This window comes from Ignavibacteriota bacterium (assembly GCA_016212665.1).
Classification (GTDB): Bacteria; Bacteroidota; Ignavibacteria; order UBA10030; family SZUA-254; genus FW602-bin19.
Map to the genome: position 1 here is coordinate 115343 of JACREZ010000016.1, position 223789 is coordinate 339131.

The 223789-nt window shown below is 43.2% G+C and carries 171 protein-coding genes and 2 tRNA genes (1 of these 173 only partly in view); 98 read left to right on the top strand and 75 right to left on the bottom strand.

Annotation, left to right across the window (positions count from 1 at the left end):
- Positions 1-350, bottom strand: the 5' portion of a protein-coding gene (locus tag HY960_05325) for a response regulator (GenBank protein MBI5215154.1). It extends 340 nt beyond the left edge of the window; only the first 350 of its 690 coding nucleotides appear in the window; its start codon is at positions 348-350; the stop codon falls past the left edge of the window.
- 192 nt (positions 351-542) lie between these two features.
- On the opposite strand from HY960_05325, the gene HY960_05330 reads away from it, so the two are divergent.
- Positions 543-1922 (top strand): sigma-54-dependent Fis family transcriptional regulator, encoded by a 1380-nt coding sequence (locus HY960_05330; GenBank protein ID MBI5215155.1) that lies wholly within the window; start codon positions 543-545, stop codon positions 1920-1922.
- Positions 1923-1933: 11 nt separating this feature from the next.
- Here HY960_05330 and HY960_05335 read toward each other — a convergent pair whose 3' ends face one another.
- Together HY960_05335 and HY960_05340 are read right to left on the bottom strand one after the other, a co-directional pair.
- Positions 1934-5248, bottom strand: coding sequence for a response regulator (locus tag HY960_05335; protein MBI5215156.1), 3315 nt, complete (start codon positions 5246-5248; stop codon positions 1934-1936).
- A 44-nt stretch (positions 5249-5292) separates the two neighbouring features.
- Positions 5293-7344, bottom strand: a complete 2052-nt coding sequence (locus HY960_05340) for an OmpA family protein (protein ID MBI5215157.1) — start codon at positions 7342-7344, stop codon at positions 5293-5295.
- Positions 7345-7520: 176 nt separating this feature from the next.
- Here HY960_05340 and HY960_05345 point away from each other — a divergent pair, with 176 nt between their 5' ends.
- The 9 genes from HY960_05345 to HY960_05385 all read left to right on the top strand — a co-directional run bounded on the left by HY960_05345 (position 7521) and on the right by HY960_05385 (position 17694).
- Entirely contained in the window at positions 7521-8354 is an 834-nt protein-coding gene (locus tag HY960_05345; protein ID MBI5215158.1) for a UbiA family prenyltransferase, read from the top strand.
- A gap of 133 nt (positions 8355-8487) precedes the next feature.
- Positions 8488-9039, top strand: coding sequence for a UbiX family flavin prenyltransferase (locus HY960_05350; protein MBI5215159.1), 552 nt, complete (start codon positions 8488-8490; stop codon positions 9037-9039).
- Positions 9040-9138: 99 nt separating this feature from the next.
- Positions 9139-10167, top strand: coding sequence for a DUF1016 domain-containing protein (locus HY960_05355; GenBank protein ID MBI5215160.1), 1029 nt, complete (start codon positions 9139-9141; stop codon positions 10165-10167).
- Positions 10167-12038 carry a UbiD family decarboxylase gene (locus HY960_05360; GenBank protein MBI5215161.1) on the top strand — a complete coding sequence of 624 codons (1872 nt, stop codon included), beginning with the start codon at positions 10167-10169 and terminating at the stop codon, positions 12036-12038. The genes HY960_05355 and HY960_05360 overlap by 1 nt, the downstream gene beginning before the upstream one ends.
- 10 nt (positions 12039-12048) lie before the next feature.
- The gene (locus HY960_05365) at positions 12049-13038 is read left to right on the top strand and encodes a PD40 domain-containing protein (GenBank protein ID MBI5215162.1); all 990 of its coding nucleotides are present in this window, start codon (positions 12049-12051) and stop codon (positions 13036-13038) included.
- A 228-nt stretch (positions 13039-13266) separates the two neighbouring features.
- Positions 13267-13890: an NYN domain-containing protein gene (locus HY960_05370; GenBank protein MBI5215163.1), complete on the top strand. Its 624-nt coding sequence runs from the start codon at positions 13267-13269 to the stop codon at positions 13888-13890.
- A gap of 29 nt (positions 13891-13919) precedes the next feature.
- Positions 13920-15782: an aminofutalosine synthase MqnE gene (gene mqnE / locus HY960_05375; GenBank protein MBI5215164.1), complete on the top strand. Its 1863-nt coding sequence runs from the start codon at positions 13920-13922 to the stop codon at positions 15780-15782.
- A gap of 128 nt (positions 15783-15910) precedes the next feature.
- On the top strand, positions 15911-17005 hold the full coding sequence (gene mqnC, locus HY960_05380) for a dehypoxanthine futalosine cyclase (protein MBI5215165.1): 1095 nt from the start codon (positions 15911-15913) through the stop codon (positions 17003-17005).
- A 59-nt stretch (positions 17006-17064) separates the two neighbouring features.
- Positions 17065-17694, top strand: a complete 630-nt coding sequence (locus HY960_05385) for a hypothetical protein (protein ID MBI5215166.1) — start codon at positions 17065-17067, stop codon at positions 17692-17694.
- A gap of 9 nt (positions 17695-17703) precedes the next feature.
- Here the strand turns inward: HY960_05385 and HY960_05390 are convergent, their stop codons facing one another.
- The 8 genes from HY960_05390 to HY960_05425 all read right to left on the bottom strand — a co-directional run bounded on the left by HY960_05390 (position 17704) and on the right by HY960_05425 (position 25374).
- Complete coding sequence (locus tag HY960_05390; protein MBI5215167.1) at positions 17704-18060, bottom strand: hypothetical protein; 357 nt, start codon at positions 18058-18060, stop codon at positions 17704-17706.
- A gap of 4 nt (positions 18061-18064) precedes the next feature.
- Positions 18065-18892, bottom strand: a complete 828-nt coding sequence (locus tag HY960_05395) for a methyltransferase domain-containing protein (GenBank protein MBI5215168.1) — start codon at positions 18890-18892, stop codon at positions 18065-18067.
- 55 nt (positions 18893-18947) lie between these two features.
- Positions 18948-19805: an ABC transporter substrate-binding protein gene (locus HY960_05400; protein ID MBI5215169.1), complete on the bottom strand. Its 858-nt coding sequence runs from the start codon at positions 19803-19805 to the stop codon at positions 18948-18950.
- Between the two features lie 124 nt (positions 19806-19929).
- Positions 19930-20601 (bottom strand): phosphoribosylanthranilate isomerase, encoded by a 672-nt coding sequence (locus HY960_05405; protein MBI5215170.1) that lies wholly within the window; start codon positions 20599-20601, stop codon positions 19930-19932.
- Positions 20602-20891: 290 nt separating this feature from the next.
- On the bottom strand, positions 20892-24005 hold the full coding sequence (locus tag HY960_05410; protein MBI5215171.1) for an NHL repeat-containing protein: 3114 nt from the start codon (positions 24003-24005) through the stop codon (positions 20892-20894).
- Between the two features lie 178 nt (positions 24006-24183).
- Positions 24184-24672: an isoprenylcysteine carboxylmethyltransferase family protein gene (locus tag HY960_05415; protein MBI5215172.1), complete on the bottom strand. Its 489-nt coding sequence runs from the start codon at positions 24670-24672 to the stop codon at positions 24184-24186.
- 40 nt (positions 24673-24712) lie between these two features.
- On the bottom strand, positions 24713-25015 hold the full coding sequence (locus HY960_05420) for a DUF1905 domain-containing protein (protein ID MBI5215173.1): 303 nt from the start codon (positions 25013-25015) through the stop codon (positions 24713-24715).
- A 270-nt stretch (positions 25016-25285) separates the two neighbouring features.
- Positions 25286-25374: transfer RNA gene (locus HY960_05425), tRNA-Leu, on the bottom strand.
- A 163-nt stretch (positions 25375-25537) separates the two neighbouring features.
- Between HY960_05425 and HY960_05430 the strand changes: the two genes are divergently transcribed.
- The 8 genes from HY960_05430 to HY960_05465 all read left to right on the top strand — a co-directional run bounded on the left by HY960_05430 (position 25538) and on the right by HY960_05465 (position 41050).
- Positions 25538-26152, top strand: a complete 615-nt coding sequence (locus tag HY960_05430) for a hypothetical protein (protein ID MBI5215174.1) — start codon at positions 25538-25540, stop codon at positions 26150-26152.
- A 160-nt stretch (positions 26153-26312) separates the two neighbouring features.
- On the top strand, positions 26313-30014 hold the full coding sequence (locus tag HY960_05435; GenBank protein ID MBI5215175.1) for a pyridine nucleotide-disulfide oxidoreductase: 3702 nt from the start codon (positions 26313-26315) through the stop codon (positions 30012-30014).
- A 173-nt stretch (positions 30015-30187) separates the two neighbouring features.
- Entirely contained in the window at positions 30188-31231 is a 1044-nt protein-coding gene (locus tag HY960_05440; GenBank protein ID MBI5215176.1) for a glycosyltransferase family 9 protein, read from the top strand.
- Positions 31232-31428: 197 nt separating this feature from the next.
- Positions 31429-32703: a phosphopyruvate hydratase gene (gene eno, locus HY960_05445; GenBank protein MBI5215177.1), complete on the top strand. Its 1275-nt coding sequence runs from the start codon at positions 31429-31431 to the stop codon at positions 32701-32703.
- A gap of 244 nt (positions 32704-32947) precedes the next feature.
- Positions 32948-33901, top strand: a complete 954-nt coding sequence (locus HY960_05450; protein ID MBI5215178.1) for a hypothetical protein — start codon at positions 32948-32950, stop codon at positions 33899-33901.
- 35 nt (positions 33902-33936) lie between these two features.
- Positions 33937-35370: a phosphoglucomutase/phosphomannomutase family protein gene (locus HY960_05455; protein MBI5215179.1), complete on the top strand. Its 1434-nt coding sequence runs from the start codon at positions 33937-33939 to the stop codon at positions 35368-35370.
- Positions 35371-35464: 94 nt separating this feature from the next.
- Positions 35465-36745 carry a peptidase T gene (gene pepT, locus HY960_05460; GenBank protein MBI5215180.1) on the top strand — a complete coding sequence of 427 codons (1281 nt, stop codon included), beginning with the start codon at positions 35465-35467 and terminating at the stop codon, positions 36743-36745.
- Positions 36746-36835: 90 nt separating this feature from the next.
- Positions 36836-41050, top strand: a complete 4215-nt coding sequence (locus HY960_05465) for a lamin tail domain-containing protein (protein ID MBI5215181.1) — start codon at positions 36836-36838, stop codon at positions 41048-41050.
- Positions 41051-41145: 95 nt separating this feature from the next.
- Here the strand turns inward: HY960_05465 and HY960_05470 are convergent, their stop codons facing one another.
- The 4 genes from HY960_05470 to HY960_05485 form a co-directional block, all read right to left on the bottom strand.
- On the bottom strand, positions 41146-41691 hold the full coding sequence (locus HY960_05470; GenBank protein MBI5215182.1) for a 2-oxoacid:acceptor oxidoreductase family protein: 546 nt from the start codon (positions 41689-41691) through the stop codon (positions 41146-41148).
- Between the two features lie 3 nt (positions 41692-41694).
- Entirely contained in the window at positions 41695-42570 is an 876-nt protein-coding gene (locus tag HY960_05475) for a 2-oxoacid:ferredoxin oxidoreductase subunit beta (protein MBI5215183.1), read from the bottom strand.
- A 172-nt stretch (positions 42571-42742) separates the two neighbouring features.
- Complete coding sequence (locus HY960_05480; protein MBI5215184.1) at positions 42743-43900, bottom strand: 2-oxoacid:acceptor oxidoreductase subunit alpha; 1158 nt, start codon at positions 43898-43900, stop codon at positions 42743-42745.
- A complete protein-coding gene (locus HY960_05485) occupies positions 43897-44157 on the bottom strand; it encodes a 4Fe-4S binding protein (protein ID MBI5215185.1) in 261 nt (86 codons plus the stop codon). The genes HY960_05480 and HY960_05485 overlap by 4 nt, the downstream gene beginning before the upstream one ends.
- 229 nt (positions 44158-44386) lie before the next feature.
- Between HY960_05485 and HY960_05490 the strand changes: the two genes are divergently transcribed.
- From HY960_05490 to HY960_05520, 7 genes are all read left to right on the top strand, one after another.
- Complete coding sequence (locus HY960_05490; protein ID MBI5215186.1) at positions 44387-46531, top strand: PQQ-dependent sugar dehydrogenase; 2145 nt, start codon at positions 44387-44389, stop codon at positions 46529-46531.
- 10 nt (positions 46532-46541) lie between these two features.
- On the top strand, positions 46542-47945 hold the full coding sequence (locus HY960_05495) for an aspartate aminotransferase family protein (GenBank protein MBI5215187.1): 1404 nt from the start codon (positions 46542-46544) through the stop codon (positions 47943-47945).
- A 160-nt stretch (positions 47946-48105) separates the two neighbouring features.
- Positions 48106-48612 carry a type II toxin-antitoxin system VapC family toxin gene (locus tag HY960_05500; protein ID MBI5215188.1) on the top strand — a complete coding sequence of 169 codons (507 nt, stop codon included), beginning with the start codon at positions 48106-48108 and terminating at the stop codon, positions 48610-48612.
- A gap of 3 nt (positions 48613-48615) precedes the next feature.
- The gene (locus HY960_05505) at positions 48616-48780 is read left to right on the top strand and encodes a hypothetical protein (protein MBI5215189.1); all 165 of its coding nucleotides are present in this window, start codon (positions 48616-48618) and stop codon (positions 48778-48780) included.
- Positions 48781-49414: 634 nt separating this feature from the next.
- Positions 49415-51823: a sensor histidine kinase gene (locus tag HY960_05510; GenBank protein ID MBI5215190.1), complete on the top strand. Its 2409-nt coding sequence runs from the start codon at positions 49415-49417 to the stop codon at positions 51821-51823.
- 1 nt (position 51824) lies between these two features.
- Positions 51825-53336 carry a sigma-54-dependent Fis family transcriptional regulator gene (locus HY960_05515; GenBank protein ID MBI5215191.1) on the top strand — a complete coding sequence of 504 codons (1512 nt, stop codon included), beginning with the start codon at positions 51825-51827 and terminating at the stop codon, positions 53334-53336.
- A 24-nt stretch (positions 53337-53360) separates the two neighbouring features.
- Positions 53361-55271 (top strand): hypothetical protein, encoded by a 1911-nt coding sequence (locus HY960_05520; protein ID MBI5215192.1) that lies wholly within the window; start codon positions 53361-53363, stop codon positions 55269-55271.
- 278 nt (positions 55272-55549) lie between these two features.
- Here HY960_05520 and HY960_05525 read toward each other — a convergent pair whose 3' ends face one another.
- From HY960_05525 to HY960_05545, 5 genes are all read right to left on the bottom strand, one after another.
- The gene (locus tag HY960_05525; GenBank protein MBI5215193.1) at positions 55550-57004 is read right to left on the bottom strand and encodes an ABC transporter permease; all 1455 of its coding nucleotides are present in this window, start codon (positions 57002-57004) and stop codon (positions 55550-55552) included.
- A gap of 148 nt (positions 57005-57152) precedes the next feature.
- Positions 57153-58562, bottom strand: coding sequence for an ABC transporter permease (locus tag HY960_05530; protein ID MBI5215194.1), 1410 nt, complete (start codon positions 58560-58562; stop codon positions 57153-57155).
- 9 nt (positions 58563-58571) lie between these two features.
- Complete coding sequence (locus HY960_05535) at positions 58572-59348, bottom strand: ABC transporter ATP-binding protein (protein MBI5215195.1); 777 nt, start codon at positions 59346-59348, stop codon at positions 58572-58574.
- A 96-nt stretch (positions 59349-59444) separates the two neighbouring features.
- Positions 59445-60953, bottom strand: coding sequence for a hypothetical protein (locus tag HY960_05540; GenBank protein MBI5215196.1), 1509 nt, complete (start codon positions 60951-60953; stop codon positions 59445-59447).
- Between the two features lie 21 nt (positions 60954-60974).
- Positions 60975-61742: a PDZ domain-containing protein gene (locus HY960_05545; protein MBI5215197.1), complete on the bottom strand. Its 768-nt coding sequence runs from the start codon at positions 61740-61742 to the stop codon at positions 60975-60977.
- 276 nt (positions 61743-62018) lie between these two features.
- Between HY960_05545 and HY960_05550 the strand changes: the two genes are divergently transcribed.
- The 5 genes from HY960_05550 to HY960_05570 all read left to right on the top strand — a co-directional run bounded on the left by HY960_05550 (position 62019) and on the right by HY960_05570 (position 66976).
- Positions 62019-63827, top strand: coding sequence for a HAMP domain-containing histidine kinase (locus HY960_05550; protein MBI5215198.1), 1809 nt, complete (start codon positions 62019-62021; stop codon positions 63825-63827).
- Positions 63820-64515, top strand: a complete 696-nt coding sequence (locus HY960_05555; protein ID MBI5215199.1) for a response regulator transcription factor — start codon at positions 63820-63822, stop codon at positions 64513-64515. Before HY960_05550 ends, HY960_05555 begins: the two co-directional genes overlap by 8 nt.
- A gap of 65 nt (positions 64516-64580) precedes the next feature.
- Positions 64581-64790: a DUF2281 domain-containing protein gene (locus tag HY960_05560; GenBank protein ID MBI5215200.1), complete on the top strand. Its 210-nt coding sequence runs from the start codon at positions 64581-64583 to the stop codon at positions 64788-64790.
- Positions 64787-65173 carry a type II toxin-antitoxin system VapC family toxin gene (locus HY960_05565; protein MBI5215201.1) on the top strand — a complete coding sequence of 129 codons (387 nt, stop codon included), beginning with the start codon at positions 64787-64789 and terminating at the stop codon, positions 65171-65173. Before HY960_05560 ends, HY960_05565 begins: the two co-directional genes overlap by 4 nt.
- Before the next feature lie 144 nt (positions 65174-65317).
- Positions 65318-66976: a S41 family peptidase gene (locus tag HY960_05570; GenBank protein MBI5215202.1), complete on the top strand. Its 1659-nt coding sequence runs from the start codon at positions 65318-65320 to the stop codon at positions 66974-66976.
- A gap of 69 nt (positions 66977-67045) precedes the next feature.
- Here the strand turns inward: HY960_05570 and rlmD are convergent, their stop codons facing one another.
- Positions 67046-68476: a 23S rRNA (uracil(1939)-C(5))-methyltransferase RlmD gene (gene rlmD / locus HY960_05575; protein MBI5215203.1), complete on the bottom strand. Its 1431-nt coding sequence runs from the start codon at positions 68474-68476 to the stop codon at positions 67046-67048.
- Between the two features lie 110 nt (positions 68477-68586).
- On the opposite strand from rlmD, the gene HY960_05580 reads away from it, so the two are divergent.
- From HY960_05580 to HY960_05640, 13 genes are all read left to right on the top strand, one after another.
- Entirely contained in the window at positions 68587-69267 is a 681-nt protein-coding gene (locus HY960_05580; protein MBI5215204.1) for an HAD family hydrolase, read from the top strand.
- Positions 69268-69319: 52 nt separating this feature from the next.
- Positions 69320-70882: a hypothetical protein gene (locus HY960_05585; protein ID MBI5215205.1), complete on the top strand. Its 1563-nt coding sequence runs from the start codon at positions 69320-69322 to the stop codon at positions 70880-70882.
- On the top strand, positions 70882-71871 hold the full coding sequence (locus HY960_05590) for a Gfo/Idh/MocA family oxidoreductase (GenBank protein MBI5215206.1): 990 nt from the start codon (positions 70882-70884) through the stop codon (positions 71869-71871). The genes HY960_05585 and HY960_05590 overlap by 1 nt, the downstream gene beginning before the upstream one ends.
- 197 nt (positions 71872-72068) lie before the next feature.
- Positions 72069-73496, top strand: coding sequence for an HD domain-containing protein (locus HY960_05595; GenBank protein MBI5215207.1), 1428 nt, complete (start codon positions 72069-72071; stop codon positions 73494-73496).
- Positions 73497-73727: 231 nt separating this feature from the next.
- On the top strand, positions 73728-74177 hold the full coding sequence (tnpA, locus tag HY960_05600) for an IS200/IS605 family transposase (protein ID MBI5215208.1): 450 nt from the start codon (positions 73728-73730) through the stop codon (positions 74175-74177).
- 381 nt (positions 74178-74558) lie between these two features.
- Positions 74559-75929 carry a TolC family protein gene (locus tag HY960_05605; protein MBI5215209.1) on the top strand — a complete coding sequence of 457 codons (1371 nt, stop codon included), beginning with the start codon at positions 74559-74561 and terminating at the stop codon, positions 75927-75929.
- A 23-nt stretch (positions 75930-75952) separates the two neighbouring features.
- The gene (locus tag HY960_05610) at positions 75953-77221 is read left to right on the top strand and encodes an efflux RND transporter periplasmic adaptor subunit (protein ID MBI5215210.1); all 1269 of its coding nucleotides are present in this window, start codon (positions 75953-75955) and stop codon (positions 77219-77221) included.
- Between the two features lie 20 nt (positions 77222-77241).
- Positions 77242-77967 carry an ABC transporter ATP-binding protein gene (locus tag HY960_05615; GenBank protein MBI5215211.1) on the top strand — a complete coding sequence of 242 codons (726 nt, stop codon included), beginning with the start codon at positions 77242-77244 and terminating at the stop codon, positions 77965-77967.
- Positions 77968-77973: 6 nt separating this feature from the next.
- Positions 77974-79197, top strand: coding sequence for an ABC transporter permease (locus tag HY960_05620; GenBank protein MBI5215212.1), 1224 nt, complete (start codon positions 77974-77976; stop codon positions 79195-79197).
- A gap of 50 nt (positions 79198-79247) precedes the next feature.
- Positions 79248-79604, top strand: coding sequence for a four helix bundle protein (locus HY960_05625; protein ID MBI5215213.1), 357 nt, complete (start codon positions 79248-79250; stop codon positions 79602-79604).
- 84 nt (positions 79605-79688) lie between these two features.
- On the top strand, positions 79689-80897 hold the full coding sequence (locus HY960_05630; GenBank protein MBI5215214.1) for an ABC transporter permease: 1209 nt from the start codon (positions 79689-79691) through the stop codon (positions 80895-80897).
- A gap of 105 nt (positions 80898-81002) precedes the next feature.
- Positions 81003-82259 carry an ABC transporter permease gene (locus HY960_05635; GenBank protein MBI5215215.1) on the top strand — a complete coding sequence of 419 codons (1257 nt, stop codon included), beginning with the start codon at positions 81003-81005 and terminating at the stop codon, positions 82257-82259.
- A 109-nt stretch (positions 82260-82368) separates the two neighbouring features.
- Complete coding sequence (locus HY960_05640) at positions 82369-83628, top strand: ABC transporter permease (GenBank protein ID MBI5215216.1); 1260 nt, start codon at positions 82369-82371, stop codon at positions 83626-83628.
- Between the two features lie 4 nt (positions 83629-83632).
- On the opposite strand, the gene HY960_05645 is transcribed toward HY960_05640, so the two are convergent.
- The 11 genes from HY960_05645 to HY960_05695 all read right to left on the bottom strand — a co-directional run bounded on the left by HY960_05645 (position 83633) and on the right by HY960_05695 (position 96414).
- Positions 83633-84148 carry a hypothetical protein gene (locus HY960_05645; GenBank protein ID MBI5215217.1) on the bottom strand — a complete coding sequence of 172 codons (516 nt, stop codon included), beginning with the start codon at positions 84146-84148 and terminating at the stop codon, positions 83633-83635.
- Positions 84148-86751 carry an N-6 DNA methylase gene (locus HY960_05650; protein MBI5215218.1) on the bottom strand — a complete coding sequence of 868 codons (2604 nt, stop codon included), beginning with the start codon at positions 86749-86751 and terminating at the stop codon, positions 84148-84150. The genes HY960_05645 and HY960_05650 overlap by 1 nt, the downstream gene beginning before the upstream one ends.
- A gap of 163 nt (positions 86752-86914) precedes the next feature.
- Complete coding sequence (locus HY960_05655; protein MBI5215219.1) at positions 86915-88165, bottom strand: cystathionine gamma-synthase family protein; 1251 nt, start codon at positions 88163-88165, stop codon at positions 86915-86917.
- 154 nt (positions 88166-88319) lie between these two features.
- Entirely contained in the window at positions 88320-89078 is a 759-nt protein-coding gene (gene lptB / locus HY960_05660; protein ID MBI5215220.1) for an LPS export ABC transporter ATP-binding protein, read from the bottom strand.
- 3 nt (positions 89079-89081) lie between these two features.
- Positions 89082-90362 carry a hypothetical protein gene (locus HY960_05665; protein MBI5215221.1) on the bottom strand — a complete coding sequence of 427 codons (1281 nt, stop codon included), beginning with the start codon at positions 90360-90362 and terminating at the stop codon, positions 89082-89084.
- Complete coding sequence (lptC, locus tag HY960_05670; protein MBI5215222.1) at positions 90359-90988, bottom strand: LPS export ABC transporter periplasmic protein LptC; 630 nt, start codon at positions 90986-90988, stop codon at positions 90359-90361. The genes HY960_05665 and lptC overlap by 4 nt, the downstream gene beginning before the upstream one ends.
- The gene (locus HY960_05675) at positions 90985-91971 is read right to left on the bottom strand and encodes a KpsF/GutQ family sugar-phosphate isomerase (protein MBI5215223.1); all 987 of its coding nucleotides are present in this window, start codon (positions 91969-91971) and stop codon (positions 90985-90987) included. The genes lptC and HY960_05675 overlap by 4 nt, the downstream gene beginning before the upstream one ends.
- Positions 91968-92486 (bottom strand): HAD hydrolase family protein, encoded by a 519-nt coding sequence (locus HY960_05680; protein MBI5215224.1) that lies wholly within the window; start codon positions 92484-92486, stop codon positions 91968-91970. The genes HY960_05675 and HY960_05680 overlap by 4 nt, the downstream gene beginning before the upstream one ends.
- A gap of 1 nt (position 92487) precedes the next feature.
- Positions 92488-93318: a 3-deoxy-8-phosphooctulonate synthase gene (gene kdsA, locus HY960_05685; GenBank protein ID MBI5215225.1), complete on the bottom strand. Its 831-nt coding sequence runs from the start codon at positions 93316-93318 to the stop codon at positions 92488-92490.
- Positions 93315-93968 carry a hypothetical protein gene (locus tag HY960_05690; protein MBI5215226.1) on the bottom strand — a complete coding sequence of 218 codons (654 nt, stop codon included), beginning with the start codon at positions 93966-93968 and terminating at the stop codon, positions 93315-93317. The genes kdsA and HY960_05690 overlap by 4 nt, the downstream gene beginning before the upstream one ends.
- Before the next feature lie 55 nt (positions 93969-94023).
- Positions 94024-96414 carry a T9SS type A sorting domain-containing protein gene (locus tag HY960_05695; GenBank protein ID MBI5215227.1) on the bottom strand — a complete coding sequence of 797 codons (2391 nt, stop codon included), beginning with the start codon at positions 96412-96414 and terminating at the stop codon, positions 94024-94026.
- Between the two features lie 100 nt (positions 96415-96514).
- On the opposite strand from HY960_05695, the gene HY960_05700 reads away from it, so the two are divergent.
- From HY960_05700 to HY960_05715, 4 genes are read left to right on the top strand one after another with little or no spacing between them, the layout of a single operon-like run.
- Positions 96515-97366 carry a dienelactone hydrolase family protein gene (locus tag HY960_05700; protein ID MBI5215228.1) on the top strand — a complete coding sequence of 284 codons (852 nt, stop codon included), beginning with the start codon at positions 96515-96517 and terminating at the stop codon, positions 97364-97366.
- Positions 97367-97375: 9 nt separating this feature from the next.
- Positions 97376-97942: a biotin transporter BioY gene (locus HY960_05705; protein ID MBI5215229.1), complete on the top strand. Its 567-nt coding sequence runs from the start codon at positions 97376-97378 to the stop codon at positions 97940-97942.
- A 4-nt stretch (positions 97943-97946) separates the two neighbouring features.
- Positions 97947-98639, top strand: coding sequence for a hypothetical protein (locus HY960_05710; GenBank protein ID MBI5215230.1), 693 nt, complete (start codon positions 97947-97949; stop codon positions 98637-98639).
- 1 nt (position 98640) lies between these two features.
- The gene (locus tag HY960_05715) at positions 98641-98808 is read left to right on the top strand and encodes a hypothetical protein (GenBank protein ID MBI5215231.1); all 168 of its coding nucleotides are present in this window, start codon (positions 98641-98643) and stop codon (positions 98806-98808) included.
- Here HY960_05715 and HY960_05720 read toward each other — a convergent pair.
- The 16 genes from HY960_05720 to HY960_05795 form a co-directional block, all read right to left on the bottom strand.
- Entirely contained in the window at positions 98797-99246 is a 450-nt protein-coding gene (locus tag HY960_05720; GenBank protein ID MBI5215232.1) for a GNAT family N-acetyltransferase, read from the bottom strand. The genes HY960_05715 and HY960_05720 overlap by 12 nt on opposite strands.
- A gap of 86 nt (positions 99247-99332) precedes the next feature.
- Positions 99333-99569: a type II toxin-antitoxin system MqsA family antitoxin gene (locus HY960_05725; GenBank protein ID MBI5215233.1), complete on the bottom strand. Its 237-nt coding sequence runs from the start codon at positions 99567-99569 to the stop codon at positions 99333-99335.
- 55 nt (positions 99570-99624) lie between these two features.
- Entirely contained in the window at positions 99625-100275 is a 651-nt protein-coding gene (locus tag HY960_05730; GenBank protein ID MBI5215234.1) for a methyltransferase domain-containing protein, read from the bottom strand.
- 6 nt (positions 100276-100281) lie between these two features.
- Entirely contained in the window at positions 100282-101109 is an 828-nt protein-coding gene (locus HY960_05735; protein ID MBI5215235.1) for a WYL domain-containing protein, read from the bottom strand.
- A 217-nt stretch (positions 101110-101326) separates the two neighbouring features.
- Complete coding sequence (locus HY960_05740; GenBank protein ID MBI5215236.1) at positions 101327-101995, bottom strand: ribonuclease H-like domain-containing protein; 669 nt, start codon at positions 101993-101995, stop codon at positions 101327-101329.
- A gap of 1 nt (position 101996) precedes the next feature.
- Positions 101997-102662, bottom strand: a complete 666-nt coding sequence (locus tag HY960_05745) for a RecX family transcriptional regulator (GenBank protein MBI5215237.1) — start codon at positions 102660-102662, stop codon at positions 101997-101999.
- 15 nt (positions 102663-102677) lie between these two features.
- The gene (recA, locus tag HY960_05750) at positions 102678-103736 is read right to left on the bottom strand and encodes a recombinase RecA (protein ID MBI5215238.1); all 1059 of its coding nucleotides are present in this window, start codon (positions 103734-103736) and stop codon (positions 102678-102680) included.
- Positions 103737-103752: 16 nt separating this feature from the next.
- The gene (locus tag HY960_05755) at positions 103753-104160 is read right to left on the bottom strand and encodes a response regulator (GenBank protein ID MBI5215239.1); all 408 of its coding nucleotides are present in this window, start codon (positions 104158-104160) and stop codon (positions 103753-103755) included.
- Positions 104161-104172: 12 nt separating this feature from the next.
- Positions 104173-104739, bottom strand: coding sequence for an RNA 2',3'-cyclic phosphodiesterase (gene thpR, locus HY960_05760; protein ID MBI5215240.1), 567 nt, complete (start codon positions 104737-104739; stop codon positions 104173-104175).
- Positions 104736-105974 (bottom strand): competence/damage-inducible protein A, encoded by a 1239-nt coding sequence (locus tag HY960_05765; protein ID MBI5215241.1) that lies wholly within the window; start codon positions 105972-105974, stop codon positions 104736-104738. The genes thpR and HY960_05765 overlap by 4 nt, the downstream gene beginning before the upstream one ends.
- A gap of 80 nt (positions 105975-106054) precedes the next feature.
- Positions 106055-106600 carry a phosphatidylglycerophosphatase A gene (locus HY960_05770; protein MBI5215242.1) on the bottom strand — a complete coding sequence of 182 codons (546 nt, stop codon included), beginning with the start codon at positions 106598-106600 and terminating at the stop codon, positions 106055-106057.
- Entirely contained in the window at positions 106530-107144 is a 615-nt protein-coding gene (gene pgsA, locus HY960_05775) for a CDP-diacylglycerol--glycerol-3-phosphate 3-phosphatidyltransferase (protein ID MBI5215243.1), read from the bottom strand. Before pgsA ends, HY960_05770 begins: the two co-directional genes overlap by 71 nt.
- A 66-nt stretch (positions 107145-107210) precedes the next feature.
- Positions 107211-107987 carry a peptidoglycan editing factor PgeF gene (gene pgeF, locus HY960_05780; GenBank protein ID MBI5215244.1) on the bottom strand — a complete coding sequence of 259 codons (777 nt, stop codon included), beginning with the start codon at positions 107985-107987 and terminating at the stop codon, positions 107211-107213.
- Complete coding sequence (locus HY960_05785) at positions 107980-111891, bottom strand: HAMP domain-containing protein (protein MBI5215245.1); 3912 nt, start codon at positions 111889-111891, stop codon at positions 107980-107982. Before HY960_05785 ends, pgeF begins: the two co-directional genes overlap by 8 nt.
- A 6-nt stretch (positions 111892-111897) precedes the next feature.
- Positions 111898-112410: a DUF4783 domain-containing protein gene (locus tag HY960_05790; GenBank protein ID MBI5215246.1), complete on the bottom strand. Its 513-nt coding sequence runs from the start codon at positions 112408-112410 to the stop codon at positions 111898-111900.
- Between the two features lie 193 nt (positions 112411-112603).
- Positions 112604-113413, bottom strand: coding sequence for a hypothetical protein (locus tag HY960_05795; GenBank protein MBI5215247.1), 810 nt, complete (start codon positions 113411-113413; stop codon positions 112604-112606).
- 295 nt (positions 113414-113708) lie between these two features.
- Here HY960_05795 and HY960_05800 point away from each other — a divergent pair, with 295 nt between their 5' ends.
- A complete protein-coding gene (locus tag HY960_05800; GenBank protein ID MBI5215248.1) occupies positions 113709-114626 on the top strand; it encodes a protein kinase in 918 nt (305 codons plus the stop codon).
- Positions 114623-115816: a hypothetical protein gene (locus tag HY960_05805; protein MBI5215249.1), complete on the top strand. Its 1194-nt coding sequence runs from the start codon at positions 114623-114625 to the stop codon at positions 115814-115816. Before HY960_05800 ends, HY960_05805 begins: the two co-directional genes overlap by 4 nt.
- Here HY960_05805 and HY960_05810 read toward each other — a convergent pair.
- From HY960_05810 to pyrR, 4 genes are all read right to left on the bottom strand, one after another.
- Positions 115811-116365 carry a hypothetical protein gene (locus tag HY960_05810; GenBank protein ID MBI5215250.1) on the bottom strand — a complete coding sequence of 185 codons (555 nt, stop codon included), beginning with the start codon at positions 116363-116365 and terminating at the stop codon, positions 115811-115813. The two genes, HY960_05805 and HY960_05810, sit on opposite strands and share 6 nt — an antisense overlap.
- A gap of 87 nt (positions 116366-116452) precedes the next feature.
- Entirely contained in the window at positions 116453-117736 is a 1284-nt protein-coding gene (locus tag HY960_05815) for a dihydroorotase (GenBank protein MBI5215251.1), read from the bottom strand.
- A gap of 193 nt (positions 117737-117929) precedes the next feature.
- Positions 117930-118850, bottom strand: coding sequence for an aspartate carbamoyltransferase catalytic subunit (locus HY960_05820; GenBank protein ID MBI5215252.1), 921 nt, complete (start codon positions 118848-118850; stop codon positions 117930-117932).
- Complete coding sequence (gene pyrR, locus HY960_05825; GenBank protein MBI5215253.1) at positions 118850-119398, bottom strand: bifunctional pyr operon transcriptional regulator/uracil phosphoribosyltransferase PyrR; 549 nt, start codon at positions 119396-119398, stop codon at positions 118850-118852. Before pyrR ends, HY960_05820 begins: the two co-directional genes overlap by 1 nt.
- Positions 119399-119749: 351 nt before the next feature.
- Between pyrR and HY960_05830 the strand changes: the two genes are divergently transcribed.
- The 11 genes from HY960_05830 to HY960_05880 all read left to right on the top strand — a co-directional run bounded on the left by HY960_05830 (position 119750) and on the right by HY960_05880 (position 133983).
- Positions 119750-120871: a T9SS type A sorting domain-containing protein gene (locus HY960_05830; GenBank protein ID MBI5215254.1), complete on the top strand. Its 1122-nt coding sequence runs from the start codon at positions 119750-119752 to the stop codon at positions 120869-120871.
- 157 nt (positions 120872-121028) lie between these two features.
- A complete protein-coding gene (locus tag HY960_05835) occupies positions 121029-121529 on the top strand; it encodes a DinB family protein (GenBank protein ID MBI5215255.1) in 501 nt (166 codons plus the stop codon).
- 104 nt (positions 121530-121633) lie between these two features.
- Positions 121634-123466: a glutamine--fructose-6-phosphate transaminase (isomerizing) gene (gene glmS / locus HY960_05840; GenBank protein ID MBI5215256.1), complete on the top strand. Its 1833-nt coding sequence runs from the start codon at positions 121634-121636 to the stop codon at positions 123464-123466.
- A 190-nt stretch (positions 123467-123656) separates the two neighbouring features.
- Positions 123657-124493: an SDR family oxidoreductase gene (locus HY960_05845; protein MBI5215257.1), complete on the top strand. Its 837-nt coding sequence runs from the start codon at positions 123657-123659 to the stop codon at positions 124491-124493.
- Positions 124494-124583: 90 nt separating this feature from the next.
- Positions 124584-125774: a hypothetical protein gene (locus HY960_05850; GenBank protein MBI5215258.1), complete on the top strand. Its 1191-nt coding sequence runs from the start codon at positions 124584-124586 to the stop codon at positions 125772-125774.
- Between the two features lie 160 nt (positions 125775-125934).
- Positions 125935-126007, top strand: a tRNA-Phe gene (locus HY960_05855).
- A 323-nt stretch (positions 126008-126330) separates the two neighbouring features.
- A complete protein-coding gene (locus HY960_05860) occupies positions 126331-131118 on the top strand; it encodes a choice-of-anchor D domain-containing protein (protein MBI5215259.1) in 4788 nt (1595 codons plus the stop codon).
- 79 nt (positions 131119-131197) lie between these two features.
- Positions 131198-131443: a type II toxin-antitoxin system HicB family antitoxin gene (locus HY960_05865; protein MBI5215260.1), complete on the top strand. Its 246-nt coding sequence runs from the start codon at positions 131198-131200 to the stop codon at positions 131441-131443.
- Positions 131424-131630, top strand: a complete 207-nt coding sequence (locus HY960_05870; protein ID MBI5215261.1) for a type II toxin-antitoxin system HicA family toxin — start codon at positions 131424-131426, stop codon at positions 131628-131630. Before HY960_05865 ends, HY960_05870 begins: the two co-directional genes overlap by 20 nt.
- Before the next feature lie 43 nt (positions 131631-131673).
- Positions 131674-132990: an aminotransferase class V-fold PLP-dependent enzyme gene (locus HY960_05875; GenBank protein MBI5215262.1), complete on the top strand. Its 1317-nt coding sequence runs from the start codon at positions 131674-131676 to the stop codon at positions 132988-132990.
- Between the two features lie 45 nt (positions 132991-133035).
- The gene (locus HY960_05880) at positions 133036-133983 is read left to right on the top strand and encodes a DNA adenine methylase (protein ID MBI5215263.1); all 948 of its coding nucleotides are present in this window, start codon (positions 133036-133038) and stop codon (positions 133981-133983) included.
- On the opposite strand, the gene HY960_05885 is transcribed toward HY960_05880, so the two are convergent.
- The 11 genes from HY960_05885 to HY960_05935 all read right to left on the bottom strand — a co-directional run bounded on the left by HY960_05885 (position 133940) and on the right by HY960_05935 (position 144754).
- Positions 133940-134695 (bottom strand): hypothetical protein, encoded by a 756-nt coding sequence (locus HY960_05885; GenBank protein ID MBI5215264.1) that lies wholly within the window; start codon positions 134693-134695, stop codon positions 133940-133942. The two genes, HY960_05880 and HY960_05885, sit on opposite strands and share 44 nt — an antisense overlap.
- Positions 134685-134918 (bottom strand): helix-turn-helix transcriptional regulator, encoded by a 234-nt coding sequence (locus HY960_05890; GenBank protein MBI5215265.1) that lies wholly within the window; start codon positions 134916-134918, stop codon positions 134685-134687. The genes HY960_05885 and HY960_05890 overlap by 11 nt, the downstream gene beginning before the upstream one ends.
- Before the next feature lie 72 nt (positions 134919-134990).
- Positions 134991-135515: a DinB family protein gene (locus tag HY960_05895; protein MBI5215266.1), complete on the bottom strand. Its 525-nt coding sequence runs from the start codon at positions 135513-135515 to the stop codon at positions 134991-134993.
- An 89-nt stretch (positions 135516-135604) separates the two neighbouring features.
- Complete coding sequence (locus tag HY960_05900) at positions 135605-136639, bottom strand: beta galactosidase jelly roll domain-containing protein (protein ID MBI5215267.1); 1035 nt, start codon at positions 136637-136639, stop codon at positions 135605-135607.
- A gap of 28 nt (positions 136640-136667) precedes the next feature.
- Positions 136668-137099, bottom strand: a complete 432-nt coding sequence (locus HY960_05905) for a hypothetical protein (GenBank protein MBI5215268.1) — start codon at positions 137097-137099, stop codon at positions 136668-136670.
- Positions 137100-137256: 157 nt separating this feature from the next.
- The gene (locus HY960_05910; GenBank protein ID MBI5215269.1) at positions 137257-137943 is read right to left on the bottom strand and encodes a response regulator transcription factor; all 687 of its coding nucleotides are present in this window, start codon (positions 137941-137943) and stop codon (positions 137257-137259) included.
- An 18-nt stretch (positions 137944-137961) separates the two neighbouring features.
- The gene (locus HY960_05915) at positions 137962-138141 is read right to left on the bottom strand and encodes a hypothetical protein (protein MBI5215270.1); all 180 of its coding nucleotides are present in this window, start codon (positions 138139-138141) and stop codon (positions 137962-137964) included.
- A complete protein-coding gene (locus HY960_05920) occupies positions 138117-139541 on the bottom strand; it encodes a HAMP domain-containing histidine kinase (GenBank protein MBI5215271.1) in 1425 nt (474 codons plus the stop codon). The genes HY960_05915 and HY960_05920 overlap by 25 nt, the downstream gene beginning before the upstream one ends.
- A 140-nt stretch (positions 139542-139681) precedes the next feature.
- Positions 139682-142588, bottom strand: a complete 2907-nt coding sequence (locus HY960_05925) for a T9SS type A sorting domain-containing protein (GenBank protein MBI5215272.1) — start codon at positions 142586-142588, stop codon at positions 139682-139684.
- 250 nt (positions 142589-142838) lie between these two features.
- On the bottom strand, positions 142839-143639 hold the full coding sequence (locus HY960_05930; protein MBI5215273.1) for a response regulator transcription factor: 801 nt from the start codon (positions 143637-143639) through the stop codon (positions 142839-142841).
- Between the two features lie 2 nt (positions 143640-143641).
- Positions 143642-144754 (bottom strand): histidine kinase, encoded by a 1113-nt coding sequence (locus tag HY960_05935; protein MBI5215274.1) that lies wholly within the window; start codon positions 144752-144754, stop codon positions 143642-143644.
- Between the two features lie 176 nt (positions 144755-144930).
- Here HY960_05935 and HY960_05940 point away from each other — a divergent pair, with 176 nt between their 5' ends.
- The 12 genes from HY960_05940 to HY960_05995 all read left to right on the top strand — a co-directional run bounded on the left by HY960_05940 (position 144931) and on the right by HY960_05995 (position 156458).
- Positions 144931-145284 (top strand): type II toxin-antitoxin system RelE/ParE family toxin, encoded by a 354-nt coding sequence (locus HY960_05940; GenBank protein MBI5215275.1) that lies wholly within the window; start codon positions 144931-144933, stop codon positions 145282-145284.
- Positions 145281-145556 (top strand): helix-turn-helix transcriptional regulator, encoded by a 276-nt coding sequence (locus HY960_05945; GenBank protein MBI5215276.1) that lies wholly within the window; start codon positions 145281-145283, stop codon positions 145554-145556. Before HY960_05940 ends, HY960_05945 begins: the two co-directional genes overlap by 4 nt.
- 150 nt (positions 145557-145706) lie before the next feature.
- Positions 145707-146786, top strand: a complete 1080-nt coding sequence (locus HY960_05950; GenBank protein MBI5215277.1) for a hypothetical protein — start codon at positions 145707-145709, stop codon at positions 146784-146786.
- A gap of 4 nt (positions 146787-146790) precedes the next feature.
- A complete protein-coding gene (locus HY960_05955; GenBank protein ID MBI5215278.1) occupies positions 146791-147324 on the top strand; it encodes a hypothetical protein in 534 nt (177 codons plus the stop codon).
- A 153-nt stretch (positions 147325-147477) separates the two neighbouring features.
- Positions 147478-148242: a hypothetical protein gene (locus HY960_05960; protein MBI5215279.1), complete on the top strand. Its 765-nt coding sequence runs from the start codon at positions 147478-147480 to the stop codon at positions 148240-148242.
- Positions 148243-148842: 600 nt separating this feature from the next.
- Complete coding sequence (locus HY960_05965; protein MBI5215280.1) at positions 148843-149457, top strand: hypothetical protein; 615 nt, start codon at positions 148843-148845, stop codon at positions 149455-149457.
- 241 nt (positions 149458-149698) lie between these two features.
- Positions 149699-150103: a hypothetical protein gene (locus tag HY960_05970; protein MBI5215281.1), complete on the top strand. Its 405-nt coding sequence runs from the start codon at positions 149699-149701 to the stop codon at positions 150101-150103.
- Positions 150081-151070: a hypothetical protein gene (locus HY960_05975; protein MBI5215282.1), complete on the top strand. Its 990-nt coding sequence runs from the start codon at positions 150081-150083 to the stop codon at positions 151068-151070. The genes HY960_05970 and HY960_05975 overlap by 23 nt, the downstream gene beginning before the upstream one ends.
- Positions 151067-152464: a HAMP domain-containing protein gene (locus tag HY960_05980; protein MBI5215283.1), complete on the top strand. Its 1398-nt coding sequence runs from the start codon at positions 151067-151069 to the stop codon at positions 152462-152464. Before HY960_05975 ends, HY960_05980 begins: the two co-directional genes overlap by 4 nt.
- A gap of 1 nt (position 152465) precedes the next feature.
- On the top strand, positions 152466-152921 hold the full coding sequence (gene rnhA, locus HY960_05985) for a ribonuclease HI (GenBank protein ID MBI5215284.1): 456 nt from the start codon (positions 152466-152468) through the stop codon (positions 152919-152921).
- 80 nt (positions 152922-153001) lie between these two features.
- Positions 153002-154255 carry a tRNA 4-thiouridine(8) synthase ThiI gene (gene thiI / locus HY960_05990; protein ID MBI5215285.1) on the top strand — a complete coding sequence of 418 codons (1254 nt, stop codon included), beginning with the start codon at positions 153002-153004 and terminating at the stop codon, positions 154253-154255.
- Positions 154242-156458, top strand: a complete 2217-nt coding sequence (locus HY960_05995; protein ID MBI5215286.1) for a T9SS type A sorting domain-containing protein — start codon at positions 154242-154244, stop codon at positions 156456-156458. The genes thiI and HY960_05995 overlap by 14 nt, the downstream gene beginning before the upstream one ends.
- Positions 156459-156720: 262 nt before the next feature.
- On the opposite strand, the gene HY960_06000 is transcribed toward HY960_05995, so the two are convergent.
- From HY960_06000 to HY960_06030, 7 genes are all read right to left on the bottom strand, one after another.
- Complete coding sequence (locus HY960_06000) at positions 156721-158988, bottom strand: extracellular solute-binding protein (GenBank protein MBI5215287.1); 2268 nt, start codon at positions 158986-158988, stop codon at positions 156721-156723.
- A 39-nt stretch (positions 158989-159027) separates the two neighbouring features.
- Positions 159028-161319 carry a twin-arginine translocation signal domain-containing protein gene (locus HY960_06005; GenBank protein ID MBI5215288.1) on the bottom strand — a complete coding sequence of 764 codons (2292 nt, stop codon included), beginning with the start codon at positions 161317-161319 and terminating at the stop codon, positions 159028-159030.
- A gap of 107 nt (positions 161320-161426) precedes the next feature.
- Positions 161427-163670, bottom strand: a complete 2244-nt coding sequence (locus tag HY960_06010) for a hypothetical protein (GenBank protein MBI5215289.1) — start codon at positions 163668-163670, stop codon at positions 161427-161429.
- Positions 163671-163683: 13 nt separating this feature from the next.
- Complete coding sequence (locus HY960_06015; protein ID MBI5215290.1) at positions 163684-165903, bottom strand: hypothetical protein; 2220 nt, start codon at positions 165901-165903, stop codon at positions 163684-163686.
- A 12-nt stretch (positions 165904-165915) separates the two neighbouring features.
- A complete protein-coding gene (locus tag HY960_06020) occupies positions 165916-168213 on the bottom strand; it encodes a hypothetical protein (protein MBI5215291.1) in 2298 nt (765 codons plus the stop codon).
- A 138-nt stretch (positions 168214-168351) separates the two neighbouring features.
- A complete protein-coding gene (locus HY960_06025; protein MBI5215292.1) occupies positions 168352-168573 on the bottom strand; it encodes a CDGSH iron-sulfur domain-containing protein in 222 nt (73 codons plus the stop codon).
- A 12-nt stretch (positions 168574-168585) separates the two neighbouring features.
- Positions 168586-170751 (bottom strand): hypothetical protein, encoded by a 2166-nt coding sequence (locus HY960_06030; protein ID MBI5215293.1) that lies wholly within the window; start codon positions 170749-170751, stop codon positions 168586-168588.
- A gap of 156 nt (positions 170752-170907) precedes the next feature.
- On the opposite strand from HY960_06030, the gene HY960_06035 reads away from it, so the two are divergent.
- From HY960_06035 to HY960_06105, 15 genes are all read left to right on the top strand, one after another.
- Positions 170908-174102, top strand: coding sequence for a hypothetical protein (locus tag HY960_06035; GenBank protein MBI5215294.1), 3195 nt, complete (start codon positions 170908-170910; stop codon positions 174100-174102).
- A 301-nt stretch (positions 174103-174403) separates the two neighbouring features.
- Positions 174404-174637 carry a hypothetical protein gene (locus HY960_06040; protein ID MBI5215295.1) on the top strand — a complete coding sequence of 78 codons (234 nt, stop codon included), beginning with the start codon at positions 174404-174406 and terminating at the stop codon, positions 174635-174637.
- Between the two features lie 24 nt (positions 174638-174661).
- Positions 174662-175477, top strand: a complete 816-nt coding sequence (locus HY960_06045) for a carbohydrate ABC transporter permease (GenBank protein ID MBI5215296.1) — start codon at positions 174662-174664, stop codon at positions 175475-175477.
- 187 nt (positions 175478-175664) lie between these two features.
- Entirely contained in the window at positions 175665-176984 is a 1320-nt protein-coding gene (locus tag HY960_06050; protein MBI5215297.1) for an MFS transporter, read from the top strand.
- 185 nt (positions 176985-177169) lie between these two features.
- Positions 177170-179143 (top strand): exo-alpha-sialidase, encoded by a 1974-nt coding sequence (locus HY960_06055; GenBank protein MBI5215298.1) that lies wholly within the window; start codon positions 177170-177172, stop codon positions 179141-179143.
- Positions 179144-179456: 313 nt separating this feature from the next.
- Positions 179457-182204 (top strand): hypothetical protein, encoded by a 2748-nt coding sequence (locus HY960_06060; protein ID MBI5215299.1) that lies wholly within the window; start codon positions 179457-179459, stop codon positions 182202-182204.
- A gap of 177 nt (positions 182205-182381) precedes the next feature.
- Complete coding sequence (locus HY960_06065; protein MBI5215300.1) at positions 182382-184103, top strand: tetratricopeptide repeat protein; 1722 nt, start codon at positions 182382-182384, stop codon at positions 184101-184103.
- Positions 184104-184114: 11 nt separating this feature from the next.
- Positions 184115-186316: a hypothetical protein gene (locus HY960_06070; GenBank protein MBI5215301.1), complete on the top strand. Its 2202-nt coding sequence runs from the start codon at positions 184115-184117 to the stop codon at positions 186314-186316.
- A gap of 572 nt (positions 186317-186888) precedes the next feature.
- A complete protein-coding gene (locus tag HY960_06075; GenBank protein MBI5215302.1) occupies positions 186889-187359 on the top strand; it encodes a hypothetical protein in 471 nt (156 codons plus the stop codon).
- Between the two features lie 41 nt (positions 187360-187400).
- Positions 187401-189284, top strand: coding sequence for a hypothetical protein (locus HY960_06080; GenBank protein MBI5215303.1), 1884 nt, complete (start codon positions 187401-187403; stop codon positions 189282-189284).
- Positions 189285-189298: 14 nt separating this feature from the next.
- Positions 189299-192244: a TonB-dependent receptor gene (locus tag HY960_06085; protein ID MBI5215304.1), complete on the top strand. Its 2946-nt coding sequence runs from the start codon at positions 189299-189301 to the stop codon at positions 192242-192244.
- Positions 192245-192275: 31 nt separating this feature from the next.
- Positions 192276-194633: a hypothetical protein gene (locus HY960_06090; GenBank protein ID MBI5215305.1), complete on the top strand. Its 2358-nt coding sequence runs from the start codon at positions 192276-192278 to the stop codon at positions 194631-194633.
- A 16-nt stretch (positions 194634-194649) separates the two neighbouring features.
- Complete coding sequence (locus HY960_06095) at positions 194650-195597, top strand: PorV/PorQ family protein (protein ID MBI5215306.1); 948 nt, start codon at positions 194650-194652, stop codon at positions 195595-195597.
- The gene (locus HY960_06100; protein MBI5215307.1) at positions 195598-197409 is read left to right on the top strand and encodes a hypothetical protein; all 1812 of its coding nucleotides are present in this window, start codon (positions 195598-195600) and stop codon (positions 197407-197409) included.
- Positions 197410-197481: 72 nt separating this feature from the next.
- Positions 197482-198297: an SDR family oxidoreductase gene (locus tag HY960_06105; protein ID MBI5215308.1), complete on the top strand. Its 816-nt coding sequence runs from the start codon at positions 197482-197484 to the stop codon at positions 198295-198297.
- Here the strand turns inward: HY960_06105 and HY960_06110 are convergent.
- From HY960_06110 to HY960_06120, 3 genes are read right to left on the bottom strand one after another with little or no spacing between them, the layout of a single operon-like run.
- Entirely contained in the window at positions 198278-200980 is a 2703-nt protein-coding gene (locus HY960_06110) for a PAS domain S-box protein (protein MBI5215309.1), read from the bottom strand. The two genes, HY960_06105 and HY960_06110, sit on opposite strands and share 20 nt — an antisense overlap.
- Positions 200981-200995: 15 nt before the next feature.
- A complete protein-coding gene (locus tag HY960_06115; protein ID MBI5215310.1) occupies positions 200996-201565 on the bottom strand; it encodes a DUF4154 domain-containing protein in 570 nt (189 codons plus the stop codon).
- Positions 201566-201574: 9 nt separating this feature from the next.
- Positions 201575-203575, bottom strand: a complete 2001-nt coding sequence (locus HY960_06120; GenBank protein ID MBI5215311.1) for a TonB-dependent receptor — start codon at positions 203573-203575, stop codon at positions 201575-201577.
- A gap of 163 nt (positions 203576-203738) precedes the next feature.
- Between HY960_06120 and HY960_06125 the strand changes: the two genes are divergently transcribed.
- Positions 203739-204665, top strand: a complete 927-nt coding sequence (locus HY960_06125; GenBank protein MBI5215312.1) for a sulfurtransferase — start codon at positions 203739-203741, stop codon at positions 204663-204665.
- Between the two features lie 449 nt (positions 204666-205114).
- Here HY960_06125 and HY960_06130 read toward each other — a convergent pair whose 3' ends face one another.
- Both HY960_06130 and HY960_06135 read right to left on the bottom strand, forming a co-directional pair.
- Entirely contained in the window at positions 205115-209008 is a 3894-nt protein-coding gene (locus HY960_06130) for a T9SS type A sorting domain-containing protein (GenBank protein ID MBI5215313.1), read from the bottom strand.
- Between the two features lie 620 nt (positions 209009-209628).
- Positions 209629-209859 carry a hypothetical protein gene (locus HY960_06135; protein MBI5215314.1) on the bottom strand — a complete coding sequence of 77 codons (231 nt, stop codon included), beginning with the start codon at positions 209857-209859 and terminating at the stop codon, positions 209629-209631.
- A gap of 848 nt (positions 209860-210707) precedes the next feature.
- Here HY960_06135 and HY960_06140 point away from each other — a divergent pair.
- The 10 genes from HY960_06140 to HY960_06185 form a co-directional block, all read left to right on the top strand.
- The gene (locus HY960_06140) at positions 210708-211262 is read left to right on the top strand and encodes a sigma-70 family RNA polymerase sigma factor (protein ID MBI5215315.1); all 555 of its coding nucleotides are present in this window, start codon (positions 210708-210710) and stop codon (positions 211260-211262) included.
- On the top strand, positions 211259-211762 hold the full coding sequence (locus tag HY960_06145) for a hypothetical protein (GenBank protein MBI5215316.1): 504 nt from the start codon (positions 211259-211261) through the stop codon (positions 211760-211762). The genes HY960_06140 and HY960_06145 overlap by 4 nt, the downstream gene beginning before the upstream one ends.
- Entirely contained in the window at positions 211759-213147 is a 1389-nt protein-coding gene (locus tag HY960_06150; GenBank protein ID MBI5215317.1) for a DUF4097 family beta strand repeat protein, read from the top strand. Before HY960_06145 ends, HY960_06150 begins: the two co-directional genes overlap by 4 nt.
- Positions 213148-213332: 185 nt before the next feature.
- Complete coding sequence (locus tag HY960_06155) at positions 213333-213506, top strand: hypothetical protein (protein ID MBI5215318.1); 174 nt, start codon at positions 213333-213335, stop codon at positions 213504-213506.
- Positions 213507-213607: 101 nt separating this feature from the next.
- The gene (locus tag HY960_06160) at positions 213608-214381 is read left to right on the top strand and encodes a hypothetical protein (GenBank protein ID MBI5215319.1); all 774 of its coding nucleotides are present in this window, start codon (positions 213608-213610) and stop codon (positions 214379-214381) included.
- Positions 214382-214496: 115 nt separating this feature from the next.
- Positions 214497-217139 (top strand): hypothetical protein, encoded by a 2643-nt coding sequence (locus tag HY960_06165; GenBank protein ID MBI5215320.1) that lies wholly within the window; start codon positions 214497-214499, stop codon positions 217137-217139.
- Positions 217140-217406: 267 nt separating this feature from the next.
- Positions 217407-218756, top strand: a complete 1350-nt coding sequence (locus tag HY960_06170) for an insulinase family protein (protein ID MBI5215321.1) — start codon at positions 217407-217409, stop codon at positions 218754-218756.
- Positions 218753-220273 (top strand): insulinase family protein, encoded by a 1521-nt coding sequence (locus tag HY960_06175; protein MBI5215322.1) that lies wholly within the window; start codon positions 218753-218755, stop codon positions 220271-220273. The genes HY960_06170 and HY960_06175 overlap by 4 nt, the downstream gene beginning before the upstream one ends.
- Positions 220274-220456: 183 nt before the next feature.
- The gene (locus HY960_06180; protein MBI5215323.1) at positions 220457-220675 is read left to right on the top strand and encodes a DUF167 domain-containing protein; all 219 of its coding nucleotides are present in this window, start codon (positions 220457-220459) and stop codon (positions 220673-220675) included.
- Positions 220676-221311: 636 nt separating this feature from the next.
- A partial coding sequence (locus HY960_06185; protein ID MBI5215324.1) for a hypothetical protein occupies positions 221312-223789 on the top strand: 2478 nt, incomplete at its 3' end.

Sequence of the window (223789 nt, forward strand, 5' to 3'; positions counted from 1 at the left end):
ATATACGGTGATAACAAATCCGATTTAGAGATGTAATCATCGGCTCCGGCTTTCAATAAATCAACGGCAATCTTGTATTCCTTGTTTTCAGAAATACAGATGATGCCGGATGTGATTTTTTTTCTGTCTAATTGTTTGAGAAACATTTCACCGTTCATGCCGGGGAGGAAATAATCAAGCAAAATAAAATCAAACGTATGCTCTTCAAGCAGAGCAAGACCTGCTTCAGCCGAAGCGGCAAACATGATTTCGAAATGAAATCGTTCTGAATTTCGAAGTTGAAATTCTAAGAACCGTCGAAACGTTGGTTCATCTTCAACAATAAGGACCGCGTATGATGATATTGGCATGTGTTTACTTTTTATTTTATTAAAAACAGTGCAACATGTAAAATGACAATTTCAATGCCATAGAAAATCGTTGAATATGCTCTGATTTTAATGGCTTGCATTCTGGTTTTGTATCGATATGAGATACCTGCTCAAAGTGAGACTTTTTCTTGTATTTTGTCACAATGTTCTGCATATTCATTTCAAAAAAAAATGAATAAACGATTAGTCTATATTGTTGAAGATGACCCGACTCTTCGTCGTCTTTTAGAAAGAGTTGTGACGGAAAACTGGGGTTTTGAAGCGCAGACGTATCCTGATGGAATCTCTTTCTTGGAGAATCTCCATGAAATGCCGGATATAGTTTTGTTAGATATTATGATGCCAGGAAAAAGCGGGGTTGAAGTTCTCGCCGAAGTGAAGGTACAATATCCTGAACTTCCGATAATTATGATTTCTGCACAGGAGAATGTTGGTGTTGCACTCGAAACATTAAAGCGCGGCGCGAGCGATTACATTTGTAAACCGATTGACATGCCGCGTCTTGAAGCATCTATCAAGAATGCAATTCAGACACACGACCTGACGCGCGAAGTTTCTCGTCTCCGTCAAACAATTGAAAAAGTTTTGCATTTTGATAACATTATTTCCAGCGATGGAAAGATGCAAGATGTTTTCAAATTTGTTCACAAAGTAAAAGACACGACGGTCTCTGTACTCATTCAGGGAGAAAGCGGCACAGGGAAAGAACTTATTGCCAGAGCGATTCACTTCAACGGTAACAGAAAAAATAAACCGTTTGTCGTTGTCAACTGTGCTTCTATTCCGAAAGATTTATTGGAGAGCGAATTGTTCGGTCATGAACGGGGCGCGTTCACCGGTGCAGTAAATAGAAAACTTGGAAAGTTTGAATTAGCAGATAATGGCACTCTTTTCCTCGATGAGATTGGTGAACTGGATATGAGTTTGCAAGCAAAATTATTGCGCGTACTTCAAATGAAAGAATTTGAACGCGTAGGAGGAACGGCTGTCTTGAAATCCGATGTGCGGGTTATTTCTGCAACGAACAAGGATTTGCATGAGGCAGTTCAGCAAAAAGAATTTCGCGAGGATTTATATTTCAGGTTGGCTTCATTCCCGATTTTTTTACCGGCGTTGCGGGAGCGGCGTTCAGACATTCTTGTACTTGCAGAACATTTTCTCAAGCGAGCGGTCAAAGAACATGGAAAAAATGAACTGACATATTCGAGGGATGCCTTGAAACTGATGTATGATTATCCATGGCCCGGAAATGTTCGCGAACTTGAACATGCGATTGAACGTGCGGTTATTTTGGCTGATAATGAACTTATTACTGAAAAGGAATTGCCCATGGCAGTGCAGGCTCTCGCGCAAAGTGAATATCAGCAAACGAGAAGCGGTACGTTATTCGGTGATGGGAAAATGATTGTTCCGTTTGAAAAAATCAAGGAGGAAGCAATTCGTCATGCCTTGAAAATTACCGATGGGAATTTGGTTGAAGCATCCCGAAAATTAAAATTAGGTCGTGCAACACTCTATCGTTTAGTGAAACGATATAATATCGAAGTATGATAAAACAGAGGTCAGGTTGATTGTGTTAGTTTTTCGGTGGAGCGAATCTTCTGAAGTTCGTTGCAAGAGGCATCAAATATTGTAACCAAATCATTCAGGCGGTATTCGATTTTTTCCCATTCATTTGCGCTGAGAAGTTCTTCTATCTCTTTGCAAATTTTTCCGACTTGTACCGCACCTAAGTTTTGACTACTTCCCTTCAACGTGTGAACAGCATGTTTCAGTAACTTTGCATCTCTTCCTTCAAATGCAGTTCTCGCGTCCAGAATACGTGCCGGGGAGTGTTCTAAATATAAATCAATCAATTCATTCAGGAGAGAAGGTTTTCCCGCCGGTTGCATCGAGCGGAACATGGCGACGGTGTTTTGGTCAATCATATGTTGCGGTAATTTCTGTGTTGGTGGTTTCGGGATACTTTTTTTCTCTACAAGAACATTTCCCCATTTTTGTAACGATTGTTGCATCGCATCAAGCCGGACAGGTTTGGTGAGAAAATCATCCATACCGGCGGCAAGACATTTTTCACGGTCACTGACGGTTGCATACGCTGTCACTGCAATGATTTTCGGTCGTTTTTCTTTCGGTAGGAGAGCGTGAATAGCACGCGTTGTTTCAAACCCATTCATCTCCGGCATTTCAACATCCATAAAAATCAGGTCGTACGATTTATCCTTCATCCGAGTCAGAACTTCTTTGCCGGTTGAAGCAATGTCGGCAGTGAAACCAAGCGTTCCGAGTAAATGTTGAGTCACTTTTTGATTGACGGGACTATCTTCCGCGACAAGAATGTTCAGCGAATACGTTTTCCCGATTTGCGGAACCGATACAGTTTGTTCTCTCTTCAACGATACAGATTCTTTTCCGGTGAGAACAGTGTAGAGAGTTTCAAAGAGATTCGATTGTTTCACCGGTTTCGAAAGAATACCGGAGAGTGTTTCGGAAGAAGAGAGTAATTTTTCTCTCTCCTGTACATTCGCACCTATTGCAATAATCGGAAGGGTGATTTTCTCGTACGTTTTCCTGATTTCGTCAATCAATGGGATTCCTGCATCGGTTCGAATATTTGTGTTGACGAGAGCAACTGCAATTTTCATGTGGCGATTCAGGATTTCCAGCGCTTCGATCGCTGTTTCAACCGTTTTGGGAATCAATCCCCATTGTTTGCATAATTGGTCGAGCATCAAACGACTTGTCGTTGTTTCATCGACCAGAAGAATTTTTTTATGCAGAAACTCCGGGAGATTTCGTTTCATATACGGTTTCATTTGAACAGAATCCTTCGGAACTTCCTTGACAGAAATGGTAAACGTGAAGGTTGAACCTTTTCCCACGGTGCTTTGTACGGAAGTTGTTCCTCCCATGACCTGAGTAAGCCGTGAACAGATTGCCAAACCAAGTCCGGTTCCGCTGTAGCGACGCGTTGCAGAAGAATCTACTTGCGTAAACGGTTGGAAGAGTAACGGTATTTTTTCTTCCGGGATTCCAATACCGGTATCGTTGATATCAAATTGAATTTGTGTGTGTGAATCCGAGTAGGATTTGACTTTGATTAATACTGTAATCTCACCTTCGTTTGTGAACTTGATGGCGTTATTGACAAGGTTGATAAGAATCTGACGAAGCCGATGCCTGTCGGAAAAAATAAATTGGGGAACATTGTTTTGTGCAAGATACGAAAGTTCAATATCCTTCTCGCTTGCTTTCGTCGAGAGTAAATCAAACACTTCCTCGATGCATGCTTTCAACTCGAACGGTTCTTCGAGTAAATCAATCTTGCCCGATTCAATTTTTGAAAAATCTAAAATATCATTGATGACCGTAAGGAGCGCATCGCCGCTGACGCGAATCGTGTCAACATATTCTCGTTGTTGTTCATTGAGAGCGCTTTGCATCAGCAAGTCCGTCATTCCAATAACGCCATTCATCGGTGTCCGGATTTCGTGGCTCATCGTAGCGAGAAATTCCGATTTCGCGCGCGTGGCAGATTCGGCATGTTCTTTCGCTTTCACCAACTCAATTTCAATCTTTTTCCTGAATGAAATTTGAGTTTCCAATTCATCGTTTGTTGTTTCCAGTTCGACGGTTCTCTGGCGGACGCGTTGCTCCAAATTTTCATTGATGCGTTTGATTTCTTCTTCCGCCTTTTTTCTGACAAGGACTTCGGCTTCTAAGGCTGTGTTCGTGGATTCCAATTCTTTTGTTTTTTTGAGAATCGAATCACGCTGATTGCTTAATTCAGCAGACATCGTGTTGAACGCCGATGAAAGTTCGCCTATTTCGTCTCTCGACGAAATTGCTAATTCTTTTCCGAACGAACCGGAGGCGATTTCGCGCGCGGCGAGCGAAAGTTTTTTAATCGGGAGCGTCAAGCCACGCGAAACAAACAGTCCGACTAATGCCGCTCCGAGCAAACTGAAACCGACAAACATGATGATTTTTTCGCGCATCGAATAGACGGAGACAAACGCCTGTTCTACCGGTTGTTCAACAATAATTCCCATTTGTAAATCCGGCATTGGCGTAAATGATGCAAGCATGTGCTTCTCTTCTTTGTTGATATATTCTTTCGAGAAGGCGACATTTTTTAAAATCATTGTTCCGAGTTCCTGAGAACCGCCGTTTTCAAACAGTTTTGATTTTGCGATTGAAAATTGTTCCTGAACGAACAGGGGATTTGCGTGAGCAATAATTTCCCCGCGACCATTGACAATATAAACCTGGTCCGGCTGTCCTGTAAAACGCCGTCGTGAAATATCGAACACGAGTCCGGAAAGTTCTTCGAGCGGAAGATAAGTGAGGAGGTATCCTTGCAATCGTTCATGCGCAAGTTTGTCTTTGGATATCCATGTCGCCATCAGTTCGATATACACGATGCCGTCTTCTTTGGAAAGAAACGTCGAGCCGATTCCGACATCGGTTTTCGGTAACCGTTCAAAGGGAAATTGTCGGGGAACGTTCGTTGGAATGCGGTATTGTGCCGGTCTCAATAAATCAAGGTAATTCCCTTTTTCATCATAAAAAGCAACAAATTGAACGCCAGATGAAGTTTGAATGATAGATTCAACCAATTGAAGTTTTTCGGTGCTTTCCTTAAACGGGTCTCCCAACAGCCGCGTGATTGAGCGAAGCGTTGTTGTGCCGTTATTCACATAGCCATGAACGGAACGGAGAACATCGTCGGATATTCCAAGAAAATATTCTTTCGTCAAAATCGTCATCGCTGTTTGATTAATTTCAAGAACAAGTAAACCGACAAAAATGAGCGGGATAATTGTAACAAGTATTAACGTCAGCGATGTTTTGTACGCGAGTTTAAATTTTATCATGGTATGTGGCGGTCTGACAGAAGTGCGGTTTGCCGAAACTTCAATCAATAGATATAATATTCTAACTGAAGGTCAAACATTCCATGATAAATATTGTCGGCGGCAGGGTCGAATCGCTTGTAGTCGCTCGTTACCCAACGATAATGTCCTATCACGCCGAATGCTTTCGAGGGACCGTTAGAACGTAAACCGAGTCCAAGTCCTGCAACATACGAACCCCCGGAAACAATTGTATAATTGTCGCCATAGTAATTGGGCCAAACCAAAACACCGGAAGTGATTTCCATGAGCGGAACGATTCCTTTCGGTTCGTCCGGTTCAATTCTCAGGAGAAGTTCTGCAAGTCCGAAGCCGCGAAGTTTTGTTTGCTTGTTGATTTGAAACGTGTCAGTGTTTTTCACAATAAACTCAGCGACAGCAAGATTGATTCCGAAATTATTATCACTGCTGAAGAGTTGAGGAAGTTTCAACGATAGCATCGCACCGACGTTGAACGATTCGTATTTATCGGGAACAACGAGAGGAGAAAATCCGAATGTCACACCGAACCGTCGCGAGGGAGTGTAGTTGAGAATGACTGTTTTACTGTTTTCAAACCCGATGGAATCGCGCGCTTCGATGATGAACGTATTTCGTCCTTCGAGCAATTTTGTTTGCCGGGAAAATTCACCGGTCGGTTGCAGAAACAATCGTTCACCGTTAATTTTGACAATCGAATGCGGGTCGGCAGTTCCGCTGAGAAGCGCTTGCGGTTCATCAACATTCGTGATCCCCTCGTTGTAGGTAAACAGATTGAGTCGTGCCCGGTCATAATCATATTTCCTGATAGTCAAGGTACGAGTCGCAGTTGGTTTTCCTTCTAACCCAACGGAATCAATTCCCTGCAAGTGCCAGTAATAGACTCCGCCATCAAGGTTTACTTTGGATAATGTTTTTTTAGTCGTGACAGACCAGACGAGTTCATTGAAACTTGTATCAGTAGAGATTTCCAGTCGTGCTGAAACAGATTTCGGGTCCCAAGTAAAAGTAATACCATCTTTAGTCCATGGAAGATAATCCTGATAGGGAGTGAGAATAATTGGCGGGTCGGGAAGTTGTCTTGGAGGTTCTGGCGGTAAATCGCGGAACACCTGCGTTCCGAAATTTGCAGGTACTTCGATGGATGTTCCGGCGGCGGTAACTTCCGTTTTTCCTTCAAACACGGAAACCGTTGAACGGTCAATCTTATCAACTGCGAGTTTACTTCTAGTTTCAACATTAAAAGTCATTTCTGCGCTCGGAGTTTTCACCACATATTCCTGTTCGCGTTCGATAGCACGCAGTTTGGCAAGCAAATCTCCTTTTACTAATTCAATGTTTCCCTTCTCTTTGATGACCGGCTCCTTACTTTGCAGACCATAAACAATAACCAAACTGTTTTCACCGACCTGCAAACGACTGTTGTCATTAAATGTCACTTCTGCCCGTGATTCTGTTTTGGTGTTGATTTTATGCAGTTCATAAATCGGTTCTGAAATAAACGCATCGTCGAACCCGATGTTCCACGGCGCTTTTGTTTGTACCGCGCCATTGAAGAACGAAAGAACGCCTTCTTCATTTGCCGGTTTATTATGTTCGTCGGTTAGTGAACGTTTTGTAAGTGAAGTCAGTGGTTTAATCTCCACGCGACGATTTTTTGCCCGTCCTTCAACTGTGCCATTGTCTGCTATGGGTTTGCTACTACCGTAGCCGCGTGCAGAAATATTCGATGGTCGAATTTCAAAATTACTTATAAGAAAGTCTCGCACTTTATTCGCACGGCGTATAGCAAGTTCCTGATTATATTCTTGTTTGCCAGTGGAATCAGAGTGACCGGAGATTTCAATTTTCAAATCGTTTCTTGTCTGCAAGTACGCGCCGATTTTCTTAAGCGAAGCAACCATTGCTTTATCTAATGAATCGCTATCGCTTTGAAACGCCTCGGTTCTCAAAACAATTTTATTGCCGGGGCTGAGATCGAATTCTTGTGAGAACCCGGTGTGCAGTACCGCAAGCGAGAGTAAAATAAGTACAAATTCAGTATGTCGGAAAATTCTTTTCGTGGCGAAAGAAATCATTCGGTTATTCCTTTTCGATTGTTAACGTCGGCGAAAATATAGGTTTATGTTCTCTCAATAGCAAGTGATTTCCAAAGAAAAAATTCTCTCTGCGAATTCAATCACCTTTTGCATGAACATGTATTTTTCTCTATATTTTCCACAAGTTTAGACTCTTCACAACGAACAATCCATTCTTGAGAAAATATCTCAATTTTATCAAAATAGAACACACATTATTTACCCTGCCTCTCATCTATAGCGGGTTTATTATTGGGATGAAGGAAGTGCCTTCTCTCGAACTTTTGTTTCTAGTACTTCTTTCTGCTACCGGAGCCAGGGTAATTGCTTTTGCATTGAATCGAATTATTGACCGGAAAATAGATGCAAGGAATCCAAGAACTGTTGTTCGCGAACTCCCAAGCGGTACTATGACTTTGCATGAAGCATATCTGGTGATGGTTGCAGGGGCGGTTCTCTATTTCGGTTCGGCATATTTTATCTCCTCTTTTTGTTTGATGATTTCACCGATTCCGCTTCTCATCTTTGTCATCTATCCGTACATGAAGCGGTTTACCGCTCTTGCACATTTCGGGGTCGGTTTGGGAATGTCAATGGCTCCGCTCGGCGGATACTTTGCCGCTTCTCCGTCGTTTGAAAATATTCTCCCTGCAATTGCGCTTTGCCTCTTCACTGTTTTCTGGGGAACCGGCTTCGATATTATCTATGCAACGCTCGATGAAGAGTTCGACAGGAAAGAACGATTATATTCGTTTGTTTCCCGGTTCGGTCGGGAACGCGCGCTCATCTGGTCATCTGTTTTTCACGCAGCGGCATTCTGCTTTTTGTTATTACTCTTCTTCACGACGATTCAAACATGGTACGCAGTTCCGTTTCTTCTTCTCTCCGGTTTTCTTCTTTGGTTTGAACAACGAAAAGCAGACGATGTTCATCTTGCGTTTTTCAAAGTCAACGCTGGAGTCGGGTTTGTTGTTTTCGTTATGATAGTAACCGGAGCGGTTTTCCATTAAATTCTAAATCCTAATCTCTAAACGCTAAACAAATTCAAATGTCAAAATTTCAAAAAGTAAGAACCCTATATTATTTTGGAGTTCGAAATTCGAATTTGTTTCGGATTTCGGATTTCGGATTTCGGATTTTGCAATGAGGATTGCCGTTGGAATTACCGGTTCATCCGGCGCCGTGTATGCCGTTGAATTTTTGAAACAATGCCCGGGAGATAAGTTTCTCATCGTCAGCAAGTGGGGAAAAGTCTTGTTGAAGGAAGAGGCAAACACAACCGAAAAAGATTTACAATCACACGTCAAACGACAATTTTCCAACGATGATCTGACCGCTCCGCTTGCTTCCGGTTCGAATAAGATTGATGCATACGTTATTCTTCCGTGTTCGACTTCTACACTCGGAAAAATTGTCTGTGGCATCGGCGATTCACTCATCACCCGCACAGCACAGGTTTGTTTGAAGGAGCGATACAAACTTATTTTGTGCGTTCGTGAAACACCGCTTGCAACCAACACGCTCGAACAATGCGCGAAACTTTCAAGTTACGGCGCAATCATTATGCCGATTAGTCCGCCGTTATATTATGTTCCGAAAACTGTCGAAGAATATATTAACGGATTTGTTGAGAAGTTGATTGGCGTGGTTGGCGCGAAGGAAGTGCGCGGGTGGAGAGCATCTGAACTGGAGTAATGGAATGGTGGAGTTTTGGAGTATTTCTGATTTCCGATTTTTGATTGCTGATTCTTTTTAGTCAAACGAAATCAATTCTACATTCTCAGTTCATCGTATATGTCTGATAAAATTCAAACACAAGAACATCTCTTTGTAGAAGTTGCGCAACTTATTCAGGACGCGCGAAGGAAAGCGCTCCAATCCGTCAATACCCAACTCATTGATTTGTATTGGCAGGTGGGCGAGTACATCAGCCGGAAAGTTGAATCGGCGGTGTGGGGTGAAGGTGTGGTAAAGCAACTTGCAGAGTACATTGCACGTGAATTACCGGATGTAAAGGGATTTACCCGACGTAATCTGTTTAGAATGAAACAATTCTATGAGGTTTATAGAGATGATGAAAAAGTCTCACCACTGGTGAGACAATTACCGTGGACACATAACATCATTATCCTCAGTAAATGTAAAAGTTCTGAAGAACGAAAATTTTATATTGAACTATCATTTCGTGAAAAATATTCAAAGAGGGAATTAGAACATCAAATTGATGGCGCATTGTTCGAACGTACAATCCTTTCACCTCCAAAAGTGTCACCGCTGGTGACACAATTGTATCCTCTTGCCACACAAGTATTTAGGGATACGTACCTTCTCGATTTTCTCAATCTTCCGGAAGGTCATTCCGAATCAGAGTTACAACAAGGATTGGTGGCAAACTTAAAAAAATTCTTGCTTGAACTTGGTCGGGACTTCTGTTTTATCGGGGAACGATTTCAGTTACAAGTTGGCGGAAAAGATTTTTTCGTTGATTTACTTTTTTACCATCGAGGGCTGGAATGTTTAGTTGATTTTGAATTGAAGATTGATGACTTCAAGCCGGAGTATCTTGGAAAAATGGAGTTTTACCTTGAGGCATTAGACAGGGATATCAAAAAGCCGCATGAAAAACCAAGTGTAGGCGTGTTGCTTTGCAAATCGAAAGACGCGGAGATTGTGGAGTATGCGCTCAGCCGGACACTCTCCCCGACACTCATCGCCGAGTATAAAACAGCATTGCCGGATAAATATTTGTTACAGCAGAAACTTCATGAGTTTTATGAACTGCAAACCGAACTGCTCATGAGAGAATCAGAAAAAGAGGAGTGATGCAAAGTTCATTTACGGATTTCCAATCATACATTCACGCAATAGAAAAAGCAGGCGAACTCCATCGCACGCAAGTTGAAATTGACCCCGCTCTCGAGCTGACGGAAATTTCTGTTCGTGCATTGCGTGAAGGAAAACCTGCGTTACTTGTTGAGCGACCGAAAGGTTCATCATTTCCGCTTGTCATCAATCATTTTTCAAGTGCAAAAAGAATTGAGTTATCGCTTGGCAGACATCCGGACGAAATCGGACACGAACTCATTTCGTTTCTTGAACAAGCGATGCCACCGACTCTCAAAACATTGCTTGATAATAAACCGACATTGAAACGATTTCTCAATGCACGACCGAAAAATGTTCCTTCGGGAATTTCACAGCAAGTAATCACTCAGCCAAATCTTGATGCACTTCCGATTCAGGTTTGCTGGGAATTGGACGGCGGAAAGTTTATCACCTACGGACAAATCTTCACCTACGACCCGCGCACGAACAAAAGAAATATCGGTGTTTACCGGATGCATGTGTTTGATAAAGCAACGACGGGAATGCACTGGCAAATTCAAAAAGGAGGCGGCTTCCATTATTTTCAGGCAGAGAAACTTGGACGGGATTTGGAACTTGCCGTTGCGCTCGGTACTTCTCCTGCACTAACGTTTGCAACAATCGCCGCATTGCCGGAAGGAATTGACGAAGCGATGTTTGCCGGATTCTTGCAAAACAAACGTGTCGAGTTCACGAACGGGAAATCCATTTCGATTTCCGTTCCTGCAAATGCTGAGTTTGTTCTCGAGGGAATCGTTCCGCAAAAAGAACGAAGAATGGAAGGACCGTTCGGCGACCACTTCGGACATTATTCTGCCGCCGCAGAGTTTCCGGTTTTCCACATCAAGGCAATCACGCACAGAAAAAATCCGATTTACCCTGCAATCGTGGTCGGCAAGCCGCCGATGGAAGATAAATTTCTCGGCGATGCGACACAGCGGATGCTCGGTCCGCTTGCGAAACTTATTCACAAAGAAGTAACCGATTTGTGGGCGTACTACGAAGCGGGCTTTCACAACCTGCTTGTCGTTGCCATCGAACAGCGTTACCAAAAGGAAGCGATGAAAGCCGCGCTCGGCTTGATGGGAACAGACCAACTTTCGCTCACGAAATGTATCATCACTGTTTCCTCTGGCGTAAACGTTCGCGATTGGCACGCTGTGTTGAATGAAATCAAGCACAACTTCGACCCGCATTACGACTTCGTCATGATTCCCAAAGTCCCGCTCGACACGCTCGACTTCACATCGTACAAAATGAATCTTGGAAGTAAGATGATACTCGACGCGACGCGTAAGGTCGTAGGTGATAGGTTGAAGGTTATAGATGATAGGTCAAAGGTGTTAGGTGAAAGTGATTTCAAATCTTTTATTACAAATCTCAGGACACTCGACAGGCGAATTCTTGATATAAATTTCATTGATGATTCCTTACTGCTGGTAAAAGTAGATTCGCCTATTTCCTATCATCTAAAACCTGATACCAATAACCTATCACCTAACACTTATGACCTCTCACCTACGACCGGCATGGATGTGCTCAAAAAACTCCTCCAACGCAACGAACTCCAATATCTGAAAATGGTAGCAGTAGTAAGCGAAGATGTGGACATTCACAACAAGGAGAGTTATATTTGGGGTGTCTTTACACGATTCGATTGCGAGCGTGATGTTTTGTTCACAGAACAAAAGATGCTCGGCATTTCTCCCGTGTACAACGGCGTGATGGGAATTGATGCAACATGGAAACCCGGCTATCCCGAACCGCTCACCATGCCCGAAGAAATTGTGAAACGAGTTGATGAGAAGTGGGGAAAGATTTGGAAGTGATTTTCCTTGTATGAAATATTTTCTCTATCTGTTGTTGACTGTGATTGCTTTTTGGTGTTGCGAAGAAAGTACCGTTAAGCACGTTGTCATTATTGGACGTCCCGAATGGTCGCCGACAGGAAACACAATCGCAATTTTAAAAGATGAATTTGATGTTCGTTCTGACGGATGTGATTGTGGTGAGCAACCATTATCAACTCCACCGGCGATTACGAATAATTTATTTCTTGTTGACACGAATGGTGTGATACATAACCAACTTACAGATGATGTATTGAATATAGCGATGTATGAATGGTCACCATCAGGGAAAATGATAGCATTTACATCGTACGGGCGTGGTGTAGGAATCATTGACACAAATTTTCAGGTTAAATTATTAGGAAGTAGTGGCATAACTGTACATTGGTCTGCGGATGGGAGTGAGATACTTTTCACAAATGTTTCAGGAAATAATGCTCAATTGGTTGCAAGAAAAATTTCAGACGGCACACGAAGAATCCTCTTTGAAGATTCAGCGACAATGATAACATCACACAGTTGGTCGAAAGGGAATCGGATTGCAGTGGCATATTCCAGGTCTTCATACAATTATCTTGCAATGATGAACCATAACGGAACTGATTTCAGGATTCTCGATTCCAATGCTGTTAGCGGCATTGCTTCGCTCACTTGGTCGCCTGATGATTCACTGATTGCTTATACGTACGATGTCTCGTCGTATGCAAGTCAGCAGGTGTTTTATTTCAATATCTACACGAACGAAAAGATTCAGAGGACAAACTTTCCTGCCGGCAAAAGCTCCATTTCTGGATTGCGTTTTTCTCCCGATGGTAAGTATATTAGTGTTGTGAGCAGTCTCGGATTATACATTATTGAGAGAATGGGTCCATCAGCACAGCAAATTATAACAGGATTTTCAGATTGCAGTTGGTCGCAGGATTCAAGAAGAATAGTATATGTTGAAAATAATTCCATCAAGATAGCAACCATACAATAACATCATATTGGCATTATGAATTTTAACTTCCGCGATAATTCTCTAACTCCCATCTTCCAAAAAATCCAATCCGGAGAACGTCTCTCCCTCGAAGATGGACTCCCGTATTCCACTAAAACGACAAACGGTCACTCAGTTTCCCGAATGACCGTTAAACCAATGTTGCTCACATTGGCGCTGTTAGACAGCATTAATATAGCATATATCATATAATTATTCAACTCTTTCATGTCTTTACAACAAAAAAAAGTTATTGTTTACATAGATGGTTTCAATCTCTATTTTGGGTTACTACAAAAGGGTTGGAAAAAGTATTTATGGCTTGATTTACAAAAATTAGCAGTTTCATTGCTAAAACAAGGTGAGACTTTGGTCCACACAAAATATTTCACATCAAGAATTTCAAAACCGCTTTCTAAACAACGACGGCAAAGTTTATTTTTAGATGCGCTGAATACACTATCGGAACTTTCAATATTTTATGGTCGCTATCAGGCAGAGCTTCGAACTTGTGAAAATTGTGGATTTACTTCCTTTATTTCGAACGAAAAGAAAACCGATGTTAACATAGCTACAGAACTATTGGTAGATGCGTTTCAAAATAGTTTTGACGTTGCAATCCTTATTACTGCAGACGCAGACTTAACTGCCCCTATAGTTGCAATTCGTAAGTTATTCCCTACAAAGTCTGTATTAGTCGCTTTTCCTCCGGAACGACATTCTTACGAACTAAAACAGAATGCCTCTGGTGTTTATCACATCGGGGAGGAAAAGTTATCTAATAATCTTCTACCGGAAAAAATAATTACAAAATCAGGTTTTGTAATCCAACGTCCTGACAAATGGAAATAATTCAGTTTGCCTTTTTGAATTAGAATATTATGACTCTCAACTTCCGCGAAAAATCCTTAATCCCCATCTTCCAAAAAATCCAATCCGGAGAACGTCTCTCCCTCGAAGATGGACTGACACTCTACAACACCAACGACATCATTTCGCTTGGGAAGATGGCGAACTATGCTCAGCAACGAAAGAGCGGCGATGCTGTCTATTTCGTGCTGAATCAGAAAATCGAACATACAAATATTTGTGTTCTCTCGTGCAAGTTCTGTGACTTCGCCGTGAAGAAGGGAGATGCCGACGCGTACGAGATGACGACGGAAGAAATTCTCTCCAAGATTACTCCCGAAATTACGGAAGTCCACATCACCGGCGGAATGCCTGCTGACTGGAAGTGGGAACGTTACCTTGATATCGTCCGCTCAATTCACGAGAAGTTTCCGAATGCAGATGCGAAAGCGTACACCGCAGTCGAGATAGATTTCTTTCACAAGAAATTCAAATTACCGATTGAGGAAGTGTTGCGTCAACTGAAAGAAGCAGGTTTGCGGACAATGCCCGGCGGCGGAGCGGAGATTTTCTCCGAGCGTGTGCGGCGGTTGTTGTTCAATCAAAAGATTGGTGGTCATGTTTGGCTCAACATTCACAAGACAGCGCACAAAATGGGAATTCCCACCAACGCAACGATGCTCTACGGTCATATCGAGACGATTGAAGAGCGGCTCATTCACATGCTCAAACTTCGCGAAGCGCAGGATGAGACAGGTGGATTCCTTACGTTCATTCCGCTTGCGTTTCAGCCCGGCGACACAGGCATCAAACCCACCAATCAATTCACTTCCGCAATTGACGATTTGAAAACGATTGCCATCTCGCGGCTCATGCTCGATAACTTCCCGCACATCAAAGCATACTGGGTGATGCTCACGGAAGAAGTCGCATCGGTTGCGCTCAACTTCGGAGCGGATGATATGGACGGAACAGTCGGACATGAACGTATTGCTCACGATGCCGGCGCAATTTCTCCGATGCAACTGACGAAAGAACACATCATCAAAATTATCAAAGATGCCGGAAAGATTCCGGTGGAGCGGGACGTATATTACAATCCGCTCAATGTTTATGCCGACCATGTCGTCGGAAAGATTCCGTACCTGAATTCAATTCCGTTCTACGCGCATTTCGAGAAGCGGCAGTTCAGAATTCTTCCTGTTGCGCCGCGCCGCATGGGAGTTCTCAGCGAGAAACGACAAATTGACGCCGGACTTTTTTCTCTGATGGATTATTTCAAGCAAGAGCAAGACATGGAGTTGATGGGTTGGTGCCTTGCTTCGCGTGATCAGGTGAAAAGCGTTATGTTGTTTTCCAAAGAAGGGTGGGGAGATTTGAACGGAAAGAAAATCGGTATCACCGATGACACGGCAACGTCTGTGCATCTGCTCCGTGTGTTGCTGGAAAAGAAATACAACGTGCGTGCAAAGTTCGAGCGGCTTCACGCCGGAGTGAACGACGTCTCAGCGTATGATGCAGTTCTTCTTATCGGCGATGAAGCAATGAAGCGGAACAAATCCGGTTTGCACGGCTTCGAACTTGTATATGATTTGGCAAAAGAATGGTACGACTGGAAAAAGATGCCGTTCGTGTTTGCAGTCTGGGCGATGAAGAAATCACTTGATGAATCAGTGAAGAACGAACTGAAAGAAATTATCACCCAGTCACTTGAGAAATCTGAAATTGATTTCGTTGCGGACGCGAGATTGCATGGAAAAGAAATCGGCTGGAGCGAGCAGGAAACACGCGAATATCTCGAAGGATTCAACTTCCATCTCGGCGAGCGGGAGATGGAAGCGATGATGGAGTTCCGGAGTTTGGTGGGAGAAGTACAATTCGAGAAAGTGAAATAAATTGCTATTAATATATTTACCACGGATGACACAGATATTTACACGGATTTTCACAGATATGTTATCAGTGAACATCAGTGCTTCTTCCGTGTCATCCGCGGTTAGTTATGGTATAAAGAGTTCTTAAAATGACATTATCATCTATCTATCAAAAAACACAAATCCAACAACGTCTCACCTCCGAAGAAGGACTCTTCCTTCTGAAGAATGCCGAACTGCTTGACCTCGGCGGGCTTGCGAACGAAATTCGTTTCAGGAAAAATCCAAAGCCGCAGGTTACATTCGTGATTGATACGAACCCGAACTACACGAACATCTGCAACATTGATTGCATCTTTTGCGCGTTCTATCGTCATGCCGGAGAGAAGGGAGAGTACACTTACTCCGTTGACCAAATGATTGAGAATTTCAAGCGAGCGGCGGCACAAGGCGTAACAACAATTTTGCTGCAAGGCGGAGTCAATCCGGCGCTTCCGTTTGAATATTACATCAAGATGGTGGAACGAACGGTGAAGGAGGTACCTGAAGTTACTCCGCATTTTTATTCGACGTCAGAAATACTTGGGATGTCTGAAGTTTCAGGCCTCACGGTTCAGGAGGTGTTACAAAAACTTTGGGATGCAGGACAGCGAACGATTCCCGGCGGCGGTGCGGAGATTCTTTCCGACAGAGTGAAGAAGAAAATTTCTCATCTGAAAGGAACGAGCTCAGATTGGTTGAACGTGATGCGTGAAGCGCACAAAGTCGGGTTCAAATCAACGGCGACGATGATGTACGGACATTTGGAAAACGATGATGACATCATCACGCATCTAGAAAGCATCAGGCAATTGCAGGATGAGTATCATGGGTTCACGGCGTTTGTCCCGTGGAGTTTCAAGCCGGGAAATACGCCGCTGGAAAAAATCATTCCGCACTACGCAACACCGACTCGTTATTTGCAGATGCTCGCCTTCTCCCGGATTTATCTCGATAACTTCGCTCACATTCAGGCGTCGTGGTTTTCGGAAGGAAAGAAGACGGGACAAATCGCTCTCCACTTCGGCGCAGATGATTTTGGTGGAACGCTGTTCGAGGAGAATGTTCACGCCGAAGCGAACTTCATCAACAAAACAAATGTGGACGAAGTGATACAAATGATCCGTGATGCAGGATTCACGCCGGTGCAGAGAACGACATTGTATGAGACGTTGAAGGTGTATGAGAAGAAGGAAGCGGCGTGAAATGATTGACGATTTATGATTGCTGATTTCTGAATTATTTTTTCATAAGGATTTCTGTTATGAAATATCAAATAAAAAAATCCAACTTTCCTTGGTGGATTTCCTTTTTGGTGCTCGCTCCTTACTTTGTCGGATTCTCTCCAACTGATTCCTCCTTCAGTGATATATCCGTCGGTCTTGGAGGCGGACATTTTGTTTATGAAGATTGCCATGGCACACACGAGAAAAATTTTGTGGACATCGGAGTCAGCGGCTCGTATAAATTCGATGGACCGTTCCGTGTCGGTGGAATGTTTGGCGTTGCAGATTTTTCTGAAGACGATGAACAAGTCCTTGCTCCTATTCTCTATCCCGATGTTGCGTTAGATTGGAAACCGTTTTCCATTGGTACAACCGGAATGCGTATCGGTAACCGTGACGAATTAAATGTTCAAATTGGTTGGCTGAACAGCGCGCCCGCATTTTCAGGCAAAGGATTTTTTCACACCGGCGTTGAGTTCGCTCCCGGCGAGCCGTTTTCCAAAGTGTATGTCGGTGCGAACGCGTTGCCGTATTTCAACTGGGGCGTTATTCTTCAACCGGAATTTCCTCTTTCAAATAACAATTATCTTTTTGTTACCGGACGATACGGAACCTATCATGAGTTAGATGAGTGGGGAATGTCGGTTGGAATCAGGATGAGAAAATAGCGGAACAGTTTATCCGTTTTTTCGGTGTTGTTCTTCCAAATGAAATTTGTGGAGGAACCGATGGAAGACAGGAACTAAAAGAATAGTGAATGAAGCAAGAAAAACAATACCGGCAAACAACGCGAAAAATGTTGCAAACAGTTTTCCCGCCAAGTTGTGAATTTCTCCTACCAGACCCATTCCTCCCAATAACATAGCAGAATTCAGGAGAGCATCATCCCACGCTTGTTCGGCAAGCCAATGGAAGCCGAACACTCCTAAAAGAAGTGAACTTAATAACAGGAGCAGGCTAAAGATAGCATGTCCTTGTATTCGTTGTTTGAATTGGCGTTTAGGGAGAAGCGGTTCAGTGCGATGTTCAAACATTTTTTTAGCCTATCTTCTCAGCGACAATTTCTAGCACAAGAGGCGTTATCATCAATGAAGACGGGTCAGCTTCTGCCTCGCGAAGTTCTCTGCGAACAGAATCTACCCACATCTCATCAACTTTGCCGAGTTCAAGCAGTCGCTGAAGGTGAGTTTCAATAAATGAAGAGGGCCACTGCCAGATAAAATTATTTCGCGGGATGGTAAAAATAATCGGAGTTGTTTGGCGCACGGCAAAGCCTGCGTTGTGCAACATGTGCGGAAGTTCCAATGCAATGTCCGGTTCACCTCCTGATTCGCGCCAATTTTTCATGACTTCATGAACGAATGATTCAATAGCAGGTTTACGTGGCGCAAGACGGTATGTTCGGTAATCAATGTATTCGTGAAAGATGGCAACGCCGCCGGGTTTCAGCACGTGGGCGAGAGAAGCAACCAACTTTGAAGGAGAGGAGACAAACGCCGCAACCCAACGACACCATGTTGCATCAAGTTCTGTAATATCGCTGAACGAGTCCAACATCAAATCAAGGTTGAGGAGTTGTACGTTTGTAAGTCCGCGCAACTTGCATTGTGCTTCAGTAAATTGAACAAATCGTTCCGACCGTTCGAGAGCAAAAACCTGTCCCATTGGTCCGACAATTTCCGCAAGGTCAATTGTTGCGTAGCCCGGACCGGCTCCGACATCCATAACACGCGAACCCGTCGTGATGCCTGCCTTGCGCCAGCACTCAAGCATCTTCGGTCGCCAGACTCTATGCTGTAAGCCGAGCCGTTCAATTTCTTCGTCGTGTGTGCCGAGGATGTAATCGCGTTCTGGATGAGTTGGCATAAAATAATTCTTTTTCAGAAATAATGTTTTGTGTTTTTCAATGCTATCAGTGAACTTATATTAGTATGAAATCGGGTAATTGTGGAATCAGATTTTTCTCCAATGCTTTCTCAAACAACAACTCCAACGCTCGCTTTCCCTTCTCACCCATATCAATTGTCAACTCGCTCACGTACATCTTCACAAACTTTTCTCCGAGCGAGTAATCAATCCCGCGTCCCCATTGCATAGCGTAGGGGATTGCTTCATCCTGATGCGCGTAACCATACGCGATGCTTTCTTTCAGACCGAGTGAAAGTTTTCTTGCCAACTCTTCTCCCAAATCTTTTCGCACGACATCAAGCCCAAGCGGAAGCGGAAGACCGTAGGTTTGTTTCTCCCACAACTCACCGAAATCTAAAATCTTATTGTAACCAAGCGATTGATACGTAATTTGTCCTTCGTGAATCAACAACCCGGCATCAACTGTTCCGTCATCAACCGCCTGCATGATTGCATCGAACGGCATGTCAACATTTGTTATCCCGTCGGTGAAGATTTTAAAAAGCAATGTAGCCGTTGTAAGCGGTCCGGGAGTGCCAACAGTTTTTCCTTTCAACTCATCAAGAGATTTATATTTTCTTGAAATAATGACAGGTCCGTATCCTTCGCCCATACTTGCGCCGGTTCTCATAATCCAATACTTATCAGCAACATACGGATATGAGTGTGCGGAGATTGCGGTAACTTCAAGTGGGGGAACGCTCTGAAATTTTCCTGTTTGCATCGCCCGTTCATTTAATGTTTGAATATCTTCCAGCAAATGTTCGATGATGATTCCATCGAGTTTCACCTTGCCGCTTGCCAATCCATAAAACATGAAGGCGTCGTCGGGGTCAGGGCTGTGGCCTACTTTAATAATTCGTTCTTGCATTAACTTTCTAACTTATTTTGAATGAAGATAATCAATTTGAGTGAGTCTCGAAAAAATGGTTGACTGTCTACGGCTCGTAGAGTTGGCGGTTCGTGGTTGGAGGTTTGAGGTTTGAGGTTTGAGGTTACTGTGTTGAAAAAGTGTTTACCATTTCGAAAAATTGTCTGAGTTTAATTTCGTCAAGCGTTCCGTTCGTTCTTACTCCACTACATATATCAACGCCAAACGGCTGTACTTGTTGAATTGCTTCCCGGACATTTTCAGGCTTCAATCCTCCGGCAAGAAATATCGGAACTGAAACTGTCTCCCGGATTTTTCGACTGATGTTCCAGTCGTGAACTCGTCCTGTCCCGCCGAGTTCTTTTACTGTAAGTGATGGATTTCCTGAATCAAGAAGCAACGCGTCAACAAGCGGTGCGATTGCTTGTGCTTCTTCGATTGATGATTCACTTTGCACATGAATCACCTGCACAATGCGAATGCCGGGCATTGCTTGATGTAGTTTTGAATATCCATCAATCGGAAAAGTGTCAACAAGTTGAATTGTATTCACTTTCGTTCGTCGTTGTTGAGCAATGACTTCTTCGGGAGTTTGCTTGCACGTGAGGAGAAACGTAGCAACACCAGGCGGAACAGTCGCCGCGATTTCTGTGATAAGGGATTCGGAAATCGGACCGGGACCGCTCGGCATTTCGGAAACAAGCCCAAGCGCTGAGGCGCCGTAGCGAATGGCAAGTTGCGCTTCATCAATGGTGGAGATACAACAGATTTTAACGCGTGGTTGAGTTTCTTTCATCAGCTATCAGGTTGAGCATTTTTGATGTTTTCATACAATAAAATGAGTGACAATTATACGAAAAACTTTCGTCAGTTTGTTTCGTATCCGTGAGTGTTATACTCACATATCTGAAATCACTAATAAAGATACCGAAGGAAATATTTTCGGTATCATACAGGATGATAAGAACGCGGGGATGTAATAAATCTGTTGAACGTCAGCCTGAGCGAAGTCGAAGGCTCAAGTCGGATCGCATTCATGCTTCGACTACGCTCATCATGACGAGGTTTTGTTTGAGGTTATCCGGATTATCTCAACGTCACATCAAAAAATCTGTTCTGCTCGAAGATAGTGACATACCGTTTGTTCCCATCTTCATCGAACGGGACGAGGAAGCCGATGAGGATTCCGATTTTTTTGTTCAATGAATAATCGAGTCCGAAATTTTCGTTTCGGGGTAATTCGATTTCGTACCGATAACCATCTCCTATTTTTTGCAATGACGTTTTCACAGAATACGTTTTTGCAAGTTCAGCATCCATGAAGGGCCACTGAGACGGGTCGGTTGTGTTGAAGATTTGCAGTTTGGATTCAAGCGTTCCATCATTTTTCGGCGTGAAATTGATGAGGAAATTATCTCTCCCAAAAAACCAACCATCCGTATCTGCATCAAGCATAAGTTTCATGGGGACAGATTTGTCGGTTTCAACAGTGAACTTCAATGAAGATGAATCCCACGAAGCAAGAACCGTCGCCCGAATTTTATTATCTTCAATCGAAGCAAAGTGTTTCACTTCACCGTTTGTAATTTCCGGCTTGATGTTCATACAGGGATACGGGTCAAGGTTGTCCGTTATAGTATCACCATCCGTATCTTTATGATTGAGATTCGGGAAGCGCGGAGTGCCCGCCATTGTTTCTCCCCAACCTTCCGTCAACCAGTTCGAAAACGATGTTTCATTCAAATCAGAAACGCCGTCGCCGTCGGTATCCAATTTTGTCGGGTCGCTTCCGAGACGGAATTCGTCGAGCGGCAGATGCGGAGCGTTGTCGGGAATTCCATCGCTATCGGTTGTCGTATCAATCGAAGTGAATTTCAAATCGAGCCATTCTTCATCCGGCACGATGTTGAGAATGTGCCGGTTTGCGTCGAAGTGTTCGCCGAAGTCTGCCGCAGTTCCAATCGTCGGCGAGATGTGGTTGAACCAGTATTCAGGATAACCGCTCATCATAAAAATATCATCAAGTTGATGATTGTATTCGTGAACCATCAGCCAGTTGTTTCCCGCGTTGTGATTTGCTTTCGTCACGTCCCACCATGAGATGCCATATCCTTTTCCTGTTCCGACACCGTTCGTGAACGCGCCTCCTTTTCCGGCAAGCATATATTTTTTCAATGTCGTATCGAACTGCTGTGTGCAAGTAAGATAGAGAACTGCTGAATAGTTTTTAATCTCCTTTCCGTTTTGTTTTAGAACTGTTTCGAGCATCGAATCAATCGGAGGGTACCACCATTCAGTTCCGTAGAGTTGATTCCGCTTGAACGGAATGTTCACAACGACGAATTCATTCTCAAGAAAAAAGTTGAAACGTGAATGAATCCAATAAAACTTAATGCCATCATCAATTTGTTGTTTGATGCGCTCGACTTCCTGCGCGGGCAATTGAGGAACAGCGTTGTCTCCTTGTTGCAGGAGTTTCTCATCCGTGACGTTTGTGAAAATAAGAGTCACCATCGGAAGTTTGGCAAACTGTTTCGTCGTTGGAGCGGCAGAAGTTCGGAGCGGGAAGAACCGGGAAAACTTAGAGCGGAGTGGCATCATCCAGTTTGCGGGTGAAATATGGTAACGATACGTCGTCGCCGCGTTCAGTTTGTTGATGGTAATTTTGTGTGATGTTGCTGGCTTCTGTTCTTTGAACGTTCCAATGGTATCTTCGCCGAGCGTGAGCAAGACCTGTCCGAGAGTTTTCTGTTGAGTCGTCCATTCAATAATTGCAGTTGAATTATCTTTGAAACTGACTTGCGGCGTGATGTCGGAAATTGACGGAGCCATCTGAACAATTCTGCCTCCGGTAAAATCGGAAGTATAGACATTGCCGGAAGTATCAACAACAATTCCCCACGGTGTCAGAAAGTTGATTGCCCGTCCGGAGAATGTATTGAGCAATGTTCCGCTCGTATCATAGTGTTTGATTTGATTGACGACGCTGAGATAGACATTTCCTTTTCGCACAGCGATGCCGCGACCTTCGCCGCCGCCGTAACTGAAAAATCCTTTCCATGTCGCTTTTGTTCCGTCCCAGGAAAATTTCTCCACCTGACTCAATCCCGTATTGACAACATAGACCATGTTCCCTTCAATAGCGAGGTCGAGCGGTTTCCTGAGTTTGTCTGCACCGAACTCAGTGAGAACCTTCAGACTTTCATCAAAAACTTGTACACGATGATTGGTTTCTTCAAGAGTGAAAATTTGCCGTTGATTGTTTATCGCTACAGAAACCAATCCATCGAACGTGCCGCGGTCTTTTCCTTTCCATCCCGTTGCGACTTTCCATGCGCCATCGAACGTGAAGAGATGAAGTTTGCCTGAACCTTTGTCTGCTACGACGAAGGTTTCCTTATCTAACAATGCAACGGCGACGGGCTGATGAAATTGTCCGTTCGAGGAGGCAGGCGAACCGATGATAGTGGATGTATTGCTGTCCGCAGAAAGAACCCTGACGATACCGTTCACTTCATCGGGAACGATGAACTGACGATTTGGCGTGATGGCAAATTTCTTCGTCCATGTTAAATCAAATGGACGAACACCCGGCTCGACACGGGACAACCGAAACTTTGTGAACTGCACTTCTCCGGCAGAACTCTGCAAGCCGCAGTAACCGGAACGATAGACGAGCGGCTCGTTCGTTTTCAAGAACTTACCATCGAGTTTTACCGAGTACACATCGTTCTCCCTGTCCACTTTCAGATGAAGCGTATGGACGATGTTGACATCGAACGAATCAACTTTCACGGAAGATGTTGCGGTGAATTCGCCGCCAGAAAAATATCCAAGCAGAAACACCGACTTCCCATCGAAGCGAATCATCTGCGCGTACTGTGTGCTTGTCCGTTGATATGAAGAGAACATCAAGCCCGCTCCAACATCTCCTTTGATGTGTTTGAATGTTACTTCAATCTCGAATGATTCGTTGAGGAATACATTGTACATGCTCGCGCAGTCGTAGTCTGATGCTTTTTGAAAATACGATTCGTTAATGACTTGCCATGAACCTTTGACCGGACTCCAAATGGGAGTTCCGTCCGACCCGTTTTTGTATGTGTTGAATCGGTCAAGAAAATAAATGCTCGATGTTATCTGCCCGAATGTGGTGCAGATGAAGAGGAGGAAGATGAGTGAAAGAGATAGTGTTCGCATGTTCATTCCGAAATAGTCGGAAGAAAATAGGAACGAGATTGGTGAATAGCAAATAGAGAGGGGGAAAGGATGTCAAAGAAAGAATGTTGAATATCCAATATCGAATGTATAATGAAAAACTATTTCAATAATCCGCAATTGGCAATCCGCAATGATTCGGGGAAATCTGGATATCCACTCAGTAAATGAACGGTATGAATTTGGACACCCGCAGTTTGTACCTTGCATAATCCGGGAATTGCTTCAAGAGGAATTCTTCTTCCTTGCGTGATTTGAGGTCAAAGCAGATGAAGAGGAACGATGAGTAGAGCAACGTCAGCCATCCGTGAACAATCAACGCGTAGCCGATGGTGAGCAAGAACAATCCTCCGTATATCGGATGACGAACGAAACGATATGGACCTTTTTCAACCAGCGTTGTATTCTCTTTCGGTTTCGGGAGCGGAGTAATATTTTTCCCAAGAGCGACGATTCCACATATGAGCAAAACCATACCTGCTATTGCAAATATTTTTCCTGCAATTGCAGCAACCTGTGCGACCGAAGAATTCCACGCAGGCAAGCCCGGAAATGTGCGCGGTCCCAGAAAAACGAGAAGACCGAATATATCCTGAGCAACGACATACCACTCTCCCCGCAATCCTCGCCACCATCTGTTTGTTTTCATTTTGTTTACACCGTTAGAACTTTCATCCAGACGGAAAGAATCATACCCGTATCTCCAGAGTAATGGTTATTACCACACCCTCGACGATGTTTTCCTTTTTCCGCACTTCTGCTTTCACAGGAAGAAGGAACGCTCCGGATTTCTTATCAGGAAAAATGGAAGTTCTCCAACTTGTGTTTCCGATGGTAGCAAGAACCGGTAATGAACCCCACGGTTTTTGCATATCTCCGAAAGTCGCTTTTATTTCTGCCGACTGCTTTTTCGGTAACGTTACAAAATGCCAGCCGCCAACTCCGGCATACTGCCATACTTTTGCTTTGAGTTTGTAGAAGGTTTGAGACATGGTTGGCGAAGAATCTTTTGGGTTTAAGAACTAATGTACTTATTACTACATTTTGCTTGGAGAGGTTAACTCTCTCACAGACGAAAGAGTAAAAAAGTTGTTCGCATATTCAATCCAAAATCGTTGGAAGAAAATAGGAACGAGATTGGTGATTAGCAAATAAGGAGAAGAAAAGAATTTTCGAGAATGAATTTTCAATATTCAACATCGAATTTAGAATAATGGACTATGTCATAATCCGCAATCGACAATTCGCAATCCGAAATAAGATGGTGCAGAAGGTGGGAGTTGAACCCACACCCGGGGTAAGCCGGACTGGATTTTGAGTCCAGCGCGTCTGCCAGTTCCGCCACTTCTGCATATTCTGTTGGAAAGGCAGGGCAAATATAGAAACTTTGAGGCATAAATCAAAAACAGATTTTCATGTTAAAAAATGTTAATGAATGTAACTTTCTTTTTCTGCAAACCGTATTCAGTGTGGAACAATTTTCAAATGATAGTACGAAGAAAGGAAAAGAATTTATGAAAACGGTTTTTGCCATTGCATTGGTTTTGTTGTTCGTCGGATGTAATCCGAACCAGTGGGGAACGAAGGAAGTCATTGACGGTTCGTCGCTTCAACGAGGGGAACAAATTACTATTGAGCAACATACTGGAGAAACTACTTCGGGTGAGTTTCTCGGGACAACAACATTATCTCCCGAACAGTATCAGGAATATTATGTGCGAGCAACACAGCAAAACGGAACTTCCTATTTGTTGCCAATTCCGGGCGAGCAAATCCGGTTTGCCACTTCTTTATCGAAAGAAAAATTATGGGAAGGAACATATGCAGGATTTGATGAACATTCATTGAAAGTGAAGTTCGATGAAAACTCTGAAGAGGAAATTTATTTATCAAGTATTACAAAAATGTCAGGTCGTGAAGGAGAAGTCCTTGAGCGGATGAGACTTCGTTCCCTTTTTCAGAACGGAGAAATTCCAATCATGACTGCATTTGTTATGAAGGGAACGAAGGGAGATGTGATGGTTCCTCTTTCCTCCATCAAAGCGCTTATTGTTCATCCTTCAGGTAACGGCGTGAAGCAAGTTACGTTGAGCGGTGAAATGCTCAGAAATGCGGTTGCTCAACAATAGAATGTTAGTGGATGATAGAATGTAACGTAGCAAGCATATCTTCCAACAGTAACTCCGGTTGATTTCAATCGGAGTTTTTTTTTGTGTCAAAAACGGTTTCTCCGTTCAGTGAAAAATTCGTATTTTCATCCGCACTTTTACCAACGGAAAAAGAAATTTCATGGACAAATACAAACACACCCCTAACCCCTCTCAAGAGGGGAATTTAAACAGCAACTCAACTACACTTCAACTCAAACTCCCGAATTTCAACTACCATGACCTCTTCAAGCCGGAAAAACTTGCCGACCTGACGCATCTTTTTTTTGAAGATGTCAAAGCAAAAAATCTGGATGTGTATCAGCGATTTGATGAATACAGAAAGACGAAAGGCGAAGGATTAACCGATGTACAAATTTCGAGCCGTCTCACCGAGATGGCTCCGTACCTCAGTGAGTTTGTGGCTCACTTGTTTGGAGTGGAGACCGAAGCGAAGACGCACAAAATCCGGGCTGAACGGGAACAAATCATTTTCACATTCAAGAAAGAGTTTTTCACACGTCGTGCGCTGAAGAAAGTGACAAAAGAGGCTGCGTTGAATGTTGAGATTGAATCACTTGATGTTCAGGTGCAATCTTTGAAGAACGCGTTCACGGAAATCCCTTCTGATGACGATGAACTTGCCATCGCCGCAATTGTGATGGAATTGGTTCGGATGGATATTAAATGTAAATCAAGTTTCCCTGATGATGTGAAGGAACGGCTCACGGCAATTTGTTCAAACCTGAAATCTGAAAAGAGTATTCAACCGATTCTTCCAATGACATTGGATGAAGCATCGCTCAGGAAATTTCTTGCTTCGTTGTTGGTGATGTTCGAGCAGTGGCTCGTTGCACATTATTATCGTAAAACTGAATCAATGAACGATTGGGTAACATTCAAACAACCTCATCCGCTTGATTACGAGCATCTCGTCGAATTGAAAGTGTTGAACAGCCCTGTTCCAAATATGAATTTCGGACCGGAGGAACATTACCGACGGCGCGAAGGATTTGATTTGACGGACACGCGCTACTCACCGCGCGAAGTGATGAGCGAAGTTGATTATTGTATCTTCTGTCATGAGCGTAGCAAAGATTCATGCTCGAAAGGGTTTCAGGAAAACAACGACTACAAAAAAAATCCGCTTGGCTACACGCTTGCCGGTTGCCCACTCGACCAGAAAATTTCTGAATCGCACGCGCTGAAACAACATGGCGATGTCATCGGCGCGCTCGCTATCATCGCGATAGATAATCCGATGTGTCCCGGAACCGGTCACCGTATTTGCAACGATTGTATGAAGGCGTGTATTTACCAGAAGCAAGACCCGGTGAATATTCCTCAGATTGAAACCGGAATATTAACAGATGTTCTCAGTCTGCCGTGGGGATTTGAAATTTATTCGTTGTTGACGAGATGGAATCCGCTTAATGTCGAGCGTCCGCACGCGCAACTGTTCAACGGGAAGAAAATTCTTGTCGTCGGAATGGGACCTGCGGGATATACGCTCTCACATTATTTTCTGAATGAGGGATTCGGTGTTGTCGGCATTGACGGATTAAAGATTGAGCCGTTGCCGGTCGAATTCACCGGAGATGAGACAACGCCGTTCAAACCAATCAAGGATGCATCTGTTCTCTTCAGCAAATTAAGCGAACGTGTGCTTCTTGGTTTCGGCGGAGTTTCGGAATACGGCATCACGGTTCGTTGGGATAAAAACTTTCTTGGCATTATCTATTTGAATTTGCTTCGCCGCGAATATTTCCGTTTATATGATGGTGTTCGTTTCGGCGGAACGCTGACGCTCGAAGATATTTGGGAACTTGGCTTCGACCATGTTTCGCTTGCAACAGGCGCGGGCAAACCGACATTTGTTTCGATGAAGAACAATCTTATTCGTGGTATCAGGAAAGCAAGCGATTTCCTGATGGCGCTTCAATTGACGGGCGCGGGGAAGAAGGATTCGATGGCGAATTTACAGGTTCGACTTCCTGCAATTGTTATCGGTGGCGGCTTGACAGCGATTGATACCGCGACGGAATTGATTGCGTATTATCCGATTCAAGTTATGAAAGTCAAACAGCGATATGATGAGCTATGTTTGAAGTCCGGTAAAGCGGCGATTGATTCATCACTCAGTGAAGAAGACAAAATCATTCTCTCAACATTTCTTGAACACGCAGAGGCAATTGTTCAGGAACGGAAACGGGCGGAGTCGGCTGGCGAACAACCAAACTACATTCCGCTCATTCGGAAGTGGGGCGGAGTGCATTTGTACTATCGCAAGTCTATGAACGATGCGCCTGCGTACCGGCTCAATCACGAAGAAATCATCAAAGCATTTGAGGAAGGAATTTCGTTTGTCGAAAATATGAGTCCGGTTGAAGCGGTGCAGGATGAGTTTGGCGCGTTGAGGGAAATGGTCTTCGAGCGAATGATGAAGGAGAACGGAAAGTGGAAATCTTCTGCTGAGTTGTTTCATGTACCTGCCCGCTCGATGTTTGTCGCCGCGGGAACTTCTCCGAACATTATGTATGAACGCGAATATCCCGGCTCGTTCAAGTTGGATAAGTGGGATGAGTTTTACGAAAGTTACGCCGTGAAGATGAAGGATGAAGGGAAGTTTGAAATTCAAAAAGCGGAAGAGGAAGAACTCGGCTTCTTCACCTCGCATGAGCATGAAGGAAAGTTTGTCAGTTTCTACGGCGATAATCATCCTGACTTTGAGGGGAATGTTGTGAAGGCGATGGCATCCGCGAAGCAGGGATACAAGCGCGTACTTGGCTTGTTTGAGGGACAACTGAATCCTGCCAGCGAAATCGAACGTGAAGATTGGGAAACGCTCGTGCAGGAACTCGATAACGAATTGCAACCGCATGTTGTTCGTGTTGACCGATTGACGCCGACGATTGTCGAGGTAATTATTCACGCACCGCAGGCGGCGCGTAAGTTTCATCCCGGACAATTTTACCGCTTGCAGAATTACGAAGTTGACTCTCCGAAGATTGAAAACACGCTGTTGATGATGGAAGGAATTGCGCTCACCGGCGCGTGGGTTGATAAAGCGAAAGGATTGCTCTCGCTGATTGCGCTCGAAATGGGAGCGAGTTCCCGCATGATTGGAATGTTGAAACCCGGACAGCGTGTTGTGGTGATGGGACCAACCGGCGCACCGACGGAAGTTCCAGAAAACTCGACGGTGTTATTGCTTGGCGGCGGATTGGGAAATGCCGTGTTGTTCTCCATCGCAAAAGCGGCGAAGGAAAAGAACAACAAGGTGATTTACTTTGCGGGCTATAAGAAAGCAGAAGATATTTTTAAACGGGAAGAGATTGAAGCGGCAACCGACGTTGTTATTTTCAGCGTTGATAGCGGTCAGCCGATTCCCGCACAGAGACCGCAGGACAAATCATTTGTCGGCAATATCATTCAGGCGATGATTGCGTATGCTTCAGGACAACTTGGTGAAATTCCGATTCCGCTCAACGAAGCATCGCGAGTGATTGCTATCGGCTCTGACCGAATGATGGAAGCAGTAACGAAAGCGCGTCACGAAAGTCTCAAGCCATATCTCAATGAGTGTCACGAAGGAATCGCTTCGATTAATTCGCCGATGCAGTGTATGATGAAAGCAGTTTGCGCGCAGTGTCTGCAACGCCACGTCATTCCCGGCACGAACGAAGAGGTCTTCGTTTTTACCTGCTTCAATCAAGACCAAAAAATGGACGAAGTGGATTTCGCCAACCTCAACTCACGGCTGAAAGCAAACAGTTTGATGGAGAAGATTAGTAATAAGTGGTTGGATTATATTATTGAGAAACATTCGTTGGTGAAAGTCTGATTTTTTCTTTGTGTCTCCGTGGTGAAAAGAAAAACCACGGAGACACGGAGTTATGCATTCTCACAACATCTCTCTCATACCTCTCCTTGTATTTGTTTCATGGTGAACACAATGATGGTCAGATTCAATTGAAACTTGTCACTTCCTCCTAAAACCCCGATATTCTTCCCACCATGAACCAAGTCAAACGTATCCTCCTCTCCCGCATGAAATTCATTGGTGATGTTTTGTTGACAACGCCAATCATTCGTGCTATGCGGGAAAAATATCCTGATGCGTTCATTGCATATCTCGGTGAGAAACATGCCGCCTCGCTCCTTGAACAAAATCCATATCTGAATGAAATCATTCCATACGACTTTACTCATCCATCAATTCTTGAATCGGCAAAGGTCGCTTTGCAACTTCGAAAACGAAAATTTGACGCTGTGGTTGATTTGTTTTCCAATCCGCGTTCCGCATTGCTTATGTACGCAAGCGGTTCTCCGATTCGCATCGGGAAGAAAGTTCAGGGACGGGGAAATCTATTCACGCATCAAATCGAAGATGATGGCAAGCCAAAGACCGCAATCGAGTTTCATTATCAATATGTGAAGCCGCTTGGCGTTGAACCGACTCATGTTCAAACAGAAATTATTCTATCCGACATCGAAAAAAAAGAAGCAAAGCGATTTCTCACATGGCAGTTTGAATCGGATGAAACGTACTCACAGCAATCTCAGCGACCGCTCATCGGTATCAATCCCGGAGCAACGTGGCCCTCAAAAATCTGGCTGAAAGAAAACTTCGCCGGACTTGCATTTCTCCTGAACAAACATCTCAACGCGCACGTCGTTCTCATTCAGGGACCGAAGGACAAACAACTTTGTGATGATGTTGCCAAACATTCACTCGCCAATGTTTCCATTCTCCCGCCGATGCAACTCCGGCAACTTGCGGCTGTGCTTTCACAACTCAATCTCTACATCACGAACGATAACGGCACGATGCACATCGCTGTTGCTGTCGGAACAACAACCATCGGCATTTTCGGACCCGGAGAAGAGAACATCTGGTTTCCGTATTCATCGCCACACCTCGCTCTTCGGAAAGATGTTCCTTGTCATCCCTGCCATCTTGATTTTTGTAATCGAACGGGAACGGAATATATGGAGTGCATGAAGCGGCTGAGTGTGAATGATGTGTTTGAAGTCATTAAAGCACGATTACAGGTTTGAGGTTACTGATTACAAAACACGAAGTTGTTGGTTATTAGTCATTGGTCAATAGTCATTTGTCATTAGGAAATTACATTGTCAATCTGGAACCATAAATCGAGTAACGGATAACAGATAACGGAGAACTTTTTCATTTTGTCACAGCATTTCCGATATTCACTACACTTTTTTTTTGAAAACTAATCTATGGAGAAACTATGACTACTATTATTGATGCTTACGCCCGTGAGATTTTGGATTCACGGGGAAACCCTACTATTGAAGTTGAAGTGATGCTGGAATCCGGCGTGTCCGGACGGGCGGCTGTGCCGAGCGGCGCATCCACCGGCGAACACGAAGCGATGGAACTTCGCGACGGCGACAAAAAACGCTACAACGGCAAAGGCGTTCTGAAAGCCGTGAAGAACGTGAACGACATCATCGCCGAGAAACTCATCGGCTTCGATGCGACGAATCAGGTCGGTGTTGATATGATGCTCTGCGCCCTCGACGGAACCGACAACAAAGCAAAACTCGGAGCGAATGCGATGCTCGGTGTTTCGCTTGCAACTGCCAAGGCGGCGGCAAATGTGTTACAACTTCCGCTCTATCGGTATCTCGGTGGCGTGAATGCAAAAGTGCTTCCCGTTCCGATGATGAACATACTCAACGGCGGAAAGCATGCGGACAACAATGTTGATTGCCAGGAGTTTATGATTGTTCCGACCGGCGCGGAAAGTTTTGCCGATGCATTACGCATGGGAACGGAAGTTTTTCACTCGCTCAAATCTGTCTTGAACAAGAAAGGGTACAACACTGCGGTTGGCGATGAAGGGGGATTTGCGCCAAGTCTGAAATCGAATGACGAAGCCATCGAAGTGATTCTTCAGGCAATTACCAACGCTGGCTACAAAGCAGGAAAAGATATTTACCTCGCACTTGATGTCGCATCAAGCGAAATGTGGCAAAAAGGAAAATACGTTTTCTACAAGTCGGACAAGTCATCAAAGAACGCTGAACAGATGGTGAAGTTTTATGAGAAATGGGTAAAGCAGTATCCCATCATCTCCATCGAAGACGGAATGGCGGAGAACGATTGGAAGGGTTGGGAAATGCTCACCGATGCTCTTGCCGATAAAGTGCAACTCGTCGGTGATGATTTGTTTGTCACCAACACGGAAATTCTTGCCAGAGGAATTGAGCAGGGCGTTGCAAATTCGATTCTCATCAAAGTCAACCAAATCGGCACACTGACCGAAACGCTTGATTGCATCGAACTCGCGAAGCGAAACGGTTACACGACAATCATCAGTCACCGGAGCGGCGAAACGGAAGACACAACAATTGCCGACATCGCTGTTGCAACCAACGCCGGACAAATCAAAACCGGTTCAGCAAGTCGTACCGACCGGGTTGCAAAGTATAACCAACTCCTCCGCATCGAGGAAGAGTTGGATATTACCGCGATTTATCCGGGGATGAGCGCGTTCTGAGAAAATGATATGCAGAAAATTGATATCGCAAGATGCGACTTCAAGTAACTACAATAAAGTAACTGTTTGATGCTGTAACATGAAACGTCAAACGGTGAACTGTGTAAAATTTATTTAAACAATCAAAGAGACTGAGATGATGAATTTTCTTTTCCACAAGACCATTTTCCTGTTGGTACTTTTTTTCTTGTGCTTTGCCTCAATACAAGCTCAAGAAAAAGATTCATCCTCAGTCTCCGAGACTGTGCAATCGTTTCTGGGATTGAATCAACCGAAGGTGGGAGTGCTTGCACAACTTTCAGGCGGATTATTCAACGATGGAACAGAAACCAGACTTACCGGTACATGGAGGAAGCGAACACGGCTTTTTCTTTTCACTTCGCCAACTCAAAAATTTTCTTTCTTCACACAATTAGATATTAATCGGTCGTTCGATCTGCTTGATGTAAAACTTTCGTACAATTTTCGGGAATACCTAAGCTTTGATGCAGGGCAATTCAAGATCCCATTCGGAAAAGAGTATTTGAATAAAGACGCTAATTTACTTTTTATCAATCGGTCCCTTGCAAGTGAAAATATCAATGCAGGTCGACAACAGGGAGTTCAAGTTCGGGGGAAAATGCTCGACCAACAACTTTCATACGTTTTGAATCTTTCAGCAGGCGGAGGAACCTCCAACGTTGATGATAATCTTTCACTCTACTCCGGGAAAATATCTTTCATTCCTTACCAAAGGAAAACAATTGATGAAAAATTAAATATCGAACTACAAGGTAGTTTTGCATACTCGAATGACTACAACGATTTTAATTATGACGATTACAGTTTTGACGAAAGCATTTTCTGGGAAGCAGATTGTAAGATAGATTACAATGACAATTGGCTCGAAATTGAATATCTAAAAGTACATGGACTCACTTCACTTCCAACTTCCGGCTTCCATGTTGATGTTGGAAAGAAAACTTCCGATGAGATCGAATTTGCTGCTCGATTCGATTGGTGGAATTACTACGATTCCAGATATCTCGGAGGTGGAAAATACATCGAAACGTATCCTATAAATAGAAGTTACCATGTAGGTATGAACTGGTACCTGGAAAAAGAAATCAAGATGCAACTGAACTTCCAGCATAATCAGACATTCGATTATTCTACTGTTGTGTTGCTCTTTCAGTATGCATTAAACGCCGGAAGTTAGTTTTTTATTTTTCACCTTTCTTCATATTTTCTTTCATGACAACACAAATCAAATTCGGAACTGACGGCTGGCGCGGAGTTATTGCGGAAGATTACACGTTCGATAACGTCCGACGATGCACGCAGGGCTTTGCAAGCTATCTCAAATCTGTTTACTCATCTGAACAACTCACGCGTGGCGTTGTTGTTGGTGGCGACAGGCGATTTCACTCGGAGAATTTCGCGGCAACGGCGGCAGAAGTTCTTGCGGCAAATGGAATTCCCGTTCACTTCTGCGGCGGAGGAATTCCGACTCCTGTCATTTCGTTCAGCGTAAAAGCACGGAAAGCGCTCGGTGCTATCAACATCACGGCGAGTCATAATCCACCAACCGATAATGGTTTCAAAGTACGTGATGAAAACGGCGGCGCAATTGACCCGGAAGGTTTGGTGAAAATCGAAGCGCTCATTCCCGATAGCGTCAGCGATGTACGGCGAATGAAATTTGCCGACGGAATTTCATCTAACTTGATTATGAAGTTCGACCCGGTTCCCGCGTATGATGAACAACTTCGACGCATGGTTGATTTTGAAACAATCAAACAGGCAGGATTCAAAGTGCTTGTAGAACCGATGTGGGGCAACGGCGCTGGTTGGTTCTCCCGATTGCTTGCCGGTGGAAAAACTCAGGTCATCGAAATTCACAGCGAGCGAAATCCAATCTTCCCGGAAATGAGTCGCCCGGAACCAATTATTCCCAACATCAATGTCGGGTTACAAAAAGTCCGTGAACACAACGCAGATGTTCTTCTCATCACCGATGGCGATGCAGACCGATGCGGCTTCGCAGATGAGAACGGGCAATTCATTGACCAACTTCGAGCGTACGCATTGCTTGCAATGTATTTACTTGAAGTGAAAGGGGAGCGCGGCGCAATCGTCAAAACACTTTCCACAACTTCCATGCTTGATTCGCTTGGGAAGTTGTACAACATTCCGGTTCATGAAACCGGAGTTGGTTTTAAGTTTGTCGCGCCAAAGATGATGGAAACCGACGCGCTCATCGGCGGAGAAGAAAGTGGCGGCTATGCGTTCCGCAATCACGTGCCGGAGCGGGATGGAATTCTCGCCGGATTGTTCTTTCTCGATTTCATGTGCCGCACGAAAAAGAAACCGTCGGAACTTGTGCAGTGGCTCTTCTCTAAAGTCGGCGAGCATCATTACGACAGAATTGATACGGTCATTGATGCAAACCAGAAGGAAACAATTCTAACAAGACTCAAAACACAAACCCCGAAACAAGTCGCCGGATTGAATGTCGCACAACTTAACCAGACCGATGGCTTCAAATACATCCTCGAAGACGGAAGTTGGTTGCTCATTCGTTTTTCCGGCACCGAACCGCTTGTTCGCATTTACTCGGAAGCAGGAAGCAAGGAATTGGTCAAAAGTATTTTAGAAGATGGGCGGAAATTAGTTCTCGGAAACTGAGACGTTCAATATTCGCTCCGCTTCTTCATCATTCATTTACTAAAGGAGTTTTGTGAAAGGCACACTGCGCATTTATTTTTTCTTTTTTGTGTTGATTACGACATCGTATGCACAACTATCAACCAACAAAGAAACAGTCGTCGAACGATTTCTTCGTTATGTAAAGATTGACACGCAGTCTGACGAAAATTCCTCAACCGTTCCCACAACGCAGAAGCAATTCACACTTGCCCGATTACTCGTTGAAGAACTTCACCGACTCGGACTAAGCGATGCTTTCGTTGATAGTTTTTGCATCGTGTATGCAACGCTTCCCGCCAATGTTCCGGATGCTCTGGCAACGAACATACCGGTCATCGGGTTGCTTGCTCACATGGATACCTCTCCATCGGTAAGCGGAAGTAACGTCAATCCAATTATTCACAAAAATTATCAGGGAGGAAGCATCGTTCTTCCGAATGATTCTTCACAAATACTTTCCATCGAAAAAAATCCACGCATGAAGGAGTACATCAACAGCGACATCATTACAGCAGACGGAATGACACTCCTTGGTGCGGATGATAAAGCAGGAATTGCGGAAATCATGTCGGCGCTTGAAATTCTCAGGGACAATCCTTCCATCAAACATGGAACACTCAAGATTGCATTTACGCCTGACGAAGAGACCGGCGCAGGTATTGAAAAATTTGATGTGAAAAAATTTGGAGCGAGTTACGCGTACACAATTGATGGCGGCGAACTTGGAGAAATCAGTAATGAAACGTGGAGTGCGGATGCGGCGACTATTACGGTGCATGGAAAAAGTTTTCATCCGGGAGAAGCGAAGGGATTGATGGTCAATTCGCTCTACGCGACATCATATTTTATCTCGCATATACCTGAAATGATGAGACCGGAAACCACGGAAAAACGGGAGGGATTTCTCCACCCATACAGCGGAACACTTGAGACTGAAAAATCAACCATAAGAATTCTCTTACGGGATTTTGAGTTGAGCGGATTGGAGAAACAACGGCAGATGTTGTATTCACTCAAAGAAGAGACGGAAAAGAAATTTCCCGGCACTATTATAGACGTTGATATAAAACCATCGTACCGGAATATGAAATTGGAACTTGATAAAGTTCCGTTTGTCATAGAGTATGCTCTCGAAGCATGCAAGCGTTCCGGCATCAAACCGAAACTTACCTCCGTTCGCGCAGGTACTGATGGCTCGAATTTAACTGAAATGGGTTTGCCCTGCCCGAATATTTTCACCGGCGGAGAGAACTTCCACAGCAAACTCGAATGGATTCCTGTGAAAGGAATGGAAAAAACTACCGAGATGATTTTGAATTTGATACAAGTTTGGACCGAAAACAAAACGAAGTAACCATGTACTTCGTGGTTTGAGATTTCCGATTTTGATATTACATTAAGCCATGAACAATGAAATGAACTATTAACTTTTATTGGAGGTACAATGCGCGCGCTAAAAACTCTCGCTCTTCTTTTCATTCCGTTTCTGCTGGTAGCTCAAGTTCAGCAATTTCCTTTCACAGAACATTTTGACGCTGACACATTGTTGCCAGTTGGCTGGAGTTCTTCACGAAATCGTGATACATCAAAAAACGATTTTACTATTTCCACTTCTTCTGTTCGTTCAACTCCGCACGCGGTCATCAGTACAAATGCAACTGTAAGCCAAAATCTTTACTCTCCTTTTTTTGATTTTTCAAACGAACAACCGGAGACTCTTTCCTTTTATGAGCGGCGTTCCGGCACTCATAACTCCGTACTTCTCATTGAAGCATCGAACGATAGCGGACAAACTTTTTTTTCCATCTCAGATACATTGAAAAATGTCAGTTCATCGTACGTTCTTCGCGCTGTCGCTCTGCCCGATTCGCTTGCAGGAAAAAACAATGTTCGGTTTCGTTGGCGAATAGTTGGCGATGGAACGGGAACAACGGGGACCATTCGCTTCGATGATATTTCTGTAACGACTGCAACTCAGATTGATGTTGCAGTAACGTCTGTTTCATTTCTACCCCTCACTCCTTTTGTTGATGATTCAATTACTATCAGTGCGACTGTCAAAAACATCGGTAACGATTCCGTACAGAATCTTCTCCTTTCATTTTATCTCGATGCAAACAACGACTCATTGCCTCAATCTTCGGAATTGATTTCAACGAGGCTTGTCAATGCGGTTCTTCATCAAAATGATTCGGCAACTGTTCAAACAATAATCACTTTCCCGACTGCAGGGATGTACAGAATAATCTCCAAAGCGAAAGTTACAGGCGACGAAGACTCGACGAACGACAGTCAGATGATTTCAATTTCGGTTGGATGGAAACCTCGCTCGCTTGTTGTGAATGAAATTATGTATGCACCGACTTCTCCGGAACCGGAATGGATTGAACTCACTTCAACCATTTCCGATTCCATCAATCTGCGAGGCTGGAAAATTTCCGATAAGACAACGACTACTCGTTACACAATTACAAATTCGGATTTATGGGTTCATCAGAATGAATATCTTGTTTTGACAAAGGACTCGTCGGCTTTGTTAGAACCATATCCTTTTATTCAACATTATCTCCAACTTCCGTCAATGCCAACGCAAAACAACGACAGCGATGCGGTTGTAATCTTCGACCAACGCGGTGTCGTGATGGAGAGCGTCTATTATCATTCTACGTGGGGAGGAAAAAATAACCGCTCGCTCGAACGGATTGAAACTACAGATTCATCAAACAGTAACGCTAATTGGGGAACATCGAACAGCATCAATCGCGCAACTCCGGGAATGAAAAACTCACACACACCAAAAGATTTCGACCTTCTTGTTCGGTCGCTCTCTTTCATTCCTCCTTTCCCAAGTGTCGGAGATAGCATTCAAATTCAGGCAACAATTTTTAACAATGGAAAGAACAATGCGGCTTCGTTTGATGTCAGTTTTTTTGAAGATACAAACAACGATTCACTCTTCACTGCTGATGAGTTGTTTCAAACAGTCACGCTTCATTCCTTGACTACAGGTGATTCAGTCACTATACAGGAATTAAGAACTGATATTTCGTTTGGCAATCATTTGTTTCAGGTTCGGATTACCTTTGTATCGGACGAGGATACAACGAACAACACTCAGACTGCGCTTGTTGTTGCTGGATACCAACCGCAAACAATTATCATCAACGAAATCATGTACGCCCCGCCAAGTAGTGAACCGGAGTGGATTGAATTGTACAACAACTCAGCGTTCATTGTTGACCTGAAAGATTGGAAACTGAGCAACAAAAATTCAGGAACGAAATATCTTATCAGTAATCAGCATGTTTATTTGAATCCACAGCAATACATCATTATTACAAAAGATGCGGCGCGATTGAGCAATTTGTATCCAATCATCCCTGCCGTGATGCTTGATGTACCGACACTGCCAACATATCATTTCACCAATTCAAATGATGCTGTCGCGTTGTTCGATTCCCGCAATGCTCTAATGGATTCGGTGTTCTATTCTTCAAGTTGGGGAGGAACGAACAACCGTTCGCTCGAAAGGCTTGAACCGGATGGCATTTCGCTAACACAATCTAATTGGGGAACGTCAACAAATCCGAACAGGGCAACGCCGGGAATGAAAAACTCGCTCACGAGAAAAGAGTTTGATGTAACGATAAGACGAATAAGTTTTTCTCCTGTAAATTCTAACGCGGGAGAAAGCGTACAACTTCAAGCTGTCATCTTCAACAAAGGAAAACAAGCTTTGAACGGATTTGATGTTGCGTTTTATGAAGATACAAACGGCGATTCGCTCTTCTCAACAGATGAACAATTTTCACTTCAACAACTCAATAACTCCATCACTCCGCTTGATTCAACAAATGTAATTGCTACCTCCGCATCGTTGGCGATTGGAACTCACAACTTTCTTCTCCGTGTAACAACGGCGAATGATGAAGACACACTGAATAATTCACTGAAAATACAACTTGTTGTTGGCGTTCAACCACAAACGGTTGTCGTAAATGAAATCATGTACGCACCTTCGGGCAGTGAACCGGAATGGATTGAACTCTACAACCAATCAAGTTTGGTAATTGATTTGAATGGATGGAAAATCAGCAACAAAACAACTTCATCGAAATATACCATTGCGTCCTCATCCCGATTGCTTAATTCACTTGAATATATTGTTCTGACAAAAGATACTGCCAGATTCAACACGGCTCATTCGGGAACTTCCAACGTTATTGAAGTCTCAGCGATGCCGACATTCTTATTCGGTAACAATGGGGATGCAGTAGTGTTGTATGATAATAGAAACACGACGATTGACAGTGTACGATATTTTCCATCGTGGGGCGGAACAAACTCGCATTCGCTTGAAAGAATCGAAGCCACACTTTCTTCAAGCGATTCAACAAATTGGGGAACGTCGGAAGATTCTTTGTTCAGCACTCCCTCATTCCAAAACTCCATCACTCCGCGAGAGTACGACCTTGCTATTTCTCGAATCTTCACAACGCTCAATAGTTCTTCAATCAACCTGAATGTTGTCGTACAGAATGTGGGACGACAATCCGCAATGACTTGGAGCGTTTCATTCTTCTTTGATGCAAACTACGATTCTATCACTCAATCATCTGAACTATTGTCGCTCCAAAACTCTTCAGATCCGCTACTCACGAACGATTCAACAATAATAATGTTTGCTTGGAATAATCCACCTTCGGGAGAGCAACGCATTATTGTTCGAATTGATTTTGAACAGGATTTGCGTTTATCAAACAATATGCTCAACGAATTGCTCGGAGTTTCTTTTCCAACAAAATCTTTGGTTATCAATGAAATAATGTACGATCCACTTCCAGGTAGAAGTGAATGGATTGAATTATATAATCCAACTCAAACACCAGTGAACGTAAAGAACTGGGGGCTACACGATCTTGGTGGTACATTGACTTACTCTGTTATTACTTTCGGAGTAGATGCGATCGTGCCACCGAATGGATTCCTTCTCCTCCTCGTAACAAACGATACTTCTTATATATTCAATCGTTTCCCATATTTACTTCAACCAGATTCATTAACAATAATATTCTGTCTGAATAGATCTGTATTGTCAATATTTAATAACGAAGGAGATGAGGTAGTACTTTTCGATTTAAGCGGCAAAACAATTGACAGCGTTCGATACAATTCTGATTGGCATAATTCTTTGCTCGATAATGTTTCTGAACGTTCGCTTGAGCGCATCAATCCGAATCATGAAAGTACGGATAAACGAAATTGGAGTACAAGCGCTAATGCAAACGGTGGAACTCCGGGAAAACCAAATAGTATTTTTACAACGGTTGTTCCGAGCGAAGGTTCGCTTTCTGTTTCACCGAATCCATTTTCTCCAGACGCTGATGGTTTTGAAGATTTCGTTCTGATTTCCTATAAGGTTCCAACTACAACCGCGTTGCTTCGCGTGCGATTGTATGATTCCAAAGGAAGATTAGTTCGCACACTTGCTGACCATGAGCCAAGTGGTTCGAACGGTGAACTAATTTGGGATGGGATGAATGATGAACGTGAGAAAGTCCCAATGGGAATTTATGTTATTTTGTTTGAAGCGCTTGATGGTGGCGGAAATCAAGTGCAAGCGATGAAGACTGTTGTGGTAGTGGCAGTGAAATTGTGAAACTCATTCACCACAGATTGACACAGTAAAAGCACTGATAAACACAGATAATGTATCGGTGAAAAATCCGTGTCAGCATCAGTGTAAATCCGCGGTTAATTCTGAATCGCCTTCACTCCATACTCATACCCTCGATTAAACGCGTTCATGTTCAACTCTTCCGTTCCTTTCGGGACGGAGACTAACACGGCTTTCCGCATCGCTTCAACATCAACCAACCCGGTAACGGCGGTAGTAAAACCCATCATCACGATATTCAGCACCATGCGTTTGCCAAGTTCTTCCGCAATGCGAGTGGCGGGAATGGAGAAATGCTTTACATCTTTCCTGAGATTGTGCGGAGAAACCATTTCTTCTTCCGTGATCAGCAATCCTCCCGATGCAAGTTCTGGAGTGAATTTTGTGTATGCTTCCTGCGACATCACAATCATAATTTCCGGTGAGGTGATGTACGGGTACGCAATTGCTTCAGGAGAAACAATCACCCCTGCGCTGCACGAACTGCCCCGCGCTTCCGGTCCAAACGCCTGAATCATCGTTGCAAATTTGTTATCATAAATCGAAGCGGCGCGACCGATGATGTACCCGCTGAGAATAACACCCTGTCCGCCGAATCCGCCAATCTTAATTTCTGTTCTCATAGTTTATCCGTTGTAGGGAACGAACTTATCGCCCAATCGTTTCGAGTAATATTCATTCATTGCATCAAGGTATGTCGGTCGTTCAATATCAACAAACTTCCCGACAACAATCTTTCCTTGAAAATCCAAGCCGACGGTTTTCGTATCCGCTCCATGTTTGATTTCACTGCTTTCCTGATAGTAAATCATCTGGTCAAGTCCGTCACCGATTTTGTTGCGACGACTGTAAAGTGTCGGACATGGTGAGAGGACTTCGATGAACGAAAATCCTTTTTTTGCCAATGCTTCTTTAATAGCTTTGGTAAGATGACGAACATGATACGTCGTCCATCTCGCGACATACACCGCGCCGCACGACTCGGCAAGATAGGGAAGATTGAATGACTGCTCGAAGTTGCCGTACGGAGTTGTTGTTGCAGTTGCCGTGAGTGGCGTTGTCGGCGCAACTTGTCCGCCAGTCATTCCATACGTAAAATTGTTGATGAGAATAACTGTCATGTCGAGATTACGGCGGCAGGCATGAATGAAATGGTTTCCACCGATGGCAGTCAAATCACCATCGCCGCTGTACACGACAACTTTTAGATTGGGATTCGCGAGTTTCAACCCGGTCGCAAACGGAATAGCACGTCCGTGCGTTGTGTGAAACGAATCCAAGTTCACATAACCTGCAACTCTTCCCGTACAACCAATACCGGAAACGACAGCCACTTTCTGTAAATCCAATCCGCTCGTTTCGAGAGCGTGTCCAAAACAATTCACCGACGTTCCGATTCCGCATCCCGGACACCAGATATGCGGCATCCGCTCCATGCGAAGATATTCTTCGACGGTATTTCCCGGAACTTCAGTTTCTATTTCATATAATTCTTCAGGCATAAACTCCTATTTCTCTATTTCTACTTATTTATCATTCTGACTGCTTGATAGGAAAATTCGAATTTCTAATTTCTAAATCCTAAACAAATCCTAAATATTAATTTATCAACAAGAATAATCAGTTTTTGAATTTTGACATTCGGGTTTGTTTAGGATTTCGGATTTTTTCAGTCTATTTATTTAAGGAAACTATTGCATTGTAGATGTCTTTTGGATTGTGAACAGTCCCACCGACATGTGGAACCAACTTCACAGGAACTTTCCCTGCGGCACATCGTTCCACTTCAAGTACAATCTGCCCCTGATTGAGTTCTGGAACAACGATCGCTTTTACTTTCGATGCGAGCGAACGGATATATTTTTCAGGGAAGGGCCATACAACAATTAAGCGAAGATGTCCGACTTTCAATCCTTCTTTCCGCGCTTGTTCGATTGCAGGAATCGCAGTGCGTGAAGTTATTCCATACGTAACAACCACAATGTCCGCCCCTTCGATTTGGTCTTCGCGGTAATCGGCAATCTTTTCTTCGTTGAGTTTAATTTTATTAATGAGTCGCGGAATTAATTTTTCCTGCGTCGCAACAGTCATACTTGGATAGCCGCGTTCATCATGCGTCAATCCTGTTACGTGAATATTGTAACCGTCTCCCGCCTTCACCATCGGTGGAATCATTTCACCGTTTGCGTGATACGGCATGTAGTTCTCTTTCGTTCCTTCATAAAATTTTCTTGGAACGACCTCAATCTCATCTGCCGATGGAATCATGACTCGCTCAATCATGTGTCCGACACATTCATCCATCATAAACATGACCGGCACACGGTATTGCTCGGAAAGATTGAACGCTTTGATGGTCAAATCAAAACATTCCTGCGGCGAGTTTGGAGAAAGTGCAATGATGCTGTAATCGCCATGTGAACCCCAGCGGGCTTGCATCATATCACCTTGTGCAGGTTGCGTCGGAAGTCCGGTTGATGGACCTGCGCGCTGGACATCCACAAACACACATGGAGTTTCTGTCATCGCTGCGTAGCCGATGTGTTCCATCATCAACGAAAAACCGGGACCGCTTGTTACCGTCATGGCTTTCTTGCCGCCCCACACTGCGCCTTGAATCGCGATAGAAGATGCAATCTCATCTTCCATCTGAATAAATACTCCGCCGATATGAGGAAATCGTTCAGCAATTCGTTCCACTACTTCGGTTGATGGAGTGATGGGGTAGCCGGCGACAAATCTACAACCAGCCGCGAGAGCGCCTTCGCTGCATGCATGGTCGCCATCAATAAAATGCGCGCCTGTCAGTACGCCTTTCGGGTCTGCTTTCATGCCGCTTTTGCTCCCTTCTTGTTGAACATAAATCCATAAATTGCAAAGTCGGGACACATCAAGCCACAGATGTTGCAACCGTTGCACAACTCTTCCGAGATAAGAATCGGCGGGTGATAGCCCTTCTTGTTGTATTGCTTCGAAAGTTCGAGTGCATCAGTCGGGCAAAACTCGACGCAAAAACTACAGCCTTTGCATCTCTCTGCCGTAATGACAATCGTCCCTTTCGGTTTCTTTTCTTTTTTCGTTTCAGCCATTGTATTGATAATTTTTCGTTTTGATTCTATCATATATCCTGCCAGAAATTAGAGTCATATTTCTCCGATAGAACAACGCACTCAACCGTAAATATCAGATTTGAAAAACTCAGTTTGATTTCTTCTTAGATTTGAATTACAAATTCAAAATGGTGTTTACGACTTCATTGGATTTCACTTCTTTTTCCGTTAATTTGTTCACGTTCAGTTCATTCATTTTACATCATACATGTTCACATTTACACAATTGTTCAAGTTCTTTACTGTCATATTTTTCCTGACAGGGTTGATTTCGTCGAAGGCGATGAGTCAATTCCGCATTGATACGCTCGCCAAAGCGCCCGATATTGCCTTTCCCGTTTGCATTGCCTTTCCTCCCGATGGAAGCAACCGCGTTTTCTTCACAGAAAAAAATACCGGCAAAGTTCGTGTCATCAGGAATGATTCATTGCTTGCAACTCCGTTCCTGACCGTATCTGTAACGGGCAGTGGCGAGCAGGGATTGTTAGGAATTACTTTTCATCCGCAATACCCTGACTCTCCGTTTGTGTACATCTATTATACAAGAAGCGGTGACCGTGCAAACCAACTTATTCGATATGAAGACCAAAATGGAATTGGTGTTAATCCTGATACGCTGATGATAATTCCCCGACTTCCCAATACGGCAACAAATCATAACGGAGGCAATATTCATTTTGGTCCCGATGGGAAATTATACGTGACGGTTGGTGAGTATGCTGTAACCTCAAATTCACAAGATACAAGCAACGGAAACAAGCGCGGAAAAATTCACCGGCTCAATCCTGATGGAAGTATTCCTGCAGACAATCCATTTCCCGGGAACTCCATCTTCGCGTACGGTTGCAGAAACAGTTTTGATTTTACATTTGATGAATTAACCGGAAAGATGTATGCATCCGAAAACGGACCTTCATGTGATGATGAAATCAATTACATTGTGAGCGGAGGGAATTACGGTTGGCCCATCGAAGGAAATTGTTCGTACAGCAACGACCCGCAATACAAACGTCCGATGTATTACTGGTCTTCGGGACTTCCGTCCGTTACAGGCATTGCAGTGTATCGTGGCAACATGTTTCCTGACCTCTATGGAAAACTCTTCGTAACAGGGAATAATTCTCCCGGAAATATTTACCAGTTTACTCTGACAGCAAATGGAGATTCGGTCACCGGTTCTCCGACAATATTTCTGAACTACGGCTCCGGGTTAACTGATATTGAAACAGGTCCGGACGGATTTATTTACGTAGCGAACGGAACCTACGGCGGTGCAAGCCGAATCCTTCGTCTACGTCCATCAATATCGCTTCCTCCAACCCCGGCTCAAAGTTCTCCTTCAAATAATTCTATCAACCAACCAAGACGTCCCACACTTGTTTGGCAGAAAGCGACCGATGCGACTTCATATCATCTTCAACTTTCTGTTGATTCATTGTTCGCTTCGCTTGTGTTTGATGATTCAACACTGACGGACACAACAAAACTGATGAGTCCGCTTTCGTACAACACGAAATATTTTTGGAAAGTGAAAGCAAAGAACTCGCTCGGAACAAGCGCGTTTTCCCCGGTTTGGAATTTCACGACGGTTGTTGCAACTCCTCAAGCGCCGATTCTTGAATCACCGGAAAACAATTCAACACATACAACTACTACATTGCCATTACGATGGCATGTTTCTCCGACAACGGAAACGTATCAGGTTCAAATCGCAAACGACTCATTATTCACTTCGCTCGTTGTTGATTCTTCATCAATCTTGGATACGCTGCTGACGTTCACATCCGCTTCGCACTACGCTCATTATTTCTGGAGAGTTCGTGCTACAAATGTCGGTGGAACGAGCGGCTATTCTCAGGCATGGAAGTTTTCTATCGTTAATTATGTTACTGCATCCATCTTCGTGAACAACCGGTGGAATCTTCTTTCTGTTCCGGTGCAGGTTCCCGATCAACGAAAGCAAATTGTATTTCCTGACGCTTCTTCTCAGGCATTCACGTTCGTTCCGTTGACAGGATACGTTACGGAAGATTCACTCGAAAACGGAACAGGGTATTGGCTGAAGTTTGATTCAACGGAAACAATACCAATAGTCGGCGGCGCCATCACACAAGATACGCTCGAAGTGAGTGAAGGATGGAATCTTATCGGCTCGATTACTGACACCGTCGAAATAAATCTGGTTCAAACAATTCCCGAAAATCTTCTCAACTCGAATTTCTTTGGGTACGACTCCGGCTTTGTCGAATCAAACATCATTCTTCCCGGAAGCGGATATTGGATAAAGACGAATAGTTCCGGCAAAATTATTTTAACATCATCCACACGGAGAGAATTGAATGGAAGAAAATAAATCATTCCACATGTCCCCCGATGAATTCCGTCGTCACGGCTACGCCGTCATAGATTGGATTGCAGAGTACTACAAGAACATCGAATCGTTCCCGGTTCTTTCACAGGTTCAACCGGGAGAAATACGCGCATCGCTTCCTTCTTCTCCGCCGCAACACGGAGAATCGTTCGAGACAATTCTCAACGACGTAAACAAACTAATTCTTTCCGGAATCACGCACTGGCAATCGCCGAATTTCTTCGCATACTTTCCAGCAAATGCTTCGGCGCCTGCAATCCTCGGCGATTTGCTTTCGTCGGGACTTGGTGTGCAGGGAATGTTGTGGGCAACAAGTCCCGCCTGTACTGAGTTGGAAACGCACGTCTTTGATTGGTTGGTTGACATGCTTGGGCTTCCCGAACAATTCAAATCAACAAACGCAGGCGGCGGAGTAATTCAGGATACGGCTTCAAGCGCAACGTTGTGCGCTGTACTTGCCGCGCGTGAACGTGCGACGAACTTCAAAACAAATGAATTCGGTTGCGATGGAAAACTTGTCGCATACACTTCTTCGCAAGCACATTCATCAGTCGAGAAAGCAGGGAAGATTGCAGGAATCGGAAAGAATAATCTCCGCTTGATTGATGTTGATGAACGATTCGCGATGCGTCCTGAACTTCTCACGAAACAAATCAAAAAAGATAAGGAAGCGGGATTGATTCCGTTTTTCGTCTGTGCAACGGTTGGAACAACTTCATCGAACGCAATGGACCCGGTAGAAACCATTGGCAGGATTTGCCGAGATGAAAATCTCTGGCTTCATGTTGATGCGGCGATGTCGGGAACGGCGGCGTTGTGTCCGGAGTTTCGGTTCATTCACAACGGCGTTGAACTTGCTGATAGTTACAGCTTCAATCCGCACAAATGGATGTTCACCAATTTCGATTGCAATTGTTTTTATGTTGCCGACCGTACAACGCTGATTAAAACGCTCAGCATCTTACCGGAATATTTGAAGAATCAGACAACCGAATCCGGCTCGGTGATTGATTATCGGGATTGGCACATTCAACTCGGGAGAAGATTTCGCTCATTGAAACTCTGGTTCGTCATTCGTCATTACGGAGTTGAAGGATTGCAATTTCACATCCGGCGACATGTTGAACTCGCACAACAATTTGCAACGTGGGTTCTAGCAGACGAGCGATTTGAACTCGTTGTTCCTCCACCATTAAATCTCGTCTGCTTCCGTTTGAAAAACGGAGACGCTCCCAACAAACAACTTCTTGAGACATTAAACAAAAGCGGGAAGATGTATGTAACTCACACCGTGCTGAATGGAAAATTTACCTTGCGGTTTTGCGTAGGGCAGACGAATACAGAAGAAAAGCATGTGAAGGAGGCATGGGTGAGAATTCAAGACTCCGTGTCTTAGTGTCCGGTGATTTTGCAACACCACGTAGAATCACTGCACAGAAACAACTCCTTCAGAATTGTATTGAATCAACCCAAAGAAAACTGAAGCAATAAATGGAAAGGTGAGTCGCACAATTATCAATCCTTGATTGGTAAAGAGAGAACAATTTGCTACTTTAATGTGGAAACCAAGTTACAAGTCATCCATGGCAACTAAGCAAAAACTTTATCTTGAAACAACAATCCCAAGTTATCTGACCTCAACTCCGAGCAGGGATTTGGTTGTTGCCGCTCATCAGCAGATTACGAGAGAATGGTGGGAGAAACGAAGAGAACATTTTGATATTTATATTTCCGAATTAGTTCTTGAGGAAGCCAAGGCTGGCGATGAGACAGCCGCGGCAAAACGATTAGATGTCTTAAAGTTGTTTCCACTGTTAGAAGTTACAAACGAAGTTAATGAACTTGCCAAAGAATTACTTATCACACGCACAATTCCTCAGAAAGCAGCGCGGGATGCAGCTCATATTGCATATGCAACAATTCATCATATGAATTTCCTTATGACGTGGAATTGTGTTCATATTGCTAATGCTGTTATTATCCAATCAGTTGCCAAAATTTGCAGGCGCTATGGTTATGAGTTACCCTTTATTTGTACCCCGGAAGAATTATTAGGTGAATAAACTATGTTCAAAGATCCAATTGTAGAAGAAGTTCGGGCAATCCGAGAAAAACTATCGGCAAAATTCAATTTTGATATAGACGCAATACTCGCTGACGCTAAAAAGAGAGAGAAGAAATCAGGAAGGAAGGTTGTCTCGTTTGCCAAGACGAAAAAGAAAACGGCGTAGTGTGTTCTGAGAACCTTGCGAAGGTTTCTCGTTGGGAAAAGTTGTTGCGTCCGTTTTTGGTAAGACAACCAATGATGGAAACGTTGATTATTCGTTCGTTCCTCACTGATGCAGGTAAACGTGCGTACCAACTGATGTATAATACGAAGCGGAATTATCTTTGTGCTTGAACTGCTCGGTTTGTGATTGAACCCAACTCCTTCATAAAAAACATCTTCCCGTAAGTTGAATTTATGAGTTAAGGGTAGAATGTTTCTCGTAACAAGTACGTCGGCTCAGAAGATGGTCAGGAAGTCAATGATTGGTATAGGAGAAGTCTGTGTAAGTTCTATTCTGTTACTAAGTCTAACTTCTCTAATTAAAATGAAAGGGGGTTCATGAGTTATTACACTTTTGGGGTTGATGACCAGTGTACAACTAAATGGAACAAATGGGATGAATATCGGATGTATGAACATTGGTGAATCTGCGGAAATGCAAGGACGTCTGGCATAAATGCAAGGATACAATGAGGGCTGTATTGTCGTAAGAGTAGAGTCAGTAAAATCATTCTGAATTAGAGGTGTTTTCATTCCACGGACTGTTGGCACATCAATTGTAGTATAGCATATCACATGAAAATAGGAACTGACGTATGAACCAATTTAAATTTATTTTGAAGTTTTTAACAATTTTCTTTGTAATACTTTTAATTGGTTCAATTACCTATTACTTCCTTGAACAGTCTGAAAATATCTTGTCGGTTGATGAGCAACTCGTGCCACAACTGCAAAACCCCCTGCTTTACAAACGTCTTGACTCCCTTGGTATAAAGTATACATCCCCAGACCACAATGAAAATGAGAAGGTCGGCATTAACGATTTGACCACTTCAAGCGAAGAAATGATAAACCGTAACGAAGTATCTGGACTAGAGGAATTGATTAATGGATATCCTGCGCACATAATAGGTGTTTTGGGTTGGGAGATGAAAACATCTATTCTGGGTGATTCTATACAAGGTTATATTGTAAAAGTCGAACCAACGGCAAGCATTGTATTTTGGAGCAATAATTTTAGACCAATTAATTTTCGTTCCGTTCGTGACTCGGTCATTACCCGTGATGACCATGAATATGTTCGTAGGGCTACGCCAGATAATGCACATGCACATAGCATTCTTATGACACGGACTCAGAACTTCGATGAAAACACCTACTTGTATATGGTTCGCATACGAGCCGAAATTACAGATACGACCTACTATCATTTCAAAAATGTCGATGGTCAGTCTCGTTTCGAGTGTGTGTTAATTGTTTATTATTCGTTGAAGACACAACCACATTTTATTGCTAATCTTATCGTACTTGTCATTATTTTTATTGTGCTTTTATTAGTTTACTCTAAAGGTTGGATTGTGAATAAGAAATTTCACAAGTACTTCCTTGGCGCAGTTTTAGTGATGATTATTGTATTTACGGGATTTTTATTGCCCAACATTATCCAACGACCTATTCCTGAAATGCGATTCATCGTAAATGTCCTTCGATTACTGCCGGACAATGCTTTATTCTTTATTGCTGGGCTTTACCTTTTGACTGGAAAAGCAAAAATAAAAACTAAATGGTTTGTACTGCTTGTAATGATACATGTCCTGACCTACGGTTGGGAGATGAAATATACAATTCCAATTCTGTTTAAGTACGAGTCTATGCTTTTCGTTCCAGATCAAGTTCTACGTGAATTACCTCCCCAAATATTTGGTGGGATCGCGTTCGTAATAATTGGTATTGGAATTATTAAACGAATCAAAGATCGCCTTGAAACATTGAAAATAATTAATCCTCCTGAAATGTATATCTGGATATCTGTCGTTATTGCGAGTGTGTTTATAATTTACGGGATACTTCAGGTATTTTATCCCATCATTGAGAATAGAGTATTTTTCACCATTGCTTTAATAGCTAAAGCAGTTTCATTTTCTGGTATATTGCTTTTTAGTAACATGTACTTAGTATTGGGTAAGCTTAATCAACAAAGTTTATTTGCAGATACAATTATCGATGCATCACCACAAGCGATGATAGTATTCAGGGACAGTGGTATGATTGAACGTGTTTCCAAAACGACTAATATGTTATTGAAAATTACGGATGGACAAACTGGACATATGAAAGACATTCTTGCTGATGATGCTGAATTGAAATACCTGCTTCAGTTGACGACAACAAAATTAGAGAAGGAGGGATTTCTGTTAAACTTCAAGGATGCGGAAGGTAAGAAATTAGATTGCCTGGTTTCCTACGTTCCAATAAAGGAGAATAATTGTCACATGATTACATTTAGACTTTTGGACAGGGCGGTCCTTGATGAAGTTGCGGATTCAATCCATAGTCACTCAATAAAGGGGAAAGCTATTGCAGCTCTTAATTTCCTTGATCAATTACTCAAACCAATCAAGGAAGTGTACGGTTTCAAAGAAATTGAAAACGATGAGAAATTTATCAAGATGAAGCAACATTTAAATTATATTGTTAATAGCCTGAAGGATAAGGAAAGTTTTTATAAAGACCGCCACGGCCGAGCGAACATTACCACATTGAATAAGGTCATAGAAAGGATAAAAGAAGCAGAAAAATGTGGTGAATTTGATAACATTTATATCACTTACGACCCTCTTTTTCTTAATGGTACTATTTATGTACGACATGACGAGGAAATCCTTTATCAGGACATTAAAGAGTTATTATCAAATTCTGACTATAAATTTAAGCAAAAAGGTGAACGGGGAGATGTAAAAATCAGTTGTTTCAGCCCAAATGATTCAGAATTAGTGAAAATTGTTATTCAAGATTCCGGTGATCCTATCCAAGAGGATAGTGACAAATTTAAAAAATTTCGTAATTCATTGCCATCTTTCCTGCATACACCCAGACGAGGTCTTGAATCAACAAAAAGTAGTATGAATATGTTTGGCGGTGACCTCACTGCTGTTAATATGGAAATGAATGGTACGAAAATACCAACATTCACACTTATATTATGGAAAACAAAGGAGAAATAATATGTCATCAAGAACAAAACTGAGAATATTAATTATCGATGATCAACCTGACGAAGTTGATCCATTAGTAACGTTGCTCAACGATAACAGTACCCAGTATGAAATGTCTGCGGAAAAAGCAGTAAGTAAAGTTGAAGCATTTGGATTCTTAGAAAATCAGGACTTTAATCTAATCTTCCTCGACATTATATGGGAAGATGGTGAAATGAAACCGACAGGGATTCAAATTTTGGAAGAAATCAAATCGTCAGTTTATGGAAACATTCCAGTAATAATGCTAACTAATTATTCACAACGTGGATATCAGAAGATAAGTCTGGATCTTGGATGTGACGGTTTTTTGGCAAAAGACAGAGATTTAAAAATCGCAAGGCTTGGTTCAGTCGAATATATGATTGAAAAGGCTCTACGTATGGGAGAAATGCGTAAAACTAATTTAATCTATCAACAGCCAGATGAAATAATACTAAAAGGAGGGAAAAAATCGGTTTTCCCATATAGAAAACCGATAGCTCTTTTTTTCGAAAAAGGAAAGCCCTCTGATACAGATTATCAGAAGATTGCAATATATGGTACCTCAAAGCCTATGACTGAATTGTTTCTACATATAATCCGTATTTCAGCAGAACCAGCATCACCCAACGTGTTGATAATTGGTGAAACCGGTGTGGGAAAATCAACTGTGGCTCGATTGATCCATTTTCTATGTGATCGTTCAAAAGGACCGTTTCATGAGGTTGTCTTGAATGCTATTCCAACAGAACTAATAGAATCAACACTATTTGGGATTGAAGCGAAGGTTGCTACGGGAGTACAAGCTAATACGGGTCTTATCGAAGAATGTGAAAAAGGAACTCTTTTCCTTGATGAAATCGGCGAGCTTCCATTGTCTATTCAAGTCAAGTTGTTGAGAGCAATCAGAGATAAAGTAATCACTAGAGTCGGTGGTAAGACAGATATTAAAGTAGACTTCAAGTTAATTTCTGCCACCAACCAGAATCTAAGAACGCTTGTTAAGGAAGGCAAATTCCGGTTGGATCTTTTTCAACGTCTCTGTGGAGTCGAGTTATCAATTCCAACTTTGCGAAGACGATTTCAAGAAGATCATTCAGAGTTGGATGATCTATTGCAAAGAGAGATGGCACAGCGGAGATTCACATTTGATTTTACTCAAGAGGCAAAGAATTGCATGTTAAAACATGATTGGCCCGGGAACTATGCTGAACTTAAGACTTTATTGGATAATATATCTTTAGAGAGTGCCTCGTTTGTAGATGAAAACATGGTGGCTCCTCGATTGTTGAGAATAGACGAGGCTGCCATGCAAGCATCCAGAACTCTAACTGAGATGTTAGATATTCCTAATCATAAACTTGCGGTCAATGTATTCAAAAGAGAACACGTGGACTATTGGATTGAGAAGTCTGGAAGTTTGAAAAGAGCTGCAACTGTACTGGATATTGACGAGTCGACCATCCATCGAATTTTAGGGAAAGATCAAGAACAGCAATAGTTAATCACCAGAAAGTAAATTGCTATGATAAAGAAAAATGAGACACTTCAACCTTTTTCCACAGAGGTTGCACCCAACGGTTTTTATTTGGCATATCGCCGTTTTTTTGATCAAGTATTCATCCAAGATGAATTTGAGCATGACAAACTTCGAAACCTTTATATTTATGACAGACACACATTCTCCGACCCTAAATATATTCCTGGCAAAGGTTGGGAAAAAATTGTGGTGTTGAATGATCCAGAATTGCAGAGCGAGTTCGATATGGATAATAACTTTGGCACATACGAGAAAGAACTACTCTCGTTTATATTGGTAAATACTAAGCCAAAGATATTAAAAATCGTTGGGGAAATTGGAAGTGGAAAATCTACTTTTCTGCAGCATATGTTTCTCAATTTTCTGCCTGATCAGAGGTTTGCTGGGAGGGGATTATGGTATCTGCATTTTGATCTTGAAAAAGTGTTTCAGCAATATGAAAATTATGGTTATGAGCAAGTAATTCAACTTCTTGAACAAGAATTTCCACGTATGACAAAAAATTCCTCCTTCATCTCAGGTCACGGATTTCCAAATTGTCCCAGCAAAATGCAGGATATTATTGATTTTTTAAAGGATTTGGTGTACCAACTGCAATCAAACAAAGTTATTATATGTTTCGATAATGTTGATGTATTTAGACCTTCTTTCCAGAAGACTTTTTGGCAGATAGCAGAAGGACTTGCTAAAGCAACGGGTGCTACATTCATAATTTCCATGAGAGAAATTAACTCAAGATATTTTGAAACCATTTCTAATGCAAGATACATATCATATTTTATGATGGAACAACGTCCGCCAGTTCTATCGAAAGTAATTGAGAGACGCCTGCTCCACTTTGCATATGATGACCCGCTGGTGAAGAACGTACGTAGACTGCGGATAAAAACAGACGAAATTACAGTTGCATTTTCTGACTTTGAGGAATTTATCAAGAATTTCATAAAGATAATTTTTAGCAACGAAATCATTAGTGCGTTGGACAACTTAACAAATTACAACGTTCGAGTCGGATTACGTTGGGTTTTGAGTTTTATCCAGAGTTGGAATTTGAATGTTGTTCAAATGGTATCGAAGCTAACTAAGTCAATCTGGGTCGGTACAACTGTTGAACATTTTGCAACCTTTGATACATTGTTAAACGCCATAGGCCTCTGGAATCATAAAACATACTTTTCACGGTGTTCCTCTATTGAGAATATTTTTTCTGCAAACCTAAAAAATTCAGCAAATGACCTTTTAATTAAGTACAGGTGTTTAAAGTATTGTCAGGTTCATGGTGATGGAACAACAAAAGAAGGTTTGGTAACACACTTGAAGAAAATATCTTATTTAGATACTGAGATAAGAGAAGCCGTAGACCAATTATTAACACACCCCCGGAGGCTGTTGTTTTCAAATGATGGTAATGAGTTTGATGATATAGTCACAGTCGGAATTAACCAAGCTGGAAAATATTATCTGAGTAAACTGCTTTACTATCTTGATTACTTCGAATTGATTTCAGGCGACTGTTTTCTACCTATACGGAATACTAAAATATCAGATGATGATACAAGTTATATCAGCCGTATCATTGAAGCGATAAAACTGATCAAGTATATTGGCAAAATAGAATTAAGTGAAATAGAAAATGCAACTGGAAATCAAAAACTATCTCTTGAAGAGTATCGGAGAATTTATGGAAGCGAATTATTGGCGGTTAGTATTCTGCAAAATATCAAAAGTAATATTAAAATTATCTTCGGATCTATGCGTTCCCACACACTGGCACAGCATCAATGCATTAGAACGCTTCGGATGGTTGATTCAATTATCTCAGAACTCTCAAAAAAATATGAAGCAGGTATTTTAGTTTATCCCCAACGGGATAACAATGGAAAGGTGTCAAATTAATGAACAGATACGAAGCACAAGATCTGTTTAGAGATGTTTCCATCATGCGGTGGAATCGTTATTCTAAAAGACCAACATCGGGAATAGAAATACATGAGCGATCCCCGCCGGATACCTTATTCAGGTTACATGAGTTCCTCTCCATTCGTTACGCGGTTCCATATATTCTTAGTCCTTAATGGAGTCCCAAGTCCCTATCGAACAAGGTCGACAGTAGAACAGTCCCCCTCATTATTCAGAATTCAAACCAATCTTTAACCCTAAACCTTTAACCATTTCTACCTTACATCATACCTCAAAAACCCAATAAACGCTCCGGAAAATGCAATGACAGAAAAGAAAACCAATAACCCGAAATCAAGCATCGGAAATGAGGCGTGCGTCTGTGGATGTTCATAGCTCGGCATGTCGGAAATGTTCAGCGTGCCTTTCTCACGGGGAGTTGAAAACGAAAATCCTTTTTCCGAATCCATCGTAATACGAATTCCTCCGGCTTCACCCGATTGCTTTTGCTTCTTGTCGGTGTATTGGTTGAACACATCGCGGTACGAAAGTAAACTCTGTTCATATCGTGACTTGAGATAAATATCTGTTTGTGCGAGGTTCATCACCGCAAGTTGGTAGGATGATGCGGGTGAGAAGCGAGAGAGAATAAATCCCAATTGTTCCTGTACGGCTTTCCGGTTGCGGAGATCTTCATTCAACTTCACGGAATAGTTGTTGATGTCCCGTTCGACCTGCTTTCTCAGCGAATCCTCCATCACCATTATCGTCCACATGTTATCGTCCTGATATTTTTCCTGTTCCTCTTCGCTCATGCCGGACATTTGCGCCTGTCGTTCCTGAAATCGTTTCTCCGAATCCTCTTTGAATTGTTCCCACCGGTCTTTTGCAAAACTATCCCGCTGTCCTTCAATCTCCGCCGCATTCGGTACGGTAACGAGTTGCCCCGCAGTAATAATTCCGACACGGGGAATAATCAGCACGAGCAAAATCCAAATAACGAAACTCAGAAGAAACGAGACATTCGAGTGTTTCGTCATAGCGGAAATAAAAATTCCGAGAGCCATGAAGAATGTAAAGTACAATAACGAAATCCCGGTGAGTTGAAACAGACTGAACCAATGGTACGCGGTAAACGGAATTTGATAGAGCATCACGAGAAGCAAACTGATGGCAAGCGGAATGGTGAGCGGAAGGACAAGTCCGAGCCACGAGCCGACAAACTTTGCCGTAATATATTGCACACGCGGAACTGCATTGGAAAAAACCAATTTCAACATTCCCGATTCCCGCTCGCCATTGATGGAATCGTACGTGAACAAAATAGCAAACAGCGATAACACGATTTGTACGATGAAAGTGAAATCCACAAAACGGAAGAGAGCGAAAATCGGGTCGTCCGAGTAACTGCTGTGTCGCAGTTTCACCGTGTTGAAGTGGTCAACGCTCGACCATCTGCCGATATCGTTGGTAATTCCCGTAACAAAAATGCTGAGCGGGTCCGGCTTCCGGTAAATGCGGTTGCTAACCGCCATCCAATCGGTTTTCTCGCGGAGTTCCCGGTCAACAAGTTGCACTGCTGTTTCATGTTGCTTCACTGATGAGCGGTACTCCTGAATTCCGATGAACGTGCTGAGCAACATCAGGAGTGAACAAACCGCAAAGGTTGCTGTGAACTTTGGACTGAGAAGAATGGACTTGAGTTCTTTTATGATGAGAGTTGTAAGCATAATATTATTTCGGATTTCGAATTGCCAAATGCGAATTAGACTTTATTTGATTGACGATTTACGTCTATGACCCGTAGGGATTGCAGATTGAGTCAATTTATCATGATGATAACAGGAGACTGAAAACTGTAAACAGGAAACTGCGCTGTTAACGAACATCATAACGAATGAAGGCGATGTACGCTCCCACGAAGAAGAGCAGATTGAAAACAACGAGCAGTCCAAAATCAATCATGCTTGAATTAAAGACCTCGTTGAGTGTGAACGGGTGATACTCGAACACAGGCATTTCGTACGGGTCAATCTGTTTTGCTTTTTCACCATTAACTTCCATGCGAAAGACCATCATGCGTCCGCCGGGTACCATTCCTGTTTTTGCTTTGATGAAGTTCGCGTACGATTGCTGATACGCTGTCGCTTCGCTACGGAATTTATCTTTCAGTTGAAGCGATGTTCCTGAAAGTGTCATCGCCAGAAGTGAGAACGTTGTCGCGGGTGAAACGCGTGCAAGATTCAGTGCAAGATTCTGCTGAACGGTTTGACGGTTTGCTCTGTCTTCATTCAACTTGCCGGAAAATTCCTGCATCTTTTTATCACGCTCGTCATTTTGTTTTCCCATGAATTGCTGAAACTCTTCCATCTGTTTCATCGGTTCAGTGGCAGTTGATTTGAACGCAGCCATTTTTTCGCGGTCTTCTTTCCACAATTGTGAGGCGAAGCGATTCTTCTGTGAAGCAAGTTCATCAACGGAAGGAACATCAACGGCACGACCGGCAAGCAGAACCGATGCACGCGGAATTATCAACACACTCAATATCCAGATGACGAGCAACATCAAAAAAGAATGAGACGAAGAATGCGTGAGTGCGGAAACAAAAATGGAGAGAGAGAGAAACAATCCGAAGTACAACAATCCCGCGCCGATAACGAGCGTGAGGCGAAGCCATTCATCTGCATTCAACGAGATACCAAGAAGCGGAAGCGTCAGGCAACCGATGAGGATTGCGATGATGAGAGGAAGACCGAGTGCGAGAAACGAACCGAGTAATTTTCCGAGAATATATTGCTCGCGCGGTACGGCATTGGCAAACGAAAGCCGGAGTGTGCCGCGCTCTTTCTCTCCGTTGATGGAGTCGAACGCGAAGACGATGGCAAAGAGGGAAAGAACGATTTGAAAAATAAATTCCAAATCAAGAAAGCGGAAAATGGCAAACATCGGTTCGTCGTTGTAGCGACTGTCATCGGCGGTGAGTTCGCCGCGTCCCTGCATTTCAATGGTACGACCGATGTCGTTGGAAACGCCGTTCACTAAACTTGCAAGCGGTTGCGGCGGAAGAAAGATGCGATGATTGCGCACGCTGAACCAATCGGTCAAACCCTCCATCTGCTGGATGTTTTCGCGCTTTGCCGCTTCATACTGTGCGACGCTCACGTGATAATTCTTCGCGCCGATAGTGAACGAGAGAAGAATCAGTAAAGCGCACACGCCGAAACTCACAGCAAATTTCGTCGAGCTGATGATTTCACGTAATTCTTTTTCGATGATGAGTCGTGTCATGGTTTCTCCTTACGCTGCCTGTTCGAGATGTCCCGCCATGTAGTGCATGTACAACTCGACGAGATTGGTTTCTGCCAACTCCCGCGCGGGTTGCTGCATGATGAGTGAACCTTTGCTCATGATGCCGACGATGTCGGCAATTTCTTTCGCGCGAAAAATATCGTGCGTGGACATGAGAATTGCTTTGCCTTCGCTTCGAAGCGAATCGAGCAACTTCATAAATTCATATCCGGCTTGCGGGTCAAGTCCGCTTGTCGGTTCATCAAGCAGGATTGCAGGCGCGTCTTTGAGAATCGCAATTGCAATTCCGCTTTTTTGCCTCATTCCTTTCGAGAATCCTTTGAGCCGTTTATGATGCGCTTCTTCCTGCAAGCCGACTCGAAGCAGAACTTCGCGGTAATCATTTTTTGTGTACGATGTTTTTCCTCCGAGCCGCGCGAAGAAATCAAGATTTTGAATTGCAGTAAAGTTCGGGTACAACATCACATTCTCCGACACATACGCGAGTTTCCCTTTCGCTCTCAACGGTTCTTTGTGTGTAACAATTCCATCAACTCTCGCTTCGCCTTCTGTCGGTTCAATGAAGTTGAGAAAGAGATTAATGGTTGTTGTCTTGCCCGCTCCGTTCCCGCCAAGCATCGCGTAAATTTCACCTTGTTTGATACCGAAAGAAACATGGTCGAGAGCGAGAATTCCGTCCTCATAACGTTTCGTCAGGTTCACGGCTTCGAGTAATAGGTTTCGGGTTTCGGGTTTGGGGTTACTGTTCGATAATTCTTGGTTCATTGTTTATTTATTTATTGTTGTTTGATTTTTTTTCTCTGTGCCTCTGTGTCTCGGTAGTTAAATATAACCACTGAGGCACGGAGACACTGAGTTTTTTTATCTCTTCGATAATTTAATTCCGAAAATCACCATGCCTGCAACAAGTCCGACGATGAGCAACACGAGCAGGGAAGTTCCGAGAATGTTCGTCTCAGCAACAACTTCCATGACGACGGTTTTATCTTCACCGACGACCGGTTGATTGTCGGAAAGGGAAGTCGTACGGATGCGCGCTTCGTATCTTCCGATGCTCACATCGTTCGGGGGAGTGAAGCGAAGCGTTACCCGTTTTTCTTCGCCGACCTCAAGCGAGGAAATGACATTCGGTTCAATGACTTTTGTCCAGTTGAGCGGCGGGTCAACATTGATTTCGACATTGTCGAGCCGGCGTGAGCCTTCGTTCACAATTTCAATACTCATTTCCACCGATTCATCTGCTTTGATAGAGTGGAAGAGTTGTTGAGCGCGAACGAGTAATCGCCCCTTGCCGCGAGGAAGTATTTCAAGTTTCACAAATCCGATTTTAAGATTTTCGATTTCTTCCTGCGTCCATTGGCGCGATTGAAGATTGGTTAGTTCTTTCGTTTGTTCTGTCGGAATCACAAGGACAAAAAACTGTATCGGTTTGTCCATCTCAACCGCATTGGCTGCGCGGTCGGGAAGCGTTACATCGAGCGCGGCTTTCCGTGTGTTCACATTTTCCATGAACTTAAACTGACTGAGTCGCGCCTGCGTTGACGGGTCTTTGAAAAAGCGATTGAGTTGCGTCGGTAAATTCACAACTTCAAGATTGAACGTCTTTCCGATGCCTCCGAACAATTCCAGTGTCAAATCGAATGAGGCAGTGTTGCCGAGTTCCGCTTCCTGAGAAAACTGTTGTGATTGAACAATCACTTTGTTCACAGTAACATCTTTTTCCAAGAACACTTTCAGACTTCGTTGCGAACCGTTTCCGTAAATCATATTCACGGTGACCGCATCAAGGTCTTGCAAAAGCGTGAAGTCCAAAATCTTCGGTTCACCGAATCGCAACTCGGCAATCTTCGCTTCATACGGCTGACTGATGACGGAACTTTCATTGTTGAGCAGAGAAATATACACGTTGTTCACAATGTCTGGTTGAAGAGAACGGAAAAGTTCATCATCAATATTCAGCAACTTCCGGAACTCAGCGCTTCCGCCCGAAGCATTTTCCACATGAAGCCGAACGCGTTTGCTTCCGTCATTCGCCTGATACTTCATCGCTTTGCTGATGGTTACATATTGCTGTTCGAACAACACGGCAAGAAGCGATTGCTGATAATTCACTTCCGCATCAGAAAAATTAGCCTGAACACGGTCGAGTTCTGCGTGCGAGATAAGTCCTTTGGTGAACAATTCTTTCTGCCGCTCGAAATCTTTCCTTGCCGCTTCAAACGCTTCCTTTGCGCGCTTCAATCCGAGAACGCGGTATTGGTCGTCGCGTTGGTTGTAGTACGTTCCGGTTTGACTCAAACTATCATAAGTAACCAGTAACCAGAAACCGGTAACCAGTAACCAACAAAAGATAAAACGTAGATGATTCATGATTGAAGATTTAGGATTGAGTTAGTCGCCAATCGTCTTCCGAATAACTTTCATCCCGCCTTCTTCTTTCGGTTTCTTAAACGTAATCGTGTAGGTTTTTCCTGAACGCAATGTCGCAAGTACAACCTTCTCGCCGACATCGAGTTTCCCGTATGCTTTGGAGAAATCTTTGAAGGAAGAAATTTCTTTACCATTCAGTTTGGTAATGACGTCTCCTTTTTTCACATCGGCATCGGGAAGTTTTTCTTCTATATCATCAAACACTTCTGAAATAAACACTTCCTTCCCTTTCGAGCCGATGAGTAATCCCACTTGCGGAATTCCCATCATATCCATTTCGCCGCCATCCATTGTTTTGACAATCATCTTCCGTTTCGGAAGTTTCTCCGGGTCGGCTTTATCGAACGAAGCGAGCAACATGTCTTCGCCGCGCTTCATGCCGAGTTTAATTGTTGTTCCCGGCTTTGCTTCTTTATAAAGGTTTTGCAAATCGCGGATCGTTTTCATCCTCTTCCCGTTCGCCATCAGAATGACATCGTTCAATTGAACGTCAATGTCTTCGTATCCTTTCGGTCGTGCGTTCTCCTCCATGACATTGGTGATGACGAGGTCATCTCCTTCTTGTGTGATGAACACAGCAAGTTCGGGAACGTCAAAGATGTCGCCTTCTTCATTGACCCACGTTCCGCCACCTTCTTTCTTGATAATCTTTTTTTCTTGCGCAGAAAGAATGGTTGTTGCCGCAATCAGTAGTGCAAAGAATAGTGTGAGATATTTATTATGTTTCATAAAATAAATCCTTGTGGTATAGTTTAAAAAGTAACTGTCATTACGAGGAGTCCCGATGAAATCGAGACGACGAAGTAATCTCTTACAATGATTTCAGATTCGCCATGAGATTGCTTCGCCTCGCTGAAGCGTGGCTCGCAATGACTTGGTGGTCTTTGTTTTGTACACGCATAACTTACCGAAACTGTTTCGATTCTCCGAGTTAAAAAACGTTATTTAGTGTTAACAAATGTTAATGCACGTGGTTGTTTACTCTGAAACTCGTACATTTGTGCAATGAAACTAAGAACTCAAACCGTGCAACTTATTATAGCCCTGCTGGTTCTCTCGCTTGCGGGCTTGGTGTGGTTGCAATACAATTTGCTGAGTGATGCTTTTGCTTTGAAAGAGCAAACATTCCGGCAAAGCGTTCACGCGGCGATGAATCGCGTTGCTGAGCGGCTCGAAGCAACGGAAGCCGCGGGCAATGTGTTCAAGTTCATTGTGAACACGCACAAACGCTCTCCGGTGAATGTTGTTCGCGTTGATGTTGACACGACCATCGAACACAAGAGTGAACGCGACAGTGTTATTGTTTTTGCCGGTATTAAAGTTACGGAGCCGCCACTGTGGGTTGAACGGGATACGATTCGGTACAGATTGGATAAACCACAGCACGTCAAACTTCGCGTGTATGATGCGTTGGGAAGACAGGATACCGTGTTGGTTGATTCTTCACTGAACGAGGGTGAATATTCCGTTTTGACAAACAAATCGAAATATTCGCAGGGAGATTTTTTTTACAAATTGATTCTTGACAGCATGACGTTCACGTTGAAGACGAACGAAGGCGATGCAAGCGGAGTTTTTTCCGGCGATGAAAAGTTTGAACGAAAACAACGATTGGTGGGAAAGGTGATAGAAAATCTCTCGGTCGCAGAACGTGAACCGATTGAGAGGAGAATCAATCCTATATTATTAGACTCGCTCATCAAACTCAGTCTGCATGAAAACGGCATCGAATTGCCATACGAATTCGGCGTTCGTTCTGAACGTAACGATTCACTGAGAATTGCTCAACCTTCAAACTATTCACCGGAAATTCTGACGACGGAGTTTCAGAACCAATTGTTCCCGGGTGATTTTCTTTCGAGCACAAATCAGTTGCTCTTGTATTTTCCCGGGCAGAAAATGTTTATGCTGAAGCAAGTCGGTGTACAACTTGCACTAACGATAGTGTTGATGACGATTTTGATTCTCTGTTTCGTGGTTGCTGTCCGAACAATCATCAAACAAAAACATTTTGCAGTACGGCTGACAGATTTCATCAACAATATGACGCACGAATTCAAAACTCCCATTTCAACAATCTCGGTAGCAACCGAAACAATCATGCGGGAAGATGTCATCGAGAATAAAGAAAAGGTTCAGCGTTACGGCAGTGTCATCCGGGATGAAAATCTGAGGATGAAAAAACAAGTTGATAAAATTCTCCAGATGGCTGTGATTGAAGAGGGAGATTTTGAATTGAAATGTTCCCCGATTGAAGTTCATGAACTGATTGAAAGAGCAACCGCGAACATTGCGTTGCAAGTGGAAGCAAAACAGGGAACCATTTCGTGCAACTATGGTGCGCTTCATTCTGTCGTTAATGGAGAGCGCGTTCATGTTGAAAATATCCTTCACAATATTCTTGATAACGCGAACAAATATTCGCCGGAAAAGCCGTCAATTGAAGTCCATACTTCCAACTCGTTCAGTAAAAATGCTTTCATACTCCACAAAACTGTCATTCCGAACCCCGCTTCAGCGGGTGAGGAATCTCGTGCCTCGATTATTGCTGATTCTTCACCACAGTATTTGATAGTAACAATTGAAGACCATGGAATCGGTATCAACGAAGAGGAATTAAAGAAAGTGTTCGATAAATATTACCGTGTCCCGACCTGCAACAGGCATGATGTAAAAGGATTCGGGCTTGGACTCAGTTATGTGAAACTGATGATGAACGCGCACGGAGGAGATGTAATAATTGCAAGCGAACCCGGAAAAGGGACAACGGTTCAATTGATATTTCCTTTGCTTGATGGAGAGATGAATGGCTGAAAAAAAAATATTATTGTTAGAAGACGACCCGAATCTCGGATTCATGCTTCAGGAGAACTTGGAACTGCGCGGCTACGAAGTGAAACTCTGCACAAACGGCGATGACGGTATGAAAGCCTATACTGCCGAACGATTCGATTTATGTCTCGTTGATGTGATGATGCCGAAGAAAGACGGTTTCACTTTTGCACGGGAAGTCCGCGAGCGCGACCAACAAACGCCGCTTATTTTTCTCACGGCAAAATCATTGAAGGAAGATAGAATCGAAGGATTGAAAATCGGCGCGGACGATTACATCACGAAACCGTTCAGCATGGAAGAACTTGCGTTAAGAATTCAGGCGGTTCTGAAACGAAGTGTTGCACCTTCTCACCATTCACACGACGGAACAACCTTCACCATCGGGAATTATGTGTTTGATTACGAACGGCAAACGCTTCAAATAAAAAATAAAAAACAAAAGTTGACAGCAAAAGAAGCAGAGTTGCTGAAGTTGTTTTGTCTTCATCTCAACGCAACGCTCGAACGTGAACTTGCACTGAAAGAAATATGGGGCGACGACAGTTACTTCAACGGTCGAAGCATGGATGTTTTTATTTCACGACTCCGTTCCTATCTCAAAAGCGATTCACGGATTGAGATTCTGAATGTTCATGGGAAGGGATTTAAGTTAGTGGTAACTGAATGATAGAATCTTTATCTTTGACTTGATGAAGATTCTCATTATTTTATAGAAATAAATTATCACAATATATGTCCGATACATTAATTTATAGTAAACTCTCAACTTTGCCGGATAATCTCAAACATGAGGTCGTAGACTTTATTGATTTTCTCATAGCAAAAAAGGAGAAAGAATCAGCCCCTTTCGAGGGTCCCAAATTTGGATGTGCTAAAGGGCAAATTATGATGTCTGATGATTTTGATGCTCCACTTGAGGACTTCAAGGAATACATGGAATGAAATTGTTGCTTGATAGCCATGCTTTGTTGTGGTTCTTTAATGGTGACGAAAAATTATCAACAACAGCACGTGCAGAGATTGAAAACAAGTCAAACATAAAATTTGTTAGCAGTGCTTCTATTTGGGAAATGGCAATAAAAATCCACCTGAAAAAATTATCTTTTTCTTCTGATGTTCAGGGGATACTTTCACTAATAAGACAGAACGGATTTGCAGTCTTGCAATTGGAATCAGAACACTTTATTCATTTGACCACACTTCCATTCTACCATCGCGACCCGTTCGACCGAATGATAATCACTCAGGCAATCTGTGAGGACATGACCATTGTTACAAAAGATAAGCAATTCACTCCTTATGAAGTGAAGATTTTATGGGATTGAAATAGGGGGTTGTGTAGCACCATTTATGATTCCTTCTTTCTTGGAATTTTATCAGCACAATAGGTGTTTGGTAATCGGTCTCAAACTTTCTACATTTATTAAGAATTTTTCAAAAACAATTTAATTTTAGGGAACTATCCTGTCATGAAACGCCAAGTATCAATCTGGACTGCCTCTGCTCTTATTCTTCTTTCGCTCGTTATCGGCTTCGGTGTTGACCGTGTCATCTCGGGTGATTCGCTCTTCGAACAGATGAAAAAATTCCAAGACGTTCTTTCACTCACTCAAAAATTTTATGTTGACGAAGTTGATGTTGCTAAACTTAACGAAGCGGCAATCAACGGCTTGCTCGGTCAACTTGACCCGCACTCTATCTATATGCCGCCGCGTGTCACCGAGCGGGAAGCGGAACAATTTCAGGGCTCGTATCAGGGCGTGGGCTTGCAAATTGTTTCTTTGAATGATACGATTACGGTTGCCGAACCTATGGGCGGAAGTCCCGCAGCGCGGCTTGGTATTTTATCAAACGATAAGATTGTGAAGATTGGTGATTCGACAGCGGTGGGAATTACGACCGAACAGGCATCAAAAAAATTACGCGGACCGAAAGGGACGAAAGTAACAGTAACGATTTCACGAACCGGAGTTCCCGAACCGCTCGTCTATGAAATTACGAGAGACCTTATTGCATTGACAAGTCTCGATGTTGCCATAATGCTTGATGAAACAACCGGCTATGTGAGCATCAATCGTTTCAGCGCGACGACAACAAAAGAATTGGTAGAAGCGTTGGCGAAGTTGAAAAGTCAAGGGATGAGCCAACTTGTGCTTGATTTGCGCGATAACCCCGGCGGCTACATGCACGAAGCAGTGAAGATGTCCGATTTGTTTATCGAAGGGGCGAAGGATGATGAGCAACGGAAAATTGTTTATACAAAATCACGGAGCGGTGGGATGGATGAATCGTACTTTGCAAAGAGCGGAGATGAATATGAGAAACTTCCCCTCATTGTTCTTATCAGTCACGCCTCTGCAAGCGCAAGCGAAATTGTTTCCGGCGCAATTCAGGATTGGGACAGAGGATTGGTGGTCGGTGAAACGAGTTTCGGGAAAGGTCTCGTTCAGCGGCAGTGGGATTTGAACGATGGTTCCGCCGTTCGGTTGACGATTGCGCGCTATTATACTCCGAGCGGACGATTGATTCAACGTCCCTATTCCGGAAAAGGGAAAGGACAATACATAAAAGAAGCGGCGCAACGAGATGAAGAAGAGGGGGACAACATCGGACATGAAATTGATTCAACTATTACAAGCGATTCAACGAAGCCGAAGTATAAAACAGACGGCGGGCGCATTGTCTATGGCGGCGGCGGCATCACTCCGGATTATATCGTGAAGCCGATGGAACTGACAGAACTGACGAAGAATATGATGCGACGCGATGTGTATTATCAATTCATCTCCGCGTATCTCGATGGTGACGGACAATCGTTGCGTGGAACGTACGGCTCAGACTTACGAGGCTTTGCAAAATCATTTGAAGTTTCAGAAGACATGTTCAAGAAGTTCAAAGAGTTTGTTGGCAAGAAAGATGTGAAAATTGATGATGAGCAGTTTGCGAAAGACGAATTCTTCAACAAGGTTCGATTGAAATCGTACATTGCACGTTCGTTCTGGAGCGATGAGGGCTGGTACACAATCACCCAAAACATTGATACGCAACTGAAAAAAGCAGTCACACTCTTTCCTGAAGCGGAGAAGATTGCAGGATTTGTTGAACAGAAAAGTAAATCGAAAAACTGAGAGTTGATTATTCGTTATCTGTTATCCGTTACTCGTTGTTCGTACGAGTAACGGATAACAGGTAACGTATCACTTCGCGCACGTGAATCGCGCAACAGTCTCAATATGGTCGGTGTGCGGAAACATATCAACCGGCTGAATAACATCGAGCGAGAACCCACCATCAGCAAGCATTTTAGCGTCGCGTGCTTGTGTTGATGGATTGCAACTGACGTACACAATTCTCTCTGGCTTCAATCTGATAATCTGGTCAATAACTTTCGGGTGAACGCCGCTTCGGGGCGGGTCCAGCACAACGACATTTGGTTTCGGGTGTTCGTGAAGCCACCCGGCTTTTGTCTGCTCTTCATCTTTTTTCGAGTACAATCCTTCCGTGAGATTTCCCTTCAGGAAAAAGCAATTCACCACTTTGTTTAGTTCTGCATTTCGTTGTGCATCGGCAATTGCGCTTTCAACCACTTCAATTCCGACAACACGTTCACACGCATCCGAGAGAAACAACGCAATCGTTCCTGTGCCGCTGTACAAATCATACACAACATCGGTTGGTTGAAGTGCGACAAATTCTTTTGCAATCGAATACAATTTTTCCGTTTGCAATGTATTCGTCTGAAAGAATGAGTTTGCGGAAATATGAAATGTGTAAGTTCCAATCTTCTCGGTTATGTAGCCGTTGCCGTAATACACTTTTTCCTTGTCACCGAACGCCACCATTGATTTTCTCTCAGTGATGTTATTGACGATCGTTGTCGTATCAGGAAATTCTTTCAACAACAACGTAGTCATTTTCTGCATTGCTTCCTGCCAATCGTTTGTCGTGACGAGGTTAATCATCCGCTCTCCGGTATGCTTTGCTTCGCGAATAACCAAATGGCGCAAGTACCCGGTGTGTGTTTTGGTTGAGTAGGCATTCATCTCCCACAACTGACAAATCTCCCGTACGGTATTAAGAATTCGTGTGCTGGTTTCCGATTGCAGGTAACACTCCTCGACATTCAGAACTTTATCGTACCGTTCGGGAATGTGTAATCCAACTGCAACTTCCCGTTTGATTTCATCTTTGTGTTCCATCTCCTCGCTCGTTAGCCATCGCTCGTTTGAAAAAGTAAACTCCATCTTGTTTCTATAAAAGTATGGCGGTTCACAGCCAATCACGGGACGAACATCGAGGTTTTCAAATCCACCGATACGTTTGAACACATCAACAATATTCTTGTGCTTGAACTGAAGTTGCGCTTCGTACGCAAGCGATTGCCACCGGCAACCGCCGCACGTACCGAAATGTTTGCATTTTGCTTCAATTCGATGCGGCGACGGAGTGAGAATCTCCACTGCACGCGCTTCTGCGTAATTCTTCTTGAGTTTCCAGATTTTTGCTTTGACAATATCACCCGGTACCGCGTCCTCAACAAAGAAAACTAAGCCCTCATGATGTGCAACTGTTTTTCCGTCGCCGGAAAGACTTTCAATAGTTAATACAATTTCAGAATTTTTTTCCATAGCGGGATGAATATACGGAAATGCGGGACGAGATTCATCTTTCGTATGAGACAACAGGGATGAGATGCGTCTCTATGAATCATGGTCGCTTTTTGGTATATTTTCCCCGCATGAAACGCTTTTCTTGTTTTATCTTCGATTTAGACGGCACACTTACCCAAACGAATGAACTGATTTTTGCTACGTTCAATCATGTCACCGAAAAATATGTTGGCAAAAGTTTCACACCGAAGGAAATTACCGGCATGTTCGGTCCGCCGGAAGAAATCGCCATTGAGCGGATTGTCGGGAAGGAACGGGTTGAGGAAGCGTTGGACGATTTCTTCACATTTTATGAATCCCATCATTCGTCAATGGCGAATGCGTATGATGGCATCCAAGAGATTTTAGAATATCTCAAAGAGCAGGGAATTCTTCTGGCAATTTTTACCGGTAAAGGAAGACGAAGCACACTTATCACGCTGAATGCACTTGGCATACAACACAACTTCGATTTGATTGTAACAGGAACCGATGTTGTGAATCATAAACCATCATCAGAAGGTATTAAGAAAGTTCTTGGCGCGTTCGGAATAGAACCCAGTGAAGCGTTGATGGTTGGTGATGCAGTCAATGATATAAAAGCGGCAAATGAAGCAGGAGTTCAGATGGCGGCGGTTGTTTGGGATTCATACGGAAAAGAACAAGTCATGCAGATGGATGTGGAATATCTTTTTCATAGCGTCGAAGAGTTTGGGGAGTGGATTCGTTCGATTGTTCACAATTCTGCTCTAAACACGGTCAATATTTAACCGCAAAGAGCGCAAAGAAGACGCGGAGTGACGCGAAGAAATTCAGGATATCATGTTCTCATTATTTTCATCAGATACGAAGAAGAATGTTAGTCGGGATACGTTTGTAAAAATGCTGGCAATCGTCGGAGTGCCGGTCGTTGTCATCGTTTTTTATATCACGGCAAGTTTGCATTTCAGTTACACTCCGGATGACACGTTCATCTATCTTCAGTTTGCGCGAAACGTTATTGCGGGAGATGGAATGTCATTCAACGCAGGAGAGCCGACATACGGATTTACAAGTCCGCTCTGGTTACTTCTGGTTTCGCTCGGCGGGAAGATGGGAATTGATTTGTACATCGCCGCGAAAACGTTGGATTTAGTTCTCGCTTCTGCCGCAATAGTTGTCTTCTTTATTCTTGCGATTGAAATGATTCGGAATATTGTCACAGCATTTCTCGCGACGATAGTGTTTTCTTCAAGCGCTTGGTTTATTCGTTGGGCTGGGAGCGGAATGGAAACTTCGCTCGCCGTGCTTCTTGTTTTACTCACGTTTTTGTATTGCATGAGAAATGAATATTTGCTTGCAACCGTGTTTACTGCGTTGCTCACGTTTGTTCGCCCGGAAGCATTTCTTCTGATGACTCTCATTCTTGTTGATGTTATCATCAATTCTCATGATAAACAGCGGGCGATGAGGTTGAACGTAAAACTGATATTGATGTACGTTGCATTTCTAACGCCGTGGCTCATTTATGCGCAGGGTATATTCGGAACGATGATTCCCAACACGGCGCTTGCAAAATCGGGATTGAACTTCGATGTGAAAGACATGTGGCAAACACTCGTCAAAACATTCGGGACCATCGGAATTACAGAAGGTGCAACACTTGCCGTGCTGATTGTTTGTCTCATCATTTTCTTTTTCAAAAAAAATCAAAAGGAACGGACAGAAGAGGAACACCTCGAACGATTTTTTGTTTTCCGACAGAGTTTCCTCGGGTTGATGTGGTGTGTGTTATTAATTCTTTATTATAGTGTTACCGGCGTGAATGTTTTCTCGCGGTATTTGGTCATCGTCGTTCCGTTTATTATTCTCAATGCGTTTTTATTGTTCTCGTATGTTTTGAGAAATTCACCTGCACAGCGATTTATGTTTGCCGGGATGGTAGTTCTCGCTCTTGCGGGTTCGCTCGAAAACAGAATTGTGTATCATCAGATAGTGTTGCCGCGAGCAGAGTCGTTCCAGCGGGGAATTATGGATTACTGTTTCGTTTCGATTGGAAAATGGCTGAGAGATAACACACCCGAAGGCTCGACGGTTGTCATGCCGGATATCGGGGCAGTCGGATATTTTTCACAACGGAAAATTTTTGATACTGCCGGGTTGATTTCTCCCGAAGTGATTCCGCTTCTTCATCAGGGAAACACGCCGTACGGAATCATCGGAAAAAAATACTATCAGTCATTTTGCAAAGCAGATTACCTTGTGCATAATGCGGAGCGACCGTTTGCGTTGAACGACAGCACGTTGATTCCGTTATTCACAAAAATGGTCGGCAGTTTACGCATCGGTGAAACTGCGCCGCAGTATTATTCAGTCTATCAGGTTCGTCATTCGGAGATTCAGTAATGGAAAATAAACTTAAGGTTGGTGTCATTGGCGTTGGTCATCTCGGTTCGCTTCATGCGAAGATGTACGCGGGAATCGATTCGGCGCAACTTGTCGGTTTGTTTGATGTTGATTCAGCGCGGGCAAATGAACGCGCCCGTGAGTACAACTGTAAAGCGTTTCTTTCGGTTGAGGAATTGCTCGATGCAACTGACGCAGTGAGTGTTACGACTCCGACAACATTACATTGTGGAATTGCAAGTGAGGCAATCAAACGCGGTAAGCATGTCTTTATCGAAAAGCCAATTACGACAACGATTGAAGAAGCGAAAGAGTTAGTCAAACTTTCCCGTAAGCACAACGTGAAGATTCAGGTCGGACATATCGAGCGGTTCAACCCGGCGTTGCTTGCGTTGGAGAAATATCGGATTCGCCCGATGTTTGTGGAATCGCACCGGCTTGCGCAGTTCAACCCGCGCGGGACGGATGTTGCCGTTGTACTCGATTTGATGATTCACGACATTGATATTATCTTAAGTCTCGTGCAATCAAAAGTGAAAAATATTCAGGCAAACGGCGTTGCGGTTGTTTCCGATACGGCGGATATTGCCAACGCGAGAATTCAGTTTGAAAACGGATGCGTTGCCAATGTTACGGCGAGCCGCATCTCTCAAAAAAAGATGAGAAAAATGCGGTTGTTCCAACGCGACGCATATATCTCCGTTGATTTTTCCGATGGCGTAGCGGAAGTGTTCCGGCTTGTGGATGAGGATGATGAAAGCGCAAAGCACACGATGCGTCTCGGCGCAATCACACAGGGGAAAGTGCAACGAAAGATTGTCTATGAGCAACCGGAAATCAAAGAAGTGAATGCGCTGAAGTATGAACTTGAACTGTTCGTTGATGCCGTGTTGAATGACAAACAGCCGCCCGTGACGGCGGAAGAAGGTTTGCAGGCGCTGGAAGTTGCACAGCAGATTGTTGAGACAATCAATCAGAATAAAATGTAGTGAATTTTGTTTTGAGTCAATTGTTGTCATGGAAATTTCTTTGTAGTAGCATTGCCGTAAACGGCAACGCTACAGTTCGGCAAGCATTCTTGAAGAATGCTTTTTCCGTTCAGTCGGATTTATCCGACTTGGAAACTTTAGCGTCACCGTTTACGGTGATGCGGTTGAGTCATCAATCAGTTTAATTGTTCTTTTGCATGAAAGTAGAATCAATAAAAATTACAAATGAAACGCTTCTCCGCATCGGGAAGATTGCGGATGAATTAAATGTCAAAACGTATGTTGTCGGCGGGTACGTGCGCGATAAACTACTCGGCAAAGAAGTGCAGGATATTGACATCGTTGTCGTCGGTGACGGCGTGAATTTTGCACGCCAAGTTGCAGAACGATTCGGAACGAAGAATGTTATCGTGTTTGAGAAGTTCGGAACGGCAATGCTTCCGCTTGAATCAGGGAAAATTGAGTTTGTCGCCGCGCGGGAAGAAAGTTACTCGAAGGATTCACGCAAACCTGTTGTAAAACCCGCTTCGCTTGAAAGCGATTTATCGCGTCGTGATTTTACCATCAATGCGCTTGCGGCTTCCATCAACAGAGAGAAATTCGGAGAAGTGCTCGACCCGTTCGATGGGCAGACTGATTTGGAAAACAAAATCATCAAAACGCCTCTTGACCCCGAGCGAACGTTTGACGATGACCCGCTCCGGATGATGAGAGCGTTGCGTTTTGCTTCACAATTGGATTTTTTCATTGAAGCGACGACGCTGAATGCCGTCCGAAATATGGCGGAACGGATTGCCATTGTTTCCAAGGAGCGAGTGAGCGATGAGTTCTTCAAAATACTCGCATCGCCGAAACCATCCGTCGGATTGAAGTTATTTCAAAAAACCGGACTCTCGAAATACCTCATGCCGGAACTTGACGACATGGTCGGCATCGAGCAGAGAAAAGATTTTCACCACAAAGATGTTTTCCTTCACACAATGAAAGTGATTGATAACATCAGCGAGACGACAGAAAATGTGTGGCTGAGATTTGCCGCGCTTGCACACGACATCGCCAAGCCCCGAACGAAAGCATTTAAGGATGGCATAGGATGGACGTTTCATGGTCATGAAGAAATCGGGGCGCGGATGATGAAATCCATATTTCGCCGGATGAAATTTCCGATGGAACATCTCGCCTACGTTGAAACGTTAGTCCGTCTCCATCTTCGCCCGATGGTGTTGGTGAGTGAAGAAGTTACAGACTCTGCGGTTCGCCGTCTGATGTTTGATGCCGGAGATGCGGTTGACGATTTAATGCTACTCTGCCGCGCAGACATAACCTCGCAAAATCCTCAGCGGGTAGCAAAGTTTCTTCAGAATTATGATGTCGTCATTCAGAAAATGAAGGAGGTGGAGGAGAAGGATAAAATCCGGAATTGGCAACCGCCGGTTCGAGGGGAAGAAATCATGCAGGTGTGCGGTATCGGTCCGAGCAGGTTAGTTGGCGATTTGAAAGAAGCGATTGAAGAAGCGATTCTTGATGGACATATTCCGAACGAACATGACCCGGCGTTGGCGTTTCTTCTTTCGGTGAAAGATAAAATTATTGAAGAGTATCAACGTTCGAATTCTACAATATAAACGTTACATACTTCGACTTCGCTGTTGTTACTAATGACATCTCCACAAAAGGTCTGATTTCGATTCCCATAAAACGGGATTGATTTTGTCCGAGTCTGATTTATCGGACTTGGAATAATTTGATGAAAAGCGGACAGAATTTAAAATGATTTACAAACGGTCAACTTGAAAACCTTAGTAACCATTACGACAAATGAATAAATACCTTATTACCTTGTAAAGCACAGCGCTATGAAAGTAGAATATTATAACCTTTACACACACTTCATACTAATAACAAAAAACCGACAGCCAATGATTCTGGAGTTTCATCGGGAGAGAATTGAGAAATACGTAACGGGAATTATCCAGAATAATGAATCGAAACTTTATAGTATTTATGCAAATCCCGAACACGTGCATTTTCTTGTTTCCCGTTCTCCTCATTTGTCGGAAGAAGCTTTCGTTACTATCATTGCTGACAGTTCTACAAAGTTTATTAATGACAATAAATTATCTCAGGGAAGATTTGATTGGCAACAATCGTGTTCTGCCTTTTCTGTTTCTAAATCTGATGTTGATAAAGTTTGCAAATATATTCTCAATCAACGAGAACATCATAGAAAAACTTCTTTTATGGAGGAGTATGATACATTTATGAAGCACTATCAGAGAACACTGAAATGGGAAAGAAGGGAATAAGGTAAAAATTCTTTTTTTTCCAATGTTACTAAGGTTTGAAATTGTAAAGATGTAAATCAGTGAAATCGAACGAGTAAAAGAATCGAAAATGAAATGTGAAACCGGGGAACGATAACAACAAATGAATAAACGCTTAGTAACTATTTCGTCGTTCAGCAATAAATTTAAAACACATTTTTAAAACATTACAATGTCATCAATTTGAATAACAATGACAATCTATAGTCGACCTCAGCATGACGAGTATTTTTAATCAGATGAAACAGGATGATTGAGTTAGAAGTCTAAGTGAATACAAAACTTCAAAACCTCCATCAAAAAATACCCTGTTTTTCTTGTAACTTTTTTTTCCACTATTCCGTTAAACAAGGTGCTTACTTTATGAAACATTACCCTAACTTCTTATTACAGGAGAACTTACGCATGAATCGAATCGTGCTATTGTTGTTGTTCGTTGCATTGGCGGCAAGCGTTGTCACTGCGCAAACAACACTCACGCTCGACAAAGCCGTCAAACTTGTCACCGAACGAAATACCGTTGTGGTGCAGGCGCGCAATACACTCGATGCAAAACGCAGCGCAGTCCAAGCGGCATACGGCAATCTTTTTCCTACCGTCGGCATCAGCGGCGATTACTCGACGAGCCGGACGAAATCAACATTTTACAACGGCATTCAACTCGGAACATCGTCTGATGTTCAAACTAACTCACAATACTCGACCGGAGTTGGCGCGAACGTGACGTTGTTCGATGGCTTTGCAAACACATCAGGCATCGAACTGGCAGAACAACAGGAAGGCGCGTCGCTTCAGGATTTGAATCAATCAGAGAAAAATGCTATTTACCGGACGCACTTACTCTTTTTAGATGTCTTCCGAAAATATCAATTATTAAAAGTGAGTGAGGACAATCTGAAGCGAAGTCAACAGCAACTGACGCGCATTTCCGAAGCGAATAAAGTCGGTTCGGTGGCGTTGGCAGATGTCTATCGTCAGCGCGTGCAGGTCGGAAGCGATGAACTCGCTGTGATTCAATCACAAAATGATTTTGACAATACGAAGGCTGACCTTCTTGCATATCTCGCTGTGGATAATCCAACGGAATATACTGTAGATTTTGCAGGCATAGCAACGGATGTTGATGCCAACGAATTTCAGGAAGTCAACGCGAAGTACTCAAACTTCGATAACCTTCTCAAACAAGCAATCACAAACCGCCCGGATTATCTTTCTGCGGTCTATTCATTCAATGCCTCAGAAGCAGGAGTTACATCGGCAAAAGCAAGCAACTATCCAACGGTTTCTGCAAGTGCAAGTTACGGGTACAGCAGTAGTGAACTGAGCAAATTGTTTGATAACAATTCACTCCGTTTCGGACTTTCGTTGAACTACAGCCTTTTCAACGGATTTCAAACAACATCGCGCATTGAACAGGCGCAAGTCGGAAAACGAAATGCAGAAGAGCAACTCAATCAAACCAAACGACAAATACAAGTGGAGTTGAGGAAAGCATTGCTCGATTTGGAAGCGGCTCAAAAGCAAGCGGTGGTAACAAAGACAAGTGTTGAATCGGCGGAGATGGACCATAAAATTGCACAGGAAAAATATAATTTAGGCGCAGGAACATTACTTGATGTTCTTATTGCGCAGGCAAACTATACAAACGCCTTGAGCAACAAGGTCAATGCGGTCATCGGATATTTACTCTCGAAAAAGCAAGTGGAATTTGCACTCGGAACGATTAGTCAATAACGGAATTTACAAAAGGTAGCATTATGGCAAACGGAAAAAAATCAAAGAAAAAAATCATCATCTTCTCCATCATGGGCGTAGTGTTGATTGGACTCGCGCTCTTTGTTCTCCTTGGAACGAAGAAGGAAAATGTTGTAACAATTCAAACGGAAAAAGTACAGCACCGGACAATAACACAGTCAGTAACAGCAACAGGAAAAATTTATCCTGAGATTCAGGTCATCATCACGCCGGAAGTAAGCGGAGAAATTATAGCACTACCGGTGAAAGAAGGAAATCGTGTTCAACGCGGCGACCTTCTCATGAAAATTAAACCGGATATTTATGCTGCGATGCGGGACCAGGCATCTTCAGGCTTGTCATCTGCAAGAGCAAGTTTGACGAAAAGCCAGACTGACTACAAACGTGCGCAGGAATTGTTTAACAAGGGTTTGATTTCGAGCGCAGAGTTAGAACAGGTGAACACAACGCTCGAAGTTTCCAGAGCGCAATACGAACAAGCAGAAGCGGAAGTGAAACGTGCGACGGAAAGTTTATCGAAGACGACTATTTATTCTCCGATGGAAGGAACAGTCAGTCAGTTGAAGGTGGAACTTGGAGAGCGTGTTCTTGGAACGAGTCAGTTTCAGGGAACGACCGTGATGACGGTTGCCGACCTTTCGCGGATGGAAGCCCGTGTTGATGTCGGTGAGAATGATATTGTGTTGATTTCCGTCGGCGATACGGCACGTGTGGAAGTTGACGCGTTTCAGGAACGAAAACTGACCGGCGTTGTGTACGAAATCGGAAACTCGGCAAAGACTTCCGGGCTCGGAACTCAACAGGAAGTGACAAACTTCGAGGTGAGGATCCGGATACTTGATAAAGATGTCATTCTCCGCCCCGGTATGTCTATGACGGCAACAATCGAGACAGAGACGAAACAAGATGTTATTTGTGTTCCGGTTCAGAGCGTCACGACTCGTTCACCCAATAAAGATAAGGGGAAGGATGGCGGACCGCAGGAATCGAATGAGAGCGACGAGATGGCGGCGAACGACTCAAAAATCAAACAGAAAACAGAGAAGCCCAAAGAAGTTGTGTTTGTTGTTGAGAACGGCGAGGTGAAAATGGTAGAAGTGAAACGGGGCATCGCTGATGATTCTTACACGGAAATTGTGGCGGGTCTGAAGGAAGGACGTGAAGTTGTTTCCGGCAGTTACAAAGCCATCAACCGTGAATTGGAAGAGGGAACAAAAGTAAAAGTCGAAAACGAAAAGAAGAAGAAACCTGAAACGACGGCTTCAAACTAAAAAGAGAAAAGAAAACATCAATGAATAATTCGGTTGTCATTAATCTTCAGCAGATTAAGAAAAGTTATGATATGGGCGGAGCGGAACAGGTGCAAGCGCTTCGCGGTGTCTCACTTGCAATTCATAAAAACGAATATGTCGCAATTATGGGACCGTCGGGCTCCGGGAAGTCAACACTGATGAACATCATCGGTTGTCTTGATACGCCATCATCAGGACTGTATGAATTCAACGGAGTGAATGTGAGCGAGATGAATGATAATTCACTTGCACGCGTTCGTAATAAAGAAATCGGTTTTGTGTTTCAGACGTTCAACCTTCTTGCCCGCTCCGATTCGTTGCACAATGTTGAACTGCCCCTTATCTATGGCGGCGTCTCTTCGTCGCTGAGAAAGAAAATGGCACATGAAGCGCTGGAGCAAGTCGGACTTGGCGACCGTGTTCACCACAAGCCGAATGAACTTTCGGGCGGACAACGTCAACGCGTTGCAATTGCCCGCGCGCTCGTGAACAAGCCTTCTATTCTGCTGGCTGATGAACCGACGGGAAACCTCGATTCAAAAACCGGTGATGAAATTATGATATTGTTTGAAGAACTTCACGCTCAGGGAAACACGATCATTCTTGTAACGCATGAAGAATACATCGCTGAACACGCACATCGTATTATCCGTATTCGCGACGGCGTCATTGCAAGTGATGAGACTGTTGCGAACAGAAAACTACTTAGTCCGACATTAGCGTAAACTCCCATGCACTTTTGGTTTGAAGTAAAAGAAGGATTAGTGATTGCATTCAGGGCAATCCGCGCAAATAAAATGCGTTCCGTTCTGACAACGCTTGGCATCATCATTGGAATTGTTTCGGTGACGTTGATGGCAACGGCGATCGAAGGAGTGAACCGCGCGTTTGAAAACAGCGCGTCGGCGTTTGGCTCAAAGGTTCTCTACATTCAGAAATTCCCCTGGGTTGGCGGAGATGATTGGTGGAAATACCGGAATAGGAAAGAACTGAAGCCGGAAATGTCAACCTATATTGAACGACATGCAACCCTCATTGATGCTGTCGCGCCCGATGTTACGACTTCGAAAGATGCGACCTACGGAACGCGCTCAATGATTGGTTGCTGGGTGACAGGAACCACCGATGCGTATCAACAAGCATCGGGGACAACCATCATGGACGGAAGATTTTTCAACGAAGATGAATCGGACGGCGGACGACCTGTGTGCGCAATCGGTGCGAACGTTTCGGAGACGTTGTTTCCCGCCGTTGACCCGATTGGTCAGACCATCAAAGTTGCCGGCTATCCTTACAAAGTCGTTGCCGTGTTTGAAAAGCAGGGCGGAATGTTTGGGGAGTTCACTTCAGACAATAGAATTTACATTCCCATCAAATCTTTCATGGACCATTTTGGCTCGCACCATGATGTAACACTGAATGTGAAAGTCGCCAAAGAGGCAGATACTGAGGATGCAAAAGAAGAATTGCGCGGTATTATGAGAAAAGCCCGTCGCCTTACTCCTGTGCAGGAAGATGACTTTAACATCAACGAGCAGGAACTTCTTATGCAGGTGTTCGGAACGATTACCGGAGTTATTGCCGGAGTTGGATTTTTCATTACCGGATTGTCCCTCTTTGTTGGTGGCATCGGAATTATGAATATCATGTTCGTTTCGGTAACGGAACGAACGAAAGAAATCGGAATCCGGAAGGCGATTGGCGCACGGAGAAGAACGATTCTTTTTCAATTCTTAGTCGAGTCGGCAATTATTTGTTTGATTGGCGGTATCATCGGATTGATGATTGCGTATCCGCTCAGCCTACTTGCCGACCAAATTCTCCCGACTGCGATGCCATTATCGGTTGTGTTTCTTGCGTTGTTTGTTTCACTTCTTGTCGGTGTTATTTCCGGTTTTTTGCCCGCGTACAAAGCGGCGAAAATGGATCCTGTTGACGCTTTACGCTACGAATAAAAAGTTCAAAGTTCAAAATTAAAAGTTAAAAATAATTCATGAGGTCTTTTATGACAAATCAAAAAGAAGGGATACAAGAGAGAACGTATGATTTTTCTTTGCGGATAATCAAACTCTGCAAAAGTATTCCAACAACACGCGAGGGGAATATACTTGCAAAGCAAGTGATGCGTTCTGGAACCTCCATCGGAGCAAACGTAGAAGAAGCGACAGGTGCGTTCAGTAAAGATGATTTTACATACAAGATGAACACTGCCTTAAAGGAAGCACGAGAAACTCATTACTGGCTCAGACTCATTCGTGACTCTGAACTTCTTCCGGCAAAACGTATGTCGGATATTATTCAAGAGATTGAAGAAGTGAAGAAAATTCTTGGTGCTATTGTAAGAACATCAAAAAAGAAATAACTTTTCACTTTTCATTTTTAACTTTAAACTCACGTGTATCACTCAGTCGAAACCATCATACTTAACCTGAAGGAAAGTTTCTTCATGGCTCTGAATGCTATTCGCACGAACAAGTTGCGTTCAATCCTGACGCTGCTTGGAATTGCGGTTGGAGTGTTTTCCATTATTGGCGTGATGACTGCGATGGGCGTTTTGTTGAACAGCATTCAGGGGGAGATGAGCGCGCTCGGAGTGAACACATTTCAGGTTCAGAAGTACCCGATGTTCCAAACAGGAAGTGCGAAAGAACAGGCGAGTCTCCGGAACAGAAGAGACATTACGTACGAACAGGCACTGCGAGTCAAAGAAGATGCTTCGCTTGCAAAACTTGTCGGTATGTTTTGTTCTGATTGGGGAAAGATTATTCAATCACCGAGCGGACTGAAAACGAATCCGAACATTTCTCTTTCAGGGCGAGACATCGAAGGATTTACTGCAAACAGTTGGACGATTGGAGATGGAAGATTATATACGCAAAGCGAACTTGAGTCGGGAAAACGAGTGGTCGTGCTTGGGATAGATGTTGTGAAGAAAATTTTTCCACGAGTGAATCCCATCGGAGAAAAAGTCAGAATTGACGGGCATGAGTTTGAAGTTGTCGGCGTTGTTCAGCCGAGAGGAAACATGCTCGGTGGAAACGGGGACAACTTTGCTGTCATTCCTATCACGACGTATTTTGACATCTACGGAAAAAACGAGACGATTCAAATCAAAGTACAATCGAGAGATGCAGAGTCGTATGACGATTGCATGGAACAAACACGCGGCATTTTGCGCGCCGCGCGTCATGTAACTCCCGGCGCTGATGATGATTTTTATTTCTGGTCGAACGATTCGATGATTCAGCAATTCAATGATTTGACAAAGTATGTTCGTCTCGGAATAATGCTGGTGAGCGCAATTGCGCTTCTTGCCGCCGGGGTTGGCATCATGAACATCATGCTGGTCTCTGTTACCGAGCGAACGAGGGAAATCGGAATCCGCAAAGCAATCGGAGCGAAGAAGAGTAATATCCTCACACAGTTTGTTCTCGAAGCGGTCTTACTCAGTGAGTTTGGCGGCGTGGTCGGAATTGTTGTGGGAGTCCTTGCCGGAAACATACTTGCGTTTTCGATGGGAATTCCTCCCGTCGTTCCGTATGATTGGGTGGCAATCGGGTTTCTCAGTTGTTCTGTTGTAGGAATTGTCTTTGGCGTGTATCCTGCATGGAAGGCATCGAACCTTGACCCGATTGAATCGCTCCGTTATGAGTAACGGAGTTAAAAGTTATCAGTTAAAAGTTAAAAGTGTTTGAACACATTTTAACTGAAATCATTTGAAGAAATTTTAACTTTTCATTTTTAACTTTTAACTATCAGTATGAATCGCTCTCTCCACACATTTTTCCTCGAAGTAAAAGAAAGTCTTGTGATGGCGCTTGTTGCCATCCGGACGAACAAACTTCGGTCTTCGTTGACGTTGCTGGGAATAACAGTCGGTGTGTTCTCGATTATTTCCGTGATGACGGCGATGGGAGTATTGGTGAACAGCATCGAGAGCGGGATGAACGATTTGGGAGTAAATACATTTCAAGTACAAAAGAACCCGCGCTTTGGCGGAGGCGGACATGCGCGTGACCGTTCAAAATTCAGAAATCGAAAGAACATTACCTTTGAACAAGGACAGCGAGTGCAGGAACAAACCCCGCTTGCAAAATTAGTCGGTTTGGAATCGTTCAACTTCGGGCGAGTAGTTGTGTCGGATTTCGCGAAGACGAATCCGAACAGTTTGTTGTATGGTGAAAATGTTGAAGGCATTTCGACAAACAACTGGATTGTGGGTGAAGGTCGCGCGTTTACACAGGATGAAGTGAACAGCGCAAGACCTGTTATTATTCTTGGTGACGAAATTGTCAAAAAAGTATTTCCGAAAGTTGATGCGGTCGGGAAATCCGTTCGTGTTGATGGACAAAATTATCAGGTGATTGGCGTGTTTCAACCGAAGGGACAGGCGTTCGGCGGCGGCGGAAATATTATCGTCATCCCGATTACGACATTTTTTTCCGAATACGGAAAAGACCGCTCGGTCAATATCATGGTGCAATCAACGAGTAAAGAGACATACGATGATTGCATCGAACAAGTACGGGGAATTCTCCGGGCGTCGCGCGGCGTACCTCCCGGAGCGGAAGATGATTTCGACATCTGGTCGAATGATTCTCAAATCCGTGAGTTCAACAACGTCACGAAATATGTTCGGATGGGAATTCTCATCATCAGCGCGATTGCTTTGCTTGCCGCCGGCGTCGGTGTGATGAATATTATGCTCGTTTCAGTAACGGAACGGACACGGGAAATCGGAATTCGGAAAGCAATCGGTGCACGAAAGAGTAACATTCTCACGCAGTTTATTCTGGAGGCGATTGTCCTGAGTGAACTCGGGGGATTGCTCGGAATTATTCTCGGAGTTGTCGGAGGAAATGTTGCCGCAATCATGATGGAAGTTCCTCCGGTTATTCCGTGGGATTGGGCGGCAATCGGATTTGGTATTTGCTCACTCATCGGGATTGTATTCGGCGTCTATCCTGCGTGGAAGGCATCGAACCTTGACCCGATTGAATCCCTGCGTTATGAATAACGCAGAGTTAAAAGTTATCAGTGAAAAGTTAAAAGTGTCTGAACACAATTTTAACTGAAATCATTTGAAGAAATTTTAACTTTTCATTTTTAACTTTTAACTGTACTATATGCATCACTCCTTAGAATCAATATTTCTCAGCATCAAAGAAAGCCTCGTCATGGCGTTAGTCGCCATCAAGACGAACAAACTTCGTTCGTTTCTCACGTTGCTGGGGATCGCTGTCGGTGTTTTTTCTATTATCGGCGTTATGACAGCGATGGGCGTGCTGGTGAATTCAATCGAAAACGGGATGACGCAACTTGGCGCTCACACATTTCAGGTTCAGAAATATCCCGCATTCGGGCATGGCGGACCGCGTGAACGAGTCAAGTACCGCAACAGACGTAACATTTCGTATGAAGAGGGATTACGCGTGAAAGAAAATGCATCATTGGCAAATGTTGTCGGACTGGAAGTATGGTCAGGCAGAAAGATTGTGAAAAGCCCGGAAGGGACAAAGACAAATCCCAATGTCGGCGTTGCCGGTGAAGACCTTGATGGAATGACGACGAACAATTGGCTTATCGGCGAAGGACGCATGTACACGAGTGAAGAATATGCGTCGGCGAAAAGTGTTGCCATTCTTGGGATGGAGGTTGTGAGAAAATTATTTCCGCACGGCAACGCAATCAATCAGAAGATTCAAATTGATGGCGAACAGTATGAGGTCATCGGTACGATTGAAGAAAAAGGAGGAATGCTCGGTGGGAATCAGGATAATTTTCTTATTATTCCGCTTACTGCGTTTTTTCAGAAGTACGGCAAAGACCGCAACGTAAATATCATGGTGCAGTCAACAAGTGTGGAAACATTCGATGATTGTGTTGAGCAGGTGCGGGGTATTTTACGCGCCGCCCGCAAAGTTGACCCGGGCGATGATGATGATTTCGAAATCTTCTCGAATGATTCAATGATTGCACAGTTCTCCGAGATGACAAAATATGTACGGCTTGGAATTTTACTTATCAGTGCGATTGCGCTTCTTGCCGCAGGTATCGGCATCATGAACATCATGCTCGTTTCCGTAACAGAACGAACGAGAGAAATCGGCATCCGGAAGGCGATTGGCGCGCGGAAGAGCAACATCCTGACGCAGTTTATTCTTGAAGCAATCATGTTGAGTGAAATCGGAGGTATTATCGGAATTGTTCTTGGTGTAGTGCTTGGAAATATTCTTGCAGTTCAACTTGAAGTACCTCCCATTATTCCGTGGAACTGGGTTGCAATTGGTTTTGTCGCCTGCTCAGTTATTGGAATTACGTTTGGGGTCTATCCCGCGTGGAAAGCATCGAACCTTGACCCGATTGAGTCGTTGAGGTATGAATGATGGTTTATGTTAACCAATCCTCAAATGTAATATCATTTCCTGCTATGTCTTTTAGTGGATTCATTTTGTCGTGAGTGACGAAAATTAGATTATATGTCATGGCTACAGCGCAAAGCCAAACGTCGTTTTCTTGTACCTGCAATTCTTTAGAAGTTGTAGGGTTAATCCATTCTTCAACTCTGTTCTTTTTAGATTTCCCCTTTTTATCTTTAGGTGCATATTTATCAAAAAGTCTTCCTCGAAGAATACCATATGTTTCGGTGACATAAGGATTAATATCTAAGATAGGGAATTGATTAACTGTATATCTTATAAGTTGATGTTGTTCTGCGTTAGGAGTTGGTGAGATGTTTAGACCATATTCTATTTCCCCTTTAGTAATAACAGATAGGAAAATTTTTGAAGAAGTTTGAAGTCCTTTTATTTTGCTTTGAAGTTTCAAACATTCGGGTGAAATACAACCGTTTTTCATCTCAAGATAACAAGGAATAATGTTTGTATCTATTAAGTAGTCGCGCATTAACCTTCAATGTCCACAGTTTTCAAATGCTTGATTAATCTTTTGTCTATATTTGGAAGTCGTTCAAAGATTTTCTTGGGTGTACTTTCTTGATATTGCCGAGAAAGATAAATGTGAAGTGGGATCCATGATTTGAATTCTGGAGGGTAATAACCTTTGAATTCAAAAGGAACGGGGCGTTGTCTTCCCCAAAAAATATCTAATAGTTTTCTTTCTAAACGTGGGGGAAGAGCATACAATTTTAGAACCTCTGCGTCAATTTGTAATAATATATCCTTTGCGTCGTTAATTAAATCCGATGGAACGTTAATATATTCTGACACTAAAGAAGAAATAGTATTGAGTTGAATGTTATGAATCTGGGGAATTGGTATACCGGAATACGCTCGCTTAGGAATACCGCGCTGTGAACTGAAACCATATATGAAAGCTTGAGCTAAAGGTGAGTTTAACAATGCAGCTAGTATTTCGACATTTATCTGGTCATTTTTTGGCCAGACAGCATAAAAATCTCTTGAAATTATTCTACTCTCGTTATCAATAATAGCAGCATAACGCCATGCGTGGCGGGACATTCTTCCTGCGGGGATAACCACCTTTGGTTTTTTCCAGTCAAGCTCCCATGCACCAAGTGCTCGATAACGGCGAAGTTCTTTCTCTGTCGCCATATAAACTGTATCCTGACAGAAGAATTGAAAGAATTTATTTGTTACATTAACAATAGCCGGTGATGAATTTTCAAAAGGCTTCTGTTTTATATAATTATTAATTTTCCCATCAACAATTCTAGGTTCGTATTGTACACCTATTTTTATATCAGCAATACTACTGAGGGTTGGGAGCCACTGTAGATTATCCCAAATTTCCTTTAGAAATGGAACGACAAGTTGTCCCTTCATTTGTTGTGTAAAGTATATGGATGGTACTGTCTCCTCCCAAGTCGTTTGATAATTTTTTTCAAAATCCTTTCTATTTTGATCGCGGACTTCGCGATAAACAGTTGTTATTATTCTCTGCTTTTCGGTTCGTTTGGCAACCACAACTGCCGTCTCTGAATCCGCATGTTTGAATATTTTATCGGGTAACGTTGTAATAGAAATGATTTCAAAACCATTTAGAATACTTTCGCGTTCTTTTCGATAATCAGAGCCATCAAGGAATGAGCGTGGTAATACTAGACCTATAAAACTTCCTTTGGATAATTTGGGAAACACTCTACGTAACAAAAGAGCAGGTTTGGGAACATTATGACCGGATTCCTTTTGTACCTCAAAAGGAGGGTTCCCAACAAGTATCGAAATATTCGATACCAATTTCTCAAGATTATTATTTTCGAATACATCCTGGCATTGAATATTCCAACCATTTGATTCAGGGAAATCTGCTAATGTTAGGCACATTCTTGCAACTTGCGTTGCAAATTCATCTTTGTCGTTTCCAATAAGGTGTTCAATGAAAAATTTGTGCCTTTGTTTTCCACTCCAGTCTCTTGGCAATAATCCTCTCATTCTTCTCATAGCGGCAATTAAGAAGATACTATGGCCACACATAATATCTCCCACATTCCATTTCGCACGCGGTATATCCTCAAAGGGAATTTGCCCTAAAATGTAGTCAGCAAGGTAGGGTGGCGTACTATGTATGCCAAGCTCTTTTCGTGCTTCGGAAGTTACGAGAGTATTTTCATAAACATACGTGAGCGAATCAACTGACAAATTTCTAAAAGAAAAACTATCACCAATCTCGGTTGAGATATCTTTCAATAATGATGAAGGTATGTTTAGAGAGAGAGTATTAAATTTATCGTTGTAATAATCCTGAACGGATTTCAGTGTTTCACGAGGCTGTGAAAAATCAATATCAAGATTAGGTACTATCTTGCTATCTTTCAAGAGTTTTGCCGTAAGTAACTTGAAGATAAGATCAAAAATCCCTCTATCAGGAATTTTTGTTTTGGAGAGTTTTTGATGGTTTACAATTATATTAAGAACGCGTTTGATAAGCGTATCTATTTTCCCCGATGCTTCATGCTCTAAGGCTTGGAGTAAGCCTAAATCAATAAAATCATATTGTTGAGGAATCGGCTTTAAGTTTCCAAGTCCGAGTTTATATCGAATCAGTGCGTCCGGATTCCACGTCTTTCTATGCTCTTTAATTAACTTTACTAAATTATCAGTTGGAAAACGTTCAATAAAGACAGGGGCTCTTTCAGCATTTACCCACCGCTCGGTTTGCCCATTTATGATAATAAAATATTGGGTAGCTCCGAAAGAGCGAAAATTTTTCGCAACTGACTCTGTGTCAGTAGCGTTATCTGAAAAATGGATACCAAAGCAAGCGGAACGGTAATTCAATGGTTCTTGACCATAAATACCAAGATGTATTTTTCTTAATAAAGCATTTTGAGAAAAAAAATCCGTAAACTCACAATCTTTTTTGATCAAATTGCGGGTATATCCGATATCAGTAAAAGCGTTGACAATATGTTGAACGTTATGTTCCAAATCTGGAAAATGTTGTATAAAAAATAATCTGAATGAGGTTTCTATATTAAAAGGGAGACAGTTATAGCCTGAATGACTGTTTGAAATATAGCCATTCACAAGATTAACACAAAGAATAACCACTGAATTATTTCAGTTTGATAAATTGAACAGTGGCAAGGTTTCGTATTAGTGGTATTGCAACTTAAACTTCTTATTTTAAAGGGATTCCATAATCATTATTAAAAAATAATTCATTGGCTCATTCTACACTTGTCAATGCTTAAACCTTCTCCAGTGCCTGCCCAATATCCCAAATCAAATCTTCCGCATTTTCTACGCCGACAGAGAGACGAACAAGTTTCTCGGAAATCGAGAGCATCTTTTTTTCTTCCGGTTCGACATCAATGTGTGTCATGGTCGCAGGATGCTCGGCGAGGGATTCCGTGCTTCCGAGACTGACGGCAAGTTTAATCAATTTCAAATTGTTCAGAAATGTAAACGCTTCTTTCTCTCCGCCTTTGATATCAAAGGAAATCATCGCGCCGGGGGAGAGACATTGCTTTTTGTAGATTGCATATTGCGGGTCAGTTTCTTTCAACAATCCTAAGTAATAGACTTTTTCAACTTTGGGATGATGAACAAGAAACTCAGCAACTTTTTGTGCGTTGTTCATTTGTTGTTCCATTCGCACCTTCAATGTTTCAAGACTGCGAAGCAACAGCCAGCCTGTCCACGGTCCTGCCATGTTTCCAAGGAATGTTCGGAGAACGCGAACACGAAGGATAAGCGGCGCAGAACCGAGAGCCGCGCCTGCAATCACATCGCTGTGTCCGCCGATGTATTTCGTGGCTGAGTAGAGAACAATATCCACTCCGTGTTTCAGCGGATGTTGGTACAACGGACCTAAGTACGTGTTATCAACAGCGACATAACATTTCTTTTCTGTGGTTGAAAATTCATCAGCAATTTCTCTGCACAGTTCAAAGTCAATAAGAGCGTTGGTTGGATTTGCCGGTGTTTCCACATAGATGAACGCGAGTTTGTTCGCCTTGCCTGTCGCCTTCACTCTGTTGATGATCGTTTCTTTTGATTCTCCCGCATAAAACTCCACCGATTCGATTCCGTATTTCACCAACACTTTTTTGATGAAGTGGTCAGTTCCTCCGTACAAGGGACAACTGTACAAGAGTAAATCGCCGGGATAGAGGAACTCCAAGAGGACAGTTGTAATCGCCGCCATGCCGCTTTCAAAGACGGCGCAATCTTCCGCGCTATCCCAGAGTGAGAGACGGTTTTCTAAAATTTCAAGGTCGGGATTATTGATGCGGCTGTAAATCAGTCCGAGTTCTTCAGTGGCACCTTTCTCGCGCAAACCGTAGGCGACTTCAAAAAACGCCTTACCTTCCTCCGCAGATTTGAAAACAAATGTTGATGTTTGAAAGATGGGACATTTAATTGCGCCTTCAGATAAGGATGGCTTGTATCCATACGACATCATCAGGCTTTCGGGGTTCAAATTTTTCTTTTCCATGAATATTTCTCTTTCTGTATTTCAGTGTTTTGTAAATTGTCATTTGCCTACGGCTCGTAGAGTCAATAGTCATTGGTCATTAGTCATTAGTACTCTGTTCTCTGTACTTAGCGCATTGATGTCCAACTGTAAACAGAAAACTGTCAACCGTCAACTACTCATACCTGTCTAACTTAAATTTTTCTCCAAGATACAACCGTCTCGCTTCCGGGTCGTTAGCAAGTAGTTCTGCACTGCCGGACATGAGAATCCTTCCTTCAAACAAAAGATATGAGCGGTCGGTGATGGAAAGTGTTTCGTGCACGTTGTGGTCGGTGACGAGGACGCCAATGCCGCGGTTTTTCAAATCATGCACAATGCGCATGATTTCTTCGACAGCAATCGGGTCAATGCCGGCAAAGGGTTCATCGAGCAGAATGAATTTCGGTTCGGTGGCAAGCGTGCGTGCGATTTCCGTTCGTCGGCGTTCGCCGCCGGAAAGCATGTAGCCCTTACTTTTTGCAAGATGGCTGATGCCAAATTCTTCCAGCAACTGGTCGCACCGTTCCTCGCGGCGTTTGCGGCTCATGCTCATCATTTCAAGAATTGCCATGATGTTTTGTCGCACTGTAAGTTTCCGGAAGATGGATGCTTCCTGCGGCAGATAACCAATGCCCATGCGGGCGCGTTTGTACATTGCCTTGCGGGAAATTTCCTCTTCACCAAGAAACACTTTCCCTTCCGTCGGACGAATCATTCCGACAATCATATAAAATGTCGTGGTTTTTCCGGCTCCGTTCGGTCCCAGCAACCCGACGACTTCGCCCTGTTTTACATCAACACTGACATCGTTGACGACGAGCCGCTTTTTGAATCGCTTCTGTAATCCTTTTGTCCAGAGAGTTTTGTTCTCGTTTTGTAATTCTTCTGACACGTGTTATCGTTTGATTATTGTTTTCAACTTCCGGTTAAATCCGGTAAGATTGTATTCTTCTTCTTTCCCCGTGACCAATCGTTCGGGAACATATTTTCCCTCAACACCGCCGACGACTTTCAGTTGGTCAATTCTGCCATCGAAAAAAGAAATCGTTACATGGTCGCCTGTCGTATTATTGAATCCGTTCGGAGTTGTATCATCGAACAAAAAATAAAGAATTGTTGCGGTTCTGTCAACTTCGATGCGCTCAATTTTTTTTGAATGGAAAAACATCGTGAGGTCCTGTCCGCTCAGTTGATGGAACCGTTTCGGGAGCGTAAGGTCTGCTTCCGAGATGGCAAAGGAATGTCCCCGAACGTACATCGTTTTTAATTGTCGCTTGTCCAACTTGATGAACATCGAATCGCCGGATGATTGTGTTGTTGTGCCGTTGGTTTGCGTGTACCAGACGAACGGTGAACGGCGGAGTTGAATGCTGTCGAGTTTCGTGTAGAAAATTCCGCTCCCGGCTTCTGCGGCAATTTCGCTTCTGTTCATGACGACATTTCCGGTGGCAACCAATCGTTGAAGCGTATCCTGATATGTTTCCATCGTATCGGCAACGATGATGAGGGTATCGGAAATTCCGTTGGATGTATCAACGCTGAACGCCCGCGGGTGTTCGAGCATCCTGCTGTATTTTGTGCTACGGTAATTTTCAAAATGGTCGCCGGTGATGGTCATGTTACTTTCATTTCCTTTGATGGAAACATTTCCCTCGGCGATTGTTTTTTGCTCGTTCCGGTAGTACGTCAACACATCAGAAAACATTACGCTCGAGGTATCATACACCTTGACGTTCTCTTTGAAGTATGCTATTTTGTCGTTGGAGTAATACGTTCCTTGGTCAGCGTAGAGTGTCATTGTTCTATCGTCAAGCCGGACTCGCCCGTATGCTTCGGCAACACGGGTGTTCCCGTAGTACACTCCCTGATTGGCAACCATCGTCATGCTGTCTTCCGTAACAACGACTTCCCCTTCAAGCGTTGCCTTGTTGCTTTGCAAAAACTGAATCGCTTTTCTGCATGTCACGGTTGTTCGTCCGTGAGTGAATTTTACATTGCCGATAAGTTGCCGCGCCCGTTCGCCGTTGATATCCATCCCGATCAAACTGTCTGCGTGATGAAGATAAATCAGGTTATCGCTCTGCGCATTTGCATGAGACACAAGCAGAAACGCGGCGACGAGAATTACTCCAATCCTCCAATCCTCCAAAATTCCAGTCAGTAGTTCCAGTTTCATTGGTCGGTTTTTGCTTGCCCTGTTACTCTGAAGATAGTATAATTCCGAAGCCCTCGGTCGGATTCAAATCCGTGTCCCTGAATGTGTTCGGTTGGTGAAGTGATATCCACAAATTTTTGTGTGTGAACTTTCTTCCGGTAATTACTCCAGAAGAGTTCATCTGTTTTCAAGACGGTTCCGCTATCGGAAACAACGACGACATCCCCGTGTGCTTCGAGGTCTTTCGTTACATCGTCCACTTTCCCGGTCTTTGCCGTCATAACGGAAGTGTGTCGTTCCTGTTCATCATAAAAATCAACTACAATGTTTGAATCGAACAATGTGTAACGCTTGTCGGCGTAGGAGGCAATGTGTCCCGCTTTCAGGATTGCCACTAATTTTCCTGAGTCGGTGAATGTGATGGTCGTGTTCCAACTTTCCTGAGTCGGAAGGTCTTTGCCGACGATAGTGTTCGTTACTGCCGGTTTGAGTTTTTCTTCACAGCCGGTAAGTGCGATGAGCGTTGAGCAGAGAGCGAGGATGAAGAGATTTGAGATTTGCGTTTTGAGATTTGCGTAGAAAGCAGGATGAAGTAAATCATAATTATATTTATGATTGTTTTGCATTTTGCATTTTGATTTTTTCATTGATTCTCGTTTCCGAATCCTGCCTTCACTAATTCATGAAGGTGAATCATGCCGACGGGGCGATTGCCGGAATCAACGACAATGAGTTGCGTGATGGAGAATGCTTCCATCTCGTTCAACGCAAGTTCGGCGAGAAGGTCTTTGGAGATAGTTTTCGGTCGTTTCGTCATCGCCATTTCGGCGGTGATGTTGGTAACGTCCGTCGTTTTCTGAAGCAAACGCCGTAAGTCTCCGTCGGTAATGATTCCGATAAGATTGTCATTCGCATCAACGACACACGTCGCGCCGAGTCGTTTAGAGGTTATTTCAAGAATCGCATCGCGGAGCGGGACAGTATTCTGAACTTTCGGGACAGCATCCCCCGTCATCATCAATTCTTCAACTTTCAAGAGTAACCGCTTCCCGAGATTTCCGCCCGGATGGAACATGGCAAAATCTTCCCGCGTGAAGTTTCGCTTATCTAACAAGGCAATTGCCAGCGCATCGCCCATGACAAGCATCGCTGTTGTTGAAGCAGTCGGAGCGAGGTCGAACGGACACGCTTCTTCACGTACGCTCACATCCAGCACAACGGAAGAATGTTGCGCGAGTTTGGAACCGGGATTTCCCGTCATTAAAATTATCGGAACACCGATGCGTTTGAATAACGGAATCAATTGTTGAAGTTCATTCGTGTCGCCGCTTTTGGAAAGACACAACACAACGTCCTCGCTTCGAACCATCCCAAGGTCTCCGTGAATTGCATCGGACGGATGGAGAAACATCGAAGGTGTTCCGGTAGAGTTGAACGTGGCGACAATTTTTCTTGCAATCAACCCGGATTTTCCCATTCCCGATACGACAATTCTCCCTTTGCAAGTGAACATCGTCTCGACTGCAATGGCAAAATTCTCGTCAATCCGATTTTGTAACTCCGTCACGGCATCTAATTCGATGCGAACGACTTCTTTTCCTTTTTTGATTGCTTGTTGATGCCCGGTCATATCAGGTTCTTTGCTTTCAAAATCATATCGAGAACTTCGCGCACTGCGCCGCGCCCGCCTTCTTTTTTTAATACAATGTGAACATGCTTTTTGACTTCATCCATCGCATTTGCCGGAGCGAAGGAAAGCCCGACGGTGTTCAACAACGGCACATCAAATTCATCATCGCCGATGAAACAGGCTTCGTAATCTTCGAGATGATATTTCTGTTTGATTTCTTTGTACGCCGCGACTTTATCCATCCTGCTTTGATACACGTCGGCAATCTTCAATCGCTGTGCGCGATGGTCAACCGATTTTGAGGTGCGACCGGAAATGATGGCAAACAAAATTCCATGCTCACGTGCCCGTGCAATTCCATAGCCATCGTGAACATCGAAACTCTTGTACTCAATTCCCCGCGCGTCAATGATGATGCGTCCGTCCGTCAGCACACCGTCAACATCCATGATGACGATGCGAATCTGTTTCAGTTTTTCTTTCAGTGTTGTTGAAGAAGGTTTCTTCGCCGGCATGTTACTTCTTTACAACTTCATCAATAGCGATAACTTGCCTCAGCAATTCTTCGAGCAAATCAAGTTTCAACTGACTTGCCGCATCGCTTTTTGCTTTCGCCGGGTTCGGATGTGTTTCGATGAACAACCCGTCGAGCCCGACCGCCGCGCCGGCACGCGCAAGCGGGAAAATAAATTCCGGCTGTCCGCCCGATTTGCTATTCGCTCCCCCGGGAAGTTGTACCGAATGAGTTGCATCTAAAATTACGGGATACCCAAGCGAACGCATAATCACCAGTGAACGCATATCAACGACTAAATTGTGGTAGCCGAATGTTGTGCCCCGTTCGGTGAGCATGATGTTGTTGTTCCCGGTCGCTTCAATTTTTTTTGCCTGATGTTTCATATCTTCCGGCGCCATGAATTGACCTTTTTTGATGTTGACAATTTTCCCGGTCTTACCCGCCGCCTGAAGCAAATCCGTTTGCCTGCAGAGAAACGCGGGAATCTGAATGACATCGGCAACTTCCGCCGCGATGGCAACTTCCTGCTCCGTGTGAACATCGGTAAGAATCGGAACTTCAAACTCGCGTTTTACATCCGAGAGAATCTTCAACGATGTTTCCATTTCAAGCCCGACGAATGAGTCGCCGCTTGTTCTGTTTGCTTTTTTGTAGGACGATTTGAAAATGAACGGGACGTGAAGCCGTTCGGTGATTTGTTTAATCCGCCCGGCAGTTTTAAAAGTAATTTCTTTTCCTTCAATGACACAAGGACCGGCGACCAAAACGACCGGATGACCGTCGCCAATAGAAAAATCGTCCAGACGAATAAAGGGTTGTTTGTTCTTCATGGAATAATAATGATACCGTGTTCCGTCACTCCGCGTGTTGCTGAAAACTCAAATCCGCCGATATGATATTGCAACGTACCGGCAGGGAGCGTGAACGTGCTGTCCCATATTCCCGATTCATTTGCAGTAATACTGAACATTGTATCGGGTGTTTGGCTGAATAACCGGAGTGAAGTTGTTTGAAACGAACGTTCTGCTTTGCTTCGATTTAAAAATTGAAATCGCAGTCTGTAGTTCTCGGTAAGTGTTGTATCGGAGATGACTCGAATAGTTTTTCTGAAACTGCCGTAATTCCCGATGACGGCAATTTGATATGTACCGTGCCGCGAGAATTTTACCGAAGCCGAAACAGTCTGCACGCTGTACACTGCCGGGCAGACTTGCTGTGGAACTTGATGAATAATAGGTTGAAGGTTCACATTACCGGAGGAATCGTACGTGACAATGAGTTTCTTAAATGTCCCGCCGCAGATGTTTGGGAAACTGAGTTTGACCGGAACCTGTGTGTTTTCCTGAGCGGTGTCGGGTGTTACAAGCGCAAGCACATCGCCGACGACATCCGTTTCATTTGAAGTTTCAGGAAATGAAAGCGGTTCGCACCCGGACAAGAAAATGAGAACAAGGGTGAGAATGAGAAAAACGTATTTCATTGCTGAATAAAGTACAAAAATGAGAGCGAAGTACCAAAGAGAAATCGTTCTCAATTTATTTCATAACAATGAGTTTTATTGTTTGATGATGACGTTCGGCTCCGTCTTTTTCTGTGACTTTCATTGTCGCAATATAAATGCCGCTCGGTAATTTGTCGGCATCGAAATGTTCGATGTAGGTTCCAGCCGGACGGAATTCTTTTGTCAGGACAGAGACTTCTCTTCCAAGCATATCATACACTGCAAGTTTTACAAAGCCCGCTTCCGCAAGTTGCATCTCAATATGCGTGACAGGATTGAACGGGTTCGGATAATTTTGTTTGAGTAAAAACCGTTCCGGAAGAGTTTGTTCATCGTGTTGAATACCAACAGGACTTGATTGATACCCGCGGATTTCTATGTCATCAATGTACCAGCCATCGCGATGGTCAGTGCCGTTGGATAAAAGACGAAACCGTATCCAGACGGAGTCATCAATAAATTCTGTCACATCAAATTCCTGCCGCACCCATTCCATCCCCGGCGTGTAGCCATCGTATCCCCACAACCCGGAACTTTGCCTGTCTCTGCCTGAAGATCTTCGGGAGAGAGAGGAGTGAAGTGAATACCATGTTTCATTATCGGTAGAAACTTCTACCAAGCCATAGTCAAACAACGGTTGAATTGCCCATGTCGTCCATAACGACAATGTCACGCGGGAATAATTACTCAAGTCTAACGGTGTTGCGAGTTGAAGAATGCTGTTTGCCATAGAAGGATAATTTCCAAAAGGACTATCGGCAAATGAAGAAGGCGAACTGTGGAATGTTGTAGTCATTCCCCAATTATTCGTGTTCCAGTTTTGGAGGTCGTTCGAACCGTCGTCTGAAAAAATCAACGTCGAAGGTTCAACGCGGAGAGTGAACGTATCGAGAAGAGCATAGCCGCTTGTGTCAGCAATCGAAATAAAAATCCTGAACTCGTTTCCGGCGGAGACAGAATCATGAACTTCACCGGAAAAATTAACCGGCATGGTAATCAGCGATGGAAAGTACTCGATGGTTTTCGAAGGGGAACTCCAGTGCAGTTCGGTTTCGGAATTGATGGAAATAGTCAAATCAAAAATATCTTCTAATCCTTTGTTTCTTACTGTCACCGAAAAATCAAACGGTTCTCCGGCTTCAAGGGAACCATTGTTGTTTTGGTCCAGAACCTGCACATCAAGAATGACCGGGTATTTTCCTGCAACATACGCGATGTTAATATTCGAGTTCAGGTTTTCCTTTGCAAAAGGAAGAATCAAAGAAGTTGAGGGCCAGAAAGAAGTTCCGACTTCCGGCGTCATGGCATAGGTGATGGGTTTAGAAACGTCACCGTACATATAGTCATCTGAATTTCCTCTTGTTCCGTAATGGACTGTCTGCAAATCTGTTCCCGTGAGGTATCGGTTCTCTGCTGTCATATCGAACGCGAATTCGCGAAACACTATCGAATCAGCCGATTCCCGTGTAAGAAATCCCCAAGGATAAATTAAATATTCACCAAATGTATGATAGTTCAATGCGGTTCGTATCGTGTGGTGTTCCATGAATTTTTTTATTGATTGATTCTCCGGTTCGGAGAATGGGGCTGTTCCACGATACGTATCATCAGCCGGATTCGTTCCGGAACCATTATTGGAAGAATTCCACATGTACTCGGGTCCGTAGTTTCTGTTCGGGTCAACACCGAAGGTTCCGTCTCCGTTGTTGCGACGATTCTTTCTCCAAAATCCGCCGCCTCCGGGATTTGTTGTTTGATTGTAAACATATCCGTCAGGATTGACAACGGGAATAAACCAAAGTTGTCTCTGGTTGACAAGATATGTCGCTGTCGTATTTGTCCCGTAATGTTCGAGAAGCCACCACATGTAATAGAGAACGGTCATCATTCCTTCCGGTTCACGCGCATGGTGAAGCGCAGTATATAACACTTCCGGTTCGTTTGTTTCTGTTTGATTCGGATTATCGGAAATTTTCACTGCCCACAACGCGCGTCCTTCGTTCGATGTCCCGATGCTTTCCCTGACGGTAATGAAGTTCGGATAAAGTAACTGCATCGTATCGAGTTGTTGTTTCACTTCATTGTACGTGTAGTAGCCGCCCATACTTCCGTACCCGAAGCCGAGCGCGTTGAATGCGCCTTTGTGAAGTTGTTGTGCGTAATGTTTCTCCACATCATCAATGAGAACGGTGTACAAAATATTTTTCTTTGATAATTGTTCGAGCGCATACGGGTCTGCGACAAATTCCATCGCGCCGCCGATGGTCCCTGTTGTTCCTTCATGGTCAATGCCCGATTCAAAGATGCGGGTAAGCGTTGCTTCATCGGGGACAAGGATGCGAATTTGTTTGTACGTTCCGCGATTGTCTGTTGCATGAAGAAGTGTGGAAATGAGAAGAAGGAGGAGAGATAATTGGTATTTCATGGGTTGCTTGTCAATGAGAAAAATTCAATGCAAATATAGCCAAAGACTTGAACAATTGCAGATTTTGACGTTCCCCGAAACGATTGTATTTTCATTCCCGATGAACGCTGCAAACCTGCATCATGAAAACTTCGCGTTGGAAAATGTTCATGGTGATATAATTTTCGGAGATATTCGATATCATGATGATGGAGTGAAAAAGCCGTGCGTTATCATCTGCCACAGTTTTATGGCGTTTAAGAATTGGGGATTTTTTCCGTATCTTTCACGCCGAATTGCTGAAGCAGGATTCGTTTCCGTCATCTTCAATTTATCTTTGAATGGTGTTGAAGGAGACGGAAACCGCATCACCGATTTCGACAGGTTCGCGCGGAATACATTCACGCGGGAACTTGAAGATGTGCAAACGGTTGTTGATGCGTGTGTGAGCGGAATAATCGGTCGCTATGTGATTGATGTTGAGCGAATCGGGTTGCTCGGTCACTCGCGTGGCGGTGGAATTGCAATTGTTCACTCGGCGAACGACAAAAGAATACAATCACTGGTGACGCTTTCATCCATTGCTACATTTGACCGATGGCGCGAGGATCAAAAAACAGAATGGAAGAAACACGGTGTTCTTCCTCTTGCGAAAGATTCAACGGTGAGTCCGTTACGATTGGGCTTAGACTTGTTGAATGATTTGGAAACGAACAGCGAACGATTGAACATCATCCAAGCCGCATCACAAATTTCAATTCCGTGGCAGATTGTTCACGGCAAAGCAGATGTCACGGTTTCATGCAAAGAAGCCGAAGCGTTGTATCAGGCATCGAACAAGACAAGAAGTGAATTGTTGTTGCTGGAAAAAGTAGGTCACCTGTACAATGCGGCAACACAAGAAGAAGACAAGTATCAAACACTTGATAGAATTTTAGAACAGACAATACAATTTACCCAACGAACGTTGTAAAGGAAAATTATGAATCAAACTAAATCAATGACAACATTTTTCCCCGTCGCCGAAACAAAAGTAGTTACTCAGGCGTTGTGGATTGCAGGCTTTGCAGTCCTCACTGCAGTCGGCGCGCAGATTGAAGTACCGCACCAACCGGTTCCCTACACCATGCAGACATTTTTTGTATTGCTTTCCGGCGCGTTGCTCGGAAAACGAAACGCAGCATACAGTCAATTAGTGTATCTCGCTCTCGGCGTACTCGGACTTCCGGTGTTTGCTCAATTCGGTTTCGGTGTTGCCCGCTTGCTCGGACCGACCGGCGGATACCTTCTCAGTTTCCCCGTTGCGGCATTTGCCGTCGGGTATATCATTGATAAAAACAAAAATTTCTGGTGGACTGCATTTGCGATGGTTGTCGGCTCTCTCTTTATTTTCAGCCTGGGAACGTTGCAATTGCAAATCCATTATTACCGCGAATGGGTTCAATCATTTGTTCATGGCTTTTTGATTTTCTCATGGTGGGATGTATTGAAAATTTCCGGCGCGTCCGTGCTTGCTCATCAACTGAGAAAACTCCATTCGGAAAAATGATGGTATGAGTAATCTTCCGCCCCAAGAAAACAGCGACGAAGTCTGGGATGAATTCAAATGGGAGGAGTTCATGCAACAGCAAGACCGCAAGGTTGACAAACTCATGGAGTTGATGGAGAAGTATCACGAAGACCCGAACTGCGACGATATCATCGCGCGGGAAATGGGATGGACGGCGTTGATGGAACAAGATACCTCGGACGATACCGAAGAATGGAACAGATTATCCGAGTTGGACGACGATGACGATCTGGAAGGCGAAGAGTGGAAAGCTGCCGCAGGGATTGAGGAGAATGAAAATATACGGGAGGAAAAAATGTATAAGCAACTCCCCGCCTTCAGACTTGCACATGAATTCGGTTTGCGCGCCTTCCGGTTTGCCGAACAACTCCCTGAAAAATCGAGAGAAGATTCCGATGTTGTAGATTTTGTTTCCAACGCGATGATTCCTGCCGCGAAACTTGCCGGCGGTGCAAGTTTCGATGATGATACAGATATGCTCGGAGGAAGCATTGCCTACTGCAAACGCGGACTCAATGCCGCCAATAAATGCATCGAAGCATTACAATCAATGAAAGAACGGAAGTTGCTCGATGAAGCATCGTACATGTCGCTCTTCAAAGATGCAAAAGAAATGCGGGATGCAATTGCGGTGTATGTTTTGGAGTTGAGGGAAAGGTTTAGAGGAGGGAGTTGAAGTGAGACCGAAGCAAATTGATAGGAAAGATAGTGATTTCTGGGATTCTTTTTCTCGGGAACAAAAGAAAGAAATTGAATTGGCTTGGAAAATGAGCGACGATGAACAGCAACTTGTTAGTCATGAACAAGTTATGCGTGAGGCGAAAGATCTGATTTTACAATCTTAACTTCATACACACCGCCGACGCACAACAATTCATCCGAAACTCACTCGATGATGCAATCTCACCTGTAACTTCCTCTCTGTTAATTTTTGTAAATCCTTTTCGTGCAAAGTATATCTCAGCCGTGTTGGTGAACAAGTACAATTCTGTAAGTTGCTTTTCTTTGGCGATACTAATGAGTGAGTTATATAGTTTTGTCCCGATTCCTGATTTCTGAAATTCAGGAAGAACGGCGGCAGAGCGAAGTAATCCGACTGTGCCTGCCGCAGGCATGGCGGAAGGATACACCTCTAAACCAATCGTACCGATAATGGTATTTTCAACTTCAGCAACAAGAAAATTTCCAACGTGTTCGGCAACTCCTTCAATTGGTAAACTTACTTGGTGGAGGAGAGAATGGATATTGGGTAAGTCGTTTTGTGTTGCAGTTCGGATGTTCATTGGTTTCAAGGGCCAATCACTTCACATGAAAAAAGAGAAATATCTTTCGAGTTGCTTTTTTTTGAATTTACGTGAGGGGCACATTCTTAAAACTCGAAAGCAGGAACGCTCAAGTTTCGTTTTGGTTGGCGGTTGTCAAGTAGTTGTTCAATTTTTTCCAAAATTGGACCGTCGAAATATTTCTCACCGCATTGATTGCAAACCCATGCAGGTACGTTCTCAACAACTCCAATAAGTTCTTCCTTAGAAGTTTGAATTTTTGTAACCGTTCTTTGCTCTAATAAACCACCACACAGGAAACAGTATTCGATTGTATCATTCATAAATATTTATTTCTCTTGGATTTTTCTAAGAACATTGACGGAAAAATGTACTTATTTAGATTCTTCTTTCCAACACTCTCACCTGCCACATCAGCGTACTGTTCCTGTATGTTTGTTTGAATCCCCGCTTTTCAACTTCTCGAATGACTGCATCCCAATCGTGCCAATAGGGACGGAACACCCACTTGAATGTTGTTCCGAGTAAAATCAATCCATGGAAACTTGTCTTCACAAGAATGTTGGGATTGGGATACGTGAACGCATACGCTTGTTTTGATTTCATCGAAGATTGTTCAAGCAAGTCAAGAATGTTTTCGTAACAGCAGACGACTTTATCAAGGACGACAATATCGGCTTCAGGGACGACTCCGTTCATTTGCACAACATCACCGAGGAGGTAGTTTGTGTTGTGTTCCAAGCCGAGTTCGAGCGAAAGCCGTTTTGCGCCGTTCAACATTCCTTCCGAAATATCAATGCCGGTTGCAAACGACGCGCCTTTCTTCAACATCGTAAGATGCAGTCCGCCGACTCCGCACCCGATTTCCAGAATGGATTTTCCTTTAAGTCCGAGCGAAGAGATTCCTTCGAGCAAGAGTCGTTGCTCTTTCGCCAATCCCTTTTTTCTGAATTGCTTCAGGTAACGGTCGGATTGCTTTGTGAAAAATTTATCGGTACCGGACAGTGTTTGTGTTTGACAACAGTTCATAAAGGTTTATTCTACTAATTTCACATCAAGTATTTTATCGAAGCGGAACGTTCGTTCACCTGCGGAAGCGAAGCAGTACGCAAGCAGATAGGGCGAGTGCGAACGGTTCTCTTTCACTTCGACAATTTCCTTTGGTTCAACAACCCGTTCGGAGATTTGATTTCCGTACGACGAAAGATATTGAATCCACAATTTCGTTTTCGACATCATCGCTTCTTCGGTAATAGTCCGTTTTCTGAATTGGAGAATTTTCTTCAAATCATTTCGTGTCAAATCAGAAACAGTTGTCAGGTCTTGTGCTTTCAGCATTTTGATGAACAACATGAGCAATTGTGCTGTCACGAATGTATCTTCGAGCGCGCGATGTTTTGTAGGAAAAGGAATGTCGGCAACGCGTGCAACATTTTCAAGAGCATATTTTCCGATGCCCGGAAATAATTGCCGTGCAAGAGCAAGCGTATCAATGATTGGATTTTGAAACTGGGGAAATCCAATCAGCCGAAATTCATTTCGTATGAATGAAACATCGAACTTCACATTGTAGCCGCTGAGAATTGAATGTTCGAACATCGAAGCGAGTCGTTCGGCGATGTCTTCAAAGTACGGTGCGGCGGCGAGCATTTCGGGAGTGATTTGATTGACGGAAAACGCGCTGGGAGAGATTCTTCTTTGCGGATTGATGATTGTATCAAATGATTCGACGATTGCCCCGCCGCGGATTTTTACTGCGGCAAGTTCACAGACTCTGTCCCCTTTTTCGGGAGAAAGTCCGGTTGTCTCGACATCAATGACGGTGAACTCTACATCATCAAGATGCGTAGGTGAATCAAACATGGAATGTAAGGGTGGAATGAAATATTTTAGATGCTAGAGCGCACCATCTCACGTTAGGAAATCCGAAATTCAAATATCGAAATTCAAAACAAATTCTAAATCGTAATGAGTCAAACAGGTCAATTGGGAATGTTTCAAATTTTAGAAATTCGAATTTGTTTTGATATTCGGATTCAGTTTTTAGTATTTCAGCACTCAGACACTGTGTTAGTGAATTTCAGATATTAAGGAACTCGTTCCAGCGATGAAACAACTCTGCAGTCGCCTGAACATCGCCTGCACAATACAACGCAATTTCCCGGTAGCGTCCTTCCTGAAATAACTTGCCCATATCTCCGCCGGAAAATCCTTCGCTCTTCGGACTTTTGATGCCGAACGATTTGCAATAAAAATCGAGATTGAATTTTCGTGTTGCGTTGTAGAACGTCAATTGTTCAAGCAGGTCGCAGTGGATTTTGGTGTCGTAACGGTAGGGGTTGAGATTGCGCGTCGGATTGATGCCGAGAATTCCCGTTCGAAGCATGATGAACGGGCAATCAAAACTTCGTCCGTTGAACGTGATGAACTGGTCATACTTGGCAATCGTTTCCCAAAACGAGGTGAGAATTTCCCGTTCGTCGCCGGAGATATATTCCATCTTCCCGTCCTCGGAAGCAAACTGTTCTTTCTCGTTTGCCCGATAAAATACTTTTCCCGCTTTTGTGTCGGGGTTCATCATGCCGATGGCAAGGACTTGTGCTGTCAATGGATAGAGACTGAGTTTCTCGATTTCCGTTTGCCGCTCTTCTTCATTCGTGGCATTCTTCACAAGATATTCCTGCTGAACCGTATCGAAACTATCGAACGGCAAAGCAATCGTTTCAATATCGAAGACAACGCGGGTCACGCTACTCCAACTCTTGTTGAGTGAACGAAGAATTGTTCGAGGAAATTTTTCTCAGAGCCGATTGAATCGTAGAAAAAGAAAATCCCCGGCTTGAAAGATGAGCAACAATTTTTTGTTGTCGTTTTTTTGTATCCTTCATTGCTGATGAACCGCGCAATCGTTTCATCACTTTCATTGCGGCGTTGCAGGCAAGTTCTTCTTCGTTCCTTTCCTGAAGCGTTTCCTGCAACACTTCTTTGATGAGCGACGAACTGATTCCTTTTATCCGTAGTTCCCGCTGAAGCAATGCTTTGCCCGATGGCTTTCGGGATAGAATATGATTGGTGTAGAGTCGTGCAAAGTTTTTGTCGTCAAGAATTCCCATCTCGTTCAGATGTGTTACAACCATGTTAATGGTGTGCGGATGAAACTCTTTGTTGCGGAGTGAATCGCGAAGTTCTTTCTCGCTTCGCACACGGCGACTCAACATTCCAAGCGCTTTTTCTTTCGCGACAACAAACTCTTCCGACGTCTTCAGTGTCTCGAGTGTTTCCTGCTCAAGTTCATCGCCTGTTCTCAATCCGAATTTAACAAGGACTTCTTCATGAACCCGAAGCAACGGCTCCCCGTCAACATACAAATTGTAACAGCGATTGTTCCTGAGCCGCTCGATTTTTGAAAGAATCATACAACGAGCGTTCTGTTATGATTTTCCTTTTTTCGGTGTGGATTGAGGAGCAGGTTTTTCCTCATTATTGTCGGGAAGGAGACCTAATTTTTTTCTGACCAACATTTCGATTTCCTTCGCCATTGCCGCATTTTCTATCAAATATTTCTTCACGTTATCGCGACCCTGACCGATACGTTCTGCACCGTACGCGAACCACGAACCGCTCTTGGCGATAATGTTTTGTTGAATTCCGATGTCAATCAAATCGCCCAACTTGGAAATTCCTTCGTTGTAGAGAATATCGAACTCGGCTTCTTTGAACGGCGGTGCGACTTTGTTCTTCACACATTTCACTTTCACTCGATTGCCATACGCGCTCGTTCCGTCTTTCAACGTTTCAATCCGACGGACATCAAGACGGAGTGAAGCATAAAACTTGAGAGCGTTTCCGCCCGTCGTCGTTTCCGGGTTCCCGAACATCACTCCGATTTTTTGCCGGAGTTGATTGGTGAAGATGACAGAAGTTTTCGATTTGCTTATTGCCGATGTTAGTTTGCGTAATGCCTGCGACATCAAACGTGCCTGCACACCCATCGAAGGGTCACCCATTTCGCCTTCGATTTCGGCGCGGGGAGTAAGTGCGGCAACAGAGTCAATCACAATAACATCGAGCGCGCCACTCCGAACGAGCGTCTCAACAATCTCCAACGCCTGCTCGCCGAACTCCGGTTGCGAGAGAAGAAGATTATTAACATCCACGCCAAGTTTCTTCGCGTAGTTGATATCAAGCGCATGTTCTGCATCAATGAAGGCAGCAATGCCTTCCCGTCGTTGGGCTTCCGCTATCACGTGTAAACAAATCGTTGTTTTGCCGGACGATTCGGGACCATAAATTTCTATGACACGCCCGCGCGGAATCCCGCCGATGCCGATGGCGCTATCAAGCGAAATCGCTCCGGTCGAGATACAATCAATTTTTGCAATTGGTCCATCTCCAAGTGTCATCACGGCCCCTTTGCCATGTTGTTTCTCGATTTGTTCGACGGCAAGTCGTAGCGCCTGTGCGCGTGATTCTTTATTCGTTTCTTCCATTGTTCTTTTCTCTGAATTAGATAGTTGGTTTGATAAATTGTGTTAATAATTGGTTGATGGTTGTTTTCGCATCGTCAATATCGTATGGCTTGGCGACGTAGCCGTCTGCGCCAAGTTCTTTTGCAACGTGCATCGCATCGTAATCATCAATCGAAGACATGAACACGTACGGTATGTTTTTATTCTTCGTTTCCGAGCGGACTTGTTGGTACAAATCAAATCCGTTCATGACCGGCATCCTGACATCGCTAAGAATCAAATCAGGAGTTTTACGCTGCAACATTTTTAACGCTTCCGTGCCGCTCTCCGCCGCCATCACGCTGAACGATTTCTCCTTCAGCACATGCGACATAATTTCGAGCCACGGCTTTTCGTCATCCACAAGCATAATGGTCTTGTGTGATGGTTTACCCCGGTTTGTCATAATAAATTTTCCCTATTGTTGTAATTGAATTGTTTGTAATACTTCATATTCGGAACCTGACGGTTGAAGAACGCTTTTCATCACAACAATCTCATTGATGTGAAAAGTTCTTGGCGTTAAGGTAACTTTTTCCATCAAGGAAACCAAGTTTTGAAGGTTTTTCTCACCTTTTACTCTGCCGATGGTAATATGAGGCGTAAAATGGTTTTTCTCACGTTTGAAGCCGAATGAAATCAATTCATCTTCGATGGTTGATTGAATTTCTTCCAATTTACCATCGGTATTATGCGCTCCTACCCAAATGATTTTCGGGAATTTTTTATTCGGGAAACACCCCAAATTATTATATGTCAGATCGAAGGAAGAGAATTCCCGAAGCACCGAATCAAGATGGCTGAGCATTCCCGGCATTGTTGTTTCTTTTACATCGCCGAGGAATTTCAATGTGATGTGAAACTTTTTTTCCTGTTCCCATCGCACTTCCGAACGAACTCCTTTCAACATGTTCTGAACTCTGCTGATTTCCGGTTTGAATTCTTCCGGCGTATCAATGGCAATGAATGTGCGAATGAACTTCATTCGAGTAGCAATAATTTTTTTCTGAGGAGATTCAACGCCGCTTGGGCAGTTCGTTCTTTGAACCTCAACCGGTCATCTCCGAAATTAAATTTCAAAGCAAGTGTTGTGTGCCTGTCCGAGTAACCGATGAAGACTAGTCCGACAGGTTTCTCCGGCGTGCCGCCTGTTGGTCCGGCAATGCCCGTTGTTGAAAGTCCGATGTTTGTTCCCGTTCTTGTGCGAATGCCAAGCGCCATCGCTTCTGCGACTTCCTTACTCACAGCGCCATGTTGTTCAAGCAATTCACCCGGAACTCCGAGCAGTTCCATCTTCGAACGATTGCTGTACGTTACGATGCCCCGCTCGAAATATTCTGAACTGCCGGAAACATTCGTGATTTGATTTGCGATGTATCCGCCGGTGCATGATTCGGCAGTCGAAATCGTGTAGCGTTTTTCTTTCAGCAATTTTCCTATCGCCTCAGCCATCGTTTCATTCTCGATTCCATAGATATACTCATTCGCTTTGGCGCGGATATTTTCTTCTGCTTGTTTGATTTGTTGTTCGGCAAATGTTCTCGTTGTTTCGATGATGGACAAACGTAATCGCGTTCCGCTTGGCGATGGGAGAAACGCCAACTTCACATTGCCGAGAAGTTCGTTCAGGTTTCCAAGTTTCTCAAACAACACTGCTTCGCCGATGCCGGTCGTGTTCAATGTTCGGTGAAGGATGAACTTCTTGCTTTTCGATTCAAAGAACGGAATGACAAAGTTCTGCATCATCGCTTCCATCTCGAACGGAACGCCGGGCATGGCTATCAAATACCGACCGTTCTGTTCAAACATCAATCCGGGCGCGGTACCGTTGTTGTTCCGAATGATTTGTGCCGATTTCGGAACTAATGCCTGTGTTTCCGTCGCCGCAGACCAGATAAGATTTCGCTTTTGCATCAATTGTTTGATGTCTTCGATGACTTCATCGGAACGAACCAATTCGGTTTGAAAAAAATCGCACAGTACATTCTTTGTGATGTCGTCATGCGTCGGTCCGAGTCCGCCGGTGAGAATGGTCAAATCAAACAAAGAAAAACTCTCTCTCATGGCAGAATGCATCACCTCTTCATCATCACCGACTGTCACCATTCTGACGACATCAATTCCAATCGTGTTCAATTGACGCGAAATGTACGCCGAGTTCGTGTTCACGACTTGTCCAATCAGGAGTTCGTCACCGACGGTAAGTATCGAACATTTCATTGGGGAAGTTAAAAGTTAAAAGTCAAAAGTTAAAAATAAAAAGTAAAAATAATCAAGCATCCTGTGTCGCGTATCCAGCATCAAGTAGTAATTCCGATGAACTCTAAACCAAACAGAACTATTCTCACAGAGATGTTTGCATAAATACCCGCGACAACATCGTCAAGCATTATCCCAAAACCATTCGGGATTGCTTCAAGTTGTCGGGCGGGAGGAATTTTTACAATATCATGCGCACGAAAAAGAAAGAAGGCGAGTGTTACAGCAAGAAACGTCTGCGGAAGAAAAAGAAGCGAAATCCACATTCCGACGAATTCATCAATCACAACGATTGATGGGTCGTCACCGAACTTTTTCTCCATGATTGATGAAACAACCGTCCCGATAATAAATGTCGCTGCAATGATGGTTCCGAGCGTCAGAGGTTGTTCAAACCCGGGAATGAAATAGAGAAGAAGAGCGACGAAACTTCCTGCCGTTCCCGAAGCGATGGGAGAGTAGCCCGAAAATAATCCGGTAGCGATACACCGCGTCAGGAAAGAAACTGAACGTGTGTTAGGTTGTGTTTCGTTTGCCAAGAGTGTTGGAATAAATTTCTTGAATGAATTTCCGGTATTCGAAAACATACATCGCTCCGGTACCGACGGACATAAGAGTTACGAGTAACATCATCCCGAACAGCACACGCGAATCCATCAGTGTTTCGATGAGAGAACCGTAATCCGGCTGAAGTAAATGTACCGAACTTGCGACGTGGAGAATTAAAATGTAATAGATAACAACGTACTCGCCGAAGGTTTTCGCCTGCGCGGGGCGCGAGGTGACAATCGGTTGGTCTTTATACTCAGCGTAACTGCGGAGCCCGGTGATAAGAAAATCACGAACGACAATAATCCACACCATCCAGCCGCTCACTAAATCGAGATAGACATACGAAAAAAGGGCGGCAGAAGAGAGAATTTTATCCGCGAGCGGGTCAAGATATTTTCCGAAACGGGTACTATCGCCGTACTTTCGGGCGACCCATCCATCATAATAGTCGGTTAATGCCGCGACAATAAAGACAACCAACGAGAGTTGTTTGAAGAACGGAGACTCTGAAAACAGGAACGCCACAAAGATGGGCGTAAGAAGAATCCGAAGAGCAGTGAGTGAATTAGGAAGCGACATGGTTCAACCTGCTCAATGTAGCAGGTTGACGCGGAATTTGCAAACGACAGGAAGGAAATTTTTCCGTTACGGACGGAAATGTTCGTCTATCCCAATCACTCCCATCATTCTTCCGGAGTTCAGTTTCTCCCGTCGGAAAGAGTAGAACAGGCTCGGGGTGCAAATGGTACAGTACTCCGACATCTCAATGTTCTTGTCCCGGAGTCCCGCATCAATCAATTGGATTTTTGTAAAGAGTTTCAAATTGAGGTGCGGCTTCTTCGTGGAGTAACGGACCAAATAACGTTGGTCAAAATCGCGCGAGACTTCGTTCCCGACTTCGTAACAACACACACCCGCAGAGGGACCGATGAACGCAAATAAATCTACAGGATTGATGGTAAACTCTTTTATCATCCGTTTCACTGTTTTTTCAACTATCTTGAGTTTCGTTCCGCGCCAGCCGGCATGAACAGTTGCAATCGTTTTCGTGACCGGGTCAAAAAGAAAAATCGGCAAACAATCGGCTGTAGAAACACAGAGATAGACACCACGTGTTTGCGTGATGAGTGCATCGCACAAATCATAAATACCGGGCGAATGAATAACTTTGATGAAGTCGCCGTGAAACTGTTTTGGAATGGCTAACTTATCAATCGGGATTTCCAATTTTCCAAAGAAACGCTCGCGGTTTTGGTCAACGTTATTCGGGTCGTCGCCGACCATGTAACTCAGGTTCAGTCCGTAGGGAATGTGACTGACCCCACCTTTCTTCGTACTGAATCCGAACCGCAATTCGGGAAATTGTTGGAAGAGTTTCGAGTGAAGAACAGTGATTTCAGAAAGCGAGGCAGAGTTAATCATTCATTCTCGACGATTGATGATGATAGAGTGGCAGTTGAATTATTACTGTTGTCCCACTTCCCGCTTCACTTTCGATATTGATAGAGCCGCCGTGGTCGTCAATTGTTTTTTTGACAATAGCCAAGCCCAATCCCATTCCATCGGTCTTGGTGGAAAAATTCGGTTCAAACAGATGTTCACGCGCCTCTTCCGCGATGCCGGGTCCGGTATCGTGGAAGCGAATGTTCACCATTGAGTGTTCAATGTTTGTTCTGACTTCGATTGTTCCCCGTTCGTTCATTGCTTGAATGGAGTTTTTGATAATATTCATAAACGCTCGACGTAACTCTTCTTTGTCTGCTGAAATGATAGGGGAATTCGGGCAGAATTGCAAATCAAGCATAACACCGATGTGTTCTTTATATAAGTTGGTGACATCAAACAATAGCGCGTGTACATCGCACTGTCCGATTTTCCGCTCAGGCATCCTGCCGAAATGTGAAAATTCGGAGGCGATGCGGCTTAGTGTTTCTATTTGCTCCAGGATTGTACCGCTGACTTGATGCAACAGTTTATCAAAATCGCCAGCCCGGTCAACGTATGCTTGCCGTAGATGCTGAATCGAAAGTTTCATCGGAGTGAGCGGGTTTTTGATTTCGTGCGCGACTTGTTTTGCCATTTCTTTCCAAGCAAGTTCCCGCTGTGCTTTGATGATTTCATCCTGCGATAGTTTGAGATTGTGAAGCATCGTTTCGAATGATTGTTCAAGTTCACCGAATTCATCCGTTCTGTCCGAACGAATACGCACATCAAAATCTCCTGTCCCGATTTTTTTTGTTGCCTGAAGCAAGCGATGAAGCGGAGAAGAAATCTGACGCGAAGAAATAAAACCAACAACCGATGCAACGAGCATTGCAAACATAAACGCACCGAACAGGTACGCGTTGCGTTGTACGATTTCTTCATCAATCTCCTGAAGCCGGAACAACGTCGGCACAGCAACAACGCCAAATGTTGTTCCTGCCTCCGTCAGCAACGGGCGATACCCGACGATGTATTGCAACGTTCCGATTGATTGGACGTTGGTATAAAATCCTTTTTGTTGCAGAACAATGTTTGAATACGCATCCGAACTCATTCGTCGGTCGAATAATTCGGCACGGAATAATTCCGGTTTACTGCTTGCCGATTCAAACGCATCCGAGAACACAGTAAAATCTATTTGTACATCGTTCGCAACGGTAATTGCGTGTCTGTCTTTGAATGTTTCCAAATCAAACGGGGTAAGGATTGTCCACTGACGCTGAAGCGCAGACGCAATGGTGGTCGTTTCCCGTTTCAATTGTTCGATGATGGATTTCTCTGCATGTTCGATTGCATATTGGCGATTATAATACGCAAGGATTGCCGTCGGTATCAGGGCGACCACAAAAAATGCAAGAATCAGTTTGGTGCGAAATGATAGTTTCGAACGTTTGCCTTGCACGAATGAAATCGAAACGTACACGAGAAAACAAACAAGCAAACAAAGTGCAAAAAAAAGCACAATCCGGAGAAGGTTGAACAAATGCCATCCTGCATCCAACTTTTTCATGCTGAGCGAATACCATGTCCCGGCAATTGGCGAGTCAATTGGTCGGAAGAAATATGTCTCATACGTTTCGTTATTGATTCGTTCATCAATCCAACAATTTATTTGATGCTGTGTTTGATGTTGTACCTGTACGGGGAGTTCGTTTTCCAAAGGAAACGTTTCCGAAGAAGAATACGCGAGTTTGCCGTTCACGTATTCAGAAAAAATAAATTGCCGGGCATGGGTATTGAAATTGTTCCCGGAAGAATTTCGGAAGAATTCCGGCGTCTCGCCTCCGAGCAACGATTGCGCCCCCGCCGAGACCTGAACCGAAACGCCTCCTTCAAGAAATCCGGTTTCATTCCGAACGGGTGCGTAGCCTTCATACACATTGACGAGGTGTGAACCGATGGAACGCTCCACGAGTTCAACCGATTTCGGATAGGCAAGCGAATCGGGGTGAACGCTTGGAGACGACCAATCTGCGCCAAGATAAAACGTGCTGAGAATTGTTCCGTCATTGGTATAGAAGGTGACAGAGCAGTTGTATCCCTCACGGCTGAGAATGCTTCGTGCCCACGCCTTGAACGCGAGTTTCTTCAAAACATTCGGTTCGGTTTCGCGAAACGAATTGATGATTTCGCTGTTCGATAATTCCTGCAATGCCTGCCGCGTCAGGATTTTCAAATAGTTATCCGCAGGTTGAATGATATTCAACGCATGGTCTTCTGCATGGGAGCGGTCATATTCGTGTGTCTGTTGGTCGAGCGGATAGAGGAGTGCAACAATACTGGTTGCAGAAAGAAGAACAAGAGATTTGAAGTTGGTGAAAATATTTTTTTGTGAGAATGACTGTGAAACGCTCATCGCCCCAACGATAAAGAGTGCGAGATATCCAAATCGTTCATACAAGGAAAAGAGGGGACTCGGATGGAGAAGTTCAAAGAGAATAGTTCCCGCCACCAAGAGTCCTGCGATAATCATCCATACGCGAAGCGGTGATGATGGAGAAAACCTTTTATTGATTGCAAAATATGACGCGATGATGCCCGTGACGCATGCAATAATCAACGCAACAGAAATAAGAACGAGACTCAGTAACATAACGCCGAGCGGAAATTGCGGAAGAATGTACATCGGGTCGTAGTAACTCAGCGTTGAATCAAACACGGCGCTACGGATGACAGCCGCAAAACCGCGGAGGAACAGTGGCGCCACCAGTGCGAAAATGAAAATACAACCCCACGTGGTAATTGGATTCGAATTCTTCTTTGTTAACCAATTTCCGTTCATAAGTGAGTTTGCCAAGAGAATAATCGTTCCAAGGAATGCGATGGAGGTAAGGAACAAGTCGCCGACAGATTTAGCAATGCCGAACCCGAACACCGAAGCAAAGTATGTCGGCTCGAAGATTTTTAATTGGACAAATTCAGAAGGAATGTCGAACCAAACGAGAAGGTAACGAGCAAAGCAAATGACGGCTACCCACATGAATAATCGGATGCCGTGCCGTTGTTGCACTCGTTTCAAAGAAGCAATGCCAATGACCAAACTCAAAAACAATAGAATCAGTAAGACGTGGAAAATATTCCGCTCGACAGTTTGTGTCCTCTCTTTTTGCTCTTCTAGATGTAATGATGGAAGAATCACCGTGCAAATCCGGGAACCATCAATTCCGTTCAGTGGAACGGAAATCATTCCGTCTGTAATTTTTGAAGAAGAAGAAAACTCCAATTGAACAGTCATCCCCAAGCGCGAAGTGAACGTTGAACTAAACACATCGGCGTTGATGAAGCGGTTGTTGATTGGATAATTCACATCGAACAAGCGTTTGGAAACAACATAGCCGCTCACTCTTGAATTGCTGAGAACGGGATAAGCGACAATGAGAAACGAATAAATCGGTCCCTGCACGACCAATGAATTTGGTTTTGGCTTCAACCAAAGTGTGTCCGTCCGAATTCCTTCGTTTCCGTTCCAACTAAGAATTGTTTTTGAAGAATCATACAATTCGATGGTTTGTTCGGCGAACGGGAAAATTCCAATTTGTTCGAACAATGATTTCGTTGAAGTGGACCCGTTTGATAAAGAACTGACGATGGTCGAATGTTGTGCAATCGTTTTGACTGCGTCAACAGATTCATCCTGAAATTTTTGAAATGAAGTTTGAACGGAGTGAATGAGCGATTGTTCTTTTTCTGTTTTGATGGAAATCCAATCTAGCTCAAGATTGCTCACGAGAATGTTCTTGCCGATGAAAACAAGCGCCAACAACAACAAAAGAGAAATGACGATAACTCCATATCGTCTTCGATGAAGTGAGAGAGAGAAGTCGAGGTTCAGCCGACTCATCCGGAGTTAGTAGATATTGAATTGGGAAATCAAATACGAGGGACCGGATTTGATAAATCCGATATACACCTGAACTACCTCCCGTTTGCCGCGAATGAACAACGTTCCACCTCCGGTCGCATACAATTCTTCTCCCGAAGTTCCTTTCGAGGTGAACCGGAAATTGTTCAGTTTTTGTTTCGAGAAAAATTCCTGCACAATGTAGTGGGCTTGATTTGCGCTGAAGGTTCCGCTTTCTACTCCTCGAAGACTGAGGGACACTTTTTTTGTAAACCGTTTTGAAATTTTTTCAACAGAATTATTTTGGAGAGCGGTCTCGATTTCATTGACGATGGAAGTTAAATGTTCGGCTTGCGTCGTTTTTTCGTGAAGCGAATCGTTTGAAGCGGTCGTGGAAATTGAAAGTGAATGTTCCTGTGCAAAGCACAACGTACAGGGAAGCAATACAATCAATAGTATATTTATAAATGCGTGTTTCATTCTACCATCGGGATATAAAATACTCACAAAGTCGAACATAGTCAATAATTGATACTCTCGAACTATACGCTTTCTCAAATACTCAACTACTCATCTACTCAACTACCAATCAATTGTGGATAGTTAATTATTTACAAGAAACGATTGGGAGAGCGTACAAAAAGAATCAGGGACACCGTTTTCATGCTTGGGTCAGCAGAAGCGATGTCCCTGTTCCATCCACTAATCAAACTTACTTTCTCGTGTTTGCGCCTTCACCTTTAATTAAGGGATTGCGGTCATCAATGATTGCACGTTTCAGACGGGGATTGCTTTTTTGTAATTGATACGCCCAATCAAACGTCACCCGGCTTGACGAAACCGAGTTGACACGAATCTTTGCATAATGGTCGTCCCACGTCCAGACGACATACGTGTGTCCGGGAATTACTCGAACATCTTTTGTTGGCGACCAACCCGAAGCGGGAGCTTCGCCAATCTCGTAGAGAGATTTAGTGTATCCCATATCCTGGATATCAGTATCTTCCCAGACCACGAGATAGAAACTACCTTCGTAATGCTCAAAATAAACATCAGTGTACTTATCATTGTAATCTCCTATTGTGTATGATGAAAAATCGTAGCCCGCTGAGTTGGGCGCAGTTCTGAAATTTGCAAGCGGGATGTTATATCCTTCAGGACGAGGTGTATCGTAGGCAACTTCCTTGCTGAGTGCGCTTTCATTGTAGTCATAATCGAATGCTGTGACGGCGTAGTAATATGTGTAACCATTTCGTGCGCCGTTGTCGGTGAAGGAAGTTCCGCGTGTTGTTCCGAATAATGTATAGGTTCCGTCATACGAAGAACTCACCAACACATTGTACCCGGCAACATCCCGCTCGGGATTTGCGAGCCAGTAAATATCAATAACATTATCACCAGTGCTTGTAGCAATGCCGCGTGGCGCAGAGGGTGGAGTAATGTCGGGTTCGATGATTCTCTCGTGACATCCGAAGAACATCAGAGAGAACGTCATTGCAATGGTTGTCAAAATCGTTTTCATGTTCATGTCCTTGTTCATTTGTTTGAATGAATAATGACAAGCGACGTGCCAAACGAATAAATAAGAAAAGAGAAGAAGAATAAGGAATTATTCTTCAGTTCGAAGAAGAAATGTATTGTAATGAACCGAGTTAGTAGGGGATTTAGGACAAAATTGAAAAAGTACAGAAAATATTGTACTATCTAACGACTAAATATTTAGGGCATATAATTATATCTAAACAAGTGAACAACGTTACGATTATCAAAACTCTAAATGAATACTCTCCATGAATTTTAATAAGTAAAAAAAAGTTATGATTCCTTACGTCCCCAATGTTGAACAGTTATTAGAAAAATTACCGCAATTCACAAAACTACATTCTCATAAAAAAGGAGGATTCAAAATATTTTATCCTGCAGAGAGAAATGATGGGACAATGGAGGCATTAAAATTGGCATATGTCCCAGCATTTGATGATATAGACGAAAAAGTACGTTTTGACTTGACAGAGGAAGTTGAGAAGCGGTTACAAAGAGAGATTGGATTGCTTGGAAGAAGCAAAAGTCAATACATTGTTAAGCTAGGAAATCTTGCCCCAACTTCACTTTCATTTTCTGGCTTTAAATTTATCGCATACACTGAAGAATTATTAATCGGTGATGACTTGCATTCATTCATTCAAAAAGGAAAAGTTCCCGATGAGAAAGAACTACGACTACTTGCAACATGTATTATTGAGGCAATTAAGGATTTATGGTTCAATTTAAATACAGTACACAGGGATATAAAGCCACTTAATGTAATTAAGACAAATGATAGTCATAGACCATTTATAGTACTTGATTTAGGTTTAGCTTTTTCAATATATGAATCTGCGCTAACGATTGATCCGCATTTGAGATTTCCACCACCAGGTACAACAAGATACTTGGCCCCCGAAATGTTAAACCCAAATTTTCGCGATACCCTTGATTACCGGAGTGATTTATACGCAATGGGAATCACTTTATTCGAATACGCTGCGGGGATACATCCGTTGGCAAGAAATAGAGATGATTTATTACAAACATTAACAAGAATTATACGTGAGATTCCAAAACCGTTAGAAATATATCGTTCTGATTTATCTAAAGAATTTACGTCGGCGGTAAATCAGTTGTTAAAGAAAATGCCTGCCTTGAGGCCAGCAAATTTAACAACACTCAAAAAAATGATAGGAACTGAATTATGAAATTATTAGCACAACATGGATATGCAGAAGGGACAAAAATATATGAAGGACTGGAAAAAAACATAATAGATGGCGTAATCTTCAGCCCAAAGGATATTCGACCAGAGAATCTTATTCAAAAAATAGATGGATTACTTTCAACAAATATTTCAGCTGAGATATATTTCGATCCACAGGTTTATGCTGCTATTTTTACAAATGATTCAAGAATTAATTTGGGTAAACTTATAGATTACAATGATTATTTTTTGCCTATTAATAGAAATCGTCTTGAGATTGAAAAGCATGTTATCGAAGTTCTTAGGACGACTATAAAATATCAATTACAAACAAAAGTAACAGGTATCATTGGCCCCAATATTCTAATTTCACGCTCGCTTGATTCAAGAGAAGCAGCGATAGCCAGATCCTTTATAAGATTAACCAAGCAAGTTTATTCTGAATTCAATGACAAGAGACCTGTTTATGCAACAATCGCAGTATCAAAAGATGCTTTAGTTAATTTAAATGAGTTACAAGAATTTCTCAATGATATTACTTTCATAGAATATCCACCCGATGGTTTCTACATTTTGGTTGCAACAAAAAGCAATGACATGAAATATGAAATATTCAATACAGATGTTATTGCAGGATGGATGCTTATCAATTACAGTTTCAAAATAAATGGATTTAAAGTGATAAATGGATATTCTGATTTGTTGTCTCCATTTTTAGGTGCTGTCGGTGGTGATGTAGGAGCAACTGGTTGGTGGTCGAATCTTAGAACATTTTCAATGGAACGTTTCTTACCTTCGTCTTCAGGCGGAAGAATGCCAATATTAAGGTATCTTAGTGTTGCACTTTTCAATAGAATTACCATTTTTGAGTATCAGTCGTGGCGGAGGTTGTTTTCTGAGATTGTGAATGGACTTTCCTACGATGAAACTTTTAATGATCCAAATATAGAGCCAGAGCGTTCAAAAGAAGTTTTACAAAATTGGGAAGCCTTAAAGAAAATGACACAAAATATTGTTAAAGAAGATGTTGTTTTGGGGTTAAAACAATGCGAAGTTTCTCTTGATGTTGCACAACAATTATACGATAAAATCCGTAGTGTTGGTCTAAGACCAGAAACCAAATCAAACGATGATCACTTAGAATCACTTAAAGAAGGAATTAGAGAATTTAGAAAACTAGCTGAGTTATAATTGGGCGGTAAGAAAAGATAAAGTTTTCCTCTTTGCTTGTATATTTAGTGGACGAGAGTAATGTGGGGTATAAATTTTTTGAATTTCCTTTGTTCTTTTATTGAAAGACCATAAGCCGACATGCAACGATTTAAAGGTTCCGGAAAAATATTTTGCTCTTGAAATATTATTGTCTGGTAATACAACGATTACCCTATTTGCGAAATAACGATAGCGCATTGCCTGTGATAAAGCTTTTTGCCAATCATTAATTTTCATTTCAAACGCGGTGACAAATTTACGTGTTCGAATTTCATCCCTATCATTCCATTTACTCTGGGTTATTTTTAAATAAATTAAATCAGCTATACCATAACCGTTTAATGAAAACTCTTTTGCAACGAGTCCATTTTGATTTGTATAAAGATTGAGAAATGCTTTAAGGAACGCGTTGACGAATAATGATTCTGTTTTTTTTCTAGAAACCTTTAAAGGTAAATTTTTCCTAGGATTATATTGAAGAGTTTTGTTAAGTACAACGATTTGATTTATTTCATTATTTTTTATCATTGAAGGGATTTTTTGTGTGTGTACTTTACAAAGTTGTTTTAGTAAATATCTACAAAAATTGAAAGGGAAGCAAATAGTAGATGATTTTTATAGAGAAATATAAATCACTCCGTTATTCACCACTCCCCAAGCCTTCCCTTTCAATTTGTACCCATCAAACGGTGAGTTTTTTGATTTCGATTTGAAGTTCGCTGTCTTAACAGTCCATTCATAATTCGGGTTGAGGATAGTGATGTTTGTCTTTTCACCTTCCGCAATTTTGATTGAAGGAAGCCGGAGAATCTTCCTCGGGTTGATGGAAAACTTTTCGATGAGTTGTTCTACAGATAATATTCCCGTGTGCACAAGTTCGGTGAACGCTAAACCGATTGCCGTTTCCAATCCGACAATACCGAACGGCGCGTATAAGAACTCAACTTGTTTTTCATCGTACGAGTGCGGTGCGTGGTCGGTGGCAATCACGTCAATCGTTCCGTCGCGTAATCCTTCTTTCATCGCTTCAACATCATCACGGGTGCGGAGCGGCGGATTCATCTTTGTGTTTGTATCGAACGAACGAACTGCTTCATCCGTGAGAGTGAAATGATGCGGCGTTACCTCACACGTTACAGGCAATCCTTTTGCTTTTGCCGAGCGAACCAATTCAACCGCACCCGCGGTGCTGACATGCGCGACATGGTATCGCGCCTGAACATATTCAACTAATGTTATATCTCGTGCAACCATGATATCTTCCGCAATTGAAGGAATCGGAGCCATGCCGAGTGAGGTGGAGATAAATCCTTCATTCATCACGCCTCCTTTTGTCAGCGATGATTCTTCTGCATGTTGGATGATGCACATATCGAGCATCGAAGCATACTCAAGCGCACGGCGCATATTTTCAGAATCACTGACAGGCGCGCCGTCATCAGAAAACGCAACCGCGCCAGCTTCTGCAAGTTCGAGCATCGGCGCAAGTTCTTTTCCTTCACGCGCTTTTGTTACCGCGCCAATTGGAAACACATCAACCAAACCACTGTTGACCTGTTTTGCTTTCGTTCTGATATCTCGAACAACTGAGGCGTTATCAATTGCCGGGTTTGTGTTCGGCATACAACAGACAGCAGTGAATCCGCCATGCGCCGCCGAAAGCGTTCCCGTTTCAATCGTCTCTTTGTGTTCAAATCCCGGCTCACGAAGATGGACGTGCATATCAATAAATCCGGGAGCGATAATCATCCCATTCAAATCGTGAACCTGCACATCCTTTCCCGCCGCAATGTTCGGTTTCATTTTTTCGATGATGCCGTCAACAATCAAAACGTCCGATTCGGTGTCTGTTCCGTTTGTAGGGTCAATCACTCTGCCATGTTTCAGAAGTATCTTCATAAAGTTTCCTGTTTTCAGTTTTCTGTTTCCAGTTGTCTCAAAATTGTCATTTGTCAATAGTCATTCGTCATTTGTATTTAGTGAGTTGTTAGTCGTGAGTGGTTAGTAGAGTTTAGTTTGAACTTTCAGAGACTCACCACTAACGACTCACTAATCACCAATTAACCACTCACTAATTAACCAATCACCAACTTCACTTTCCCGTTCCCAGTAAATACAGAACTGCCATGCGGACCGCAACTCCGTTTAACACCTGGTGGAGAATCAACGATGCATCACTGTCCGCAACGTCGGCAGAAAGCTCGACATCACGGTTGATTGGCCCGGGATGAAGGATGGTAATTTCTTTCTGTGCTTGTTTGAGCCGTTCTTTTGTCACCGCAAAATATTCACGGTATTCCCGGAGCGATGGGAAGTACGCTCTATCCTGACGCTCAAGTTGGATGCGGAGAACGTTCAAGACATCCGCTTCACGAATTGCTCTGTTGATGTCATAAAAAACATTCACACCCAACTTCTCAATCTCTTTCGGGATGAGGGTTTTCGGTCCGCAAACGGAGACGGTTGCGCCCATTGTTTTCAATCCGAAAATGTTGGAGAGCGCAACGCGACTGTGAGAAATATCTCCGACGATGCACACGTGAACACCCTCAAGCGTTCCGAATTTTTCGCGAATCGTGTACATATCGAGCAACGCCTGCGTAGGATGTTCGTGAGAGCCGTCGCCTGCATTGATGATGTGTGCGTCCATAATTTTTGTGAGAAAGTGAGGCGAGCCTTGAGCGGCATGACGAATCACCACCATATCAATCTTCATCGCTTCAAGATTACGCACGGTGTCTTTCAGCGTTTCACCTTTCTTGAGACTGCTGACGCTAGCAGAAAAATTCACCACGTCGGCAGAGAGTCGTCGCTCCGCCAACTCGAATGAAACTCGTGTGCGTGTCGAATCTTCAAGAAATAAATTGACGATGGTTTGTCCCTGCAACGTCGGGACTTTCTTCACCGGGCGTTCCAATACTTCTCGGAAGTTTGTCGTGGTATCAAGAAGTAGATTAATATCTTCTTTCGGCACGTCTTCCAAGCCGAGTAAATGTCGTGAGGATAAAGGCATTAGTTGTTCTCCTTTAATTCTTTGAGATAGACTGCATCTTCTCCGTCAAGTTCTTTCATGCACACCTGTACTTCTTGTTGAAGTGATGTCGGAATATTTTTTCCGACATAATCTGCTTTGATGGGAAGTTCGCGATGCCCACGGTCAATGAACACCGCAAGTTGGATTGAGGCAGGTCGTCCCAAATCAACAAGTTCGGAGAGCGCGGAGCGAACAGTCCGTCCGGTGAAGAGAACATCATCAATAAGAATGAGATGCTTGCCCGTAATATCAAACTTGATGTATGTTCCGAGCAACACGGGTTGCTGATGTTTCTCCCGCAAGTCATCCCGGTACAAAGTAATGTCAAGAAAGCCGAGTGGAATTTCTTTTCCTTCGAGCGATTTGATTTTTTCATTAAGCCGCCGCGCAAGAAATTCGCCGCGTGTTCTGATTCCGACAAGCGCGATGTTTCCGGCGCCTTTGTTTCGTTCGAGGATTTCGTGGGCGAGACGAGTGAGAATACGCTCGAAGTCTTTTTCATCTAAAAGTCGGGTTCGATTGTTCATGGTGAGGTTACAGGTTTCTGGTTACGGGTTATTCACCTGCCAAAGGCGGGCGGGGGTTTCGGGTGTTGAGATTTGAGTTTTTTTACTCATTTAGCGAGCATGTTTCAGGAAGGATTTTGAGGAAATCAGGCTCAAAAACGAAAAATCCTTCAGTCCCGCGTTGCAGGATGAAGGATGGGAAATATCGTTGAGTACTGTTCATCATATTCCTTTCTGAACTCACAGGTTCAAACTTAAAGGGAATTTACGGCGGCAAATATACGGAAGTTTTTTTGAACGGCAAATCGCTTGACTTTCTTCAAGATTGTGACTACATTTGCATAGAAACTGATAAGAAGAAAGGGCAAAGATATGAAGTACTTTTTTTGTGCAATCATGTTCATCGTCCTCGTCGGAAGTTTTCATAACGAGGCGGTGTCACAACCAATCATCAACACGTTGATTGTCCGGGATGATAGTAGCGGTGTTGATACGCTTTATTTCGGATGGGCGGATTCTGCGACGTACTGTTTTGATAGTCTTTACGGAGAATATGAACTCCCACCACTTCCTCCCGATGGAATTTTTGATTCACGCTTTATAAATCATCGAAGCTCGAGCGTAACATGTATGGGGCAAGGCACAAGCATCTGTTTACATGACTTCAATGAACTTTACTATAAAGGTCAGGATACTTTCCGTATTCAGTTTCAAGGAAGTGCAATTTCGGGTGGCGCTTATCCATTTCATTTTTCATGGAGTTTTATGGATGGATTCTATCCCAGTAGCGTTATTCTAAAATATATCCATCCTGATGATGGACCGATTGCTGTTGATATGCTATCCGATTCTTTACATGATATTACATCAGCAGACGTAAATAGAATACTGATCATTGTTTCGTTGGGGATGGAATGTAACGGTACGGGACAACCAACTATTACTTCTTGTTTTGCAGACAGCATAACGGAAACATCTGTTCAGTTAAATGCAGTTATTAATAATCAGGATAGTCCGGTCGGATGGTTTGAATGGGGAACGACAACAAATTATGGAAACAAAACATCTATTCATCCGACATCTTCCCTCCATCAACGACTGGATAATTTACAACCGAATACAGAATATCATTTCAGAGCGTTGAGCCATAATTGTAACGGTAGTGACACAAGCGCCGATTACACATTCAGAACACTTCCACTTCTTGGTGTGAATGAAGGAAGTCTTCCAAATGAATTTTCGCTCGAACAAAATTATCCCAATCCATTTAATCCGTCAACTGTTATTCGTTATCAGTTACCCGTTAGAAGTTGGGTAACATTGAAGATGTATAATATTCTTGGGGAAGAAGTTGACATCTTAGTTGACGGGATTCAAGATGCAGGATTGAAGATTCAGGAATTTCATGCTTCGGGATTTCCGAGCGGAGTGTATTTCTATAAATTAGTTGCAGGCGATTTTGTAAGCGTGAAAAAACTTCTGTTGTTGCGATAAGGGAATCTATTGACTGCGGCTCACACTTTCGATTGTGAGCCGCAGTTTGGTTTTCTCATCTTAATCATCAATCCTACATCATCAATCGTCAATCCTTCTTGGTAATCACTCCAAGAATCCTTACCTTTTCCCCGCACACTTATCTCAGGAAAAAACTATGTACAGAACTATTGCAGATTTTCTTAAAGACTGGAAGTACGAACATGAAAGCACCGTCAAGTTGTTTCGTTCGCTTTCCGATTCATCACTTTCACAGAAGGTAACGCCGGACGGACGTTCGCTTGGATTTTTAGCGTGGCACATCACGGTAACGTTGGGTGAAATGGGCGGAAAGTCTGGTTTGTCCGTTCAGTCGCCGGCTGAAGATGCACCGTTGCCATCGTCGGTATCGGAAATTGCAGAGACGTATGCGATAGCGGGAGATACACTCGCAGAGGCTGTGCAAAAAACATGGAACGAAACAATGTTGTTGGAAGAAATTGAAATGTACGGCGAAAAGTGGACGCGGGGCTACACACTGTTAGTCCTTCTCAAACATCAAATCCATCACCGCGCACAAATGACCGTTTTGATGCGTCAAGCCGGATTGAATGTTCCCGGCATTTACGGTCCGTCGAAAGAAGAGTGGTCTCAATACGGAATGAACGCGCCGCAATAATCATTCAAATAAAAACTGGAACAAAATACTTTCATCCTCTGTTGAGAGTAGGTCAATGTAATCAAATTCTCAAAACACAAAACTCAAAACCCAAATCTCTCTTTATGTGCGGCATCGTCGGTTATATCGGTAAGAAAAATTCACTCCCATTAATTCTTGAAGGACTTCATCGGCTGGAATATCGCGGCTACGATTCAGCGGGCGTGGTGCTTGTGAACGGTGGACTTATTACTCGAAAAAAAGCAGGAAAAGTATCTGAACTAGTCAAGTTAATTGGGAATGAACAACTTTCTTCGGAAGTGGGAATCGGGCATACGCGCTGGGCAACGCACGGCGAACCGAACGACGTGAACGCCCATCCGCATTGGGATTGCAACAACGAAATTGCCATCATCCATAACGGCATCATCGAAAACTACGCGACCATCAAAAAGAAACTTCAGCAAGAAGGACATATCATCCGCACCGTAACAGATACGGAAGTGCTTGTTCATCTCATCGAAGAAATGTACAAGCGATGCAAAGATTTATTTACAGCGGTTCGACTTGCATTGCTGGAAGTAGAAGGCGCATACGGTATTCTTGTCGTCTCAACCCTCGAACCTGATAAAATTATTGCCGCACGAAAAGGAAGTCCGCTTATCATCGGGAAAGGTGATGGAGAGAATCTCGTTGCTTCGGATGCTGCGGCGTTAATTGAACATACGCGGCAAGTGGTGTATCTCGAAGATGGAGAAGTGGCTTGCATTACGCGGGATTCGGTCGTCACCAAAACAATTCACGATGAAGAAATCATCAAACAAGTAGAAGAAATAACGTTCGATTTGGAAGAATTGGAAAAAGGGGGCTACGAACATTTCATGTTGAAGGAAATTCATGAGCAACCGGATTCGATTCAGAACTCGTTGCGCGGGAGATTGTTAGTACATGATGGGACAGTGAAGCTTGGCGGACTTGAACCCGTGATGGAGAAGTTGCTCAATGCGAAAAGAATTATTCTTATAGCCTGTGGAACTTCGTGGCATGCCGGACTTGTCGGAAAAATAATGATTGAACAATTGGCGCACATCCCGGTCGAAGTGGATTACGCATCAGAGTTTCGTTATCGCAATCCCGTCATTCTTCCGAATGATGTTGTGTTTGTTATCAGTCAGAGTGGTGAAACGGCGGACACACTTGCCGCTCTTAAAGAAGCGAAGCGAAAAGGAGCGACTGTGTTTGGAATTGTGAACGTTGTCGGAAGTACGATTGCGCGAGAAACGGAAGCAGGCGTCTATATTCATGCCGGACCGGAAATCGGAGTTGCATCAACAAAAGCTTTTACATCTCAACTTGCCGTGCTTGGACTTATCGCATTATTGCTTGGGCGAAAGCGCGGATTTCTCAAAGAAGAACAGAGTAAATTGCTTGCCGCTGACCTTGCTTCGATTCCCGAAAAAGTCCATAAAGTTTTTTCTCACGTAGAGCAAATCAAGCAAATTGCTGAAGAGTTTAAAAACGTACGAAACTTTTTGTACTTGGGTCGCGGTAGTAATTTCCCGACCGCACTCGAAGGCGCGCTCAAGTTGAAAGAAATATCTTACATCCATGCTGAAGGCTATCCCGCCGCAGAAATGAAACACGGACCGATTGCATTGATTGATGATAACATGCCGGTTGTGTTTATCGTCCCAAAAGATGCTATTTATGAAAAAGTGTTAAGCAATATGCAGGAAGTGAAAGCGCGACGGGGGCGCATTATCGCCATCGCTAATGAAGATGATGACCACATAGATTCCCATGCCGATTTTGTCATTCGTGTTCCACGTTCGTACAGTTATTTCGGTCCGATTGTGAATGTCATTCCGCTACAATTGCTTGCGTACTACATGGCAGTCGCACGTGGCTGCAATGTTGACCAACCGAGGAATCTGGCAAAGAGCGTTACAGTTGAGTAACAGTGAACGGTGAGTATGGAGTAGGGCATGAGTTTTGGTTGATAAGATTCAAGAAGCATGAAACAAAAAACTGTAAACAGAAAACCGGAAACTGTCAACCGTTAACTAAGAGATTGCATTTTGTTGGATTTTTTCCCATCTTTGCCAATCATTTTCTGATAATTCATATCAATTATTTTACGAACATCTCATGGCACGAACATTTTCAGAACATCAGTGGGCGCTGATTCTTGGCGCATCAAGCGGATTTGGCGGCGCGACTGCGATTGAACTAGCACGACGCGGCATGAATATTTTCGGAGTTCATTTCGACCGCGCGGCAACGATGCCCAGCGTTGAACGCATCATAAGCGAAATTCAATCCTGCGAGGTGAAGGTGAAATTCTTTAACATCAATGCATCAGATGAAGAACGAAGAAATGAAGTTCTGGAAACAATCAAACAGGAGTTTGCATCTGATGCAGAAGCGACCGTGCGTGTGTTGATGCACTCACTCGCGTTCGGAACGCTCAAACCTTTTATCAGTAAATCTGCCGGTGAAATGGTAACACAGGCGCAGATGGAAATGACTTCGGATGTCATGGCACATTCACTCGTGTATTGGACACAGGGCGTGGTTTTACGGGGATTGATGAAACGAGGGGGACGTGTTTATGCGATGACAAGTTCCGGTGGACACAGTGTGTTACCGAACTATGGCGCAGTCTCTGCGGCAAAAGCCGCTCTTGAATCTCACATCCGCCAGTTAGCGATGGAACTTGGTCCCTACGGTATTACTGCAAATTCAATTTTGGCTGGAGTGACCGATACGCCTGCACTTCGGAAAATTCCCGGCGCGGTGAAGATGATAGAAGTTGCGACGGCAAAAAATCCGCAAGGACGGGCAACGACTCCGGAAGATGTTGCAAAAGCGATTTCGTTGTTTGCTCAGGATGAATCGTATTTCATGTCAGGAAATGTTATTCGGGTTGATGGAGCGGAAGATTACGTCAGTTATGTCGGGCAAACTCCGGCAACTCCTGTTTGATATTTCTGCTTTTGTTTTCTATATTCACACGCCTCAAAACTTTTCATCCACCAATAGGATAGTAACTTTACTACAAAAAAAGGTAATGTCATGGCAAAAATTCCGCCGAAAAAAATCGTACCCAAAAAACCTATTTTTAAAAAACCGGTCTTGAATAAGCCGATTCTGAAGAAGCCTGTCAGCAAACCGGAACCGAAACCTGCTTCGATTGCCGACCTGGTCAAAGAACTCAACTCCTTCAACGTTGACAACTACTGGGATTTGGGAAAATTCCTTGTTGATAAAGTAATGCCAGCCGCGCGCAAGCAGGGTTTGTTTGAAGAGCAAGTGATGAAAATGATTTCTTCACATCCGGGCGCAAAATTTCCATTCTCGGTATTGAAACAATGCCAACAATACTATGCGTATTATCCCGATGTCAAGAAACGTCCATTGGCAGAAGTGTTTTATTTTGAACTTGCGACAAAAGTTGGTGAATCGCGCAAGCGTGACCAATACGAAAAAATGGCATTGGATCAGAAGTGGACGATTTCCGATTTACGAAAGAAGATTCGTGATGATGAAACTGCCCGCAGGATAGATGAGCGAACGAAATACGGATTTGATTTACGCGAACGGAATGTCTGGTCATTTGATACTCCCGACCCGCGTTTCGGAAAGCCGAACACGAAGGGAAGAATCCCCGGACAGATTGTCGCCAACGCACTCTATTATTATACAAACGCAGGCGATTACATTGTTGACCCGTTCGCGGGAAGCGGTACGACAGCAGATATATTAGATTCACTTTCGTTTTTCTCTGACAGAAAATGGAAGATGCTCGATTTGAATCCGACGGACGAAAGAATCATTCGGAATAACATTTTACAGATGGGTATCCCGGAACAATCTGCATCGGTGGACTATCTTTTCCTCGACCCGCCAAAAGATTTTACATTCAAAGATTCAACAACGGACTATGATGTAAGTCTTGAAGCGGCAAAAGCAGATTTTGTCTTGAAATTCAAAGGTATTATTCGCGAGTGTGCGCGCATCCTTAAATCCGGCGGGCGCGTTTCCATCGTTTGTGAACCCGCATTCACACCAACGGGGTACATTGATTTTCCGAACGAGTTAGTCAATCTTTTTAAGGACGCTGGTTTCAAACAAATCGGGAAAGTGTATTTACCTGCGCACTCAGGAGAGTCTTCAAACAAAACAACGCAGAGTGTTTCCGACATGAAAGGTGTTCGCATGTTGAATTCCGATTGCAGGGAATTGTTGACGTTCCAGAAAAATTAACGCCGGAGAATTTGAGCATCTGAAAAACAAAACTCGATACTATTTCAAACAATTATTTAAGTTTTGAATCAGCATCGAAGGTTAGAATGTGGTTTTGCCCTCGATTCAAATTTTTGTATATTGGCACTGCCTTTTCAAGAAAATTTCCCACAAAAAAACCGGACGGGTAGCTCAGATGGTAGAGCAATGGACTGAAAATCCATGTGTCGGCGGTTCAATTCCGTCCCCGTCCACAACAATATAATGGCGACTCACTGAGTCGCCTTTTTTTTGCTTCGAATGTACCTTCCTGAAATAGGTTGACACATATGGAGATAACTTATGAAAGAACAAGAAGAAAGGACGGGTAGCGTTGAGAAAGTTAGTTGTATGTAATTGATGGAATATCTTTAGTATTTATCCTTTCCTCATTAGCCACAGTTTTGATAGTTGGCTAATCCCTTCACTTGGAGCCTTAAACTTTTCAAAATAGCATATTCTGCCTATTGACTCACCCTCCAATTCTTGATATATTTCCCACCAAGCAATAATTTCACTGTAGTTCTTTGAGTAATTTATGAAAACTTGTTCTTCGCTTTCGCTCATTTTTGTTTTGTTTGTAATTGGTTTGATGCAAAACTTAGTGCACTCGCAAACACTCAACTTCAACGTTGACAGTCCCGCCGATGACCAATGGGCTTACCCGTATGATAATCCCGATACAGAAACAGATGAATCCTCCGATGGTATTTGTCGGGATTCTTTGGGTCGGTGTACTTTGAACGCGGCTGTGCAGGAAGCCGGGAACATGGGCGAAAGCGTTTTGATAAATATTCCCGGGGGAACAATCGTTATGGTAAATACTCTCCCTTCACTTCCCGATGAATCTGTTATTGATGGTCATGGCACCACAATAATAGATTTTAATACTGCATCCTCAGGGTTAGGTATCGGGAATAGCGGAATCATCAAGAACCTCACAGTTCGGAACGTCGGTCAGGGAATTTCTTCCGCCTCGACAATGATTGTTGATAATGTCACCTTCCAGAATTGTGTCATGGCGGCGACGTTGGGTCCGAACAGTAAAGTTATTAACTCAATAATAAAAAACTGCCAGACGGGAATCATGGTGACAGACAGTTGTATTGTTGGTGAACCGAATAAGCGAAATTATTTTTATGGCACTGAACAAACGGCTCTCTCGATTCTGGGTAACAGTGTTACGGTGCAAAATAATTATGTCGGATTACAGGAGGATGGTACTACTGTTACACCAAACATGTTCGGAATTTCTGTGTGGGGAGAAAATAATACGATTGGTGGAAACTCAGCATCAACAAGAAATGTGATTGTTGGAAGTACAAGTAGCGGGATTGAGATAACCGATATTATGGGAAGTTCACCGAATAGAATCACCGGAAATTATATTGGACTCACTCCGGCAGGTACTGCGGCGGGAAATAGTTTTGGCATCAAAGTTACGGGCGGCGTTGAAATTGGTTCCAATGTTTCGGGAGAGAGAAATATTATTTCAGGAAATCAGATTGGCGTACTCGTGAACAATTCTTTCTTCGGGCCCGGAATAATTAAAATTACAGGCAATTACATCGGCACGAATCCGGGAGGGACGGCGGCAAGACCGAATGAAAGCGCGGGGATTCAGATACAAAGTTCAAATCATGAAATCAAAAACAATCTCATCTCCGGCAATACCGGACCGGGCATTGAAATTTTAGGAGTAGCCGGAGCCAATGAAGCAGATGGAAATATCATTTCGGGAAACATGATTGGTTTGAACGCGGCAGGTACTACAGGTTTAGCGAATGGTATCGGTATTTCAATTCAGGGAAATGCAGAAAACAATATTATCGGCTCGAACCTGACGACAGATTATTCACCGAACACCATAGCGTATAATGGTCAAGCAGGAATTTTTCTGGGGCAAATTCCTAATCCGTTTTCAAATCCTTCCGGAAATTCAATCCGGAAGAACAGCATTTATGATAATAGCGGATTGGGAATTAAGTTTCAACAAACAACAGTGCAACATTCCGTCACACCGCCGACGTTGGATAGTTTGGTTGAGCAAGGTGGCGGACTGTTACGGTTGTACGGAAGCGGAGCGCCTGCAAATTCGAAAATTGATATTTATACCGCCGCGCCTGACCCGACAGAAAATGGTGAAGGGAAAACCTGGATTCAGGATGGAACCACTGACGCTTCCGGAAATTTTCAGATTGATATCAGTGCTTCCGATTGTGGCGACCTGACAGCAACTGCAACGAATACACAGGGAAGTACTTCTGAATTTTCTCACAACTATAAACGGGAACCATCATCGCTTGGTGTCACAGCATCGTGCGAAGGACCGTTCATTGCCGGAGTTTCGTACAACGTTACCTATACATTGAACATTAACTGGGGTGGAGTTTCCACAACAGGGCGTGAAGTAAAATTTTATCTCAACGGAGCGAACGAGCAGACGGGAGTAATTTCCGGTAATACTGCAACAGCGACGTACGACATGGCTCAGTCTCAATCGGGGACAAACACAGTGACGTGGCAAATTACAACATGTGTCGGTCAAGCGCCAACTTCACCCGGTTACACATTTTGTGCGATTGATAAACCATCGTGGCTTCCGACTCCTTCGGCTTCGTGCGGAGGTGGTACAGTTCAGTATGAAGTGTATCTATCGTTTCCCGATAACGCCGTTTCATGTGTGACAGAATTTATTCCTGACGGAACAAACGTGTTTGTTGAAGGCGCTCTCGGTTTTGTCGGATTACCGAAAGCATCAACCACGTTGAAAATTCCCGGAACATCCGACCCGATGACGACAGGCTTTAGTTTCAAAATCGGGGACCAAGGCGTTTCGCTCAACATCAGCGGAACTGTGAACTCCGGAATTGATTGCGGCGGGAACACGCTCACAGCGACCGGCACGGCAACAGTGACGGCAAACGTTCACAAAACATTTTCTCTCGGCTGGGATTTCTCACCATATCTGCCTTCGTGTACGGGTTGGCTCGGCTTTCCGCCGGTAAAACAACTTTGCAACAGCGTACATGCGGTGGCAAGCGCGGTGAACATCGGTGCAACTGTCGGTGGTACAATCACCGCGAACGCTTCTGTCGGACTACCACCGTTGAAATTTCTCGGAGGTTCGGCGAACGCAACGGTGTACATCAGGCCGTTCATTAACTTCCTGACATTTCATGCAAATGGAAACGGTCAGGTAACTTTCGGGATTGATATTCCCTCGTTCAATCTTCAAACACCACACGCGCAAGTGGATTTTACCGCGTCTGAATCTATCACCGGTTGGTCATATCAATTCGGACCATACACGTATCCGGGCGCGCCACCGTTCCGGGAAACATTCATTGCTGATTTGATGCGCGGGCTGACGTTCGCACCGGAAGGAACACGATATTATTTCCAGGATAGCACAGTCGCAACGAATGTTCCGAATGATGCGATGCCGGTCTTCGCGTTCGGCTCGAACGGAAAAGCGGCGGCGGCATGGGTGGCAAAGCATGGAAGTAACGGGCGTCCATCGGGAAATATTTCTCTGAAATTGTTTAATGGCACAACATGGGGTTCAACCATTTCACTGAACAACGATGTTCAGGTTGACCAGAGTCCTTCCATCGCGATTGATAATGCAAATCATATCATCGTTGCATGGGAGAGAAACAGTTCTCTGTCTGTGCCTACGGCAGATTCACTTTTATATAGCGGTGATTATTTGAGGGGATTTGATATTCAATACGCGATTGTGGATGCGACAAACGGAAATATCCAACAAAACAACTCGTTCGGTTTGTCGCTTCAATACGATGCGAAACCAAAACTCTCCAAAGGCTCGGATGGAAAAGTGCTTCTTGTGTGGCAACAAACGCTCGGCAACTCGTTCTTCGGAGACAGTGATGATTCACTGTATTTCCATGGAACATGGTGGGACGGAACAACGTGGTCATCTGAATTGACCTCCGCAGGATTGACCGGAGTGTTACATTGGGAACCGGCTGTTCTCAATCAGGATTCAGCACATGTTGCCTATATCAAAGAAATGGATGATGATTTTTCTACGGCGCAGGATTGGGAAGTTTTTACCGTCGGGCTGAACGGTATGGCATGGAACGTACCTCAACGCATAACGAATGATTCCCGGCTCGATTATGGAGTTCACACCACATTCACACCAGACGGGCAACCGGTGATGACGTGGTTCAGAGATTCTGTAGTTGTTGGAGTGATTGGAAATTTGTTGCAATCTCCGACGACGTGGCTGTTGCCGGAACATCAAATAAGCGCGGAGTTCATCAACGGTGCGATACGTGCAACTTCTGATAGTTTGGTAATTGCATGGACAAGCGGTGGAAAAATTCAATACTCAGCGGCAAGTATCGCGGCGCAGCAATTTCAGAAACAGGATATCGTCAACTTCACAATGGATGCACAACAATTTCCCTCATTGAATATTGACTCGCAGGGACAACTACGGCTCGGATATTTACAAACGCCGTGGCGTGCCGATACATCGTTGCTTTCGGATACTGCAACTATTTTTCTTTCAACTGCATCGCTCAATTATTCAACGCCGCTGCCGCGGTTTTCTTCTTCTGTCGCCTCGCTTGATTTTGGTTCGCTCGATGTCGGAACAACGAAGACGGATAGCATCATCATCAGCAACACCGGTGTCGGAAACCTGAACATCACTTCTATTATTTCCGATGACAACGAATTTACTATTACGCCTTCAAGTGCAACAATTTCTCCATCGTCAAGCCAGAAGTTTACTATAACATTTGCGCCGACAAAGTCCGGTGTAAAATCGAATACGATAACGTTCATCCACAACGGAGAAACTTCGCCGGATGTTCTTCATTGTTCCGGAACTGCAACTGGCATGGGTGTGACAACGCTCAGTCTCAGCTCGAAGTGGAATTTAGTTTCTGTTCCGCGACTTGTTGAGAATGATTCCGTGCAATCGTTGTTCCCGACTGCGGTATCCCAGGCATTCCGCTTCGACCAATCAGCAGGATACATTGCAAGTACAACGCTTGAAAATGGAAAAGGGTACTGGTTAAAATTCGGATTTGCACAGAGCGTGAACATTGCAGGCGAAGACCGTTCGCTCGATACAGTTGAAGTAAAAGCAGGTTGGAATCTCATCGGCGGTTTATCTTTATCGGTGAGTATTTCAAACATTGTTCAGGTTCCTTCAGCAAACGTACAGTCGAATTATTTCGGATACGATAGCGGATATCTTTCGACCACAACACTCGCTCCGGGAAAAAGTTATTGGGTGAAAGTAAGTCAGGATGGTTTGTTGATTTTGCAAGCGGGTGGAGAATAATTATTCGAGCAATATCGTTCAACAGTTGGTTTGATTCGATGGATTCATTACATTTGAACCGAAACTTTACAGGTTCACAATGACATATTCAATTCTTTTTGAAAAAATAGCTGATACTTCGTTTCCTCAAGGATATTATTACGCGCACATCCCCGCATTGGATCTAACCACACACGGCCTGGGTATTGACGGGGCACGTGCGGCAGCAAAAGAGTTAATTCAGGTCTGGATCGAAGAAAAAATAGAACATGGCGAGTCTATTCCTATCGAATCGGATTCGTTGTATTCCAAAATTGAAATTGAAGATGCCATTTTCAGCGCGTGAAGTTCTTGCAAAACTGATTCGAGCTGGATTTCGGGAACGAAGACAAACAGGTTCTCATAAAGTTTTGAGACATGTTGATGGACGGCAAACGTATGTACCGATGCATACCGGTGATGTTCCCGAAGGAACGTTTCGAAAAATCCTCAAGCAAGCAAAATTAACCTTTGAACAGTTCGAACAATTATAGTATATCTTTTCTCTCTTTCATATTACACCATAACTAAAGTCCCATGAACAACGAACAAGATTTCACTCGCCGTAATTTTCTTTCCATGGTTGGTAAGGGTGTTGGGTTAGCCGCCCTGACAACTTCCACCGTCGCATCGCTGTTGAATAATCTTTACGCCGCAACAAAACGCGTTGAGATGTTGTCTCCCGAACAGGCTGCGATGGATGAAGATTTCTGGTTTGAAATTCAGCAAGCGTTTACCGTATCTCGCGGAATCACCAATCTCAACAACGGTGGTGTTTCACCTTCGCCCCGTATCGTAACGGAATCACTTATCAAATATATTTGGGAACAGGAAGATTGTACTGCATACAGATTGTGGCAAATTCTTGAACCGCAATCAGAAACCATTCGTACCGGACTTGCTGATGTGTTTGGTTGTGACAGGGAAGAAATTGCTATCACAAGAAATGCTTCCGAATCGCTTGAGACATTGTTGATGGGAATGGATTTGAAATCAGGTGATGAAGTCCTCAGCACGACGCAAGATTACGGACGCATGTTGACAACGCTTCGTCAGCGCGAGATTCGTGAAGGCTTGAAACTGAAACTGATTCAGGTTCCGATTGCTCCGAAAAGTCTGGATGAAATTGCCGAGAAGTTTGCTGACGGAATTACAAGCAAAACGAAAGTCATTCTCATTTCGCATGTCATCAACATCACGGGACAAATCACGCCGGTCAAGCAAGTATGCGACCTTGCACGCTCAAAAGGAATCGAGACGATTGTGGATGGCGCTCACTCGTTTGCTCATTTCGATTTCAAGGTAAATGATATTGGTTGCGATTATTACGGAACGAGTCTGCACAAATGGCTCTATGCACCGAAGGGAAGCGGACTGTTGTATGTGAAGCGTGACAAGATTGAAAAAATTTGGCCCCTTATGGCGGCGGATAAAACTCAGAAAAACGACATCAGAAAGTTTGAAGAAATCGGGACGCACTCAGCCGCGCCGCGCCTTGCAATCGGTGAAGCAATTCTCTTTCACAACGGTATTGGTGCAAAGCGGAAAGAAGAACGTTTGCGTTATCTCTCCCGTTACTGGATGAACAAACTCAAAGATTTGCCGAACGTTCGTTTCCATACTTCGTGGGAAGCAAATCAATCGTGCGCAATTGCCAATATTGAAATTACAGATGTTGATACTCCAAAACTTCAGAGTTATCTTTTCGACAAGCACAAAATTTTCACCGTTGCCATCATGCACGACGAGTTCAAAGGACTCCGTATCACACCGAATGTTTACACAACACTGAAGGAACTCGACCGCTTTTGTGAGGTGATGACGGATGTGGCGAAGAAAGGTTTGCCGAAATAATTTCGGATTTGTCTATTCACGCAACGTTTGTATATTATCATAACTATGAACGGATCGATAAATAGTCCTTTTCGATATGCCGGGGGAAAATTTTATGCAAGGAAACTTATCCTTGAGCATGTCCCACCCCATGTTGCTTACATTGAACCTTTTGCAGGAGGGGCAAGCATTTTTTTTGCAAAAGCCAAGGCTGATTTTAATCAACTCAATGATATAGATAAGGAACTTATTAACGTGTATCTTACGATTAGAGATAAACCCGAACAATTGGTCGATATGCTGAAAGTAAGGTTAGGATCAGAAACTAACATCCCTTCCAAACTTACAAAAGGAATTGAAATAGGAGAACCGTTACCAGCTACTAAAGAACTACATGGATTTTTTAAAAATGAGTTTCAACCACATAGTGACTTGGAAAAAGCATTGCGGTGGTTTTACTTGAATAGGACATCATATAGCGGAATTATGAATTCCCAAAATATGTATTGGGGTTATGGAGATCAGTTTTCCATGCAACCTAAAAACTGGCCACAAAATATTTTCAGAACCAGTAAGAAACTACAAAATGTATGTCTTACAAGTAATGACTTCGAAGAAATTATTGATGATGCACCAGACGGGGCATTTCTGTTTGTTGACCCTCCCTATTTTAATGCAGACCAAGACAAATTTTATCAATATGCTTTTTCAAAGGAAGATCATTATCGTTTGGAGAGATGTGTAAGAAGAAACAATGAACGATTATTCTTATTTCTGACATACGATAATACTTTAGAAGTAAGACAACTTTACGGATGGATGAAAGAAATACATGATAAAGAATGGAATTATTGTATTCAAAGAACAGACGATCAAAAAAATGGAACACAACGGAAGGGAGAACGTTACAAAGGAAAAGAACTTTTCATTCTGAATTATCATTCAAGATTAATGAATTCAGATATTCGTTTCAGTTTCGCCTTTGAGGATGATGAAGTTGCCGTCTCTCGTTAACAACTTGGAGTAATCGTTCTTCGATATGTGTTAACGGTTTCCAATTTTCGTCGTTAACAAGTTTAACATATGGAGTACGGGGAATAAAACCTTCTATGGCAATGTCCTTAGGGATACAAAAACGCCAATCACTTTCACTTGCTTGAATTAAGTCCTCATCATTTTCTACATTGTAGTAATCATACAGTAAACTTTTAAGCTGTAACTCGTGGATAACTTCTAAGTGCTCACCAACGGTATTACCTTCAAAGATTGCATTCGAGGTATTCGTGATGAGAACATCAAAGCTATCTACGGAATAACGATCATTTGAAGTCCCCGCTAATTTAATGTTACTTCGAGAACGGTGACACTTTACATTAAAATGCGGAACCTTTAATACTTTGGTTCTCTTGCCATCACTGATACTTCCTCGTACAGCACTTTTACATTCTACCTTCAGAATGATTCCAGACCTGCGATGAGTTATGCTAATATCTTCATCATACGTACCGGGTTGTGCATTTAAGTTAAGTTTTTGAACGCTCCAAATGGATTTTGGCAAGATTTTTTCTAAAAGAAGAAAGGCATTATACTCCATTGCCTTACCACGTATCATAGGAGTAACTTTTTGGTCTTCCAGAATCTCGAACAAAAATCCGAGAGGTATATTGAATTTTTTACAATACTGTAAAAGGTCGCTTCCTAATTTGTTAATTTCTTCAGTCGTCATCTGGCATCCCTTTAGTGAATGCAGCTACATCGCATTCTAAACATCGCGCTAATTTTACAAGTGTTAAGAGGCTAACATTTCTTTCTCCTCTTTCTATGCCGCCAAGATACGATCTGTCTATTTCTGCATCTAAAGCAAGCTGTTCCTGAGAAAAACCCTTTCTTTTTCTAATTTCGCGAATTTGGTTTCCTACAAGTACAAGGTATTTATTATTCTGTTTCATACCAGAATAAATATATCGTTATGATGTATTTAATGCCACAGACTATAATACCTCATTTGTATTAAGGAATTTTCAATGTTTTAGTATCGAAAGATACTCCTTCCACGCTCCAACTTCATCTGAGTACTGTTTCGCCATCACCCGCATCATCTGGCTGATGTGGCTCAGGTCGTGGACAACCCAAGTTGCGAGTAGTTGTTGAAGCGTAACTTCTCCAAGCGCGGGATGTTTTCCTTTTAGCGCTAAGTGTTCGGGAGTAAGATTCCATGATTTGAGTGTAACTAGATTTTGTTTTCTCTTTTCTGAAAACATTACAAGCAATTCATCGAGAGTGTTATCTTTGAAACGAGTGAACTGTGCAAACCTGTCGTATGGCTCGAACGTTCTGTTTTCTCCCTGAGCAAGTATAACCTTCGCTCGCGGAATCCAATCCGTATCTTCTCCGTGAACCAGATGTCCGACAATATCAAACACGCTGAATGTGTTTTCGCCTTCGTTTGTCGTTACCAATTCTTTTGGTAATCCTTGAAGTAAATCGTGAAGTGTATCAGACGTGTTGCTCAACACTGCGATTGCTTCGTCTAAATTGAATTTCATAATTTTATTAGCTGATGGGTGAACCGGGGTTAATGATTTGAAGTACAATCAAGGGTAAAAAAGTCATACCAACTTCCCAAAGAAGATGACTACCGAAACAACCAATCAAAAATACTCTCTGGGCTTTTGTTTCTTTTCTGCCACTTGGTGAATTTATCCCGCGTGACAATTCCGATTGGTCCTGTATACATTCCTCCATCTTTAAATCCATCGTACACCCGCACGGCAAGAACATTTTCCTGATTTGCGCGGAGAACCTCGGAGGGAATGATGTACGAGCGTAATTGAAGATAGGCATCCGAACCCGGAATTTGTTCATCCCTTGATTTCATGTTTCCCGTGCTTCCTATTTTCATTCCGTTCAGAAACGCTTCATCGAAGTCATCAATTTTTCCAAGAAGTAAAATCAATCGTTGCTCGGGCAGATTCGAGGGAACTTTAAATTTTATCCGATACCAACCAAATCCGTCATACTCTTTATAGCCATGGGCTTCCCAGAATGACGGGACGATAATTTTATCCCATTGACTATCGTTATAGTGCGGTTCTTTCCAGTTTGCGCTATCGCCCGTTTTGAATTTCCATGCAGCAGAAAGTTGTACATTCAGTTGAATGGCATCAACATCTTCATATACACCGAGACGACCACGCATAATACCGCCGCTTAATTCCCGGTCATACACACGTATTGCAATTACGTTATCACCGTCCGGACTAAGATACGCTGATGAAAACGTGTAAACTCTCACCTCGCTGTAAGCCGTTACATAATCCGGGGGGAACACTCCATGAGAACCGATGAGTTGTCCGTTGAGATAGACTTCGTCAACGTCGTCAATATTTCCAAGGTGAAGCGCTAATGTTTTTTTCTCCCAATCGGAAGATGATTTGAAATGTTTTCTATACCAGGCGTAGCCATCGTATCCGGGAAAACCTTCATCTTCCCATGGAGAAGGTGCATAAATGTTTTCCCATTTACTGTCATCGTAATGCTGTTCTGCACGTTTCATATCATCACCGAGTTCAATCTTCCATTCGCCGCGCAAACCGAACAACTGTTTCCAGTTTTCTGCTTTGGCTTCATGTACTGATAAGCAAATGAGGAGTATGATGATAAAGTTCATGATGTATGTATCAGATGATTTCAATGGATTAACGAATGTAGTTTGTCCCGAACATTGTATCTCTCAATGTATTAGCAAGAGTTGAAAACAACGCTTCGCTATCTTCAAATTCTGTGCGTGATTCACTTTCAAATATTGAAGGACTGTTAAACACACTGCAAATCAAAAATGCGCGATAGCGGATGTTTGGCGATTGACTATCAGAAGAAAGTTCACAAATTTTCTTTTCAAGTTCCGGGAATTCCTGTTCCGGGAAAAAGAGTTTGATTCTTCCGATGTGCGCAAGCGTCGAAGTAACAACTCCTTCGTTCTCGGATTGAAGACTGAGGAGATATACTTTTGTGAATCGTTCTGCATTCACTTTCTGAAAGTGAGAGTAATCGGGAAAATATTTTTGGGCGCTACTACTACCGATGAAGAGTAACAATAAAACGGTTGCGAGTGTGATATTCTTTTTCATGACTTGTTCCTTTCTTCGATGGTTGTTAAGAGTTCGTTTGTTGTTCTGCTCTAATGTACGCCCATCGTTCGTCAAAGATGTCACATTGAAGTCAAGAATTGTAAAAAGTTGTCACGAAGAATGTTGGAAGGCGAGCCAAATCAGGCGTTAAGTTTCCCTAAACAACAAGTTTGTAACCGATTCCATGAATTGTCAGAATATACCTGTGCGTATCGGGTTTCTCTTCAATCTTTTGCCGTAACTTCAGAATAAAATTATCTACCGTTCTTGTACTGATGGATTCATCGTATCCCCACACGTTCGTCAACAACTGTTCTCTGCTGACGGTTTGATTTTTATTCTGCCACAAATACTTGAGGATTTCGAATTCTTTCGGTGTCATATCAACAGGCTTGTTATTGCGGGTTGCATTGTACGTAGAAAAATCAACCGATAATTTTCCGATAGTTACTTTTTTCATTTCCTGATGAGAGCCGGAAGATTCGTTTCTCCGAAGAACCGCCTTCACTCGTGCAAGTAATTCGCGAAGACTGAACGGCTTCGTGATATAATCATCCGCGCCAAGTTCCAATCCGAGCACTTTATCAATCTCTTCGCTTTTAGCCGTGAGCATAATGATTGGCGTTGCAATCCCTTGTTCACGACTTCGCTTCACGACATCCAATCCCGAAACTTTTGGAAGCATCACATCAAGAAGAATCAAATGATAGTTGTTCTGAAGTATTTTTTTCAATCCCGTCTCGCCGTCGGTTGCAGTGTCAACATCGTAACCGTCAATCTCTAAATTATCTTTTAATCCAGCCAGCATCTTCGGGTCGTCTTCAACAATAAGAATGGTTGCCATCGGTGAATCCTTTTCAGTTCATTGTTTTGCTATGAGCGGAAATTCCAAACGGAATGTACTTCCTTTCCCTAACGTGCTTGTGAGAAGTACCTTCCCATTGTGACTCTCCATGATATGCTTCACGAGAGCAAGTCCCAGCCCGCTTCCTTTAACATTGTGTACCAGGCCGCTCGTTACGCGATAAAAATTTTCGAAGATTTTTTGTGATGTTCTGTCGCGATCCCGATTCCATGGTCTTCGATTTCAAGAAATGTGGTTTTCTCGTTTGAGCCGGTTGTAATGCGGACGAATTTTTTTGAGTCGCTGTACTTGATTGCGTTGTCAAGAATGTTTGCAATCGCTTCGGAGATACTTTCCTTATCGGCGAGCAAGGGGGGAAGAGATGATTGCAGTTGTATCATTAACTCAAAGCCCTCCGATTGGAGATGAAATCTATACGTATCAAGAAGCGCGGAAACAATTTCGTTCAGGTCGGTCTCCTGCATAGTGTATTGCTTTTTCCCCGCTTCCATTTTAGAAAAATCTAAAATATTATTGACAAGTCGGGTCAATCGTTCTGTCTCCTGAAGAATTGTAGAATAATATTCCCGTTTTTTTTCTTCTTGCCCGATTCGGTTCATCTCCAGCGTCTCTGCATACATGCGAATAAGTGAAAGCGGAGTTCTCAGTTCATGGGAAACGTTCGAGACAAAGTCGGATTTCAACCGGACAAATTGCATCTGGCGGCGAATGTTGTTATAAACAATCCAGACTCCGGCAATCAGCACCACATCGAGCAAAAGGACTAACACGAGATTGCGGTTGAACCGGGCTTGCGTCAATTCTTCAATCGTTTCACCTTTCAGCGTTATGCCGAGATAATAATTCGGAAAAATCCAGAGTTGTTTGTTTTGTTTCAATTCATTCGTTTGAATCGGAGACGTAGAATAGACAGGCTCTTGCGTTCCCTCTTTTGAAATTGCAAGAACGAATTCCTCCGTCGCGGCTTCCCGGAGTTTGGCAGAGAGAATTTCGCGAATGAATGTTTGCTCGTCAAGAACGATTGTAACGACTGTCTGATTTTCCGAAACATCGTTTGTTACAAAGAGAAGTGCGAGCGATGTGTTTCTGTTCCCCGATTCTATTTCGATGGGTTCCAGTTTTCGATACTCAACTTGCTGATAACGAAGGAGGCGTTCAATTTTTTCTTTGTTTGAACGAAGAGTCTGAACTAACGTAGTATCAATGGGCAAACTACGGTTTCCTGATGTTGAGAAAAGAATATTTGTCGTTAGGGAAACATCGGAAAACATCAAAGACTGTATTGCAGAATTCTTTCCTAAGAATTTTTCGATGACATTCTTCAGAGAATCAGGTTTTGATTCTATATGTTCATTGAAAAGAATCCCAATGGAGCTTGCCCAATTGTTGGCAACATCCAGTGCGTACTGGTTGAGGGAAAAAAGAATCATGTCGAGTTGCTGCCGGTAGATTGTTGCAATGAGTTCCTCGCTTCTGCTCATGGTGTTTAACTCATATCCTGAATAAAATAACGCTGGCAACAGGACAACGAGCAGGAGAATAAGAAAAAGTTTCTTGAGTGCGCCGGTTTCTTTCACGGGAGGTAACTTATACTTTATGATTCGTACGTTGAAGCATAACAGCCACAATATACGGCTTAATAAGAAATTTTCATCACGTACATAAAAAAGGCAAGCGTGTTAGAGCTTGCCTTTGATAGAACACTCTGAAAATCGGATTATCTGAGAAGCATGAGTTTCTTTGTATCAGTGAATGTTTGTTTCATTCCCTCCTCGTCAACCGATTCAACATTGATGCGATAAAAATATACACCGCTCGGAAGATTGAAAGCATTGAAGGGTATTTCGTATTCTCCTTCTTCCATCTGTTCGTTATTGAGAAGCGTTGCAACTTCCTGTCCAAGCATGTTGAATATTTTTAAAGATACTAATGACGATTGACCAATGACAAATGACAACAGCGTTGAAGGATTAAAGGGGTTTGGGTAGTTCTGATACAATGCAAACTCACCTGGCAATTCATCGAAAAAATCTGAGCGCGGAATTATTCTTGCCGGAAGAACTGCCGGATTGGATTTCAGAAAAGGGACTTCGAGCAGTTGCTTTGTGCCTGTCAATGAAAGAGAAGAACTGAATCCGCCGTCAGTGGTGTCAATGGCGCCTTCAAATGCAGAGAGTATATTATTGATGACAGTATCAAGATTTGCATACCCGTACGCAGCATCGTACTGCGCTTTGCTGCGGAAGGATGAAACAATACTTCTTGCGCTCAGCATCGAGTCGGCAAGTCTGGCAACTTCGTTAACCATCTTCCCATTAAGTGGATTAGACGTGCCATCATCATAGATCAACTCTCCAAAACCTGCTGGTGTGGCTTGAAGAGCGCTTGCGGCGATACTGACTTTGAGCGCAAGAAGATTTGCAAACAATTTGTTATTGTGCTTCGTTGGCGGGAGTGATTTGTACATTCCAACGAGCGGCTTCGATGATGACAACATATCAAAATTTTTTGCAGTTCCCAAATGAACGCCGGTTGTTTTATCGTACAAGGATTTCATAATGTCGTCGTATTTTGCATGGCTCACCCACGCGAATTGTTTTGCATTATCAGGCATAGGAAATCCAGCAAGCAAGGGACCACCAAATGCGTTCTGTGCGAACAGTTCATACAGAACATTGATACGATTCGGCATCGGGAGCCGAAGAAGATTTTTTGAGAATGAAGAATCTGAAACATTTCCTTTTATTGTTTTAGGCAATGTCGCCCAACCGTATGATGCTTTGATTGCTTTTCCTTTGAACCCGATTCCATCAACCTGAACGATTGTTCCGCTATCGAGAGGTGTATAAGTTGTCACCTGCGCAAGATTACTCCAAGAGAACAATGTATCTGTTTTCGATTCTCCGCGTGTAATCGCGCCGGAAGTTTTCATTGTAAACTTTAACGTTAATGCCGATGTTTTGGGTGCCGTCAGTTTGAATTTGAATTCGACTTTATCCGCTTTCTTCTTCACAATCTTTCCTTGCTTTCCGATGTTGTCTTTATCGAATGCAATGCTGTCTGGTCGGAAACTCCGGTAAGTTCCAACATACGAAGAATCGAACATGAATGTAACCCGAAGCGTGTGTCTGCTGGAAACGTTTGTGAATGAATACGATGAAGAATTATCTGTCAAGACATCGTCAACGAAGAGACTGTCAACTTTGTATCCTCGTTCCGGGTTGAATGTAAATGTTTGATCTTCTCCATCAAGGACAATCACATCGCCCGATGGTGAGACGCTTCCATGCTCGCCTGCTGAGGCTGTGATTGTGTATGCCCGTTCAAACGTTGCAGAGAGAGACTGTTCCGCTCGGACATTCGTAAATGTATAAGAAGAAATTTTTCCAAGCGGAGTTCCATTCGCATAAACATTTTTTATGATATAGTTTTCTACAGAAACTATCATAAAGGTCTGATTACTTCCAACAGGAACATACAGCATATCAAACCAGAGTGAAGGAGACGGAACAGGAACAATTGAGCCGCCAGTTTCTGCATTTATCGAAATCGGAATTACGTCCGCAGTTCTTCCTGGTCCGCCAAATGCACCTATATCATTTCGCACAGTTCCTTTTGAGAATGATTGAGCAACCGAAGAAGAACCGGAGTCTGTAGGATCGTTATAAATCCCATCAGGATTTCCTGCATCTATGCAAGGCGAGCCGTCAGCGAGATGAAAATCCGAATCACCAAACATCGGGTCTTGATTGATGTTTCCCGTCCCTGCAATTCCGCCTTCGACATCGTTGTAAGAAGCTGTGACAGTAGAGGTTCCGCCGACAGAAACTTGTGTGCCGGTGGTTTGTGAATTTCCCCAAACAATGTTATTGGTCATTTCTACAATTCCGCTGATGAGAATTCCGCCGCCTCTTCCCGCGAGTGTACTTCCGGTCCCGCTCGATGAATTTCCAACGATAGTGTTATTCTCAAATATTTTTGGAGTAGATGATGCGCCGACAGTCCAGATTCCTCCTCCGCCAAATGTGGGAGCTCCCGCAACTGCCTGAAAGACAGAATTATTTTCGAGAACATTATTTTTAATAATTGCGCCGCTGTAATTGAGAACAATACCGCCGCCGTACATTCCTTTATTTGAGCCTATGTAATTGTTCAGGATGTGCGGGTTACTATCGCCTGAACGGATTGCCCCGCCGCCTGCGCTTCTGCTGTTCGGAAACATCCGGATTGCTTCGTTGTTGATGATGCGGTTATTTTGAATTGTTGGCGATGAATATTGTATGAGAATTCCACCCCCTTCAACATAGGGAGTCGTTCCGTGTTCATCCTTCCAGTTAGTTCCGGTTCCTCCTGTCAAGGTAAAACCTTCCAGCACCGCGGTTGAATCTTCTCCTGAAATAATGAGAACGCAACTTGCAGTATCGGAATAGACCGGATTGCCGCCGAAGATGACCGTGTTCAAAATGTCCAGTTGATTGTGTGTGAAAATGTATCGGCTTGCGACAACAATGTTTTTGCCGCGGTAGTTGATGTTTTCCGAGTACAAACCGTTATCAACCAGCACGGTATCGCCGTTCGACGCCGTAAGGATTGCTGATTGAATTGTTGTGTACGATGTTGGCACTCTCAGGACATCTGACAGAGTGAGTGTTTGACAGAGTATCAAACAACAAAGAAAAGAGGTGAATCGTATGTTCATGTGAATCATAAATAAGTTGTGGAAGAATATATTACTGTATCCAGTGTACGAAAGAAGTACAAGTGTTAGAACACAAATGCAGGGAAGGTGAATGTGAAGCAGTGAACGAAGGAAGGAGTGAAGGGAAGGGTGAATCATTTCCCCCTTGGAAGGGGGATAAAGGGGGATGTTATTTTCACGTCGGGAAGTGCATGAACGCTTTCAATTTTTGTTTGTAGGTTTTCCCGAGTTTCAATTTTGTTCCGTTGTGAAGAAGGACGAACGATTCCCCCTCGAAGAACGGACGGATTTCTTTAATGGCGCTGATGCGAACCATGACCGAGCGATGAATTCGGATGAACACATTCGGGTCAAGTTTCTCTTCAAGGTTGGAGAGCGTTTCGCGAAGCAAGTATGATTTTGTCTGCGTGTGAATGTTCACATAATAATCAGCCGCCTCGAACCAGATGATTTCATCAACAGGAATCGGGATGATATTTCCTTTCAGGGTGACGGCGATGCGTGATAGATATTCGATGTGTGATGTGCGATCTGCGATTTGAGCCGGGGATGGTTGAGAAATATCCTGTAACAATTCCCGCAACCGGTTTGTCAGCGGCTCGACTGATTTCAGTCGCAGGTATTCTTTTGCATGATGAAGAACATCGAAAAACTCTTTGTCGGAATATGGCTTGAGGAGATAATTGAGCGCGTGGACTTTGAACGCTTTCAGCGCAAACTGGTCGTACGCGGTAACGAACACAACGAGCGGCATCCGGTGTTGTGGGATGGAGGAGAGAACTTCGAAACCGTCCATCTCCGGCATTTGTATATCGAGAAAGAGCAGGTCAATTTCTGTTGTTTGTATTGTCTGAACTGCTTGCATTCCGTTCCCGCACTCGCCAACGATGGAAATATCCGTCTCTTTTTGAAGAAGCAGACGGATGCCTTCCCGCGCCAGAGGTTCATCATCAACAATGAGCGTTCGTATGTTCATCGTCAACGTTCGCGAAATGGAAGGGCGATGTGAACAAGAGCTCCGCCTTCCGGTTTTGATTTCAATTCAAACTCGAACGAAGAACCATACAACTTTTGCAGTCGTGATTCTGAGTTTTGCAAACCGATGCCATGATGTTTTAATTTCTGCAAATCAGATGTTATCCCGGGACCGTTATCGGATATGGTGATGTGGACTTTTCCGTTCATTCGTTCTGCGGAGAGTTCGAGGATGCCGCCCCGTTCCCGTTTTGCGATTCCATGTTGAAGCGCGTTCTCGACAAGCGGTTGTAAAATCAGCGTCGGGACTTTCGTGCTTAACACATCGGAAGAAATTGTTCGCTTAATACTGAGGTTCTCCTGAAAGCGAACTTTCTGAATTTCCAGATACAAATCTATTGCACTCAGTTCTTCTTCCAGCGTAACTTCCTGAGTATTCGTTTTATCGAGCGTGTAGCGGAGGAACTTGCTTAACTTTGCAATCATCTCCACAGCAAGGTTGTTCTCCTGCTTCCGAATCAAGACGGAAATCGTATTCAGCGTGTTGAAAAAGAAATGTGGATGGAGTTGCATTTTCAGCGCAAGCAGTTGCGCTCTGCCAAGTTCATTTTCCAATTGTGCGGCTCGGATTTCCCGTTCCCGCACCTGCGTATAAAACACAAACGAGTAGCTGAATAACATGTTCAGCAAGTAACTCATCACACCGTAATCGAGCGCTTCTGTCATGTTACTCAACACACGCTCGAACGTTACCGGAATTGCGAACTTGTACATGAAGATTGTTGTCAACACGGTTCGTCCTGCCATCGTCAGCGCAGACATAGCCGTCCCGACTGCAAGATGAACAAGCAACCCGGCAAAGAACTTTTTGCTTTGCAACGGAAACTTTCGTGCGAGCCAGAGAGTAATCGGCGAAAGAGCAACCCATTGCAAACAGTACAATATCTCTAAACTCAGACCGTTCAGCCAATCAACGGGATATTTCCCATCTGCCGTGCGAAGGACGAGTTGGCTTGTCATGAAGATGGAGAGGATGAGCCACACTCCGCTCAATAACCACCAGAAGGTGCGGCGATGCGAAGGGGAAATGTTGGTTTCTGTGTTTGATGTACTCATACAGCGACGGGTGCAAGATACGAAGCGAACCGCAGGAAGACAATTATTGTGCAGGGAAGGCAAGAAATAGTATGATGAATGGCTTGAATATGCAGTCAAAGAAGGATGGAACAAATTTCTCTGGCTACATGCCGATATCATTTTGTTTATTGAGATTTCTTTAGTACGTTTTCACCGTGAGAGAGATAGTATTTTACAAAACACGATCCGGAAATTCACCTGTCCGCGAATTTCTCGATGAACTTCCGGGAAAAATAGCACAGAAGGTAACATGGGTACTATCACTTATTGAAGAACTTGATAGTGTCCCAAAACAATATTTAAAAAAATTAATTGGCACAGATGATATTTGGGAAGTTCGGGTTCAATCGGGGAATGACGTACTACGCCTGTTAGGGTTTTTTGATGGAGGAAGATTTGTTGTTTTGACAAACGGATTTATCAAGAAAAGTCAGAAAGTGCCGCTTGAAGAAATACGACTTGCGGAACGAAGGAAACAAGAATATGTTACACGAAAGAAAAAACTATGAGTGACTTACAACGATACATACAGCAACGAAAGAACAAGGATAAAGAATTTGCTGAAGAGTACGATGCCGGATATACCGATTTCAAAATAGGAATTCTTCTTCGACAGTTCAGAGAAGAATTGGGGTTAACGCAAGACGACATTGCCCGAAAGTTGAAAACGCGAAGGTCTGCAATTTCGAGAATTGAAAACCATGCAGACGAAATACGGCTTTCGATGTTGAAGAGGTATGCAAAAGTTATTGGAAAAAAAGTACGGGTAGAATTGGCGTGATTTGATAGCTGTTCTTTTTTTTGATGAAACCATGACACTCTATATTTAATACATTACACCACACCAGGAGGACTCCATGTCCAGACATATTTTTACACTCATCAATAATTGTAGTATCTCCCGATTTGGCGGGAAAACGAGAGGATAGTATTGCAAGGGCATACTGGACAATTCTTTGGTGCGACCGGAAACGGCGTTGAGTACCACGCCTACAACGCGTGGGGCGAACTGATGGCTTCCCAGATTTCTCCCGATGTGAAGTACAAATACACCGGGCAGGAGTACGACGTACAAACAGGCGTGTACAATTACCGTGCAAGAATGTACGACGAACAGTTGGGAAGATTCTATGCGATGGACCCGGCTGGACAGGGCTTCTCTCCATACAGTTATGCAGGAAATAATGCAGTAAGTTTTGTTGACCCGGATGGGAAAGTATATAAAGATTACTGGAAAGATTATTACGAAAAATTGGAGAGAGAAGAAGCTTCTTTACAGGCAATGCGGGCAGAAAACCATAGATTGCAGATGGGAATGTTGGGGGGGGCTGAGTGGGGTGATTATTGGTCAATAATGTTGTGGATGGCTGATGAGGTGAGAGATGTAAGTTATACTGAAGCTGTTTATACAATGAGTTTAGAAATAAAAATGCAAATTACTATAGAATACAATGGACATATTGTTGAGGTTAATGGTCCACGAGAAGAAGCAATACAAGCTTCAGCCCAAATAATTTACAATATATACGAAAGTCATTTAACAAATAGTTCGATTGCTGCCAATGGGAATTCCGATTCTAAAGAACCTATAGATAGGACACAATGGTTAGAATTTGATGGCGAATCTCTAACATGGCACTATTATGCAACTGGACTTAGAAGTGAAGGCGTTTTTCCATTTGAAGGTGATGATCTTATTGTTGGAGAATATAAAGCTTTATCGGGTCCTTATAGAAAAGGAAAATTACCTGAAGGAACATATTTAGGAAATGGATTACGAGAACGCACAGATAAATCAGCTTTTATTTGCCCGGCAGGCGGTTGGAGTTTAAATCTTGAGCCTATGTTTAGAACAGACCGGACCCTTCTTCGTATTCACCCAGATGGAAATGTTAAGGGAACCGAAGGATGTATAGGAGTCCACTGTTCAGATTCACAACGATTGTATAATTCTTTATTAAATTACTTCCAAAATTATTCAAATATTCGTGTTGATGTTGATTACCGGTAAGATTATGAGTAAAGTAATTTCCGAAATATTAGTCTTTTCTTTTTTACTTTTTTATTATCCTTTGTTCGCGACACCGAAAGATGATTCGCTTTCAATCAGAGGTAAAATAATTGAGAGGTTTCATTTCGGTATAATGTTAAATGAAAACTTAAAAGCGAGTATAAGCACCAACAAATATATCGAAGCAAGAATTGAAGTAGAAAAATATTTTGAGAATCAGATGCAAGATGCTATCTGGACTTGTGTTTCTATTATTTCCCATAATAACGATACAACACTTGGGAAAGAATTCTTTAAATTATTAATGTCATTCGAGAATTCTGCTGATGAGAATCTTTCTTATGCAATAGGAGAAATATTTTTTTGGAATTCAGATTTCATATCGTACTTGTTGACTACTATTCCAAATCCCTATAGGCTAAAAATAATCGATAAAATCGAATTCGGTTTTAAAAATTATTTAAACATTATTGATAGTAATAAAAAAAAAAGAGAGTCTATCAATAGAATCATGGAATTAAAAAGGCGTAATAAATAATAATAATTGCTTTTAATTCATATTCTGTTCCCACGCTTCTATCATGTATCCGGTCAACGACTCTTATTTGCCAATCGTGAGGATGAGAAGCAATATGCTCGCTGTTCATAACCCATTATACTCATTTTGAGAAGAATGACTTTGTATTTTTAAATGAAAAAAGCAGCTCTCCATACAAGCACTCTAATAATCGTTCTGATGCTGAGTACCGCATCACTCACTCACAGCCAAACGAAGAAAGAGACAAACACATTTATTTATTCAGAAGAATATCTCCGCTCAAACTTAATCAAGGTAGAAAACATCTATAAGCGTATGAAAGAAGAATCCGCACAGGAAACTTCTACTTCACGTTCACATACACAAACATTCACTCAGGAGGTTTCTTCTTCTCAAGGTGTTGGCTGGGTTACGGGGTACGGTATTCCCAATGGCATCTGGGGCGGCATCGGTCCCTTCGCACACGATGCGTCCGGCAATTTGTATATCGGGGGGAAGTTCCGGTTTGCAGGAAACGTAGAGGTCAACAACATCGCCAAATGGAACGGGCGTGAATGGTCGGCGTTGGGAAAAGGTATCGGCGGTGTTGTTAACGCCATTCTCCCCATCGGCACACCACCGATGCTCTTTTTTTCATACCCTGCCGAGCGTAGGCAATTCTCCTCTCCCCCTCTAAAACAGAGCAATTTCAGCACATTCTCAGTCCTGCGCGCCGCAGGGAAAATCCTGTACGGCGCGGGACAAAGTCCGATTTACTCAGTCCAAAGTTCGTCGTGCGTAGTCAGAAGCCTCGACCATTCAGTCCAATGTTTTTGCTTCGCAGTCCAAAGACCGGGCTTCTCAGGGCGGGGCTGTATCGCTCGCTCCGTGTCCTGCGTTGTTCCGTCTCTTCCCTGCACAGTTCTGTCCAAGTCCTGAGCGACACAGCCAAGGGAAGATGCCTCTTCTCTTCAGCCTGAGATGTCCGGGATTCAGCCTGCGCGGTTCAGGCTTTTCCCTGTAGTCTGTTATCTTAAGACGGAGAGGTGCGGAATTTAGTATTTGGGATTCAGGCTAAAGGTAAATTAGTCCGTAGTTAAAATATATGCCAATGTTATTCTGAGACCCAACCCCAGACGGGGTTAATCGTGGAAATGAACCGAAAGATATGGTTCATTAGTCGTCACGTTTTCCTTGGGGTTGGGAGATTGCTTCATCCCGTTCTGATACATGATGAACGTGATTCGCAATGACAGTGAAGTGTGGGTCATTGCGAATCCCGCTTCAGCGGGGTGAAGCAATCTCCTACTTTCATGCTTCGAATAAATCGAACGTGTGGTTCATTAGTAGGGATTTCTTCTACGGTCCCGCAGTCGGCATGGTGCAAGGGGCTCACTTCACCCCACTAAGGCGGGGATTCAGAATGACAATGCCCTAAAATATTTTCTTCATGTGAACAAATTGGGAACTTTGGAAAATTGTTCTTCGTTGTAACAATACAATTCACATAATTTTAACAATCATTAAGAGGAAATCTTTATGGATTACGTTCCAAAACCTGATCTGGGATTTTTCCAGTGGGGTGAAACATTCAACAAAAACCTTGAACCGTATGAAGGACAACTTGGGATTACGGGCGAGGTAAAGACGCAGATTCAAAATCACTTAGATGCAGTGAAACTACGACTTAGTGAGGTTGACGGTCAGAAGAAAACGTTGCAAGGATTAACGAAGTTGAAGAATCAGGTAATCGCCGAGGCGAAACAATTCTTCAGAAATCTTGCCAACAAAATTAAAGCACACGATAGTTATACACCCGACATCGGTGAAGCGTTAGGCATCGTCGGAGCGGAAGATACATCCATGCAATCCATCAACGATGCGATGCCGGAGTTCTGGCTCACCTTGCTCTCTGACCACATTCGTGTTGATTGGAAGAAGGGAATCTTTGATGGAGTGAAAATCAGGTGCAAATGTGGAAACGAAACAACCTTTACTACGCTCGGTACAGATAATTATTCACCGTATGAAGATACACGGAAGAATCTTGTCGCCGGTGTGCCGGAAATGCGTGAGTATGAACTCATATATATGTTAGACGATAAAGAGGTTGGCAAGCCATCGGCGGTGAAGAATATCGTGTGTAATCTGTAATCTGTATTAACAGATGCTGAAATAAATTCAGCATGACGATAATTCGTGCTATCGGAAAAGTCGGAGCGATGGGAAACCGTCGCTCCGATTTTTTTTCATCGAATCGAAACTAACAGCTCATCAACAGTTCATCAAAAATTCAACAATATTTCCTCATTTCTTGTTTAAGAAAATTGTATATTAGCACCCGGTGATGATGCCTGTATGTGCAAAATGAATCGTTGGATGAAATAGCATCAATATGAAAAGACTATTTTATAGTTTTTTGCTTGTATGTTTCTTCGCTCCGTCGTTCACTTTATCACAAGAAGACGGAAAGCAACCAGTTTATCTCCCCTCTAAACTCAACACCGCTATTGATAAAATCTTAGACGACCAGTTTGCGGAGATTGAGAAGACACTCGTGCGTGAAGAGCGGTTAGACCCGAAAGAAGTTCTGCTTATCACCGTTCCGCTCGAAAATTATATCGAGGATGTGTTGTTCACCATCAATCGCCCGGCGACGATTTACCCACTCGTTATTTATTCAACCCTCCGTACCCTGTTCCGCGAAGGAAAACCGAAAGCGGAAATTGAACAAATCCTGATTGATATGCAGAAGAGCAATCAATTCAGGAAATTGTATGAGGCGCAACGTGCGGAATAATATTTTCAAGATTACATTATTTCTGATTCTCTTCTGTTCGTTGGCGGTTCAAGCAGGAGATATCAAGCCATCGGTCGAACTGGAATTCAACATCTTCTATGATAAGAATTATCCTCAACCGTTTTCATTCCAGATGCGTGAAGCGAAATTGTTTTTAGATGCAAACATTTCAGAACACTCGAGTGGATTGATTGAATACACAATGCGCGATGATTTAAAGCGGGGCGAACTTGAGCGACTCTATTTTGTCCAAAGAGATTTGCCGTTCAATAGTCAGCTTACGCTTGGACAATTCCGCAGTCCGTTTGGTTATTACGATGCATTCACAGTTTCTCACTCGCTAACCAAAAGCGCAGGAGTTTCTCCCGACGGAATTCTCCCGACATTCAAGTTGCGTTCGCATGATGTCGGCGTACTCTGGGAAGCGCAGGGTGAAGCAATCTCGTGGGGGTTGGCTGTCGTAAACGGAAACGGCATCAGCGGGATTCGCGATGATAATAATTTCAAAGATGTTATCGGACATGCGCTCTATGCGTTCGAGCGTATTCAGGTCGGACTCAATGGATTTTACGGCAGGAAAAATTCGCTGAATGCGGACGGTTCGGTGAAAGAACATTCTTCAGTCGAAGTAAAAGCGCTTGGTATCGAGGCGATGGGAATTTTCAATAAAGCGGTCATTGCCGGTGAAGCAATCATACAACAATACGAAGCACAACAAAGTCAAGGCGCATACGTGATGATGAATTACGATTTGGGAGAGATGCTTCACACGCTTCGTTCGGTTACTCGTTTTGAAGTGTTCGACCCGAACACCGATGTAGATAGTGATGAACGCGTTCAATGTGCGCAAGGTTTCCGCTACACCATTGACCGGGGCTACACAATAAAGTTTGAGTATATCATGAATTGGGAGAAGGTTAAACAACAGTTCAATGAACTTTTTGTAGAGTTGGAATACGAGTTGTGAGGAGTTCGTTCAAGAATCTTTCTGTCGGATACAAGATTCTTCTCGTTGTCATCGTTATTGTACTTCTTGGGGAAATCGTGTTTACGGCGTTTGCCTTGCATTACAGCCGCGAGTTTCTCATCAAGGAGATGCAACAAACGCTGGTTGGTTTTTCGAGAACAGTCGCACTCGATATTGCCCGAGGGTATGAGGTCAGCAATACGCGGAGTTTGTACAGCCTGCTTGATGAACTGGAACATTTCGATACGCGCATCATTTCTCTTTCGGTGATTGATTCGACAGGAAGCATAACGGCAGACCTTGAAAGCGAACACCTTTTCACTCACGATTCTTCAAATGCTGTATCGTTCGTACTTCAGAACAAAACTTCGTTCGTGGAGTTTGATGAGGAAACAAAGCGCGCTGTTACCGCCGTCCCTGTTGTAACTTCTCATGCCGGAATGCTGATTGGTGTATTCAAAGCAACATTCTCTATTGAAGAATTGTATGAAGTCCTTTCTTCGCTTCAAACGCTGATTACCATTGTCTCGGTTGTCGTTTTTATTTTTTTGATTATCAGCATCCTCACTATTACAAGAGTTATTATCGTCAAGCCATTGCAAGATTTTTTGCCTGCGCTTGAGCGAATAGAAAAGGGAGATTTCTCACTTGCATTGCCGGTGAAAAATAACGATGAGATCAATGTGCTTGCCAAACATGTCAACCGGATGGCTTCGGGATTGAAAGAGCGGGAGTTTGTGAAAGATACATTCTCGCGCTACGTTCCGAAAGAAGTCGTTGACCAAATTATGGAAAAGAAAATCCGTCCGCATCTTGAAGGAGAACTTCGGAACGTAACGGTTTTCTTCAGTGATATTCGCGGCTTCACGAAAATGACGGAACGGCTCGGCGCAGAGCAAATCGTGAAAATGCTCAACCGGTATTTTACTGCAATGACGGAAGTTGTTTTGCAATTTGAAGGCATCATTGATAAATTCGCCGGTGATGAAATCATGGTTGTGTTCGGCGCGCCGGTGCATCACGATGATGACCCTCTGCGTGCAGTTAGAATGGGACTTGCGATGCAGAAACGTATGCAATCGCTCAACGAAGAATTCGCGAAAGAAGGAATGGAAAAAATCAGCATCGGCATCGGCATCAATTCCGGCACTGCCATCGCAGGGAACATCGGTTCGGAAAAGCGGCTCACCTATTCTGTTATCGGAGATGACGTGAACCTTGCCTCGCGATTGGTAGAGCGGGCAGGACCGAGGGAAATCATCATCAGCGATGCGACACACGAGTTGGTGAAAGAATATTTCCATTGCAAATCGCTCGGTGAATTGAATGTAAAAGGGAAAACACATCCTGTTGCGATGTATTTAGTAATGGAAGAACAAATTTCAAAAAGTTGAAATGAAAAAAGAATCCATTATCATTTACTGCGACGGCGCCTGTTCCGGCAATCAGTTCTCGAAAAATAAAGGGGGCTGGGGAGTTGTATTGAAATATGGGAGTCACGTGAAAGAATTGTATGGTGGAGAAACCAACACGACGAACCAACGGATGGAGTTGACCGCGTGCATCAAAGCGCTGGAAGCAATCAAACAAAAAGAAATACCAATTGAAATCTTTACCGATAGCGCATACCTTGTCAATTGCTTCGGGCAACGATGGTTTGAAAAATGGGAACGGAACGGCTGGAAAAACGCGCATAAGAAACCGGTCGAGAATAAAGAACTGTGGCAACGATTGCTCGAACTTGTAAACGAGTACAAGCCGACCATCAACAAAGTGAAAGGGCACGCGGGGGTTGAGTTGAACGAGCGTGCGGATGAGTTGGCGAGATTGGGGATTGAGGAGATGAAATAGAAATTATTAAAAACTGGAATATTACCCAGAACTTGTTACAGAATTTTTCCACGGCACTCAGATGCTGAAATAAATTCAGCATGACGATACGTGTGTTCTTTGTTTTCCCTTCCTCAAACTCGTATCTTCTTTCCATGAAACCTGTCATCGTCGTTCACCACCACGAAATTACACTCAAGCGGGACAATCGTTCATACTTCGAAAAGCAATTGATGAAGAATGTTCGCACCGTGTTACTCGGATTTTGCAAATCATTTGTTCTGCGCGGCGGCTATGGGCGATTTGTCATTGAAGAAATCCCGAATGAACAAGTTGATGCAATCGCTCAACGTTTGACGCAGGTGTTCGGTCTGGCGAATATTTGTATCGGCGTGAAAGTCAATCAAAGCGTTGATGAGTTTAATTCTGTAGCGGAACAATTACTTGCAGACAGAAAATTTTCCACAATTAAAGTTGAGACGAAGCGACCCGACAAACGATTTCCTCTTACGTCTGTTGAAGTAAACACTCAAGTCGGAGCGTTTCTCTGCGTGAAGTTCGGTGTGCGGGCAAATCTGACACAGCCGGACGAGACACTCTATATCGAGATAGTGGAGGGAGTTGCGTATGTTTATCGCTCGAAAATGCAAGGCGCTGGCGGTTTGCCGGTTGGTGTAAGCGGGAAAGTGCTTTCGCTTCTCTCTGCCGGATTCGATTCGCCGGTCGCTTCATGGCGAATGATGAAGCGGGGATGCAACGTTAACTTTGTCCACTTCCACAGTATGCCGTACACAAGCCAATACTCGGTTGACCAGGTGAAACAGTTGGTGAAGATTTTGACCGAGTATCAATTCCAATCGCGTCTCTTCATCGTTCCGTTTGCAGATGTACAAAACGAAATTGTTCTGCAAGCGCCGCAACACTTGCGCGTGGTTCTTTACCGTCGTTTCATGATTCGTGTTGCTGAAACAATCGCCAGACAAAAGCGAGCGGAAGCATTGGTAACGGGCGAAGCAGTCGGACAAGTTGCATCGCAAACGCTCCGTAACATCCGTGTGATTGATGAAGCCGCATCCATGCCGATTCTCCGTCCGCTTGCCGGTATGGACAAAGAGGAAACGATGCACACTGCCCGACTCATCGGCACGCACGATATTTCCAAAGAGCCGTATGATGATTGCTGTTCGTTCCTCGCGCCGCGCAATCCCGCCACGTGGGCATCGCCGGAAGAAGTTCTTGAAGCAGAATCGAAGTTGAATGTCCCGCAGTTGCTTGAGTTGGCGCTGAGCAAAACAACATCGGAAATATTTCTTGTGCCGCAGTTACAGAAGGAGAAAGTGAATGAAGGAAAATAATATCTTTGTACTCGTTCCAACGCTCCTGCGTTGGAATGAAAAGACAAACGCTCCGCGTTTTTTCCGCAGAGCGGAATTGGTTGCCGTTCCTACGGAGACCGTAGGAACGAGAGTTTGGTTTTTGACTTTCCTATTGTATTTCCTTTTTTATGGTTTGATATCTGCCCAACCCTTTACCCGCGAACTCGAATCCATCCCCTTCATTTTTGGCAACGACACACTTGCGCAACCCTTTATCGGTGGAATTGACGGACCGAATCACCGTTTTGTTGATATAGATTCCGATGGCGATTATGATTTATTTGTGTTCGATGCCGACCAGAATGTAGATTTCTACCGAAACGAAGGAACTCCTCAAACGTTTGATTTCAAAATGAAATTGAATGAAATCACTCTTCCTCAGTTTACCGCGTGGTTTTATTTTACCGACCTGAACGGCGATTCCAAAATTGACCTCTTATGCGATAACGGCGGAAACGGAATCAGTTACTACAAAAATATTGGAACGGTTCACGAACCGGATTTCGTTCTCGAAATACAGACGATGCTCGACACATCGAACAGTCAGATTCTTGCCGGGTTCCTCAGCGTTCCTTCCTTCACTGACCTTGACGGTGACAACGATTTTGATTTCTTCACCAGTGATTTTAACGGCAACATCATCCGTTACGAAAACATCGGCACGGCGACAACTCCTGCATTTCGTTATGCTGATGAACAGTTTCAGGGAATTCAAATATTAAATGATTCATGTTTGAATAATGGATTGAGTCAGTCATCAATCTCAAATGCAAGACACGGGGGAAGTCTCTTCGCATTCGCGGATGTTGATGGGAATCAGTCGCTTGAATTATTTATGGGTGACATGAACTCGTACAAACTGTTCTACATTAAAAATCATGGAACGGCAACTCAACCCGATTTATTTTGTACCGGAGACCAGATATTGCCTGAGGATGCTCAGCTCACAACTGTTTATAATCAACCGAACTTTGTGGATATTGATAACGACCACGACCTCGATTTGTTTGTCGGAACGTTTGTGAACATGGGACAATCGTCTCCGCCCTATCACTCATTCTGGTTTTATGAAAATCAGGGAGATTCTGTTTCGCCGAATCTTCAACTTGTGACAAAAGATTTTCTCAGAACGCTCGATGTCGGGAAGAATGCTCATCCCGCGTTTGCTGATATCAACAACGATGGCTTGTCCGACCTTGTGCTTGGAACGTTGAGTGGACAACTTTCGTATTTCAAAAATACAGGAACGAAGACACAACCTGCGTTTACACTGGAAGACTCCTCCTTCTCCGATATCGGTGGAAATTTCGCGTACGCCCCCACGTTTGTTGATATCAACGGAGACGGAAGAAAAGATTTGGTTCTCGGACGATTCGACGGACAGGTGGAAATCTATTATGGATTTGATTCAATCATAACAATTTATAATTACAAGCCGGATGATTCACTAATGACGGGACAATTTGCCGTCCCGGCGTTTACTGATATTGATGGTGATAATGATTTCGATTTGTTTGTGGGAACATCAAACGGGAAAATTCGATTGTACCGGAACAACGGTAATACAATGCAATTTATAGATACACTCATTACTTCATCGTTTCAATCCATAGATGTCGGAGAAAATGCAAAACCATTGTTTGTTGATATTGATAATGACGATGACGACGATTTGTTCATCGGCAACTCGGAGGGGAAAATGTTTTTCTTTGAAAATGATGGAACGGGTCAATTTACAGAACGAACAAATCGTTATGCGGACATTCATGGTATGAAAGAATCCGCCCCTGCGTTTGCTGATGTTGATAGCGACGGCGACCTTGATTTGTTTGTCGGAACATCGAAAGGTGGATTACAATTCTATCGAAACGCTAAGCCGGTTGGAGTGGACGAATCAAACCGGGAACCTCAAACCCCGAACCAAATTATGTTGTTCCAGAATTATCCCAATCCGTTCAACCCCTCGACGAATTTCGGATTTCGGATTGCCAATTTCGGATTGGTTACATTAAAAATATTTGATGTATTGGGACGTGAAGTTGCAATTGTGGTGAATGAAACGAAGCAAGCGGGAAATTACTCAGTTTCTTGGGATGCTTCTGGTTTGCCAAGCGGAGTGTACATTTACAGGCTGAGCACGGGACAGAAAGTACTCAGCAAGAAACTTCTTCTCGTTCGGTAATTGGTTAGTGGTGAGTCGTGATTTTGTATTAAGGGTAGTTCCAAAAACTTCAATAAAAATGTTTTACCGCTAAGCACACAAAGGATACGCAAAGTGGCGCAAAGAAAATAGAGTTTTTGTAACATCCCTTAAGAAGTTTCAAGAGGTTAATACGAGAATCTTGAATTCTCAAAACCTAAAAACCAAATCTCAAATCTTCAATCCTAAATCCGCAATTGGCAATTCGCAATGCCGAAGGCATGCCCTTGGCATCCGAAATCGATTAGTATTCCACTTCTTTTCCGAGTAACCGAAACTGAAGCCACGTTACGAACATGATGAGAACGAAGAGAACCCACGACATTGCGGAGGCGTAGCCCATCCGTAACTGTTCCCACGCCGCCTGATAAATATGATAGACAATGACATCGGTACTCCGAACCGGTCCTCCCGCTGTCATTACATAGATTGAAGTGAAGACCTGAAACGAACTGATGAGTGACGTAACAAGAATAAAAAACGTTGTCGGCTTCAGAAGCGGAAAAGTAATTTTCCAGAAACATTGTCCGGTACTTGCGCCGTCTATCGTTGCCGCGTCGTACAGTTCTTCGGGGATGCCTTGCAAGCCGGCAAGAAAAATTACCATCTGGTAACCAAGTCCAAGCCAGATAGAAAAAATCATCACCGAGAGCATCGCTGTCTTTTCCGAGTTCAACCATTGTGACGGTTCGAAGCCGAAACTCATCAGGAGGAAGTTCGCCGCGCCGAAACTCGGATGATACATCCACATCCACACCAACGCAATGGCAACGAAGGAGGAGACGCTTGGGAGAAAATAGAGCGTGCGGAGAAATCCCAATCCTTTCAATCGCTTGTGTAGCATCAGCGCAACCGCAAGCGAAACGAGCATTCCAACCGGAACGTTGAGCGAATAGACAAACGTGTTTTTGAACGCGTTCCAAAACAACGGGTCGTTCAGCATTTCAGAAAAATTATCAAGCCCGATGAACGGTTTATCCGGCACAACAACATCCCACCGGTGCATACTTAAATACGCGGAGAACGCGATGGGCGTAAACATAAAGACGATAAGATGTAGAATCGAAGGAGCGAGAAACGAATACGCAGTTCGGAGAGTTTTTCGTTTGTTGTTTTTCGTTTTCAGATACAATAACACTGAAACCACTAACCAGAAACCTGAAACCATCAGCAGAAACCAGAGTATTTCCGACTGTTCTTTCATCGGCTTAAACTCCGTCGCTTCGTGACTCCGAATCTCGGCAAGTTCTTTGTCAACGCGTGCGGAATACTTCGTCATCGTTTCATGGAGCGGTTTGCCGTTGACCATTACTTCGTCAACTGCATCCTGTAATGTCCATTCGATTTCACTGAACCGTTCGATGAGTGAACCCCACGGTTGGCGGCAATATTGTACTTCATCAAAAAAAACTTGTTCTAACCCGGTTGCATCAGTTTTTACATTCTCTTCAGCGACGGAAATGACGGCAGGAATTTCGAGTCGTTGTGAAGAACGGACACGCGCTGTAATTTCTCCCGCCATGAACGAGGCAAGCAACACCGCTTCTTCCGGATATTTTGTGTTCACCGGAACGCACCAGCCGGATTCATACATGACATTTACTTTGTTGGCGTCGGGATGGCGTGGCAACGGCGCAACTCCGATATCGAGTGTCCCGTCCTGAATGTACTTCACAAATTTCGGCATCAACCAATGACCGCTTGTCAGCATTGCGAGTTTTCCGTTCGAGAAGAGCGCGTAACTTGTTCCCGTTTTTTCCGATTGTACCCATGTTCCCAAATCGGGCGAGACCTTGTGCTTGTTTCTCAAGTCTATGAGAAACTGAATTGCAGATTCCGTTCTTTCCGAATTGAGAAATCCCGTAGCATGAAACCCGGTTGCATCAACAACATCTCCTCCCGCCGACCAAATCCAGGGAATCCACTGGTAGTAATAATTGGTGAACGCTGTTCCGTACTGGTCAACCGTTCCGTCGTTGTCTGTATCTTTGGTAAGTTGTTTTGCTGTCTCAAGATAATCGTTCCATGTCCAATCTGATGTGGGATATGAGATGTTTGATGTGCGAAACAGTTGTTTGTTGTAATAGACCATGATAGGCGTGAAGCCCTTGGGAAATGCGTAGAGCGAATTTCCTTTCCGCGCAATGCTCAACACATTCGGGAACCACTGAGAAGAATCAATATGAAGTTTGGAGAGGTAGGGATGAAGGTCGAGGAGGACGTGTTTGTTGGTGAACGTCGGAATCAGTTTCGAGTCGAGCAGAAAAACATCTGGCGGCTCATCGGCGACAAGCGAGGTCAAAATTTTTTCTTCATACACACGCCCCGGGCTCGGTTCGTACAAGACATTGATGTGTGGATACCGTTTCTTGAATTCTGCAAGCGAGAGTTCATCACTCGGCATTTCATCTACACTTGCCCAATCCATGAGACGAAGCGTTACCTGTTGCTGGGCGAATGTCATCGTCAACACGAACAACATCAACCCGGCAACAAAGCAATATCGTTTCATGGTTGTCAGAAATAATTCGGGCGACTGCCCTGAACCATGTTAATCAATTTGTCCGAAGATTCTCCAGATCGCTTCCCACTCGAGGCAGTTCGGTTCAACGATAACTCTGCCGCCGTTTTTGTACCATTTCACATCAACGCCTTCCACTTTATCGAGTTGATGTTTCTTGGAAATCTTACGCGGGAATTCAACCGCTTCAAACTTCGGCATCATCTTCTCGTTGAAATCTTCCCGTTTGAATTTCATCTTCCATGAACGTTCGTCCAACGGTTCGAGCGTGAGTGTAATTCTTCCCCACCGGGTCGGAGAGTACGTGAACGAAAATGGTTTCTGTGCATTGAGGTCGCCTTCCACCAATCCATCAAGCAGACGGAGTTTGGTTTCATCTTCAAGAATAAAACTGTGGCGCAAGTAGCGAATGCACTCTGCGCTTGCCCAATTGTGCGGCATGTCTCCGATGAATCGTTCATCCGCGATGGAGCGTAGCGTTTGTTCTTCGCGCCATGCATACATCGGCGAAGCGTGATTAAGAAATCCGTTGAAGAAGTTGCGTGCGAGTTGAGGTTGTCCTGCCCATAATAACACCTGACTAACAATCGGGGCGTTGTACGCCCAAACCGCATCGTGAGCAAGCCACCCTGTTTCTGCCGGAATATCTTCCTGAACAATAGACTTCATTAAATCAATATGACCAAGAACTTCAGCCGATTCAACATCGTACAGCATCCCGGGATAAATAGCATGCGACATGTAAATTTGAGCGGCTTGAACGTTCGGACGATTCAATGGATTCGGGTCATTCCATTTTGGATCGTCTTTCATCAACATGGGAAGAAACTTGAACCCGTTTTGATGTTGCCGCGTTTCCTGCTGCGATGCAGTTCTGAAGGAAATCCAGAGTTCACGGTAAAAGTCCCGGATATCTCCGCGATTCATAAGAAACAACCTGTCGGCAGTGGATTGCATTGCTTTTAATCCGATGACTGTCCAAAGCGAATTTGTTAACTCTGAACGAACGCCGCCGATGCCACTGTCCCCGAACCCTTGCGGCAGTAATCCGTAACTTCCGTTTGCAGTTCCGTCTCTGTATGCTTTGTCGCGGAGGTTGCGTAAATACATTGCGGCTTTGTGCGCATCGGGCCACAGTTCGTTGAAGTAATCCCAGTTCTGCGAGAGTTCTGCCTGACGAATGAGCATATAGATTGCCGCCGCAGTGTCTTTCCAATGGTTCTCACCACCGCCGGCAAAAATTCCGCCTGCGGAGTTTTGCAGATTCCAGATTGACTCAAGTCCTTCCTGCGCTTCTTTATCATGTCCCATGTAGCGCGCCGCTTCGAGAAGAAATGTTCCGTCAATGACCCACAACCCGCGATAGACAGTCGGTCCGACCTGAAATGCTTTCTTTCCTTCTTTGATTGTGCGGGATTGTAAAATATTTCTTGTTGATGTAATGAGAAATTCGTGATGCTTATCCTGAATCTGCCAGTTTACTTTTCCGTCGAACGGTTTCCAGTTTTGCCAGAACAAACGGGCTTCATCAAGCAACTTTTGCGGTTCTTCGATTCCGTCTTCAATTGCATCGAGTTCCTGCGCGGCTTGCGGGAAGCGGAAGAAGAAGTTCAGCGGAGATGATGCCGTAGCTTTGTCTTTTGCCAATGTGCAGGTGTAGGTAGTTCCGTCGTTGCTCATTTCGATATGTGCGTTGACCGCAAGGAACAATGTTTTGTTCTCATCGCCGAGCAGGAGCGTACTGAGGTCGTCGTCCTGTTCATCGAGCGTGAGTTCTGCTTTTGAACTGATGGTGAGGAACGGAGCGCAATCAAGTTCTTCTTTCCCGTCGGGACGAATTTGAACGAGGACGTTATCCACGCGTCCTTCGTTGTTGCTGTTGGTGGCGAACGTGGTCAGCGTCATTACTGCATCGGGGAAACGGAGTTTTGTTGTAATGATGGGAATTCCCGGCGCTTCCAATTTCTGTTCGATGTATTCGCCTTTCTGCGTTCCGTTTAACCCGAACCAGACTTTTTGAGCAAACGCATCGAGTTCAGCAAGCAAACCCGGGTGATTGTACAGGAGTTCACCATACTTCCCGACTAAACTCTTATATGGGTCATCAGGGAAACAGAATGTGGATTGCCATGTCGAGGGAGAATACCGGAAGTCAATAGGGACAGTTGACTCGACAATTGTTTTTGGTTTTACGGTCACAACTTTTTTCTTTCCTTCCTGTTTGAAGAATGAAAACGCGTTCAGCGCATCGGCTCCGAGCGTTACTGCGCCTCCTGCCAATGCAAGTTCTTTTAAGAATTTTCGACGATTGTGTCTGTTCATAATCTGATGTTGAGGTTGATATCGTTAAGAAAAAAAGCCCGCGATACGGTTCTGTATCGCGGGCATAAATATACACAAGAAAAGTGAAATCTAAACAAATAAAAAAATCATCGTGCGATAACAAACTTCCCGATTTGCCTTCCGTATTCCGACTCGACTGTGAAAACAAATATTCCGTTTGCCAACTGTCTTCCGCTCTCGGTGAAGAGATGGAAATCATGCTGACCGGGAATATCTCCGGCGGCTTCATCATGTTGGAAGGTAGCAACAACTTCTCCGGCAATTGTGTAAATCCGAACGGTTGCTTTCGATGGAAGATGAATGAACCTCACCATCCGTTTATAAGGAGTCCAATCACTGCTAGAGCCTTCAAATCCTCCTCCATTAACATAGTCTTCTGAGTTAAGATACGGATTTGGAACAACCAACACTTCTCCGAGTTTTTCACCCGGAGTGAATGTCATATAGACTTTCGTCGCATTCGATTTCAAATCCGATTCAGTTCCTTCGTACCAAAGTGTATCATAAAGAGTCCCGCCCGGTATTGGGCGTTCAATAATAGTAAATCCGGGTTCTGAAAACGCGGTAATGGCATACCAATAATGTTTTCCGGTGGAAAGATTACTATCAACAAAGGCGGTTTCGATTCCGGTATCATACCCGAATGGAAGCCCGTCAATTTTATCATACTGTGCAAGAAGAACAAATGATTTGTCATCATAGTGTTCTGAAATACTTCGATAGACCCGGTATCCTTCCCGGATAACACGTTTGGGAGTAAACGTTGACCATGGTGCCAGACCGCATGGTGTCGGAGTGGTGTACGTATCTCCGTAACAAGGTTGTGTCAGATCAACATTGCAATCCCAACGAAGCCGGACGGAATTTTTTGCTTGTTCTATTTTGAGAGGCGGCGGTGGAGGTTGTAACCTGTTCCAACCTTCTTCAGGATTATATGGTTGTAATCTCCGGGCAAGGTCTATTAACCACTCAACTTTATCCTCTGTCAGCAAAGCGATACACAATCGTAACGTATCGCCGGGACGAAATTCTTTGAATGGTCCGGCAGAAAGTAAGAACCGCGTGTCGTTTGGTGAATTGACAGGAGGTTCCGCGAACAAACAGTTCAGGTCGGATTCATCCGAGCAACTGATGCACCGGTAATTAGAAGTATTATCACTTCCTCCGCAAGGCGGCTCAAAACCAAATTCGCGAAAAATAATTTTTACACTATCCCACGGTAACGAAGCCTTGAGCAACGTGATACCGGCCGGTGTTGCACCTTGTTCAACAGGATTATGAGTGTAGCCCAATCGGACATCACTACTATATGCTGAATAATTTCTACTTGCATATCCCGATGTGCTACCGATGTCCATATCAGCAATGACACCAAGGTACACATCATTGATGATGTTGGAGCCAATGTTCACGAATGTATATTCGATGGGAATTGTATTTTTGTGGTCGGCATAATCAAAGTAAAATGTTCTCTGAATGATTTTGATTCCCATTGGTTGATGATGAATATCTGAAACAACCGTATCTGTAGCGGAAAAAGAAATTTCGTTGTTTGCAAACGTGCCGTAATCTTCATCAACGTGTGGTTCACCATGGTCGGGTATCCCGTTGTTTTGTGTGTATAAATCTCTGCTTCTGATGACACGAAACAGGCAAGAATCATAATTGCCGGCAAAAAAATTATCAAACGCAGGGTCGGGATTTTTTACCGGGTCGTACATTCCTTTGCATCCTTGTTCTTCAGTATCCGGCAGACCGTCCGTTCCAAGGTCATCGGTAACTCTATTCCAATCATCATCATTATCTTCGCCATCCAAAATATCTTCATCAACGTTTCCGTCGCCGTCATCATCAACACATAATTTATTCATCGCATAGTTGTAGTAACCCTGACGTGAACTATTGTACGCCGTATCTTTTTTCGAACCAAGCCAGAACTGGTTTCTCAGAGAATCTTTTGCGGCAAGATTGAATTCCGTTCTTCCTTCGGTTCCGTCATACGCTGTACTGACGTGCGGAACACCGTTGATTATTCCTCCGATAAAAGGACCGCCGCCATACAGATGTTCAATGCAACTGCCAAGCGGGTACTCCAAGCCAACGGGAATATTTCCGCAACTCGAATCTGAAGGCGGGTTTCCGTGAAACGCTACTTTCCCGAGCACCAGATCGTTGCTCATCCAGAGTTTCATTTCCTTTCCAATTGAAATGCGTTTTACCCATGAGTATGATGTATCAGTAACCTGAAATGTTTTTTTGTGCTGAGGGTGTACGCCACCAACGAAAATGAAAAGAAGCATTCCAAGAATTATTGTTGTAAGTGATTTCATAACGCTCTCCTGTTTACCGTGCTATCACAAATTTCCCGATTTGCTTTCCGTATTCCGACTCGACCGTGAAAACAAAAATGCCGTTTGCAAGTGGTCGTCCGCTTTCTGTGAAGAGATGGAAATCATGCTGACCTTCCGTATCTCCCGCACTTTCATCATGCGTGAATGTAGCAACCACTTCTCCCGCAATTGTGTAAATGCGAATGGTTGCTTTCGATGGAAGATGAATGAACCTAACCATGCGTTTGTATGGTGTCCACTCGCGTTCCAATCCTTCAAATCCATCGCCATTGACGTAATATTCACTTCCGCGATATGGATTGGGGACGACGAGTACTTCACCCGATTGGGTTGAAGGTCCAAAAGAGTTAAATACTTTTTGAGCGTTTTCAGAAATAGAAGATTCAACTCCCTCAATAACAAGAGTATCATACGAACTACCATTCCAGTGTGATGTATGGGCAACCACAGAATATGAAGTTACAGCGTACCAATAAATATTTCCTTTTCTTATTGCCGCATCTACAAATGTGGTTTCAATTCCTGTTTGAAATCCATATTTGTACGCATTATCAACATCGTATTGCGCGAGTAAAGTTGCTTTCGAAATATCGAGCGTATCTGAATCAATCCGATACACACGGTAACCTTCAAATGTATTTCCATTCAAGTTTGCCGATGGATTGTTACCTACATGTTCCCATGATAACGTCACACTCTCTTGTTCCTTCGAAACCTGTAATCGGGGAGAAGGAGGTGGAGTTGGAACTGCATATCCGTTTTGATGAAATATCAATGCCTTTCTTGCTCTACCCGACAGACTGTTCTCATGATTCCGCAAGTCATTTCCGACAACAAACGCAACAGTGAATCGAAGCGTATCTCCCGGTTTCAATTCCTCAAACGGTCCGAACGATAAAAGAAATCGTGTATCGTTCAAGGAATGACTCGATTGATCTGGTTTGATACAATTATGTTCATTCGGTCCACATTTCATACACTCCAACATTTCATCTTCATTATATGGTGAACTACCACAATCATCTGCTTCAAATTCATACCAATTGTAAACGATACGTAACGCGTTGAATGGTATAGAACTTCCTAAAAGTGTAACTCCTGCCGGTGTTGCATATCGGTCGAGAGGATTATGGATATATGCCGTTCTCTCGTTCGGGTAGTAACCGCTATAATTCCTGGAGGCAAATGAACTTCCGTTCACCCAACCGACATCCATATCGCAAATCATACCCATATAAACATCATGGATAATATTATTGCTGAAATTGGTAATCGTGTATTCAATTGGCAGGATACCTTCGAGCCATTTGTCTTTCCATGCGAACGAACGCTGATGAATTTTAATGCCAATCGGATTATGCCACGAAAGAGTTGCCACGGTGTCTGTTGAAAAGAGTAAAATATCATTATCAGAAATTGTAGCGTAGTCTTCATCAACATGTTGTTCTCCATTGTCGGGGAGTTTATTTCCTTGTGTATAAAGATATCTGCTGTTTTTCTTATACGGAGTGGTTCCGCGTTCTGCTTTGCAGACATCATAACTTGTTGAATCCCAGTTATCATTTGCCGGGTCTGGATTATAGTACGGTTCAAATCCACCTCTGCAACCGATTTCCAGAGTGTCGGGCAAACCATCAGAACCTAAATCGTCCGTAAGTTCATTCCAGTCGCCATCATTATCGAGACCATCGAACATATCTTCATCTGTCTTACCATCGTTGTCGTCATCAACTCCCTTTCTGTTCATCGCATATTTATAAAATCCAGTTCGAGTTGAATTATACAATGTATCGTCAATCGAACTTGTAAAAATATGTCGTTTATCCTTGTCGAACGAACTTTGCTGAAAATCTCCTTCTGCATCCGACGGATAATATGCCGCTGAGACATATCGCACGCCATTCACAATCCCACCAAGTATCGGACCTCCACCGTACAAATGGTCAACGCAGGAATGAACGGGATATTCCAAACCCAACCAATCATCGCACTCATATTCGGATGATGGCGATACGCCTTCATACGCTCCAAGCGCTTCTTTCCCTAACATCAATTCGCTGTTCATTCTGAGTTTCATATTGAAACCCTGAATAATTGATTTTGGATAGGATGCTGTTACTTCAGTCGGTTGACGTTTTGATTTTTTATTAACCTGTCCAACAATTTGTTGAGACAAGAAAAAAACGGTGACAAAATAAACTAAGTATTTCATACTTTCTCCTCATTATCGTGCTATTACAAATTTCCCGATTTGCTTTCCGTATTCCGACTCGACTGTAAAGACGAAGATACCATTTGCCAGCGGTCGTCCGCTTTCCGTGAACAAATGAAAATCATGTTGACCTTCCGTATCTCCCGCACTTTCATCATGCGTGAATGTAGCAACCACTTCTCCCGCAATTGTGTAAATGCGAATGGTTGCTTTCGATGGAAGATGAATGAACCTAACCATGCGTTTGTATGGTGTCCATTCGCGTTCCAATCCTTCAAATCCATCGCCATTGACGTAGTACTCACTTCCGCGATATGGATTGGGAACAACGAGAACCTCGCCCAATGATTCGGAAGGACGAAATGAATGATACACTTTCGTTGCATTATCTTCTATTGACGACTCATACTGCTCGCTGTATAACGTATCATACAAAACGCCGCCGTTTGAAAGAGGGCGCGTAATAATTGTCATATCGGGAATGGAAAATGAAGTCACAGCATACCAATAGGTGTGTCCTTTTCTTGCAAAACTATCGGTGAACTCTGTTTGTAAACCAACGTTGAATCCAAATATATCATCAGCCACGTCGAACTCTCTTAAAAAGGTAAACGGAGTTCTTGTCCCATTTTGTTCTTCCGCGCGATACAACCGGAATCCTTCAAAGATTCTTCCGCCGCGCGTTGCACCTGCAGGAGGATTACTTCTTCTCCAATGATTGGGTTCGAATGATTCTGCTATTTTGTTGGAATCATCCCATGTGTCGAGAGGATTCAAACATCCGGGTTTTTCCAAGTTCCATTGTAGTTTGATTCCTTCATCCGAAGAAGTAGCTTCAAGACATGGCGAGGGCGGGGCGAGGGGTTGTCTCCAACCTCTGCCCCATAATTTAATCGCTTGTTCTGCGTGAGCCTTCAGACTTTGAGACCCGGCGGAAAGGCGTGTTCCGCTCAGAAACGCTACTGTTGTGCTAATCGTATCACCCGGTTTCAATTCACGAAAAGGACCGAATGAGAAAAGGAATCGTACATCGGTATTTGTCGGAAAGGTGTTTTCGTCAATACAATGAACTCCGCCAAAAGCTTCGCAACTCATACATGCATATAAATCTTCATCAAGGGTTCCGCCGCATGGCGGGACAAAATCATACCACTGTAGTGTGTATTTCAATGATTCTAAGGCTACAGGTGTTTCAAGCAAGGTAAACCCGAACGGCGTAGAATTCCGTTCGGATGGATTTGCAACGAATATTGTCCGGAGTGAATCGAAATATCCTCCGTCATTTTGCTGTGCAAGCCCGACATCCGCATCAACAAAGAACCCGAGATACACATCGCGGATAGTTTTTCCTCCGATGTTTACAAATTCATATTTAATTGGAAGGATGCCATCAAAGATATCACTCTTCCATGCGTATGAATTCTGGATGATTTTTATTCCAAGTCGTGAATGTGATGTTGGCAATGAGGGAGATGTATCCGTTGCGGAAATATATACATCCTGGTCAGAGAATGCCGCGTAATCTTCGTCAACATGAGGTTCGCCATGGTCCGGAATTCCGTTTCCCTGTGTGTATATCTCCCTGCTTCTCATGTTCGGGAACTTTCCGGAATGCGTGGGATGGCATGAGTCGTAGTTTGCCGGATTCCAGTTGTCGAATGCGGGGTCAGGATTTGTGATGGGGTCGTAGCCACCCCTGCATCCATGCTCAGAGGAGTCGGCTACACCATCGCTGCCAATGTCGTCAGCAATGGAACTCCAATCGTTATCATTATCCTCTCCGTCGAGCGCGTCTTCGTCAATGATTCCGTCTTTGTCGTCATCAACGAAGCGTTTGTTTGGTTGCTTCTTATAATACCCGGTTTCAACAATTGATGAGTCGGTTGCAGAAGTAACCCAGATGGTATTTCGAAATTCATCCTTTTCTGAAGGGATAAAATATCCTCTTCCTGTATTTGGGTTATACGCTTCCGAAACTCGGCGGACTCCATCAACAACTCCACCAATAACCGGACCCGCGCTATACAGATGGTCGTAACAACTTCCGACAGGATATTCCATTCCGGGAATGTACCCGCATCGTTCATCGGAGGGTGGACTCCCTTCAAATGCCTGAACGCCCAGAGTGAGATAGTTGGTCATCAAGAGTTTCATACTGAACCCTTGTTGGAAATATTTTAGGAAAGTTGCGCTTGCAGAGTTCGGGGAAGGCGCGTTCGTTTTCTGTTTCGCAGATTGAGCGAAGACGGTTTGTGAAATCAATACAAAAAAAAGAACGAGTATCCTGATAGAATATCGAGAAGCAATCATGGGTCCCTCCATGTACTTGTTTATAAATAGGAATTAATCGAACATTTACTAACTAACTTTTCTCTTGGTGTAGCTGGTAGTATGAAATTACAAAACTTTTTTCACGTTGTCAAGCAAAATCGTGAACAAAAAGTAAAATTATACTTTCAGAGGTTCAAGCACGCGTGCTTTGATTTCGGATTGAAATCCTATTTGTTTGTGTGTACTGTCGCAAAACGGCATGTTTTTGCTTTGCCCGCACCGGCAGAGGGAAATTGCCGTGCGTCCTGATAAATCAAATTTGTTCCCTTCAGCGTCGAAGAGTTCAAATTCTCCTTCGATGCGAATGGAGCCGTTTGTTTTTACTGTTATCTTTGTCATGGTTGGTAGTGATTAGTGATTTGGTTTTGAAGGTATTGTTGAATTCAAAAGGAGTTGTCCGTCATCGTTGACTTTTATCCAGTAGCCTTTGAGCGGTTGCAATGTTTCTGTTTGGTTGTATCCATTTTCAAATTCATAAAAGGATGACTGGAGCGTTGTTCCTTCGGTGATGATTGTGTTTGATTGAGTTGGAACGGAAAGTGTGCCGATGAGATTCCATCCTTCGACAACGTCGAGCGTGTCGGCAAAGATGCTATCGCCGGTGATATTCGATGTTTGGTCTGCACCGAATTTCAACCAATAGCCGACTCCGTTTTCAAGCGAATCCTGAATTGTGTATCCTGCATTTTTATCAAACGAGAATGCTTCAGAAATAGCAGTTGGGAAGAGCGTTGTTCTTCGCGGGTCGCTGACACGAAGCGGGACGGAAACGAGGAACCACTTGTTCGCACTTGCGTACGTGAACTTCCGAATTGATGACCACGGACTACAGACGTTGTTCAACTTCGCCCGTACTCGCCAGAAGTATGTTCCGTTCACCGTCAATGAAATTTGTGTTGATGTATTTACAAGTATCGAATCGTTACTCAGCAATGATTGAAACAACGAGTCGTGAGCAACTTGAAGATGGTAGGTTGTGCCGCTATCCGAACTCGTCCAGATGAAAGTTTGATTTGATGAAACGAGAACAGTATTGTTTTCCGGCTGAAGGAGCAAGGGAACAGTTACCACAGTTTGAACTTTTTCAAACGCTCCGCAATCAACACGTGCATTATCAACACGAGGGTTTCCATCATAATCAGTTTCGCCTGAAGCGGGAACGAACGCAGGGTCGCCGGCATCAATTGCGGGTGAACCATCTTGCAATCGCAGATCGGGATTCGGAAGCGTATTTGATACAAAAAGCGGGTTTGCGAACGTGGAGTTTGCATCTTGTCCTGTTCCCGTTTTGTAATTATTGAAACCGGTGTACACTGTTCCGGCGTAATCAATTGTCGCTGAGTTCACTCCGCCCGGAGCGAACCAGAGATTGTAATCAAAAATATTTCCGGTACTGTTTCCGACCATTGTTGTCATCAAACGGTTTTGAGAAGATGAGTAAAATATGTTGTTTTTGATGATGCAGTCTTCCGTGTACTCTACTATAAGTTCTCCCGCGCCGGTACCTTCCGTATCGTTGTTGAAGCAAGTGTTGTTGAGGATGCTTGTCGTCGTTACTTTTCCTGTTGCCGGATAATCATACCCGCCGATGCCGATACCGCGTTTTTCATTATCAAACACAAGATTATTCCGCACAATCATTCCCGAAGAAACTCGTCCCTGATTTTCACATCCGATTTCGATGCCGACATCATTCGAGTATGAAGCATTGTTCTCCACTATTATATTGATGCCGCCGTCAACATAAATCCCCGCCGCATATCCGCCGCCATACAACGAGTGAGCATTATAGACAATGTTCCCGCGGCAAACTCCGTTTCGTACCGCATCAAGTGAGGGAGTTGGGCAAGTTCCTTCGCCGCCAATCATATCAATGCCGATGTTGTTGACATCGTGAACGAGATTGTTTGTCACCCAAAATGTATCCACGTTTCCGTTCAGCGTCAACGCTTCGCTGTGTCCCGGCTCGCAATCATAAATAATGTTGCTATCAACAACGATGTTGGAAAGAGATGTATTGCTTGTTCCGTAAATTGATATTGCCATGCAATCTCCCGCGCCCGCGCGTCGCATATCATGAATCGTGTTGTTCCTGAGTTCGATATGACTTCCGCCGCCTTTCACCCAAATGCCTGAGCCGAACGCTTGATTGAGATTGTTCCTGATTTCCAACCCAATGATTTTGACGTAACTCTTCTCTTCAATCAGAATTATCTGGTCGCCTGTTTTTCCCGTTCCATCCATGATAACCGTATCATCTTCAAACGGACGAAACGCGATGAAGCCATCAACAGAATTTCCGGAAACATTGAGCGTACATTTTTCATTGTAGATTCCTCCTTTAATGAAGACCGTACTTCCTGCCGTCGAGGCGTTGAATGCTTGTTGTAATGTTTTCCATGGTTGAAGTTCAGTGCCGGGATTTGTATCGTTGCCTGTTGGCGAAACGAAGTACTCCGTTTGCGCGTGCGCGAACGAAAACATCAAACAATAAATAACAAGCGATAAAATTTTCATGCAAGAGTGTAGCGAAATTAGAGAAGAAAGACAAGTCAAAAATAACAAATCAAAAATCTATTTTTTTGCTTTGTTTCGCTCTGAGAATCTCTTATCTTCCTACAAATGCAACACAAATCGAATCAGTACTGTCGAATGAATGTTCATCTATTGTCCATGATGAAACTCATTTGGTTTTTTCTCCTTGCATCTGTCGCAGGTGTAGGACAGAACACTACAAACGATGTGCACAACCCTCAAAAAGTCCTCACGCAATTCAGTCACGAAGTCTGGCAGACAGAGGAAGGTCTGCCGCAAAACTCGATTTCCTCCATCACGCAAACACGAGATGGGTATCTCTGGCTTGGAACGCTCGAAGGACTTGTTCGGTTTGATGGTGTTCGCTTTACTGTCTTTGATGTCGGAAATACTCCGGCGTTACCTTCAAACAGAATTGTCTCGTTGTTTGAAGATAAGTCAGGCAACTTGTGGATTGGAACAGAAGATGGCGGCTTGGCAAAATTATCGCACGGAAAATTTACTACGTTTACAAAGAACGAGGGATTACTTTCCAACACCATCGGAACTATTTGTGAAGATTTACGTGGGACAATCTGGATAGCGCATGGCAACGGTCTTTCACTTTTCAGTAACGGAGAATTCCGAACACTCACACGCGACGAGGGTTTTCCGGCGAATACTGTCAGTGCTGTGTGCAGCGACCTTGAAGGTTCCATCTGGATTGGAACAGAAAAAGGATTGGTACGTTGGCATGATAATGAGTATGAATTATTTCCAAGCTCACATTTTCCAGCCGGCGCTGAAATATTTTGCCTTCGTGCGGGCGCACAAGGAACCCTCTGGATTGGAACGACGGAAGGACTCACGCGTCTTTCAAACGGAACATTCACTTCGTGGACAAAGAAAGATGGATTAACTCATGAATTTGTCTGGTCGTTGTGGGAAAGTCAAAGCGGAAAACTCTTTCTTGGCACACACGGCGGCGGTTTGTGTGAGTTCGACGGGAAGAAGTTTGTTCCCTTCACCACCAGCAACGGACTTTCGAGCGATTTAGTCTGGTCAATCTTTGAAGACCGCGAAGGACTTCTCTGGATTGGCACGAACGGCGGCGGATTAAATCGCCTGAAAAATGCATTGTTTACTGCCTATACTTCGCTTCATGGTTTGGTCTATGATTTTGTTTGGTCAATTTGTGAAAGCCCTTCGGGAGATTTGTGGCTCGGCACATACAAAGGGCTCACAAAATATGACGGTAGGAAATTTACATCATACACAACCCAAGATGGCTTGTCTGATAATTTTATCTGGTCGGTCTATGTTGATTCGCGGGAAAGAGTCTGGGTGGGTACAACGAACGGGTTGGATGTTTTTGTCAACGGGAAGATTGTCAACTATTCATTAAGAGATGGATTGGCAGGAAGCACTATCAAGTGTATTCTTGAAGATAGTGACGGACGATTGTGGGTGGGAACATCGAACGGATTAAGTACAAGCACGACGACGATGAATGAAGATAGTCCCGTTCGGTTTACGTCAGTTTCAAAAGGAACAGGATTGTTAAACGATGTCGTGATGTCGTTGTGTGAAGGAAGCGACGGCTCCATGTGGATTGGAACCAACGGCGGTTTGACTCGTTACAAAAACGGAAATTACACTTCGTACACAACCATGGAAGGTTTGTCGGATGATGTGATACGAAGTTTGTATCAGGATAAAGAAGGAAATCTCTGGATAGGAACACAAGGAGGCGGATTGACTCTCTATCGAAACAAGAAGTTCACACAAATTACACAGCGACATGGTTTGTTTAACAACGTCGTTTCCCGGATTCTGGAAGATGATGATGGTCGGTTGTGGATGAGTTGCAACAAAGGAATTTTCCGGGTGAAGAAAAGCGAATTGCTCGATTTTGCAGAAGGAAAAATTGAGAAGGTCAATAGCGTCGCGTATGGAAAAGATGAAGGAATGAAAAGCGCCGAGTGTAACGGCAGTTCTCAACCAGCCGGATGGAAAACCCGCGATGGCAGGTTATGGTTTCCTACCATAAAAGGTGTTGTGGTCGTCAATCCGAAACAAGAAGAGCCGCATACAATTATCTCCCCGGTCATCATAGAGCGAGTGTTGGTGAACGAACAACCACTTTCTGAACTTGACCCGACAGGAATTCCGGTCGGTTCGGGAGAACTGGAAGTGGAATATACCGGTTTAAGTTTCTACGCGCCGGGGAAAGTTCATTTCAAATATAAATTGGACGGCTATGATGAAGAGTGGAAAGAAGCAGGAACAAGAAGAACGGCATTCTATACAAATTTATCCCCCGGAACATATACGTTTTGGGTAACCACGAGCGGAGAAGATTCGACTCAGTTAGGACCTTCGATTTCGTTTAGTTTTACCCTGCTTCCGAATTTTTATCAAGAGGTATGGTTTTACGGGTTGTGCATTGTTACAATTGCCGGAGTAACATACTCTTTGTTCCGGTTGAGATTACGCAGGATGAAAATTCGCGAACAAAAGTTGCTGGAACTTGTAAAAGAACGGACAAAAAATTTACAGGAAGAAAAAGAGCGGGCGGAACAGTCGCGGCAACTCGAAGAACAACAACGGAAACTTGCTGAAGAAGCAAATCTCATCAAGTCGGAAATTCTTCACATTGCCGCCCACGATATGAAAAGCCCGTTGGTTTCCATCAAGATGTTTGCTCAGGTTATCGCCTCCGAATCGGAAAGCCAATCAACCGCCGCACAGTTTTCGGATGATATCCATGCCAACGCGGAACGCTTGCTCGAACTCATCAATGAATTGCTTGAAGCATCGGCGATTGAAAGTCCGAAATTCAGATTACAAATAACACGGGTTGATTTTTCAAAGGTAGCTCAAACTGTCGTATTGAATAATCAAAAAATGGCAGAACGAAAAGAGCAAGCGTTACATTTCGAGAGCGGTGGTGTATGTTTAGTAGAAGCGGACGAAGGGAGAATCCGGCAGGTCATGGATAATCTTGTGAATAATGCAATTAAATTTTCACCGAGCGCAAAACCGATTCGCATCAAAACTTCCACCGAGAACGATTCTGTCCGGTTTGAGGTGAACGATGAAGGTCAGGGCTTCACCGAGGCAGACAAGAAGCGGGTGTTTGGAAAATTCCAAAGACTATCTGCACGTCCGACTGGCGGTGAACCTTCAACAGGATTAGGGCTTTCCATTGTGAAACAACTTGTTGAAATGCAAGGAGGAAAAGTATGGGTGGAAAGCGAAGCAGGAAAAGGAAGTACATTCATCGTGGAGTTTCCATATTGCAAGAAAAGCAGCGGCGTGTTTATGAATGAGATACTGTCACGGCAAGAATGATTGTGAAAAAGATGATATTGTTTGAAGTACAAACTCCCTTAGGATTTCCGGTGAGAACGACGAGAGAATAATGGGAGAAAGTGGTCGCCAAGCACCCCGATATGGAAAATCGCTTACAAGATGTAATGAATACACTCACCTCTCCGGACGAAATTAGAAAAAGCCGGCACGATGAATTGGTGTTTCTGTTTTATACGAAATCAGAAAGCCGTTGGCTATCGGTCGTTGTAAAACGTTTAAACGATGTTGGCATTCTTATAACATGTTATCGAACTGACAAAATAAAAGAAGGAGAAATATTATGGCACAAATAAAAATATATTATGAACCGGAGGAAGAATTACTAACAGTCTTTTGGCAACCTCCGAGAAAACATCAACTCTGTCAAGAAATTGACAATGGAATTGTAATAATTAAAGATGAAATGAACAACGAAGTGATTGGGGTTGAATTGCTTTCCTACAAACCAAACGACAATAGATTTGATTCTGTCATGGTTGAGTTAGGAAAACAGAAAGAACTCGTTCCGGCGTAATATTCGTTCCTGTTGAATTTTTTGATGAAAACAATTCATTCATACATTATCATTAGCGCGCTTCTGCTTCTTGCCCTCACGATGCTACTTCCCTTTCTCTGGATGATTAGCACATCGTTGATGACAGAACTTGAAGTCTATCAGTTTCCCCCGAAGTTTCTTCCATCGTCATGGAAGTGGTCGAACTTTATCGAAGCGTTGACACTTCAACCGTTCCCAAGATATTTTTTCAACACGATGGTTGTTGCCACTGCTTCCGTTCTCGGTCAATTATTATTTTGTTCGATGGCGGCATACGCGTTTGCCCGGTTGAAATTTGTCGGGCGCGATAAATTGTTTGGGTTGTATCTTTCCACGATGATGATTCCGGCAATCGTTACTATCATCCCGGCATTTCTTATTATCAACAAATTCGGTTGGGTGAATACGTATTGGGCGTTGTTTACCCCGTCGCTTTCAAGTGTGTGGGGAATATTTTTGCTCAGGCAATTTTTTCAAACCATTCCCAAAGATTTGGAAGATGCCGCGCGTGTTGATGGCGCAAGCGAGTTCACTATTTTCTGGAAGATAGTTTTGCCGCTTTCCAAGCCTGCGCTTGCGACGCTTGCCATTTTTGCATTTATGGGAAGTTGGAAAGATTTTCTTTGGCCCCTTCTTGTTACAAACCGAATGGATATGCGCACCGTCGAAGTCGGGATTGCAAATTTCAGCAATCTCTACACAACCGATTGGCCCCACCAGATGGCAGCCGCTGTTATGGTGATGCTTCCGGTGATTATCGTTTTCTTTTTCGCACAGAAATATTTCGTTCGGGGAATTACGTTTACCGGGATGAAGTGAATTCTGAAGGTTGATTTCTGATTGCAGATTTACGATTAATGATTTAGATTGAAACGATATGCGATATGAGATATGCGATGTGCGGAAGACAAAGTACATTTCTCAGTAAAACTTAAAACTCGAAACCCAAAACCCAAAACCCAAAACTCAAAACTCAAAACTTAACAACCTACAACCTACAACCTACATGACCAACACACAAACAATATCAACTTGGAAATTTCCCAAAGCATTCTGGACTGCCAACATCGTCGAGTTATTCGAGCGGGCGGCGTATTACGGAGTGTTCATCGCTGTCACTCTCTATCTCACCGATGTCGTCGGGTTCGATGATGTGGACGCCGCGTGGTTAAGCGGCTTCTTCTCGGCGGGAATGTATTTTCTTCCGCCGTTCACCGGAGCGTTTGCCGATAAAATCGGTTTCCGAAAAGCAATCTTACTGGCGTTTTCACTGTTAACTATCGGGTACTTCACGCTCGGCGCACTGCCGTACAAAGCCATGGTTGTTCCTGCGTTCGTCATTCTGATGTTCGGAGGCTCGTTCATCAAATCCATCATTACCGGTACGGTGGCAAAAACATCCGACTCGGCTAATCGTGCAAAAGCATATTCTATCTTTTATGGAATGGTGAATGTCGGAGCGTTCCTTGGAAAGACCATTGCGTTTCCGCTTCGTCTGAATCTTGGACTTGTCTCCATCAATTATTTTTCCGCGTTGATGACGTTGCTGGCGCTAATTACTGTCTATCTCTTTTACAAAAATGTTGATATGCACGGCGAGGGAAAAAAGATTCGCGAGGTGTGGGACGGACTTGTTCGCATTCTGAAAAGACCGCGCTTGTTGATTTTAATTCTCATTGTCACTGGCTTCTGGATGATTCAACACCAGATGTATGCAACAATGCCGAAATATGTGTTGCGCACGGTCGGCGTTACCGCCTCACCCGAATGGATTGCCAACGTTAATCCGGCTGTTGTTATGACATGTGTTGTTCTCATAACAGCGATGATGAAGAAGGTAAAGGCGGTCAGTTCTATGTTTGTCGGTATGGTATTGATGCCATTCTCTGCAATTTGTATGGCGTCAAGTCCGTTACTCGAATCAATTGCCGGGCATCAGGTTTCTATTTTCGGGTTGTTTACTGCTCATCCGGTTACGGTGATGATGATTGTGGGTATAATGTTCCAGGGACTTGCCGAGTGTTTCATCTCCCCGCGCTATTTAGAATTTTTCTCACTTCAGGCGCCCAAAGGTGAAGAAGGATTATATCTCGGATTCAGTCACTTACACTCATTTCTTGCATCGGTGCTTGGCTTCGGCATCTCCGGTTACTTGTTGATGAATTATTGTCCCGACCCGAAAACATTATCGCCCGAACAAATGGTTCACGCATACGACAATGCAAATTATATCTGGTATTATTTCTCTGCTATCGGATTTGTTTCAGCCGTCGGGCTTGCTATTTATTCGAAAGTAACGGCAAAGATTGATGCGAAGAAGCGGTGAGCGGTGAGCAGTGAGCGCTGAGCAATGAGCACAGAGCGTAGAGTCTGGAATACGTGACTACACAACGTTACAGACTATAAATGCAAATGACGAATGACAAATGACCAATAACAAATGACAAAAGAAAGATGATGAACATGTTACCCAGAATCTTCACAGTGTTAATCATCATCGTGTGCGTCTGCATGCCAGTTCTTTCACAGTTCCCGAACATCAGAGTCAGCAGTGTTTCTTCCAATGACCCGGAAGAAGTGAGCATTGCAATCAATCCGGTTAACCCGCTCAATCTCGCGGCGGGAGCGAATATCAATTATTACTATTACTCCACGAACGGCGGACAAAGTTGGACGCAAGGGCGACTCAGTTCTTCGTATGGAGTTTGGGGCGATCCCGTTGTTACGTACGACGCGGATGGTAATTTATATTTCGGACATCTTTCCAATCCGCCGTCGCCGGGATATTGGATTGACCGCATCGTTGTACAAAAATCTACCAACGGCGGACAAACATGGAACAACGGAGCCGGCATCGGGTTCAGTCCGCCAAGTAAAAATCAGGACAAAGAATGGCTTATCGTAGATTGGACAAACTCGCCGTATCGCAACAATGTCTATATGGCGTGGACGGAGTTTGATAGTTACGGAAGTTCCAGCGTTCTTGATAGCACGCGAATTCTTTTCTCCCGCACAACTGATGCCGGCGCAACGTGGTCGTCGCCGGTTCGCATCAGCGACCACGGCGGCAACTGCATTGACGAAGATGAAACAGTTGAAGGCGCAGTGCCTGCAGTCGGACCGAACGGCGAGGTCTATCTTGCATGGTCGGGTCCGCTTGGAATTATGTTTGATAAATCAACCGATGGCGGCGTGACATGGGGAACGGATGTCTTTGTTACGCCGCAACCCGGCGGTTGGGATTATGCAATCCCCGGAATTTACCGCGCAAATGGCTTACCGATTACCGCATGCGATATCAGCAACTCTCCGCATCGCGGCAATGTTTATGTTCAGTGGACTGACCAACGGAACGGAACGGGCAATACGGATGCATTCATTATCAAATCAACCGACGGAGGCGCAACGTGGGGAAATGTTGTGCGGGTGAATAACGACACGACAACGCGCCACCAGTTTTTTTCATGGATGACAGTTGACCCTATGACGGGAGTCGTGTATGTCTGCTTCTATGATAGAAGAAACACCACCGGCAACGCCACTGATTTCTATGTTGCAAAGTCAACCGATGGCGGCGAGACGTTTACCAATTTCAGAGTGAGCGATTCGTCCTTCACACCGACGTCAAGTATTTTCTTTGGTGATTATTCTTGCATAGCCGCACTTGAGGGGAAGGTCTATCCGATTTGGATGCGACTTGACGGAAGTAAACTCAGCGTCTGGATTGCGCCGTTTGATGATACCTACCATGCCAGTTTGTCGGTCCGTGAAAAATGGAACATGGTTTCCGTTCCTCTTGCCGTCAATGATTTCCGGAAGAGCGAATTGTTCCCGTATGCGGAATCGCCTGCGTTTGCCTACGAAGGGAGTTACGTCGTCAAAGAAACGCTTGCGCTCGGTGCTGGGTACTGGATGAAATTTCCTTCGCCGGACAGCATTCAACTGTTGGGAGTACAGGTTACCCGCGAAACGCTTGATGTACAAGAAAGTTGGAACATGCTCGGTTCGATCTCAGAGCCTGTAGCAGTAAACAACATTGTGAGTATTCCTCCGGGAATAATTTCCACGCCGTTTTATTCGTTCGATGGAACAAGATACAATCCGGTTGATACGATTCATCCCGGGACGGCAACGTTTGTGAAGACAAATCAGGATGGGCAACTTCTTCTTGCATCTGCGGCACAAGCACGTGGGAAGATTCTTCAAACAGAAAATATTGAACAATCGCCTGTGTACTTTTCATCAAGCAATACTATCACCTACGAAGTAAAAGAACACGGCAACGTTACACTGAAAATATTCGAACGTGAAGGAGAAGCGATTGCAACGCTTGTTGACGAAGTAAAAGATGCAGGAACGTATCAGGTGAAATGGAAACCTGAACGAGAACAACCCGGCGTATATCGTTTTTGGTTGTGCACGCGTTCAGGTTCAGAGAACGAACCGGTGGTGGAGACGGGGAAGTTGATGATGTATGGAAAATAACATGGTAGGTCAGACATTCCTGATGGTAGGTCAGACATTCCTGTCTGACAGACACGTGGTAAGAACACGAAACGATGACAGGCAGGAATGCCTGTCCTACCAATTCAATACAGAATAAAAGTGCAGACAGAAATTTATGGCAATTTAAATAACAATATGGTAGGTCAGACATTCCTGTCTGACAGACACGTGCAAAGAACACGAAACGATGACAGACAAGAATGTCTGCCCTACCACCATTCGACCTTTTGAGACAGCCCCATGTTGAAGAAATTGAAACCTGAATATTTCAAAACTTAAAACTCAAAAAACTATGAAACGACTTCTCCTCCTTCTTGTCACTGCTCTAACATTTGTTTCTGCACAAGACAAAATCCCGGAACAAAAATATATCTCCGCGTTCGACTTCAAACCAAACGACCTCGAACTTTCCCGTCTCGCCCAACCGAATCAATACTTCGATAAGATTGGTCGGCGGGCGGGATTGATGGGCTATGAAAGTGGTCAGTTCGAGATGTGGGTGTGGCCCTGGAAGCCGTTCAGAAATTTTGAATTGCAATTCTTTCTCGGCACATCAACTCAGCCAATTCTTGCAAAAGATATTGTCCGGACAATCTCCGTTACACCGGAATTGACCACGCTGACCTACACCTATGAATCGTTCACGGTGAAAGAACATATCTTCATCCCTCGCAACGAACCCGGTGCGATTTTGTTGCTTGATGTTCACTCCACTACTCCGCTATCCATCATTCCGGGATTTATTCCTGTGATGCAACCGATGTGGCCCTGCGGTGTTGGCGGACAGTTCAGTTATTGGGAAGATGATGTGAAAGCGTATTTGATTTCCGAACCGCAATACCGGAGCGTGTTCTTGTGCGGCTCTCCCGCCGGAACGCAGATGGCGGCGCCCCCCGCACACATGTTTGCCGATAACCCGATACAATTCCGGATTGATATTAAACCGGGAGAAACGACTGGGAAATTTATTCCGCTTGTCATTGCCGGTGTAGTTCCTGATTGGTCAACGCTTCAATCGAACAGGGATTCGTTGAAGAAGGTCGTGAAGGCAACGTATTCAAACTTATGGCAGAACGCGGAGAAATATTACAATGAGTGTTTCGACTACTATCAAAACCTCCGCACCTCGACAATGCAAATCACCACGCCGGATAAAGAAATCAATCTTGCGTACGAGTGGGGAAAGGTTGCTCTCGATAATTTAATGATTGAAAATCCGCGTCTCGGTTACGGAATGGTTGCGGGTTTCGGACTTTCGGGTGGCGGCGCGCGCCCCGGTTTTGCGTGGTACTTCGGCGGCGATGCGTTCATTAACATCCTCACGATGAACAGCGTCGGGATGTTTCAGCAATCGCGTGATGCGCTTGCGTTCACACAAAAGTGGCAGAGACAGGAGAATTATCCCATCAGAAAAAAAGACCAGAACGAGCCGCCGAAAGATGTCGGCAAGATGTCGCACGAACTTTCTCAGAGCGACGGCTTGTGCGATTGGTGGAACGATTACCGATACGGCTACAATCACGCCGATACTTCTCCATGGTATCTTGTGGCGATGGGAGATTACGTTCGCACGAGCGGCGATGTGGAGTTTCTGCGGCAGAGTTGGAAATCGGTGAAGCAGGCGTACGAGTGGTGCCTGAGCAAAGATACCGACGGCGACGGTTTGATGGATTTGAAAGGCGCGGGACTCGGCGCTCTGGAGTTCGGAAAACTCGTCGGCATTTATGCGGATGTTTATACGTGCGGCGTGTTCGTGCAGGGAACGAAAGAGATGAAGTACATGGCAGAACTTCTTGGTGATAGCCTCACGGCGAAGCAAGCGGATGAACAATTCAAAAAAGCGCAGCCGCGACTTGAAGAATTATTCTGGATGGAAGAAGAAGGATATTACGCGTACGGTGCAACGGAAAAAGGCGAGCAGGTGAAGGAGAAAACTCCGTGGTCGGGCGTGGCGATGATGTTCGGTTTGCTTGATGAAGAACGGACTGCGAAGAGCATCGAGGCGTTTAACTCGGCGGACATGTGTACCGATTGGGGAGTGCGAACGCTTTCCAACAAGAGCGAATTGTTCGAACCGACGAACTACAACTACGGAGCGGTGTGGCCCTTCATCGGTACATTTTTTAACACTGCGCAATTCAAACATCATTACGCATTGTCCGGCTATCAGATTTTGAAAGCAAACATCGCTCACGTTTTTGACCATGCGCTTGGCGTTGTACCTGAAGTATTTTCCGGAGAGTTAAATGAAAAACTCGGAGAAGGGTATCATCATCAGGGATTCTCTACGACAGGGTACATGCTTCCGTTGGTGAGAGGGTTGTTGGGGTTGGAGGTGGATGGGGTGGGAGGGAAAATTAATGTTAGTCCTCATGTTTTTTCATTGACAGACGTTGTTCAATTGTACAATGTTAGTAATATAATAGTAGGAGAAGATACAATCTCTGTTGAATTTAATGATGCTACTACTCAATGTTTATTAGCTACTCGCGGAAAAGATAGCATTGATATTATTTTTTCAGCAACTTGTAGACCAAATGAAAAATTTGATGAAGGCGTATTGTTATTAGACTTAGATACAAAAAATGTTGTAGGAGAAGGAGAATCTCAGAGTTATAGTTTAAATAGACAAAGGCTCGTAGGTTTATTCTCAAAAGGAATTGATAATCATCTTTTATTAACTTTTAAAATAAAAGGAAGAATCTCTGTAAATTGTTATACAGATAGAGATCCTTATTCTAATCCACTCTTCTTACCTCCAAAAGCTAACACAAGTATTGGTATTAATAACAATGGTTTGAAAATAATAACACAAAAAGTAATTAATGATAGTCTACAATTAATCGTCGAGGGTTTGTCGGGAAAAACATACAAGTTGGAATTATTTAGACAACCTGGTAACGTAAGGAGTTCTCAAATTGAAAATGGAACAAGTTATAGTCTTGATAAAATGACATTAGAAATTTCCTTTAACGGAAAATCAAAAAACGAATTTATTAGAAAAGAAATACCAATTCCCAATAGAATTCATCAAAAATAAAGATAAGCATAGACCGATCAAAAATTCTTCATTAAAGAAATTGTGATAACATTGAAGTAGTGCTCAGATGGACTCCACCCGCAGGTGGAGTCCATCTACCGTACGCTTAAGAATGTCACACAAGGGGGTATCTTGACGGCTTTGCGTCTTGGCGTGAGTGAAGTATATTACCATCGAATGAAACATCAAATAGAAAACAGACAACAGCGCTACACTATAATAGTGCTTCTCATTGCAACAACGCTCGTTGCTTTCATCAATATTTTCGAGAGCGAGTTCATCAAGTTTGATGACACAGGATATGTGTTGAACAATCGTCAGGTGCAATCGGGGCTGACTGGCGAAACAATCAAATGGGCATTTCAAACAAATCAGCAAAGCAACTGGCATCCGCTAACATGGCTCTCGCTTGCGGCTGATTACTCGATGTACGGGTTGAGCGCGAAGGGATTTCATACCACGAATTTGTTGCTTCATATACTGAACAGTGTCTTGCTATTTCTCGTGTTCGAGCGGATGACGAAATCGTTGTGGCAGAGCGCGTTCGTGGCGTTCGTGTTTGCGCTTCATCCGCTTCATGTGGAATCTGTCGCATGGGTTTCCGAGCGTAAGGATGTTTTATCGTCTCTCTTTTGGATATTGACGATGGGAGCGTATGTATTGTATGCTGAATCCGAAAATAAAAAATATTTTTACTTTACGATTCTCTTCTTTGCTTTGGGATTGCTTGCAAAGCCGATGTTGGTAACGCTACCGTTTGTCTTGTTGTTACTGGATTATTGGCCCCTTCAACGACTCAGGCTCGGTGAAGCACTGCCGGTACGTGGCAAAAAGAACATGAGCAAATCATTTGTTGATTTAGCAAAAGAGAAAATTCCATTCTTTCTGTTATCGCTCATATCAAGCATCATCACAGTCATAGTTCAGGATAAAGGAAGGTCGGTTGTTGAATCGATGGTGATTCCAATGAATGAACGATTGGCAAATGCGGTGGTGTCGTATGTTCAATATTTAAAACTGACATTGTTCCCAAGCGGACTTGCAATTTTTTATCCTCACCCGGAAAATTCAATAAGTATTCTCTTGATTCTTGGCTCAATCATCATTCTTGTCGGAGTGAGTGTGCTTGTGTGGAAGTTAAAGAGAAACCATCCGTATTTGTTTACCGGTTGGTGTTGGTTTCTCGGGACGCTTGTACCGGTCATCGGAATCGTTCAGGTCGGGATGCAGGCAATGGCAGATAGGTACATGTACATTCCGTTGATTGGAGTTTCAGTAATGATTGCTTTTGCAGGGACGTCTTTGTTGAAGGAAAGCAATCGCAAGTTGCTTACAATCTTTTTTGTACTTGTGGTTGGAGCGATGATGTCGGCAACGTACATGCAGACGGGGAAATGGAAAAACAGCAAGACATTGTTTGAACACACACTTGCCGTAACATCTGATAATTATCTCGCTCACCATATTCTCGGAACGGTTGCACTTGGTTCAGGAAAGACAAGCGATGCAATTTCTCATTTCCGCGAAGTAATACGCATCATGCCGACATATGAGCAGACATACAATAATCTTGGTGTTGCGTTTGCACGGATAGGGAATCTGGTTGAGGCAGAAAAGAGTTGGCGACGCGGATTGGAACTTGCCCCTACTGCCGACATGTATTCTAATTTAGGAAATCTGTATCTCTCGCAAGGGAAGGAAAGTGAAGCGAGTCGGGAATTGCAAAATGCGTTGCGGATGAATCCGAATCATATTGAGGCGCATTTTAATTATGGACATGTGTTGGCGAGGACAGGAAAATTTAAAGAAGCAAGGTTCCAATTTGAGGAGGTGCTTCGGTTAGCGCCTGGATATCAAGCGGCAAAGGAAGCATTGCAGAGATTAGAGAATGTAAAGTGACTTCAGGAGAGATGATGAAAAAAATCCGACCACTGAAATATTTAGAACGAACCGACAAATGGTATCTCGGCGGCGGCAACCGTTTGATTTGGACACCGACCTTTCCTGTCTGGCTTGATTATCCCGGCTTCTGGGATAAAGCGCACTATTATAATTATTCGATTGAACCGGTGTTTACATGGACGATTCTTTCGGAAGATGGAGATGAGATTTCTTTACGAGCGGAAAGTAGGAAATGGAATCCATCGAAACTGGTTACTTGGTTCGAGGTTCGAGGTTCGGGGTTTGACAAAGCGATTAACGATTTTCACCCGCCAAAGGCGGGCAAGGGATTCACGATTCACGAAACGAAGTGTTGTTTACCAAACGACGTGCTTGCATCAGTCGTTCATATCAAGAACACATCAAACAAAAAAAGAACATTGACATTTGTTGCGTGGACGATTCAACCGAGTCAACCATCAACAAAAACAACATGGATTGAGGATGTTGAGGTGAAGAAGGGAATTATTTCATTCACAAAACATCTCCATCGCTCCAATGCTCCAATACTCCCCGTTGCATGTTCGTTCGCACTCAACAAAAAAGTAGAATCAAGTTCAATCAACCTCAGCGAAGGTTCGGTGATACAACCTCACTGGAAGTTGACACCGTTTGCAGAGAAACTCCGGAACGGGAAACTTCAGAATGATGTAAAGTTGAACGGAGTGACGGATGATGGATTGATGTTTATGGCTTTGCAAACGAGCGTTGAGCTCGGAGCGCTGAGCAGTGAGGATGTTGGTGTTTTCTTTGCAGCCGCACCAACAAAAACTATTGTAAAGAAAAGCATCTCGGTTGCAGTTACATTGAAAGATCCGGTCAAAGCAAGTGAGAAAAACTGGAATGATTACTTTTTGACTGTCCCATATTTTCATTGTTCGGATGAATACGTTACAAAATATTATTGGTATCGCTGGTACGGATTGAAATTGAATACAATTGATGTAAAGGAAGGAAATTACAAACATCCGTTTGTGTGTGAAGGGATTGATTATTTCCGTGCGCCGATTTCATACAGCGCGCCATGTCATATGTTAGAAAATCGTTGGTTGAAAAATCCGAGACTTGCGCAAGGAAGTTTGTTGACATTCCTTAGCAATCAAAGAGAAGATGGAGGATTTCGCGGGTATATTGATGTGAATTACTACAGACAGGAAATGTTTTATCATGCAAATTGGGGAATGGCATTGAGAGAACTTCGCGCACTTCATCCTGATGTGAAATTTTTGAAGCAAGTCTATCCAGGGTTGAAAAAATATGTTGAGTATTTCGATCGCGAACGAGATGCAGAACAAAGCGGATTGTACGATATTGACAATCACTACGAAACAGGACAGGAGTATATGCACCGTTATCTTGCAGTTGATAAGAATGCAGATAAAGATAATTGGGGAGAAGTGTTTCGGTTGAAAGGCGTTGATTTTACTGTCTATATTTATGAGTTGAAGAAAAGGCTTGCGTGGATTGCTACTATCTTGAAGCGGAGTGATGGTGAAGTGGAGTATTGGAGTAATGGAGCATTGGAGATAAAGCGAGCGGTGTTGGAAAAGATGTGGGACAAGAATGAGCAAATGTTTTTTGATGTGAATCCGAAAACGGGAAAGAGAACGAACGTGAAAGCGGCGACGTGTTTTTATCCGTACATGACTGATATTGTTGACGAGTCTCATATTGCGGGTTTAAAATCTCATCTGCTGAATTCTAAAGAATTTTGGACAGAATTTCCGGTTCCTTCATCCAGTGTGGATGACAAGTATTTCAATGCAGAAGCAGAGTGGAAGGGGAAGCGAATGAACTGTCCGTGGAACGGAAGAGTGTGGCCCATGACGAACAGCCACATTGCAGAAGCATTAGCGCAAACTGCACTACGGTTCAATGATGATGAACTAAAAGCAAAGGCAGTTGAGTTTATTTCTCTATTTATTCGGATGATGTTCTTTGATGGTGATGTAACGCGACCGAATTGTTTCGAGCATTACAATCCATTAACGGGTAAACCAAGTACCTATCGCGGCGTGGATGATTATCAGCACTCGTGGATTATTGACTTGATACTAAAGTATGTCGTCGGGATAAGGATTGTAGAAAATGAAATTGTCTATGAACCTTTACCTTTTAATTTAGACAACTGTGTTTTTCATGGAAAAGGATTGAAGAAACATCGTAGATGAACCGTGATTGGGATTCAATGGCGACTTCAAACATGATTAAACACCATCAATCCGTTTATTTGCAAACAAACATCCTGCCATAAACCGGTAATTCGTATCAGGAAAGCATCGGGAAATTCCTTACAGTAGCATAGGGAATTTCCTGATTGACATTTTCCTAATCTCGTTGTATCTTGTTACAAGAGAAAATATCTAAGTAAAACTTAGGAGACAAAGTATACTGAAACGCATAGTTTATTTGATATAGAGTTCATCCGATAAATCGACAAGGTGATTTGCAAAAAGGAATGAATTCCAAAGAGAAAATTGTAGAACCATTTGCAGAATAGAAGAATCGAACGCTATAATTAAGTAAATGATATTTGTCACCAAACCATTTTTTTTGTATAATAGTTTAACGAAGTATCTACATACTATCAGAAGTTTTTCAAACCTTTAATAGATTACACATGAAACGAGTTAACATCCAACCGATAATCCTTATTGGAATATTGTCAATTCTTTTACTGTTCATCAATAGTTGTGAACAATATGAATATGCCTCCCCGGCCCCCGGAATCCTTGAAATTCGCTTGAAAACAAAGTCAGACCAAATAGCGTTTAGCGGGCTCAACAATTTTGTTATGTCTGTTACCGAGGTTAAAGCGGTGAGGAATGACGATGCAAAGTTGAATGTCTATCAAGATTTGAGAGCTATCAGAAGAGAGAATTCTACCTATAATATTTTACAGCCTGCCGCAAGAGATTCAAATTTAGTTATTGGACAGACATATGCTCCCCCAGGAGATTTTGCCGGTATCAATATCTTGATGAAACCTCAGGGAGATTTGGTCTTAGATGGGTACAGAAATATTCCTGTTGTAAAACCACCAGAAAATCCAACGCTCGACGTTACATTACAATTCAGGAAATCATTTTCGATCGAAGCGGATAGGACAACGGTAGTGACACTAACGATAGATGTAGATTCATCGTTAGTCAGAGGTGCGGATGAATATTATTTCTACCCGTACTATTTTATTTCTTCTATTAAGACATATTAAGATTTTCAGACGAAGCGGATTCACTATAAGTTTAGAAAAATATGAAAAGAATACTTTTACTCGGAATCTTCATTTTTAGTTTACTGTCCATATTGGGTATGGATTGCGAAGGCGATGGCAATGTTTACCAGAACAGTCCTCCTATAGCGCGACTATCAAATATTCCACCAACGAATATTGTGTCCAATATCTCGAACCCTGTCATTACTCTCTCTTGGGTTGGTGATGACCCTGACGGATACATTACGGCATATAAATATCGTTGGAGTTTTACAAATACACATGGGAATGTCACGGACACGTTATTAAAGTCGTGGTACACAATCCTAAATATTCGATACGGAACAGGTACCGCCGCTCTTGCATTGATGATTGATACGACATATAGTAATAGTGAACTCTTGGCGCCAAAAGTCTATAAGTATTTTGCAAATTTGAATCCAAAGGATGGAGTTGATTTGACACCGGCATTTAAAGAGGCTCTGTACAGAGGAGATACGGTGTTGATTGAAGGTGTTCGTGTGTATGCATCAAACCCTGATTCTACAATTGAACAAGCAACAGGAACAAGAATTGTAAAGCGCTTTCCTGTGCATGAGAATTCTAACAGTGGGACATTTATTTTCGATTCTCAAGATAGTTTGAACTATCATGAATTTGAAATTCGTGCTATTGATAATCTTGGGACCGTTGGCGCTCCCGCGACTGTCGAATTTGTTACTCCGAGAATTAGTGCACCTAACACCTATATCGTTTCATCCCCACAGGATACATCATTCATTCTCGATCGTGCCACTGCTACATTCACCGGGCTTGAATTTTCGTTTAATGCCTACGATGTCAATAGTCGTACAAGAGAATATCAATGGGTAGTTGACAAGGACAAGTGGGTAGAAAATAATCAACCCATTCCGTGGTCTCCATGGAGTGAGCGAACTGAAGCGTTGGTTAATGCTTCTCATTTTCATCCAAGTATCAAATACGATATCAGGCATACATTCCACGTTCGTGCGAGAAATGAATTTGGTTCGATTGATACATTAGGATTGTTTTGGTATCCGGTGTACAATACGACATTAGACAGTATAGTACGATGGGATACGACAAGAGCAAATGTTGATTTTTATACAATCTATCCTGACTTTATGAAGCCGGGATATCAGAAAAAAACGCTTCTTCTGAATTTCTCATATGAATATAAAGAACCCGAGATTAGTCCTGCTTATCCCACCTACGCGACACTGAATTCTTTCTACGAAAGTATCATGGCTGATGCTGGGATGACCGGAAAGTACAAACTACATCTCTCGAAAAAAGAGGGTTTTCCTCAACAGAGCGAATTAGGAAAATACAGTAGTATCGTGTTGTTCGCCGATGTAACAAGTTCGTTTGGGAAATGGGATGACCTTGTTCCAAATGCTTCTGTTGATACAAATCTCTCTTTTTTAGGTAAAAAAGCACAGGCGGTAATTAATTACTGTCGGATTGGGGGACGAATGATCTGGAGTACAAAGAATGTAGGACTGGGCCTCAATGTTAATATTCAAGAACAACAAATTTTTCCTAGATTATTTCATGCAGATTTATTGAGGGATACTATTTTTCATAACCCACCTCCGGGTTTTATTGGACCTCGTGGTTTACTTGGTTATCCCGATGCATCATTAGACAGCTCAAAGCTAGATCCGGCATGGAATGGAAGGTTACCTGAAGTGTGGCTTGTGCGACCAATCGGATTTGGCGAACGAATTTACCAATTTGATCATGCAACGGATAGTTTCCTCGCTGAGAACTTTGATATCGGTGTTCGGTATGAGGGTGTCACGTTTAGTAATATTCTCTTGGGATTCCCTCTCTACTATATGAAACAAGCCGATGCCGCCCTTGTGTTGAAGGCAGCATTAGATGATATTGAAGCACGTTAATAAAGGATAAAATAATGAAAACAACATTTTACTCGCTTGTAATTCTTTTTCTTTTTAGTACGTTCGCCGGTTCGTTGCTCTTTGCAGGGAATACCGGAAAAATAATCGGTCGTGTTGTAGATGAAAGAAATGAACCGTTAATGGGGGTAAACATTCTTGTTGTCGGAACAACGCGCGGCGCTGTTTCGGATATGGACGGAAAATATGCCATCATCGGTGTCCCGATTGGCTCTCATACTGTACGTGCAAGTCAGATTGGATATCAAACGGTAGAAGCTACCGGTGTAAAAGTCGGGGCAGATGAAACAACACAGTTGAATTTTGAAATGACAAGTTCTGCGTTGGAACAGAAAGAAGTTGTTATTCGAGCCGATGTACTTGTGAATCCATTGGCAACCGGCTCAACAAAACAAATCAGTGAAAAGAAGATTGAAGAAATTCCGAATGTGAAAGATGTTGCCGATGTGATGAAACTTCAGGCGGGTGTTGTGAAACAAGGAAATAATCTATTTCTTCGCGGCGGACGCGCAAACGAAGTGCAGTACGTTGTTGATGGTGTTCCTGTTAATAGTATAGTAGGAAATTCCGGGGAGTTAACAGGTACCTCGAAAGTGAACGAACAAATTGCACAGGTAGCGGCAGGAGTTTCATCGGGTACGATCGGCGGTGGTTCCGGTGCGCTTTCGGTTTCTGCAAACGCGATTCAATCGCTTAGTGTTCAAACAAGCGGATTCGATGCTGATTATGGGAACGCGCAATCAGGTATCGTGAACATCACAACGAAATCAGGTGGTGATAAAATACTTGTTGGTGCGCAATACCGTACAGATAAACTAGCTAACACAAACCAGAATGAAATTTATCAATCGTATAACATCGGTGGTCCTGAGCCAATCTCGAGATATTTGTTGCCTTCGCTTGGTCTGAAATTACCCGGCTCAATTTCATTCTTTTTTAGTGCGGATATTACACGAAGCGACGGAGCAAACTCATACGATGATAATGAGTTTTTCCATCCTCTAGGTAGAAAGGTTGAATTGGATGGTTTCCTTGGCGGGATAATGAACGGACTCGGTTTTACATTCTATGACAACTTGGAAAATTCATTTACATTTAACTCTAAAATAAAGTACGATATTAGCGGAGACGATCAGGTCTCCTATGGTTACCGAGCGAGTTTGCAAACTTCGCACGGTTATGTCCATTCCTGGCGATATTTTGCCGATTCTTCAAGTCTGAGTTCGACACTTTCAACGCAGCATGTGTTATCATGGACTCATTTCTTTAGTCCAAAAGCTTTCATGAAAATGAATATAGCGAAGCTTTCGCACAGGGATGGTAATGATATTGCAGGATTAAAGCCATATGAATATCCAGTTGTTAATTCGAATGATTACGATTTTGATATTAATGAAGATGGATTTGTTGATCTTGGTGCATCACAAAGGTGGTACCAATCAAATACAGAGCAATGGTCAGCCCGGTTTGACTACAATAATCAGATTCATGAACTTCATTTGTTGAAAACTGGTTTGGAATTTAATTACGAGGTGTTACAATCAACTGATATTTCTCAACCAACAGCACTCATCAAAGATGATACTACAGGTGAGTTAATTTCCCCACCCTACCCCGAGTATATGGATAGACACAGAGGTTTATATCCGGGGTATGGGAAAATCCGTTATGTGTTGGATAATTATCCACATAGGGGAGCATTATACGTTCAGGATAATATAGAATTTTCTGGTTTAAATATTCACTTAGGACTTCGTTATGATTATCTAGATTTAGGAAGACAGGTGTATTACTCAAGTTTTGTAAAACGATGGTATAGTAATGTAAATCAGGGTGAAACAAATGAAGGAGAAAAATTACGTCCTGAATGGATGGATGTCCATGGTGTTGAGTATAGTCTTGACCTCTCAGATGAAAGTGATGAGCTATTGTTGTCAGATGCGGATAGGTTTTGGTATGCGTTGACGCATGGAGATTTTAGTCCAAGGCTTGCAATTGGTTATCCGGTAACAGATAGAATCGTGTTTTATTTTAACTATGGTCATTTTTATCAATATCCTGAACGTGACCAATACTATAGAGATTTGCCAAGAAATGTAGAAAGTTGGCTTGGCAATCCTAATTTGAAACCAAGAAAAACTGTTCAGTATGAAGCAGGATTTGAAGACCAGATGACTGATGATTTTGCTTTTTCAGTTCATGCTTTCTATAAAGATTATTTCGGTTATATAACGTTGGTCAGGCGACTTGGTGAAATTCGGATATATCAAAATCTTGACTATGCAAGTACGAGGGGATTCGAGATATCTGCAAGTAATAATTTTTCTCAACACCTTACTTCGAGTATCAGCTATTCATATCAAATTGCTAAGGGTCGTTCGTCCAGTGAAATCGGCACAATTATTAATCCTAATTCCGATTTGCCGAGAGAAACCAGATTAGATTGGGATCAACAGCATACGGCAAATTTTATCTTCAGTTATCGTGTTGGGCATAATGAAGAAGGAGAGTTTTTCGGACTTCCTTTTATCAATAATTACGGTATTTCATTAACGTGGAGTTATGGAAGCGGATTCCCTTATACACCGCAGATTACAGGACGGAGTACTGATTTGAAGAATGAATATCTTTCAAATAATGAAACACGTCCTTATACCTCAACGACGAATCTTTCTATTTATAAAGGATTTCTGCTCTTTGGTAGAATGAACGCACAGGTTACGCTCGATATTACCAATTTATTTAACCGGAGAAACGTACAGACTGGAGATCCAAACGGCGGATTTAATAATAGAGACGGAAGACCGTATGTGTTCGGTGATTATAATAATAATGAGGAGAAGGTGATAAACCCGTATCGAAATAACGATGCACGTATTCCGCCCACTGTCTTCGAACCCCCGCGTCAAATTTTACTCGGTGTAAAATTAAATTGGGAATAATGTTAATAGGAATTTAATGCAGGTAAACTTTATGAAAAAAATACTTTATACAATATTATTATTCTCGTTTTGCTTCACGTTGGTCTATGGCGGTGATGATTCCAACTCGAAGCGACCTCGTACTCCGGCAAAAACTACTGCCGCATGGGCAAAGAGGATAAAACAAACAGCCGGCGAATTTTCCGTTTGGCTCAGTAATCAAATGGTTATGGGTGTTCAAGCATGGGATGGAGATGTTCCTGCAGATAATTGCGGACCTACCGGGCTTGGAGCTGTGTATCCTGCCTCTGCGTGTATCGAGCATTTATATGGCGCTGGTCCATGGATTGGCGCTATTCAGGATGGTGTCAGGAAAGTTTCCGAAGGATACAACGGCAGTCAAGGAACGAGTTATTTTGAGCCATCGCAAAAGGACACCGCCCGTGATAGAATTTGGACAACCTCAGCAAGTGATACAGGGTATAACCCAAATAGGGAAGGATACTATAAAAAAGGAATGGGGAACAGGAATATTGATGATGACGGCGATGGACGACTCAACGAAGACGAACTTGATGGTTTTGATAATGACGGTGATTGGGTTCTCGCCAATGATGATATTGGAAAAGACGGATTACTTGATGTTGAGGAGACAGGTTGTAAGGGTGGATATGACCCTGTAACGAATCCTGACCCGGGGTACGATAACTGGGAACCATCAAAAAAAGATTCGTGCAAACCCGACCCTGTTACCAATGCTTTACCATTCAAACGTAGCAGGGACCACTATACCCAGGGTAATGGTATTCCAGACCATGGTGAACCGCATGTTGATGAAGACTTTGCAGCGTTCTCCGACAATGATATCTATATGTCGGCGACTGATACTGCGAGTCATCTACCAACATCACATCAACCATTGAAAATGAAGGTCTTTCAAAAATCGTATGCCTGGAACAGACCCGATTTAAATGGTATTATTCCATTCGAATATTATTTTGTGAACGTTGGAAAAAAAGCAAGCGATTCGCTGAACGATGTATATGTAGGATTCTTTGCTGATATGGATGTCCATGGTCCTTCGGGTTCTCCCCAAAGAAATTATGCCGCGTATTTCGATTCACTGAGAACTGCATATATTCATAATCCGGTCGAGCAAGGTGCCACACCGCTTGGATTGGTTGTTCTTGAGACGCCGATTGCGTTGGAATCACTGAAATATACTTTCCAATGGCACGAGTTTGAGGCTCCTTGCGGAACTATAAACGATGAAGACCTCTATTCATGTATGTCGTGCGAAGCATTTGGCAACACCAATTGTATTAAAGGAAATCAAAGCGAGAATTCACTGAACGATACAAGATTTATTTTCTCTTTCGGTCCATTTAAAACTATTAAACCCGGCGATACTCTTAAAATTGCAGTAGCATTAATAGTTGGTGATGGTATTACCAGTGGAACACGTAACCTTAAAGAACAAGCGGAAAAAGCTATAAAGCTCTGGGGAAGAAATTATCGAACTCCCAAAATTCCGCCATCACCTTGTCTTAACACAGATGTAGGATTCAAAAAAATCACCCTAACATGGGGCGGGGGGGGGATGACTCCGGTTGGCGATGGGAAATATCGTTGTGTTCCAGAAAAATTACCATACGAAACTTGGGATGATTCAAGTAAGATTGTTCAGGCATTGCCCGATACTCACTGGAGAAAGAAAAATCCACCGGAAGGGCATGAAAAAGGAGGAAGAATTTTTGAAGGGTATAGGCTGTATCGTAGTGAAAGTACCGATATGACGGATTATAAAAGTTACACTCTGATAAAGCAGTTTGACATGCCTGGAGATGAATATGAATACAATGTAGGACTTGACACGTTTTTCGTTGATACAAATCTCGTTCGAGGAAAAGTGTACAACTACGCGGTCACATCATTTGGAATTCCGGATCTGACTGTTATAGCGCGTCCTCTTGCCTCTGGAGGTGTTCTGTATGACTCACTCTACAGTGAGAATACAGAATCGGATTTATTAGAAAACGCAATTCAGGTGAAGTTGCCATTCTCTATTTCCGAGGAACTCGGAGAAGTATTAGCAGTACCGAATCCTTATCGTGTAGATGAAAACTATACGAGACAACAAGGTGGTTTTGAAGGAGAGAATTACAACTGGGATGAAAATGCAAGGAAAATCAAATTCATCCATCTGCCGAGGAAGTGTACGATTCGCGTATTTACAATCGCCGGTGACTTGGTCACCACACTGGAACACGATGCCGGAACCAGCGATGTAGGAGAAATTGACTGGAATATTCAAAGTGAAAGCCATCGCGCTCTCGCTAGCGGAATCTATGTCTTCACGGTAGAATCGGAATACGGAAGACAAGTCGGCAAATTTGTTTTGATTCGTTAATGAAAGGAATAACATTATGAATACGAAGAGAACTTTACAACAAATCATCGGAGTGGTAATCCTGCTCCTGTTTTTCGTCTCAACGGACGGCTTTTCAGGAAACCGTTCAGGTTCGGTAACGGGACAATTTTTGAAATTACCGTTAAGCGCACGAGCGGTCGGGATGGGGGGCGCACAGGTTGCATTGGCGCAGGGTGCCGCATCTATTGGCTACAATCCCGCCGGAATGATGTCGGTGACAAATTATGGTGTCGGTATTAACTATACATCATGGTTCGCCGGAATAGATTATTCCTATGCCGGTGCAACAGTACGGTTAGAAGGTATCGGAAATATCGGGGTTGGAATGATGATGCTTGCAACCGACGAAATGAAGGTGACGACCAATGCTTTTCCGGAAGGTGATGGAAGGACGTTCCGTGCAAGTGAGTATGCAATTAGTTTTGCATATTCCCGTCAAGTTACTGACCAATTTGTTGTGGGCGTAAGTACAAAAATTATTCGCTCAAGTCTTTTTAATTCTGAATACTCCGCTTCGACGTTTGCATTCGATATCGGTACGTTGTATGATATTCCGGTATTAAACAGCCGTATCGGAGTTTCGCTCACAAATATCGGAAAAGACTTACAATATATTAAAGAAACATATTCTCTTCCCACAGCGCTGAGGTTCGGTGTTCTTTATGACCTCATCAAAGAAGACAACCATGCGATGGTTACAACCTTGCAGGTTACACGCTTGAACGATGCGGACGAACAGTACAATGTTGGCGCGGAATATTCTGTGAATAATTTATTTGCTCTTCGTGGCGGGTGGAAATTTGCCTATGACCAGGAAAATGTAACAGGTGGCTTTGGTATTAAGTTGGAATCGTTCGGTGTGGACGGGATGTTTGATTACGGGTATAATAATTTCACGTACTTGCCCGGCACTCACTCATTTACCTTCGAAATGCAATTCTAAATGAATAATAATGAACATGGAAAATTACTGGAGATTTTGATGAAGTTAAAATTTACAATTACTGTGGCGATTTTATTGATAATCTCTTTGTCCGGATGTGATTTAATGACCGACAAAGAGCCATTGCCGGCAAAGGCGGTTGGTAATGATTTAATCATCAATGAAGTTTATACGATTTCACCTGATAAATTCTACTCGTATTCCTGGATTGAATTGTTCAATCCGACGAATCACAATATCAATGTTTTCAATTATGAATTTCCTGCGGAAGGTTGGGCTGTTGGTTCGGGTGGAGTTGTTTTACATACAACAAATACCGGAGCTACCTGGGATGATACACTCACTGGTGTCGTTCCGAAATTTAACAGCATTGATTTTTTTACTGAAGATACATTGTTTGCAGTGGGTGATAAAGGTAAAATCTATCGAAGTAACGATAAAGGAAAAACATGGTTTGTCATCTATACATTTTCCAATCAAAACATTAATTTGTATAGCAATTGGGTTTTATCCGCTTACTCATCGCCGAATGCAAAGCTCCAATGGGTGTGCGGGGATAGCGGTGTCATTCTCACAACGGCAAACCGCGGTGTTACATGGTCGAAAGTAAAAATAGACACAACTGGCACAAACGTCAAATTAGTCACAAACAAAATCCGTTCTATTTTCGCCACCGATGTTTCACCTGCTATGGCATGTGGCGACAGTATTATATTACGATTGAATAGTTTTGCAATCGGATGGCAAGCACAAGCCGTTCCGAGGAAGGTTCGGTACCATTCAATCAGATTTTTGAAGGCGAATAGTTCCAGTAGCGGTCGTTGTGTCGGGGATAACGGGACAATTTTATATACATCCAATGGCGGCGCTACGTGGAACCTTGATGCATCAGGCGTTACAGCAAATCTGAAATCAGTAGCGTATGTGAACGAAGGATATGCATGGGCAGTCGGTGAAAACGGAACTATTGTCAATACCCGAACTCAAGGTTTCTCCACGTGGACAAGTCAGAACAGCGGCACCACTGTGAATCTCAATCATGTCGAGTTTGTGGATTCTGTACGAGGATTTATCTATGGAGATGGCGGACTTGTACTTTATACATTCGATGGCGGATTGAATTGGCGTCAGCAATCAAGCGGGACAACAGAGAACCTTCTTGCAGGTACATTTGTCAGTCCGTTCTTGACAGTTTCCCAGAGTGCGTATGTTTTAAAAATATATGGTGAACGCAGACACATCTTCTTTCAGCCGCCGTTCGACTACAACCCCGACTTTATCACAAAGGTTGATACAGGAAATCTTTACCTACAGGCGCAGGGTAATGCTACTCTAAAACCGGGAAACTTTTTCGTTGTTACAAGTGATGAAGACAGGTTTGACAATCATTTTTCTGCCGCATCCAGTAACAACGCTACGTTGCTCGCTCTTGATGTTGCCGCAGTATTTTCTTCCGACAGATTCGATTCGATTTTCTTTCAACAATTACGCGGTGATTTTAAGTTAGCAAAATGGAGCATTTTCCCATCAAGTGAAATCCGCTTGTTAAGAGTATCCCAACTTAACTCAACTGTTACAGATGAATTTTTGGGTTTAGATGCAGTCACTCTCGAGGTAGTTCGATTTGGTGATGTACATATTACTGTTGATTACCCCCACAACAAACCTGCGCCGGAAATTCCTGAGTGGTGGTCAATTGCCCGGTATGCAGACAAAGTTGATAGCGATATCAATACCTTCAACTCGGCGGAGTATTTCTATAAAACTAATTCTCCTATCCCGGGCTGGGTGAGTCAATTGCGTTCAAAATAAGTTTCGTGAACAATTCACAGTGCCGCTTGCTTCAAAAAAGTAGGCGGCATTTTTTTTATTCTACAGTGAATAATGAGTGAGTCTCTCAAAGGGACAGCGCTTATTACGGGTGCCTCAAGCGGTATCGGGCTTGAACTTGCCAAAGTATTTGCCCGGAACGGACATAACCTTGTTTTGGTTGCACGTGATGAGCAACGATTAACTCTGGTTGCAGAAGAGCTGAAGGCAATCCACGACATTACGTGTCAGGTGATTTCATATGACCTCTCGCTTCCAACTTCAGCCGGAGATTTATATCGGGTGCTTCAGGCAAAAGAAATTACTGTCGAGGTACTCGTGAACAACGCCGGTTTCGGAACGTGGGGAAAGTTTTGGGAACTTGACGAAGAAAAAGAGAAAAGCGAGATGAATCTCAACATGGTCAATCTCGCGTTACTTACAAAGTATGTTCTCAGGGAAATGATTGCACGGGGAGAGGGAAAAATAATGAATGTTGCTTCGGTTGCCGCGTTTCTTCCCGGACCGAAGATGTCTGTGTATTATGCAACGAAAGCATTTGTTCGTTCGTTTTCTGAGGCGTTATCCGAAGAAGTAAAAGGAACCGGAATTACAGTTTCGACATTATGTCCCGGTCCGACGGAAACAGAATTCCAACATCACGCCGGAATGGCAAACATGCATTTGTTGAAATCTGTCTTCATGATGAATGCGAACTCCGTAGCAGAATCTGCATATGCAGGTATGATAGAAGGGAAGAGAATTATTATTCCGGGAGTGTTGAACAAACTTCTGGTTTTCTGTATCCGTTTTCTCCCTCAGAAAATATTACTTGCCATCGTCCATTCTCTCCATAAGCGGCGAGGTGAAACTACGAAGGAGTATGCATAACCTGATGAACCTTTTTCAATAATTCTGCAGGCTCGTACGGCTTGGTGAGAATATCCAGAATTCCACCATCGAAGAAAAGATTTTTTTCGTGAGGTTCTAAATACCCAGTCGCTAAAACGACTTTCACGTTTCTGTTGATTTCTTTCATTTTTAGAAACACTTGCCAACCGCTCATCTTCGGTAGTCCGAGGTCGGTTACGACAAGTTGAATGTTTGAGTGATGTTTTTCATACAATGAAATGGCTTCTTCACCATCATGTGCCGTGAGGACAGTGTACCCGTATTGCTGTAACAAAGCATCAATCAGTTCGAGCAATAATTCCTCATCTTCAATAATAAGAATGGTTTCTGTTCCTCCCGGAATAAACTGTTCGATTTCCGGTTCCTGTTTAATAGCCTCAATGCTACCCGGAACCATCGGAAGAAGGATTCGGAATGTTGTTCCTGAGCCCGGAATACTTTCAACATCAACAAAACCGTGATGACTTTGCACGATTCCATACACGACAGCAAGTCCCAATCCCGTTCCCTTCCCGATTTCTTTTGTTGTGAAAAACGGTTCGAAAATTCGTTCAACTGTTTCCCTCTTCATTCCGGTCCCTGTATCGCTGAGAAGGATGGAAGCATAGTATTCTTCCTGTGCTTCGGGATGTTGTTGAACAATAGAACTCTTAGGGGCGATGGAGGTAGCAATATTGATTGTACCGCCATTCGGCATTGCATCGCGTGCATTCACACATAAATTCAATAATGATTGATGAAGTTGGTTATGGTCTGCAATAATAAACGGAAGGTTTTTATCAAGAGAAAAGGTCGCAGTAATTGTTTTCGGGAACGTTTCCTGAATCATCTTCACCAATTCGATGATGATATCATTCACGTTTGTCGGCTCAAACTGGACATCTGTTTTACGCGCGAACGTCAGTAGTTGTCGCACGAGATTCGCACCTCGTATGATAACTTTATTGATTGCTTCAGCGCTTTTATCAAACTGCTGTTTCGAGAAATCTTTGTTTCGCTGAAGAGAGGAAACATAGCCGAGAATAATTCCAAGAATGTTGTTGAAATCGTGTGCAATGCCGCCGGCAAGTGTTCCGATGCTTTCCATCTTTTGTGCCTGCCTGAGTTGGTCTTCGAGTCGCTTTCGTTCGGTAATATCCTGGGATACACCGAGTAATCCCATCACAGTTCCGTCGGCATCCATGATGGGGGCAGTAATAAATTGAGCAGGGAATTGTTCACCGTTTTTCCTGATAAGAGTCATCTCGCCACTGTACCCGATGTGTCCGGCAAGTTGCTTGCGAATGATTTCGGGGAATTTTGCCGCATCTTCAGGGAGATGAACGAGTGCGACCGATTTCCCGATAACTTCTTCCGCCGTGTATCCGAAAATTTGCTCAGCTCCCGGGCTGAACGATGTAATCATTGCCTGAAAATCTGTCGTGATAAATGAAATAGTCGGGAGCGAACTGAGCAATCGTTTTTGCAGGGCAAGGCTTTGACGTAGTTTTTGTTCTGAATCGCGTAAGGCATTTTCCGCTTGTTTCCGTTCGGTGATGTCACGGATAGCAGTTACCCGTGCATTTTTTCCATGATAGTTCATCGCCCTGCCAATCAGTTCTACGGGAAAGGTCGTTCCATCTTTCCTGATGCCGACTGTTTCATACGGGGATTCAATCCCGGAACGGATATTTTTTTCAACAAGTGCTTTTGATTCCGGGGCGGCAAAGTCAGTAGCGTTTTTTCCAATCATCTCCTGTAAATCATACCCGAACATGCGCGCAAGGGTTGTATTTCCCTCTAACAGGATGCCCTGCGAATGAATTGCAATTCCTTCAAAACTTGCTTCGGAAAGTTGACGGAACCGCTCTTCACTTTCTCGTAATTTACTTTCCGCCTGTTTTCGCTCATTGATTTCGAGACGGAGTTCCTTGGTACGTTCATCAACGCGTCTTTCGAGCGTCCGGTTCAGTTGTTCAAGTTCCTCATGAGCGGTCTGAACATTATCAACCATCCTGTTGAACGAACGAGCCAAATGTCCAACCTCGTCGTTTGAAACAACAACGGCGCGATGCGTGAGGTCGCCTTCAGAAATTGTATCAACAGTTTTCACCATTTGCCGGAGTGGAGAAGTGACAAGACTACTAAAGCCTATCACGGTCAGTATCCCGGTGAGAAAAACAAAAAAACTAACAAGGGCAATATTATTTTTACTCTTTTCAACTTCACGACGAACGTTCGATAACGAAACACCGATAAATAATGTCCCGATGTTTTTATTGTTGCTGAAAATCGGAGTTGATGTTTTATAGAGTTGTTCGTTTGCCGAGAGAATATTGTGTGTGTCAATTACTGAGTATGCTTGTTGTTCAGCCTGAACAAGATTATATTCCGAAACCACATTCCCGGTATCGTTATGGATGACGATATACACGACATCACTGTTTTGTTTCGCTCCCTGGAGTTCCTCGTTGAGTGTTCGCACATCATGAAAAACAAGTGCGGAACTTAAACTGAACGCAGTCATTCGAGCAATGCTCTTTGTTTTTTCCCTCAACGCATGCCCCGCCTGCTCTTCGATACGGGAAGGCACATAGATGTAAATGAAGATTGAAATAATCAAAACCAACAGGGAAAAAAGAATGACAAGTTTATTCCGAATACTCAGTGAAAACCGGGACATGTATCGTTCCTGTTGTTAATGAACTATTTTGGAGAGTTTAAGTAACTGGGAATTAAAATCAACTTTTGTCGCCTTAGCGGATGAAAGATTGATAAGAATTTGTGGATGTTCAATTTTTAAATCGATACCTACGATGATGCCTGAGGAAACATAGGCGGGGACACCGGTGAACGTAAAAACATATTTTTCCTTACACAGAAGAGCGACCTGTTCAATATCAATACCACGCAAAGGAGTCAGGTAAACTATATCAAGATTGTTGTTTGTAAGGAGATGTTCCATTTCTGCCGTTGAATTGATTTCATAAGCAGTACAAATGAAAGGAACATCTTCAATGTTCTGTTCCGGTTGTTCACCGCTGACACGGAGAATTTCTTCTTTTGTATTGAGTGAACTACGGAATCGTTTCTGGTAAACGATGCCGATGACTAATGTATCGCCACACCTCGTTCTCAGATTCCTGTCGTAACTGAGAATTTTTTTCAGTAGCCGGAATTGAATGTCCACCGGAACCGGCATTTCCTGGGAAAAGGAGTTCGACCAAAACAGGGAGAGAAATAGGATGAGTGCGGAAAAACGTTTCATCGTCAGAATTTATAACGTATATCCGATTCTGAATAGAAAGGTTCTTCCATCTTGTGGTATTGCATCTTGACGATGCTCTATTCCACCAGGGGTAGCATACGATGTGTTGAAGATATTTTCAACAAGAAGAGAACACTCGATATTATTGAGCAATTTTCCAATTCCGCTCTCTGCCTTTGTTCCTGCTTTTGCATGAATGTTCAGATTTGCAATGATAAAAGGATCGGTTGTGGTACGATTGACGGTGTATCGTTCTGATGTATAACGTACTTCACTGCTGAGTGTGAGTGAAGGAACAAGTTGATACGAGAACCCAAGACGGAGAATCGTCGTTGGGGAGTTTGAAATATTACCATCTAAAAGCGGGTCCCGTGCTTTTTGATAGATAAAACTTGTGTAGCCGTTCAGACCGATATCGGTGCGGAAATTCAGTTCTGTTTCAATTCCCTGAGCATGAATATCGCTGATGTTTTGAAATTGTGAAATTCCCAAAGAATCAATGACCGGATCAATCAACTCATCCATATCATACGAGTAGAGAGAGAGAACGCCAAAAACATCTTTAGTGAATCGCTGTTCCCATGCAATTTCAGAGGTAATGATTTTTTCCGGTTTCAAATTCGTGTTTTGAACCCAAGAAGAGAAATTGTCTTCGTAGTTGGTTTCATAGGTGTTAGGAGAACGAAAGCCTTCGCCGTAAAGCATTTTCAACGTGCTGGTCGGCAAGATGTTGAAGATGAGCGCAAGTCGTGGAGTCGTAGCGCTCCCCACCGTTGAATATTCATCACGGCGAATTCCGGCGGTGAAAGAAAGATTCTCAAAAACCTGAAACTCATTCTGAAGGTAGAGAGAAAAAATATTGAACGGAAAATTCTTATCGAAGAAGACGGAATCGGCTGTCCAGTTACGGTAATCGGAATGGAGGTTATTTCTGAATTCCGTACCGATGGTAAACCGGTTGCCGGGAAAAACATCCCATCGAAATTGTACTTCTCCTCCATACCACTTTCCTGTCGAAGCATCATAATTCAGCATGGTTTCATAGGGATAGGAGCCAAAATATTCATAATAATCATAGTACAGACGGCTCATAATGTTTTTATCGGTAGCGAACGGATAGTCATGCAAGAGTTCGATGAGACCTCGTTTATCTCTTGAGGTAAAAGAAGGGTCGTTGAAGATAGTTTCAAATGCGGCGGTCGGGACTCGTTTGAAACGATTCGTGAACGAAACAAGCAACGAGGTGTACTTGTATTGAAGCGAACCAATCAATCCGGCAAAGTGTTCGTCATCGATATTTTGTGCAACGCCGTAATTTGTTTGTACACTATCATATTCTCGGTAGTACAAATCCTGACCCTGAATTTTGCCTGCACGGAAGGAAAACAAGACATCCAGAGCATTTTCAAATTGTTTGCCGTAGAGAACATTTGCTCCAAGTTTTCCATAACTTCCGAACTCGGTGGAAAGATTGATACCGTCAATATCATTTCCTTTTTTTGTGATGAGATTGATGACGGCAAACATCGCTCCCGTTCCATAGAGAGCGGAGCCCGGACCGCGGACGATTTCGATTCTATCTAAACTCCTGAGGTCAATCGGTAAGTCGTTCCCCGCAAGCATCGAGCCATACACGTTTTCATTCATTGTATGACCGTTAAGGAGGAGGAGAAGCCTGTCATTGTAATCTGTAGGTCTGCTAAACCCGCGAACGCCGATATAACTGTAGTTCCTGTCGTAACTGGTGTAAAAGCCGCGAACACTACGGAGAACATCATCAAGCGTGGAGTATCCATAGCGTTCGATTTGTTTGGAGGTAATGATAGTAACCGACGCAGGAGCCTCACTACTGGTCTGCCAGTATTTTGCCGCCGTACTGACTTTCATATTCAGAAGTGAATCTAACGAAGTATCTTCTTGCTCTGAGACAGTTTCCTGGGGTAAACCGGTTTCTATACAGAAAAGAACAAATACCGTCAATATGAAAACCCCCGTTATTGTAGTTTTCATTGAAATGACCGTGAAATTGTGAGAATAATTTTTCTCATAATAAAAAATATCTACACCAGAAACAAGGGATATTCTTCCTATTTTTTTCAAGTGTGATTGGTGAAACAGTTACAAATTCCGTACGTTAAGAAAGAAAACGTTTATCAACATAAAGGAACTCCCTATGAAATCGCTTCGTACCCTGTTTGTACTTTGTACTATTATTGGTTTGCTCTGTTTTTTAAGCAATAGAGGAACCGCCGCACAAACTGAAAAAAGAACGCTCCCAATCGTTGTCAATGTGCAATGGCTGAAGGACCATCTCAATGACGAGAATCTTGTTGTTCTTCAGGTTGCACAAACCCGGAGAGAGTATACGAAAGGACATATCCCCGGCGCTCGTTTTCTCTGGCACGGATGGATGGCGATGTCCAATCCCGATTTATCGTATGAAGTGCTTCCTGTCGAAGAACTTGATGCAAAGGTAGAAGAACTCGGTATTTCCAATGATTCGAAAATTATCCTGTGCGGAGTCGGTGGAAATGTCAGTCCGGTTGCGCGCATGTTTATTACGTTTGAATATCTGGGGATGGGAAATCAAACGGCAATACTTGATGGCGGACTTGAAGCGTGGAAAGCGGATGGAAATCCGCTCTCGACAGAAATTCCGAAGGTGGAACGGAGTTCGTTCACGCCGGATATTCAATCAGATATTTTTGTGAATGCAGATTGGGTGAACAAGTATCTGGGTGATTCAACAATGACGATCGTTGATGCACGCGCCCCGCAGTTTTATCTCAGTACCACAGGAGGAGCGCAACGTGCGGGACACATTCCCGGCGCGAAAAATATTTACTATTCCACACTGGTGGATAGTACAAACAAATTTCTTGATGAACCAACATTGAAAGAGATGTTTCTCAATGCCGGAGTGAAAGCGAATACAGAAGTTACATCGTATTGTCATGTCGGTCAGACCGGCAGTTTGGTGTATGTTGTTGCGCGATACTTAGGCTATAAAGCGCATCTCTTCGATGGTTCGTTTGAAGACTGGAGCGGAAGAGACGATTTACCGGTGGAAATTTCTCCAAAAGCAGATTCGACGAAATAGTGAAATTGTTCAGACTTTTGGATAGACTCCTGTCTGATACAGTTGTAAAAGAGCATTGCCACATACCATTCTAGGAATACTACACCGACGAGGTGAATTATTTCACCTTTCCTCTGAATACGTTCATGAAAGTATTGAAATAGTTCACCCTTGTTATGAACCGGTTCACGAATAGTATGAACAAATTCACCATTCCGTTGAACTATTTCACCAAATCGGTGAATTCGTTCACGAAACCGGTGAATTAATACATAAAGTTACTGAACCGGTTCACCGGTTTTGTGAACTGATTCCCTAAAACGACTCAAAAACGGCAATATGTAGGGCGATTTGCCCTACGGGTCAGTAGGCCAAATCGCCCTTACTGTGCTGAACTATTCTATTTCTGATTGATAGTGTTACTTCGCGAGAATCCCCGCTCTACGGGATTATTATCAAACTGACTAACGTCATTTTGCTAATAACATCTTCTTCATGTCAGTGAAGGAACCGGTTTGTCCGCTGACCGGCGTAGCAGAGAAGCGATAGAAATAGACACCGCTTGGTAACAGCGAAGCATTGAATGGTACAGAATTATATCCCGCGCTTACCATCCCATTGAGAAGCGTTTGCACTTCACGACCAAGCACATCATAGACGATAAGAGAAACGAACGCATCTTCATGGAGGTCGTATTTTATTTCTGTGGTTGGGTTGAAGGGATTGGGGAAGTTCTGATGCAAAGCGTATGACTTAGGAAATCCTGTGATTGTATTTGATTCAAGTTGTATGTGAATATTTTCTATGGGATTTTGAATAGAGATGACACTACTACCATTGAGTGCAATTGTTTTTCCATCAATAACAATTGAACCATTCACCGGTTGAAGAACATTCATTAACCAGCTAATCCTTAGAGGATATTGAGGTGAAGAAATATTAATTGGAATTATTCGCGGAGTTTCGTTCATACTAAACTCTACTATTCTATTCGTAGCAAAGCGCGCATCAAAAACACCAACAGGCGGTAATGGAGGAAGTTCATAGTAAGTTAATGGATGATCTGATTCCATTTTTTGTCCAAAATAAAGGTTTTGATATTTACCTGTTGCATCCTCGATTGTCATTCTACTTAATGATGACAAAGCACTAGATACTTCTTTCGGAAAATTTGATGGTAAAATACCTGAAGAACGAAAGAGTTTCCCACTTTGATTTGTTTTAACTAAATAACCTTTTCCGGGTTGAATGGTATCTGTTGAAAAATAACTTCCCTCGTATTGATAAAATGTGGTTACAAGAAGTGATTCAGGAAACGTTAAAATCCGAGCGATAGAAACCGGCTCACTGAACGAGCCAATAATATTCCATCCTTTCAGAACTTCAATTGTATCCCGTGTTAAAGGAAGTCCAGAATGAATAATAGTTGTGTCTAGCTCCAATTTAAGCCAGTATCCCTTGCCGTACGATAGAGTGTCTTGCTGAACATATCTACCCTCATAAGCAAAAGCATTTGATTTGCTGAACGGGAATAAAATTTCCTTTCTAAGGTCAGGAACTATCACAGGGATAGAAACAACATTCCAATCTTGATTATAGGAAGAGGGGAGTTGACTAATCGTACAAAAACCAACCATACCAAAGTTCGTATCCAATATCAATGAATCGTCGGCGATTGTTATTGAGTCTAGATCCGGAGGTGACTGATTGTGAAAACAATAGGGTCTTACTTCGACACTTAATGTGTAGGAACCCATTGAAAGTGCAGAAAAACCATAATTACCTTTAATATCTGTCACAGTTGAATCATTTATCGGACCATTGAGCCAAATTTTCCAACCGCTCAGTCCAACTTCAGCGCTATCCCTTACACCATTTTGATTTTCATCAAAAAATATTTTGCCTACTATAGCACTGAATTGCATATTGCCAAAGTCATGTCCCGTATAATACGTTCCTTCCTTCACTTGAATCATGTAACGTTCGATAGAATCCGGGCATGTTTGTAACCAACTGCTACGTTCGTCTTCACTTACTGTGTATAAACCCGGTTGAAGCGAGTTAAAACGATAATACCCGTTACTATCGGTAACAACCGAATCTATTCTTGGACCCTCTAGTCTAATTTTCCAATCGGAAATGCCTGGTTCATTGTCATCTCTCTGATGGTTTCCATTCAGATCCTCGAATTTTATTCCTTCGATAGATCCGAAATAGTAATTACCAAAATCAATTCCATCTGCGCTATCACCCACTGTAAGTGTTATATTGTACACACCATTGTTTCCTGGGAGTGATTGTGGCATCTCAGGTTTATTTTCCTGATAGACTATATAGTCACCGCCGGCCAAATCTTGAAATAAGTATTTACCGTTCCAATCAGTATAGGTTGATTCGTCCTCCGCACCGCCGAGATATATTTTCCATCCACCCCACGCAACATCACCAGAATCTTTAATTCCATTAACATTGCGATCTCGGAATTTCATACCACTAATTTGGGTTGTTGTTGAGCGTGTGCTGCGAAAAACACCGCGTAGTTGACTGCCCGCGAAGATTACTCCGGTTGGACTGACAGCTAATGCCCAAATATCAGGTATTGGATCACTCAATCCTGAATTAATTGTTCCCCAAGAATATCCATCATTAGTTGAGCGGAAAATTCCATGTGCAGCATCACCAATAAAAATATGTCCTCTTGAATTTGCAGTAATTGACCGAATATCATTATTGTAAAGATCAATCCATGTGTTACCATTATCTGAAGAACGGAGGAATGTATCCCATGTGCTTACAAACAGATAACCATTCTTTGTAACGCAAAGAGAATTATGATAAACGGTACCATCAAGAATCTTTGTCCAGTGTTCGCCATTGTCGGTCGAACGAACAACCCCTTTTCTAGAACCTGCAAAAATATGTCCACTCTCATTGCAGGATAACGATGCGACTAAATGCATCGACGTTCCAATATTTTGTTCTACCCATGTAACCCCGTTATCAGTGGAACGAAGCACGTTGTCATAGCTTCCAGCGAAAAGATCTCCGTTTGAATTTATAGCAAATGAGAAAATATAAGAACCTGAGTAGACTTGTGTCCAATTTTCTCCATCATTCGTTGAACGGAAAATACCGTCGTAATTTCCTGCAAAAATTTGTCCATCAGGGGTACACAAAAGTGACCAAACATAACTATCCGTCAGACCATTGTTAGTTGGTTCCCAGTTTTCTCCATTGTCAGTTGACCTATAGAGACCACTTTGATACGTGCCAACAAATATATGTCCATTTGCTGATGTAGCCAAAGATAGAACATGTATATTAGTCAACCCTGTATTAATCGATGTCCAACGTTCCCCGTTATCAATTGACCGTAATACGCCAGCGCCTCCTGTCCCCATGAAAACATGTCCGTTATGGTTAAATGCAAGTGAAAAAACAGATTGATCCTTCAATCCAAGTGTCATTATTTGAGTCCAACTCGCTCCGTGATCCATTGTTCTGAACACTAAACCATCATATGTTCCAGCAAAAAGATGCCCACTATCGTTTACCGCAATTGACCAAAAACTTTTATCATTCAAACCGTTATTCACACCTATCCAAGTCATACCATTATCTGTAGAACGTAGTACGCCTCCACTACTAAAACTCGAGGCGTAGGATGCAAAGATTTTTCCTTGATTATCAATGGCGATTGATGTAATTAATCCAGTGGTTAAACCGGAATCAATTAATAACCATAAATCACCGTTATTTTTAGATTGGTAGATATTTCCGTTTCCAGCCCCGGCAAAAACATGCCCACTGTCATTAAATGCAATAGACCAAATATAAGGGAATGTCAAGCCACTGTTAATATTGGTCCAGTTATTTCCGTTGTTTGTTGATCTGAAAATACCACCTCCTGCACCGGTTCCTGCAAAGATATGTCCACTATCATTAATAGCCAGAGTTTGTATGTTCATATTGGTCAGACCATTTGCAAGCCATGTCCAATTTTCTCCGTTATCAGTGGAACGATAAATTCCACTCCCATCACTTCCTGCAAAGATATGTCCACTATCGTTGATGGATAGACAGTCAACATACAAATGAGGGAAATCAATCGTAACTTGTGTCCAGTTTTCTCCGTTATCAGTGGTCCGGTAAACACCTCTACCGAACGTACCTACATAAATATCTCCGGTTGAATTTATAGCGACTGAAGTGATATATCCCCCGTATGGTCCGTTACATGTTTGCCAGAAATTTGTTTGTGTTGAACCTACTTGATTTGAGTTGATGTTCTGGTTCTCACTTAACTGTGAAGGTGATGGTTGATTAGATTTATCACTTTGAGTAAGTAACAAAGAACTTAACATCGTTCGTTCGATGACCTCGCGAAGATTTCGGGGGAGTTTTTCCAATGCCACAGATTGTTCTCGTTCATTCATTCTCTCGAACATACGAGGCAACATGGCGCGGATTGCCTTATTCATCGGAATCGATTTATCATTACCATTGATAATTGCTTCGTTACCATCTGGTTTAAAGAAACGAAATAAGAGACTATCCTTAACTCCATGACTGGTTTGTCCTGTAACGAAAGAATTGAAAAGAACAGCAAGAAAAATGATTTTATACTTATTTGTATTCATAACTCACCTTAATATTTGTTGTAATAAAATACATGGAGACTATATAATCATCCCACTTCAATAATCAATCGTGGGATAAATGTATTGAATATTTTTTGAATGTTTGTTATTGTGTAAGACGCGTTTCTTTCAAAAAATATCGACGACTATTATTTTTACATACTCATTTTTTAAAAGCGTGTTGCTTATTGAGCGTGTTTCCGAATACCGAAAAGTGTCTTTGCGAGGAGCGAAGCGACGAAACAATCCCGCATTCTGTTCTACCTTCGATAGTGAGATTGCTTCGCTTTGCTCGCAAAGACAATTCGGCAACACGCTCATAATACGTTTGCCTGCGTGTTCACTTAACATACAATGTCATGAATAACTGCAAGAACAATATTGGCTCGTTCCGGATGCCATGCAAGCAATTGCACCGGTTCTGAAGTCGGAACTGATTGCCATGTTGTTTTATTTGTTGTCTTATAAATAATTCCATCATCTAATTTATATGTTGTTATGTTTTGCCTCTCCTGTGAAATAGTTAAAGAGGAAAAAAAGATTGATGAGAAGAGAAATAGAGTAAGGTATTTCATAACCATCCTATTAATGTTAGTGGCTGGAAAAAGTAAAAAATAAATTGCTTGAATTCTGAAAAGCACGTAGTTCGCCATCGAACGAACATAGTCGTTCTTTGTTACTATGGAAAACTGAAAACAGTAATCCACCGCCTTCGCTTTTGCTTGTACTCATTATCTGGAGTACAAACTATATTACAAGTACAGAGGGTTTATGTTGTGTGTAGGAAAGTCTTTTAAAAATTGCTTCCCGTAAAATCGGTGTGTTGTGCCTTCGGCGGAATAAGTGTTTTCGCTCATGCCGTTTCTTGGGAGACCAAGCGATGAGAGCCTCGTTCTCCGGTGAATAAAAATTAGTTATGCCTATCATACCATCCTCAAGTAATTTTAATTAATATTGTTGTTGCATTTTATAATTATGTTAAAAAAAAAGTAACTGCGTGATGTTTAATTATTATTGTTATTCTCTGGTGTCATAGGAAGGATTTGTCCTTTAAACCCATGTCGTAATAAAAGTTTGTAAAGAACTGTTTTGTTGACGGGGGCAATATAAATAAAAAAAAATAAATTCTGTCAAGTGTTTTTCGGTTTTTTTTTTTAGTGCGCGAAGACTGAGGGTTTGAGGAGCGAAAGTACATGCGTTTTCTTTGTTTCCGATTCGTTTTCTACATTATTTTACCAATAAACAAATTTTGACATCATCTCAAAATAAATCTTATAAATTGATGCTATAATGGTACATCTCTCTACTAATTTTAGAAAAGAGGTGTTTGGAGAGTTTGCCATCATTGTGTAAGAAAGATAAGTCATATCAATCTTTTCCTGTAACATCTCTTAGAGCGTTAGCGTCTAACCTTTACAACAAAATGATTCAGCACGAAGCCACACTCATAGAAAAAGCGAAGCGTGGAAATCAATCGGCTTTCAGGAAATTATATGATATTCATGTTGAGCCGTTGTTCCGCTTTATGCGTCAGTATTCTTCCGAAAAGGCGCAGGTGGAGGAGTGGGTGCAACGCGCCTTCATCAAAGCGTTTAACAATCTGCAATCGTTCAGGGGGAATTCAAAGTTTGCAACATGGCTATTTACCATTGCCATCAATGAAATGAGGACTGATGTACGCAAACCGAATGTGTTATCTTTTGCCAACCATGATTCAACCGAACTTCATCTTCTGCATTCTCACGGGAACGATACTTCGGAGGAAGAACGATTTGTCTGGGATGATACCATGAAAACGCTCTTGCAGGAACTCGACGAACAAAAACGGAGTGTGTTTCTTCTGTTTGAGGTGGAAGGATACTCGCACGCTGAAATCGCTTCAATTCTGAATATCAATGAAAGCGCTTCACGGGCAACCCTTTGCCGGACGAAGCAATTGTTACGAACTCAATGGGAACAAATGGAGAAAGCTATATGATTGAACAATTCTATTCACAACACGAACATCCCGATAACGAAACGAAAACACGGATGTGGCGTCACATCAAAAAAGAAACAACCGCCCCCTCATCGTCTCTCTTATATATTGAGAGCAAGAGGAGTTTCATCTACGGCATCGCAGCGGCTGTGCTGTTGTATTTCACGTCGGTCGGAATTTATTCAACGATACAACAGAAGATTGAGAACGGCAAGCCGCAGGAAGTTCGTTTCAACGAAGCGTATCAATCTGCCATACAGGATTTTGAACAAGTATTACCGAACCTGATAAACGGTTCGTTCGCAAACGAGAAAGAACGGGAATATGTTCAGGTACGGAAAGAACAACTTGCAAAGATTGATGCCGCGATTGCTACCTTTTATAGTGAGCGGGGAACAGGAGACATCACTCCGCTCGCGCAATCACGGCTGAGAAATTTATACAGCATGAAATTACAAGTATTACAACAAATGATTGACCAAGGAGAAATAGTGTTATGACAACAATACGTTTTATTCTCGTTTCTTTTTTATGCGTGGCGATTGGATATGCTCAATCGTATCGTGAGTTGAAAGGAAGTATGGAAACGACTGCCGGGCAACGAATAGAAATTCGGGGATTGTCCGGCGCAAACGTTCGTATCATTCCCTGGGAGAAAAATGAAGTGAATGTCCGGCTTGAGTTGCGCGTCGAATCTTCCGACAAAGAGTTTGAAAGCAAGTACGATTCAAAAATAGATTTCTCTGTTTCGCCTTCAAAAAATGTTGTCAATGTTGTGGTGCATGTTGAAGATGTAGATGAGGGCGGATTTTCGTTCTGGAAATTGTTCAAACGGTTTTACTGGAAGAAAGATGTTTCGGGAGAAATTTATGTCCCGAAATCTAATCCGTTGACTTCTGATTTTAAATATGGAACACTCACGCTGGAAAACTTTGATGGAGAATTGAATCTGAACGGCGTAAGCAATACACTTACCTTGAGACGTTGTTCTGCTATTCAAACAATTGAAAATAATTATGGCAAAACAACGATTGAACAATCGGGCGGGAATCTGAAACTCAGCGGCTCAAGTTCGACAATTTCTATTGCAGATTTTGACGGGAAGATTACTGCGGACGCGGATTATTCGACGGTGACTATCAGCCGTGCAAAGCAGGGAATCTCTCTGAATGATAAAAGTGGGAAAATCAAATTAGAAGATATCAGCGGTAATCTTTCGCTCGATGGGGATTATTCAACCATCACAGTGAAGGAGGTGAAGGGATTTGTAGACCTGAACTCGACAAGCGCAACAATCAGGGTGTATAATGTTGAAGGGATTTCGGTTGATGCAAATTATTCCGATGTTGATATCATCGGTGTAAGTGGAGTTGCGGGGAAACGGATTTCCGTGAAAGGGCAGTCGGGAAGTTTGCTGTTGGAGGATGCGAATGGAAATGTTCGGATTGATAATCCGTATTCCAACATCGAACTGAAAAGCGTGAATGGAAATGTAGAACTACAATCAAAGAGTTCACAAATCATCGCGAACGTTGTAACGGGAAATTGGGACTCCCGGACTGAATATTGTTCGTTGAAACTGAGAAATTTAACAGCGAAAACAATCTCCATGACAAACAAGAGCGATGGAATTGAACTTCGCATGTTGAACGCGCCGGATACGATTAACATTCAAAATGAATACGGGAGCGTTAGTGTGCGGATGCCTGTCGGGTTCTCCGGGAATTTTGAACTCGATTCGGAATATGGAAATATCAGCACGAACATTCCGTTGAAAAGAAAATCACGCAGCAGTAATGAGTACGCAACGGGGAAAATCGGTTCGGGAAACGGGAGTATTATTATCGAGACGAAGTCGGGGGATATTGAGGTGGAGACGGAGTAGTTCAGTAGTCAATGTTGCGGTTGGGTGTGATGAGGAGAATTGAGTCATTGAGGATTGATTCTTGTAATTTTTGAATGATTCAAGGATTCAATCGTCAATGATAAAATATTTCTGTTGTTTTTGGGAAAGTTTTTGTATGTTTAGTAAGTTAATTTTCAACAACATATTCATAAAAGGATAATTACATGGAAGAACAAAAACCAACCCCAGCAGTAGAAGAATTCAAAGGCAATAAAGTGTTGAACCTAAATCCCGGTTCGAAGTTTCCATTTTCATTCGGCGTCGGCAAAGCAAAGTTGATTCTTGAGAACATTGATGCAATCAAGAAATTTGTTGAGGAGTATGGGCGGAAGGAATGATTTCGGATTGACGAATGAGTCATTTTTATTGCACCATTGATTATGAGGACGATGATGCAAAGACGAAATGACTGATTCGTTACATCAACGTCGGGAATGATATGAAATATTTTCTTGTGATGTGTGTGTTGCTATCGGGCTGTCTTGCAATCAGGCAGTACGATGAAATTATTCAAACACCTGTTCAGGAATGGTCGCGGGAGGATTGCTTGACAGTTCTTCTTGGTTCTTCCGTCAATAACTATTTCATAGAGGATACAAGAGTTCGGATGGCAGTCGTTCCGTTTTCTCCGCTTGTCATTTCTGCCTTCAGTCGGTTAGAACAATACAAAAAACAATTACACGGGACTCAACTTTCTTCATTGCTTGAAGCGCGTTTTCTTGAGGATGTCGGGTTGTATTTTGATTCGAGAACGGGGCGTACATTCGATGCACGAGGAAATTATTATCGGGATATTACCCAAGTTGATTCATTCATGGTCTTGTTGAACTTAATGAATAAAACATTTCCATGTGTATCTCCGTTAGGTATTGTGAGGACAACGAGTTCGGGAGACTTTGGGATGAGACCAATCATACCGGGATACTTGAACGACTACCCATGTTACACTCCCGATATCAGTGATTTAGAAACAAGAATATTTTTAGAAAACGATAAACAGGAATTACTCAAACCTCGTTTTGTCTTTGGTAGAAGACAGAATGTTTTCCAAAAAGAAGAGACGTTGCTGATTCTGTTTCCACTCCGACAAGAAGGGAAACATTTTTTTACTCAATCAAGTGTTGCATATCTTCGTATTCATGGACTTGATGGAGATATGAGAATCGAAATTCCATTGAAATCATTTCAGGCGTATCCATATTCTAACAATTGACAATACCTCACTATCCATTCCCTGCAAAATAGTTACTGTTCACTGCAAAGCCGTTGTCCCTTCAACGGCTTTTTTGTATGTTCAGCCAATTCCAAACTATTATTATCCAAAGCGTATGAACCGAATTGTATTTTCTTGCATTTTATTCCTTCTGTTTTTTACTAATCTCAATGCCGGAGTATTGAATGTGCCGGCGAATTATCCAACAATTCAATCGGCAATCTTAGCATCTTCAAACGGAGATACAGTGCTTGTCGCTCCCGGGACGTATTTCGAGAATATCAATTTTCGGGGCAAACGAATTGTCCTTACAAGTTGGTTCGCTCTCGAACGGAATGTCATGTATATTGATAGCACCATCATCAACGGTTCTCAACCGGTTGACCCGGACACAGCAAGTTGCGTCATCTTTGAATCGGGCGAAGATACCACGACTGTATTGCAGGGGTTCACACTCACCGGTGGGAAGGGAACGATTTACAGGGATATCCACAGCGGTGGTTATTTCCGTGAAGGGGGAGGAATTCTCATTGAGTTTTCTTCGCCGACTATTCAACATAATGTGATCAAATATAATGAAGCGATGGACCAGGCAGGATTGACAAGTTCCGGCGGAGGTGGAATAAGGATTGGTGACAGCAACCCGCGTATCTATAATAATATTATCATGTACAATCAGGGAAGATATGGAAGCGCCATTGTTATGTATTACACGGGCGGAATTTTGAAGAACAATGTCATTTACCGTAACAGCGGAGCGCACGCGTTTAATGGCGGCGCAATTTGGATAACGAGTTCAAGTACGAACCCGAAAATTTTTGAGAACAATACTATTATTGAAAACTCTGCTGTACAGGATGTCGGCGGTGTGTGGATTAACAATACAAGTATCACCATGCGCAATTGCATTGTCTGGGGAAATACTTCACCGACGGAACCGCAAATTGTTCAATCGGGCGGTTCAAGTTCGATAACGTATTGCGATGTGCAGGGAGGATACACCGGAACAGGAAACATCAATGTCAATCCGATGTTTGTAGATACGAGCCATTATATTTCTCCCGCTTCGCCGTGTGTTGATGCAGGAAACCCCGCGGCAAGTTATAACGATGTGGAAGACATGAGCAATCCGGGAAATGCTTTACACCCTTCACGAGGCACTGTATTGAATGATGTGGGTGCGTATGGCGGACCTCGGAGTTTTACAGCTCCGTATATTGACCTGCATTTGAACGACCCGATGCCACCGGCAAATGTTACAGCATACAGCGATTATCAAACACCGAACTCGATTGTCTTTAATTGGAACGACCCAACGAAATCGAATGATAGTCTTCCTCTGAATAATTTCAAGTTGCATATTTATCGTGATGGAAATTTTCTCGCTGAAGTAGATTCGGGAATAGAATCGTTTGTAGATAATGGATTAACGCTTCATCAATTGTATTCGTACACCATCAACACAGTTGTTCCCGGTGACTCAAGTCTGTTTCGTTCAGCGTCAGCGTTTTGCGGTGGTTCTGCAACTCCGAATCCTGTGCAATATTTTTCAATGCGTGATGACACGGATGGCGTTGCATTGATATGGAAGAATCCGTCGGCACAAACAGACGGTACGCCATTGAATGATTATGCCTACGTTCTGATTTATCGTGATGGAAACTTATACGACAGTGTTGCTCAATCAATGTCCGATACAGGACAGCAGAGATTATTTTATGATGTCGTTCAAGGATATCATAGGTATAAACTTCAAGTGCGGGATAACGAAACGCCAATGAACTACAGCACAATTTCAGATGAATTGTTCGGTCACGGCGGATTGCTGTTTTCGTACAATGAAGATTTTGAAGATGATGACGGCGGTGTCTATCGGACAGGAACATGGGATACAACAACGCAGATTGCACACAGTGGTTCACGCTCGATTACCGATAGTCCAACAGGAAATTACAATCAACAGACAACGACATACTTTATGTTGCCTCCTGTAGTACTTGGCGCCGAACCGTTTCTTGAGTATCAAGACATCGCGATTGTGCGAACCGGAAGTTTTGTGTATGTAGAGATAAGCACGAACGGAAGAAAATCATTTACAGTGCTCAAAACGTATAATGCTTACGTTCAAGCAAAATGGTTGGATGGAAACGCAGGTCCCGGTGATTGGGTGAAAGAAACAATTGACTTAAAAGCATACGCAGGAGATACTGCAACAATCCGTTTCAGATTAGCGGCGGGAACCGGTACGACGTGGGATGGATGGTTTGTAGATGATATCGTTATTCGTGATGAGGGAATTCCTGTTACTGCAAATATACAAGTGAATTCAGGGTGGAATATGGTTTCGGTTCCGTTAAAAGTACAAGACCGTTTTGTGAAAAGCGTTTTTCCAAGTTCAGCATCAACAGCATTTGGTTATCAAAAAGGATATACACAAGATGATACTCTTGAACTTGCAACCGGTTATTGGGTGAAGTTTGATTCTGCTGAAACATTTGAACTTGAAGCGCCACTAAATAGAAGAGATACGGCTATTATTGTTTCCGGTTGGAACATGATTGGCGCAATTGGTTCGGTGATAGATTCCTCTGCTGTTGTTGCTTCTCCTTCCGGAATTGTTCAGTCATCATATTTTATGTTTGATAATTCCGCGTATGTCCCGGCTCAGACATTGCAGCCTGGGAAGGGGTATTGGGTGAAGTCATCACAGAATGGAAAATTGATTATGAATGTTTCGAATCAAAGCAAAATGAAGTGAGTTTTTTTTACCACAAAGACCACAAAGGTTACACAAAGTTCACAAAGAAGAGACTCAACAACATTGTGTTCTTCGTGAGAAATTCTTAGTGACCTTTGTGGTTAACATATCACTGATATTATTCAAAATCGGCAAACGGTTTCTGTTTCTCTGTTAAAATTCCTATCTTAACGCCGCAACAAATGTTGTTGTTCACTCGTTACGTGAACAGACTATTTACAATTCTTTAATCCACGAAAACGACTCTATTATATTATGGAGGAATCCATGCGATTCTTACTTTATCTCATGCTTTGTCTTGTTCCGTTTGCGCTGGTGATTGCGCGCGGCTCGGACGAAAGCAACAAAATTTTTCCTTATCCCATCAATCAGGTTACACTTGATAACGGATTAAACGTCATTTCTATTCCGTTTGATAGTCCCGGCATCATCGCAGTTTGGACAGTTGTCCGGGCAGGTTCGCGGAATGAAGTCGAACCGGGGAAATCCGGGTTTGCGCATTTCTTTGAACACATGATGTTTCGCGGAACTGAGAAATATTCCAAAGATGCGTATAACGAAATGCTGAAATCTATCGGCGCAGATAACAATGCATTCACAACCGATGATTACACAGCATATCATACGCTTGCAAGTTCGGATGCACTCGAAACGATTCTTGATATTGAGTCTGACCGGTTTATGAATTTGAAATACACTGAGGAAGATTTCAAAACGGAAGCCGGAGCGATTTTGGGTGAGTACAACAAGAACTACTCGAATCCCGACATGACTATCTACGAAAAACTCCGTGAGAACGCGTTTGAGAAACACACCTACAAACACACAACGATGGGATTTCTGAAAGATATTCAGGATATGCCGAATCAATATCAGTACAGCCTGACGTTTTTTGACCGATGGTATCGTCCCGAAAATTGCGCGTTGATTATTGTCGGCGATTTCGAACAAGCGAAGTTGATGGAACTTGTGAAGAAATATTACAGCAACTGGAAGCGCGGCAATTACACACTCGATGTCCCGCTCGATGTACCACAAAAGGAAGAAAAAACAATCAATCTCCCATGGAAAGCAAAAACGCTTCCACAGGTTTCGATGGGGTATCGTGGTCCCGGATTCAATGATAAAGAAATTGATATGCCGGCGATGGATGTATTGTCGCAAGTGTTGTTTTCGGAAACGTCGGAGTTGTTCAATAAACTCGTTGTTGAAGAGCAGTTGGTCGAATATATTTATGGCGGCCAGCAAGACCATCGCGACCCTGAACTGTTTATGGTTGATGCTCGTGTGAAAGATAAATCAAACATTGAGCGCGTTCGTGCGGAAATAGATAAAGCAATCGAACAGGCAAAGACAACCCCTGTTTCTGCCGAGCGACTTGCTTCCATTAAATCGCACATGAAATATCTGTTTGCGATGGGATTAGATAACCCGAACGGGATTGCTCGAACAATCAGTCATTACGTTCAACTTACAGGAAATCCGGAATCGGTGAATAATATTTATTCACTCTATGAAAAAATTACCGTCGAAGATTTAATGGGTGTCGCGAAAAAATATCTGAACAAAACGAACAGAACAACAGTCATTATGACGCAAGAGGAGGGACAACAATGAAGCGTTTACCTTTAATCTCAACTTTATTTTTATTTGCAATGGCATTAATAACATTGTTTCATGAAGCGTCGCAAGGCGCAATTCGAATTACGGAAATACACAGTTCCAATTCACCATTAGTGACATTTCGGGTAGTTCTTCGTGCGGGAGAAATTAATTCGCCGGCAGGAAAAGAAGGCTTGAACGCGCTCACCGCGTATGTCATTGCTCAGGGAGGAACACAGGAATTGTCGTATCAGCAAGTGGTTGAAAAATTATATCCATGGGCGGCGAACATCAATGTTCAGGTTGACCAGGAGATTACGACGTTTATCGGTACAGTGCATCGCGACCATCTTGATGCGTTTTACAAACTGTTCACCGATTTGTTGCTGCATCCTCGTTTTGATGAATCCGATTTCAGCCGAGTGAAAGATTTGGGATTGAACTATTTGAAAAACTCGCTCCGTTCAACAAGTGATGAACAACTTGGGAAACAGGCGTTAAATACCATGTTATATGCAAATCATCCTTACAAAAACACCGAATTCGGAACGGTGCAGGGATTAACAACGAGTACACTTGATGATGTTAAAGCGTACTACAAGAAAACCTATACGCAGGGAAATTTCTGGTTCGGGATTGCCGGAGGGTATCCGAAATCGTTGATTGAAAAAATCAAAACAGATTTTTCAATGTTGCCAGAAGTTCCGTTCAGTGAAGTGACGTTACCGAAACCCGAACCAATCAACAATCTCGAAGTGATGGTGGTTGAAAAGCCTGCGCGTGCATTTGCAATTTCAATGGGGCATCCGCTTTCACTCACGAGAAAAGAAAAAGATTTCTACGCGTTACTTGTTGCCAATTCGTACTTCGGAGAGCATCGAACATTTAACGGTGTGTTGATGAATCGCTTGCGCGGCGACCGTGGATTGAATTATGGTGATTATTCATACGTCGAAAAATTTGTCGGCGGTGTCGGTTCGGGAAATGTATTTCCCGAATTGAACACACCGCTTCGTCAGCAATTCTTCAGCATCTGGTTGCGACCCGTTCAGCCGGAGAACACTCACTTTGCAATTCGAAACGCGTTGTTTGAATTCAAAAATTTTGTAGAGCAGGGATTATCAAAAGAGGATTTTGAGAAGACGAAGAAGTTTGTACTTAATTATTCAAAACTCTGGGCGGGAACACTGAGTCGTCGTCTCGGTTATCAAATGGATTCCGAGTTTTATGGAACGGAATATTTCATTGACCGGATTGACAAAGAATTAAAGTCCTTGTCAGTTGAAGAGGTGAACGCGGCAGTGAAGAAATATCTTGATTACAAGAATGTAAAAATAGCCGTTGTGGTTGATGAAGGAAAGGGAAATGAAATAATGAACAGTATGATTTCCAATATGATTTCTCCGATTAAGTATGCTTCTCCGGTCTCTCCGAATATTCTTGAACAGGATAAGTTCATTGAGGCGTTTCAACTTTCAATTAATAAAGAAGAATCGAAAGTAGTGAAGGCAAACGAATTGTTTGAGAAGTAACACCGAAACCCGATGTAAACCGAGGTTGTCCAGAAAGTAAGTAGGACAGGCATTTGCCAACGGCATCACCTTGTGACTTGCCTGTCATGTCCTTGAATATCAATTGATTTCGATAGACAGGAATGTCTGTCCTACATTGCTTGGACATTTTGGACAGCCTCGGCTGGTTTATACATATCAACGATGAAAATTACAGTAAAAGTTAAGCCGAATGCAAGAAAAAACGAAGTAAAGGAATCTGAGGGTAACCGGTTTGTTGTTTCGGTAACTGTTCCCCCAGTTGATGGAAGAGCGAATGAAAAAGTCATTGAATTGCTATCAGATTTTTTTCATAAACCCAAACGGGCGATTAGGGTGATTTCCGGTATTTCTTCAAGAATGAAGATCCTTGAAGTAGATTAAAAACCCTGTTTCCCGTTGTTCTCTATTATAGTAGCAAGCAAATATGGATTGAGATTATATATTTTTTCAACTATTTGCACATGATTTAATAAATATGATAAAATTGCATTTTTTTTTCAAAAAGTATTTGGTAATGTCATAAGAGGTTCTTACCTTTTGCACATCAAATTGCGGATGGACTCTCTTTTTCAAAAAGTAGAGCAGAAGATTTCTACGTGAGTGCTGAGTGGAGCAGAAACGTAGAGCAATATGCCTTCTGTTGTTTTGAAAAAGAAATATTCAAAAGATTTTTTCTATAATTTTTCAATAGCCTGGTGGTTCATTTCCCCCAAGTTGTTCTTTGGTTTTATTCTTTATAGATGGTAGTAGTGTCTTTATTTATCTTCGGTTATAATAATTCAGAGAGTGAGATAAAGAAACTCGTTTTTGCATGATAGCAGATTATCCAACTATGTAAAACTAAACATGGTTTTACGCGAAAGCATTTTAATAAACTTCACAGTTTAACATAATTCAATAAGTATTTTTATCGTTATTTCTACACCTTACAATCTAAGGAAGTTAGTTATGAGGACCGTTATTTCTTTTTCCGATAACAAACCCACCCAACAATTCATTTCTTACTTTTCACATAGTATGAAGAACAGTTTCTCTTTGCTCATCGTTTTGACTTTATTCTTTTCGATGATGACAGCAACTTCGCATGCTCAATCGAATTCCTCTCTCCAGCAGAACAAGTTAGGAGTTCCGACTTCAGACGAATGGAAATCGTTAGAGAATAAAAGCGATGCGCAAAGTTCTCTTCGCTGGGAAGAATTGAAAGAGAAGGGACTCATACCATCTCCGGAACAATCAACATATAAGGGCGAAATGAAATTGCCTGGAGAACTCAATCTTGTGTCAGAGTTTAACAATCCCCTGACATCGTTGAAGACCCCTCGCGATGCATCGTTCAGTACTGTTCCATTTGTTGGCGCTTCATCACCGGACTATCGTAACGACGATCGTTCAAGTCAACTAATTCATTTGCCATTTGCGTTCAATCTCTATGGGTCTTCATATAACGCAGTGCATATTAATAATAATGGTAACATCTCTTTTGACCAACCTTACTACACATTCAGTTCGACCGGTTTTCCCGTTAATCGCTATCCGATGGTCGCGCCGTTTTGGGCAGATGTTGATACAAGAAATCCTGCAAGCGGATTAGTCTATTATAAAGTAGAAGCACATCGTTTAACGGTTATTTGGGAATCTGTTGGCTATTACAATCAACAAGCGGGGAAGAAAAATACATTTGAACTAATTATCTCTGATGGTTCGGATACATTAGTTGGTCTTGGAAACAACGTTTGTTTCAGTTACGGAGATATGCAATGGACCACAGGAAACGCGTCGGGTGGAGTGGGTGGATTCGGTGGAGTCCCGGCCACTGCAGGTGTGAACAAAGGCGATGGAGTGAAGTTTGCTCAGATTGGTCGTTTCAATCAAGATAACGATACCTACGATGGACCGGGGGGAAATTATGACGGAGTGAATTATCTGGACGGCAAACAAGTTTGTTTTAATGTAGGTAGTGATAACATTGCTCCTATTGCAGGCGGATTTCCCCCGGGAAATATTATTGAAGTCATTGCAGGTAGTACGCTGAATGATACAGTAACATTCATCAGTCCTGAACTTGGGCAAACTACGCATACAGAAGTTGATGCGGCTGGCTTACCTAACTTTTCCGCGAACAGTACAGACGGAAATATTTCAACAATCCGATTTACATTTTCACCTACAAATGCTCAAGTTGGTGACCATGTTATTCAGTTCACAGCAACAGATAATGGTATCCCGGTTGGCACCACAACGGTTTCATTGATTCTGCGAGTTATTAAAATTGCAACTATTAGCGGGATGAAATTTAATGATTTAGATGGCGACGGAATCAAAGATGCTGACGAATCCGGAATCTCAGGATGGAGAATATCATTAAATAACGGGTTGATGTCGGTAGTTACTGACCTGACAGGGAGATACGAGTTTGCAGGCATTACTCCCGGAACATATACGGTAAGTGAAGAGCAAAAAGAAAATTGGGTACAAACATATCCTTTGACAGGCGTTTATAACATTTCTGTAGATTACAATAATGATTATACTGGAAATGATTTTGGAAATTATCAATACGGTACAATTACGGGAATTAAATTCCATGATTTAAATTATAATGGAGCGAGAGATGCTAATGAACCCGGATTGGCTGGCTGGCTGATTGAAGCAATCGGTCCGACTACCGATTCGGTTATTACAGATGAAAAGGGGATGTATCAATTTTTTCATCTTGTTCCCGGAACCTATGTAATCAGTGAAGCACAACGACCGGGTTGGTCACAAACATTCCCTGCGTCTGAAAAATATTTTACAACTGTTTTTTCCGGAAGTACAATTGACAGTATTGATTTTGGAAACATACAGTTAAGTATTATAACGGGTACCAAGTTTGAAGATGTAAATGGTAATAGTTCTCGTGAAGAGGATGAGCCGGGGTTGGCTGGATGGACAATACATCTTGTTGGACCGACGATGCTTGATACCGTAACAGACGAAAAGGGCAATTATAGTTTTTCAAATTTACTTCCCGGAAGTTACATCATAAGTGAGGAACCGCAGACAGGATGGACTCAGACTTTTCCCAATGCTCCAAATGTTTATAATCTTGTGGTTGAATTGGGAACGGTTCATAATTTTAAAGACTTCGGGAACTTCAAGAACATCAGCATCAGCGGGATGAAATTTGAAGATGAAGACGGAGACGGCGTGCAGGATGCACTCGAATCAGGATTACCGGGCTGGACAGTGACGCTCGAAAAGAACGGCAGTCCGTTCACGAGCGGGACGACCGGCGCGGACGGTTCGTACAGCTTCAACGATTTAGGCCCCGGCGTGTATCATGTCAGTGAAGAGACGCAGAGCGGCTGGACACAGACATACGGAAACGCGGGCTACACGGTGACGGCGACGAGCGGCGACAACAGCGGCGACAACAACTTCGGGAACTTCAAGAACATCAGCATCAGCGGGATGAAATTTGAAGATGAAGACGGAGACGGCGTGCAGGATGCG

Coding starts and splice junctions, on each gene's coding strand:
- HY960_05330 (MBI5215155.1), top strand. CDS start 543: ATGAATAAACGATTAGTCTATATTGTTGAAGATGACCCGACTCTTCGT.
- HY960_05335 (MBI5215156.1), bottom strand. CDS start 5,248: ATGATAAAATTTAAACTCGCGTACAAAACATCGCTGACGTTAATACTT.
- HY960_05340 (MBI5215157.1), bottom strand. CDS start 7,344: ATGATTTCTTTCGCCACGAAAAGAATTTTCCGACATACTGAATTTGTA.
- HY960_05350 (MBI5215159.1), top strand. CDS start 8,488: ATGAGGATTGCCGTTGGAATTACCGGTTCATCCGGCGCCGTGTATGCC.
- HY960_05355 (MBI5215160.1), top strand. CDS start 9,139: ATGTCTGATAAAATTCAAACACAAGAACATCTCTTTGTAGAAGTTGCG.
- HY960_05360 (MBI5215161.1), top strand. CDS start 10,167: ATGCAAAGTTCATTTACGGATTTCCAATCATACATTCACGCAATAGAA.
- HY960_05365 (MBI5215162.1), top strand. CDS start 12,049: ATGAAATATTTTCTCTATCTGTTGTTGACTGTGATTGCTTTTTGGTGT.
- HY960_05370 (MBI5215163.1), top strand. CDS start 13,267: ATGTCTTTACAACAAAAAAAAGTTATTGTTTACATAGATGGTTTCAAT.
- mqnE (MBI5215164.1), top strand. CDS start 13,920: ATGACTCTCAACTTCCGCGAAAAATCCTTAATCCCCATCTTCCAAAAA.
- mqnC (MBI5215165.1), top strand. CDS start 15,911: ATGACATTATCATCTATCTATCAAAAAACACAAATCCAACAACGTCTC.
- HY960_05385 (MBI5215166.1), top strand. CDS start 17,065: ATGAAATATCAAATAAAAAAATCCAACTTTCCTTGGTGGATTTCCTTT.
- HY960_05390 (MBI5215167.1), bottom strand. CDS start 18,060: ATGTTTGAACATCGCACTGAACCGCTTCTCCCTAAACGCCAATTCAAA.
- HY960_05395 (MBI5215168.1), bottom strand. CDS start 18,892: ATGCCAACTCATCCAGAACGCGATTACATCCTCGGCACACACGACGAA.
- HY960_05400 (MBI5215169.1), bottom strand. CDS start 19,805: ATGCAAGAACGAATTATTAAAGTAGGCCACAGCCCTGACCCCGACGAC.
- HY960_05405 (MBI5215170.1), bottom strand. CDS start 20,601: ATGAAAGAAACTCAACCACGCGTTAAAATCTGTTGTATCTCCACCATT.
- HY960_05410 (MBI5215171.1), bottom strand. CDS start 24,005: ATGCGAACACTATCTCTTTCACTCATCTTCCTCCTCTTCATCTGCACC.
- HY960_05415 (MBI5215172.1), bottom strand. CDS start 24,672: ATGAAAACAAACAGATGGTGGCGAGGATTGCGGGGAGAGTGGTATGTC.
- HY960_05420 (MBI5215173.1), bottom strand. CDS start 25,015: ATGTCTCAAACCTTCTACAAACTCAAAGCAAAAGTATGGCAGTATGCC.
- HY960_05430 (MBI5215174.1), top strand. CDS start 25,538: ATGAAAACGGTTTTTGCCATTGCATTGGTTTTGTTGTTCGTCGGATGT.
- HY960_05435 (MBI5215175.1), top strand. CDS start 26,313: ATGGACAAATACAAACACACCCCTAACCCCTCTCAAGAGGGGAATTTA.
- HY960_05440 (MBI5215176.1), top strand. CDS start 30,188: ATGAACCAAGTCAAACGTATCCTCCTCTCCCGCATGAAATTCATTGGT.
- eno (MBI5215177.1), top strand. CDS start 31,429: ATGACTACTATTATTGATGCTTACGCCCGTGAGATTTTGGATTCACGG.
- HY960_05455 (MBI5215179.1), top strand. CDS start 33,937: ATGACAACACAAATCAAATTCGGAACTGACGGCTGGCGCGGAGTTATT.
- HY960_05465 (MBI5215181.1), top strand. CDS start 36,836: ATGCGCGCGCTAAAAACTCTCGCTCTTCTTTTCATTCCGTTTCTGCTG.
- HY960_05470 (MBI5215182.1), bottom strand. CDS start 41,691: ATGAGAACAGAAATTAAGATTGGCGGATTCGGCGGACAGGGTGTTATT.
- HY960_05475 (MBI5215183.1), bottom strand. CDS start 42,570: ATGCCTGAAGAATTATATGAAATAGAAACTGAAGTTCCGGGAAATACC.
- HY960_05480 (MBI5215184.1), bottom strand. CDS start 43,900: ATGAAAGCAGACCCGAAAGGCGTACTGACAGGCGCGCATTTTATTGAT.
- HY960_05485 (MBI5215185.1), bottom strand. CDS start 44,157: ATGGCTGAAACGAAAAAAGAAAAGAAACCGAAAGGGACGATTGTCATT.
- HY960_05490 (MBI5215186.1), top strand. CDS start 44,387: ATGTTCACATTTACACAATTGTTCAAGTTCTTTACTGTCATATTTTTC.
- HY960_05495 (MBI5215187.1), top strand. CDS start 46,542: ATGTCCCCCGATGAATTCCGTCGTCACGGCTACGCCGTCATAGATTGG.
- HY960_05500 (MBI5215188.1), top strand. CDS start 48,106: ATGTGGAAACCAAGTTACAAGTCATCCATGGCAACTAAGCAAAAACTT.
- HY960_05505 (MBI5215189.1), top strand. CDS start 48,616: ATGTTCAAAGATCCAATTGTAGAAGAAGTTCGGGCAATCCGAGAAAAA.
- HY960_05510 (MBI5215190.1), top strand. CDS start 49,415: ATGAACCAATTTAAATTTATTTTGAAGTTTTTAACAATTTTCTTTGTA.
- HY960_05515 (MBI5215191.1), top strand. CDS start 51,825: ATGTCATCAAGAACAAAACTGAGAATATTAATTATCGATGATCAACCT.
- HY960_05520 (MBI5215192.1), top strand. CDS start 53,361: ATGATAAAGAAAAATGAGACACTTCAACCTTTTTCCACAGAGGTTGCA.
- HY960_05525 (MBI5215193.1), bottom strand. CDS start 57,004: ATGCTTACAACTCTCATCATAAAAGAACTCAAGTCCATTCTTCTCAGT.
- HY960_05530 (MBI5215194.1), bottom strand. CDS start 58,562: ATGACACGACTCATCATCGAAAAAGAATTACGTGAAATCATCAGCTCG.
- HY960_05535 (MBI5215195.1), bottom strand. CDS start 59,348: ATGAACCAAGAATTATCGAACAGTAACCCCAAACCCGAAACCCGAAAC.
- HY960_05540 (MBI5215196.1), bottom strand. CDS start 60,953: ATGAATCATCTACGTTTTATCTTTTGTTGGTTACTGGTTACCGGTTTC.
- HY960_05545 (MBI5215197.1), bottom strand. CDS start 61,742: ATGAAACATAATAAATATCTCACACTATTCTTTGCACTACTGATTGCG.
- HY960_05550 (MBI5215198.1), top strand. CDS start 62,019: ATGAAACTAAGAACTCAAACCGTGCAACTTATTATAGCCCTGCTGGTT.
- HY960_05555 (MBI5215199.1), top strand. CDS start 63,820: ATGGCTGAAAAAAAAATATTATTGTTAGAAGACGACCCGAATCTCGGA.
- HY960_05560 (MBI5215200.1), top strand. CDS start 64,581: ATGTCCGATACATTAATTTATAGTAAACTCTCAACTTTGCCGGATAAT.
- HY960_05565 (MBI5215201.1), top strand. CDS start 64,787: ATGAAATTGTTGCTTGATAGCCATGCTTTGTTGTGGTTCTTTAATGGT.
- HY960_05570 (MBI5215202.1), top strand. CDS start 65,318: ATGAAACGCCAAGTATCAATCTGGACTGCCTCTGCTCTTATTCTTCTT.
- rlmD (MBI5215203.1), bottom strand. CDS start 68,476: ATGGAAAAAAATTCTGAAATTGTATTAACTATTGAAAGTCTTTCCGGC.
- HY960_05580 (MBI5215204.1), top strand. CDS start 68,587: ATGAAACGCTTTTCTTGTTTTATCTTCGATTTAGACGGCACACTTACC.
- HY960_05585 (MBI5215205.1), top strand. CDS start 69,320: ATGTTCTCATTATTTTCATCAGATACGAAGAAGAATGTTAGTCGGGAT.
- HY960_05590 (MBI5215206.1), top strand. CDS start 70,882: ATGGAAAATAAACTTAAGGTTGGTGTCATTGGCGTTGGTCATCTCGGT.
- HY960_05595 (MBI5215207.1), top strand. CDS start 72,069: ATGAAAGTAGAATCAATAAAAATTACAAATGAAACGCTTCTCCGCATC.
- tnpA (MBI5215208.1), top strand. CDS start 73,728: ATGAAAGTAGAATATTATAACCTTTACACACACTTCATACTAATAACA.
- HY960_05605 (MBI5215209.1), top strand. CDS start 74,559: ATGAAACATTACCCTAACTTCTTATTACAGGAGAACTTACGCATGAAT.
- HY960_05610 (MBI5215210.1), top strand. CDS start 75,953: ATGGCAAACGGAAAAAAATCAAAGAAAAAAATCATCATCTTCTCCATC.
- HY960_05615 (MBI5215211.1), top strand. CDS start 77,242: ATGAATAATTCGGTTGTCATTAATCTTCAGCAGATTAAGAAAAGTTAT.
- HY960_05620 (MBI5215212.1), top strand. CDS start 77,974: ATGCACTTTTGGTTTGAAGTAAAAGAAGGATTAGTGATTGCATTCAGG.
- HY960_05625 (MBI5215213.1), top strand. CDS start 79,248: ATGACAAATCAAAAAGAAGGGATACAAGAGAGAACGTATGATTTTTCT.
- HY960_05630 (MBI5215214.1), top strand. CDS start 79,689: ATGGCTCTGAATGCTATTCGCACGAACAAGTTGCGTTCAATCCTGACG.
- HY960_05635 (MBI5215215.1), top strand. CDS start 81,003: ATGAATCGCTCTCTCCACACATTTTTCCTCGAAGTAAAAGAAAGTCTT.
- HY960_05640 (MBI5215216.1), top strand. CDS start 82,369: ATGCATCACTCCTTAGAATCAATATTTCTCAGCATCAAAGAAAGCCTC.
- HY960_05645 (MBI5215217.1), bottom strand. CDS start 84,148: ATGCGCGACTACTTAATAGATACAAACATTATTCCTTGTTATCTTGAG.
- HY960_05655 (MBI5215219.1), bottom strand. CDS start 88,165: ATGGAAAAGAAAAATTTGAACCCCGAAAGCCTGATGATGTCGTATGGA.
- HY960_05665 (MBI5215221.1), bottom strand. CDS start 90,362: ATGAAACTGGAACTACTGACTGGAATTTTGGAGGATTGGAGGATTGGA.
- lptC (MBI5215222.1), bottom strand. CDS start 90,988: ATGAAAAAATCAAAATGCAAAATGCAAAACAATCATAAATATAATTAT.
- HY960_05675 (MBI5215223.1), bottom strand. CDS start 91,971: ATGACCGGGCATCAACAAGCAATCAAAAAAGGAAAAGAAGTCGTTCGC.
- HY960_05680 (MBI5215224.1), bottom strand. CDS start 92,486: ATGCCGGCGAAGAAACCTTCTTCAACAACACTGAAAGAAAAACTGAAA.
- kdsA (MBI5215225.1), bottom strand. CDS start 93,318: ATGAAGAACAAACAACCCTTTATTCGTCTGGACGATTTTTCTATTGGC.
- HY960_05690 (MBI5215226.1), bottom strand. CDS start 93,968: ATGAAATACGTTTTTCTCATTCTCACCCTTGTTCTCATTTTCTTGTCC.
- HY960_05695 (MBI5215227.1), bottom strand. CDS start 96,414: ATGAAATACCAATTATCTCTCCTCCTTCTTCTCATTTCCACACTTCTT.
- HY960_05700 (MBI5215228.1), top strand. CDS start 96,515: ATGAACGCTGCAAACCTGCATCATGAAAACTTCGCGTTGGAAAATGTT.
- HY960_05705 (MBI5215229.1), top strand. CDS start 97,376: ATGAATCAAACTAAATCAATGACAACATTTTTCCCCGTCGCCGAAACA.
- HY960_05710 (MBI5215230.1), top strand. CDS start 97,947: ATGAGTAATCTTCCGCCCCAAGAAAACAGCGACGAAGTCTGGGATGAA.
- HY960_05720 (MBI5215232.1), bottom strand. CDS start 99,246: ATGAACATCCGAACTGCAACACAAAACGACTTACCCAATATCCATTCT.
- HY960_05725 (MBI5215233.1), bottom strand. CDS start 99,569: ATGAATGATACAATCGAATACTGTTTCCTGTGTGGTGGTTTATTAGAG.
- HY960_05730 (MBI5215234.1), bottom strand. CDS start 100,275: ATGAACTGTTGTCAAACACAAACACTGTCCGGTACCGATAAATTTTTC.
- HY960_05735 (MBI5215235.1), bottom strand. CDS start 101,109: ATGTTTGATTCACCTACGCATCTTGATGATGTAGAGTTCACCGTCATT.
- HY960_05745 (MBI5215237.1), bottom strand. CDS start 102,662: ATGATTCTTTCAAAAATCGAGCGGCTCAGGAACAATCGCTGTTACAAT.
- recA (MBI5215238.1), bottom strand. CDS start 103,736: ATGGAAGAAACGAATAAAGAATCACGCGCACAGGCGCTACGACTTGCC.
- HY960_05755 (MBI5215239.1), bottom strand. CDS start 104,160: ATGACAAACCGGGGTAAACCATCACACAAGACCATTATGCTTGTGGAT.
- thpR (MBI5215240.1), bottom strand. CDS start 104,739: ATGAAGTTCATTCGCACATTCATTGCCATTGATACGCCGGAAGAATTC.
- HY960_05765 (MBI5215241.1), bottom strand. CDS start 105,974: ATGAAATGTTCGATACTTACCGTCGGTGACGAACTCCTGATTGGACAA.
- HY960_05770 (MBI5215242.1), bottom strand. CDS start 106,600: ATGTTTTCGAATACCGGAAATTCATTCAAGAAATTTATTCCAACACTC.
- pgsA (MBI5215243.1), bottom strand. CDS start 107,144: ATGTCGCTTCCTAATTCACTCACTGCTCTTCGGATTCTTCTTACGCCC.
- pgeF (MBI5215244.1), bottom strand. CDS start 107,987: ATGATTAACTCTGCCTCGCTTTCTGAAATCACTGTTCTTCACTCGAAA.
- HY960_05785 (MBI5215245.1), bottom strand. CDS start 111,891: ATGAGTCGGCTGAACCTCGACTTCTCTCTCTCACTTCATCGAAGACGA.
- HY960_05790 (MBI5215246.1), bottom strand. CDS start 112,410: ATGTTCGACTTTGTGAGTATTTTATATCCCGATGGTAGAATGAAACAC.
- HY960_05795 (MBI5215247.1), bottom strand. CDS start 113,413: ATGAAAACGATTTTGACAACCATTGCAATGACGTTCTCTCTGATGTTC.
- HY960_05800 (MBI5215248.1), top strand. CDS start 113,709: ATGATTCCTTACGTCCCCAATGTTGAACAGTTATTAGAAAAATTACCG.
- HY960_05805 (MBI5215249.1), top strand. CDS start 114,623: ATGAAATTATTAGCACAACATGGATATGCAGAAGGGACAAAAATATAT.
- HY960_05810 (MBI5215250.1), bottom strand. CDS start 116,365: ATGATAAAAAATAATGAAATAAATCAAATCGTTGTACTTAACAAAACT.
- HY960_05815 (MBI5215251.1), bottom strand. CDS start 117,736: ATGAAGATACTTCTGAAACATGGCAGAGTGATTGACCCTACAAACGGA.
- HY960_05820 (MBI5215252.1), bottom strand. CDS start 118,850: ATGCCTTTATCCTCACGACATTTACTCGGCTTGGAAGACGTGCCGAAA.
- pyrR (MBI5215253.1), bottom strand. CDS start 119,398: ATGAACAATCGAACCCGACTTTTAGATGAAAAAGACTTCGAGCGTATT.
- HY960_05830 (MBI5215254.1), top strand. CDS start 119,750: ATGAAGTACTTTTTTTGTGCAATCATGTTCATCGTCCTCGTCGGAAGT.
- HY960_05835 (MBI5215255.1), top strand. CDS start 121,029: ATGTACAGAACTATTGCAGATTTTCTTAAAGACTGGAAGTACGAACAT.
- glmS (MBI5215256.1), top strand. CDS start 121,634: ATGTGCGGCATCGTCGGTTATATCGGTAAGAAAAATTCACTCCCATTA.
- HY960_05845 (MBI5215257.1), top strand. CDS start 123,657: ATGGCACGAACATTTTCAGAACATCAGTGGGCGCTGATTCTTGGCGCA.
- HY960_05850 (MBI5215258.1), top strand. CDS start 124,584: ATGGCAAAAATTCCGCCGAAAAAAATCGTACCCAAAAAACCTATTTTT.
- HY960_05860 (MBI5215259.1), top strand. CDS start 126,331: ATGAAAACTTGTTCTTCGCTTTCGCTCATTTTTGTTTTGTTTGTAATT.
- HY960_05865 (MBI5215260.1), top strand. CDS start 131,198: ATGACATATTCAATTCTTTTTGAAAAAATAGCTGATACTTCGTTTCCT.
- HY960_05870 (MBI5215261.1), top strand. CDS start 131,424: ATGCCATTTTCAGCGCGTGAAGTTCTTGCAAAACTGATTCGAGCTGGA.
- HY960_05875 (MBI5215262.1), top strand. CDS start 131,674: ATGAACAACGAACAAGATTTCACTCGCCGTAATTTTCTTTCCATGGTT.
- HY960_05880 (MBI5215263.1), top strand. CDS start 133,036: ATGAACGGATCGATAAATAGTCCTTTTCGATATGCCGGGGGAAAATTT.
- HY960_05885 (MBI5215264.1), bottom strand. CDS start 134,695: ATGACGACTGAAGAAATTAACAAATTAGGAAGCGACCTTTTACAGTAT.
- HY960_05890 (MBI5215265.1), bottom strand. CDS start 134,918: ATGAAACAGAATAATAAATACCTTGTACTTGTAGGAAACCAAATTCGC.
- HY960_05895 (MBI5215266.1), bottom strand. CDS start 135,515: ATGAAATTCAATTTAGACGAAGCAATCGCAGTGTTGAGCAACACGTCT.
- HY960_05900 (MBI5215267.1), bottom strand. CDS start 136,639: ATGAACTTTATCATCATACTCCTCATTTGCTTATCAGTACATGAAGCC.
- HY960_05905 (MBI5215268.1), bottom strand. CDS start 137,099: ATGAAAAAGAATATCACACTCGCAACCGTTTTATTGTTACTCTTCATC.
- HY960_05910 (MBI5215269.1), bottom strand. CDS start 137,943: ATGGCAACCATTCTTATTGTTGAAGACGACCCGAAGATGCTGGCTGGA.
- HY960_05930 (MBI5215273.1), bottom strand. CDS start 143,639: ATGAACATACGAACGCTCATTGTTGATGATGAACCTCTGGCGCGGGAA.
- HY960_05935 (MBI5215274.1), bottom strand. CDS start 144,754: ATGAGTACATCAAACACAGAAACCAACATTTCCCCTTCGCATCGCCGC.
- HY960_05945 (MBI5215276.1), top strand. CDS start 145,281: ATGAGTGACTTACAACGATACATACAGCAACGAAAGAACAAGGATAAA.
- HY960_05955 (MBI5215278.1), top strand. CDS start 146,791: ATGAGTAAAGTAATTTCCGAAATATTAGTCTTTTCTTTTTTACTTTTT.
- HY960_05960 (MBI5215279.1), top strand. CDS start 147,478: ATGAAAAAAGCAGCTCTCCATACAAGCACTCTAATAATCGTTCTGATG.
- HY960_05965 (MBI5215280.1), top strand. CDS start 148,843: ATGGATTACGTTCCAAAACCTGATCTGGGATTTTTCCAGTGGGGTGAA.
- HY960_05970 (MBI5215281.1), top strand. CDS start 149,699: ATGAAAAGACTATTTTATAGTTTTTTGCTTGTATGTTTCTTCGCTCCG.
- HY960_05975 (MBI5215282.1), top strand. CDS start 150,081: ATGAGGCGCAACGTGCGGAATAATATTTTCAAGATTACATTATTTCTG.
- rnhA (MBI5215284.1), top strand. CDS start 152,466: ATGAAAAAAGAATCCATTATCATTTACTGCGACGGCGCCTGTTCCGGC.
- thiI (MBI5215285.1), top strand. CDS start 153,002: ATGACGATACGTGTGTTCTTTGTTTTCCCTTCCTCAAACTCGTATCTT.
- HY960_05995 (MBI5215286.1), top strand. CDS start 154,242: ATGAAGGAAAATAATATCTTTGTACTCGTTCCAACGCTCCTGCGTTGG.
- HY960_06000 (MBI5215287.1), bottom strand. CDS start 158,988: ATGAAACGATATTGCTTTGTTGCCGGGTTGATGTTGTTCGTGTTGACG.
- HY960_06005 (MBI5215288.1), bottom strand. CDS start 161,319: ATGAACAGACACAATCGTCGAAAATTCTTAAAAGAACTTGCATTGGCA.
- HY960_06010 (MBI5215289.1), bottom strand. CDS start 163,670: ATGAAATCACTTACAACAATAATTCTTGGAATGCTTCTTTTCATTTTC.
- HY960_06015 (MBI5215290.1), bottom strand. CDS start 165,903: ATGAAATACTTAGTTTATTTTGTCACCGTTTTTTTCTTGTCTCAACAA.
- HY960_06020 (MBI5215291.1), bottom strand. CDS start 168,213: ATGATTGCTTCTCGATATTCTATCAGGATACTCGTTCTTTTTTTTGTA.
- HY960_06025 (MBI5215292.1), bottom strand. CDS start 168,573: ATGACAAAGATAACAGTAAAAACAAACGGCTCCATTCGCATCGAAGGA.
- HY960_06030 (MBI5215293.1), bottom strand. CDS start 170,751: ATGAAAATTTTATCGCTTGTTATTTATTGTTTGATGTTTTCGTTCGCG.
- HY960_06035 (MBI5215294.1), top strand. CDS start 170,908: ATGATGAAACTCATTTGGTTTTTTCTCCTTGCATCTGTCGCAGGTGTA.
- HY960_06040 (MBI5215295.1), top strand. CDS start 174,404: ATGGCACAAATAAAAATATATTATGAACCGGAGGAAGAATTACTAACA.
- HY960_06045 (MBI5215296.1), top strand. CDS start 174,662: ATGAAAACAATTCATTCATACATTATCATTAGCGCGCTTCTGCTTCTT.
- HY960_06050 (MBI5215297.1), top strand. CDS start 175,665: ATGACCAACACACAAACAATATCAACTTGGAAATTTCCCAAAGCATTC.
- HY960_06055 (MBI5215298.1), top strand. CDS start 177,170: ATGCCAGTTCTTTCACAGTTCCCGAACATCAGAGTCAGCAGTGTTTCT.
- HY960_06060 (MBI5215299.1), top strand. CDS start 179,457: ATGAAACGACTTCTCCTCCTTCTTGTCACTGCTCTAACATTTGTTTCT.
- HY960_06065 (MBI5215300.1), top strand. CDS start 182,382: ATGAAACATCAAATAGAAAACAGACAACAGCGCTACACTATAATAGTG.
- HY960_06070 (MBI5215301.1), top strand. CDS start 184,115: ATGATGAAAAAAATCCGACCACTGAAATATTTAGAACGAACCGACAAA.
- HY960_06080 (MBI5215303.1), top strand. CDS start 187,401: ATGAAAAGAATACTTTTACTCGGAATCTTCATTTTTAGTTTACTGTCC.
- HY960_06085 (MBI5215304.1), top strand. CDS start 189,299: ATGAAAACAACATTTTACTCGCTTGTAATTCTTTTTCTTTTTAGTACG.
- HY960_06090 (MBI5215305.1), top strand. CDS start 192,276: ATGAAAAAAATACTTTATACAATATTATTATTCTCGTTTTGCTTCACG.
- HY960_06095 (MBI5215306.1), top strand. CDS start 194,650: ATGAATACGAAGAGAACTTTACAACAAATCATCGGAGTGGTAATCCTG.
- HY960_06100 (MBI5215307.1), top strand. CDS start 195,598: ATGAATAATAATGAACATGGAAAATTACTGGAGATTTTGATGAAGTTA.
- HY960_06105 (MBI5215308.1), top strand. CDS start 197,482: ATGAGTGAGTCTCTCAAAGGGACAGCGCTTATTACGGGTGCCTCAAGC.
- HY960_06110 (MBI5215309.1), bottom strand. CDS start 200,980: ATGTCCCGGTTTTCACTGAGTATTCGGAATAAACTTGTCATTCTTTTT.
- HY960_06115 (MBI5215310.1), bottom strand. CDS start 201,565: ATGAAACGTTTTTCCGCACTCATCCTATTTCTCTCCCTGTTTTGGTCG.
- HY960_06120 (MBI5215311.1), bottom strand. CDS start 203,575: ATGAAAACTACAATAACGGGGGTTTTCATATTGACGGTATTTGTTCTT.
- HY960_06125 (MBI5215312.1), top strand. CDS start 203,739: ATGAAATCGCTTCGTACCCTGTTTGTACTTTGTACTATTATTGGTTTG.
- HY960_06130 (MBI5215313.1), bottom strand. CDS start 209,008: ATGTTAAGTTCTTTGTTACTTACTCAAAGTGATAAATCTAATCAACCA.
- HY960_06135 (MBI5215314.1), bottom strand. CDS start 209,859: ATGAAATACCTTACTCTATTTCTCTTCTCATCAATCTTTTTTTCCTCT.
- HY960_06140 (MBI5215315.1), top strand. CDS start 210,708: ATGATTCAGCACGAAGCCACACTCATAGAAAAAGCGAAGCGTGGAAAT.
- HY960_06145 (MBI5215316.1), top strand. CDS start 211,259: ATGATTGAACAATTCTATTCACAACACGAACATCCCGATAACGAAACG.
- HY960_06150 (MBI5215317.1), top strand. CDS start 211,759: ATGACAACAATACGTTTTATTCTCGTTTCTTTTTTATGCGTGGCGATT.
- HY960_06155 (MBI5215318.1), top strand. CDS start 213,333: ATGGAAGAACAAAAACCAACCCCAGCAGTAGAAGAATTCAAAGGCAAT.
- HY960_06160 (MBI5215319.1), top strand. CDS start 213,608: ATGAAATATTTTCTTGTGATGTGTGTGTTGCTATCGGGCTGTCTTGCA.
- HY960_06165 (MBI5215320.1), top strand. CDS start 214,497: ATGAACCGAATTGTATTTTCTTGCATTTTATTCCTTCTGTTTTTTACT.
- HY960_06170 (MBI5215321.1), top strand. CDS start 217,407: ATGCGATTCTTACTTTATCTCATGCTTTGTCTTGTTCCGTTTGCGCTG.
- HY960_06175 (MBI5215322.1), top strand. CDS start 218,753: ATGAAGCGTTTACCTTTAATCTCAACTTTATTTTTATTTGCAATGGCA.
- HY960_06180 (MBI5215323.1), top strand. CDS start 220,457: ATGAAAATTACAGTAAAAGTTAAGCCGAATGCAAGAAAAAACGAAGTA.